The organism is uncultured Pigmentiphaga sp., assembly GCF_937950555.1.
Lineage (GTDB): Bacteria > Pseudomonadota > Gammaproteobacteria > Burkholderiales > Burkholderiaceae_B > Pigmentiphaga.
The window spans coordinates 281,326-509,734 of record NZ_CALFCW010000030.1; the positions used below are offsets into that span (position 1 = coordinate 281,326).

A 228,409-nucleotide genomic window follows, 5' to 3' on the forward strand; every position below is an offset into this window, starting at 1 on the left:
AGGATCCTAGTGTCTTCGCCTTATGCGGCGCTTGCCACCCAGTCGGTTGGGGGGGAGGTCGTGCGCGGGGGAGACGGTCCCATCGATACCCAAGACCTGGGAGAGTTCGACGATACCGGGCGCCTGGCGTTGGCCGGGCGGGCGGATGACATGATCCTGCGCGGCGGGGTGAACATCCATCCCGCCGATGTCGAGCGCCAGGTTGAACAGGTGCCGGGCGTACGGCAAGCCGTGGTGTTCGGCGTGGACGATGCAACGTACGGCGCCGTGGTGGGCTGTGCTTTCACCGGGGCACCCGCCGTGCAGGCGGACGACCTGGCCATTTACCTTGCCACGCGGCTGCCGGCTGCCTGGCAGCCGGTCTACTGGTGGAAGCTGGACAGCATTCCCCTGGGGGCCAATGGCAAGATCTCGCGCAAGCAGCTCAGGCAGCGCCTGACTGAGTCGCTTCCGCCACGACTTGGACCTCGAGCAGCGCGCCATAGTGCAGGGGCCCCACCGGCACCACCGTGCGAGCACAGCGATGCGTGCCCAGGCGCCGCCCATAAAGGGCGTTGAACTCGTCCCAGTACTGGATGCCTGCCAGGTACACCGTGCACTGCACAATGTTTCCGAGGCCCAAGCCGCCGTCGCCGAGAATCGCCTCGACGCGGTCGAAACACGTCTCGAACTGGGTGGCGAACGCATCGCCGCGAGCCAGGTCCGGCAGCACGCCCGAGAGAAACACAAGGCCGCCCGCTTGCATCGCCGGGACGTAGTGACCCGCCGGCGCAGGCAGGCTGCGTGGCATCCACGGAATCATGTGGCGCCCCCGCCGAGGGCGAATGCCGCCACGATCACAGCCGCGATCGCCGCTGCGACGTAGAGCCAGAGGCGGGACGAGGCGGAAGAGGCAGGAGCGGAGGAGGCAGCGTTTGCCCCGCCGGGGGACGGACCGTCGGCAGGAGCGCGCTGCGCTCCTTCGGCCCGGGGCGGCTCATTCGCGCCGGTCGGGGCCTTCGCCGCGCCAGCCCCCGAAGTCGTGATGACCTGGTCCAGTCTTTGGAAAAAATCGTCCGCCATTTTCTTGGCGACGCCGTCGATCACGCGGGCGCCTACTTGCGCCAATTTGCCGCCGACCTGGGCCTTGACCCGATAGGTGAGCGTCGTGCCGCCGGGGGCGTCGCTCAGGCTGACGCTTGCGGTTCCCTTGCCGAACCCGGCGGCGCCGCCCGATCCGTTGAAGCTCAGGTCGTAGGACGTGTTGTCGACCTTGTTCTGCAGCGTCAGGTCTCCGACGAATTTCGCCTTGATGAAGCCGACGGCCGCCACCATGGCGACCTTATAGCTATCGGGGCCCGTCGCTTCGATGGATTCACAGCCGGGGATGCATGCTTTCAGAATTTCCGGGTCGTTCAGGCAGCGCCAGACCTCGTTTCGCGGGGCGGCGATCAGGCGCTCTGCGGCCATTTCCATGCAATGTGCTCCTTAGTTACGGGCGGCGATGCGCTCTGCGGCCAACCGCACCGCAGCGATGATTTCAGGGTAGGTGCCGCAGCGGCACAGGTTGCCCGCCAGATAGTGTTCGATCTGGGCATCGGTCGGCCGCGGATGGGCCTCGAGCAGCTTGCGCGTCATCATGACGAAACCTGGCGTGCAGAACCCGCATTGGAACGCGCCGCATTCGATGAATGCCTGCTGGACGGGGTCGAGCTCGCTGTTCGCTTCATTGAGCGCCTCGAGCGTCTCGACCCGTTTGTCCTGCAGTTTCCAAGCCGGGTATAGACAACCCGAGACCGGCGCGCCGTCCACGTAGAGGGTGCAACAGCCGCACAGCCCTTGGCCGCAACTTTCCCGCGCGGCTTTCAGGCCGCAGCGGCCCAGTACGTCGATGGCGTTGTCGCGTACGTCGACGTGCCTGCGTTCGGGGCGTCCGTTGAGTTCGAACTCGATGTCGATGTTCATGCCTGCTGTTCCTGTTTGGCCCGCATCCCCTCCCAGATTTTTTCGGGACGGATGGGCAGTTGCGTGATTCGGACGCCTACGGCGTCCTCGATGGCTGCGGCAAGTGCGGACGCGACGCCGAAGGTGCCGCTTTCTCCCACGCCTTTGCCGCCGAAGGGGCCGTTTTCCTGGTAGGCGTCGACAGTCTCGCAGCCGATCGCGCGGGGAATGTCCTGGATGCCGGGAATCTTGTATTCAGACAGGCCAGCGTTGCGCAGCTGACCTTGTTCGTCGAACTCCATCTCCTCCAGCGTGACCGTACCGAGCTGCATGATGGCCGCGCCGCTGATCTGCGTCTGGACCACGAGGGGATTGAGGGCCGTGCCGCAATCGACCACGTTCTCCATGCGCAGGATCGTATACATGCCGGTTTCGGTGTCGACCTCGATTTCCATGGCCGTGCCGCCTATCATCCAGTTGGGCGTAATGTCTTCCGATTGACCGGTGGTCTTGTCGGGTGATTGATAGGTGGGCTTGTAGATGCCGGTGCCGATGACCGTGCCGGCCTGCATGCCGAATTTGCGGACGAAGAGCGCCCCGAGGTTGCCGGGGTCGACATCGTCCAAGCCGACGTCTTTGGCCATCGCGCGCAGCTTGGCCAGCGCGTCTTCGGCCGCCAGGCGGACCGCGTGTCCCATGTGGAAGGTGGAGCGCGATCCCAGGGTCGCCATGTCGTAGGGGGAGGCGTCGGTGTCGGGGTGAACCACCGATACGGTCTCGGCCGGCACGCCCAGTACTTCGGACACGATCATGGCCATCAGCGTATCCGAGCCCTGGCCCATGTCGACGGTGTTGCATTGCACGCTGCAACTGCCGTCCGCGGCGACGGACACCGCCGCGACTGATGTCGTGGGCGAAACACAGGCCTTGATGCCTATGCCCAAGCCTCGGCCGCGCCGGTAGCGGCCGCTTCCCCGCTCGAAAGGCTCGTGCCATCCGAAGCGTTCGGCCAGACGCGTGAGCACCTGAGGGATGGCCGCGCTTTTCATGACGGTACCGGTAGCGTGGCGCTTGCCGTCGGCCAGGGCGTTGCGCAGGCGGAATTCGAGGGGGTCGATGCCCATTTCCCGGGCAATGATGTCGCTCTGGCTTTCGTAGGCCCAGACCAGCTGCGGAATGCCGAATCCGCGGAAAGCGCCGGCGGGGGGGCGGTTGGTGTACACCGCGACGGAGGTGACCTCGACGTTGGCTATGTCGTAGGGGCCGGGGGCGGTGAAGCCCGACTTCTGCGTGACGCGCGGACCGATGTCCGCGTAGGCGCCGCCGTTCCAGATGACTTCGCAGCGCCGCGCCAGAATGCGGCCCGTTTCATCCACTGCCGATTCGATGGTAAAGGTGGTGGGATGGCGGGTGATCGTGTAGAACTGTTCGGCCATGGTCAGCGCCACGCGGACGGGCCGTTGGCTCAGCATGCTCAGGGCGACGGCGAGCGGTTCGAGCTTGACGTACAGCTTGCAGCCGAAGCCGCCACCGAGGAATGCTGTCTTGATGGTGACCTGGTTCTCCTTCCATCCCAGCAAACGGGCGATCTCCGTCCGGGCGAATGACGGCGTCTGGCTGGCCGTGTACAGGTAGGCGTGGGAGTGGCGCACGTCGGCCACCGACACCATGGGTTCGAGCGGAACGTGCATCACCTGGTGGGTCTTGAAGGTGTTCTTGAACACGCGGTGAGCGTTCTTGAACGCTGCCTCGCAGTCGCCCTTCTTCAGGTGGAATGTCAACGCCACGTTGGTGTTGCGGATGCCGTCCAGGTGTTTCAGGTCGGCAAACGTCCCGGCCGGCCGCAACGATTCGTGCACGTATACGTCGGAGTGCATGGCTTCGACTTCGTCCAGCACGGCGGGCAGTTCTTCGATGTCGACTTGAACCAGTCCGGCCGCTTCTTCGGCAGCGTGAGGCGATTCGGCTACCACGGCGGCCACGGGTTCCCCGACGTATCGCACTTTATCGATGGCAAGAATCGGCTGATCGTGGAAGGCCGGGCCGTAATAGGGTTCGGGAATGACCTTGAGGATATCGGCGCCGGTAAAGACGCCATACACGCCAGGAACCGCCTTCGCTGCCGTGGTGTCGATGCTGCGCAGCCGTCCATGCGCCACGTGGCTACGGACGATCTTGGCATGCAGCATGCCGGGCAACGATACGTGATGGGTGTAGTCGGCGCGGCCGGTGACTTTGTCCACGGCCTCGAGGCGGCGCAGGCCTTTGCCGAGCCGGTGGAGGGGAGGGCGTTCTGTCGTCATGCTTGTCTCGCTGCCGGTTTGGGGGCTTTCAGGGCCCGCTCGAAGACCTCGGGAAGATGGGCGCGCAGCAGGGCTTGCTTGTATTCCACGCTGCCGTGGCTGTCGGGTACCAGCACCGCTTCGCCTGCGGCCGCCTCGGCGGCGCGCCGGGCCAAGGCTTCCGTCCACGCCTCGCCCGCGACGGCGGCTTCTGCCTGTACCAGGCGCAGGGGGCGGTCCGTTGCCGCACCGATGAAGATCCTGGGGCGCACGATACGCCCGTCTTCCATATCGAAGGCGGCCGCGATGCCCAATGTGGGCCAGTCATGGCGGGCGCGGGTCGTGACCTTCTTGTAGTGTGCACAGGCCGGCTGCGGCGGAATCACGAGGCGAGTGATTAGCTCGTCGGCTTCGAGCGAGGTTTCGTAGTAGCCACGGTAAAGCTCGTCGACCGGAATTTCCCGCGAGCCCCGCACGCTTTGCGCGAGGACGCGGGCGTTCAAGGCGCTCAGGACGGGCGGAAGATCCATGTGGGGATCCCCGTGGGCGAGGTAGCCGCCTATCATTGCGACGTTGCGCACGCGCGGGTTGGCCAGCGTCGCGAACACCGCGGGGAGGATGGGATGAGACGCGGCCAACCCGGCATGATTTTCCATTTCGCCCAGCGTGACCAGGCCGTCCACCTGCGCCTGGCCGTCGCTGGCGAGATGGATGCCACGCATGCTTTCGCGCAGGCGCTCCAGGCTCACCAGGCTGTCGACGTTCAATACGCCGGCGCGCCGCATCAGCGAAATGGCCGTCGCGCCGCTTACGGGGCGGCCGGCAAAGCCGGGCGCGGCAATGATTTCGAGCGCTTCTTCCAGCGTCGAAGGCTGTAACAGTTCAAATGCAGACATGGGCGATCCTCGGCTAGCTTTGGGCCAATGCCAGCAGACTCTCGGCGACTTCGCGCGGACGCTCGAGCGGCGAGAGATGCCGCGCCTGGGACAGAATGCGCATCGTCGAGTTGGGAATGGCGTCGGCCAGCGCCTGCGCCATGGCGATGGGAGTGGCGTAGTCCTCTTCGCCCACCAGGATCTGGGTCGGCGCCTGGATGCCCGCGAGCCCGCCGCGCAAATCCATGTTGCCGAGCATGCGGCAGGTTTCCAAATAGGCCTTGACGTCGTTGGCCAGGAACACGCGCTTGCTGCCTTCGACGATCTCAGGGCGCTCGCGGCGGAAGTCATCCGTGAACCAACGCGTTTCTTGGAAAGAGAGCAGGCTCGCAAGCCCCTCCTGCACCGCTTTCTGGCCACGGCCTTCCCAGTCGGAGGGGGCGTTGGGCCCGTACCACGCGGTCGTGTCGAAGAGTCCCAGTCCGGCGGTGCGGCCGGGGTGACGAATCGCGAAGGCTAGCGCAACGCTGCCGCCCATCGAGGCGCCGCCGATCACCGCACGCTCCCAACCCAGGGCGTCGAGCACACCGGTGACGTCGTCGGCGAACGTCTCCACGCGATAGGGGCCCGCCGGCTTGTCGGACTGTCCGTGGCCCCGCGCGTCCACGGCCGCGACTGCCACGCCGGGGCCCAGCTCCTTGACGACCGGATCCCAGAAACTATGGTCCATGGCGAGTGAATGGATGAGCGCGAAGCGTCGCGTCGCGTCGGGCGTACCGTGCAAAACGTACGCGATGCGCGTTCCGTCTGCAGAGGAGCTGTATTGCAATGACATCTCGGATTCTCGTTGTACTCGGGTTATTCGACTTTGCCGATCCGCAGCACGGCCTGGATTTGTCCTTCTGCGTCCTCTTTCCAGAACTTGGCGAAATCGGTGCTGTTCAGGTACTTGATGGGCAGGCCAGCCCCTTCTTCGATGACCTTGCGCACTTTGGCGTCTTCGATGGCGAACTTGACGGCGTCGCCCAGTTTGTCGAGCACTTCGGGGGGCGTGCCAGCCGGCGCGAACAGGCCGCTCCACTGGTAGAACTCGACGTTGTAGCCGAGGGATTTCAGGCTGGGCAGCTTAGGAAAAGCCTCGATGGGCTCGTCGCCCCAGTGCGCCAGGACACGCACCGAGCCGCTGTCGACGTGTTGCTTGACCGAGCCGGGCGAAGCGGCGAGAGCCTGGATCTGCTTGCCCAATAGCGCCACCATGGCCGGGCCGGCACCGCCGTATGGCACGTGGAGGGTTTTCATCCCCGCGGCGTTGGCGAGCGAAGCCATGTACATGTGCAGCGTGCCGTACACGCCGGATGAGCCGTACGTGATCTGCTCTTTGCGGCCGTATTCGATGAACTCCTGCGCCGTTTTCCAGGGGCTGTCACTGCGCACCACCAGTACGGTGGGGTCGGCCGTGATGCGGGCGATGGGTGCGAACTGGTCGATCTGGTACATCGGCTGGCGTCCGATCAGCTTGTCCGCGGTGGGCATGCTGGAGATGGCCGGGAGCGAGATCAGTATGGTGTATCCGTCCGGTTTCGCACGCGCGACGTGGGCCGTGCCCACCGCGCCGCCGGAGCCGACCTTGTTTTCCACCACCACCGGCTGGCCCAGCTTGCGGGCCATGGCTTCGGCCAGGGGGCGGGCCACCGTGTCGGCGACTCCGCCCGGGGCAAACGGCACGACCAGGGTGATGGGCCGGGTGGGCCAGGACTGGGCCTGCACACCTCCTGCGGTCACGGCGGCAGCGAGCCCTGCCGCGATTGCGAACTTATTCATGTCGTCTCCTCGGTTTTTCGGTCATTCGTCCAGGATGTGGCGCCACTTCTGGCGCGTGGCGGCTTGTAGCGATTTGCTCGCCTCGGCGACCTCGGGGAACTGCGCCAGGTAGTCGTACGGCCGGCAGGCGTCGATGACGGCCTTGGAGTTGAAGGGCGTGTCGGTGCCGAAGGTGACGTATAGCGGGTCGTTTTTCGATCCCATGCCTCGCCGGATGATGTCGACGTCGCGCTCGGGGTCGGCGCGCGTGGCCACCGCCCACATCACTTCCTGCAAGTTCGCCGGATCGATGTCTTCGTCCACGACCACGGCCCAGCGCGACATGTACGCGCCCACGCCGCAGTTGAGCAGCAGGTGGCCGGCCTGGCGGGCATGGCCCGGATAGCGCTGCTTGATCGACACTACGTTGAACATCCGCGCACCGCCGATCTCGTGGGCCCACACGGCCTGGACGTCAGGCACGCCTGCGGCCTGCAGCGCGTCCATCAGCAGCGCCGAGCGCATGACAGCCTTCGAGTAGGAATAGTCGTTGGGCGGTTTGGCCGGTGGGCTGCCGAGCAGTATGGGCGCCGAGCGATAGTAAATGCGCTCGACCGTCACGACGGGCGAGACGCCTTGCTTGCCGGGGTAATACCCGTGGAACTCCCCGAATGGGCCTTCTTCTTTGATGTCCCCCGGATGGGCCCATCCTTCGAGCACGATCTCCGAGGCCGAAGGAAAGGGCAGGCCGGTGACTTGGCCGCGCACCACTTCCACCGGCTGGCCAAGGATGGCGCCGATGTAGTTGTACTCGCACATGCCGTAGGGAACTTCGATGCCTGAGATGGTGTATCCCAAGGGGTCGCAGCCGAGCACGATGGCAACCGGGAACGGCTTGCCCGCGGCCATGTGCTTGTCGTACTGGATGGCGCCGTGCTTGCCCGGGATCATGTCCAGCCCGACGTGGTTGCGATCGTGGATCATGACGCGATAGGTGCCGACGTTGACCCATTCCGAATCCAGGTCCCGGGTGACCACCATGCAGCCGGTACCGATGTACCGGCCACCGTCCTTCTCGTGCCAGAGCGGGGCGGGAAATGCGGATACGTCCACGGCTGCGCCCGACATGACATGTTCGAACACGGGTCCGGTCTCGGCCACGATCGGGTCGTACTCCGCGGCGCGCCCTTTCCAGGCGTTGGGACGGCCCCGCAGCTTGGCGACCAGCTCCTGGTGGCCGGCGACTTCGCCCAAGCGAAGGATGTTGGCGAGCCGGATAGCGTTCGATGTGCTGCACGTCAGTACCCGGTAGCCGGACGGGTAACCGGGAACGTCGTCGAACAGCAGCGCCTTTGGGTCCGGCTTCTTGACGTTGAGCTCGGAAATCGCGCCCAGTTCCAGATTCCAGTCGGCTCCCGAGACGCGCTTGAGCTCTTTCCTGGATTCGACGTCGGCGAGCCAACTCCTCAGGTCCAATCCGTTTGCCTTGGCTTTGGTCATCGTGTCTTTATCGTCGATCTTCCGTAGGTTCGGCGCGCGGCACTCAGGGTTCGATCTTGGCGCGTTCAATGACGTTGCGGACATTCTTCAGGTCGAATTCGATCCGCTGCTTGAATTCCGCGGGCGAGATGCCACCGACCGTCGCCCCGTTGTCTGCGAATCGCGCCACGACGGAGGGATCCGACAGCGTCTGGGCGACTTCGCGGTGCAGCTTCTCGATGATGGCGTCCGGCGTCCCTTTGGGCGCGAACATCCCCACCCAGTTCGACGCGTCCACGTTGGGTATGCCCGCGCTTTGGGCCGTCTTCCAGTCGGGGTGGTCGGACATGGTCTTGCGGGTCAGCAAACCAATCACGTTGACGCGGCCCGTCTTGACGTGGGGGAGTACCGCAGGTACGGCCACCACGCCCAGTGGTACCTCGCCGCCGGCAACGGCCGCCATGGCCGGGGCGCCGCCCTTGTACGGGACGTGCATGAGCTTGATTCCGGCTTCCAAGGCGAACCACTCGCCGGCGAGGTGGTTGTAGCTGCCCGCGCCTGGCGAGGAAAAGGCAAGCGCGTCCGGCTTGGCTTTGGCAGCCTTGACCACGTCGTCGAAGGTCTTGTAGGGGGTGGCGGAGTTGGCTACCAGGAGCAGCGGCGTGTCACTGACCAGCGTGATGGGCTTGAAATCACGCTCCAGGTCGTAAGGAACATGCTTGAACAGCGCTGGGTTGACCGAGAATTCGCCTGTGTGGGCCATCAGGAGCGTATAGCCGTCGGCCGGGGCTTGCGCCACGTTGGTGACCGCGATGAAGCCGTTGCCCCCGGGTTTGTTTTCCACGATGACGTTCCAGCCCAGGCGCTCCGTCAGCTTCTGGGCCAGGAGCCGGGCGGTTACGTCCACGACGCCGCCTGCGGCGAAGGGAACGACCATGCGTATCGGACGGCTGGGGTAGTCCTGTGCCTGGGCGGTGCCTGCCATGGCGATGAGCAGGGCTCCCGCCAAAGTCTCCTTCATTTTCATTCTTGTCTCCGCGAAGTGTGCCCGTTCGTGGGTGACCGGGCTTGTTCGAGTCCGGGGCATTGTGCCGAGCGCGGGAGCGGCTAGCCAAATGAAATGTTCTTATGGCACGTATGAGAAATTTTTTTGCCGCGCGGAGCGGGCCCCAAGGGGCGTCGTGCGCCGGCGGTTGGCCTGTGCCTCAGCCCGGACGTGCTGAAGCCGTCGTGCGGAAGCGGTGGTTCGTGGTGTGGGGGGCTAGGCCGCGAGCGTGGCGCGGTTGCCGCCGGCCGCCTTGGACCGGTACATGGCCTGGTCGGCGCGGGCATAGACCTCGGCAAAGCTCATGCCGGGGCGCAGCGGCGCCACGCCGGCGCTGATGGTGATGTGCAGCGGCTCGCCGCCCGTGGAGAAGTCGGTGGCCGCCACGCGCGCCACGAGTTCGCTGGCCAGGTGAAGGGCATCCTCCTGCGCGGAGGGCAGGAGCAGCGCCGCAAACTCTTCTCCTCCCATGCGTGCGACTTCGCCGCGGGGCGCGAGGCTGTTCCGCATCAACTGGGCCAGCGTCACGATCACATGGTCCCCGACCGGGTGTCCGTGGGTGTCGTTGATGTGCTTGAACGCATCGATGTCCACGAGCATTAATGCGTGCGGCTTGTCCGACATCAGGACGGATTCTGCGACCTCGATGAAGGCCCGTCGGTTGAGGAGCCCCGTGTGCGGGTCCAGCCGGTTCAGCTCGGCCAGATGGGCCTTCATCTGGTAGAGCTTGTAGTTGGCCATGGCCGAGGTGTAGACCACGATCGTGCCGAGCACGCCTGAGATGAAGGTAGTCTGCACGGCGGAACGGACGATCTGCTGCGGGGCGTAGATGAGGTTGAACCCAAGGTCGACCAAATCGGCCACGAGGATGATGACCAGCGTGACGGTGATGGTTCTTTGGATGACTTCGCGGCGGGAGGTGATTTCTCCGCGCACTCGCCATCGGTTGCGATGCGTACGGGTCGGCATGAAGTCGGGGACGAGGGCGGGAAGGGGTAAATTGATGATGCCGATACGTTAACCCAAATGGATGAATGACGCGGAGGATGCGCCAGCAGATCGTCGGTCACCGCGGAGACACGCACGGGGCCGGGGGCGCGTCCCCTGGGCGAAGGGCGGCGCAGCGGGGCGGGGAGGTATCCCGCAGCGCGCCAATTCCGGCGAGATATGATGCGGCGATCATTGTCGGAGAAGGATGCATATGGATGCGGCGCCTCGTCATATCGGTTTCATCGGGCTCGGCAACATGGGGACGCCCATGGTCCGCCGTCTTCTGGCGGCAGGCCATCGGGTGACGGTCTGGAACCGGACGCCGTCGAAGGCGGCCGCCCTGGAGGCGGAGGGCGCTGGCGTGGCCCAGACGCCCGCTGCCGTGCTCGCTGGCTCCGAACTGGTCGGTATCTGCGTGAAGGACGGAGCGGCCGTCGAGGCGGCCGTTTTCGGTGACGATGGGCTCGCGACCGTGCCGGATGCCACCGGCAAGGTCGTGGTCGATTTTTCCACCATCGCGCCGGACGAGGCCCGTCGAATCGGTGCACGGCTGCGCCAGCGCAATGGCGCAGCGTGGCTGGATGCCCCGGTCTCGGGCGGGGTGCCGGGCGCGGAGCAGGGCACGCTGATCTGTTTCGTAGGCGGAGAGGCTGACGACCTGGCGGCGGCACGCCCGCTGCTGGACGTCGTTGCGAGGCGAGTCACGCACATGGGTCCCGCCGGGGCCGGGCAGACGACCAAGATCTGCAACCAGATGATCGTGGCCGTGAACGTGCTCACGATTGCCGAAACCTACGGGCTGGCGCGCAGAGCAGGGGTGGACGTCAGCCAGCTCGCGCCCGCGCTGGCCGGCGGGTTTGCGGATTCCTTGCCCTTGCAGCTGTTCGGCCCCGGGATGGCAGCGGGCGTGTACGAGCCGGTGCGCACCGCCGTGGAGCTCATGGCCAAGGACATCGGCATCGCCCGGGACATGGCGGGCGAGTTCGGTGCGCGGACCCCCGTCTCGGCGTTCTGCGCCGACCTGTATCGCGCCATCCGGAATGAAGATCCCGAGGTATTCACGGGCGACGTTTCGGGGTTGGCGCGCCGGTACGACTGACGTCGGGCCGCCTCGCGCACGGGCATCCCGTTCAGCCCGCCGTAAGCCATGCGCGATGCGGTTTTCCCAGGCGCGCAAGCCGGGCGTGACGTTTCGGCGGACTCAGGGTTTGCGCTATACTTTCTGTCGGACCAGCATGGGTATGAAACATGCGTGTCCGACAGTTACCGGTAAGACAGTTTTGTTTGGCGCCGACTCGCAAGGCTGAATGAACCCAGCAGTCCGCGCAAAAACATACATCCTTGCATGTAAGTGTGGGCTAGCGGTTTGGCATGGCGCCGCCCCGGTTGGGCCCTGCAGGCGGTATCGCTTGCCGTTCATAGCAAGGAAGTCTGGTCCGCTCCTGCCAATTTTGCCAATGACGTTTCGGGCAGCCCCTTGCCTGGGACGTGACTCGAACAGGTTGCCTGATGAATATCGAGAGTTACCTTCCTGTCCTGCTGTTCATCATCGTGGGCAGCGTCATCGGATTCGCGCTGATGTTCCTCGGCGCCGTGCTCGGCCCGCGCCGGCCCGACAGCGAAAAACTCTCGCCGTATGAATGCGGCTTCGAGGCCTTCGAGGATGCCCGCATGAAGTTCGACGTGCGCTACTACCTCGTCGCCATCCTGTTCATCCTCTTTGATCTCGAGATTGCTTTCCTGTTCCCGTGGGCGATGGCCAACGAGCAGGTGGGCCTGCTGGGGTTCAGTGCCGTGGCGGTGTTTCTGGCCGTTCTCGTGGTCGGTTTCGTGTACGAATGGAAAAAGGGCGCGCTCGACTGGGAGTGATCCCAGCGGCCAGCCGAAGGACACCGGGTTTCATCAATGGCTATCGACGGAATTCTCAATCAAGGTTTCATTACCACGACCGCGGACAAGGTCATCAATTGGGCCAAGACCGGCTCGCTGTGGCCCATGACGTTCGGCCTGGCCTGTTGTGCGGTCGAGATGATGCATGCCGGTGCGGCGCGCTATGACCTCGACCGCTTCGGCATCATTTTTCGGCCGAGTCCCCGTCAGTCCGATCTGATGATCGTCGCGGGAACCCTCTGCAACAAAATGGCCCCGGCCTTGCGCAAGGTGTACGACCAGATGCCGGAGCCCCGGTGGGTGGTGTCCATGGGGTCGTGCGCCAACGGCGGCGGCTATTACCACTATTCTTATTCGGTGGTGCGCGGCTGCGACCGCATCGTCCCGGTCGACGTCTACGTCCCGGGCTGTCCTCCCACGGCCGAAGCGCTGGTGTACGGCCTGCTGCAGCTGCAGAACAAGATCCGGCGCACCAACACGATCGCGCGCTGACCTCGATGCCGGTGCACCGACCTTTCATCCATTCCTTCTCGTCCGGACAGGCCGCAGCCTGCCCGGCGTCGTCTTTTGATCCGAGCGCTCATGACCAAGCTTGAAACCCTGCGCCAGAATCTGCTTCGCGCTTTGGGCGAAGACATCCGTCTCACGCTCGCCCTGGGAGAGCTGACGCTCGAGGTTCCCGTCGAACGATACGTCGAGGTTTGCCGGACGCTGCGCGACGATCCCAGCCTGCATTTCGAAACCTGCATCGACTTGTGCGGTGTCGACTACTCGACGTACGGCAATGAAGTGCGCGAGAGCGCGCGCTTTGCCGTGGTGCTGCACTTGACCTCGATCACCCACAACTGGCGGTTGCGCGTGCGCACCTACGCGCCCGACGACGACATGCCCGTCGTCCCGTCGCTCGTCGACATCTGGCCCAGCGTCAATTGGTACGAGCGCGAGGCTTTCGATCTTTTCGGCGTGCTGTTCGAAGGCCACCCCGACCTGCGTCGCATCCTCACCGATTACGGCTTCATCGGCCATCCGTTCCGCAAGGACTTCCCGTTGTCGGGCAACGTCGAAATGCGGTTCGATCCGGAACAAAAGCGGGTCATCTACCAGCCCGTCACCATCGAGCCGCGCGAGCTCATTCCCCGCGTCGTGCGGGAAGAGGGTTACGGGGTGGGTCGATGAGCTCGCCTTGCTTCCCGCTGATGCAGGATCGGATCGTGCAGGCGTCGAAGGCGGCGCGGCCGGCAATGGACTATTGATATGGCAGAGATCAAGAATTACACCCTCAACTTCGGTCCGCAGCACCCGGCCGCGCACGGAGTGTTGCGCCTGGTCCTGGAGCTGGACGGCGAGGTCATCCAGCGTGCCGACCCGCACATCGGGCTGTTGCACCGCGCGACCGAGAAGCTCGCCGAGCACAAGACCTTCCTGCAGGCCTTGCCTTACATGGACCGTCTCGACTACGTGTCCATGATGTGCAACGAGCATGCCTATGTCATGGCGATCGAAAGGCTGCTGGGCATCGAGGTGCCGATCCGGGCGCAGTACATCCGGGTCATGTTCGATGAGATCACCCGCATCCTGAACCACCTGATGTCGCTGGGCTCGCACGCGCTCGACGTCGGGGCGATGGCGGTGTTCCTGTATGCGTTCCGCGAGCGGGAAGACTTGATGGACTGCTACGAGGCAGTCTCGGGCGCGCGCATGCACGCCGCCTACTATCGTCCGGGCGGCGTCTACCGCGACCTGCCAGACCGCATGCCGCAATACCGGCCGAGCAAGCTGCGCAGCGAGAAAGAGCTGAAGAAGCTGAACGAGGATCGCTCCGGTTCTCTGCTCGACTTCATCGAAGCGTTCACCGAGCGCTTCCCCGGTTACGTGGACGAGTACGAAACTCTGCTGACGGATAACCGGATCTGGAAGCAGCGCCTCGTGGACGTCGGCGTCGTAAGCCCCGAGCGTGCCAAAGCACTCGGCTTCACCGGCCCCATGCTGCGCGGTTCCGGCATCGCATGGGACTTGCGCAAGATGCAGCCCTATGAAGTCTATGACCGGCTCGAGTTCGACGTGCCGGTCGGCGTCAATGGCGATTGCTACGATCGTTACCTGGTGCGCGTCGAAGAGATGCGCCAAAGCAATCGCATCATCAAGCAGTGCGTAGACTGGCTGCGCAAGAACCCCGGCCCGGTCATGACGAGCAACCACAAGGTCGCCCCGCCGAGCCGCGCCGAAATGAAGACCAGCATGGAAGAGCTGATCCATCACTTCAAGCTCTTCACCGAAGGTTTTCACGTGCCGCCGGGCGAGGTGTACTCGGCCGTCGAGCATCCGAAGGGCGAATTCGGCATCTATCTGGTGTCCGATGGCGCCAACAAGCCGTATCGGCTGAAGATACGGGCCCCGGGCTTTGCCCACTTGCAATCGCTGGACGAGATGGCGCGCGGTCACATGATCGCCGATGCCGTCACGATTATCGGCACGCAGGACATCGTGTTCGGCGAGATCGACCGCTGAAGCCATGACTGCGTCCCAACCGGATACCACCATGCTGCTTTCCGAACAGGCCCTCAAGAAGATCGACCGCGAAATCGCCAAGTACCCGGCCGACCAGAAACAGTCCGCCGTGATGGCGGCGCTCGCCATTGCGCAGGACGAAAAGGGCTGGCTGTCGCAAGAGGTGATGGAAGAAGTGGCGAAGATCCTCGGCATGCCGCCCATCGCCGTGCAAGAGGTCGCGACCTTCTACAACATGTACAACCTCAGGCCGATGGGCAAGTACAAGATATCGGTCTGCACGAACCTGCCCTGTGCGCTGCGCGACGGCGAGAAGGCCGCGCACTATCTCAAGCAGAAGCTGGGCGTGGATTTCAAGGAAACCACCGCCGACGGCCTGTTTACCGTCATCGAGGGCGAGTGCATGGGAGCCTGCGGCGACGCGCCGGTCCTGCTGGTGAACAACAAGCGTATGTGCATTCAGATGTCCGAAGCCAAGCTCGACGCACTCATCGACGAGCTCAAGGCCGAGGCGAGTGCCGGAGGTGCAAAATGAGCATGGCCGTACCGGTCATCAGCACGGCGTTCCACAACCGCCACATCGACCCGCAGATCATGGCGGGCCTGGACGGCAACAACTGGCGCCTGAAAGATTACGTTGCGCGCGGCGGGTACGAGGCCCTGCGCAAAGTCCTGTCCAGCATGACGCCGGAGCAGGTCATCGCCGAAGTCAAGGCTTCGGGGCTACGCGGACGCGGCGGTGCGGGCTTCCCGACAGGGCTGAAGTGGAGCTTCATGCCGCGGACCTTCCCCGGGCAGAAGTACCTGGTCTGCAACTCCGACGAAGGCGAGCCGGGTACGTTCAAGGACCGGGACATCCTGCGCTACAACCCGCATATCGTGATCGAGGGCATGGCCATCGCCGCCTACGCGATGGGCATCTCCGTGGGATACAACTATATCCACGGCGAAATCTTCGAGGTGTACGAGCGATTCGAGGAAGCGCTGGAAGAGGCCCGCGCGGCCGGGTTCCTGGGCGACGACATCCTGGGCTCGGGCTTCAGCTTCCAGCTGCATGCCCACCACGGCTACGGCGCCTATATCTGCGGCGAGGAAACCGCGCTGCTGGAGTCGTTGGAAGGCAAGAAGGGGCAGCCGCGCTTCAAGCCGCCGTTCCCGGCGAGCTTCGGCCTGTATGGCAAGCCCACCACCATCAACAACACCGAGACGTTTGCCGCGGTGCCGTGGATCATCCGCAATGGCGGCGAGGCCTATTTGCAGGTGGGCAAGCCCAACAACGGCGGCACCAAGCTGTTCTCGGTCTCCGGCGACGTCGAGTATCCCGGTAACTACGAGGTGCCGTTGGGCACGCCATTCTCCAAGCTGCTTGAACTGGCCGGCGGCGTGCGCGGCGGCCGCAAGCTCAAGGCCGTGATTCCCGGCGGGTCGAGTGCCCCGGTCGTGCCCGCGGACATCATGATGGACTGCACGATGGATTACGACTCGATCGCCAAGGCCGGGTCGATGCTGGGCTCGGGCGCAGTCATCGTCATGGACGAGACGCGTTGCATGGTGAAGTCGCTGCTGCGCTTGTCCTACTTCTATTACGAAGAAAGCTGCGGCCAATGCACGCCGTGCCGCGAAGGCACGGGCTGGCTCTATCGCGTGGTCCATCGCATCGAGAGCGGCAAGGGGCGTCCGGAAGACCTGGACCTGCTCGATTCCGTGGCCGGAAATATCATGGGCCGGACGATCTGCGCGCTGGGCGACGCCGCGGCGATGCCGGTGCGCGGATTCCTGAAGCACTATCGCGACGAGTTCATGTACCACATCGAGAACAAGCGTTGCTTGGTGCCTCAGTACCTGTAGCCGGCGGTTTGCCCGTAACGAAAGTATTTACCGAAACGCATACGCCCCGCCCGTAGTGGGGGCAAACGGAAACAAGATGGTTGAAATTACGATCGACGGCAAGAAAGTGGAGGTGGCCGAGGGCAGCATGATCATGCATGCCGCCCAGAAGGTCGGCCTTTACGTGCCGCATTTCTGCTATCACAAGAAGCTGTCGATCGCGGCAAACTGCCGCATGTGTCTGGTCGACGTCGAAAAGGCCCCCAAGCCGTTGCCCGCCTGTGCCACCCCGGTCAGCAACGGCATGGTGGTCCATACTGCTTCCGAAAAGGCCATCAACGCCCAGAAAGGCGTGATGGAGTTCCTGCTGATCAACCACCCGCTGGACTGCCCGATCTGCGATCAGGGCGGCGAGTGCCAGCTGCAAGACTTGGCGGTCGGCTATGGTGGTTCGTCCTCGCGCTACAGCGAGGAGAAGCGCGTGGTGTTCCACAAGAATCTCGGCCCGTTGGTCTCGGCCGAGGAAATGACCCGTTGCATCCACTGCACCCGCTGCGTGCGCTTCGGCCAAGAGATTGCCGGCGTGATGGAGCTGGGCATGCTCAACCGGGGGGAACACTCGGAGATCACGACCTTCGTCGGCCGTGCCGTCGAGTCGGAACTGTCGGGGAACATGATCGACCTGTGCCCGGTCGGCGCACTGACTTCCAAGCCGTTCCGCTACAGCGCGCGGACCTGGGAGCTGGCGCGCCGCAAATCGATCAGCCCGCATGACAGCATCGGCGCCAACCTGATCGTGCAGGTCAAGAACGACCGCGTAATGCGGGTCGTCCCCTTCGAGAACGAAGCCGTCAACGAGTGCTGGATCAGCGACCGCGACCGGTTTTCGTATGAAGGCCTGAACAGCGAGGATCGCCTGACCGCGCCGATGGTGCGGGGCGCGGACGGCCAATGGAAGGAAGTCGAGTGGCCCGAGGCGCTCGATGCCGTCGCGGCCGGCCTGCAGTCGGTGAAGAATAGCTTCGGCGCTGGCCAGATCGGCGCGCTGGCTGCCCAATACTCGACCACCGAAGAATTTGCGCTGCTGGCACGGTTGGTGCGCGGCTTGGGGTCTGACAATATCGACTTCCGCCTGCGCCAGACCGATGTCGGCTTCGATGCCGTTCGCAACGGCACGCCCTGGCTGGGGCTGGCGCTGGCCGATGTCGGCAAGCTCGATTGCGCGCTGGTGATCGGTTCGTTCCTACGCAAGGATCACCCGCTCCTGGCGCAACGCCTGCGCCAGGCCGCCAAGGCTGGTACCCAGGTCATCCTGGTCGACGTCGCCGCCGACGATCCGCTGATGCCCGTGGCCGAGCGCATCACGGTGGCACCGGCTGCGTTGCCTTCTGTGCTCGCCGAGATCGCCGTGGCAGTCGCGCGGGCCAAGGAAGCCGTCGTGGCGCCCGAGCTCGCCGACGTCCAACCGGGCGAGGCCGCGACCCGCATCGCTGCTTTGCTGGCCGCATCCGAAAACGGCGCAGTGCTGCTCGGAAACCTGGCCGCCCAGCATCCCCAGGCCAGCACGCTGGCCGCCAATGCGCAGTTGATTGCCGGCTCGATTTCGGCACGCCTGGGCTTTACGGTCGAGGGCGGCAATACCGTCGGCGGCTACCTGGCCGAAGCCGTGCCGGTGCGCGGCGGCAAGACCGCGGCGCAAATGTTCGCCGAACCGCTCAAGGCCTATATCGTGCTTCATGCCGAACCGGCGCTGGACGCAGACAACGGCGTGGCTGCCCTGCAGGCGCTGCGCTCGGCACAGTTCAACGTGGCGCTGACGCCGTACCGTTCGTCTGCCCAGGACTGGGCGCACGTCATGCTGCCCGTCGCCCCCTTCACGGAAACCTCGGGCACCTTCGTCAATGCCGAGGGGCGGGTGCAGAGCTTCAAGGGCACGGTGCGTCCGCTGGGGCTGACCCGTCCCGGCTGGAAAGTGCTGCGCGTGCTGGGCAACGCCCTGGAGCTGCCCGGCTTTGACGACGAAACCTCCGAATCCGTGCGCGATGCGGTGCTCGCCGGCGAGATCGCCCCGCGCCTGTCCAATGCCTTTGCCGCCAAGCCAGGCCTCGGCAAGGCGGTGCAGGGCCTGCAGCGCGTGGCCGACGTGCCGGTGTATTTCAGCGACGCCATCGTCCGGCGCGCGCCTTCGTTGCAGGCTACGCCGGCTGCGGCGGCGCCGACCGCGCGCGTGAATGCGGCGACCCTGGCCGAACTGGGGTTGGCCGACGGCGACCGCGTGCGGGTGAAGTCCGGCACCGGGTCGGTCGAACTCTTCGTATCTTTGGATGACACGGTGCCGGCCGGCGCCGTGCGTGTTGCCGCCGCCCATGCCTCGACCTTCGCACTGGGCAGCGCGTTCGAACAACTCAGCGTGGAGCGTGCCTGATGCAGTGGATCGACGTCCTTCAGGCTCAAGGAACGGAGCTGATCGGGCCGGCGGCCTGGTCGGTGGTGTGGAACATCGTCAAGATCGTCTGCATCGCGATACCCATCATCTTGTGCGTGGCGTACCTCACGTACTGGGAGCGCAAGATGATCGGCTGGATGCACATCCGCCTCGGGCCGAACCGGGTAGGGCCCAAGGGGTTGCTGCAGCCGTTCGCCGACGTGCTGAAGCTGCTGACCAAGGAGGTCATCGTCCCCAGCAACGCCAACAAGGTGCTCTACATCGTGGCGCCCGTGGTGGTGTTGATGCCGGCGCTGGCGGCCTGGGCGGTCATGCCGTTCAGCCCCGAGGTGGTGCTCGCCGACGTCAACGCCGGCCTGCTCTACATCATGGCGATCACTTCGCTGGGCGTTTACGGCGTGATCATCGCCGGCTGGGCGTCCAACTCGAAGTACGCCTTCCTCGGCGCGCTGCGTGCCTCGGCGCAGATGGTGTCTTACGAGCTGGCCATCGGTTTCGTGCTGGTGACGGTGTTGCTGGTTTCCGGCAGCCTGAACATGAGCGAGATCGTCTTGAAGCAGGCCAGTGGCCGCTTCGCCGACATGGGCTTGTCGTTCCTGTCCTGGAACTGGCTGCCGCTGCTGCCCCTGTTCGTCATCTACGTGATCTCGGCCGTGGCGGAAACCAACCGCCACCCGTTCGACGTGGTGGAGGGCGAGTCGGAGATCGTCGCCGGGCACATGGTGGAATATTCGGGCATGGCCTTCGCCCTGTTCTTCCTGGGTGAATACGCCAACATGATCCTGCTCTCGGCGCTCGCCTCGATCATGTTCCTGGGGGGCTGGCTGCCTCCGATCGACGTGGCGCCGTTCAACATGGTGCCCGGCATCGTTTGGCTGGCGCTCAAGACGTTCGTCGTGGTGTCCATGTTCATCTGGTTCCGCGCGTCTTTCCCGCGCTACCGCTATGACCAAATCATGCGCCTGGGCTGGAAGGTCTTCATTCCGCTGACGCTGGTCTGGCTGCTCGTGGTGGCGGTCTGGATGCAGACGCCCTGGAACATCTGGAAGTAAGCGCCCGCCGAGTGCGAGCCAAGAATAGGCAGAACTGAAACATGCAAGCGATCAAGGAATTCTTCGGCAGCCTCATGCTGACCGAGCTCCTCAAGGGATTGCGCCTGACGGGGCGATACATGTTCGCCCGCAAGATCACGGTGCAGTATCCCGAGGAGAAGACACCGATGTCTCCGCGCTTTCGTGGCCTGCATGCCTTGCGCCGCTATCCCAACGGGGAAGAGCGGTGCATCGCTTGCAAACTGTGCGAGGCAGTCTGCCCGGCGGTGGCCATCACGATCGAGTCGGAGCCGCGTGCAGACGGCACGCGCCGCACCACCCGCTACGACATCGATCTGACCAAGTGCATTTTCTGCGGCTTCTGTGAGGAAAGCTGCCCGGTCGACTCCATCGTCGAGACGCACATCCACGAGTATCACGGCGAAAAGCGGGGCGATCTGTATTTCACGAAGGAAATGCTGCTGGCGGTCGGCGACCGCTATGAAGCCGAAATCGCGCAGAATCGCGCGCAGGATGCGAAATACCGGTAACCGAAACCATGACCGCCATACTGTTCTATATCTTCGCCGCGATCCTCGTCGTGGCCGCCTGCCGGGTGATCATCGCGCGCAGCCCCGTGACTGCCGTCATGCACCTGGTGCTGTCGTTCTTTACGGCGTCCATGATCTGGATGCTGTTGAAGGCCGAGTTCCTCGCCATCTTGCTGGTCCTCGTTTACGTTGGGGCGGTGATGGTGCTGTTCCTGTTCGTGGTGATGATGCTGGACATCGACTCGGCCAAGCTGCGGGAAGGGTTCCGGGCACACCTGCCGCTGGGCATGATCGTCGGCGCGATCATGGTGGCCGAAATGGCCTTCGTGCTGGCGAGCGCGTACTGGGATCCGAGCGTGGCGCAGGCGCCGGCTGATTTCAACAACACGCGTGCCATAGGCGTGGCGATGTACACCGAGTACATCTACGCCGTGGAGATCGCCGCGGTCATCCTGCTCGTTGGCATGGTTGCCGCCATTGCGCTGACGCTGCGTCGCCGTACCGACGTCAAGGTAACGCGTCCGTCCGAGCAGATCCGGGTGCGCCGCCAAGACCGCGTGCGCCTGGTTAAGATTCCGTCGCAATCCGTAAGTTCCCAGGAAGGCGAGAGCGCTGCCGCGTCCGCCCCCTCCGACTCCAAGGGAAGCCAACTATGACCTTGACTCTCGGCCACTTCCTCGTGCTGGGGGCGATCCTGTTCGCCATCAGCGTCGTCGGCATCTTCCTCAACCGCAGGAACATCATCGTCCTCCTCATGGCGATCGAACTGATGTTGCTGGCGGTGAACATGAATTTTGTCGCCTTTTCGAGCTGGATGGGCGACCTGAGCGGACAGGTGTTCGTGTTCTTCATTCTGACCGTGGCAGCCGCGGAGTCCGCCATCGGCCTGGCGATTCTGGTTGTGTTGTTCCGCAACCTGAACACGATCAACGTTGATGAACTTGACCGGCTGAAGGGCTGACGGTCTGGGCTACGAGAATATCAAGACATGTCGGTACCTAAGCTCTATCTCCTCATCGCATTCGCCCCGCTCGTCGGGTCCATCATTGCTGGCTTGTTTGGCACCGGATTCCTCGGCCGGTGGGTGAGCCGGGCGGGCGCCCATTGGGCGACCATCCTCGGCGTGCTGGTGTCGGCCGTCGGCTCGGTCATCGTGCTGAACGACGTGCTGGCGGGGAACACCTTCAACGGCGCGCTCTACACCTGGAGCGCGATCGGCGGCGTCAAGCTGGAAATCGGCTTCATGATCGACACGCTGTCGGCCATGATGATGGTCGTGGTCACGTCCGTGTCGCTGATGGTGCATATCTACACCATCGGCTACATGCAGGACGATCCCGGCTACCAGCGCTTCTTCGCGTACATCTCGCTGTTCACCTTCTCGATGCTGATGCTGGTCATGTCCAACAACATGCTCCAGCTGTTCTTTGGCTGGGAGGCGGTGGGCCTGGTGTCGTACCTGCTGATCGGCTTCTGGTATACCCGTCCGACCGCCATCTTCGCCAACATGAAGGCCTTCCTGGTGAACCGGGTGGGCGACTTCGGTTTCGTGCTGGGCATCGGCCTGTTGTTCGCCTATGCCGGATCGATGAACTACACCGAGGTGTTCGCGCAGTCGGACAAGCTCGCGGGCATGGTCTTCCCGGGTACGGACTGGATGCTGCTGACGGTGGCCTGCATCGCCTTGTTCGTGGGCGCCATGGGCAAGTCGGCGCAGTTCCCGCTGCATGTCTGGCTGCCTGACTCGATGGAGGGCCCGACGCCCATCTCGGCCCTGATCCACGCCGCGACCATGGTGACCGCGGGCATTTTCATGGTGGCGCGCTTCTCGCCGTTGTACGAGCTGTCGAGCACGGCGCTGTCGTTCATCATCGTGATCGGTTCGATCACTGCGCTGTTCATGGGCTTCCTGGGCATCATCCAGAACGACATCAAGCGCGTCGTCGCGTATTCGACGCTGTCCCAGCTCGGCTACATGACCGTGGCCTTGGGCGCGTCTGCCTATTCGGTGGCAATCTTCCACCTGATGACCCACGCCTTCTTCAAGGCGCTGCTGTTCCTGGCGGCGGGATCCGTGATCATCGGCATGCACCACGACCAGGACATCCGCAACATGGGCGGCCTGCGCAAGTACATGCCCATCACTTGGCTGACGTTCCTGCTCGGCTCGCTGGCCCTGATCGGCACGCCGTTCTTCGCCGGCTTCTATTCCAAGGAAAACATCATCGAGGCCGCCAAGCTCTCCAACGTTTGGGGATCGGGCTTTGCCTACTTCGCGACCTTGGCCGGCGTGTTCGTGACCGCCTTCTATTCATTCCGCCTCTACTTCCTGGTGTTCCACGGCAAGGAGCGGTTTGATGCGTCCGGCGAGCACGGCCACGGCCATGGCCACGACGACCACGGCCACCATGGCGGCGTACCGCACGAGTCTCCTGCGGTGGTCACGGTCCCGCTGATGCTGCTGGCAATTCCCTCGGTCATCATCGGCGCCATTGCCATCGAGCCCATGCTGTTCGGCGACTTCTTCAAGGGAGTCATCTTCAATTCGCCCGAGCACCCCGTCATGGCGCAACTGGCCGAGCATTTCCACGGCTGGGTCGCATACGGCCTGCACGCCTTCGGCACCGCGCCTTTCTGGCTGATGGTGGCAGGCGTGGTGGTTGCTTGGTACTTCTACATGGTCAATCCGGCCATTCCCGCTGCCATCAAGGCTCGCGCAGGCTGGCTGTACAACCTGCTCGAGAACAAGTACTTCATGGACAAGATCAATGAAGCCGTCTTCGCGCGCGGTGCCCGTGCGCTGGGCGGCGGCCTGTGGAAAGTTGGCGACCGCTCGCTGATCGACGGCCTCGTGGTCAACGGCAGCGCCCGCCTGGTGGGTTGGTTCGCCGGCGTAGTCCGCCATCTGCAATCGGGCTACATCTATCACTATGCCTTCGCCATGATCGTCGGCATCATGGCCTTGGTTACCTTCTTTGTCCTGCTGAACAATTGATGGCAAGCGATATGGCTCAAACTTCTTTTCCGTGGCTCTCGCTTGCGATCTTCACCCCGATCGTGTTCGGCGCGCTGGTGCTGGCGGTGGGCCGCGACAGCAATCCTCAGTTGGCGCGGATCCTGTCCCTGATCGGTGCGATCGCTGGCTTCTTGGTGACGCTGCCCTTGTATACGGGGTTCGACCCATCCACGGCGGACATGCAGTTCGTCGAAAGGGCGACCTGGATCGCCGACTACGGCGTCTCCTATTACCTCGGCATCGACGGCATCTCGCTCTGGTTCGTGCTCTTGACGGCCTTCATCACCATCATCGTGGTGCTGGCCGGCTGGGAGGTCATCACAAGCCGGGTCGCCCAGTACATGGGGGCGTTCCTGATCCTGTCGGGCCTCATGATCGGCGTGTTTGCCGCGCTCGACGGCCTGCTGTTCTACGTGTTCTTCGAAGCCACCCTGATCCCGATGTACATCATCATCGGCGTCTGGGGCGGCCCGAACCGGGTCTATGCCGCGTTCAAGTTCTTCCTCTATACGCTGCTGGGCTCGCTGCTGACGCTGATTGCCTTCATCTACCTGTGGTATTCGGCGGGCGGCTCCTTCGACATCCTTGCCTGGCACAAGCTGCCGCTGGGACAGACCGAACAGGTGCTGATTTTCCTGGCATTCCTGATGGCATTTGCGGTGAAGGTGCCGATGTGGCCGGTGCACACCTGGCTTCCCGACGCACACGTCGAGGCACCCACCGGCGGTTCGGTAGTGCTGGCGGCGATCATGCTGAAACTGGGGGCGTACGGTTTCCTGCGCTTCTCCCTGCCCATCGTGCCTGATGCCGCGCACAGCCTGGCCGGCCTGATGATCGCGCTGTCGCTGATCGCCGTGATCTACATCGGCCTGGTGGCGCTGGTGCAGGACGACATGAAGAAGCTGGTTGCCTATTCGTCCGTGGCGCACATGGGCTTCGTTACGCTGGGGTTCTTCATCTTCAATACGGCGGGCGTCGAAGGCGCCATCGTGCAAATGGTGTCGCACGGTTTCGTCTCGGGCGCGATGTTCCTGTGCATCGGCGTGCTGTACGACCGCGTGCATTCGCGCCGCATTGCCGATTACGGCGGCGTGGTCAATACCATGCCGAAGTTCGCGACGTTCTTCGTCTTGTTCTCGATGGCAAACAGCGGGCTGCCTGCCACCAGCGGCTTCGTGGGCGAATTCTTCGTCATCATGGGGTCGGTCGAGTACAACTTCTGGATCGGCTTGCTGGCTGCGACGGCGCTCATCCTCGGCGCAGCCTATTCGCTGTGGATGGTCAAGCGCGTGGTCTTTGGCGACATCACGCATCAGCACGTGCGCGAACTGTCGGACTTGAGCGCTCGCGAGTTTTTCATCCTGGGCGTGATGGCCATCGCCGTGTTGTACATGGGTGTTTATCCCGCGCCCTTTACCGACGTGATGCACGTCTCGGTCGATGCGCTGCTCAAGCACGTCGCCATTTCGAAACTGTAAGACGCCGGACGTTAAGCAATGGAATTTGCCAATTTGAATTTGTCCCTGGTCGCGCCGGAAGTCACGCTGCTGGTGCTGACGTCCGCCATCTTGCTGATCGATTTGTTCGTCAAGGATGATGGCCGCGCGCTCACGCACATCCTGTCCCTGCTGACGCTGGTGCTGTTGAGCTGGATGAGCTTGTCAGCCCTGGCCACGGGCGTGCAAGGCGTTGCGTTCGACGGCATGTACGTGACCGACGGCCTCGCGCACGTGCTCAAGGTGTGCTCGTACATCGCTGTCGGCGTGACGCTGATCTACGGCAAGGGTTATGCCAAGGATCGCGGCATGTTGCGAGGCGGTGAGTTCTACGTGCTGTCGCTGTTGGCGCTGCTCGGCCAGATGGTCATGATTTCCGCGGGCAACCTGCTGACGATCTACCTCGGCCTGGAGCTCATGTCGCTGTCGTTCTACGCGCTGATCGGCCTGCGCCGCGACCATACGGTTTCCACCGAAGCGGCGATGAAGTACTTCGTGCTGGGCGCCTTGGCCTCGGGGCTGCTGCTCTACGGCATGTCGATGATCTACGGCGCCGCCGGCAGCTTGAACCTCGCCGACATCTCCCTGGCCACCACGGATGCGGGCGATCACCGCATGATCCTGGTCTTTGGCCTGGTGTTCCTGGTCGCGGGAGTCGCGTTCAAGCTCGGCGTCGTGCCGTTCCACATGTGGGTGCCCGACGTCTACCAAGGGGCGCCCACCGCTGTGACGCTGCTGCTGGGCGGCGCGCCGAAGCTGGCGGCCTTCGCCATGGTGCTGCGCCTGCTGGTGGATGGCTTGTTCGGCCTGGCCGCGGATTGGCAGCCCATGCTGGCGATCATGGCGGTACTGTCGCTGATGATCGGCAACCTGGCCGCCATCATGCAGACCAACATCAAGCGCATGTTGGCCTATTCGACCATTTCCCACATGGGCTTCGTGTTGCTGGGCCTGATGTCTGGCGTGGTCGAAGACAGCGCCTTCAACGCGCAGAATGCGTATACGTCGGCGATGTTCTACGTCATCGTCTACGTGCTGACCACGCTCAGCTCTTTCGGCGTGTTGATGCTGCTCTCGCGCGCAGGCTTTGACTGCGAGAACATTGACGACCTCAAGGGCTTGAACCGCCGCAACCCCTGGTTCGCGGGGGTCATGCTGCTGCAGATGTTCTCGCTGGCGGGCATCCCGCCCACGGTCGGGTTCTATTCCAAGCTGGCGGTCTTGCAATCGCTGGTCCAGGCCAACCATATCGTGCTGGCCGTGATTGCCGTGCTGTTCTCCCTGATCGGCGCCTTCTACTACCTGCGCGTGGTCAAGGTCGTGTACTTCGACGAACCCGCGGACCAGGCGCCGCTGCAAGGTTCCGCCGGTTTCCGTACCGTGCTGTCGGTCAACGGCATCCTGCTGCTGGTTCTCGGCGTGTTCCCCGCACCGCTGGTCGCCGTGTGCGCCCAAGCCATCGCCAGTTCGCTCGCCCTCTGATCGCCGGGCGGTAGCCGCCGCGGCCTTCGGGCCGCCGTCGTCCCAGGCCGGGTTTGTCGCGCAGGAATACCGACTTGAAACAAACCGTCGCTATTTACGTCCTGATCCTGCTGGCATTGGTCACGGCTAATCTGCCGTTCCTGTCGGAACGCATTTTCGGCGTCATCGCCTATCGCCGGGACGGCGCGGCAGCGACCAAGCCCTTTTGGCTTCGCCTCGGGGAAGTGCTGGTCTTCTACCTGGTGGTCGGCGCAATCGGGTTCGCCTTCGAGGCTAGCCTGGGGAACGTCTTTCCGCAGGGCTGGCAGTTCTACGTGGTCACGCTGACGCTTTACCTCGTGCTGGCCTATCCTGGTTTCGTTTATCGTTACCTGTTCAGACGGAGTGCGCGATGAGTGCCTACGACCACGCCTTGGAAGAGCTGGCGCGCAGTTCCGAGCGGCTGCGCGAGGAGCCGTTGGCCAGCGAGACAGTATTCAAGGGCAAGCTGCTGGACGTCCGGCGCGACATCGTCCGGCTGCCTGATGGCACGACGTCTACGCGCGAATACATCGTGCATCCGGGGGCGGCCATGATCGTGCCGGTCTTGCCCGACGGGCAAGTCATATTGCTGCGCCAATACCGGTATCCCGTCCATCGCGCCTTCATCGAATTTCCCGCCGGCAAGATCGATGCGGGCGAATCACCGCTCGCGACCGCCCAGCGCGAACTGACCGAGGAAACCGGCTACCGCGCCAGCAAGTGGACCGAATTGACCACTATCCACAATGCGATCGGATACGCCGACGAGCGCATCGTGCTCTACATGGCCGAAGGCCTGGAGCGCGGCACGCAGAAGCTGGACGACAACGAATTCGTCGAAGTATTCAGCGCCCCGCTCGAGCGTTTGCTGGCGTGGATCGAGGCGGGCCAGGTCACCGACGTCAAGACGGTGATCGGGGCATTCTTCGTCGAGCGGCGCAGGAAAGGGGCCGCTGCGGTATCCGGCTAGCCAGGCGAAGGTTTTTCGTACGCCGGAACATGCGAGCGGCCCGCAGGGCCGCATGATGTCCGCCTCGCAGCGGGCACCCCGGGCCCGCTGCCGGAACGGCGGTGTCATTCGAGCGACACGTTGGCCTTCTGGATCAGCTTCTGATAAGTCTGGGACTTGAGCGTGGTTTGGCGGCGGATTTCTTCCGGCGACCAGCTGATGACCTGGAAAGCGAATCCGTCCAGGCGATTCTTGACTTCGGGATCGGCCACGGCCTTGGCTACTTCCGCATTGATCTGGTCGCGGATCGCAGGCGGAATTCCCTTGGGGGCCAAGAGCACGACAAAGGAATTGACGTCGAGGCCGGCGGGGCCGGCGCTTTCGGCTACGGTCGGCACGTCTGGCATTTGGGATATGCGCTTGGGCGCCGCGACCGCGATGTAACGCAGTTTGCCCGCCTGGTACGGACCTTGGCTCGAGGCGATGGTAGCCATGCTCCAGTTCACATCCCCGTTGCTCACGGCCGCGTATAGCTGTCCGACTTCCTTGTACGGCACGTGCTGCATGGAGACGTTCGCATCACTCTCGAGGGCGATGCCGCCAAGGTGGCCCGGGCTGCCAATGCCCCAGGAGCCGTAAGTGACCTGCCCGGGCTTGGCTTTGGCCGAGGCGATGAGGTCGGAAACGGACTTCCACGGCGATTGGGTGGAAACCGACACGAGGAAGGGCGTAATGAAGAGCGTGGCGACCGGATCGAAGATTTGGTCCGGGTCGTAGTTCCGGCTCTTGTACAAGTGCGGCAGGGCGGCCAGCTGCTCACTGTCCAGCTGAAGCAGCGTGTAACCGTCCGGCGCCGCGCGCTTGACGGCATCGATGGCGATGAAGCCGGCGCCCCCGGGGCGGTTTTCCACGATGACGCGTTGGCTCCACGCCTTGCCGAGGCGGTCGGCTACCAGGCGCAGCACGGTGTCCGGTCCGCTTCCCACCGAGAACGATGTGACGAGCGTGACCGGTTTCGACGGGTAGGCGTCCGTTGCCAGGGCGGTGGTCGAGAAGGCCGAGCCCGAGATGGCAGCAAGGCAGAGCGCAAGGAGGTTGCGGCGCCAGTGAAAAGCCTGGGCGCGAGAAGCCGGGACGGACATGTGTTTGTCTCCTTATGGTCTTGGATAGCCCATGTAGGATAAGTGGTCCGCCGCCGCGCAGTCAAAGTCGCTTGCCTGCACGGTTGCCCTCGCCGGAAGCCTGCGGCCGGTATGTCGCGGCCAGGATGCGGACGGCAGCAGGCCGCCGTCCGCTGCGTGCCTCAGCGCCCGCGGGCCTTGCGTTTGGCGCGGTACGCGTGCAGCAACGGTTCGGTGTACCCGTTGGGCTGCACGCGGCCTTCGAATATCAAGGCCGAAGCGGCTTGGAAGGCGAGCGAAGTTTCCTCGTTGCCAGACATGGGTTCGTAGTTCGGGTCGCCGGCGTTCTGTTGATCGACGACCTTGGCCATGCGTTTGAGCACTTCGCGCACCTGCGTCTCGGTGGTGATGCCGTGGCGCAGCCAGTTGGCGATGTGCTGGCTGGATATGCGCAGCGTCGCGCGATCTTCCATCAAGCCGATGTTGTGGATGTCGGGCACTTTCGAGCAGCCTATCCCCTGGTCGATCCAGCGCACGACGTAGCCGAGGATGCCCTGGACGTTGTTTTCCAGTTCCTGCCGGATGTCGTCCTGCGACCAGGCGGACGGGTCGCCCACCGGCACGGTGAGCAGTCCTTGCAGCAATTCTTCCTGGACGCTTGCCAGGGGGATTTTCTCCAGCTCTTGCTGCACGGCTTGGACGTCGACCTGGTGGTAGTGGAGGGCGTGCAGGGTGGCCGCGGTCGGAGAGGGGACCCACGCGGTGTTGGCGCCGGCCTTGGGGTGGGCGATTTTCTGTTCGAGCATCGCCGCCATCATGTCGGGCATGGCCCACATGCCTTTGCCGATTTGCGCCCGGCCGCGCAGGCCGGCGTCCAGCCCGATCAGCACGTTGCTGCGCTCATAGGCCGCGATCCAGCCCGAGGACTTCATGTCGCCCTTGCGCAGCATGGGGCCGGCTTCCATGGCCGTGTGGATTTCATCGCCGGTGCGATCGAGGAAGCCCGTGTTGATGAAGACGACGCGGGCGCTGGCGGCGGCGATGCAGGCCTTGAGGTTGACGCTGGTGCGCCGTTCTTCGTCCATGATGCCCATCTTGAGCGTATGGCGCGGCAGCTGGAGCAGGTCTTCCACTCGGTCGAACAGCTCATTGGCGAAGGCCACTTCGGCAGGGCCGTGCATCTTGGGCTTGACGATGTAGAACGACCCTTTGCGTGAGTTGCGCTTGAGTGTGAGGTCGGGCATGGACACCAGCGTGGCCACGACGGCGTCCATGATGCCTTCGGGGATTTCGTTGCCGTCCCGGTCCAGGATGGCTGGCGTAGTCATGAGGTGGCCGACGTGCCGCACGAACATCAGCGAGCGCCCAGGCAGGGTGAGCTTGGACCCGTCGGCGGCCGTGTATTCGCGGTCGGGGTTCAGGCGCCGGGTGAAGGTCTTGCCGTTCTTGGTGACTTCTTCCGTCAAGTCACCCTTGTTCAGCCCGAACCAGTTGCGGTAGACCTTGACTTTGTCTTCGGTATCCACTGCGGCGACGGAGTCCTCGCAGTCCATGATGGTGGTGATCGCCGCTTCCAGCACGACGTCTTTCACCCCGGCCGCGTCGCTGGCGCCGATCTCGCTCGCTCGGTCGATGTGGATCTCGAAGTGCAGGCCATGGTTTTTCAGCAGGATGACCGATGGCGACTCCGGGCGGCCCTGGTAGCCGATGAACTGCTCCGGCCGTGCCAGGCTGGTTTCGCCTTGGGCGAGGCCCACGATGAGCTTGCCGTCGCGAACCGAGTAGCCCGTTGCGTCGGCATGCGAACCTTGGGCGAGCGGGGCAGCCTGGTCGAGGAAGGCCCGGGCGCGGGCAATGACGGCGCGTCCGCGGACCGGGTTATATCCCGCGCCGCGTTCGGCACCGTCCGCCTCGGGCAGTGCGTCCGTGCCGTACAGGGCGTCATAGAGGCTGCCCCAGCGGGCATTGGCGGCGTTCAGCGCGTAGCGCTGGTTGGAAACGGGAACCACAAGCTGCGGGCCGGCCTGTTCGGAGATTTCCGTATCGACGTTCTCGGTGGTGACGCGTACGTGCTCGGGCTGGGGCAGGAGATAGCCGATGCGCTCCAGGAAGGCGCGGTAGCCGGCCTGGTCGCGGATGGGGCCGGGGTTGGCACGGTGCCAGGCGTCGATTTCCGCCTGCAGACGGTCGCGTTCGGCCAGCAACGCGCGGTTCTTCGGTGCGAGGTCATGCACGATATCCGAAAAGCCCCGCCAGAAGGCATCGCTGCCAACGCCGGTGCTGGGCAGCGCCTCGTCTTCGATGAAGCGGTCGAGCTGGTACGCCACTTGCAGGCCGTGGCGATTGATGCGTTCCGTCATGAGGTTCTCCTGACATTGCCTATGATGATGGCGGTCTTGCGGACCGATCACGGGGATGTGCCGATGATAAACGGGCGCGCGCCGCCCGGGCGGGCGGATAACGCATGCCCCAGTCAAAATTGTTTTGCGCAGGAGGAGCGAATAATCTCCGCAGGGTGCAGGGTGCCAGCCGGCAGACGGGCCGGGCGCGGGGCATAACGGGACATAACATTGAGGGTGGGCTTTTTTCATGATTATTCTAGGCGACGCTCCATGACGACCCAAGGCTTCACCCAGCTCTCGCTGGCTCTTCGCTTGAAAACGGAAACCGCGGCGCTGCACGAGAGGCTCGACAAGCTGGTGACTGCGCTCGATCCGTTCGGCAGTCGCGCCAACTACGGCCGATTCGTGGCCGCCCAGTACCTGTTCCAGCGCGATGTCGAGCCGTTGTACGCCAGCGGGCCTTATGCCGCGCTCATTCCCGATCTCGCGGGCCGGTCCCGCCTGGCCGCAGCGGAAGCGGACCTCCGCGACCTGGGCGTGCCCCTGCCTGTGCCGCAGGATGCGTCGCAAGGCCCAGGCCTGCCGCTGCCCGAAGGCCTGGGCTGGCTTTACGTGTCGGAGGGGTCGAAGTTGGGTGCGGCGTTTCTCCTCAAGGAAGCGGGGCAAAGGTTGGGCTTGGACGAGCATTTCGGCGCGCGCAGCCTGGCCTCGCCTGCGGACGGCCGGGGCGCGGCATGGAAGCGTTTCGTGCAGGCGCTGGACGGCAGCGGCATGGCGGAGGAGGAACAGGACAGGGTCGTGGCCGGGGCCAGGGCGGCCTTCCAGCGTTTCGCGGTGCTGCTCGCGCGCAGCTATGATCTGGACGGCGAGCCTTCGCTCGCATGAGGAAAAAGATGGAGATGTCGAAGATGCGCGACGCTCATGTCGGGCCTGGCGCCGGACTTCACCTGTCGCAAGCGGTCGAACGTCCGTGCGAAGCGCCGCTGGCATGAACGCTTCCCTTGCGTCGGCTTGGGCCCGCGCGCGGGTTGGGCGCATGCCCGCTGGCTGGCTGCTCGCGCTCTTGACCGTCGTTCTCGGGGGCCTGGTCGTCGTCGCTGCGGGCAGGGGGGCGTATCCCATTTCCGCCTCGAATGTGGCGTCCATCCTGCTGTACAAGGCAGGGCTGGCCGAGGGCGGGTTCGAGCCACAGCAATTGGGCGTGCTGTGGAGCATTCGCCTGCCTCGGGTCATGTTGGGAGTCGGGGTGGGCGCCTTGCTGGGCGCGGCGGGGGCCACGCTTCAGGGCCTGTTTCGCAATCCGCTCGCCGATCCGGGCCTGATCGGCATCTCGAGCGGCGCGGCGCTTTGCGTGGCATTGGCCATCGTCTTCGGCGATCTGTGGTGGCCGGAGCTTTCGCACACATTGGGCCTGGCTCTGCTGCCGGCGGCAGCGTTCAGCGGCGGCGTCCTCGCGACGCTGCTCGTCTACCGGATTGGCCGCACGTCCTTGGGCGTGTCCGTTGCCGCCATGTTGCTGGCGGGAATCGCCATGAACGCCATCGCCTTGGCCCTCATCGGCGTGTCCAGCTATGTCGCGACGGATGAGCAGCTGCGCAACCTGACCTTCTGGAACCTGGGCAGCCTTGCGTCGGCGTCCTGGCCGGTCGTGGGCGTGGTATTCGCGGGAGGTGTGGTGGCGCTGGCGGGCATGTGGCGCCTACGCACGGGGCTCAACGCCATGGCCCTCGGCGAGCCCGAGGCCCGCCACCTGGGCATTGCCGTGGAGCGCCTGAAAGCCATGGCCATCATTTTCAGCGCGCTGGGGGTGGGTGTGGCCGTGGCGTTTTGCGGCATCATCGGCTTCTTGGGGTTGGTGGCGCCGCATTGCATACGGCTGGTGGCCGGACCGGACGTCCGGATCGTCCTGCCCGGGGCGGCGCTGTTGGGCGCGGTCCTCACGGTCGGCGCGGATCTCGTGGCCCGGACCGCCATTGCCCCGGCCGAGATGCCCATCGGCGTCCTGACGGCATTGGTCGGCGCGCCGTTTTTCCTGTTCCTGTTGCTCCGGGCCAAGGCGCGGATGTTCGAGGGCTGAGTGCGATGCTCGAGGTGCGCTCGCTGAGGGTCGCGCGCAGGCAGGCCATGCAGCCGGCCCGGACGGTGCTGGACGACATCGATTGCCGGATCGGCGCGGGCGAGGTCGTGATGTTGATCGGGCCCAACGGCGCGGGCAAGTCGACCCTGTTGGCGGCCATGGCCGGAGACCTCGCGCCGGCGGCCGGGCAGGTGCTGTTCAAGGGGAAGCCCTTGCCCGCCTGGGCAGCGGGGGAGTTGGCACGGCACCGTGCGGTGCTGCCCCAGCGTGCAGGGCTGAGCTTGCCGTTTACCGTCGAGGAGGTCGTGTACCTGGGATGCCTGGCACGCAGCGAGTCCCGGCGCCAGCTGAGGGACGTCGTCCAGGCGGCGCTCAAGGCCCTGGGCGTGGCGCACCTCGCGCAGCGGCCCATGCCGGTCCTGTCAGGCGGCGAGCAGGCGCGGGTGCACCTGGCTCGGGTCCTCGCCCAGGTTTGGCCGGCGCAGGTGGATGATGGGATCGGCTCGCGGCTGCTGCTGCTGGACGAGCCGTGCGCCAGCCTTGATCCCCACCACCAGCACTCGGTATGCATGGCCATCCGCGATTTCGCGCATCGCACCGGGGCGGCCGCCATCGTGACCATGCACGACATGAACCTCGCCGCGCAGTACGGCGATCGCATCCTGGCGCTGAGAGAAGGAAAGCTCGTCGCGGACGGCCTGCCCCAGGCGGTGCTGACGAGGGAGTTCGTGCGCAGGTGCTTTGCGGTTGATGCGTCCCACTGGCGGGTAGGCCAAGATTTCCTGGTCGCCACGCGTCCGCTGCAGGATTGAGCTGCAACGAGGCGGTAGCCACGCCTGGCGGGCAAGGACCGCCTGCGCGGCGCGTTTGCGGCTGCGAGGCGGACGCCGCGCCCGCGGCCTTACATTTCGTTGTAAACAGGCCCTTCGCCTCCTTGCGGGGTCACCCAGACGATGTTTTGCGTCGGATCCTTGATGTCGCAGGTCTTGCAGTGCACGCAGTTCTGCGCGTTGATCTGCAGGCGGTCGGCGCCATGCTCGTCCTTGACGAATTCATAAACGCCGGCGGGGCAGTAGCGGCTTTCTGGACCGGCATAGCGCGCCAGGTTGACGCCCACTGGCACGGTCGGATCCTTGAGCGTGAGGTGAATCGGCTCGTTCTCCTCGTGATTGGTGTTGGAGATGAACACCGAGCTCAGGCGGTCGAACGTCAGCTTGCCGTCCGGCTTGGGATATTCGATGCGCGGGCAGGCGTCGGCCGGCTTCAGGCAAGCGTGGTCCGGCTTGTCGCGGTGAATGGTCCAGGGGAAATTGCCCCGCAGCAGCCATTGTTCGATACCCGTCATCAAGGTGCCGACGGTGCGTCCTTTCTTAAACCATTGCTTGAAGTTACGCGATTTGTTCAGTTCTTCATAAAGCCAGGACGACTCGAACGCCTGGGGATAGCTCGCCAATTCATCCCGGCTGCGGCCTGCTTCCAGCGCGGCAAAGGCCGCCTCGGCCGCCAGCATCCCGCTCTTGATTGCGGCATGGCTGCCCTTGATGCGCGAGGCGTTGAGAAAGCCGGCCTCGCATCCCACCAGCGCTCCGCCCGGAAACACGAGCTTGGGCAGTGACAGCAGTCCGCCCGCGGTGATCGAACGCGCGCCGTAGGCGATGCGCTTTCCACCCTCCAGGAAACCGCGGATGGACGGATGGGTCTTGAATCGCTGGAATTCCTCGAAAGGCGAAAGCCACGGGTTGCTGTAGTCGAGCCCGACGATCAGCCCCACGGCGACTTTGTTGTCTTCCAGGTGGTAGAGGAAGGACCCGCCGTAAGTGTCCGGGTCGAGCGGCCAGCCGGCGGTGTGGACCACCAGGCCCGGCTGGTGCTTGGCAGGGTCGATCTCCCACAGTTCCTTGATGCCGATGCCATAGCTTTGCGGGTCTTTGCCGGCGCTTAGTTGGAATTTCTCGTTCAGCTGGCGGCCGAGGTGGCCGCGCGAACCTTCGGCGAATATGGTGTAGCGGGCATGCAGCTCCATGCCGGGCTGGTATTGCGCCGTGGGCTGGCCGTCGCGGCCGACCCCCATGTCGCCGGTGGCCACGCCTTTGACGGCGCCGTTCTCGTCATAGAGGATCTCGGCCGCCGCGAAGCCGGGGAAGAGGTCCACGCCCAGCGCTTCGGCCTGCTCGCCAAGCCAGCGCGTGACCTTGCCCAGGCTGACGACGTAGTTGCCTTGGTTGTGGAAACAGGGGGGCAGCAGCCAGCCCGGGGTGGCCTTGGCCCCCGTCTCGGAGAGGAACAGGAAGCGGTCTTCGCTCACCGGCGTGTTCAGCGGCGCGCCTTTCTCCTTCCAGTCGGGGATCAGCTCGGTAAGCGCACGCGGGTCCATGACGGCGCCCGAGAGGATGTGGGCACCGATCTCGCTGCCTTTTTCAAGCAGGCAGACGCCGATCTCGCGGCCTTTTTCTGCCGCAAGCTGTTTGAGGCGGATCGCGGTGGACAGCCCGGCGGGACCGCCTCCGACGATCACCACGTCGTATTCCATAGACTCGCGTTCGGTGCCTTGCATGTACAGAGTTCCTCCGGGAGGTGCGGGGGCGGGCGGTGTCGCCGTCAAGCCAGTTCGAAGTATGATCTTGGATTGTATTTCATGCGGTCACGGCCACAGGCCAACATGTAAAGCGAGGAAGACAGATGAACAAGGTCTATGCCAGCGCCAGGGAGGCGCTAGCTGACATCGTGCGGGACGGACAAACGTTGGCAGTGGGCGGGTTCGGTCTGTGCGGTATCCCCGAAGCGCTGATCACCGCGCTGCGGGACATCGGCGTCAAGAATCTGACTTGCATCAGCAATAACGCGGGCATCGACGGCGTAGGGCTCGGCCAATTGCTGGAGACGCGGCAGATCCGCAAAATGATTTCCTCCTACGTCGGCGAAAACAAAGAGTTCGAACGCCAATACCTCGCCGGCGAACTAGAGGTCGAATTCACGCCTCAAGGCACGCTGGCCGAGAAGCTGCGCGCAGGTGGCGCGGGCATTCCGGCCTTTTTCACGCCTACGGGTGTCGGCACCCAGGTGGCCGAAGGCAAGGAAATCCGCGAGTTCGACGGCAAGAAATACGTGCTGGAGCGAGCCCTGGTCCCGGACGTATCGCTGGTCAAGGCGATGGTTGCCGACAAGGCCGGCAACCTGATCTTCAACAAGACCGCGCGCAACTTCAATCCCAACGTCGCGATGGCCGGCAAGATCACGGTGGCCGAAGTCGAACGCATCGTCGAGAACGGCGAGCTGGATCCCGACCACATCCACCTGCCGGGCATCTATGTGCACCGCCTGGTGTTGAACCCGAACCCGGAAAAGCGCATCGAGCAGCGTACGGTGAGGGCGTCGAAATAATGCCGCGAACGGGCCGCGGCGCCTCGCACGGCGGTGTGTCGGCGGACGTCATGGCGCACGGTAAAGGATATTGAGGAGAGATCAGATGGCATGGACTCGCGATGAAATGGCGGCGCGGGCAGCGCGTGAACTGCAGGACGGCTTTTACGTCAACCTCGGAATTGGGTTGCCCACGTTGGTGGCCAACCATGTGCCACCTGGAATCGAGGTCTGGCTGCAGTCCGAGAACGGGTTGCTGGGCATCGGGCCGTTCCCCACGGAAGACGAGGTCGATCCGGACCTCATCAACGCCGGGAAGCAGACGGTCACCACGCTGCCCGGCTCGTCCATTTTCTCGTCGGCCGATTCATTCGGGATGATCCGCGGCGGGAAGATCAATCTCGCCATCCTGGGCGCGATGCAGGTGTCCGAGAAGGGCGACCTGGCCAACTGGATGATCCCGGGCAAAATGATCAAAGGCATGGGCGGCGCGATGGACCTCGTCGCCGGCGTGGGCCGCGTCGTGATCCTGATGGAGCACGTGGCCCGCAAGAAAGACGGGACGGTAGACCTGAAGATCCTGCCCGAATGCACGCTGCCGTTGACGGGCGTGGGTGTCGTGGACCGCATCATCACTGACCTGGCGGTGATCGACGTGACTCCGGACGGGCTGAAGCTGGTCGAATTGGCGCCGGGGGTCTCCGTGCAGGAGGTCGTGGACAAGACCGCCGCCAAGTTGGACACCTCTGCCGTTGCTGCCGCGGCTTGACGGACTGCGGGGGTTCCTGCCGGCAGTCCTGGCGTTCCTGCTGGCCGCCTTCGGCCCGGCGGTGAGAGGCGAGGCAGCCGGTCCCTACATACCCGCCGCGCTGGCCATTCCCGCCCTCGCTTCCCGGGCCGAGGCTTTCGTTCCCGACGGATTCGAACTCGAGCGGGAAGTCGAGGGGGATTTCGGCGCAGAGGGCGTGGGGGTGGCCCAGGTCTACCGCAATGCCCAGGGGCGGCGCGCCTTGCTGCTGGGGGTGCGCAGCGCCAGGGGGTTCGAAGCCACGGGCTGGGGGTTTCTCGTGCCCTGCGCGGCCTGTGGCGTGGATCTTCCCGCAGACCGCAATTTCGAGGTGGAAATCCGGCACCGGCGCGTCGTCATCACCGACCGCAGCTTTTCCAAGGCCGAGGATACGGCTACTTCGGCCGAGCTGACCCTGTCCTACGACCGGCAGGCCAAGCGGTGGTGGCTGCGCTCGCTGCGGCAGCTCACCGTCTTTCAGCGCTCCGGCCGGGCCGAGGAATCGCACGTCGACTACGAGGCCCGTACTACCCGGGACGCGGTGGGCCGTCATGACGGCCAGGTCTTCTTCGCCGAATCCGTCCAGTCCGGCCGCATCGAAGGGGAGCAGCCCGCCCTGGATACGCTGGTGCTGTACTGAACCTGGGAGCGCGCGGGCGTTCCGGCCCGCCGGCCTTGGCCGCGCGCCCGATGTCTTTTTGTCGCCAAAGGTTACGCCCCCTGGGATCGCGGCCCTTCGGAACAGAAGCTATAATTCCAATTTCCCGCAAGCGCTCGGCAAAAACCGCGCGCCATTGGCAATGACCAAGTACGTATTCGTTACCGGCGGTGTGGTGTCTTCCCTGGGGAAAGGCATCGCCGCCGCGTCCCTGGCCGCTATTCTTGAATCGCGCGGCCTCAAAGTCACTCTTCTCAAACTCGACCCCTACATCAACGTCGATCCCGGCACGATGAGCCCGTTCCAGCACGGCGAGGTCTTCGTGACGGAGGACGGCGCGGAAACGGACCTGGACCTGGGGCACTACGAACGTTTCATCAGCGCGCGCATGCGCAAGGTGAACAACTTCACCACGGGCCAGATCTACGAATCGGTGCTGCGCAAGGAGCGCCGGGGCGATTACCTCGGCAAGACCGTCCAGGTCATCCCGCACATCACCAACGAGATCCAGGATTTCATCGCCCGCGGCGCCGCCGCGGCCTGGGATGGCAAGACCGACGTGGCCATCGTCGAGATCGGCGGTACGGTGGGCGACATCGAATCCCTGCCGTTCCTCGAGGCTGCACGCCAGATGAGCCTGCGCCTGGGGCGCGGGGGGGCAGCCTTCATCCATCTCACGTTGGTGCCCTTCATCGCCTCGGCCGGCGAGCTCAAGACCAAGCCCACGCAGCACTCGGTGCAGAAGCTGCGCGAAATCGGCATCTATCCGCACGCGCTGCTGTGCCGGGCCGACCGCCCCATACCCGACGACGAGCGCGCGAAGATCTCCATGTTCTCGAATGTCCCGCTCGATGCGGTCATCTCCGTCTGGGACGTGGACTCCATCTACAAGATCCCCGCGATGCTCCATCAGCAGGGGCTGGACGACCTCGTCTGCGAGGCCCTTGGCCTGCAGCCGCCCCCGGCGGATCTTTCCATGTGGGAAGGCCTGATCCACGCGCGCGAGAACCCCGAGAGCGAGGTGCACATCGCCATGGTCGGCAAGTACGTGGACCTGACCGAGTCGTACAAGTCGCTGACCGAGGCGCTGGTACATGCCGGCATCCACACTCGCTGCAACGTGGTCGTCGACTATATCGACTCCGAGGAAATCGAGAGCGAGGGCACGGACAAACTGCGTAAGTACGACGCCATCCTGGTGCCGGGCGGTTTCGGCAAGCGTGGAACCGAAGGCAAGATCCAGGCGATCCGCTACGCCCGGGAAAACGGCGTACCCTACCTGGGCATCTGCCTGGGCATGCAGCTGGCCGTCATCGAGTTCGCTCGGCACGTGGCCGGGCTGGCCGGTGCCAATAGCACGGAGTTCGAGCTCGATACGCCGCATCCCGTGGTCGCCCTGATCACCGAGTGGATGGACCGCGAGGGCAAGATTGAACGCCGCTCCGCGACTTCCGACCTGGGCGGCACCATGCGCAAGGGCGCACAGCGCTGCCCGGTCAAGCCCGGCACGCTGGCACACTCGATTTACGGTGACGAGGTCAATGAACGCCATCGCCACCGCTATGAAGTGAACAACGTATACGTGCCCAAGCTGGAAGAAGCCGGCATGGTGATCAGCGCGCGCACGCCGACCGAGAACCTGCCGGAGATGATGGAGCTGCCCAACCACCCCTGGTTCGTGGGCGTGCAGTTCCACCCCGAGTTCACGTCTACGCCGCGCGACGGGCATCCGCTGTTCTCGGCCTATATCCGGGCCGCGCACGATTACAAGCTGCGGCGCGCCGCGGCGGAGCAGGCATGAGCGTCCCCGCCATCAGTGCGGGGAGGCCGTTGCTCGCTAGGAGGCAACCATGAGTCCACAGCAAGACGTCGCCAGCCGTACTTATTCCATGTGCGGATTCGAGGTCGGCCTTTCCAAGCCGTTCTTCCTGATTGCCGGACCGTGCGTGATCGAGTCGCTCGAGCTCGCGCTCGAAACCGCCGGCACCCTCAAGGAGCTGACGGGCAGGCTCGGCGTGCCTTTCATCTACAAGAGTTCCTTCGACAAGGCCAACCGCAGTTCGAGCAAGTCCTTCCGTGGCATGGGCATGGACTTCGGGCTCAAGGTGCTTTCGGAGGTCCGCGAGCAGATCGGCGTGCCGGTCCTGACCGACGTGCACGAGACCGACCAGGTCAGGCCGGTCGCCGACGTGGTCGACATGCTGCAGACGCCCGCCTTCCTATGCCGGCAGACCGATTTCATCCGCGCCTGCGCGGCCACGCTCAAGCCCGTCAACATCAAGAAGGGGCAGTTCCTGGCCCCGCACGACATGGCCAACGTCGTGGCCAAGGCCAGGGAGGCCGCGCTGGAAGCGGGCGGGGACGGGAACAATATCCTCGTCTGCGAGCGCGGAGCATCGTTTGGCTACAACAATCTCGTGTCGGACATGCGCTCTCTGGCTATCATGCGCGAAACGAATTGCCCGGTGGTTTTCGATGCCACCCACTCCGTGCAATTGCCGGGCGGGCAGGGCGCAACGTCTGGCGGACAGCGCGAATTCGTGCCGGTACTGGCGCGCGCAGCCGTGGCCGTCGGCGTGTCGGGACTGTTCATGGAGACACATCCGGATCCGGCGCATGCCAAGTCGGACGGGCCGAACGCGGTACCGCTCAAGCGTATGGGCGAGCTGCTGGCCTCATTGATAGAACTCGACCGTGTGACCAAACGTCACGGGTTTCTCGAAAACGATTTCCAATAACTTCTTGAGACTGGATACCTATGAGCGCAATCGTAGACATCATCGGGCGCGAAATCATCGACTCCCGCGGCAACCCCACGGTAGAGTGCGACGTGCTGCTGGAATCGGGAGCGATGGGCCGTGCGGCTGTTCCCTCCGGCGCTTCGACGGGATCGCGTGAGGCCATCGAATTGCGCGACGGAGACAAGTCGCGCTACTTGGGCAAGGGCGTGCTCAAGGCCGTCGAGAACGTCAATACCGAAATCGCGGAAGCATTGATGGGGCTCGATGCGCAGGAGCAGGCGTTCCTGGACCGCACGCTCATCGAGCTGGACGGCACGGAAAACAAGGAGCGCCTCGGCGCCAACGCCATGCTGGCCGTGAGCATGGCCGTGGCCAAGGCGGCGGCTGAAGAGTGCAGCCTGCCCCTGTATCGCTACTTCGGCGGCAGCGCCGCCATGAGCATGCCCGTGCCCATGATGAACGTCATCAACGGCGGTGCTCACGCGAACAACAACCTGGACATGCAGGAGTTCATGATCCTGCCGGTGGGCGCGACCAGCTTCCGCGAATCCCTGCGCATGGGGGCCGAAGTGTTCCACGCGCTGAAGAAATTGATCCACGACCAGGGGATGTCCACCGCCGTGGGCGACGAGGGCGGCTTTGCCCCCAATGTCGCCAATCACGAAGCGGCCATCCAGCTGATCCTGCAGGCCATCGAGAAGGCCGGCTATGAGCCGGGTACCCAGGTCGCGCTGGGCCTGGATTGCGCGAGCTCGGAGTTCTATCGCGACGGCAAGTATCACATGGAGGGCGAAGGCTTGACGCTGAGCTCCCAGGAGTTGACCCACATGCTGGCCACATGGTGCGACAAGTACCCGATCGTGACCATCGAAGACGGCATGGCCGAGAACGATTGGGATGGCTGGAAGTACCTGACCGAGCAGCTGGGGCGCAAGGTGCAGCTCGTCGGCGATGATCTCTTCGTCACCAATACCAGCATCCTCAAGCGCGGCATCGAGCAGGGCATTGCCAACTCGATCCTGATCAAGATCAACCAGATCGGTACCCTCACCGAAACCTTCGCCGCGATCGAGATGGCCAAGCGGGCGGGATACACCGCCGTGGTGTCGCATCGCTCGGGCGAAACGGAAGACACGACCATCGCCGACATCGCAGTGGCCACGAACGCGATGCAGATCAAGACGGGCTCGATGTCCCGCTCGGATCGCATGGCCAAGTACAACCAACTGCTGCGCATCGAGGAAGACCTCGGCGACGTGGCGCACTATCCGGGCCGCGAGGCGTTCTACAACCTGCGTTGATGCAATTGCGCCGGACTGCCTAGGCGGGTGGTCCGGTGCTCCCATTGGGGGACGGGCCGCATGCGTCTGCTCACTCTGATAATCGCCCTGCTATTGGTGCTGATCCAGTATCCGCTATGGCTGGGAAAAGGCGGGTGGCTACGCACCTGGGAGCTCGAGCGCCAGCTCGAGGCCCAGCGCCAGACCAACGAGGAATTGCGTACGCGCAATCTTGCGCTCGACGCCGAAGTGCGTGACCTCAAGAGCGGCACGGATGCCATCGAAGAGCGCGCCCGTTACGAGCTCGGCATGCTCAAGGAAGGCGAGGCATTCGTGCAGATCGTCGAAGGCCCGGCGGCTGCGGCGATTGCTCCGGGAACTGCGCCGGCATCGCCCCAGCGTCGCATGACCGCGCCTGCGGATCGATAAACCCGGCGCTTCCTGAACTACCCCGCCAGCAGATTTTCATTTTTCGCGTGCTCACGCGCGGCCGACTGCATAGGCATCGCAATGTCGCGCCGTATCACCACCAGGCCCGCGGCGCGGGCACGTCGCACGTAATCATCCTCCTCGCCGGAGTCGGCCAGCGTGCGCAACAGCGCAGCCATCCAAGGGAGGTAGGGGGCGTGCAGGTACGTGAGGCGCAACACGAGCGTATTGGCCTGGAACACGGTTTGCCGCGAATGGGGGCCGGCACCGTTGCCGTAACGGGCAAGATAGACGGTGTCGTGGTGCAGCCGCTGGTAGTCGTAGTCGAGCTCGCGAACGCCCCCGGCGCTTGACCGGTCATTGGAAAAATCGTCGAAGCTAGCCCGGTTCGGACTCAGTTGTTCGATGCGGGCCATAGGCAGGCCGTATTCGCGCTCCCGGGCCTGTAGCTTGGCCTTGACCCGCGGCCCCACGCTGGCAGGGTCCGGGAGGGCGTCGATGCCCAGTGCCGGCGCGAGGGCGCGCTCGAATGCACCTGCCATGGCGGATGGATCGGCGTGCGAGACGACGCCGGCGCGCGCGGCTTCGAACAAGGCGTAGCCGACGGCCTGGCGGACCAATAGCCAGCGGCCGGTTTCAAAGGCGCCGAGCCCTACGAGCAGCAGCGGCAGTGCCACGACGGTGAATTCCGCCATGGCGGTGCCGCGTAGGCGGCGCAGGCGAATGCGAGGCGGGTGATGGACCGGAGGCATGACGCGAGCTTGCCCGTGCATCGGCCCGGCGTCCATTGTGGATACTGCCCGAGGACAAAACGCGCCTACCGCAGCCTGAGGGTTAGGCGCCATTCCACCCCTGCAGCAGCGCGGCCACGATGCCGCCTGGCGTCAGTGGCGCGTGGTGTTCTGGTGCCTCACCATGGCCGAATCGTTGGCGAACAATTCGGCGCAGTCGACCGCATCGAACTCGAAGCTCTTGACGCAGTAGTCGCAGTGGATTTGTACGCGACCTTGTTCTGCCAGAATGTCGTCCACTTCCGCCTTGCCGATGCGCAGCAGCACGTCGGCAACTTTTTCGCGGGAACACGTACAGCGATAGGTCACCGGGGCCGGGTCGAAGGCGCGCAGGGATTCCTGCCAATACAGGCGGTGGATCAAGGCGTCCGGCGTAAGCGTGAGCAACTCTTCCGGCTTGAGCGTGTCGGCCAAGACTTGGGCGCGTTCCCAGGTGTCGTCGGCCTTGGCTTGGGCGGCCTGGCCTTCGGTCTTGCCGCCATGCCGGGGAAGCTGTTGCAACAACACGCCGGCCGCGCATTCGGCGTTGGCCGCGAGCCAGATGCGCGTCTGCAATTGCTCGGAGGCTAGCATGTAGTGCTCGAGCGCTTCCGCCACCGAATTGCCGTGCAGCGCCACAATGCCCTGGTAGGGCTGCTGGCCCGGCTGGCGGTCCTGGGGATCGAGCATGACGGCGAAGCGGCCGCCTCCCTGGCTATTGAGCAGGCTCTGGAACGTTCCGTCGTCGGGCACGGCGTGGCCCTCGCGGAGCTTGACGGTCGCGCGTATGCCGAGGTCGGCATGGCATTCGACGACGATCAAGCCGATCGGGCCATCTCCCTGCAGCTGCAGGACCACGGTGCCGTTGAACTTGATGTTGGCGGCCAGCAGCGCGCTTGCCGCCACCAGTTCACCCAAGAGGCGCTGGACGGCGGGCGGATAGTCGTGACGGGCCTGGATTTCTTTCCAGGTCTGGCGTATGGAGGTGACCTCAGCCCGGACGGTCTGGTCCTCGAATAGGTATTTCTTGAGCTGATCGGACAAAAAACTTCCTCGAAAGCGCGTGGGGGTGAGCCATTCTACAATGCTGTCCTATGACAGCCGAACCCGAACTGCGACAGGCGGCGCGTCTACTGCTCACGCTTTGCGATCCGGCCGAGAAGGCCGCCCGTACGCGCGAGCTGGGGGCTTCGCCCGTATATGTGGATGCCGCCTGCGTTTTACAAGAGCCCGAGGGTGTCCCGGGCCGCCCGCTCCGCCCCGTCTTGGTTTCCCCGCGCGACGTACCGGGAAGGGGCGTGGCCTCGGTCGAGGCGCGCGCGGCATTGCTGCATGCGCTGGCGCACATCGAATTCAATGCGATCAACCTGGCGTTGGACGCGATCTGGCGTTTCGCCGGCATGCCCAAGAACTATTACCTGGACTGGCTCAAGGTCGCCAGCGAGGAAGCTCTGCACTTCACCCTGCTCGCGGAGCACCTGCAATCCTTGGGCTACGCCTACGGCGATTTCCTGGCCCATGACGGACTGTGGCAAATGGCCGAGCGCACGCGGCTCGACCTGCTCGCGCGCATGGCATTGGTGCCTCGAACCCTGGAGGCGCGCGGGCTAGACGTCAGCCCGGCCATACGGGCGAAACTGGCAGGCGCCGGAGACATGAAGGCCGCGCAGATACTCGATGTCATCCTGCGCGACGAGATCGGGCATGTCGCGATCGGCAATCGTTGGTACCGCTATCTGTGCGAGCGCGAGGGCGTCGACCCAGTGGGCCATTATGTGGTCCTGGCCCAGCGTTATGAGGCGCCGGGCCAGTATGGACCGTTCAACCTTCCGGCCCGCCGGGCGGCGGGTTTCACGGAGACGGAGCTGCGTGCGCTGGAGCTGGCGGCCATTTCCGGACGCGATCGTCCGCGATCTGCTTGAGCGCTTGGCGTCGGATCTTGCCGGAGGGGGTTAGCGGCAGGGCTTCGACGAACTCGATCTCTTTGGGGGTGTCATCCCGGCCGAGTTCGGAGGCAACGTAGGCGATCAGTTGGTCGCGCAGCGTGCGGAGGCGGGCGGCGTCATCAGCCTCGGTTGGCGCAGTTGCGGGTTCGCCGGATGCCTCCTCGCCTTGCGCTGGGGCGGGGGGTTGCGCTTCGTCCGGCGCGGCCTCGGCAGCAGGAGGGGCGGGCAGGACAACCACGTAGGCCTTGATGCCTGCGCCGTCGGGCATGGGAACCGCTACCGAGTCGGCGACTGCGGGGTGTCGGTTCAAGCAGTCTTCGATCGGCCCGGGGGCCACGAGGCGATTGCCGATTTGGAACATTTCGTCCAAGCGCCCCACGTACCAGAGGTAGCCGTCTTCGTCCATGCGCGCGAGGTCGCCCGTGCGGTGCCACGTGCCGCTGACAGGCCGCCCTGTTTCTTCGCCGCGCCAGTAACCGGAGAAGAAGGACGGATCCGGGTGGCCGTGGATGTCATAGCGATTGACGACGATTTCACCGTGCTCGCCGGCCGAAACCGGTCGGCCGAGTGCATCCACGATCGCGATTTGGTGTCCGGGGTAGGGGCGTCCCATGCTGCCGGGCCGCACGGGCCATTTTTCGCAGCTCTGGCCGATCACCGTCCCGATCTCGACTTGGCTGTAGATTTCGTTCGGCTCGATGCCTAGCGCCTGCTTGCAGCGTTCGAACAGGGCCCGGCCCAGCGCGGTGTCGGTGGCCGTGACCGCGCGCAGCGCCAGGCGGTAGCGTTCCGCGGGCCGCTGCTCCGCCTTGAGGAGGCGGCGCAGGTCGCGCGTGGTCAGGGCGAGATTGGTGACCCGGTAGCGCTCCAGCAGGCAGAACGTCGCGTGCGGATCGGGCGGCGGGCGCACGGCCACCAGCGGCTGGCCGAAATATAGGCTGGGCAGCACGGCTGCGAACAGGCCGTGGGGGCTTCCCCATTCCGACGCCGTCCACATGACGTCCCCCGGTTGGGGAAACCAGTTTTGGGACGCGACAAAGCCGGGCAAATTCCCGATCAGGGTCGCATGGGGCAGCACCACTCCCTTCGGCAAGCTGCCTGCTCCGGCAGTGTAGAGCAGCAGCGCCGGGTCGGACGACGACGTGGGATGCATCTCGAAGGCGCTTTCCTGGCGTGCGAGCAGCGTACGCCAAGAAAGGACCCGCTCGTCTTCCAGGTCGATGCCGACGGTTTGGCGCAGCAGGGGGCAGTGTTCCGTGGCCGGAAGGAGCGCCGGCGCAGCCGTGCCGTCGACGATGGCAATGCGGGCTTCGCTGTCGCGCAGGCGTTGCTCGTACGTCTGGGCAGTCAGGGCGACGGACAACGGTACCGAGATCGCGCCAAGCTGGAAGACGGCGATGTAGGCGACCACCGCCTCGGGACGCTGGGGCAGGACGATGGCGACGCGGTCGCCTCGCTGCACGCCCATGCGGCGCAAACCGTTGGAGAGTCGATTGGCATATTCTTGCAGGCGGCCGTATGTCCAGATTTCGCGCCTGCCCTCGGCATCTTCCGCGTAGATGGCGATACGCCTGGCATCCGCGCTGCTAACGGTCCAGCGCCGGCAGCAGACGTCTGCGATGTTCAGTCGTTGCGGAACCCACCATCGAAACGTGGTGTAGAGTGCCTGGTACTGGTCTTCCATAACCCTCCGCTGGTTTTAGGAGCTGGTCCGGCCAGATCGGCGGACGGGGTGTCTGCGTGATATAGCAATCATTACTGACCTGACCGGTAACCGCAATAACTTTGGTGCGGTCGCTGCCGGGCGAAACGGCCCGGGGGAGGGAGCGGCCGCGCGCATTTCAGCGCAATTGCCGTCTATTTGGGTTGAATTTCGATGTATAAGCCGCTCGTCCCGCCTCGGTCCGCCTACCTGGAAATTAGGGGTTTACGTCACTATTTTCGCCACTGGGGCGATCCGGGGGCGCCGCTCGTGCTGGCACTCCATGGCTGGATGGATTCCTCCGCGACGTTTCAATTCTTGGCTGATTTCCTGGCAGGCCGATTTCACATCGTTGCGCCGGACTGGCGCGGATTCGGCCGCACGGAGTGGGCGGGCACGGACTCCTACGAGGTGGGGGAATACCTGGGCGATCTCGACGCTTTCTGCCGCCATCTTTCGCCTTCCGCACCCATCGCCCTGCTAGGCCACAGCATGGGCGGCAACATGGCCATGCTCTATGCAGGCGTGCGCCGCGACCGGGTCGCCGCCGTGGTCAACCTCGAAGGCCTGGGCTTGCCCGCGGTGCCTCCCGAAGCGGTGCCTGCCCGGCTGCGGCAGTGGCTGGACGAGATCGCGGATCCGCCTACGTTGTGGGATTACCCTGACGTCCAAGCGTATGCGCAGCGCCTCCTGCGCGACAACAGCCGGCTCGACCCCGACAAGGCGGCTTTCCTGGCCGAGGAGAATGGCCGGGCCGCCGGCGGCCGCTGGAAGCTGCGGGCGGATCCCGCACACAAGGTCGTCAATCGTGTCGCCTATCGCCTCGAGGAGGTGCTCGCTTGCTGGCGGCAAATTGCCGCGCCGGTACTGTGGGTGGAGGCCGCCGGGAGCAGCGTGCGGGCAAAAATGCTCGCCCAGCCCGGCTATGAGCAACGCCTCCAATGCGTTGCGTCATTGCAACGGGTGGTGGTGGATGACGCCGGCCACATGCTTCACCAAGAGCGGCCGGCAGAGGTGGCGCAATTGGTCGCAGATTTCCTAGGGCCGTTGCTATTGCCACGCTGCACCCGTCCTACAATGTGAGCATGGAGAACGCCTTGAACGTCGACCTGCATTGCCACTCGCAAGTCTCGGACGGGATGCTCGCGCCCGGGGAACTGGTCGCACGCGCCCATCGCAATGGCGTCGACGTGCTCGCGCTTACCGACCATGACGAAATCGGCGGCCTGTCGGAGGCGGCCGAGGCGGCGCGCGAACTGGGCTTGCAGTTCGTGCCGGGCGTGGAAATATCGGTCACCTGGGCCGGAGAAACCGTTCACATCGTGGGCCTGCAGATCGATCCCGACGATGCCGCCCTCGCCGAAGGCCTGCGCCATACCCGTTCGGGCAGGGAGCGGCGGGGACGCGAAATGGCCGAGCAACTGGCCGCCGTCGGGATCCCGGGTGCATTCGAGGGGGCTTTGCGGCACGTGGGAAATCCTGAACTCATCAGCCGTACCCACTTCGCGCGCTTTCTCGTCGAGCAGGGGGTCTGCCGCGACGTCCCGGAGGTTTTCCAGAACTATCTGGTGGAGGGCAAGCCTGGCTACGTGCCCATGCGCTGGGCCGCTTTGCCCGATGCGATCAACTGGATACGCGGGGCCGGTGGCGTGGCAGTCATCGCGCATCCCGGCAGGTACCACTACACGCCATTGCAGTTCCAGGCGTTATACGAAGAGTTCCTGGGCCTGGGGGGCTGCGGCATCGAGGTGGTCACCGGCAGCCATACCCCGGAGCAGTACCGGGAGTACGCGGAGGTGGCTCGCCGATATGGTTTTCTCGCTTCGCGAGGCTCGGATTTCCACGGCCCGTCGGAGAGCCGCATCGACCTCGGAGTCCTGCCGCCGCTGCCCGCACATTTGACGCCGATCTGGCGCGACTGGTTTTAGTGTCATGAACAAGGCTTTTGTCAAAGAATCCGAGGGGCAGGAAGACGACGAACTGCCCGAGCATCTCGCCTTGCCCAGCGGGGTCAAGAACTACATGACGCCCGAAGGGTATGCACGCCTGCGCGGCGAACTGGTGCACCTGATGACGGTGGAGCGGCCGGCGGTGGTGCAGGTGGTTTCCTGGGCCGCCTCGAATGGCGACCGCTCGGAAAATGGCGATTACCTCTACGGCAAGAAACGGCTGCGGGAGATCGATCGCCGCATGCGCTTCCTTACCCGGCGACTGGACATCGCCGAGGTGGTCGACGCCTCCAAGCAACCCAACCGCGACCAAGTCTTTTTTGGCGCCACCGTCACCTATCTGGACAGCGCTGGCGAAGAGCACGTCGTGACCATCGTCGGCGTGGACGAGGCCGAGCCCCTGAAAGGCAGGATCAGCTGGATATCGCCCGTGGCGCGGGCGCTGCTCAAGGCGCGGGAAGGGGACACGGTCGTGCTGCGCACGCCGTCAGGGGTGGAAGAGCTCGAGATCCTAGAGGTGAAATACCCCGACCCCGCGCCCCAATAGCGTCGAAGGCCGGGCCGGGGCCACAAGGCCGGCTCCGCGGCCGCGGGGGTCAACCCTTGACCCGGATGATGCGTTGGACGTGGGGAACGCGCCGCAGGTAGCGGATGACCCGGGCCAGGTGCTGGCGGCTTTCGACCTGGATCGTGAAATGCACGGCCACGGTGGACGAGGCTTCGTCCTGCATGGATACGTGCGTGATGTTGGCGTCGGCGGCGGAAATCTCGGCTGCCACGCGTCCCAGGACCCCGCGCTCCTGGCGCAGCACCACGTCGATGCGCACGTTGAAATGGCGCGAAGTCTGGTCGTCCCAAGCCACGTCCAGCCAGCGCTCGGGCTCGCGGGCACGTTGGCGCCGGGCGTTCGGGCAGTCCTCGGTGTGAACGACCAGTCCATGCCCCATGCGGACATAGGCGACGATGGCGTCCCCGGGGATGGGCGTACAGCAAGGCGCCAGCTGCACGGCAAGGCCCTCGTTCCCCTGGATGCGGATGGGGGTGGCGGAACCTTGTTCGGCGTACCGATCTACTTGTTCGGCCGTGGTCGAAATCGGATCGCCTTCAGGCATGAAGCGCCGGGCCACCACGGCGGCCAGCCGCTTGCCCAACCCAATGTCGGCCAGGATCTCTTCGCGCGAACGGGCGCCGCTGCCACGCGCGAGCTTGTCCCAGATCGGGTCCGAAGCGTCGGGCATGGACATGTTCATCGACTTCAGCGCCTGCGCCAGCAGCCGCTCCCCGAAGGCGACCGATTCTTCGTACTTGACGGTGCGCAGATAGTGGCGGATTTCAGAGCGCGCCTTGCCCGTACGTACGAAGTTGAGCCACTGGGCGTTCGGGCGGGAGTTCTCGGAAGTAATGATTTCGACGGAGTCGCCGCTCTTGAGCTCGGTGCGCAGTGGCACGAATTCGCTGTTGACCTTGGCGGCCACCGTCTGGTTGCCGACATCGGTGTGGATGCTGTAGGCGAAATCGATGGGCGTGGCGCCGCGGGGAAGCGAGATGATCTTGCCGCGGGGCGTGAAGACGTAGACGGCGTCGGGAAAGAGGTCGACCTTGACGTGTTCCAGGAACTCGTTGCTGTCGCCGGTCTGCCTCTGGATGTCGAGCAGCGACTGGAGCCACTGGTGCGTGCGTTTCTGAAGGTCGTTCAGGTTGACGTCGGCCGTCTTGTAAAGCCAATGCGCCGCTACGCCGCTTTCGGCCACCTGGTTCATGTCGCGCGTGCGGATCTGGAACTCCACGGGGGTGCCGTAGGGGCCCACTAGCGTCGTATGCAGCGACTGATAGCCGTTGACCTTGGGTATGGCGATGTAGTCCTTGAACTTGCCCGGTACCGGCCGGTACAGCTGATGCAGGGCGCCAAGGGCCAGATAGCACTCTGGCTGCGTATTGACCACGATCCGGAATCCATAGACATCGAGCACCTCGGAGAACGACTTCTTCTGGTCGACCATCTTGGTGTAGATGCCGTACAGGTTTTTTTCCCGGCCGTTGACTTCGGCCTCGATCCCGGCCGCGGGGAGGGCGGCGCGAACGGCTTCCTGGATCTTGTTTACCAGTTCGCGCCGATTACCGCGCGCCGCCAGCACCGCCTTGCGCAGCACCTGATACCGGCGCGGGTACATCGCTTCGAAGCAGAGCTCCTGCAATTCGCGATAGATGATGTTCAGGCCCAGGCGGTGGGCGATGGGCGAGTAGATCTCGAGGGTTTCCCGCGCGATGCGACGGCGCTTCTCCGGGCTGACCGCGCCCAGCGTGCGCATGTTGTGCAGCCGGTCTGCCAGCTTGATCAAGATGACCCGCACGTCGCGCGCCATCGCCAGCAGCATTTTGCGGAAACTTTCAGCCTGCTGCTCGGCCTTGCTGGCGAATTCGAGGCGATCCAGTTTGGAGAGGCCGTCGACCAGGTCGGCGACTTCGGCGCTGAAGCGTTCGATCAATTCCTGCTTGGTGACGCCCTGGTCTTCCATGACGTCGTGCAGCAGGGCCGCCATCAACGCGGGCGCGTCAAGCTTCCATGCCGCGCAGATCTCAGTGACTGCAATGGGGTGGGAGATGTAGGGTTCTCCGCTGGCGCGGAACTGGCCCAAGTGGGCCTGATCCGAAAAGCGGTAGGCTTCGCGGACCCGCCGGACATCTTCCGGGCTCAGGTATTGGGAAATCGTCTCTGCCAGGGGGGCGAAGGATACCCCGGCCGAAGTGGGCACCGGGTTGGCGTCGAAGTCGTGCGCCTGCGTGCCGGTCGTTGCGGGCGGTGTTCCTGGATGCGTCTCGGAACGGGTGGTAGAGACTGGAAATCCCATGGTCGCCTCAGAGGGAGCAGGGCGGCGTGGGCCGGCCTGCTCTAGGCGCTGCCGGCCCCAGTGCCGGCAGCGAGACCTGTCTGGTCTCGGGTATCAGGTGGGGACCTTTTTCAGCATTTCCAGCCCGGTCAGCCCGGCGGCCACCTCACGCAGTGCCGTGACGGTGGGTTTGTCCTTCGTGTCCAGCTTGGGCGCGTGGCCTTGGGCCAGTTGACGCGCGCGGTAGGTAGCCACAAGGGTCAGCTTGAACCGGTTGGGAATTTGCTTCAAGCAGTCTTCGACGGTAATACGTGCCATAAGTGTCCTTGAGCGCTATGCGTAACTGGATACGATATCAAAACGACTTAGCAGGCGTTTGCGGAATGCCCAACTGGGAAAATAAGTCGGCATGCCGCGCCGCCTGGGAACGAAAACGCAGCCTGGCGGCGGTAACGATGGTCGTCAGGTCTGCCAAGGCTGCGCTAAAGTCTTGATTAATAATAACATATTCGAATTCCGGGGCATGGGCGAACTCGCCTCCCGCTGCCAGCAGCCGGCGGGCAATGACATGCGGTTCGTCCTGTCCGCGTTGCTTCAGGCGCAATTCCAATGCTTCGATGGAAGGCGGCAGGATGAAAATGCCGATCGCCTCGGGGAACTTGGAGCGAACCTGGCGCGCGCCCTGCCAGTCGATTTCCAGCAAGACGTCGTGCCCGGCTTCGGTTTCGCGCTCGATCCAGTCCCGGGGCGTGCCATAGAAATTGCCATGCACTTCCGCCCACTCCAGCAGCGCATCCTCGCGGCGCATGCGCTCGAAGGTTTCCAGCGTCACGAAATGGTATTCCTTGCCGTCGGTCTCGCCCGGGCGCGGCGGGCGCGTGGTGCACGAAATGGACAAGCGGATTTCCGGTTTGGCCTTGAGCAAGGCGTTGACGAGGCTGGACTTACCGGCGCCGCTCGGGGCGACGACCATGAAAACGTTACCGGCGCGTGGAGGCATGAAAGTCGGGTGCAAAGACACTAGCATACCAAGTGCGGCGCCCCGGGCGCCCGACCGTTGCGAAAAACCCCCAGTTGCGGCCGGGTTTTAGCGGGCAGCGGGCGAGTTGGCCGGCACTTCCATTTTTTGGCTCCGGGTCTTGAGCGCCTCGATGATGGCGTCCACGCCACCCTGGGAGCCGATCGTAGAAAATTGATTGCGGTAGTTCTGGATGAACCAGACTCCCAATACGTTCAGGTCGTAGATTTTCCATCCCTGGTCAGTCTTCTCCAGCCGGTAGTCGACAGGGATCGGGTCGCGCTGGCCATCCGTGACGGCAGTGCGCACGACGACGTCCGTGGCGCCCGGTTCCGCCCGGAATGGGCGCATTTCGACGCGCGCCTGGGGCGTAATGGTCGCAATCGCGCCGCCGTAAGTACGCACCAGCATGTTCCGGAACTCCTTGACCAGGGCCGTGCGTTGTTCGGGCGAAGCGTTGCGCCAATAGCGGCCAACCGCGAGCCGGGTGGTTTTCTCGAAATTCACATAGGGCAGGATCAGCTCGTCGATGGCCTGGTTGATCTTTTCCGGCGAACCGCTTTTCAGTTCTTGGTCCTTGCGGATCCGCTCGAGCACGTTGTCCGCGGCCTTCTTGATCAGGACGTCCGGCCGGTCGTCCTGGGCGGGCGCCTGGGCCCGGACCTGGCCGCCGGCGAATATGGCCAGGGCGAGGACGAACAGCCAACCGAGCCACAAGGGAAGGAGGCGGGGACGAGCGAGGGTATGCGAAGCGGGGCGCGGATCTGGCATGGTTTCTCCTGAGCGGACGACGATCGTCGCCATTCTGGTTGGGCCTGGCGACAACGGGAACCGCGCTCGGCCCCGCCCGTCATCCATTCATGCATTGGAGCCCATATTCCGGCGCGATGTTCCGGAGGACTGAAACAGAATGCTGCGAGGAGGCCGCCGCCGAAAGCGTCCTTGCCCGTGATATGTTCGGAATCCTACCACCCACTTCCTGCGGACCGCGCCATGACATCGACCTCTACCCCGGCCATCCCGCTCGTCAAGCGCTACGACGTCCGGGATTTCTTTCGCAAGCCGGAGCGCTCCGCCTACCGCATTTCTCCCGACGGCAGGCACCTCGCCTTTCTGGCGCCTTTCCAGGGCCGGCAGAATGTCCACGTGCAGGCGCTGGGCGAGGACGGAGCGCCCGTCGGGCCGGCACGCGCCTTGACAGAGGAAACCGAACGCGACGTGCGCGGGTATTTCTGGAAAGGGCCGGCCCACATCCTGTATGCCAAAGACTTCGGCGGTGACGAGAACTTCCACCTGCTCTCGGTGCCCATAGACGGCAGCTCGGCGCCGACGGACCTTACCCCGTACGAAGGCGTGCGCGCCGACGTCGTGGACGAGCTGGTCGACGACGACGCCCATGTGCTGGTTTCGCACAACCAGCGCGACAAGCAGGTATTCGACGTGTTCCGGGTGAATGTCGCCACGGGCGAGGCGCAGCTCATTGCGCAGAACCCCGGCAACATCACGGGCTGGGCCACGGATCACGACGGCAGGTTGCGGCTCGCCATCGCGACCGATGGCGTCAACAACACATTGCTGTACCGCGATAGCGAGGCCGAGGACTTCCGGCCCATCCTGACCACGGACTTCAAGGAAACCGTCGCACCGCTGTTTTTCACCTTTGACAACCGGCGGATTTACGTCAGCTCCAATCGGGGGCGTGACAAGGCAGCATTGTTCGAGTTCGATCCGCACACGGCCCGCGAGGGCACATTGATCTTCGAACATCCCGAGGTCGATGTGTCGGGCCTGGCCTATTCGCATCGCCGCAAGGTGCTGACCGAAATCGACTATGTCACCTGGAAGCCGCAGCGGCGGGTGGTCGATCCGGTGATGGCCGAGATCTATGCCGACCTGGCTTCCCGCCTGCCGGGCTACGAAGTCGCCCTGCAGAGCGCGACCCGGGATGAAACCCGCTTCGTCGTCGCTGCATACAACGACCGCACCCAGGGCGCCCGTTATCTGTACGACGCCGTGTCGCGCAAGCTCACCAAGCTCGGAGATATCCAGCCTTGGCTGCTCGAGCGCGACATGGCCCCGATGAAGCCTATCCGGTATACGGCGCGGGACGGGCTCAAGATCGACGGCTATCTCACGCTCCCGGTAGGGGTGACGCCCCGCAACCTGCCCGTGATCGTCCATCCGCACGGCGGGCCGTGGGTGCGTGACGTTTGGGGCTACAACCCCGAAGTCCAATTCCTGGCGAACCGGGGCTACGCCGTATTGCAGATGAACTTCCGGGGTTCGACGGGGTACGGGCGCAAGTTTTGGGAGGCGTCGTTCAAGCAGTGGGGCAGGGCCATGCAGGACGACATCACCGACGCAGTCGAGTGGCTAAAGCGCGAGGGCATCGCCGATCCGGCTCGCATCGCCATTTACGGCGCGAGCTATGGCGGCTATGCCGTCCTGGCGGGCATCGCCTTTACTCCCGACCTGTACGCGGCCGCCGTCGATTACGTCGGCGTGTCCAATCTCTTTACGTTCATGAACACTATCCCGCCTTACTGGAAGCCGTTCCTCGATTCCATGCACGAGATGGTCGGCCATCCCGGGCGCGACGAGCAGCTGCTGCGCGAGAGCTCGCCGGTGTTTTTCGTGGACAGGATCAAGACACCCCTATTCGTGGCGCAAGGCGCGAAGGATCCTCGGGTGAACAAGGACGAGAGCGACCAGATCGTCGCCGCGTTGCGCGCGCGCGGGGTTGACGTCGAATACATGGTCAAGGAGAACGAAGGGCATGGTTTCCACAATGAGGAAAACCAGTTCGAGTTCTATGCAGCCATGGAGGCGTTCCTCCGCAAGCACCTGGGGTGAGGCGAAAGTCGGCGCAGCCTGGACGCAAGCCCGGCGCGTCCAGGCCGTGTGCGCGGCTAGGCGCGGCTGCGCTGGAACCACAGCATCGACAATACGCACGCAAGGGTCAGCAGCAATACCGCCGCTGCGCTGAGCAGCGCGCTGAGCTCGGTTTCCTTGCGCTCCATGGTGAACTTGGCGTTCAGGTTCCGGTACACGGAACTTAGGTCGGCCTCGGAGCTGGCGAGGAAATATTCCCCGCCCGTCATTTGGGCAATGGCGCGCAGCGTCGGTTCATCGAGCCGCGCGAAGAATGACCAGCCCTCGTCGCCAATGGGGGCGCCGCGCTGCGTCCCGAATCCCACGGTATAGACGCGCACCCCGCGCTCGGCCGCCATGCGGGCGGCGTCTAGCGGGTCCGGGCCCGTCGTGCGCCGCCCGTCGCTCAGGAGGATGATGGTGCCGGCGGTATACGAACCAGGGAGGACGGGCTGCGCCATTTTTTCCTTTTGTTTCTTTTTCGCCTCTTCCGCCGCCAGCGCCTGGTCCAACGGCAAGGGACGCCGGCCGGCGCGCACGGACGGCGTTTGGAAGATGACCGATTCCAGGTCTATGCCATCGTTGGGAAACAGCATGGAGAGCGCGAGGATCAGGCCGCTGCCGGTGGCGGTTGCACGCTGCAGCTGGAAGCGGTCGATGGCCTCGATCATGTCTTGCCGGTTGTCGGTCGGCGTTTGCACGACGGCGGCCGTGCCGGCGAAAGAAACGATGCCGAGCCGTACGTTGGATGGTAGCTCCGCAATGAAGCGCTTGGCCGCCATCTGGGCAGCCGCGAGCCGGTTGGGGGCGATGTCGGCCGCCTGCATGCTGCGCGATACATCGACCGCCAGCACGACGGTCAACGTATCCGAGGGCAGGGTGATGGTCGCGGTGGGGCGGGCGCAGGCGAGCAGTGCCGCCGAGGTCGCCAGCAGGAATAGCAGCGGCGGGATGTGGCGCCGCAGTCGCTGGCCGGCTCCGATCGCGGCTTTGGGAAGGCTCAAGCTGGCGTAGCGTATGGCCGTCTTCTTGCGGCGCGCCAGCACGTACAGGTAGAGGGCTACGAGCAGGGGGATGAGGAGCTGCAGCCAAAGAAGATCTGGCCAGAGAAACCGCATGAGTGCTCCTTGGCGCGCGGAAAGTACAACGGCACGGGCGTCTTTGCACCGGCGTCTTTAGTATGCCCATGAACCCTCGCGACGGTAAAGGTACTCGCGCATGGAGGCCGTTTAAGTGTTACCTTATTTTCGCCGGGCTCGTTGGGTGAACCGAGCGCGCCTGCGGCTGTCTGCCAGGAAGGGACCAGTTCTCCACGGGGGCGGGCAGGGCGGCACAGGGCTTGCTGCGCAGCCGCATTCCGTGAGACATGCCAAGCGGGAAGGTAGTGATGAAACGGGTTGCCTTATATAGCAGGACCCCCCGGCCGCGGCCGGCAGCGGCTGAAACGGATGCCGCGGCTGCCCCCCCCCGGCCGAGCCGCACCCGGCGCCTTTGGCGCTGGCTCGGACGCAGGCGAGATGCCTTATATGGCCTGGCCTTGCTCGTCCTGGCGGGCGGCCTCGTTTTCGTTTTGTTGCAACCGCAACCCACGCCGCTGACGCAGGAACACATCGACGCGGCCGTCCTGCACACCCTCGAACACAAAGACCTCCCGTCGCGTACGGCCAGGGCCGCCGAAGCCGTGAGGCAGTCGGTGGTGCGCATCCAGGGCTTTGCCGACGACGAAGGCAAGGCGGAGGAAGAGGCGCCCAAGGTTGCCCAGGGGCCCCGGGGCGGAACGAAGCCCAAGCCCGGCGGGAAATCCAAGGAGAAGGAGCGGGAAAAGCCGGCAGGCAAGGACGACGGCGGAAACGCACCCAAGCAGGAAGGGAGTGTCGGCTCCGGCGTGGTCGTCGTCGACACGGGCGTGATCCTCACCAATTTCCACGTCGTGGCCGGGGCCAAGCGCCTGAAAGTTACCTTTTTCGACGGTTATCAGTCCGATGCCGAGGTCGTGGCCATCCAGCCCGAGAAAGATCTCGCCGTCATCAAGGCCAAGTCGATTCCCGACGACCTGCCGGCGGCAACCCTCGGGTCCAGCCTGGACTTGGCGCCGGGCGACGAGGTGGTTGCGGTCGGATTTCCGTTCGGCATCGGTCCGTCAGTCTCCGCCGGCGTGGTGTCGGGCTTGAACCGAGAGTTCGTCTCTGCGGAGGGCAAACACGTGCTTACGCGGTTGATCCAGTTCGATGCCGCGGCCAATCCCGGGAACTCCGGCGGTCCGCTCGTGAACATGCGCGGTGAGGTCGTGGGGATCGTCACTGCCATCCTCAATCCGACGAATGCGGGCACCTTTGTCGGCATCGGTTTTGCTACCACCATTGAAAGCGCCGGCAGCGCCGTTGGCATGCCACCCTTCTGATCACCGAGACAGGACCGAACCCATGAGCGACAACACCATGAGCGCCATAGACAGTGCAAACCTGATGGAGCGCGTGCTTTACGAAGTCAAGCGAGTCGTGGTGGGGCAGGACCATTTCCTCGAGCGGGTCCTGGTTGCCATCCTCGCCCAGGGACACTTGCTCGTGGAAGGTGTGCCGGGCCTGGCCAAGACGCTGACGGTCAATACCCTGGCCAAGACCATACGCGGCACCTTCAAGCGCATCCAGTTCACGCCGGACCTGCTGCCTGCCGATTTGGTCGGCACGCGCATGTATAACCAGCGCACTGGGGATTTTTCCACGGTGCTGGGCCCGGTCTTCGCCAATTTGCTGCTGGCCGATGAAATCAATCGGGCACCGGCCAAGGTGCAGAGTGCCTTGCTCGAGGTCATGCAGGAGCGCCAGGTCACCATCGCCGGCGAGACGCACAAAGTGCCGTCGCCGTTCTTGGTGATGGCCACGCAGAACCCGATCGAAACCGAAGGGACCTATCCCTTGCCGGAAGCGCAGGTCGATCGCTTCATGATGAAAGTGATCGTGGGGTATCCCAGCGAGGAGGAGGAATTCGTGATCGTCGACCGGGTGACCGGGCCCCCGGTCGACGTGCAGCCGGTCGCGGTGACCGAACAGCTGGTGCAGCTCCAGAAGGAGTGCCGCAAGGTGTACGTCGATCCCGGCCTGGTGCAATTTGCGGTCAAGGTCGTCGCCGCCACGCGCCGGCCGGAGGCTTACGGGCTGGCGGACCTCTCCCGCTACCTGACCTTCGGCGCGAGCCCCCGGGCCACGATCGCCTTGATCGAGGGCGCGCGGGCCTTGGCGTTCCTGCGGGGCCGGCACTACGCGCTGCCGGAGGATGTCATCGACCTCGTGCCGGATGTCTTGCGGCATCGGCTGGTGTTGTCGTACGAGGCGCTCTCGGATGGCCTCGGCGCCGACCAGGTCATCACGCGCATTTTGCAAACCTTGCCGGCCCCGGAACGGCCATTGGAGACCCATGTTCGGGTTGCGGCGGTTTAGCAAGCCGGCCGGCCGGCCGGCCAACGACGCGGCAGCGTCTCCGGATCCGCTCAGGATCGATGCGGAGGAGCTGCTGCGCCGGCTCGAATGGACGGTCATCCGGCGCCTCGATGGCGCCCTCCAGGGCGATTACCGGACGCTTTTCCGCGGCTTCGGGCTTGACCTGGCCGATTTGCGCGAATACCAGCCGGGCGACGACGTTCGTCACATCGATTGGAACGTGACGGCCCGGTTGCAGACGCCCCACGTGCGGGAGTTCCAGGAAGACCGCGAAGTATCGGCCTGGTTCGTGCTCGATTTGTCGGGGTCGGTGGATTTCGGTTCCGGTGCCGTGCGCAAGCGGGCGGTGCTGACGGGCTTCGTCGGCGTGCTCGCCCGGTTGCTGACGCGCTACGGCAATCGCGTGGGCGCGGTGCTGTACGCGGGCAACGCGAGCAGCGCGATCCCAGCCCGGTCCGGACGCCGCCACGTGCTGCATGTCTTGCAGAAGGTGGGCGAGACGCGCGCGGACGGCCGCTCCGGCGAAACCAAGCTGGGCGAGCTCCTCGAGCGGGCGCAGGCGGCCATCGGGCGTCGATCCGTGGTGTTCGTCGTTTCGGACTTCATCAGCGCCCCGGGATGGGAGCGGCCGTTGGGCGTCTTGGCCCAGCGCCACGAAGTCGTTGCGGTCCGGCTCTACGACCCGCTCGAGCAAAGCATGCCGGACTTGGGGCTGGTCGTCTTGCAGGATGCCGAAACCGGCGAACAGTTGTTCGTCGATACGCACGATCCAGGCTTCCGTAAGCGTTTCGCGGCGGAAGCAGACAAGCGCGAAGCCGCGCTGCGCAAGGCACTGGCCGAAGCGGGCGTGGACTGCCTGGAGCTGGCCACCGACGATCGGCTGGACGAAGCCTTGTTGCACTTTACCCGGTTGCGGCGTCGACGCAGCCAGCTCGTGGGCGGCTTGAGCGGCATTTGGGCGCGGGACATCTAGACCGGGGCGCATGTCATGGTGAATCTTCCTGCCTTGAGCTTCCTTTGGCCCACCATGCTCTGGCTGCTGGTGCTTGTGCCGTTGCTGGGGCTGGCTTATTGGCGGTTGGACAGACGACGCCGCAGCGTCGCGGCGCGGTATCCGGCCCTGGACATGATCGGCCTCGGCAGGCGTCCTTCGGTGGTGCGCCGGTGGCTTCCTCCGTGCCTGCTCCTGCTCGGCCTGGCCGCGATGATCGTCGCGATGGCCCGCCCCCAGGCCCTGATGATGCTGCCTTCGCGGATCGAAACCGTGGTGCTGGCCATGGACATGTCCGGCAGCATGCGCGCGGATGACATCAAGCCCTCGCGAATTTACGCTGCCCAGCAGGCGGCCAAGGAGTTCGTCGAGCGCCAGCCCGCCAACGTCAACATTGCCGTCGTGGCCATCGCCGGAGCGGCGGCCGTGGTGCAGTCTCCGACCCGCAAACGGGAAGACGTGATCGCGGCCATCGAACGGTTAGAACCGCAGCGGGGTACGGCCTTGGGCAGCGGCCTGATCATCGCCCTGGCGACCTTGCTGCCCAATGCCGGCATCGACGTCGAGCGTTTCCTCGAGGGCGGGAGCATCCGCAAGCCGCCGGCTTCGCCGGACCTGGCCGCAGCGGGCCAGGCTGAGTCCGCCGTACCGGGTTCCTATGCCGCCGGGGCGGTCGTGCTGCTTTCCGACGGCCAAAACAATACCGGTCCGGACGCCATCAAGGCGGCCGAAGTCGCGGCCGGCTACGGCGTGCGCATCTTCACCGTGGGCATCGGCACGCCGGAAGGGACGACCCTGACCGCGGACGGTTGGTCTGCACGCGTGCGGCTGGACGAAGAGGTGCTCAAGAACGTGGCAGACATGACCGGCGCCCAGTACTTCCGGGCCGAGGACGCCAGCGAACTCAAGCAGATCTATCGTTCGCTGAGCGCGCGGCTGGCGTTCGACAAGCGAGACGTGGTGGAAATCACGGCGCTGTTCACGGCCCTGGGCGCATTGCTGGCGGTATGCTCGGGACTGCTTTCGCTTTGGTGGTACGGGCGGGTGCAGTAACGTTGGGAGAGCGGTCCCGGCAGGGATCGCCTTATTTGGCGCGCCCGGGCCGCCTGGCCGCAGTGAGGGGCCGCCGTCGAGGCCAGTCATGAACAAGGACAATTTTCTGAAGCTGATCGCCGCGGGCCGCGATAGTGCGCTGCTGCGGTTTACCTTGGGCAACCTGTACCTGGAAGAGGGCGACGCCGCGGCGGCCGCGGAACACCTGGAGCGCGCGGTGGCGTTGGACGCAAGCTATGCCGCCGCATGGAAGCAATTGGGCAAGGCACGTCACGCGCTGGGCCGCGACGACGAGGCCCGGGATGCCTGGCGCCGCGGCATCGAGGCGGCCACCGCCAAAGGCCATGTGCAGGCTGCCAAGGAAATGCAAGTACACCTGCGGCGGCTCGACAAATCCCGAGGCGAGGGGCGCCCATGAACGGGCTGCGCAACGCGATTCGGAGAAGACGGACCGCGGCGCCGGATTTCAGGAAAGCCGTTCCATCAATGCCATGGCGGCCGCCGGCGCCTTGGGCTTGAACCCGTTGATCATATAGATGAACACGTCGCGTTGCTTGGGTGGCCGGGGCAGGGGGGCAGCTAGCCTGCGGGCACCATCCGGTTCTTTGCCCGCGGCCCAGGCGCGGGCGCGAGCCGCCCAGGCATCGAGTTCCGCTGGCGCGTAGCCTAACTCAAGGCTTTCTTGCGCGGATTGCAGCCGGACGTATACGAACGGGGCGGTCACGTCATGCAACTGCGGCGTGCCGGCCTTGTCGGCGATCACGGCCGCCACGCCATAGCGCCTCAGCAAGTCGATGAATTCCGGGGTGGCGAAGCTCTCGTGCCGGACCTCTACCGCGTGGCGCAGGGCGTGCCCCTCATATTCGCTCGGCAGGAGCGCGAGAAAGGCGTCGAAGTCGTCGGGGTCGAATGTCTTGGTGGGAGGGAATTGCCAGTTGATGGGGCCCAGTTTTCCTTTGAGTTCGACAATGCCGCTGGCCAGGAATTTTTCGATCGAGGGCCCCGCTTCGGCAAGCACGCGGCGATTCGTGGCAAACCGTGGGCCCTTCAGGGCGAACACGAAATCTTCCGGCGTTTCGTCGCGCCAGCGGGCAAAGCTGGCCGGCTTCTGCGTGCCGTAATACGTGCCGTTGATTTCTATGGAGGTGAGGCGGCGGCTCGCATACTGCAGCTCCCGGCTCTGGGCGAGCCCGGGCGGATAGAAGGAGCCGCGCCACGGCTCGAATACCCAGCCTCCTATGCCTACGCGCACGCGGGATGTCGTTGAACGGGTCATGCCCCTCTCCACGAAACGTGGTCGCTCTACAATGCCGGCGTTCGTGACTGCCCGTGTGTCGGCCATGCCTTTGGATTCGGAACAGCTCGCCGCCTTTCGCGGTCTCGCCTCAGACTTGGATCGCATCGATGCAGCGGCTTACGCCGCCGCTGGGCGGGATCGACTCTCGCCTATTCTAGGCCTGGGCGGGCGTTCTGGCAGCGGGAGGACAAATACGAGCGCAGCCTGGCCACATCATTGCAGGTGGACGGCGCGCAACGCACGGTCCACCTGCACCCGCTGCCTCATCCTTCACCGGCGAACGCCCGGTGGAAAGCCCAGTTCCCGAGCTTGCTGAAGGCGAGGCTCGAGGCGCTGCTGCCCGTTGCCTAACGGAGAATTCGTCCATGCCTGCCGGCTCCCGACCTACCATCGCGATTACCTATTGCACCCAGTGCCAATGGCTGTTGCGCGCCGCGTGGATGGCGCAGGAGCTGTTGTCTACGTTTGGCACCGACCTTGGCCGGGTCGCGTTGGAGCCCGCTACGGGCGGGGTTTTCCAGATCCGCTACGATGGAGACCTCATCTGGGACCGCAAGGCGGATGGCGGATTTCCGGATGCCAAGACATTGAAGCAGCGCGTGCGCGACCGGCTGGATCCCGGCCGCGACCTGGGGCACGTCGACCGTTAGCCCAGGCCCGGAAAAGATCCCGCGGGCGCTGCATTGTGTTCACGCCTTACTCGATATTCTGCGCCTGCTCCCGCATCTGCTCGATCAGGAGCTTCAGGTCCATGGCCGCGCGGGTGACTTCCAGCCCGCCTGCTTTCGATCCCAAGGTGTTGGCCTCGCGGTTCATTTCCTGGAATAGGAAGTCCAGCCGCTTGCCGGCACTGCCTTTGTCGGCCTTCTTGCCCGTGCCGCCTTTGCCCAGCAGCTGCTTGAGCTCGGCCAGGTGGGAGTGTAGGCGGGACAGCTCTTCGGCCACGTCGATGCGCAGGCCGAACAGGGTGGCTTCATGCGCCAGGCGCTCCGACAATTCTTCGCCGCGAATGTGCTGGAACCCGCCCGGGAAGGCCGCTTCGATCGTGTCGCGCAGCTTGCGCGCCAGCCGTTCGCGGTATTCCTGCACCAATTGGGGCATCCGCTGTTCGACCTCGGCGACGATGGCTGCCACGGACTCGGCCCGGTCGGCGATCATGGCCGCAAGCCGCTCCCCTTCGCGGTCCCGCGCCGCCTGCATTTGCGCCAGCGCTTCCGAGGCAGCGCGCAGGGCGGCCTCGCGCCAGGTGTCCTCCGATTCTTCGGCGGCCTGGACGCCCGGCCAGGCGAGCAACTCGGCCAGGCGGGGCGGCTGTGCCTCCGGAAAAACTGCCTGCACCTTGCGGAACAGCGAAGCCGCCTGTTCCAGCGCGGCGACGTTGATGGAGTCCGGGTCGGCCACGACTCGGCGCTGGATGGTTGCGCGTACTTCGATCTTGCCGCGGGCCACGGCGTTGGTTAGGAGTTCGCGCAGCGAGGTTTCGAGCGTGCGCAGCTCGTCCGGCATGCGGAAATGCAGGTCGAGGAAGCGACTGTTGACGCTGCGCAGTTCGATGGAGATGGAACCGTGGTCGGTATCGGCGCGAGCGGCGCCGAAGGCGGTCATGCTACGGATCATGGGGAAGGCCTGTGAGAGCGTGGGCGGAGCCGACATGCACGGCGACGCGGCCGGGCGTGGGTCGGCACGAACTCGCATGATAAAACGGGCGAGGGGTCTTGGGGGTTGCTCGTACAATGTCTGGATCCGCCGGCAGCGCCCCTGGCGCTGTCGCATCGAGTCCGGCTCCGGCCGACTCGCCCATCGATCTGGAGTGTTTCATGAGTGTTGTTCCCCCTTCGTTCGCCCGGCCGTCCGGCCGCGACCCGGCCTCGCTTCGCCCGGTCACCCTGCAGCGCGGATATACGCGTTACGCCGAAGGGTCGGTGCTGGTTGCGTTCGGCAACACGCAGGTGATTTGTACGGCCAGCGTCGAAGATAAGGTGCCGGCCTTTCTCAAGGGAACGGGGCAGGGGTGGGTCACGGCTGAGTACGGCATGTTGCCGCGCGCCACCCACACCCGGGGCAGTCGTGAAGCGGCCAAGGGCAAGCAAAGCGGGCGTACCCAAGAAATCCAGCGCCTGATCGGGCGCAGCCTGCGTGCCGTGTTCGACCTGGGCAAGCTCGGCGAGCGCACGTTGCACCTGGATTGCGACGTCATCCAGGCCGACGGCGGCACGCGTACCGCCAGCATCACCGGCGCGTTCGTCGCGGCCAGCGATGCTGTGGCGCTGTTGATGGCGCGCGGCGAACTCGAGGCGTCTCCCATCCGCGATCACGTTGCAGCCGTGTCCGTCGGCATTTATGCGGGGCAGCCGGTGCTGGACCTGGACTATGCCGAGGATTCTCAATGCGAGACCGACATGAACGTGGTGATGACGGGTAGCGGTGCCTACGTCGAGGTCCAGGGCACGGCCGAGGGCGCGCCGTTTTCACGCAAAGAGATGGACGCGCTGCTCCAGCTGGCCGAGACGGGCATCGCCGAATTGGTGCGCTTGCAGCGTGAGGCGCTGGCGCAACCGTATCCCGGGCGCTGAAGCATAGGCTGGATGCGGAGCGCAAACCCATGAAAAAATTGGTCCTGGCTTCCAACAACGCGGGGAAACTGCGTGAGTTTTCGGCGCTGTTGGCGCCGCGCGGCTTCGAACTCGTGCCGCAGGGCGTCCTGGGGGTGCCCGAGGCCGAAGAGCCCCACGTCACGTTCATCGAGAATGCCCTGGCCAAGGCGCGGCATGCCAGCCGGCTGACGGGGCTGCCCGCGCTGGCCGATGACTCAGGCGTCTGCGTGATGGCGCTGGGCGGCGAACCCGGCGTGTATTCGGCGCGCTACGCCGAGCGTAACGGCGGGGAGAAATCCGATGCCGCGAACAATGCGCTGGTGGTCGAAAGGCTGCGCGGCGCGACGGACCGCCGGGCCTATTACTATGCCGCGCTGGTGCTGACGCGCTCGGCGGACGACCCGCAACCGCTCATCGGCGAAGGCCTGTGGTGGGGCGAGATCATCGAGGCGCCCCGCGGCAATGGCGGGTTCGGGTACGACCCGTATTTTTTCCTGCCCGCCCTCGGCCGAACCGCGGCCGAGCTCACGCCTGAGGAAAAAAATCGCTTGAGCCATCGCGCCCAGGCGCTGCAGGCCTTGATGGGCAAGCTCGACGCGCTGTGATGACCAGGTCCATTCCCATCCGGCCGGCCGGGCAGGGCGCTACGCCGACGAAGGCGCCCGTGCCGGTTTCGCCGGGGCCCAGCCTACTGACGAGTTTGCCGCCTTTGTCGGTCTACGTTCACGTACCATGGTGCGTGCGCAAATGCCCTTATTGCGATTTCAACTCGCATGCAGCGCCCCAAGACCTGCCTGAAGAGCGTTATCTGGCGGCGCTGACGGCAGATCTTGACCAGAGCCTGCCCCAGGTATGGGGGCGCAAGGTGGTTTCGGTTTTCATCGGCGGCGGCACGCCAAGCCTGTTGTCGGCCAAGACGGTAGATGCCATGCTGTCGCTGTTGCGTTCGCGCTTGCAACTGCTGCCCGATGCCGAGATCACGATGGAGGCCAACCCCGGCACCGTCGAAGCGGCGCGGTTCGCCGACTACGCCGCGAGCGGCGTGAACCGCATTTCGCTGGGCATACAGAGCTTCGACGACGGCAGTCTTCGGGCGCTCGGGCGTATCCACGACGGGCTGGCAGCCCGGCAGGCCATTGCCGTCGCCCAGCGTCACGTGGAACGGGTGAATCTCGACCTGATGTTTGCCTTGCCTGGCCAAACCGTCGAAGCGTGCATGCAGGACGTGGAGACGGCGCTAGCCTTCGGCACCGAGCATTTGTCCATCTACCACCTGACGCTTGAGCCGAACACGGTGTTCGCCAAATACCCGCCGGCGCTTCCCGACGACGACACGGCATTCGAGATGCAGGATCGCATCGAGGAGCGGCTGGCCGCCGCCGGCTACGACCATTACGAGGTGTCTGCCTATGCCAAGCCGGGAGGGCGCTGCAGGCACAACCTGAATTACTGGGAGTTCGGGGACTATCTGGGCATCGGACCGGGCGCTCACGGAAAGTTGTCTTTCCATGACCGGATCCTCCGCGAGGCGAGGGTGCGCAATCCGCAGTCGTGGATGGACGCGCTGCTCGAGCCGGCACAGGGGAGTTCCCACCTCGCGGAGTCCCGGGAGGTGAGTCCGGATGACCTGCCGTTCGAGTTCATGCTCAATGCGCTGAGGCTGACCGACGGGGTTCCCACCGCCAGTTTCTCCGAACGCACGGGGCTGAACCTAGCCGCAATCGCCAAGCCGCTCGCACGTGCCGTCGAACAGGGACTGCTGGACGAGGATCCGACCCGTCTTCGCGCCACGCCGCTGGGACGCCGCTTCCTCAACGATCTGCAAAGCCTTTTTCTCGGTTGAGTCCGGGCCCCGCAATGGGGGCGCATGCGGCGCGCTCGCTCGCGATTGACCAGACTTGGGCGTGCTGCGCTATTAAACGGCACGCTTGCACCCAAGTGGTGCGAAATAGACATTTATTGACGAAATGCCCCAAGTTGGTGATTTATTCGTCGTATGATGCACCGTAAGCGTGCGTCCGGGGTACTGGCCTAAGCGTGCCCCCGGCGGAGAATGCCAGGGCCCCTTGTAAACTTGCGCATCACGCCGGTGGCGCCCGCACTGGCACGGAAACTGCTTTTACTCAGGCGCAACCTATTAGCCCAGCTCCGGCCGGGCGGTATGCATGTCGAGAACGCTGCACCCCCGGAGGAGCCGGGGGCGATTACGAGACTTATCAGGAGCCCTAATGGCAACGCCTAAAGACGTCCTCAAGATGATTGCGGACAACGAAGTCAAATTCGTTGATTACCGTTTCACGGATACCCGCGGCAAGGAGCAGCACGTAACCGTGCCCGCCAGCGTCGTGGACGAAGACAAGTTCGAATCGGGCCACGCCTTCGATGGCTCTTCGATCGCCGGCTGGAAAGGCATCGAGGCTTCGGACATGCTGTTGATGCCGGATGCCGGCACGGCCCGCCTGGATCCGTTCCGCGAAGAATCGACCCTGATTCTGACGTGCGACGTGATCGAGCCTTCCGACATGAAGGGCTATGACCGCGATCCCCGCTCCCTGGCCAAGCGTGCCGAGGCCTACCTGAAGTCGTCCGGCCTGGGGGACACCGCCTACTTCGGCCCTGAGCCCGAGTTCTTCGTGTTCGACGGCGTGACCTGGAACGTCGATATGTCGGGCTGCTTCGTCAAGATCAAGTCCGAAGAAGCCTCGTGGTCCACGGGCATCGAGTACGAAGGCGGCAACCTGGCGCACCGTCCGGCAGTCAAGGGCGGCTACTTCCCGGTTCCCCCGACCGACTCCTTCCAGGACCTGCGTTCCGAAATGTGCCTGTTGCTCGAGCAGCAAGGCGTGCCGGTCGAAGTGCACCACCATGAAGTGGCGGGCGCCGGCCAAATGGAAATCGGCACCAAGTTCGCGACGCTGGTGCAGCGCGCCGACTGGAACCAGATCCTGAAGTACACCGTGTGGAACGTTGCGGCCGCCTACGGCAAGACCGCCACGTTCATGCCCAAGCCCGTGGTCGGCGACAACGGTTCCGGCATGCACGTTCACCAGTCTGTCTGGAAGGACGGCCAGAACCTGTTCGCCGGCAACGGCTACGGCGGCCTGTCCGAGTTCGCGCTGTACTACATCGGGGGCATCATCAAGCACGCCCGCGCGCTGAACGCCATCACCAACCCGGGCACTAACTCGTACAAGCGCCTGGTTCCGCACTTCGAGGCACCGGTGAAGCTGGCCTACTCCGCCCGCAACCGCTCGGCTTCGATCCGGATCCCGTACGTTGCCAATCCGAAGGCGCGCCGCATCGAAACGCGCTTCCCGGATCCCCTGGCCAACCCGTACCTGGCGTTCTCGGCCCTGCTGATGGCTGGCCTGGACGGCGTCATGAACAAGATCCATCCCGGCGATCCCGCGGACAAGAACCTGTACGACCTGCCGCCTGAAGAGGACGCGAAGATCCCGACCGTCTGCTCGTCCCTCGACCAGGCCCTGGAAGCGCTCGACAAGGATCGCGAGTTCCTGACCCGCGGTGGCGTGTTCAGCAACTCCATGATCGACGCCTACATCGAGCTGAAGATGGAAGAAGTCACGCGCTTCCGTGCGACGACCCATCCGCTCGAGTTCGACCTGTACTACGGTCTCTGATCCAGGCTGGATCTGTCGTCAGCAAGGAGAAACGGGGCGCGCGATCGCCCCGTTTTCATTGGTATGGACCATAAGCCACTCGATCCGCTGTCCCGTAGCACCGATGCCTTCGCGGCGTTCGAGCTGTTGTCTAGCGCCATTCTCGTCATCGATGACGATGGCCTGATCCGTTACGCCAACGCGCCCGCCGAGGACTTGTTCGAAGTTTCCGTGCGGCAGCTGTACGCGGTGCGGGTCTGCGACCTGTTCCGGGATGGCGAGCAGTTGCACCAGTCCCTGGAAGAGGCGAAGGCGCAGCAGTTCGCCGCCAAGCGCCAGATCTTGGAGATCGATCGCCTGGGAAGGGAACCGACCCAGGTGTCGGCCACCGTCGTGACGCTGTATGGGCAGCCCTGGCCAGCCCTGATCGAACTGCGCGAGATCGAGCAGCAGCTGAAGGTGGACCGGGAAGAGCGCTTGCTGGAACAGGCACAGGCCAATCGCGAGCTGTTGCGCAACCTGGCGCACGAGATCAAGAACCCGTTGGGCGGGCTGCGCGGGGCGGCGCAACTGTTGGAGGCCGAGCTGTCGGAACCGGCGCTCATCGAGTACACCCAGGTCATCATCCAGGAGGCCGACCGGCTGCAAACCCTGGTGGATCGACTGCTGGCGCCCCACAGGGCGCCGCGCATCGTGGGCGACGTCAACATCCACGAGGTGTGCGAGCGCGTTCGCTCCCTGGTGCTGGCAGAGTACCCGACTGGGCTCAAGATCGTGCGCGATTACGACGCCGCCATCCCGGAGTTCCGGGGCGACAAGGCGCAACTGATCCAGGCCGTGCTGAACATCGTGCGCAATGCCGCAGAGGCCTTGTCCGAGCGCATCGCGGCCGGCGATGCCGAGATCACGTTGCGCACTCGCGTGGCGCGCCAGGTGACTTTGGCCAAGCAGCGTTTCAAGCTGGCATTGGAATTGCATGTGATAGACAACGGCCCGGGCATTCCCCCTGAATTGCTGGACCGGATCTTCCACCCACTGGTGTCAGGACGTGAAGGCGGCAGCGGATTGGGATTGACCTTGGCGCAGACATTCGTGCAGCAGCACGAGGGAGTGATCGAATGCGAGAGCCGACCTGGCTTCACCGATTTCCGGTTGCTGCTGCCCCTGCCTTGATTGGCCGAATTGATGAAGTGAATGGAGTATCTTTTGCCAGCGTTCCTAGGAAAGCAGCGATGAAACCAATCTGGATCGTAGATGACGACCGTTCGATCCGCTGGGTGCTCGAGAAAGCCTTGGCGCGCGAGAATTTGCCTACCCGCAGTTTCGGAACGGCGCGCGAGGCCCTGGATGCGCTGGGCGAGGACGTGCCTCAAGTCCTGGTCACCGACATCCGGATGCCGGGGGCGGGCGGCATCGAACTGCTGCAGGCGGTCAAACGTCGCTTTCCCGCCTTGCCGGTCATCGTGATGACCGCCTATTCGGATCTCGAAAGCGCCGTGTCCGCCTTCCAAGGGGGGGCGTTCGAATATCTGCCCAAGCCGTTCGACGTCGACACCGCCACGGAATTGATCCGGCGCGCCGTCGAGGAAAGCCTGCGCGAGGAAGCCTCCGCCGAGGAAACGCTGGTAGGAACGCCCGAGATCCTCGGCCAGGCGCCCGCCATGCAAGAGGTTTTCCGTGCGATCGGGCGGCTGTCGCAGTCTCAGGTGACCGTCATGATCACCGGGGAGTCGGGCAGCGGCAAAGAGTTGGTGGCGCGGGCACTGCATCGCCACAGTGCCCGGGCTTCCGGCCCTTTCGTTGCCATCAATACCGCCGCCATTCCGCGTGACCTGCTGGAGTCGGAACTGTTCGGGCATGAACGCGGCGCCTTTACGGGTGCGCAAAGCATGCGGCGAGGGCGGTTCGAGCAGGCCGACGGCGGCACGCTATTCCTCGATGAGATCGGCGACATGCCCGCCGAGTTGCAGACCCGCCTGCTGCGCGTATTGTCGGACGGCAGTTTTTATCGCGTGGGCGGCCATAGCCCCGTACATGCCAACGTGCGGGTCATCGCAGCCACTCACCAGCCGCTGGAGGAGCGCGTCAAGCAAGGGCTGTTTCGCGAGGATTTGTTCCACCGGCTCAATGTCATTCGCCTCAGGCTGCCTCCCTTGCGCGAGCGCGCCGAAGACATCCCGCTTCTCGCGCGTCATTTCCTTGCGCGCAGCGCGCGGGACCTGGGCGTCGAGCCCAAGCGCCTGACCCCGGCGGCGTTGGCGGCACTGTCGCGCTTTCCCTTCCCGGGCAACGTGCGCCAGCTGGAGAATATCTGCCATTGGCTTACCGTCATGGCGCCGGCCCAAACGGTCGACGTGCAGGATTTGCCTTCGGAACTGTTGGAGAAGATCCAGCAGGACAGTCACGCGGCGACCGCGAGCGAAGTCGCGGCGGCAGACGTTGCGGCCAGCGTGGGCGAGCGCACCGCGACGACGTCGTCCCCCTCCGATGCGAGCGCGCGCGGCGCGGTGGCCGTCGGTGACCGCACCAGCCAATGGCTGGCCGGGCTGCAAAGTGATGTCGAGCAGCGCTTGCAGCGCGGCGAGCCGGACATCATGCAAACCCTGACTCGCCAATTCGAGAGCACGCTGATCACGACCGCGCTGCGGGCGACGCGGGGGCGCCGGATCGAGGCGGCGGTCAAGCTCGGCATAGGTCGCAATACCATCACGCGCAAGATCCAGGACCTTGGGCTCGAGGACGACGACTGAAGCGTCGGCCGGGTGTGGACGGCGGCGTCTGCGCCCGGCTCAGCCCAGTGCGGTATCCAGCAGCATCATGATGACGAAGCCCACCATCAGGCCGCAGGTGGCGAAGACCTCGTGACCTTTGCGATGAGATTCGGGGATGATCTCATGGCTGATGACGAACAACATGGCCCCCGCGGCGAACCCCAGTCCCCAGGGCAGCAATGCGGCGGAAAAGCCGACGATGGCCGATCCGATCACCGCCGCCAGGGGCTCCACCAGGCCGCTGGCAATGCCTAGCGCGACCGCCGTCAGACGACGGTAGCCGATGCTGACCAGTGCCACGGCGACGACGAGCCCCTCGGGAATGTCCTGGATCGATATGCCCGTGGTCAGCGCCGCGGCACGCAGCGCGTCTGTCCCTGCAAAGGCCACGCCTATCGCCAGCCCTTCGGGCAAGTTGTGCAGCGCGATCGCAAAGATGAACATCCAGGTCCGGCGGATGCGTACTGCCGAGTGCTTGGGAGTGCCTTCCACGCCCTTGATGAAGTGCTCGTGCGGCAGGTAGCGCTCCATGGCCAGCAGCATCGCCGCGCCCAGCAGGATGGCCGCACCCACGATGAGGCCCGCACCCCAAGGCCCGGATCCTTGGGCCTTGGCGGCCTCCAGGCCCGGCACCACCAGCGAGAATCCACTCGCCGCCAACATGACGCCGGCCCCAAAGCCAAACAGGGTGTCTTGCATGCGGTCGGACAGCCGCTGGGCAAAGAGCACCGGCAGCGCGCCCAAGGCAGTCGCCCCGGCGGCCATGGTGCCTCCGACCAGGGCTTCCTGGACGTGGGCCTGACCGTCCCAGAAGGCAGCAATCAATCCATGTGCGAGCACGAGCAGTCCGCCCAGTGCGACCAGGCCGCCGAGCAGCTTGCGCAGCATGGCGCCCAGCGTAGGACCCGTCGGATCGGTGTGCGTGGTCATCCAGCGTGAGAGATATGGGTGGGAAGGCGATGCGCTAGTTATGGGATAGTAGTCATTTTGCGTCGCCTGGGCGGCATGCGCGGTTGTTACCGATCATGAGATCAGCCGGTGTCTTGTTACCGAGGGGCAGCGGGGATCTCCAGCGTCGCGACGACGGGCGCGTGGTCTGACGGTTGCGGATTCTTGCGGATTTCGCGGTCGATGACGCAGGCGCTGCATACGGCCTTGAGCGGGTCCGAGAGAAGGATATGGTCAATCCGCAGGCCCGCGTTGCGGCGGAACGCCAGTTGGCGGTAGTCCCACCAGCTGAAGGACTTGGGCGGCTGCTCGAACAAGCGGAACGCGTCATGCAGGCCGATATCCAACAGGGAACGAAATGCGGCGCGCTCCGGCTCGGACACCAGTACGCTCCCTTCCCATTTGGCCGGATCGTGCACGTCTCGGTCCTCAGGCGCCACGTTATAGTCGCCCAACACGGCGAGGCGGGGGTAGCGGGCCAGCTCCTTCTGCAAGGCATCGCGGAAGGCCGCGAACCATTTCAGCTTGTACTCGTACTTGTCGCTACCAACCGACTGGCCGTTGGGGCAATAGGCGCTGACGACGCGCAGTTCGCCGGCGGGCGTATCCAGCGTCGCGGCAATGACGCGCTGCTGGGTGTCGTCGAAGCCGTCGATGTTCTTGGTGACGTCGCGTACGGGGTCGCGCGTCAAGATGGCGACGCCGTTGTAGGTCTTTTGGCCGGTGAACACGGCGCGATAGCCGATTTCCTCCAGCGCGGCGACGGGAAACTTGTCGTCGGGGAGTTTGAGCTCCTGCAGGCACAGCGCATCCACCGGATTGGCCTGCAGGTAAGCGATGACCTGAGGCAGACGAACGTTGAGGGAGTTGATGTTCCAGGTGGCGAGCTTCATCGGGCGATGGGACTCCAGGCAGTGATAGGGGCAGGGCGGCCACCGGCGGGAACGCGCCGCGCCGAGGCGGGGCGGCCGCCGTGGAGCGCATGATAGCAGCCGGGATGCGCGTGAGCCCCACCAGCTCGAATCCACCTCTGGAGCGAGAGGGAAGGCGCCGCCTCAAGGCTGAGGCGTGCCGCCTGCGCTCAATCCCACTGTATGCCCAATTCCTTCACCAAGCCACCCCACTTTGCGCTTTCTTGTTTCAGGAAAGCACCGAAGTCCGCGGAGCTGCTGGCCACGATTTCCGCGCCCTCGGAATCGATGCGCTCTTTGAGTTCGGGCAGGGCCATGGCCTTCACGATGGCGTCGTGCAGTTGGGGCAGCAGCGCCGGGGACAACCCCGCGGGCGCCACCATGCCGTGCCAGTTGGACACTTGCATGGCGGGCAGGCCGGCCTCGGCGGTAGTGGGCAGGTTCGGCAACTGGGGAACCCGGCGCGGACCGGCGACGGCCAAGCCGGTGAGCCGGCCTGCTTCGATGTGTGAGCGCACCAAAGTGATGTCCGATACCATGAACTGTACCTGGCCGGCCAACAAATCGTTCAGCGCTGGACCCGACCCGCGATAAGGCACGTGCACCATTTCGACGCCGGCCACGCGCTTGAACAGCTCGCCCCCCAAGTGCGGGATCGTGGCATTGCCCGCCGACCCGAAGTTGAGCTTGCCGGGGTTGGCTTTGGCGTACGAGACCAACTCGCCCAAGATCTTGGCGCCGGTGCGCGGGTTGGCGACGAGGATCTCCGGTACGCCGATGACCTGCGACACCGGGACCAGGTCCTTGAATGGGTCGTAAGGCATCTTGCGCGCGATGTGGGGCGCCACGGTCAGTGCGCCAGCAAGCGAGTAACCCAGCGTATAGCCGTCAGCGGCCGATCGCGCGACTTCCGCGAGACCGGTCAAGCCGCCGGCGCCGGGGCGGTTCTCGACGACCACCGGCTGACCGAGAACCTTGGCCAGGCCATTGGCGAGGAGGCGGCATATCGTGTCCGCGGAGCCACCTGGCGCCAACGGCACGATGATGCGGATGGGGCGCGAGGGGTATTTGTCGGCAGCACGGGCGGGGGGCACGGTCGCGGCCAGGGGCAGCGCCATGGCGCCCAGCGCGAGCGCGCGTCGGCGTCGATCGATGTTCACTGGAGTCTCCCTTTATTCGAGGTTGTTGGACGGTCCGGCGTGGACGCTCGTAAGCCGGGCGGGGTTTTCTTGGCGTGTTCGACCCGGGCTCCCGGCGATAGGCGCACTGTAGGCAGCGCAGCGTCCGCGGGGTATCCGCCGGGGCGTCAAAGCTGTTATGTCAAAAGCTGCAGGAAGCGGGGCGGGCGTCGGCAGGGCAGGCCTGATGCGCGCAGGGACGGCATTTCAGGCGGGGGGCTGGGCAGCGTCCCTAGGGGGCGTTCCCTCGCACCCCGGGTTCGTCCAAACCCGGTGGTGCCATTCGGAGGGAAGCATGCCGAAGCGCGCCTTGAACACCTTGCTGAAAGTGGACTGGTCGGCGAATCCGCAGCGCCACGAAAGCGAGCCGATGTGTAGCCGTGGACTCTGCTCGAGCATGGCCTTGGCTCGGTGCAGGCGGATTTCCCGCAGCATCCCCATCACGGTTTCTCCACGCGAGGCGAACGCAGCATACAGGCGGGTGCGCGAGCAGCCCGCGCCGCGCGCGATGGCGGCCGCGTCCAAGTCGTGGCGGTGGGCTTCGCGTTCCATGAAGCGCAGCGCCGCTTCGTAGCGCCCGGCGTTCAAGTCATCCTCGGCGTCGGAGGAGGAGGCTTCCCCGCGTCTCCCGAGGTTGCGCAGCATCAGGAGCGCCAGCCCCCGCGTTCCTTCGAGCAAGGCGGCGTATTCCCGGTTATCGAGCTTGTGCGGCTGGCGTGCCAGGAGTGCAAGATGATTGAGTTGGCTCGCGAGCGTGGGGGCCAGCACACACCGGTCCAAGGGGATGGGGGCATTGCCCGGATCCCTGCCGAGCGCCGCGCGCACTTCTTCGCGTGGCAGGGCGAGAAAAGTCTCCCGTGAGCCTGCGCTCCAGCGGTAATCGCCGGTGCGCCAAGGGTCGTACAGGCCGAGCGTCCCGGGCCCCGCCCGCTGGAATTCGCCTGGCCGCGCGTCCCGAAGCAATTCGCCGGACTGGACCAGCGCGACGACTACCATATCGGGCGCGTGTGCCAGGCGTCGCGAGGCGGCCCGCATGGCGTAGGCTGAGGAACGCATGGTGCCGAAGACGCATGCATTGCTACGCAGGATGACAAGATCGGCATCCAGTTCCACGCCGGGAGGCAAAGGCAGCATTTCCACCCATTGATGTGCCTGCTCGCGCCAGATGTCGAAGCGCAGCGCGGGTTCGAGGTCGCGGGAAGACAAACGTTCCGGCGAACAGGTTGGAGGCTCGGGGGTGGGCATGACACAAAATGATACAGCCCATCCCTTTGGCGCACTCGGGCGGCATCTTAAGAATGACGTAAAGTTGCGACGATTTGGCTGGGGTTTACCCGGGGTCCGCCCGGCTGCATCCGACGCGGGGGGCGTGCGTGCGGGCCTGCGCCTCGCCAGCGCCCTGTGCCGCGCCGTATAAACGTGTAAAGGAGAGGGCGGCGCACCAACGGTGCCGCATCGTCGAGCCAAGCAACCACATTAACGCTCGGGTTAGGAGGAACCATGAAATCCAAGGCCGATCACGGGTCCGCACCCGGACCTGCCGGAGAGCGGGCGTCCCCGGTTTGTTATGCGGACGAGGCCGATGCGGCATATATGGGTCAACTGTCACGGGAAGAATTGGTGGCCGCGCTGAACGAGCTGCTCGAGGCGGAGCGGGCCGGGGTGCGGGTGGCGGAGGAAACCGCGGCCCAATTGAGCGATCCCGGGACGCGGGCGTTGATGGAATCCATACGCCGTGACGAGCTGAAATGGTGCGCAATGCTGACCGTGGCGATCCAGTCCTTGGGGGAAAAGCCGGGATCGCACACCGGCGCCTTTTACGGCAAGGCCATGGCGATCGCCGACCTGCAGGCGCGGATGGCCTTTCTCAACCGGGGGCAGGCATGGGTGGTGAGAAAGCTCGAAGCCATGATTCCCCGCGTGAGAGAATGCGATATCCAGGACCGGCTGCTGGCGATGCTGAATGCGCACCGCGAGAACATCGACCGGGTGGAGGCTCGCTTGGGCGCGCGCTGAACGCGGACGCGTCAATTCCAATAAAGCCGGTCTGGATTGTCGGCTAGCACGGTTTGGCGCAGCCCGGGGGTCGGCAGCCACGCGCCAATGTCTTCGAGCAGCTGCGCCGGGGCAATTTGCCGGTAAGGGCTGACTTCATGCGGCGCTTTGCCCGGGGCGCGGGCGGTGTGCGGCCAGTCGCTGCCCCACAGCAAGGCGCCGGGGGCCTCCTTGCACAGGGCCTGCGCCCACCGCGCGGCGTCTCCGGGGGTCGCGAGGCGATACGGGGCCGACAGCTTCAAATGGACGCGCCCAGACTGCAGCCAACGGATCAGAGCCTTGGCATTTGCCGGGGACCACGGTGCCATGGCGAAGTGATCCAATACGACGGGGCATGGCAGGGTCGCCAGTTTGTCGCCAAGCGCCGCGATCACGCCATGGGCGGCATAGAGCTGCACGTGCCAGCCGAGTTCGGCGACCCGGGCGCAGACGGTGACGAGGGCTCGTTCGGCGTGTCCGGCGTCATGCAGCCCGGCGCTTTCCAGGTTGACGCGCACGCCGCGTACGCCGGCTTCGTGCAGCAAGCGCAGCCGCGTGACGGAGAAGCCTGCGTCGATGACCGCCACGCCGCGCGCGCGTCCATCGAGTGCTTGGAGCGCATCGATGAGACACTGGTTGTCCGTGCCGTAGACGCTGGGCTGGACGATGACCACGCGCGCCATGCCCATGTGTTCCAGGTGCTCCCGAAGTTGAGCCGCCGAGGCCGGCCCCGGCGTGTAGTGTCGGTTTGCGACCATGGGATAGTTTTCGGTGGGGCCGATGACGTGGGTGTGGCAATCGCAGGCGCGGGCCGGCATGCCGGCCCGCACGTCGGCGGCGTTCGGGTTCATGGCTCGGCCCCCAGCAAACGTTTCGCAAAGGCGCGCCCCGTCTCGGCGGTGCCGAGATTGCCGCCCACGTCGCGCGTCGATTCCCCGGCCTCCACGGCGGCGGCCGCGGTCCGCACGATGGCATCGGCGGCGGCGACGTATGCGGCCTGGCCGGTGCGGCGCCCATGCCAATCGAGCAATTGGCCCGCCGAGAGGATCAGCGAGAACGGGTTGGCAATGTTCTGGCCGGCGATGTCGGGCGCCGAGCCGTGTGCGGCCTGCCCCATGGCGTGCCGGGCGCCCATGTTGAGCGATCCGCCCAGGCCCAGGCTGCCGGACAGCTCGGCGGTGAGGTCGGACAGGATGTCGCCGAACATGTTGGTGGTGACGATGACATCGAAGCGCTGCGGTGCGCGGACCACGTGCGCCATCATGGCATCGACGATGAAATCGTCCACGGTGACATCGGGGAATTCCTGCGCGACCTTTCGGCACTCTTCGATGAACATGCCATCGCCGACCTTGAGAACGTTGGCCTTGTGGACGATGCTGACGTGCTTGCGTCGCGCGCGGGCCAGCTCGAAGGCCGCGCGGGCGATGCGTGCGCAGCAGGCCCGCGTGATGCGGCGCAGGGATACGACCACGTCTTCGGTGACCAGCATCTCGCTGCGGCCCGAGACGATATTGCGGTCGGCGTAAAAGCCCTCGGTGTTCTCGCGCACGACGACGAGATCGAACTCGTCGACCTTGTGCGGCACGCCGCGCCATGTACGGGCCGGGCGGATGTTGGCGTACAGGTCGAGTTCCTTGCGGAAGAACATCGAGGGGTTGATTTCGCCCTTGCTTTCGTCCTTGAAGTCAAAGGTGGCCATGGGGCCGAGCATGAGGCCATCGGCAGCGCGCACTTTCTCGAGCAGCGCGGGGGTGACGGTCGCGCCGTGCCGCTGCAGGCTTTCATGCCCGGCAACATCGTGTTCCAGGGCAAGGTTCAAACCGAAGCGCTGCGACGCCGCGTGCAGGACTTCGACGGTGGCCGCCATGGTTTCGGGACCGATTCCGTCGCCGGGAAGGATGACGATTTTCATGATAGATACCTGGTGTGGGAGGGCGATGGTCTTGCCCTAGGGCCGTCTTAGTCGATGCGGGCTTGGGTGCTCTTGACCAGGCGCTCGTACTTGGCCATTTCGGCGCGCACGAACTGGCTGAAACGCTCCGGCGGCATCGGGTCGACCGCGCTGCCTTCGGCCTGGAACCGGCTGCGCAGTTCCGGTTTCTGCGTGATCCGATTGATGTGGCCGGCAAGCAGCTCGACGATGCGGGTCGGCGTCGCGGCCGGTGCGAAATAACCGCCCCATAGACTGAATTCGAACCCCGGCAGGATTTGCGCGACCGTCGGCACTCCCGGCAGCGCTGCCACCGGTTCGAGCGACGAGACCGCCAGCGCCCGCACTCGCCCGCCCTGGATGTGGGGCATGATGGACGAAGCGCTGGCAAAGAAGCAATGCACTTGGCCGCCGATCAGGTCAGAGATGGCCTGGCCCGCGCCCTTGTATGGGATGTGCGTCATGTCGACCTTCGCGCGCGATGCGAGCTCAGCGGCGGCCAGGTGGCCGGGCGTCGCGGTTCCCGATGAAGCGTAGGCGATGGTTCCGGGTTTGGTGCGCGCCGCTTGCAGCAGTTCTTCGACGCTGCCGAAGGGCGAGTTGGCAGGAACGGCGAGCACCAGCGGAGCGTTTCCGACTAGGGCGATCGCGCGCAGGTCTTTTTGGGCATCGTAGCCCGGGTCTTTCATCGCGAAGCCGTTGATGGCGATTTCGCCGGTTTGGCCGAGCAGCAAGGTATGGCCGTCGGGCGTTGCGCGGGTAACCTGCCGGGTACCGAGCGCGCCGCTGGCGCCGGGCCGGTTTTCCACGATCACGGATTGCCCGAGCGCCTGCGACAAATCCTGGGCGAGCAAACGGGCAAACACGTCTCCTTGGCCGCCCGGGGCATAGGGCACGATGACGGTAACTGGCTTGGTCGGATAGGCGGTGTCTGCCCCCGCGGGCGTGCACATCGAGGCGCACCAGAGGGCCGCGCCAGCCTTGAGGACGAATCGTCGCTGCATGAAATGCCTCCGTAATCGTTATCGAATTCATGACCGTGTTCGACGCGCATCATTGCCGCATCGGCTAATCAAGTAAATTGCAAAAATTCTTTCAATTGATACGTTGATCGTATGAATTTCGATCTCTCCGATCTTCGGGCCTTCGTGACGGTGGCGCAGCTAGGCAGCTTCCGCGCCGCGGCGCAGTCTCTGCACGTCTCGCAACCGGCGTTGTCGCGGCGCGTGGACAAGCTCGAGCAGGCGCTCGGCATGCGCTTATTCGAGCGCAGCACCAGGAAGGTCGAGCTCAACGCGATGGGCCGTGCCTTTCTTCCCCGCGCCCAGCACGTGCTTTCCGAATTGGAGGGCGCCTTGCTAGGGATGGTCGATCTGTCGGAGCGCATACGTGGGCTGGTCACGGTGGCGTGCATTCCCTCTGCCGTCGATAACTTCGTTGCCCGCGCCGCCAGCATTTTTCATGCGCGTTTCCCGCGTATCCGGCTCCGGGTGCTGGATCAATCCGCGACTGACGTGCTGCTCGCGGTTTCACGATCGGAGGCGGACTTCGGCATCAGCTACCTCGGCATCCGCGAGCCAGACCTTGAGTTCCAAGAGCTGGCGCGGGAGCCGTTCGTGCTGGCTTGTCGGCCTGACCATCCGCTGGCGCAACGGCGCCGGGTGCGGTGGGCGGAATTGGCCGACGTGGACTGCATCGGCCTGGCTTCCGGGAGCGGCAACCGGCTGCTGATCGACCAGGGGCTGGCCCAGCTCGCGGCGCGGCCGCGGTGGATAGGGGAAGTGCTGCATGTGCCGGCGCTGTTGAGCGTGATCCAGGCGGGGCTCGGCGTGGGCGCCGTGCCGGCACACGGGTTGGCCGGGCCGGCAGGGCATGGCCTGGTCAGCGTTGAGCTGGTCGAGCCGTTGTTGAGCAGGCAGGTGGGCATTCTTTCGAAGCGAGGGCAGCCGGCCTCGCCTGCCGTCCAGGCGTTCAGGGACGTCGTCGTGGCCGAAGCCAAGGCTCGGGCGCAGAAGCGTCCCATCCGGAATGCCCGCGAGCAGGCGGGCCGCCGCAGTGCCTGACGGGGCGCCGTCCGACGCGTGCGAGGCCAGTGGGCCAGCGGCGCAGGGTATGCTTGGGTTCTGCCAAAACCTCAGGTTCGGAGTGCGATTCCATGAAATGGCCGAGTCAGCCGAAGCAGAATAAACCGGGTCTGCCGGGAGGGCGCCAGGGGCCGGGAAACCGGCCGCTCGGCAGCCCGACCATGCCCCCGCGGCGGGTATGGCTCATCTTTCTCCTGGTGTTGCTCGTCAATTACCTCGTGGCGCGCTTTCTCGCTACCGGCGCCGACGAACCGGTCACGATCCCCTACACCGTCTTCAAGGAGGAGGTGGCCAAGGGCAACGTGACTGCCATTTACAGCCAGGGAGAGCGCATCGAGGGCCGCTTCGTCAATGCGGTCACCTGGCCCCGCGCGGATACCGAAGCGCCGGTGCGGGGGGCCGCTCCTTCCCAGGTGCCGCGCACGTCGACGACGTTCGAGAGCACGTTGCCGGTGTTTGTCGATCCCGGGTTTGAGAAATTCCTGATCGACCACAAAGTCGAGATCAGCGCGCAGCCCATCCAGGATAACAATTGGCTCGCCACGCTCATCTTTGGGTTCGGGCCGGCGATTTTCATCATCGCGTTCTACGTCTGGCTGTATCGCCGCGCGTCCCGCCAGGGCGGCATGGGGTCGACCATGTTCGGCCTGGGCAAAAGCAAAGCGCGGCGGTACGACCTGGAAGGAGGGGAGCGCGTCACGTTCGAGGACGTGGCCGGAATCGATGAGGCCGAAAATGAGCTGGTCGAGGTCGTGGATTTCCTCAAGAATCCAGCCAAGTACACCCGGCTGGGCGGCTCGGCTCCCAAGGGCGTGTTGCTCGTGGGCGCGCCGGGCACGGGCAAGACCCTGCTGGCCAAGGCGGTCGCCGGTGAGGCGGGCGTGCCGTTTTTCTCCATGAGCGCCGCCGAGTTCGTGGAAATGATCGTCGGCGTCGGGGCCGCGCGCGTGCGGGATTTGTTCAAGCAGGCACGCGAACATGCTCCGTCCATCATCTTCATCGACGAGATCGACTCCATTGGCCGCGCGCGGGGCCAGGTGGCGTTGGGAGGGTCGAGCGAGCAAGAGCAGACGCTGAACCAGATCCTGACCGAGATGGACGGTTTCTCGGGGAGGGAAGGCGTCATCGTGCTCGCCGCGACCAACCAACCCGACGTGCTCGACAAGGCCTTGCTGCGGCCCGGCCGCTTCGACCGTCGCGTGGTCGTCAACCTGCCGGACAAGAACGGGCGCGAAGCCATCCTCAAGGTCCATACGCGCAAGACGCCCCTGGCGGCCGACGTGGATTTGGCCGAGCTTGCCTCGACCACGCCCGGCCTGTCCGGCGCGGACTTGAAGAACCTGGTGAACGAGGCCGCGTTGCTGGCGGCGCGTCGCGACCAGAACGAGGTGCGCCAGAAGGATTTCAACGACGCGCTGGAAAAAATCGTGCTGGGGCCCGAGCGGCCGCTGCTCCTGAGTCATGCCGACCGCGAACGCATCGCGTATCACGAAGGCGGGCACGCCATTCTCGGCCTGCTCGTGCCGGGCGCAGACCCGGTGCACCGGGTAACCATCGTGCCGCGCGGGCAGGCGCTGGGCGTGACCTACCAGCGCCCGCAGACCGACCGCTACAACTATCCCGAGGCCTATCTGCTGGCGCGGATCGTCGGCATGCTGGGAGGAAGGGCGGCAGAGGAGGTCGTTTATGGCACGCGCACCACGGGGGCCGAGAGCGACATCGAGCAAGCTACCCACCTTGCGCGCAACATGGTGATGCGCTGGGGCATGAGCGACAAGCTGGGCATGGTACAGCTCGCACCAAGGCAGAACCCCTACCTCGGGGGCGCAGGCCCAGGCGAGCTAGCTTGCAGCGAAGAGACGGCCCGCCTGGTGGATTTGGAAGTCCAGCGCATCATCCACAGCTGCCACGAACGCGCACTGAGCCTGTTGCGCGAGCACCGGGCACAGCTCGATGCGCTGGTGCGTGCCCTGTTGGAAAGGGAAACGCTGGACGAGAAGGAAATCTTGGAGGTGACGGGCTTGCCGCCGGCTCCGCGCTTGGACGAGGTACCGGCCCGCGCGATCGCCGAGGGAGAGGCCGCCCCGCCAACTTCCTGACGCGGGCGGCCGGCCCGTTCATTCCTTCTCTATGCCCGCCTTGGCAATGATCTGGGCCCATTTGCGGGATTCTTCGGCCTGGAAGCGGCGCAACTCGTCGGGCGTGCTGGTCACGCGCTCGGTGCCAGTCGGGTCGTAGAACTTCCCGGCAGTGGGCGTCTTGACCGCCGCGGTCAGCAGCTCGTTGAGGCGGGTGACGATGGCGGGCGGCGTGCCGGCAGGCACGTAGGCCGCGAACCAATATGTCGATTCATACCCAGGGACGCCCGATTCGGCGATGGTGGGGACGTCCGGCGCGAGCGGGCTGCGCGTGGAGGTCGTCACGCCTAGCGCCTTGAGGTTGCCGTTCTTGGCCTGCGGCAGGCCCGTGGTCATGTCCGTCCACATGACTTGTATCTGCCCGCCCATCAGGTCGGTCACCCCCATGGGATTGCTGCGGTACGGGACCGGGACGATCTCGGTTTCGGTCATCTGCTTGAACAGTTCGCCGGCCACCCGGCTGGACGAACTGCCAAACCCGAATGAAAGTTTGCCCGGTTGCGCCTTGGCGAGCGCGATGAATTCCTTGACGTTGTTCACGGGGAGGCTGGGGGGCACGACCATGATTTGTCCGCCCTTGCCCAGCAGGGTGACCGGTTCGAAATCTTTGACCGGGTCGTAGGGCAATTTCTTGAACAAATGTTCGTTGGCCGCGTGCGTCGTATTGGTGGTGATCAACACCGTGTAGCCGTCGTTCTTGGCACGGGCCACCGCCTGCGCGCCGATGAACGAATTGGCGCCGGGCTTGTTTTCGACGACGACGGGCTGTCCCGTCGCTTCGGAAACGGCCTGCCCGATGGCGCGCGCGATCTGGTCAGTCGCGCTGGCGGCGGCGAACGGAACCACGAACGTGATGGGCCGTTCGGGGTATGCCTGCGCATGGGAAGCCGGGACGGCCGACAGCGCGAGGGTGAGCAGGGCAAGGCGCGGGATCAAGGGTGCGTTCATGGTGTCTCCTTATCGTCGATGGTAATGGTCAGCGTCAACAGCAGGCTCGATAGCGCCTTTCCGTGGGTATCGAGGTTGAGGGAGTCGTTGACGCCGCCGTCGAGCACGTCGTCCAACACGAAGTTCATGGCGAAGAGTCGAGGCAGTAGGTAGCGCTTGACCTCCGTCGGCGTGCGTGACGCGAACAGTTCCGCTACGCGCGCTTCGGTGACCTGCTCGACGAGGACCGGCCAATGCACGGGATCATAGGCAATGACGCTGATCGAGGCGCGGTTGCCTTTGTCTCCGGCGCGCGCATGGGCCAGCTGGTGCAATCGGATGGTCTGCAGGCTCATGCTGCGAACTCCCAGGCGGGCGTGAGCCATTCCCGTGGCACCTGGCATGAACCACTCGCCAGGCGCGGCGTGACCGCGGTGCGTACGCCCCCGCCCGCGGCCGGCCCACAGGTATAGAGCGCCAGGACCTCGCGCGTGACCTGCTCCGCTTCCGCTCGGGAAGGCGCGGCAGCGGCGATGCGCAGGCGCAAGTCTTCGCCCTCCGGTGCGGCCGGGGCTGTCCGCTCCGCCATCGGTTCGTGGTCAGCGCCGAAGACGCTCGAGATGCCGATGATGTCGGCACGCAGCTTGAGGTGTCCCAGGCCGAGGCGGCGGAGGCGCTCGCGCACGACGTCGGCGGCCAGGCGGGCGCGTGCGGCGGCGTTCGGGCCGGCGTAGGAAATCTCGCCTTCCGCCAGCCAGCCGCCTTCATAGCAAAGCGTTGCCTTGAGCGTCGCGGGACGAGGGTGCCCGCGCACGCCGGAAATCTCGACCCGGTTCGGCGCCTGTTCGCAAACCTCGGCTTCGCTGATGTCGGCGACCACGTCTGGCGTGAGGTAGGCGCTGGGGTCATGGATTTCGTACAGCAATTGTTCAATGACCGTACGGCGGTCCACGCATCCTCCGGTACCGGCTGCCTTGGTCACGACGAAGCGGGCGTCGGCATGCATTTCCACGATGGGGAAGCCGACGTTCGCAAGGTCGGGCACGTCCTTGTATCCCGGGTCGGCGAAATAGCCGCCGCAGACCTGCGCACCGCATTCCAGTAGGTGGCCGGCCATGGTCCCGGCAGCAAGGCGGTCCCAGTCGTCGTGGGCCCAGCCGAAGCAGGCGATCATCGGGCCGAGCGCCAGGGCAGGATCCGCGACGCGCCCCGTCACGACGATCTGGGCCCCGGCGCGAAGCGCTTGCGCAATCTCGTGGGCGCCCAGGTAGGCGTTCGCACTGACCAGCGGCCGTTCGATGCCCGCGCCGGCCAACAGCGTGCTCATGCGCTCGGGCGGGAGTGTCGTGAGCAGGTCGTCACCGGTGACGACGGCGATGCGCAAGGCGGGAAGCCCCAGGGAGGCCGCGAGCGCCTGGAGCCGTTTGGCCGCTCCGTGGGGATGGGCGGCGCCGAAGTTGCCGATGATGGGAATTCCGCCGCGCACGCATTCGGCAAGCACCGGCGCGACGAAACGCTCGAGCGACGGCTCCCAGCCCGCCTCGGGATGCTGTTTGCGTTGCAACTGTGCCAATGCCAGCGTGCGCTCGGCCAGCGTTTCGAATATCAGCGCGCGCGGGCCGTCGTGCTGGAGCAGCGTGCGGACCACGGGACCTGCGGCGTCCCAGCGATCCCCGGAAAAACCTGCGCCCGATCCGATGTGCAGGGCGGGAGAGGAGAGGGAAGAAGAGTGCATGCGCTCCGGAACGATGTCTTGGACCCGACGGCCGGTTGAGGTCCTCAACCGGTCAGGTAGAGACGATAGGAGTAGGGGAATTTTTCGGGAAATGGATTATTTGGAATAAATGATTGAAGAAACAGATCAATGTCGCTTGTCCGCGGGAAGCACGAGCAGCTTTTTGCGGGAGCGACGGCCGTTTCCCACGCCGGGTTGGCGGCGAAGCATGAAATCGAGCAGGACCTGGGCCGCGATGGACATGCTCCGATCGCGGCGCCGGATGACGTATACCTCGCGCATCAGGCCGGGCGTCTCGATGGGTTGGGCCGAAAGATCGGGACTGTCGAAGTGGAACAGCGTCAGCGCAGGTACGACGGTAATGCCAAGCCCCGCCCGCACCATGCCCGCCACGGTACTCAGTTGATCGAGCTCCATGATTCCGTTCATCTTTGCCGGATGGATGGCGGCCTCGATGTGCTGGCGCACGCTGCTGTCTTGCGAGAGGTGAATGAACGGCTCGCCGCCCAGTGCCGCCAGCGTGACGTTCCGGCGGCGGGACAGCGGATGGTCTTTGCGGCAGACCAGGTAGAAGCCGTCCTGGCAGAACGGTTCGGCAAGCAGCTCAGGGCCGACCGTGCGCATGGACGCCAATGCAAAATCGGCGCGTCCACTGCGGACGAATTCGACGCAACTTTCGGACAAGACGTCCGCCACGTCTACCTGGATGCCGGGGTAGGCGTTGCGGAACTCGGCCAATACGCCCGGCATCCAGCCTGCGGCCAGCGACGGGAGGGCGGCGACGCTGGCACGCCCGCGCCGGCCCGCCGCGTGTTCGCCGAGGTCTTCAAGGGCGTCGCGCAGGCTGACCAGGACACGCGTCGCACCACTCATGAACAGCCTACCCTCGGGGGTCAATTCCACGCGGCGGGTATCGCGGTCGAACAGCCGGACGCCGAGCGCGTCTTCCAAGGTTCGTATCAGGGTGCTGAAGGCAGACTGCGACAGATGGCACTGTTGCGCCGCCCGGGTGAAGTTCTTGTGCTCGGCCAGTGCAAGAAAGGCGCGGATTTGTCGGGTCGAGAGATTTTGGTCAGTTATTTGCATTATCGATTACTCCACCCAAAAAAAGCGATGCACTCGATGAGAACCAATCTTACTATCCGCCCGAGCGGTTCAGGACGTGGATGAAGACGCTACGAACAAAGGAGACAGGAGTCCATGAACACGATTCCAATTGCGCTGGGATGCACATTGGTTGCCGCGGTGCTGGCAGGATGCGGCGGAAGCGGCGGGTCATCGGGGGATGGCAGTCCTCCCGCGGTTCCGCTGGAGATATCCGTCCTCGGCAATCGAGCCGATTTGATCTCGGGCGGGCAGGCCCTGGTCGAGGTGAAGATCCCGGATTCGGCCTCGGTACGTGCGGAGCAAATCCGGATGGTGCTCAATGGCAAGGACGTCACCGACGCCTTTGCCTTGAGAGAGAACGGCCGCTACATGGGGCTGGTAGAGGGCTTGGTGGAAGGCGGCAACACGCTTGTGGCGCGAGCCGGGGATGCAACGGCACACCTCGTCATCAAGAATCATCCGATCGGCGGCCCGGTTTTCTCCGGGCCCCAAGTGGGGTATTGGGAATGCACGACCAAGGTTGCCTCCCCGACGCCCGACAACCCGGATTTGGGCGAACCGCTCGACGAGCAATGCAATATCGCAGAACCGGTCTATCGCTACCGGTATCGAACCCTGGACGGGACCTTTGCCGTCTATGACCCGAGCAACCCACCGCCGCCCGAGCAAATCGCCCGCACTACGACGGATGAAGGAAACACGGTGCCGTACATCGTGCGCATCGAGCGAGGCGTGATCAATCGCGGCAAGTACGACATCGCATATCTGGCGAACCCGGAAGATCCGACGAAGGGGTGGACGCCGTACGCCCGGCCGGCTTCATGGAACGGCAAGCTGCACTGGAAATTCGGCTCGGGCTGTGAGTTCGGCCGCCGGCAGGGGAATCCCGGGAATGTTCTCGATCACGTGGCGTTGAGCCGCGGGTTCATGGTGGCTTCGTCGGAGATGACCCAATACGGGACGCATTGCAACGACGTCACGTCGGCCGAAACGGTGATGATGCTCAAGGAGCACATCACCGAAAACTACGGTGAGATCCGGTTCACCACGGCGGACGGCTCATCGGGCGGTGCGCACCAGCAGCATTTGCATGCTTCCAATTATCCTGGCCTGCTCCAGGGCATACTGCCCAGCGATGGCTGGCAAGATACGTGGACGACGGCCCGCGAGTTCGCCGATTGCGGACTGCTCAAGCGATTCTATGACGCACGCAAGGACGCCGGCGAGCCGTTCACCATCATGCAGAAGGCACACGTCAACGGCCACGTCTACGAGCAGGTCTGCGAGGGGCCTGCGAACACCAACATGGCGTCCAGGACCCCGTTCTACATGGATCCTTCCGTGGGCGGCGCGGGTTGCGGAACGCATTGGAACGTGTGGTCCGAGGGCAACCTGGCTGGCATCCGCTGCACCTTGCAGGATTTCAACATTGCCGTGTTCGGACCCCGCGACCACACCGGATATGCCAAGACGCCGCTCGATAACGTCGGCATCCTGTACGGTTTGCGCGCGCTCAACGAGGGCAAGATTTCGCCGGAACAGTTCGTTGCCCTGAATGAGCAGATCGGCGGATACGACATCAACGGCCGCTGGCAGCCGACGCGCATGAAGGCCGACCCGGGTGCGGCCGAGATCGCCCATCGGTCCGGGCGAGTGGCGCACGGCAAGTACCTCGGCGAAGTGGCGATCATTCAGTCGATCTTCTTCAACGTGGTGGAGGAACACTACGATTTCCGCGGCTACGTGATCCGCAATCGCATTCTGCGAGAGCATGGAGACCATGCCAACCACGTCATTTGGCGCTATAAGCAGACGCCGCCGAATTACACCGAGCGTTTGTTCGACACCCTGAACGAATGGTTGACCAGGGTAGAGGCCGACCGGTCCGACAAGCCCCTGCGCGAGAAAATCATCGCGAACAAACCCGCGCTCGCCGTGGACGCATGTTGGCGCGCCGATGTCTCGCAATGGAGCACCGACCCCGTTTATTGCAATACCTCCGCCGAACCGACCTCCACGTCGAGCATAGCCGGAGAGGGAGACAATGCGGTCTATAGGCCGGGCGTGGACGAGTGGCCGGTATTCCGGGACACGCGTGTCGCCGCCGGCGAAGGCTTGGCCAGCGACGTGATGAAATGCCAGCTCAAGCCGCTTTCCCGCGCGGATTTCGCGGTCGAGTTCACGCCAGAGCAATGGACCAGGCTAGAAGCCGTTTTCCCCGAGGGCGTATGCGATTACTCCAAGCCTGGCATCGGGCAGGAAGCGCCGGAACCCTGGCAAAGCTTCATGGACGGCCCCGGGGGCAAGCCACTCGGCCCGGCGCCCGTTTCGGCGCCGGGGGAGGGCGCCGCATGACTGGACGGCGCTAGGCGGGCTTGACTTTCCCGCCGTGGGAAGCTGGATACTGCGGGCATGACGATTCCCGATCGAGATCGAGCATGACCGAACAATCGCTTCCCGAGGCGGGTGTGCCAGAGACGACCTGGTCGCTGCCCGTGCAGGGAATGACCTGCGCCTCGTGCGTGGGAAGGGTGGAGCGCGCGCTGCGCGCAGTGCCTGGCGTGCGCAGCGCCAGCGTCAACCTGGCAACCGAGATGGCAGAAGTGAGGGCGGACGACACCGTACCGCCCTCTGCCTTGCGCGCTGCGGTGGAGAAGGCCGGTTATGCCGTGCCGGCCGAGACCGTGGACTTGCGCATCGAGGGCATGACCTGCGCGTCGTGCGTGGCCAGGGTGGAGAAGGCGCTGTCTCGCGTGCCGGGGGTGGTCAAGGCCGAGGTGAATCTGGCGACGGAGACGGCGCGCGTGGAGCTCGCAGCCAGGGCGGGCTGGGCAGACCTGGCCGCGGCGATCGAAAGGGCCGGCTACCGGGCGCGACCGCTCGAGGCGGAGCAGGCGCCTGCCAGGCGCTGGCCCGATTGGTGGCCGGTCGCCCTGGCCGGGGCCTTGTCTTTGCCCTTGGTACTGCCCATGCTGTGGATGCCCTTCGGCATCAGCGCGATGCCGGGAGCGTGGTGGCAGCTGGCGCTGGCCACCCCGGTGCAATTCTGGTTGGGGGCGCGCTTTTACCGGGCCGCCTGGAAAGCGCTGCTGGCGCGTTCCGGCAACATGGACTTGCTGGTGGCGCTAGGAACCAGCGCGGCCTACGGCTTGAGCGTCTACCGCCTGTTGCGCCATGGCGGGTCGGGACATTTGTATTTCGAGGCCTCGGCAGTCGTCATTACCCTGGTACTGCTGGGCAAATGGCTGGAGTCGCGCGCCAAACGCCAGACGACGGAAGCCATTCGTGCGCTCAACGCCTTGCGCCCCGAGGTGGCGAGGGTACGCAAAGGGGAAAGTGAGGTCGAGGTGCCGCTGTCGGCCGTCGGCGTCGGCGACCTCGTCGTGGTCCGGCCGGGCGAGCGCATTCCGGTGGATGGCACGGTGGTGGAAGGTTCGAGCCACGTGGACGAGTCGCTCATCACTGGAGAGAGCCTGCCCATTTCCAAGCAGGAAGGCGAGCGGGTCACGGGCGGGTCGGTCAACGCGGAGGGCGTGCTGGTCGTGCGCACCGCGGCGGTTGGCGCGGAATCCATGCTCGCGCGCATCGTGAGGTTGGTCGAATCGGCGCAGGCCAAGAAAGCGCCCGTGCAACGCCTGGTGGATCGCGTCAGCGAGGTATTCGTGCCGGCGATCGTCGGCGTGGCCGCGGTGACGCTGCTGGCGTGGGGGTTGACGGCGGGAGACTGGGAGGCAGCGATCTTGAACGCGGTCGCCGTCCTGGTCATCGCATGTCCATGCGCATTGGGCCTGGCGACCCCAGCCGCCATCATGGCCGGAACGGGCGTGGCTGCGCGCCGTGGCATCCTCATCAAGGATGCCGAGGCGCTGGAGGTCGCGCACCGGGTCACGGTAGTGGCGTTCGACAAGACGGGCACCCTGACGGAGGGACGTCCGGAATTGGTGGCGGCGGAAGCGGTGTCGGGCAACACGGCTGAGTTGCTTGCGCTCGCCGCAGCACTGCAGGCGGGCAGCGAGCATCCACTGGCGCGGGCAGTGATGGCCGCAGCCAGGCGTGAAGGTGTCGTTCCGCCGCGAGCATCGCAGCTGCGCGCGGTCCCAGGACGCGGCATGGCGGGGCTCGTCAATGGCCGCGAACTCAGGCTGGGAAACGGCAGGCTCATGCAAGAGAGCGGCGTCGATACGAGCCCGCTCGCAGCGCGTGCTGCCGAACTCCAGGCGCAAGGCCGCACGGTGTCGTGGGTGGGGAGCGCGGGAGGCCAGCCGGCACTCATCGGGCTGCTGGCCTTCGGCGACACGCTCAAGGCGGGAGCACTTCAGGCCGTGCGCAGCCTGCATGCGCAGGGCATACGTAGCGTCATCTTGACCGGCGACAACGCAGGGGCTGCGCACGCCATCGCGCAAGCCTTGGGCGTCGACGATGTGCGGGCCGAAGTGCTGCCGGAGCACAAGGCCGAGGCCATCACGGAGTTAAAGCGCGGCGGTGCGGTCGTGGCCATGGTCGGCGACGGCATCAACGATGCTCCCTCGCTGGCCGCAGCCGACGTGGGAATTGCCATGTCCACGGGCACTGACGTCGCCATGCACGCCGCGGGCATTACCCTGATGCGCCCTGATCCTGCGTTGGTGGGAGATGCCATCGACATCTCCCGGCGCACCTACGCCAAGATTCGCCAGAACCTGTTCTGGGCCTTCGTCTACAACGTGGTGGGCGTGCCGCTTGCCGCCCTGGGCTTGCTCAGCCCGGTGATCGCCGGGGCGGCCATGGCCTTGAGCAGCGTGAGCGTGGTGTCCAATGCCCTGTTGCTGCGGCGTTGGAGGGGGCACGCTTGAGGGAAAGGCTCAGTCCTTTCCGTGCATGATGCGATCGATTCGATCCAGCGCGCGCATGGCCGGGAGCACCGACGCAATGTCGCAGCGGCTGGGGCGGCCCTCTTTCAAGGCAGCGATGAATTCAGCATCCTGCGCCTCGAAGGCGGGCAGGGCTTGCGGGACGTCAACCGGCTTGCCTTCGCTGTCGCTTAGCTCATCGCGAAAGGCTCGGTAGGTTTCTTCTTCGCCAATGTAGCGGTAGAACCCGCCGAATGGCCCCTTGTTGTTGAAGGACATCGCCATCGTCAGCAGCGTGCCGCGCTGGCGCGAGCGCATCGCCACCGTCATGTCCATGGGGATGCCGAGTTGTGGATGGTCGGGCCCTCGCTGGCCCCAGACCTCGACATCCGTCTCATCGAGCAGCCAGCAGAACAGGTCTACCGTATGGCAAGCGTGGTGCCAGAGCAGGCTGTCTACCCAGGTGCGGGGCTCGCCGAACATGTTGAGGTTATTGCGCCGGAAGAAATAGGTCTCGCAGACGAGGTGATGAAGCTGGAACTCCCCCTTCCTGACGCGGTCGCGCAGGTATTGGTGGGGCGGCGCGAACCGGCGGCTGTGGGCCACCATCATGGGCACCCCGGTTTCAGCTTGGATGCGGACCAGGCGCTCAGTGTCTTCCAGGTTGAGCGCGGCGGGGATTTCGATCAGCATGGGTTTGCCCAGCCGCGCCGCCAATTCGGCGTGTTCGGCGTGGTGGCCGGAAGGCGTGGCCAGCACCACGGCGTCGACGTCCGGCCGGGCAAGCGTGGTCGCCAGATCATCGCTGCAGTGAGGGATGTTCCACTGCTCGGCCAGCTGCTTGCCGCGACGCAGGTCGCCCACGGCCAGCGCGGTGACCTCCACGCCCGGCATGGACGCGAAAATTCGGGCGTGTGTCGACCCCATGGCGCCTTCGCCGGCTATGCAGAGGCGGATGGTAGAAGACGAATGTGCTGGCATGAGTGAGTCTCCGTGGTAGGCGAGCAGTCGGCGCCGCGCTGCGATGGCGGAGGTGGCGCCTGCATGCCGGTATTGTATGGGGCCCGCCGCGCGAAGCCGCCATGTGTCCAGCAAGGAGAAACGACGCAAGGATTTGGGAACGATAACTATTTTCTATTTTGCCAAGTCGACCGCCTTCTTCCCCGCCTTGCGAGAATCGGCCTCGCAACCCGGGTGAAGGGGCTTTCCGCCCTATACTAGAGCGTTACGTCATTTTCTCTCGTGAGTTCCACCATGCCGCAATACCGTTCTCACACATCCACCCACGGTCGCAATATGGCGGGGGCGCGTGCGCTATGGCGCGCGACCGGCATGAAGGACGGAGATTTCGGCAAGCCCATCATCGCCGTCGTCAATTCCTTCACGCAGTTCGTGCCCGGGCATGTGCACCTGAAAGACCTGGGGCAGATGGTGGCGCGCGAGATCGAGGCTGCCGGCGGCGTGGCCAAGGAATTCAACACCATTGCGGTGGATGACGGCATTGCCATGGGCCATGGCGGCATGCTGTATTCGCTGCCTTCCCGCGAGCTGATTGCCGACTCCGTCGAGTACATGGTCAACGCCCATTGCGCCGACGCGATGGTGTGCATCTCCAACTGCGACAAGATCACTCCGGGGATGTTGATGGCTGCCATGCGGCTGAATATCCCGGCCGTGTTCGTGTCGGGCGGCCCCATGGAAGCCGGGAAAGTCATCGAGGCTTACCATCCCGCCCAGGACGTCGGTGGCCAGAAGATCATCAAGGTGGACTTGATCGACGCCATGATCAAGGCCGGCGATCCCACCGTGTCCGACGCGGACGTCGAGAATTACGAGCGTTCCGCCTGTCCGACTTGCGGATCGTGTTCGGGCATGTTCACGGCCAACTCCATGAATTGCCTCACCGAGGCGCTGGGCCTGTCTTTGCCCGGCAACGGCACGCTCGTGGCGACGCATGCCGACCGCAAGGATTTGTTCCTGCGTGCCGGGCGCCTGGCCGTGGAGCTGTGCAAGCGCTATTACGAACAGGGGGACGCCTCGGTCTTGCCGCGCAGCATCGCCACCAAGTCCGCGTTCGTCAATGCCATGTCGCTCGACGTGGCCATGGGCGGCTCGACCAATACGGTGCTGCACCTGTTGGCGGCGGCGCAAGAGGGCGGCGTGGACTTCACGATGAGCGACATCGACCAAATTTCCCGCCGCGTGCCCTGCCTGTGCAAGGTGGCGCCGGCCACGCAGCAATACCATATCGAGGACGTCCATCGCGCGGGCGGCATCATGGCCATATTGGGCGAACTGGATCGCGCCGGCCTGCTCGACACTTCCGTCTCCACGGTCCATAGCAAGACCTTGGGCGAGGCGATCGCCGCCTACGACGTCATGATCACGAAGGATGACTCGATCCATGCGTTCTACCGGGCTGCGCCCGGAGGCGTTCCCACGCAAACGGCCTTTAGCCAGGACAAGCGCTTTGACAAACTGGACCTGGACCGCAGCGCGGGGTGCATCCGCGACAAGGCCCACGCGTATTCGCAAGACGGCGGGTTGGCGGTGTTGTATGGGAACCTGGCCGAGAACGGCTGCATCGTCAAGACGGCGGGCGTGGACGAGAGCATCCTGAAGTTCGCGGGCAAGGCGCGCGTCTTCGAGAGCCAGGAAGATGCCGTCGACGGCATCCTCGGCGATGCCGTACGGCCCGGAGACGTCGTCATCATCCGCTACGAAGGCCCCAAGGGAGGCCCGGGCATGCAGGAAATGCTCTATCCCACCTCCTATCTCAAGTCCAAGGGCCTGGGCAAGTCTTGCGCGCTGCTGACCGACGGTCGTTTCTCCGGCGGCTCCTCGGGCTTGGTGATCGGCCATGCGTCGCCGGAAGCGGCCGAGGGCGGCACGATCGCCCTGGTGGAAGAGGGCGACGTCATCGAGATCGACATCCCTAACCGCATCATCAACCTGCGCGTGGACGCCGCGGAATTGGCCAAGCGGCGCGAGGCCATGGAAGCGCGTGGAGACAAGGCCTGGAAGCCGCTCGACCGGCGGCGCGTCGTTTCGCAGGCGCTGCAGGCATACGGCATGATGGCTACGTCGGCCGATCGCGGCGCCGTGCGGGATATCTCGCAGCTCACGCGCGCTCGCGCACGCTAGGGCGCGGCGCCTCGAACGGCGCAACGGCGGCTCCCGACATTCCGCGGGGCCGCCGTTTTTTACATGGATGGATCCGGCGCGCGAGGCGCGGGCGCAAAGTTAGCGCTGCGCCTCGCCTTCTTTTTGCATCCGGGCGAGGAGCCTGGCGAACTCGATCAAGAGTTTGCGGTGATGCGCATCCAGCGCGGCGGCGGCGTGTTGCAGCGAGCGGGTGTCTTCATCGCCGTAGGCAAGGACGTCCCCTTCGCGTAGTTCCTGCCCGCCGCGAACGACTTGGACGTTTTCGACCAAGGCGTAGAGATCTGTGACGCCCACGTTCATTGCGCGGGCGATGTTTTCCAGGCGCGTAATGGACGGCTTTTGCTTGCCGGTTTCGATGCGCGAGAGATTGCCGGCGTCGGTTCCGACCTCCATGGCGACTGCCTCGAGCTTGAGCCCGAGTTTTTCTCGCGTCTGCCTGATCGCCGAGCCTATGTGCATGGCGCCATTGTCCGAAACGGCTTGCTTGGCACGCAAAGCGTGGGACGCAAAAATTTAGGGTATATTTTGCGTTGTAAGCAAAAGTTACATGGCGCCTCGGGGACGGACTACGAAGAAGGGCGCCGTATATGCCACCAAGAATTGCGTGTCATGCAAGCCAATAATGCTGTTACTGAACTGCTCGTGCTCAGTGGCCTGGATAGCAAAGGGCGCGTTGCTTGGATGTTCGTGCCCGGGGGATGGGACATTGCGGCACTGGAACGGCGATTACCGTTTTCCGGAAGTCGCCATACTCCTCAGCGAGAGGCGGTGGTTCCGGTCGACGTGGCACGGGAACTGACGGAGCGCTACGGAGAGCGCCCCTTCCGAGAATTGCCCGATACGCCGAGTCTAGCGCGGTTATTGTCGGACGATATCGCTGCCGTCAGGATCCTGGTCGCCCGCAATCAAGATTCCACCTTTTCCGCCATTCCGCTGTGACGCAGCAGCGCCTCGATGCTCGGATCCCGGCCCCGGAATGCCCGGAAGGACTCGATGGCCGGGCGGCTGCCGCCCACCTGCAGAATCTCCCGCAGGAAACGTTCCCCCACGTCGGGCCGTAGCGTGTCGGTCGTAGCGGCTTCTTCGAAGGCGGCATAGGCGTCTGCGGACAGCACTTCGGCCCATTTGTAGCTGTAGTAGCCGGCTGCATAGCCGCCGGCGAAAATGTGGCTGAAGGTGTGGATCCAGCGCGAAACCTCCGGCTGCGGCAAGACATGCATGCGGTCGTTGACCTCGCGCGACACTTCCAGGACGCTTTTCCCGCCGTCCGGGTCGAAGTCCGTGTGCAGATGCATGTCAGTCGCAGCCAGGACGACCTGGCGCAGCGTCATCAAGCCGCTTTGGAAATTCTTGGCCGCAACCATTTTGTCGTACAGCTCGCGCGGCAGCGGTTCGCCGGTTTGCACGTGGGCCGTCATTTGCTGGAGCACGGCCCACTCCCAGCAGAAGTTCTCCATGAACTGGCTCGGCAGCTCGACCGCATCCCATTCCACGCCGTTGATGCCGGACACGCCGAGGTCTTCCATTTGCGTCAGCATGTGATGCAGGCCATGGCCGAACTCGTGGAACAGGGTAATGACTTCATCGTGCGTGAAGAGCGCGGGCTTGCCGCCGCTAGGCGGCGTGAAGTTGCAGACGAGGTAGGCGATGGGCGTCTGGAGCTGGCCCGACGGGCGGCGGTAGCGCGTGCGTGCGTCGTCCATCCAGGCGCCGCCGCGCTTGCCGTCGCGCGCGTAGAGGTCCAGGTAGAACTGGGCGAGCAGCGTGCCGGAGGCAGATTCCACGCGGAAGAAGCGGACGTCCGGGTGCCAGGCGGGCGCGGCGTCGGGGCGGATGCGGACCGAGAACAGCGTTTCAATGACCCGGAAGAGACCGGCGAGTACCTTGGGTTCCGGGAAGTATTGCTTGACCTCGTTTTCCGAAAAGGCATAGCGCGCCTGGCGCAGTTTCTCCGAGGCATAGGCAATGTCCCAGGGCTCCAGTTCGGCAAGCCCCAGTTCCGCTGCCGCGAACTCGCGCAGCTCGCGCAAGTCTCGCTCGGCGTACGGGTACGCGCGCTCGGCCAGCTCGGACAAAAACTTCTGCACCTGTTCGGGCGTCTCCGCCATCTTGGGAACCAGCGAGACTTCGCCGTAGTTGGCATAGCCGAGCAGCTGCGCTTCTTCGCGGCGCAGACGCAGCAATTCCAGCATGATGGCGCTGTTGTCCCATTCTGGCTTGCCTTGCCCATATTCGGGACCGAGCTCGGACGCGCGGGTAACGTGGGCCTTGTACATGGTCTCGCGCAACGCCCGGTTGTCGGCGTATTGCAGGACAGGGAAATAGGATGGGAAGTGCAGCGTGAATTTCCACGCAGGCGCGTCGTCACTGCCTTCGCGCGCCTTGCGAGCAGCTTCGCGCGCTGCTTCTTTCACGTCGTCGGGCAGGCCGGACAGCTCCGATTCGTCGCGCACGACGAGCGAGAAGGTATTGGTGGCGTCGAGCACGTGGTCCGAGAACGACTTGGACAGCGTGGCCTGGCGTTCCTGGATCTCCGCAAAGCGCGGTTTCTGGCTCTCGGGCAGCTCGGCGCCGCCAAGGCGGAACTGACGCAGTTCGTTTTCGATTTGCTTCTTGCGGGCGGGCGTCAGGCGCTTGAATTCTTCGCTTGCCGCCAGCTCCTTGTACCGTTCGTACAGTGCTTGGTTCTGGCCCAGGCCGGCCCAGAATTCCGTGACGCGCGGAAGGTTTTCGCCATAGGCGGCCCGCAGCTCGGGAGTGTCGGCCACAGCGTTCAAGTGCCCCACCACGCTCCACGCGCGCGACAATCCTTCGGTGCCTTCGTCCAGGGTTTCCACGACGTTCTGCCAGGTAGCCGGCGCGCCTGCGGCCTGGTCCGCCTCCAGCTTGGCCACTGCGGCCTGCGCCCGTTCCAGCAAGGCAGAGATTGCCGGCGTGATGTGTTCCGGGCGGATGGCTTCGAACCTGGCCAGGCCCGATAAGTCCATCAGCGGGTTGTCGGCGAGGTCGGCAGGTTGCTGGGCAGGGCTTTGCGTCATAGAGGTGACTCCGAAAGACGATGGTTCGGGCAGGCCGCAAGCACGGCAGGCCACATGGCCTCCGCGTGTTCGGCGGACGCTGCCTGAAACCTATGTGGGGATATTCTCGGCGAAATCCAGTGTGCCGGGGGCAAAGCCGGCCGCCGGAAAGAGGCGCCGGGATCCGGCGCCGCGCCCGCCGGGCGCAAGGCGCGAGAAGCTCAGCCGCGCGTGGCGGCCACGCGTTCGGCCGACTCCAAGGTGTTGGCCAGTAGCATGGTGATGGTCATCGGGCCGACGCCACCTGGCACGGGGGTGATCCAGCCGGCAACTTCAGAGACGCTGGCAAAGTCGACGTCGCCGCAGAGTTTGCCGTTTTCGTCACGGTTGATGCCGACGTCGATCACCACGGCCCCGGGCTTGACCATATCACCCGTGACCGTGTTGCGGCGGCCCACGGCCGCCACGATGACGTCGGCCTGGCGCGTGTGGTAGGCGAGGTCTGGCGTGGCGCTGTGGCAAATGGTGACCGTGGCGTTGGCCTGCAGCAGAAGCAGGGCCATGGGCTTGCCCACGGTGTTGCTGCGTCCGATGACCACCGCATGCTTGCCGCGCAGGTCATAGCCCGTGCTTTCGATCAGTTTCATGCAGCCGTAGGGCGTGCAAGGGCGGAACCCGGGAAGTCCGGCCATCAGTTCGCCTGCGCTGAGCACGGAGTATCCGTCCACATCCTTGCTGGTGGAAATCGCCTCGATCACCTTGTGTGGGTCGATGTGCTTGGGCAGCGGCATTTGCACCAGGATGCCGTGGATGGACGGGTCACGATTGAGCTGGTCGATCCGGGCCAACAGCTCGGCCTCGCTCATCGAGGCTTCGTATTTCTCGAGTACGGAATGAAAACCGGCATCGTGGCACGCCTTGACCTTGTTCCGGACGTACACATGCGAGGCCGGGTCGTCTCCCACCAGGATCACCGCCAGACCGGGGCGCGTGCCTTGCTCAGTGAGCTCGGCGGCTCGCCGGGCGATGTCGGAGCGGATCTGCTTGGAAAGTTCGTTGCCGTTTATCAGGCGTGCGGGCATGGCGGTAGGGGGAAGAGTGGAGGAAACAGGGACGCGGCGCGTCTGGGATGATTTTAGCGCAAGGGGAGGGGCGGCCTACGCGTACCCGCGGCGCAACCAGGCGCTGCGGCTGCGCGGTCTCGCCCCTGCGGCCAGGCGCGAGGCCGCCCGAGCGGCGCGGATGCGCCGCGCCGGGTCATGGGATGTCAGTCAGAATGTAGGGAGGGCCGGCAGTTGGCCCGTCCGGCATGCGTTCCGTCGACGGGGAGCGAGGCCTAGGCCTGCGGCCGGTGGTGCAGCGCCACTTTCATTAGGTCGGCGACCGTGGTGACCTGCAGCTTTTCCATGATGTTGGCACGGTGGGCCTCGACCGTCTTGATGCTGATCCCGAGGTCGTCGGCAATCTGCTTGTTCAGCCGGCCGGCCACGATGCGCTCGAGGACTTGCTGCTCGCGCACCGTCAGCCGCGCGAGCAGCGCTTCGTTGTTGCGGCGGGTCGCTTCGTCGGCCGCACGCGCATGCGCCTGTTCCAGCATGTTGGCGATGATTTGGCGCAGGTCTGCCTCGTTGAACGGCTTCTCGAGGAAGTCGACCGCGCCCTTCTTCATGGTGGAGACTGCCATGGGGACGTCGCCGTGGCCCGTCACGAACACGATGGGGATCGTGGCCTTGCGCGCGATCAATTGTTCCTGGAGCTCCAGCCCCGTCATTCCGGGCATCCGAACGTCGGCGATTAGCACACCGATCACTTCGGGATCGTATTCGGCCAGGAAACGTTCCGCGCTTTCATAGGCCCGTACTCGATAGCCGTTGGCCTCCAGCAGCCAGCGGAGAGAATCGCGCACGGCTTCGTCGTCATCGACAATGAAGACCGTGCTGGACTGGGGCGTAGTGCTCATTAGGTAAGCTCCTTGGGGGCGGATTCCAGTTCGGGGGCCGAGCCGGTCGGCTGCGTCGGACGTATCAACGGAAGCGTAAACCTGAAAATGGTACCTCCGGAAGGATTGGGCTCGGCCCACAGCCGGCCGTGATGGAACTCGATGATCGTGCGACAGATGTTCAGGCCCATGCCCATGCCTTCCGATTTCGTGCTGTAGAAAGGCTCGAACAGCCGATCGGGGTCGGCCAAGCCATGGCCGCTATCGATCACCGCCACTTCCACCATGTCGTCGCGCACGTTCGCTTCCACCAGCAGCTCCCGCTTCTCCGAGTCCTGCATGGCTTCGAGGCCATTCTTGAGCAGGTTCAGCACCACCTGCTCGATGAGGATAGGATCAGCGAGAACGTCCGGCAACTGTTCGGGTATTTTTTGAATGATATCGATTCGCCGGGTCCGGGACTCGATCCCGGCGAAACCGACCGCATTATCCACGATCGTGGGCAAGCTTACCCGCTGTCGCTTGGGTTCGCTACGCTTCACGAATTCGCGGATGCGGCGGATGATCATACCCGCACGCTGGGCCTGTGCGGTGGTTTTTTCCAGGGCAGGCAGCAATTTGGCGGGGTCGGTGTCTCCCGCGCGGACCAGCGCCACTACGCCCATGCTGTAGTTGTTGATCGCGGTGAGCGGCTGGTTCAGCTCATGGGCGAGCGAGGAGGCCATTTCCCCCATCGTGATGAGGCGGCTGGTGAGCTGGATCTTTTCCTGCTGCGCCCGCGAGGCTTCTTCGGCGGCGCGCCGCTCGGTGATGTCGCGCGCCACCTGCATCCGCACGCGCCGGCCGTCCACCCACTGCAGCATGCGGTGCCGGACTTCGAACCAACGGTGCGTGGACGGGGAGTAGACCTCGATCGCCTCGTCGGTAAAGCGGCCGCGCCGGCCGGCGGATAGCTCGTCGTGGCCGGTGGCCTGCGAGCCCAGCACGCGCCGGTAGGTTTTGTTGGCGAAGAGGAGCTCCGACCCTTTGGGTGTCTCGGCCGTGACGGAGATGGCATCGTCCAGGCCTTCGAGCACCGTCATGAAGCGTTCGTGCGCCGCGGCCAGGGCCTCGCGGATGCGCTTGGGCTCGGTGATGTCGGTCATCGAGGTCATCCAGCCGGTCTGCACGCCGCGCTGGTCGAGCAGCGGCGAGACGTACATGCGCGCATAGAAGATGGAGCCGTCGCGGCGCTGGGCTTCCATCTCGAAGCCGCTGCTGGGCGCGTTGCCCGACAGGAGCATCTCGGTATTGCGCCACTGGGCGGCATGGTCGCCCTGGGGCCAATAGGGATAGGGGGGCATGCGGCCGAGCAGGTCCGCCTCGTCCCAGCCTATCATCCTGCAAAAGGCCGGGTTCACGTAGGTGATGCGGCCTTCCATGTCCAACACGCGCATGCCGGTCAGCATCGAGTTTTCCATGGCCCGCCGGAACGCGGTTTCGGCGATCAGGGCCTGTTCCGCCTGGGAGCGGAACCGGGTGTGGCGCCACAGCGCGAGCAGGCTCCAGATAATGACCGCCGAGAGCGACACCACCACCCAGACCAGCATGGTCTGCGAGGTATCGGTCTGCGTGCGGTAGCCCCTGGCGCTCAGCATCATGCCGTTGCCCGGCGGGTCCAGCGGCACTTCATAGGAGTTGATGGCGCCTTTGTCCGCCCGCGACGACGAGGAGACCAGCGGCATGTCATTGGCGTCGAGGATGGTGACCTTGTACTTGCGCGCCGTTTCCTGGGGAATGAGGTGCTGCAGCATGCCATCCACCGAGTACACGGTGGCCAGCGTGCCCAGGAAACGCTCCTCCTGGAAAACCGGCACGTAGAGGTCCAGGTAGACCTCGTTGTATTGCCCGCGATAGGGGCGGGAATAGGCGGGGCGGTGTTCGTCCCGCGCGATTTCGAACGCCCGGAAGGCCTCGGGCTCGGCGGCCCCTGGCGCGCTCATCCGAAAACTTTGGCCGGCGCGGCTATCCGGCGAAGAAACCCATACCGCTTGCCGGTCGGCGTTGATCCAGGCCACGTGGATGATTTCCGGGTGTTCGACCAGGATCTCCTTTGCGTCGTCCAGGAAGCGGCTCTCCGCCATTCCATTGCGCACCAGGTCGCGCCCGAGCGCGCCGATGCGGTCGCGCGCGGCCAGCATGCGCAGGCGCATCGATTGCTGCGCCCAGTCGACGTCGCGCACGAGGGTGCCGTAGCGTTGGGCGTCGTCGCGCGCGTCCAGCCACCAGAGGATGGAGCCCATGACGCAGACGAACAGGCCCAAGGCGATGGCGGGCGTCAGCCAATACCAGCTGCGGCGGCGCAGGCGCCCGAGATCCTTGAACGGCGCCGGAATATTGGAAGGATGAACGGTAGACATGGAGAAAGTTTACGCACATGCGTGCGCGTAGGAATCCGTTAGGTGGTTTATTGCAGTGCAGAATGCTTTTATTCCGGATCCGTGCTAGATTTCATATCGTGGTAAATGATATCGTAACGCGAAATTTTTATTGCATCGAAGGCTCTCCGCCTTCTAGAATCGCGCCGCAGTTGCAACAGGGCCCTAGTTTTACATAGGCGAAGGCCGCCAACAGCGACTAACCCTTTGGATGGCTACGAGCCGTCTGGATGTCAGAGACTCAGGAGACAGGCATGTCCGCTCTTCCTCAGGTCGGGGCCGGCGTAAACGCTGCCAACGACGAAGATACCCTGGAAACCCAAGAATGGCTCGACGCCCTGGAAGCGGTCCTGGACCGCGCAGGCCCTGAGCGTGCCCATTATCTGCTGGAACGCCTGATCGACCTGGCCCGGCGTTCTGGCGCATACATCCCGTTCTCGCCCAATACGGCGTACGTCAACACCATTCCTCCCCACATGGAGCCGCCGCATCCGGGCAAGCTGGACCTGGAAAACCGCATCCGCTCCTACATCCGCTGGAATGCGATGGCGATGGTGGTCAGGGCGAACCGCCTGCATCCGCCAGATGGTGGCGACCTGGGCGGGCACATTGCATCGTTCGCCTCGCTGGCGACCATGATCGAAACCGGCCAGAATCATTTTTGGCATGCCGAGACTGCCGACCACGGCGGTGACCTGGTCTATTTCCAAGGCCACTCCTCGCCGGGCGTTTATGCGCGCGCGTACCTGGAAGGGCGCCTGACCGAGGAACAGCTCGACCATTTCCGCCAGGAAGTCGACGGTAAGGGCCTCTCGTCCTACCCGCATCCGAAGCTGATGCCCGACTTCTGGCAGTTCCCGACCGTTTCCATGGGCCTGGGCCCCCTGATGGCCATCTACCAGGCACGCTTCCTGAAATACCTGCACGCCCGCGGCATTGCCGATACCAGCAAGCGCAAGGTGTGGGTGTTCTGCGGCGACGGCGAAATGGATGAGCCCGAGTCGCTTGGCGCCATCAGCCTGGCCTCGCGCGAGAAGCTCGACAACCTGGTGTTCGTGATCAACTGCAACCTGCAGCGCCTGGACGGCCCGGTGCGCGGCAATGGCAAGATCATCCAGGAGCTGGAAGGCGAGTTCCGCGGCAGCGGCTGGAACGTCATCAAGCTGATCTGGGGTGGCTACTGGGATCCGCTCCTGGCGCGCGACAAGGAAGGCATCCTGCGCCAGATCATGGAAGAGACCGTCGACGGCGAATACCAAGCCTACAAGGCGAACGACGGCGCGTTCGTGCGGGAGAAGTTCTTCGGCAAGCATCCCAAGCTGCTGGAGATGGTCAGCCGCATGAGCGACGAAGACATCTGGCGCCTGAACCGCGGCGGCCATGATCCGCACAAGGTTTATGCCGCCTTCGACGCCGCCCAGAAGTCCGTGGGCCGCCCGACCGTCATTTTGGCCAAGACCATCAAGGGTTATGGCATGGGCGCGGCCGGCGAATCGCGCAACCCCGCTCACCAGCAGAAGAAGCTGGACAACGAGATCATCCGGGCTTATCGCGATCGGTTCAATATCCCCATTCCGGACGACAAGCTCGAAGAGGTACCGTATTACAAGCCGGCCGACGACGCGCCGGAAATGAAGTACCTGCACGAACGCCGCCAGGCGCTGGGCGGCTACCTGCCCAAGCGCCGCCAGAAGGCCGACGAGCACCTGCCGGTGCCGCCGCTGTCGGCCTTCCAGGCGGTGCTGGATCCGACGGCCGAGGGCCGCGAAATCTCGACTACGCAGGCTTTCGTGCGCATCCTGACGCAGCTGTTGCGCGACAAGACCCTGGGGCCGCGCGTCGTGCCTATCGTTCCCGACGAGTCGCGTACCTTCGGCATGGAGGGCCTGTTCCGCCAGATCGGCATCTACGCGCCCGAAGGCCAGAAGTACGTGCCGGTCGACAAGGGCCAGGTCATGTACTACCGCGAGGCGTCCGACGGCCAGATCCTGGAAGAGGGTATCAACGAGGCGGGCGCGATGAGTTCCTGGATCGCCGCGGCGACCTCGTACTCGAGCAACAACCGCATCATGGTGCCGTTCTACATCTATTACTCGATGTTCGGCTTCCAGCGCATCGGTGACCTGGCCTGGGCCGCCGGCGACATGCAGGCCCGCGGCTTCATGTTGGGCGGCACGGCGGGGCGCACGACGCTCAACGGCGAGGGCCTGCAGCATGAGGACGGCCATAGCCATTTGATCTCGGCGACCATCCCGAACTGCGTGTCGTACGACCCGACCTTCGCGCACGAGCTGGCGGTGATCATCCAGCACGGCCTCAAGCGCATGGTGGAAGACCAGGAAAATGTCTTCTACTACATCACGGTCATGAACGAGAACTATGCCCAGCCGGGCCTGAAGGCCGGCGACGAAGAGGGCATCATCCGCGGCATGTACCTATTCAAGAAGAGCGAGGCCAAGGCCGAGCAGCGCGTCCAGCTGCTGGGGTCCGGCACCATCCTGCGGGAAGTAATCGCCGCGCAGGAGCTGCTCGAGAAGGACTGGGGCGTCGCCGCCGATGTCTGGAGCGTGACCAGCTTCACGGAACTGCGCCGCAACGGCTTGGACGTCGAGCGTTACAACCTGCTGCATCCCACGGAGAAAAAGCCGCAGGTGGCGTATGTGACCGAGCTGCTGGAGAAGACCGAGGGTCCGATCGTTGCGTCCACCGACTATATGAAGGCGTTCGCCGACCAGATCCGTCCCTTCATTCCGAAGGGCCGCACCTACAACGTGCTCGGCACCGACGGATTCGGCCGCTCGGATTTCCGCTCCAAGCTGCGCCATCACTTCGAAGTGGACCGCTATTTCGTCACCCTGGCCGCCCTCAAGGGCCTGGCCGACGAAGGCAAGATCCCCGCGAAGAAGGTGGCCGAGGCCATCAAGAAGTACGGCATCAACCCCGAGAAAGCCAACCCTCAATACGCCTGATAGACGGCCGGGATGGTTAAGATAGGGCCCAGCCCTATCTTGTCCGCCCGGCCGGCGCGCGCCCGCCCGCGGCGGCAGCGGCGCGCCCGGCGGGGTCCGGCTTTCTGGAGACTACAGAATGAGTAATGTGATCGAGCTGAAAGTCCCCGACATCGGCGACTTCAGCGATGTCGAAGTGATCGAAATCCTGGTCTCGGTCGGCGACACCATCAAGCCCGAGCAGAGCCTGGTCACCGTCGAATCGGACAAGTCGTCCATGGAGATCCCGGCCTCCCAGGGCGGGGTGGTCAAGGCCGTGAAGGTCAAGATCGGCGACAAGGTCAGCGAAGGCACGCCCCTGGTCGAGATAGAAGCCGCCGGCGAGGAAGGGGCAGCGGACAAGGAGGAACAAGTTCCACAGGCCGCCGCGCCCGCTGCGCAGGCTGCTCCGAAGGCCGCTGCGGCCGAGCAGCCCGCCCCGCAGCCTGCCTCTTCCGCCGGACAAGGGGCCGAGCAAGTCGTGACCGTTCCTGACATCGGTGACTTCAAGGACGTCGAGGTCATCGAAGTGCTGGTCAAGGCTGGGGACCGGGTCGCCGCTGAGCAGAGCTTGGTGACGGTCGAGTCTGACAAGTCCTCGATGGAAATCCCCAGCTCCGCGGCCGGTGAGGTGCTGGAAGTGCTGGTCAAGGTGGGCGACAAGGTCTCCGAAGGCAGCCCGCTCGTGAAAGTGAAGTCGGACGCTGGCGCAGCGCCCGCAGAAAGCGCGCCTGCCAAGGCCGAGGCGCCGGCTGCGCAGGCGGCTGCCGCGCCGGCTTCCGCCCCGCAGGCCTCGGCGCCTGCCCCTGCCGCCAGGCGCCAGCCCCCCGTTCCTGCCGATGCGGAGGGCGAACGGCGGGGCGTCAAGCCGCACGCCTCGCCCTCGGTGCGCAAGTTTGCGCGCGAGCTGGGCGTGGACTTGACCAAGGTGACGCCCACCGGGCCCAAGGGCCGCATTACGCCGGACGACGTGCGCAACTTCGTCAAGCAGGCGCTGGCTGGTGCGGGGGCTTCCGCAGCGCCGGCCGCGGCGGGCGGTGGCCTGGACCTGCTGCCGTGGCCCAAGGTGGATTTCGCCAAATTCGGCGAAATCGAAGCCCAGCCGCTGTCGCGCATCAAGAAAATCTCCGGCGCCAACCTGCACCGCAACTGGGTGATGATTCCGCACGTTACCAATAACGAGGATGCAGACATCACCGACCTGGAGGCATTCCGCGTCCAGCTCAACAAGGAAAACGAGAAAGCAGGCATCAAGGTCACCATGCTTGCCTTCCTGGTCAAGGCCGTGGTCTCGGCGCTGAAGAAATTCCCCGAGTTCAATGCCTCGCTCGACGGCGAAAACCTGATCCTGAAGAAGTACTACCACATTGGGTTTGCGGCCGATACGCCCAATGGGCTGGTGGTACCGGTCATCCGCGACGCCGACAAGAAGGGCGTCCTGGAACTGGCCAAGGAAACCGCGAATCTGGCCAAGAAGGCGCGCGACGGCAAGCTCTCGCCATCGGAGATGCAGGGCGGCTGCTTCTCGATCTCGTCGCTGGGCGGCATCGGCGGCACGCATTTCACGCCCATCATCAACGCCCCCGAAGTCGCCATCTTGGGCGTGAGCCGCTCGTTCATGAAACCCGTCTGGGATGGCAAGCAATTCGTGCCGCGCCTGACGCTGCCCCTGTCCCTGTCGTACGACCACCGCGTCATCGACGGCGCCGCGGCCGCCCGCTTCAATGCCTATCTGGCCGGGGTGCTGGCGGACTACCGCCGCATCCTGCTGTAAGGAGCAACGATGGCGATCGAACTCAAGGTACCCGACATCGGCGACTTCAAGGACGTCGAGGTCATCGAGATCCTCGTGTCGGTGGGCGACTCGATCCAGGCAGAGCAGAGCTTGGTGACGGTCGAGTCCGACAAGTCCTCGATGGAAATCCCGGCCTCCCAGGGCGGGGTGGTCAAGGCAGTGAAGGTCAAGATCGGCGACAAGGTCAGCGAAGGTACGCCCTTGGTCGAGATAGAGCCCGCAGCCGATGCAGCAGCCGCGTCCGCCAGGGTCGTGCCCGATCCGACGGCGCGCACCGGATTCCCGCAGGTTGAACTGGCCCCTCCGGCACTGGATGAATTGGGTGAACCCACCTCCGACAAGCCGGACCCCGATCCCGTGCCCGTGCCCAGCCCCGCGCCCGTTGCGGCGAGTTTCGGCGGCAAGGCCGACCAGAGCTTCGACGTTGTCGTGCTCGGTGCCGGCCCGGGAGGTTATTCGGCTGCTTTCCGCGCCGCCGACTTGGGCCTGAAAGTGGCGCTGGTCGAGCGCTATTCGACCCTCGGCGGGGTTTGCCTGAACGTAGGTTGCATTCCTTCCAAGGCCTTGCTGCATACGGCGGCCGTCGTCGACGAAGCCGCGCGGATGGCCGAGCATGGCATCTCTTTCGGCAAGCCCGAGATCGACCTCGACAAGCTGCGCGCATTCAAGGATAGCGTGGTCGGCAAGCTCACCAATGGCCTGGCGGGCATGGCCAAGGCCCGCAAGGTGACCGTCGTCACCGGCGTCGGCACGTTCCTCGATTCCCACCACATCGAGGTGCAAACGCAAGGCGGCAAGCAGGTGCTGCAATTTGCCAACGCCATCATCGCTGCAGGCAGCCAGTCGGTGAAACTGCCGTTCGCCCCCGAGGACGATCGCATCGTCGATTCCACCGGCGCGCTGCAATTGAAGGGCATCCCCAAGAAGATGCTCATCATCGGCGGCGGCATCATCGGCTTGGAAATGGGGACCGTGTACTCGACCCTAGGTGCTCGCCTGGACGTCGTCGAGATGATGGACGGCCTCATGCAGGGCGCGGATCGCGACCTCGTGAAGGTCTGGCAGAAAATGAACGAACACCGCTTCGACAACATCATGGTGAAGACGAAGACGGTGGGTATGGAAGCCAAGCCGGACGGCATCTGGGTGACCTTCGAGGGCGAAAACGCACCCAAGGAGCCGCAGCGCTACGACCTGGTGCTGCAGGCCGTCGGCCGCAGCCCCAATGGCAAGAAAATCGGCGCCGAGAAAGCGGGCGTGATCGTCGGCGACCGCGGATTCATCCCGGTGGACTCGCAGATGCGCACCAATGTGCCGCACATCTACGCCATCGGCGACATCGTCGGCCAACCCATGCTAGCCCACAAAGCCGTGCATGAGGGCCACGTGGCCGCCGAAGCCGCCGCGGGCAAGAAGAGCCATTTCGATGCCTCGGTGATTCCGTCGGTCGCTTATACCGATCCGGAAGTCGCCTGGGTGGGGCTGACGGAAGACGAGGCCAGGAAGCAGGGCCGCAAGGTCGTCAAGGGCCTCTTCCCCTGGGCAGCATCGGGCCGGGCCATCGCCAACGGGCGCGACGAAGGCTTTACCAAGCTGCTCTTCGATGAAGAGACGCATCGCATCGTAGGCGGCGGCATCGTCGGCACGAATGCCGGCGACATGATCGGCGAGATCGCCCTGGCAATCGAGATGGGTGCCGACATGGTGGACATCGGCAAGACCATTCATCCGCACCCGACCCTGGGCGAGTCCATCGGCATGGCTGCCGAGGTGGCGGAGGGGGTGTGTACGGATCTGCCGCCAGCCAGGAAAAAATAGGCAAGGCCGTTCGTCCGTCGACGGGGAACGGCGCTTCGGCCGTTCCCAAATACGCCAAAGGCTCCCATGGGGAGCCTTTGGCTTTTGCGGGGATGCCGATTGCGAGCGCTCAAGGTGGTTTCGTGTCATGCTTGGCATTCCTCGGCCCGAAATCTATGCGTTGCATGCGCGCCGACGAGCCGAGAAAACGAGCCCACGCAGGCGGCCGCGATTGAGTAGGCCCGGCCTATGCGTGCTAATGGCGAGATGGAACCCTGTTCCCTCCCAGCGCCTGCCACTGCTTGCGCAATTGAGCGCGCCGGGACGGATAGCGTTCCGGCAGCAATTCGGCCGATACCAGTCTTTCGACCTGGAAGTGCCGGAACTGCCGTCGCCGTTCGCACCAGGCCGCGACGATGCGCATCCGCTCGAAAAAGCCCAGGGCGAAGGGCCAGATGATGCGCCGGCTCATCCTGCCGCGTTGGTCCCGGTACGCGATGGCGATTTTTCGTTCTTCGCGGATGGCCTGGCGCAGCAGCGGCAAGTGTTCGCGGCCGGCGTGGGTGCGGGCAGGCACACGCAAGGAATCTGCATCCAGTTCCGGCCGCAGCTTGGGCGGCAGCACGCCGGCGATTTTGCCTAAGGCTTGTTGGGCGTAGTCCGCCAATTCGTGGTCGGTATGGGCGGCGACCCAGCGGGTGCCCAGGAGCAGTGCTTCGAGCTCCCCGCGAGAGAACATCATGGGCGGCAGCAAGAATCCGGGCGTCAGCAGATAGCCGACGCCTGGTTCGCCGCGTATCGCTGCTCCCTGGGCTTGCAGGCTGGCAATGTCCCGGTAAAGCGTCCGCTGGCTCACGCCCAAGGTCCGGGCCAGCTCCGCGCCGCTGACAGGCTGGCGATGGTGGTGCAGGATCTGAAGTAGGGCCAGAAGACGTTCGGCGCGAGACATCGGGTAGATCTCCAGGCGCTCCGGGCGCGCGTGTCAAAGCTTAAGAACTGAAAGCAAAAATTTACTCGAGGGAGCCTCCACGACAGGTGGGTTATATGAATCCATTATTCCATTCCAGTTTCCCAGCATGAATCCTTTCGTCGCAGCAAAAAAGCGCATTTATCGATGGATTAAGTATCGCCTGGTGCGGCCCGGGCCACCGCCTTCGCCCGTTCGTTTTACTGGGCCCATCGTAGTGTTGGGATCGGCTCCGGTTTCGCATCGGCCAGCGGGACTGGACCACGGTTTCTCGGTGATTACCGTCAACGGCTCCCAAACGGTGCTCGCTGAATGGGGCGTGGAGCAGCCAGACATAACGATGATGATGTTCAATCAGGTAGAGGGTACGACGCACAATGCGCGGGAAGTGAGGCGCGTTTTATCGGGAAAACGGACGGGTGCGCTATTCGTGCTGTTATGGCGAAAAAATGAACGTGAGCGGTTGAAACGGGGGTTGGCGGCATTCAATTACGGATACGATTTTCTTTATATCGTGGATCGTTATGAACGCATGGCTTTGCTCGACAGGGTTACCGGTTTGCGTTCCTTGGAAATCGATGCCGAATCAAAATGTTCGAATGGCGTCTATGCGATCCTTTTCGCGCTGTACCATCGTGCGCCTGCCGTGATCATGACCGGCATCGATCCCTGCTCGAGCGGCCACGCCTATAACGATGCCGGGCTGGCGAGGTTGCACGCACGCATGGATGCCCTCGTCATTGGGCGGCTTCTCGGGGCCGGGCAGCCGCTGTTTACCGCGGATCCCGATGTGGCGCGCACCACCGGGGTGCCACTCTGGACGCAGGCGCTTGCCGACGAGTTGACCTGGAAGGCGGCGAGTGCCGCGGGCGCGGCATGAATATTCAACGGCCCGGGCATGTAGGGAGGCGTCCCGCATGCAGCAGACGATCGCGGACGGCAAACCACTCGTCCGCATAATCGTCGTTCCGGTGCTCCTCGAAATAGGGGCCGCCATCGGTGAAATGAACCAGTTTGGCGTCCGGGCGATAATCATATTCCCTCACTAGCCAATTCCAGGTAGCGGGCAACTCCCCCACCAGGGCTTCGGAGTCCAGCCATTTGAATTGGTGCAGCTCCAATCCCCCGGCGTGGTTGACGTATTCCGGCACGAGGGCCATGCATCGTGCGTTGTTGAAAAGCATCACGCTCGACCAATTTTTCTTGGCGTAATTCGTCTGGATGTTTCCGAGGAATTTCGTGGCGGTCTTGGGGGCGTATTCGTGTTTCACGCACATGACGGCAAACCGGTCGTCGCGCAGCGACCAGAGTTCGGCAATGTCGGCGCGCACCAGCGTGTCGCAATCGATGAATAAAGACCAACCTTCATAGCGGCCCAGGTAGGGAACCATGAATCGAGAAAAGGAAAACTCGGTGGACTGAAGAGGGTGGCGTTCCCGCGTGAAGACGCCTTGGAGGTGGGGCAGGGCCACGGGGGTAAACGAAACCGGAATGGAACTTTTCTCCAAAATACTATGGCAAAGCACATGGTAGGCTACGACCTCTTCGCTGTCGTAGCCGACATAAATCCGGGCGGGTTCCGTCGTCATGGGTGACCATCGTCGTGGTTTGTGGTTATGACGTTGTAGCGGGGCTGCGCCTGGCGGCACGTATCACAACGTTTCAATCATGCGCGGAATTCGTTCGACTTCCTGCGCGTGGCGGAAAACAATGTGCCCATGCTGATCACCCGCCGCATCGCGAACACCGCGTTCAAGCTGTTGTACCGATATAGCCACGGGCCCGCGCATCGCCACAACGAGCGCTTCTGGCCGCATGTCTCCGTCGAGCGCGACGCCCGCGGCGACCTGACCGGCTTCTCCTATCGCGGCCGGGCCCTGCCGTTGGCCAATCGGGAGATGATGCGCGGCGCCTGCCGCGGCACGGGCCACATCATCGCCTGCGGTCCCTCGATCAATGACATCGAATATGACCGCCTGCAGCTGTCGAGCGTCATGGGCGTGAACGGCGCCATGACGCTTGCCGAGCGCCATCCGATACGCTTCGATTATTACTGTTTCAACGACACGGGTTTCCTGCGGGCCCGCTTCGATCTGGTGGCGCGGATCGTGGCGGAGGATTTGCTGCTATTCACGACGCCCTTGTGCCTGTGGCACATTCTTCAGCGGGTGTCGCCCGGAGATCTGCGTTGTAGGTTGTTCCTGGTAGAGAACCCGCAGCGCCGGGCCTTGCTGCCGGCGCGCACCATGGAGGAGGTCCGGCGCGATCACCCGGACGACGAGTTGACGATTTTCGATCCTGAGCGAGGCTTGGGATTCAGCCGCGACATTCGCAAGGGCCTGTTCGACGTGGGGACGGTAGCCTATACGGCCCTGCAAATCATGGTTTGGCTGGGATATTCGCAAATTGTGCTGCATGGGGTCGACTTGAACAATGCGGCGGCCACGCCGCGTTTTTACGAAACCCCGGAGAACCGCCTGCCCACGACGCTGGACCAGTACCTGCCCGGGCACATTCTTCCGTCATTCGTCCGGGCGGCGGCCTTATTGCGGGAAGCAGGCGTTGAAATCGTCAATTTGTCGCCCAAGGGAGCGTTGGCCGGCGAGCCTTTCCGGCAGCTCGATTGGCATGCCCTGGTTCGATGACTCGCGGAAGGTTCGTGCACGGAGGACGGCATGGAAGACCGGATCAAGCTCTTCATCGGATGCGATCCCAACGATTGCGACCTCGAGCAAATGATGGTGCTGGAATACAGTGCGCGCAAGCACAGCTCCCTGCCCATCGACATCGAGTGGATGAGGCTGTCCCGTGCCCCGTCCAGCTTCTGGTTCTCCGATCCGGCGCAAGGGCAGGGGTGGCGCACTGAAGCCTGGGCGACCCCGTTTTCCGGGTTCCGCTGGGGCGTGCCGGCTTTTTGCGGCTACGAGGGGCGGGCCATTTACATGGACACGGACATGCTCGTGCTGTGCGACCTGGCAGAGCTGTGGCGCGTGCGCATGGCGCCGGGCAAAGTCCTCACGGGCAAAGGGCGCAAGCACTCGTGGCGCTTTTGCGTGGCTGTCTGGGATTGCGCCGCGGCGCGCGCCCATTTGCCGCCCATCGAACGCCTGCGCGCCGACCCGGACTCGCATCGACGCATGATGGAATACTTTTCCCAGCGGCCCGAACTCATCGAACCGATGGGTTCAGACTACAACAACATCGATGGCGAAAAGGCGGCGCTCGAGCAGATCCGGATCCTGCATTATTCCGACATGGGGACGCAGTTCAGCCACAAATACTCGTTCCCCAGGCTGCAGCAAGAGGGGCGCAGGCATTGGTTCGACGGCCAGGTGCTACCCCATCCCCGGGCCGACCTTGCCGAATTGTTCGATCGTTACTATCACGAGGCGCTGGGCGCGGGATATGCGCTCGAACGCTACCGGGCGCCGCATGCCTTCGGTGAGTTGCCCAAGGCTTCGCAGCGCGATTACGCCGGCAACCACCGCACGCGCCGTCGTTCGTTCTGGTCACGCCTTGGGCTCGGCCGCTTGATGGGGTGACGTTTTTTCAGAGCTTCGCGGGGAGGCCGCCGCGACGACGGCTCTTGACACGTCCGCGCCTCGGATCGTGCAAATACCGCTCATCCGTGCATCGCGCCGGATATGCTTCAGCGCACGAGACGTTACGATAAAAAACAAGTTGCGACAGAGTGCTCGGTACAGTGGTACGGATGTCATCCAAGCACTGTGGAGTCGCCATCAAACAGGTTCCGTATCCGATACAGAGGGGCTGGTCCGTTGCCTTCGTGATGTCGCCGCGGATCGGAGATACGCTCATTTCGATGGTGGTCGCCAACAACCTGGCTCGCCACGGGGTGGACGTCACCCTTTACAGCGACCACCTGCATGACATGCGGAACTGGTTCCCCGGTTTCCGCATCGAACCCGCGTTGCGTCCGCCGCAGGCCCCCGCCGAGCTCGCGCGCCATGACATCGTGCTTCATGCTTATGAATCTGACGTGGTGGGCGATCATCCCCGCTGCTGGGTCATGGACCGGTGGCCGACGTATCGGCAGGTCAAACCCATGGTGGATATCCAGCTGGAGATTTGCCGAGAGTGTTTGGGCCTGCCCGATCCGCTCACGCGCGAGAACGGGCTGGTGCCGCCGGTCGATGCCGGTGGGGACAAGGTACGCAACCGGGTCGTCATCCATCCCACCGCGAGCGATCGCCAGAAGCAGTGGCTGCCCCGGCGTTTCCGGGAGCTGGCCCAGGTTTTGCACGGCCAGGGCTACGAGCCGTGTTTCGTGGTCGAGCCCAACGAACGCGCCGAGTGGGCGTGGGTGGAGAAGCAAGGGTTTCCTCTGGTCTCGTACGCTGCGCTGGACGATCTCGCACGCTGGTTGACCAAAGCGGGGGTCTTTGTCGGCAATGATTCGGGCATCGCCCACCTAGCCTCGAACCTGGGCGTTCCTGCCGTTTCCCTGGCCATGCGTCCGCGCATTGCCCGCAGGTGGGCCCCGGGGTGGGCGCCTAGCCTGGCGATTACCCCGCCTCCGGTAATGCCGGGCCGGTGGCTGCGCGAACTCTCCTGGAAATATCTGTTGTCGGTGCGCAAGGTGGAGAGGGCCGTGGAAGCCCTGCGCCGACGCGTCATGAACACGCCCCTGGCCTTTGGCGCTGACTTCGCGGGCGGGCCTCCCGCGCCGCTTGGCCGCCCGGCAAACACCCCCGCAAGCACTATGCTTTCGACCATCACCGATCGTTTGCCGGGTCCGCACCAACCTACTCCCTGAGCGCGGTTCCCACGCGCGCCTGGCTTTGTGGCTCGCGCACGCGGGGTTCCACTGGTGAAAACGCGTGCTGCGTCGATCGACGCGGCACGCTCCCGATTTGTCTCATCGGGCAGCCTGTTTTACGCTTTCCCATTTGCGGCGCCGGGGGCGCCTGCCTGCATTTTCCAGACTCGCTTTCTCATTCGGAGACTCTCTAGTGGTTCGACTCGCAACGACAGCATCCCTTTTGTCCTTGCCAACGCAGCGCGATGCTTCCCCGATCCGCCGCAAACTGTCGAAGCCCTGGCCGCTCCGTTTCCTCTTATTGTTAAGCCTGCTGTGTGCGTTGACCTTGGGCCGGCCGTCCTCGGCTGCCGATGCGGCCGGCGCGCAGGCGGCGCAGGCGCTCACGCCCGCCGCGCTGGCGGACGTGCTGGAAAACCCGGAAACCCGCAAGGCGTTGATCGAACAATTGCGTGCACAGGGACAGAGCGCTTCCCAACGGCAAGGCGAGCCTCCCGCAGGTAAGCCGGCCGGTGAAAGTCCCCCAGGGTGGCGGCAACGGATCACCGAGGGAACCCAGCGTTTCCTGTCTGGCCTAGTGCTGGACGTCGCGCAGGGGGCCTCCGATATCCGGGACTTGTTGTCCGGGAAAGGGCTGGGGCTGGAAGATGACGCGACGACGCAGGCTTTGCGGCGATTGGCGGTCGCGGTGGCAACGGCTCTCGTGGCGTTCGTGTTGATGCGCCTGGTTGCGCTGTGGATATACCGCCGCATCGATGATTGGGTGGCTGGCCTGGGATGGAACACGAAGGGTGGGCAGGAACCGGTAAGCATGCCGGTCCTCGTCCGGCGCGCGGGAGCCATTGCGGGTGCATTGGTCATTGACGTGCTGGTGGTTCTGCTCGCCGCCGGAGCCGCGTATGGCGTGGGCGTGTACGGCGGCCCGGGGGGCGGGGCTGTTGACCCCATCGTCGCAGTGTTTCTCAAGGCTTTTCTCGCCGTCGAGATCACCAAGGTCCTGGTGCGTACGGTTTTTTCGACGCGCTATCCGCATTTGCGCTTGCTGCCGATGTCGGACGACATGGCCAAGTATTGGAATGGATGGTTGATCGTCCTGCTCACGGCGGCCGGCTACGGGACGATGCTGGTCGATCCGGTGGTGTCGCTTGCGCTCTCGCGGGCCCTGGGGCGGCTGACCGGATTGATCATCATGCTGGCGGTCTATGTTTACGCGGTGCGCATCATCTGGCTCAATCGCCTTCACGTCAGAGAGAAACTGGCGCACAGCGGCGCCCGGACACTGACTTTCCTGGGTACCTCGCCGCGCTTGCTGGCGCGCGTCTGGCACTGGCTCGGGATCGGTTATTTCTCCGTGCTGTTGGTCGTGAGCCAGCTGGATCCGACCAATGCCTTGCCGTTCATGGTCACGGCAACGCTGCAGACGCTCGTGGCGGTAGGCGTGGGCAGCCTCGCCACCTTGCTGTTGAATAGCTTGCTGGCCAAGCCGATACGGATTTCCGATGAGCTGCGCCTGCGCCTACCCATGCTCGAAGCCAGGTTGAACGCATATGTGCCGACTGCGTTGCGGATCGCGGGCTGGGTGGTGCGCATCGTCGTCTTGCTCCTGGTGCTGGATGCCTGGCGTGCGTTCAACTTGTCCCATTGGCTGACCTCGGGCGCAGGGGCAGCCGCCATCGGCGTGGCCGTGAACGTGCTCATCGTCTTGTTGATCGCGGCGCTGACCTGGACCGTCGTTGCCAGCATCATCGAGCATCGCCTGCATGTTCGCGAGGGGCGGCCGCTGCCGACGGCCCGCGAGAAAACGTTGCTGTCGCTGTTCCGCAATGCCGCACTGATCGTCATCGTGACGATGACCGTCATGGTGGTGCTGTCCCAGATCGGCATCGACGTGGCGCCGCTGATCGCCGGGGCGGGCGTCGTCGGCCTGGCGGTGGGGTTCGGCGCCCAGAAGCTGGTGCAGGACATCATCACCGGGATTTTCATTCAGCTCGAGAACGGGATGAATGAGAATGACGTCGTCCAAGTGGCCGGCGTGTTTGGCACCGTCGAAAAAATGACGATACGTTCGGTGGGCATCCGGACTTTGGACGGCGGGTATCACCTCGTGCCCTTTTCGTCGGTAGACGTAGTCGCCAACCACATGCGCGATTTCTCCTATCACTTGGGCGAGTACACCATCTCGCATCGCGAGAACGTGGACGAGGCCATGCAGCATTTGCGCAATGCCTTTGCCGAACTGATGACCGACGAAGTGCTGGCGCCCGAGATACTCGAGGACATCGCTATTCCCGGCGTGACGGCCGTCAACGAGAAAGGCGTCACCATTCGCGTGTTGATCAAGACGAAGCCAGGCATGCAGTGGGCCGTGCAGCGTGGATATAACCGGTTGGTGAAAAAGCATTTCGCTGCCGCCGGCATCGAGCTTCCGTACCCGCACATGGTGGTGTACTTCGGGCAGGACAAGAGCGGGCATGCGCCGGCGGCCAGGGTGGAACTCGAGGCGCCGGCGCCTGCCGGCACGGCAACCCCGCGCACAGACGGCGCGGCGTAGGACCGTCGCAGCGGCACGCCTGGAGGCTCCCATCCGCGTGGCGGATGGGAGCCTCGGTCAGGCGGTCTCCTTGCGGTTGTTTCCTCCCTGGGGCGTCGTGCGTGCCTTGCCCCTCACTTTGTTGACGGCGCGGATCGTCGCCCATGCCATCCACCTGGGGCTGGTGAGGCGGGCACTCGGCAACCTGCGCATGGCGTCGACCGCCAGGCCGCCACGCCGGTACCATTGCCTGCGCCTCGTCTGGCTGTCGGTCCAGCGCCCTTCCAGCCATGGGAACTCCCGTCGTCCGGGCTTATAGACGGGGGGAGCGTTGAAAATCAGGATATAGGCGAGCCGGTGCGATGGCGACGTATTCGGCGCGGTGTAGTGGAGGGTGCGCGTGTGATGCACCGTGGCGTCGCCGGCCTGCAGGGGGACGGGCACGGCGAGCTCGCGTGGGAAGTCCGCGCAGCACTCCAGCGGATGTAGTCTCTTGTCTCCTCCAGGCGAGCGGTGTTCCAGGACTTCGTACTTGTTCGAGCCCGGGATGAACTGCATGCAGCCGGATTCTTCGTTGACGGGTTGCAGTGCCAGCCAGATGCTCACCTCTCGGTACTCGAAGTCGGGCGAGCGAAAGGCCTCGTCCTGGTGCCAGGGTGTGGCCGGGCCGGTCAGCGCGGGTTTGAGCAGGGCATGCTCGCCGTACAGGTCCGCATCTTTCCCGAGCAGCCGCTTGGCCAGCGCAAGGGCGCGCTGGTAGTAGCGCGTTCGCAGCAGGCTCGGCGCATAGTGCCGGGGATCGTGCAGGCTGGGAAAGGTAATGGGCTTGGACGGGTCGTCCCGCGCCGCAAAATCGTACATGGCACCTTCGTCGTAACCGGTCCGCTTGTTGAACAGGTCCATCAGAGTGTTGCGGATCAACTCGACTTCTTCCGGCGGACATAGGCCTTTGAGTGCGAGGTAGCCTTGTTTCTCGTACAAGGCGGCCTGTTCGTCCGTAATCACGCTAGTCTCTTCCATGATTCCCCCATGTGTGCCTGTGGGCCTCAGCTTTAGGCAAGGTTAAACATGGGGCTAAACGTATCCCCTTGCAGGTGAGCTTAACTATCGCGCTTCGGCCGTAAATCAGAGCGCCGATGCGACAGCCCTACCGATGTATGGCGAGCTAAGGCGGACGCGTTATGCGCGCGCGCGGCCGGCTCGCCACGGCGCTAGGGAATTCCCGCGAATTAGGACGTGTGCACGAGGGCACCGTGGGTTGTGTTCAGGCAAGAGTCTGATTGCGGGCGCTTCATTCATGCGGTCGCCCAGACATTCGTCCTAGGGCGTGTGCAGGCTGGAAAGCATGGGTGAAAGAAAGCAGTATCCATACTGTGATCGGTTTCCAGAGCGCAGGAGCAAAAATGAGCATAGCGAGGATTGCGCTGTTGGTTGATGCCTACGAGCAGCCGGGGTGGGTGTGCGACCTGATCGAATGGATCGTTCAACGCCAGGAGTTCGAGTTGGCAGCGATCCTCGTGGCCCCGCACGGGCCCGTGCGTGCGGGCTGGACGCGCAGGAACGGCCCGCTGATGAAGGCCCTGATCCAGATGGAGCAGCGCGTATTGAGCGAGCGCCAGCGCGCCTTGCTCAGGAGCCAGGACTTGCGCCAGTTGCCGAGCGCCAAGAGTAAACCCATAGACCTATGGCCCAAGACGAATGCGGCCGAGGCATTACACGGACTTGAGCTTGACCTGGTCATCATGCCCGATGGGCTTCCCGTACCCCGCGAACAGTTGCGTGGCGTGGCGCGGATCGGAAACTGGTGTCTCTCGTATTGTGCGACCGATGCGGGAACAGGAAGATACGCCGGCTTTTGGGAAGTCCTGCGGCGCGAAGACCATACTGTGGAAACCTTGTGGTGGCTGGCGGATCGCCCCGAGGACGACGAGCCGATCGAAAAGCGCAGCTTTAACACGGAAGCGTTCTGGCTGAAGAACCAGGCACGTGCGTTCGATCTCGGCAAGCTCATCATCTGCGATGCCCTGCGTTGCTTCGCCAAGGCAGCGCCTTTGCGATCAAGAAATCCCGTTCCCCGCATCGATACCGCGGCTCCGGCCAGCTATCCGACAGAGTGGGACGGAGCCTCGTATCTGGCGCGCCAAGTCTGGCTGGCCGGCGTGCTGGTGATGCGGCGACTGATGAAGCGGAACATGCGGTGGCGAATAGGGATGTTCCCCTCAGTGGGGGCCCAGGCCTTGGTGTCGAAAGCGCTGGTGTTAACGCCCCCGAAGGGGCGGTTTTACGCCGATCCGTTCGTATTCATGCGCAACAACCGTCCCTACATTTTTTTCGAGGATTACGACTTCAGGGAACGCAAGGGAAAAATCGCGGTTGCCACGTATCGGGAAGGTCGTTTCGAGGTGCTAGGGGATGCGTTGAATCTACCTTATCACCTCTCGTTCCCCTATGTGTTCGAATATGAGGGCGCCACTTACATGGTTCCCGAGACCTGTGGCAATCGAACGATCGAATTGTGGAAGTGCGAGGAGTTTCCGATGAAATGGAAACTCGAGTGCATATTGATGAAAGACGTCTCGGCCGTCGATACCGTCATCTTCCGGCATGGTGAATATTGGTGGTTGTTGACCAATATCGATCGGACCGACGGGCTCAGCCATTGCGACGAGCTATTTGCGTTTTACGCAGAATCGCCCACCTCCACAGACTGGCGGCCCCATGCTGCCAACCCGGTGGTGCGTAGCCCGGCCAAGGCGAGAAATGCCGGTTTGATCGTCATGCCGTCGGGAGAGATTATTCGATGCGCTCAATATCAGGGTTTTTGCCAATATGGGAAAGGGATTTCCCTGAATCGCATCGAAAAGCTGACTCCGCTGGAATATCAGGAAACTGACGGAGAGGTGCATTACGCCCAGTTCGTGGGCAAGCCCAACTCCGCCATGCACCACTGGCACAGTCACGGGGGGCACACGGTTTTCGATTTTGCTTATATGGAGTGAATCCATCTTATTCCTACGACGTTCGGGCTCATCCCGATGTCCTAGGCATTGCGTCTAGTCATCCACAGTTCGCACAAAATGATATATATGTTTGCCTCGGGAGGCAGTTGGAGATAGAGACTTACTGGCGCAGAAACGCGCATACCGTTTTAAGGTTGTGCTACAAATAGCGGGAAGACGTTTTTTCTGCGACCGAATGCTACATATTCGGGTTGCCGCAGCCAAGAACGTCTTTTCGTCGGGGTTACCTCACTTTTAATCCACCGAAAGTGCTCACTCCCGCCTAACTTCAGGCAGGAGACGGGTCGTTGATTCCGAGATGGTTGTAACAAAAATTAACGGAATGCGGCGGGGCGCGTGGTGGGCTGATGTCTTATCGGGCTGGTGCCTATTTGGATTTGAACAGAGGAAGTGATGGGAAAAATAGTCCTGATGGAATCTCATCCGTTGCTGCGTCTCGGTTTGTGGCAGATCGTGAAAAAACTGGGCGAGCCTTGGGAGATAGTCGAACTGGATTACGACGCTCTTGCCAAAGGCGAGTCGCCGGCTATCGGAGTAGATCTTCTGATATATGGCGTTTCGTCGGGGGCGGGGTCGGATCGCCAGTACCTCACCGAGATTCATAAAACTCTCCAGCCGAAGCGGATTTTGCTCCTGGCCGATGCGCTGCCGTTGCCGCCAAGCTTCAGCAATTTGTCCGGCTTGCCGGTATCCGGCTGTGTCATGAAAACCGTTTCAGTCGAGATTCTCGAGGCTGCGATTCGGTTGGTCATCGCCGGAGGTCAGTGTTTTCCCGGAAAACAGTTGCAGGCCCCGGATTCCTATTTCCGGCCTGCAGCCGACCAGGCGGGCGGGGTCCTGTCGTCCAACGGGCTCAAGCCGGCAGGTTCGAACGGCAAGCCGAACGAAATCAGCATCGCCGAAGGAGCGCAGCTATTGCAATTGACGCCGCGCCAATACGAAGTGCTGGTATTGCTCGCGCGCGGTCATCCGATCAAGACGATCAGCCGGATGCTCAATATCTCGGTCGCGACCACGAAGACGCATGCGTGTACCCTCTATCAACGCCTGCACGTGCGCAACAAGGGTGAAGCGGTCTATACGGCGCTGAAGCGGGGGGCTACGCTCGAGTGGCACGGCCCGGAACTCGACCGCGACAACAAGCGGGTGCAGCCCTACGCGCATACGCACAAATAGCGTTAATCCGAACCGATTCAATCGCCTGTACGAGAGTCGACACACGCGGCCGCTGATAGGATACAAGCGTGTTGAATGACCGCACGCGGCACCCGTCGGTGGCGGGGCCGCGACGGTTGTGTCTATCAGCAGTGCTCCAGATTCTCTCTTTCCGAGCCGGCCATGGCGTTCCATGGTCGGCCAGGCGGGGCGTCAGGGCGCGTTCAAAAGGCCGCGGGGAATGGCGACAGTTCTGATTGAAGATTACGCGCTGTTGCGGCTCGCTTTGGAACATATATTGATGCGTGTAGAGGGTGCGGGCGAGATCATCGTCTTGTCCGCCCGCCAGCTGGGTGAGCTCGGAACGTCGTGGAACAAGAGCGTGGAATTGCTGGTATTGGACGTGAACCCCGATCCGGTACAAGCCATCGAGACGCTCGAGCGAGCGTTGGCAATATTTTCCCCCCGAGTCGTCTTGACGCTTTATGGCACGGAAGACCCGGCCGTCAGTGCCGCTTTCGCCCGTCGCGGGGTCCAGGGTTACATATCACGCTCTTCCGATCCTGCCGCATTGGCCGCAGCGGTGAGCCTGGTCCTTGCGGGCGGCGAGTGTTATCCACGCCGGGAGATACCGCCGGACATGCCCGTGGCGGCCCGGTCCGTCATGCGGGGGCTGACGAAGAGGCAGGAGGAAATCCTGAGGCTGCTGGTACAGGGACACAGCATGCGAGAGATAGCTGAGCACATCGGCATCTCCGCTGCGACGGTCAAGAGCCATGCGCGCACGCTTTATTGGAAGCTCAACGTGCGCAACCAGGCCGAAGCAGCGTTCGTGGCCCGGCATCGCGGCTTGATCAAGCCGGACGACGAAGGCGAGGACTGAGCCGGGCCGGTAGCGCCGTCAGGCGGCCGGTCCGGTTACCCCTGGGGTATCCCCCCCGATGCAGTGGATGAGCGCCTTTTCGGCTTCGGACAACACGGCGTCGATGTGGAGATGGCGCTGCGCGTAATGCCGCGCGGCGCGGCCGAGTGCGTGGCGGCGGCACGGATCGTCGGCGAGTTCTTCCAGCGCGGCCACGAGGGCCTGTGCATCTTCCGGCGGGATGACGATGCCCTTGCCCGCGACTACCCCGGCGAGTTCCGTTCCTGGTTGTGCGGTGCAAATGACCGGGCGTCCGCTGGCTAGCATGCCCGAGAGCTTGGAGGGCATCACTAAGTCCGCCGCGTTGGCGCGCTGGGGCAGCAGATGGATGTCTGCGGTGCAAAGGAGCTCGCCCAGCCGTTCTGCAGGCTGCAGATCGAGGAAACGGACCTGGGGCAGCCCCTTGCACAAGGCATGCAAGGCATCGCGTTGGGGCCCTTCTCCGCAGAATACGAACCATAGCTTGGGGTGCGCTGCCAACATACGAGCGGCTTGCGCAAGGACTTCGAGGCCCTGTTTGACGCCCATGTTGCCGGCGTAGAGCGCGACGACGGCATGGGGGGGGATGCCGAGCTCGGACCGATAGCGCGATTGGCAGTCTGGGCGGCAGATGGCATCGACGTCGACCCAATTAGGCAGCGTCTCCAGCCGGCGCGCGTCTACGCCCTTGCGCCGCGCCAGTTCGAGCATGCGCCCCGAGATGGTGGAGACGCGATCGAAGCGTCGCAGCAGCCAGCGTTCCAGCCCCAGGACGACTTTTCTCAAGCCACGGCCTTTGAGCAGGCCAAGCTCGAACGCTGCGTCCACTTCGTAGTCTTGGATGTGCAGCCATACTCGCGCGCCGCATAGCCGGGCGGCCAGCCATGCAGCCGGGGCGCAGAAAAGGGAGGGTGCCACGACGAATATGACGTCTGGCCGCTTGAAGGCCTGCATGATGAGGACCGGCAGGCTGGAGGCTGCGAAGCTCGCCAGGTGCAGCAGGCGTTTGAGGCCGCCCGGCCGGGCAGGCACCCAGAGCGGCGTCCGGATGACGGTAACGCCTCGCCAGGTTTCCCGGCGGTAACGCCAGGCCGAGTAGCCTGGCTCGATGCGCCAGGCCGGATAATAGGGGGGGCCGGCAATGACGGACACCGTGTGACCCCGGCCGGCGAGCCAGGCGGCCAGTTCACCGGTGTACTTGCCTATTCCCGTCAGTTCCGGCGCGAAATTCAGCCCGTATATCAAGAGTCTCATGCGTCCACCATTGTGCGCCTGCGCACGGGCCGGCAGGGATTGCCGTGGCAGATCATCGCCGCGGGAACGGGTTTGAATACGGAACTTCGGGCGCCGACTACGGCGCCGGCGCCCACTGTTACCCCGGGGCCGATGAATACGTCGGCCGCGATCCACGCTCCGTGTTCGATGCGGACTGGCCGCTCGCGGATCGGGAAGGCTCGCAGGCTGGGATCGTGGTCGGCAGCGCAAACATAGCTGCGCTGGGACACGACGACGTGATCGCCGATGTGGATGGGAGCAAGGCTGTAGAGCACGACGTCGTCCCCGATCCAGGAATAATCCCCGATGCTGACTTTCCAAGGATAGGTGATCGTGGCGCTGGGACGAATCAAGACCTTCTTGCCGACCTTTGCGCCGAACAGGCGCAGCAGCCATCGGCGAAATCCATAGGCGATTTGCGGGGAACACCTGAAGAGCGTGGCTTGCGCCAGCCACCATATCTGGACGGCCAGGGGGGAGCGGCCGCGCAAGCCGGGGGAAATGGAAAACAGGTCCAGCCTATGGAATTCTTCTTTCACGTGGAACTCCGATCCAGATCGCCCGCCAATCCTTGCCCGGCGCCCTGGCTGGCGCGCGTGGCGGCGGCCCGCATCTCTTCGGTCTTGATGCCTATCTGCCAGTAATAGAACGCGCGTGCGATGGCATAGTGGAATCCGGCCTTGCCGTCGAGGAAGCCGCGCTTGAAGACGTAGCTGTGCAGGAATGCAGTCATGCCCTTGAACGGCAGCTTCTGGAATGCCTTCTTGGCCAATGCGCGCGATCCGACGTTCGCTTCGCGCGGATCGTTGAGCAGGCCTTTGAGGCGCAGGTGGGCTTCCCAGTCCGAATAGCGATTGTGCTTGTCGAAGTAGTGGTAGAGCGAGTCGTGATCCGCGTGGATCATGGGGTTCGACAATACGAAGGTCCGGCCTTCTACATGCGGCTGGTAGTGGCCTTCGACTTCCCACATGTTGGCGACATCCAGGTCGTCATAGTCGAGAAACCGGGCGCGGAACCTGTCCAGCAGCACGAGCTTGTAGACACGATGGCCATGGCGGAGGGTCTTGCCGCAAAAAACATAGTCGAAAGCAGCGAATGCGCCGGCATGGCCGTCATGGAAGCGAGGTAGGCTGTGGCGGATTTCTTCGGCCAGCGCCGGCGTCATTTCCTCGTCCGCGTCGACGTACAGCACGATGCGGTTCGAAAAAGGAAGGTTTTCCAGACACCACTGCTTTTTCTTCGGATACTTGCCGTTCCATTTGAACGGCACCACATGGGCGCCGTGCGCGATCGCGAGGGCCTGCGTCTCGTCCGTGCTGCCCGAGTCGACCACGAACACCTCTGAGAAATCCCGCAGGCTGGCGAGGCACTTGACGATGTTGCGTGCCTCATTCTTGGTCATCACGACGACGGATACCGGAATGCGTTCCAAGGTTTTCTCCGTGAGGGTGGTTGCGGCTATAGCAGCGGGTTGAAAAGTACAGCCACGTTTCTCCGGTGCTGCTCGAGCGAGAAAGCCGCAGCGCGTTCCGCGGCCGCCTGGGCCAGCCGATCGCGTTCGCCTTCGTGATCAACCAAGCGGCGCACTGCGGCGGCCAGGGCGCCGGCGTCACCGACGGGAAAAAGCACGCCGTATTGGCCGTTGGCCAGGATCTCGCCGGGGCCGTGGGGGCAGTCGGCGGCGATGACTGGTACGCCCAGGCACAAGGCTTCCACCATCGCATTGCCGAAACTTTCGCGGCGGGATGTCGAAACGAAGGCGTAAGCCCGTGCCAGGACGGGGAATGGGTTGGAAACATGTCCCGCCAGGATGACCTGGGAGCGGGACGACGAGGCCGCGATTTGCCGCTGCAGTGCATCGCGTTCCGGGCCATCCCCGAAAACGACGAAAGCGATGCGAGGGTCATCGAGCAGGTCAGCCGCCTCGACCAGCGTCTTGAAGTCCTTGAGCTCGTCCAGGCGGCCGATGGCCACGAACTCGAGTACTCCCGGCTGCGGTGGCATGCTTGGCGTGCAGCTGGCCAGGCGGCGGACTTCCTCGATGGGGATGCCGTTATAGACGTGGCGGAATTTTCCGGTCAGCGAAGGAAACATGTTGGAGAGGTCGCGCACGACGCCCTGGGAGACTCCCACGACGAGGTCGTGTTTCGCATAGCTGAAACGCGCGAGCCAACGCTTGAAGCGCTGCACGGCGGAGCCGCTGTAGTGCGCGGCCGGGCTGTTGTGCTCGATGGCCACGGTGGCGTACTTGCGCACGGACAGCATCGACGCCAGCGCCACGAGGAGATTGCATAGCAAGCCATGCGAGCAGACCAACGCTGGAGGGTCGTTGCGCAGGTGGATGAGCAGGCGCCAGAACGCGAGCGGCAGTGCCGAGCGGAAGCGCCAGGGCCCGGGCGTCTCGGGCAGTGCGTACGTGACGGACGGATTCCTGACCTTGAATTCGCCCCGGAAACGGCGAAGCAGGAATAGCGCGGTGTCGATGCCTTCCTCCGGGAGCGCGTCAGTGATGAACATGACGCAGCGACCGACTCCACCGGGTGACAAATCAGGAGCGACGAAGAGGACATCAGCCATGGCGTGCCGCCCGAGGTGTGAGCATGGCGTTCACCCTATCCTGCTCGGCGGCGGCCGTTACTGCCGCGCCGTTGGCCGCCAGCGACAGGCTGTAGCACAGCATGAAGCCGAGGAAGGCGGTCTTGGGAGCATAAGCCAGTCCTCCAGACATCGAGTCGACGACGATGTAGATCGGCAGGCAGCAGAGCAGGTAACGTCGATGGAGCTCCAGGCCAGGATGCCCATAGGGACGGAAAAGCGAGATCAGCAGGATGGATAGCGGCGTCAGCATGATGAGCGCCGTCCCGACGATGCCGAATTTCATCAAATAGAATGCCCAGGAGTTGTGGGCGAAGGTGCTTAGCTCGAAGCCTTCCTCGCCCATGACCCAGCTGCGCAGCCCCGCTCCATGGCCGAAAATGGGCGATTGCCGGAAGAGCTCCATCTGGCCTTCCATTTCCTCCACGCGCGCCCCGTAGCTCGAGTCATATTCCAACGCCTGGACGGTGAAGATGCGGTCGAGGAGGACCTCCACGTAGCCGATCATGTAGAACACAACCATGCCGGCTGCAATCGCTGGGACGAACAGCAACAGCGTTTTCTGCAACGCCTTCGCCTGCCTCCCCAGGAATGCGGCGACGGCGACCGTCACGGCCAACTGGAGATATTGGCTGCGGTTGAGGGACATGGCGAGCGCGAGGAACATGAACAGCGTCCACAAGTAGGCCCGACCGGGGCCCAGGCCGAGCGTATTGGGAAAGAAGAAAATGGCCAGGATGGAGAAGGGAAGCAGCCAGACCGCAAGGCGTACGTTGCGTAGCGGCTCGGTCACGCTGAACCCGACGACCTGCTCGGCGAGCAGGAGGAGTGTGACGGCCAAGCCGGAGTACACGATGGTCCGCTGCAGGAGGGCATATGCGCTAGCCGAATCGATGTCCTTGTAGCAAAGGAAGGGGATGCACATGAAATAGAAAACAATGCGCAGGTCGCGCGCAATGTCCGGAGCGACGATACCAGGCTTGGGATGGATGCTCGTCGCGGCCAGATAGGCAAGTGCCAGGCATTGCAACAACATGGGCAGGAGCACCGGGCCCGACGGAAGCGCATAGGCGCCGGGCTGTCCCAGCCGGGAGAATTTGACGATGACGATCGTGACGAAGAGCAGGTCGAACGGCGAGAGCTTGAAATTGCCTACGCCAATGGTGAGTTCGTCGAAATTCAGGGCCGTGGCGGCGAAAAAGAACAGGCACAGCCAGGGTAGGGTGGAGCGCGTGGGCGAGGGCATCATGGAGGCGGCCTCAGTGTTCGTTCCAGTCGTCGCGACCGATCAGCTTGCTCGTGAACTTTTCTAGCAGGTAAGGGATGTCTCCCTGCTTGGCGTGCGCGGCCATCTTGGCGAGCCGGCACGATATGCCGTAGAGCGGCCCTATGCCCGGTTCTGTCTGTCGTATCTTGCGAACGATGGCACTGCGTTCTTCCAGCAATACGTCTTGCAGCCTGGCCGTCTTGGTCTCGGCATGCATGGTGTAGACGCCGTAGGCGTCTGGCACGATGGTGTTGGGGCCCGCATACAGCAGGCGGCTCCAGAGGTCCAGGTCCATGCAATAGCGCTTGTCTTCGTCCAGCATGCCGTATTTCTCGAGCAAGTCTCGGCGGAAGATGGCAGCCTGGTTCGGGATCGAGGCTTTCACCACGGTCAGCATGCCGCGGTCGACGGGCGTGTACTGGATTTCGCGGAATATCCGGTTTTGGGCGTCGGCGATATAAAGATTGCCGCTGACGATGGGCGGCCGTCCGGCCGACGCCGCCTTGCCCAAACGCAGCAAGGCACCTGGGAAGAACAGATCGTCGGAGTTTTGCCAGCCGACGTATTCGCCTGTTGCGCGAAGGAATCCCTCGTTAATCGCATGAGATTGCCCACGATCGGGCCGGCTCGTCCAATAGGCCAAGTATTTCTCGTACTTCCGGATGATCTCGACGCTGCCATCGGTCGAGCCGCCATCGATGATGATGTACTCGAGGTTCGGATACCCCTGGTTGAGCACCGACAGGATCGTGCGTTCGAGGAACTTCGCCTGGTTGTACGACGGCGTCACGATTGTGATCTTCGGCAACAGGCCGGTCGCTACCGGGCGCGGAGGTTTCAGGCAACTGATGAAGTTGACCAGTTCCCGGGTTTTCGTGGCGTGATGTCTGCGCATATATTCCCTGAACATGTGACAGCCTATCGAGTCGCGATCGTGGCGGGAGGTGGGAGATGTTCGCGCGAATCGCGTAGTGCGAGCCCTACGGCGGCGAACGTGATCACAGCGTAGGCTATGCGTCCGATGGCGGCGGCGTTCTGGCCGGCGGGGCCCGCGAGCACCACCATCAGCACGAGCATGGCCGCGCCGCCCAGCCCGTTGAGCAGGGCGACGGCGCGGCCGTTGCCCAGGCCGAGCAGTGAAAAATGGGCAGCCGCGTTCATCGACAGGATGCCCGACGCCAGGATCAACAGGTCGAATGTCCACTGCTGGCCTGCGACCTTGTCCGGCCCGAGCATCCAGCGCAGCAGTGGTTCGCTCACGGCGAGCAGCGCCAAGGTCCCGGCGGCCGATAGGATGAGGTTCCAGCGCATCAGGCGGCGTATCTCTTCTCCCGCGGCGCCGGGGCTGGGGGGGGCGACGAGCAGGCGGTTGACGCGCGGCATGGCTTTCTGGAATACGGCCACCGCTGCGGTATGGATGATCTGGCCGACTTGAACGCCCACGGCATACAGGGCCAGCGCGGCTGGGCCCATCAGGCTGCCGACGGCAACTCGGTCGAGCGATCCGAAGGCGAGGGCGCTCACGCCGTGCAGCCAGGACCAACGCGAGAATCGGAATGCGTCTTTCATCGCGGCGCGCTCTGCAATGGGGCGGACCCCATATCGACCTTCCCCGCGGGCGAAAACCAGCATCTTGACCCCAGCCGACAGAAGCAGCCCCGAGCTTTGCGCGGCAGCCGTCCACAGCGCGCTATGCGTGAGCCAGGCGGCGGTGCAGGCCAATGTCAGTGCGCCGACACGGCCCCCGCATTCGCACAAGGCGGTGGCCGTGAAGCGCTCGCGACCTTTCAACGCACCGGCATAGAGCTGGTCCAGCTGTTGCGCGAGATACATGGCCAGCGCCGCGGGAAGCAAGGCGAACAGGGGGGCGTTCCCGAAGCTGGCTTCGGGCCAGGCCACCGCGAACATGACGGCGGCGGCGAGCGTCAACACGGAAACGGCGGCCAATGCGCAGAAGATGAGGGCCGATGCGACGCCTGCGCCGCGCAAGGCTCCCCCGGGCTCGTGCGCCCGCTCGGCGACGAGCTTGGTCGCAGTGACCGACGCGCCCAGGTTGGCGAGGTTTCCGAAGCCGGCGACTGCAAGAATCATGGCATATTGACCGTAGCCGACCGTATCGAGCCGGTGCAGCAGCACGGGAATGGCCGCCAGTGCAATGAGCGGCCCGCAGCCGTACTCGATCAATCCCCAAAAGGAGGCATTGCAGGCGACGTGGCGCCGGATCCATCGCAGAGGGGCCATGGGTCAGCTCAGCGCACTGGTCAGCCGCTGCTGGGCACTGGATTCGCGCAGGAACTGGCGATACGTCATCGCAATCCCCTCGGCCAGAGAGATCTCGGGCTTCCACCCCAACTCCCGCATGCGCGAGGAGTCGAGCAGCTTGCGCGGTGTGCCGTCGGGCCGGCTGAGGTCGAACTTGATCTTTCCTTCGTAACCCACGATCCTGGCGACGAGACGGGCGAGCTCGGCGATGCTGATTTCCTCTCCGGAGCCGATGTTGTAGATGGCGTGGTCGGGGTCGCCTTCCATGAGCTGGACGCAAGCGCGGGCCAGGTCGTCCACGTGGAGGAACTCGCGCAGCGCTTGGCCAGTGCCCCAGACCGTCACGAAGGGCGCGTTGGCAAGCTTGCCTTCGTGGAACTTGCGAATCAGGGCTGGCAAGACGTGGCTGCTTTCCAGGTCGTAGTTGTCACCCTGTCCATAGAGATTGGTCGGCATCGCGCTGATGAAGCAGGACCCGAACTCGCGGCGATACGCTTCGCACAGCTTGACGCCGGCAATCTTGGCGATGGCGTAGGCTTCGTTGGTACTCTCGAGCGGGCCAGTCAGCAAGTGTTCCTCCCGCATGGGCTGCGGGGCGAGGCGCGGGTAAATGCACGAGGAGCCCAGGAAAAGCAGCCGAGATACCCCGGACTCGTACGCGGCGCGGATGACGTTGGTCTGGATCAGGAGGTTGCGTGCCAGGTAGGCGACGGGATGCCGCTCGTTGTCGAGTATTCCGCCCACTTTGGCCGCGGCAAGATAGACGACGTCCGGCCGCTCGCGGTCGAAGAACTGCTGCACGGCAGCCTGGTTCTCGAGGTTGAGTTCATGGCGGGATGGCGTCAGGAGGTGCACGTAGCCCTTTCGTTCCAACTCCCGGCGGATCGCGGAGCCCACCATCCCGCGATGTCCTGCTACGAAAACGCGCGCGAGGCCGGTCTTCATAGTTACTCCTTGTAGGCGAACACTTCGTATCCGTTTTCTTCCATGAGCGCATCGCGCCGGGCCTCCTTCAGGTCGCTTTCGACCATCTCCCTGACGAGCTCGGGCAAGGAGGTCTTGGGCGTCCAGCCGAGCTTCTCCCTGGCTTTGCTGGCATCGCCGAGCAGCGTGTCGACTTCGGTGGGGCGGAAGTAGCGCGGATCGACCCGTACGATGACTTGTCCGGGACGGACTTTGTCGTGGACTGCGCTAAAGAGAACGGTTGCCGTCTCCCGCACGCCTTCCCCTTCCCAGGAGAGCAGCAGGCCGAGCTCCCGTGCAGCCATGTCGATGAATTCGCGCACGCTGTATTGCATGCCGGTCGCAATGACATAGTCGTCAGGCTTATCCTGCTGCAACATCAGCCACTGCATTTCGACGTAGTCGCGGGCGTGTCCCCAGTCCCGCTTCGACGAAAGATTGCCCAGGTACAGGCAGTCCTGCAGTCCCATCGCGATGCGCGCAAGCCCCCGGGTGATCTTTCGGGTGACGAAGGTCTCGCCCCGGCGCGGGGATTCATGATTGAAGAGGATGCCGTTGCACGCATAAATGCCGTAGGCTTCCCGGTAGTTGACGCAGATCCAGTACGCATAGAGCTTTGCCGCTGCGTAGGGGCTGCGCGGGTAGAACGGGGTGGTCTCGCGCTGGGGCGTTTCCTGGACCATTCCGAACAGTTCGGAGGTCGAGGCCTGGTAGAAGCGCGTGCGGTCGGCGAGCTTGAGCATGCGGATCGCCTCGAGCAGCCGCAACGTTCCCAACGCGTCGGTGTTGGCGGTGTACTCAGGCTCTTCGAAAGAAACGCCCACGTGGCTTTGTGCCGCCAGGTTGTAGATCTCATCGGGTTGGACGGCCTGCACGATCCGGATGAGGCTGCAGGAATCCGTCATGTCGCCGTGGTGGAGCACGAAGTTGCGCGAACGCTCGTGAGGGTCTTGGTAGAGATGGTCGATACGGGCCGTGTTGAACATCGACGCCCGGCGCTTGATGCCGTGGACTTCGTAGCCCTTTTCCAGCAAGAGTTCGGCGAGGTAAGCGCCGTCTTGTCCGGTTATGCCCGTTATCAGTGCTCGCTTCGTCATGGTGGTGTCCTTATGGCTGGACGCTCGGCCGAAAAGAGTCGGCCAGTGGTGAAAAGATTACGTTGCAGTTTTCGCGGTGGATATCGATCAAAGGGTCTAGGACGGGCGGCGGGATCAGACCCGTCCATACATGTCCTGGAACCGGACGATGTCGTCCTCGCCGAGGTAGGGCCCGGACTGGATTTCTATGATGTCCAGGGGGATCTTGCCGGGGTTTTCCAGGCTGTGGACCTCACCCAATGGGATGAAGGTAGACTGGTTCTCGGTCAGGAGATACTGCTTGTCGCCGTTGTAGATGCGGGCGGTGCCGGAGACGACCACCCAGTGTTCGGCGCGGTGGTGGTGCATTTGGAAAGAGAGGCGGGCGCCCGGCTTGACCGTGATGCGCTTGATTTGATAGCGCTCGCCGCGATCCACGGAGTCATACCAGCCCCAAGGGCGCTGGACTTGCCGGTGCTGCGTGATCTCGGTGCGGTGCAAGACCTTGAATTTTTCCACCAGGCCCTTGATGTCCTGCGATTTGCTCTTGTGCATGACCAGGATGGCATCGGCAGTTTCTACCACGACGATATCGTCGAGCCCGATGGACGCCACCATGCGGTGGGTAGCGTGCACCAAACAATTGCGGGAGTCCTCGAGCAGCACGTCGCCGTGGATGGCGTTGCCGTCCGGGCACTTCTCGGCGATGCTCCAGACGCTGTCCCAGGTGCCCACATCGCTCCACGTGCAATCGAGCGGAATGATGACCGCATTCCTGGTGTGCTCCATGACGGCGTAGTCGATGGAGTCGGCAGGGCAGGATGCGTAGTGGACTGGGTCCAGCTGGAAGGTCGCATGATCGCCCTTGCCGTCGGCGACGGCGGCACGGGCGGCTTCCAGCATGGCGGGTGCGCACCGCTCGAGTTCCGCCAGATAGGTGGATGCGCGGAACGCGAACATGCCGCTGTTCCAGTAGTAGCCGCCTTCGGACAAGAAGCGCTTGGCCTGGTCGGCGGGCGGCTTTTCGACGAAGCGGCGCACGTTCAATGCATCGCCCTGGTCGGCGGCCGGACCGCCCGCCTGGATGTAGCCGTAACCCGTTTGAGGAGACGTCGGCGTGACGCCGAAGGTCACCAGCGCGCCGCGGGCGGCGTGGGCGTAGGCGGAGGCGAAGGCCTTGCGCAGGGAAGGCCCGTCCTCGAGAACGTGGTCCGATGGCATGACCAACAACACCGAGTCCGGATCGTCGTCCATGGCGCGAAGCGCGGCGCAGGCAATGGCGGGGGCAGTGTTGCGGGCGCAGGGCTCGAGGATGATTTCGACGTCCGTCACCCCCACTTCTTCCGCCTGCTCCTTGGCAATGTAGCGATGCACGTCGTTACACACGAATATGGGCCGGTGCTCCGCGTTGGCATAGCCCAGGCGCAATAACGTGTTCTGCAGCAGGCTGCGGGAGCCGTTCAGGCTGATGAATTGCTTGGGGAGCGATTCGCGCGAAAGCGGCCATAGGCGGGAGCCTGCGCCTCCGCACAATACGACGGCTCGGAAACGGGCAGGGAGGTCGGTCATGAGACGCTCTCCTTGAAGTAGGCTTGGGTGTATGGGTGAACGTCGGGGTGTGCGCCCGCGACGCCGGGAGACATCCAGCGGTAGCTGCGGTGTTGTCCAAGGGGAAAGGTGAACGCGTCCGCCGCGACCGAGGCTTCGAAGGCAAGTACGATGTAATGGGTCGCCCGGCCTTGTTCCTCGGCGAAATTGACGGAATAGAAGTGCTCGTAGACGCCTTTCGGAGTCCAGGCGGAAGCAGGAAGAACGAGCGACAGTTCCTCGCGTGCTATGCGCGCAAGCGCATGGGCCAGCGTCTCGTTCTTGCGGATGCGCCCGCCCGGCACGAACCAGGTGTCCTTGGCCGGGGGGTTGCGACGCAGCCCGAGCAGGTAGGCGCCGTCGCTATTGCGCAGCAGCAAGTCGATGGAGACGAGCGGCAGCATGTCTACTGCCTTGCGAAAGTCCTCGTTGCTCAGATAGCCGGCCTGGGGCCGTGACGGAACGTCAGTACGCATTGCGACCCGTCCAGCCAGTAAGCGCCGTCTTGGCGATGATGCGCAGGTCCATCAGGAACGACCAGTTCTGTATGTAGTACAGGTCGAACTCGATGCGGGCGCGCATCTTGTGAATGGTTTCCGTCTGGCCCCGGTACCCGTTGACCTGGGCCCAACCCGTGATGCCGGGCTTGACGCGGTGACGCATCATGTAGCGGTCAACCACGTCCTTGTAGAGCTCGTTGTGCGCCAGGGCGTGCGGGCGAGGCCCTACGACGGACATGTCGCCCTTGAGTACGTTGAAAAACTGCGGAAGCTCGTCCAGGCTGGTGGCGCGCAGGAATGCGCCGATGCGAGTGACGCGACTGTCGTTGCGCGTCGCTTGCGTGACTGTTCCGACTTCCTCGTGGACCTTCATCGTCCGGAACTTGTAGACGTTGAAGATTTTTCCGTCCACGCCGAGCCGTGGCTGTTTGAACAAGACCGGCCCCGGGGACGTGAGTTTGATCAGGATGGCGATCACCAACATGAGGGGAGAAAAGACGAGGATGGCGCAAAGCGAGAAGACGCGGTCGAAGGCTTCCTTGGCCCAGCCGCGGATGCCGATTGCGGGCAGGCTATTCAAATGGATGGAGGGCAGGCCCATGAAGTTGTCGATTCGGTGGCCGAGCAGGCGGATCGACATGACGTCCGGGATCCAACGGATTTCGACCAGGTCATTGCGAAGTTGGTAGAGCACTTCGTGCACTTTCTGCCCTTGCTCCATGGGAAGCACGATCCAGACTTCCCGGACATTTGCAGATCGCAGGAAATTGGACAGTCCCTCTAGCGACGTCAGCCGGCGCACGCAGCTGGGGAGCTTTTCATCGGTGCCTGGATAAATGCCAGCAACCTCATAGCCCGTTGCCCGGTAGTGTTCGACGCGTCGCCAGAGTTCGCGCCCGAGGGCGCCGAATCCGATGATGACGACACGTTTTTGATTCAGCCCGCGGTCACGCATGGCCGCCAAGGCGGCGTAGATGCCGAGTCGCAGGCCCATGAGCGAGAGCGCCGTCAACAGGAACCAAGAGGATGCCCAGGACAGAGAAACGATGGCGCTCATATCGAGAAGAAAGCTGAGCAGGATGCCCAAGGCGTAGACCGTGCACCATGCAGCCAGCGTCCTCAATAGCAGTTCGCTGAGCTGTCTCCCGCGCCATGAACCGTAGAGGCGGAACGCGGGAAACACCAGCAGCGCGGCCAAGGTGCTGAAGGCGATCAGGAAAAGGTGGATGGGAGCAGGCGCCATGTTCGTGCCGTAAGGCAGCCGCCACTCAGCCGCAGCCAGTCCGCATGCCACGACGAGGCTGGCGTCGAATAGTCGATATAGGACGGGCGCACCACTCACGCGCTCGGATTCCGAAAAAGCCGACTCCATTACGCACTCCTAGGTGGTATGGGGAACGTACGCAGATTGATGCAATGGATTGGCGAAGTCCCGGGTCGCCACGTGGAAAAGCTTATTGAGCGGCGTGGTGCAGCGAAACAACCGGATGGATGAAGAGAGGGATGATGTAGGACCTAAACCGTCCGTCCAATGGGCGGGGATGGCAAAAAAAGGTGGAATGGTGGCAACCCGATTGCATCGGGTCTCATCAGCCAACGTAGTCACCCACCGCGAGCTGCCATGAAAGACTTCTTTACTACTACCGTTCGAGTCGTCATCCTCGCTTTGACGCTCTCTACGCTCGGGGCGTGCGCATTCGCGCCCGGCATGCGCTTCGACCCCGACTGGCCCGTCGACCCCAACGATCCGAACTCGGTTCCCCGCATTACGCGGATCACGCCTTCCCTGGTCCTCGAGGAGAAGCGCGTTCGCGAAGCCGAGGCGGATACCGCGTATCACGCCCTGGCAGGAGAAGGGATGCCCTATGTGATCGGGCCGGGCGACATCCTGTCGATCGTCGTTTGGGACCATCCGGAACTCGTGCTTCCGACCCAAACCTACGCTATTGGGGCCGGCGCGACGGAACTAACCCTCGGGGATTCGTCTTCGAACATTCCGGGCTATCCGGTATCGGCTGAGGGTTACATCCAGTTCCCGTACCTGGGGCTAGTGAAGGTGGCCGGATTGACTGAGACCGAGGTCCGGGATTTGATCACTAAGAACGCTGTCGACTATATCCGCAACCCGCAGATCACCGTGCGCGTGCTCGGCTACCGCAGCAAGCGGGTGTATTTGGAGGGTGAGTTGAAGAACCCCGGCGCAGTCGCCATGAACGACCTGCCACTGAACCTCATGGAGGCCATCAACCGGGCCGGCGGGTTGCTGCCGTCGGCGGACCGAAGCCGGGTGTACGTGCTCCGGGGCGGACAAGCTGTGCGCTTGGATTTGCCCCGGTTGATCGCGCGCGGCCAGGACCTGACGAAGATCATGCTCAAGCCAGGTGACATCGTGCGCGTGTCCCCCCGGGAAGAGAGCAAGATCTTCGTGATGGGCGAAGTGAACGCGCCGCAAGCCATGACCCTGCGCGACGGACGCATGAGCCTGACCGAAGCGCTGGGCAACGCTGGCGGGCTCAACCAGAACACCGTCGATCCATCGCAGATCTTCGTCGTGCGGACGACGCCGGAGGCGTTACCTGACGTTTATCACCTGGATGCCAGTTCGGCTTCCGCCCTAGCCGTTGCAGAACAGTTCGAGCTCAAGCCCAAGGATGTCGTGTTCGTGGATACCGGCAATCTGGGTCGCTGGAATCGCTTCGTCAGCCTGCTGTTCCCGAGCGCACAGACTGCCTATACCGCCGCACGCATCGACGACCGTTGAGCGACGCCCAGGACTGTTTGATGAAGACCAAACCCTTACAAGCGAGCTGACGATGACCTTGCCTATTGAATCGTTCGAGCCTTCTACGCCCGTCCGACGGCCGGAGACCCCCGTATCGTCGTATGTGGATGCAGTGGTGACGCGGCGGTGGTCCATCCTGGCGACGCTATTGGTGGCGCTCGGAGCTGCCGCCTTGTACCTAATGTTGGCCCGCCCCGTCTACCGGGCTGACATCCTGGTGCAGGTCGAGGAAGAGCAACCCACGTCACCGGCACGCACACTGCTAGGCGACGTATCCGCCATGTTCGACGTCAAGCCGGCCACGACGGGGGAAATGGAGATACTGCGGTCGCGCACCGTCGTCCGGGCTGCCGTGGAACGGTACCGGCTCTACATCGATGCATCGCCTGACTACTTCCCCGTGGTCGGCCGCTGGCTGGCGGAGAAGAAATACGGAAAAGTGATCTCCCAATGGCTGCCGCCGAACGGCTACGCCTGGGGCGAGGAGCTCATCGCCGTCAGCAAGCTGGACGTGCCGCACTCGTTGCTGACCAAGAAGCTGAGGATCACCGCGCTCGGCGACGGCCGCTACCGATTCTACGACCGGACGCACGGCTTGGCCTTCGAAGGAACAGTCGGGAGGCTCGAGCGGTTCATCGTGCCGGACGGGTCGATCGACATCCAGATCGATGCGCTCCAGGCGGCGCCGGGCACGGACTTCACGGTGCGCCGGTGGTCGAGGTTGATGGCCGAGGAATCGGTGCAGGCGCGCCTGGCCGTGTTCGAGCGCGGGAGGCAGTCCGGCGTGATCGGGGCCACCTTTGAAGGCAATGACCCGATCCTGACCGCCCAAATCCTCAACGAGATCGGGCGGGAGTACGTCCGCCAGAACGTCAATCGCCGCGCCGAGCAGGCAGAGCGTTCGCTGGCTTTCCTGGATAGCCAGTTGCCCGCCATGAAGAAGGCGTTGGACGAGGCCGAGTCGCGGTACAACGCGTTGCGCAACTCACGCGGGACCATTGACCTGAGCGAAGAAGCCAAGCTGATACTCGCCCAGTCTACCGAGGCCCAGACCAAGGTCGTCGAACTGCGTGCGCGGCGCAGCGAGCTGGATACGCGCTTCTCGCGTTCCCACCCCAGCATCATTGCCATCGACCAGCAAATCGCATCGTTGAATGCGGACATCGGCCGGCTCAACAACCGCATCCGGCAGCTGCCCGATCTCGAGCAAGACGTCGTGCGGCTGGTGCGCGACGTAAGGGTGAACACCGAGCTCTATACGGCGCTCTTGAATAACGCCCAGCAGCTCAAGCTGATCCGTGCCGGCAAGATCGGCAATGTACGCATACTTGACATGGCCGAAGTGCCGGAGGAGCCCGTGCAGCCCAAACCCGGCATCATCCTTGCCGTGGCGGCGGGCATCGGGCTGGTGGGCGGCACGTTGCTGGCCCTGATGCGCAATGCCTTGTTCGGTGGCTTGACGGATCCGGACGAAGCGCAGCGGTTTACCGGCTTGCGCGTGCTCGGCACCATTCCGTACAGCGAAGCGCACGAGCGCTTGTGGCGGCATGCGCTCAAGCGCAATACGGGCGTGCAGCCTTTGTTGGCGCAGAAGCGGGGCAAAGACCCGTCCATCGAAAGCCTGCGCGCGTTGCGTGGCGTCATGCAGAAGTCGCTGCAGCATTCGGTCAGCAATATCCTGGTGTTCACCGGCCCGATCCCGGGCGTGGGAAAATCTTTCGTTTCGGCGAACTACGCTTTTATCCAGGGGGCGGTCGGAAAACGCGTGCTGCTCATCGACGCCGATTTCCGGAAAGGTCAGTTGAACCGTTACTTCAATCTGCCGAAAGAACCGGGGCTGTTCGAAGTGCTTGCCGGCTCCACGTCGGTTGAGAAGGTGAACAAGCGGAACGTTGCCGAAGGCGTGGACTTCATTTCCACCGGCATCGTGGCCTTCGACCCGTCCGAGCTGCTCGCCTCGTCGACGTTTGCGCATACGCTCAATGCCTTGGCGCGAGACTACGACCTCGTCATCGTCGATACTGCCCCGGTGCTTTCTTCTTCGGATGCCGCGGCCGTGGGCGTGCACGCGGCGGCCGTCGTGATCGTGGTGAGAGATGGCATGAACACGGTCGGCGAAATCCGGGAGACGGCCAAGCGGTTGGTGGAAGCCGGTGCGCCGGTGGACGGCCTGGTGTTCAACGGCCTTAAGCTGCTGCCCAAGCGCTATGGGTTCCGGCCCAAGTATGGCAACTACCGCTACGCCCGCGCGGATTACTACAGCGAAGAGCCACACCGGACGTAGGGTGGCCCGATCCCCGGCGGCCCATCGCGGCTGCGGGGATCGCTAGGGCAGGCGCGCGCTTTCGTTTGCTTGGGCGAGCTCGTCCGGCTCGGCAAGCCAGTCGCCCGCCTCGCCGTCGCGCCTTGCATCGGCATCGAGGAATAGACCCCGGGTCAGTTCCAGCGCCTGGCGCTCGAACAGGCGGCGGTAAACGCCGTTCGGCCTGCGGATCAGCAATTCGTGGCTGCCTTCTTCCACGACCTTGCCACGGTCCATGACCAGCAGCCGGTCAAGCGCCCGCACGGTAGAGAGACGGTGGGCGATGACGAGGGTGGTGCGGCCTTCCATCAACCGCTCCATTGCTTGCTGGATCAGCACTTCGCTTTCGCTGTCCAGGCTAGAGGTGGCTTCGTCCAAGATCAAAATGGGTGCGTCGGCGAGGAAGGCTCGCGCCAGCGCCACGCGCTGGCGCTCTCCGCCCGAGAGCTTGACGCCGCGCTCGCCCACGAGGGTGTCGTACCCGCGCGGCAGGGCCGCGATGAAATCGTGGGCGTTCGCCAGGCGCGCAGCGCGTTCGATCTCCTCTCGCGTCGCTCCCGGCCTGGCATAGGCAATGTTTTCCGCCAAGGATCGATGGAATAGGATGGGTTCCTGCTGCACGATGGCGATCTGCCGGCGCAGCGAGTCCTGCCGGACGCGGGAGATATCCTGCCCGTCTATGGTGATGCGGCCGCCGGTCACATCGTACAGGCGCTGGATCAGCTTGATGAACGTCGTCTTGCCGGAGCCGGAGGGGCCGACCAGCCCGATGCGTTCGCCCGGGGCGATGCGTATCGAGAAGTCTTCGTAGAGAGGTCGGTCATGCGTCCCATAGCGGAAGTGCACGCGCTCGAAGCAAATTTCTCCCTGGCGCACGACGAGGATGCGCGCGTTTGGCGCGTCCTCGACGCCCAGGGGCTGCCGTTCGAGCGCGACGAGTTCTTCCATGTCGTTGACCGACCGTTGCAAGTTGCGCACGTTCATGCCTACGTCGCGCAGATAGCCTTTGAGTATGAAGAAGGCGGTCATCGCGAAGGCGATGTCTCCAGGGCCTGCCTGCCCGCCCGCCCACAGCAGCAAGGCCGAGCCGACGATGGCGCCTTGCATGAGCAGCAGCATGCCTCCTTGTATGCCACCATTGAGGGTGCCTCGCCGCCAGGTGCGGCGAGTGCGTTCCCGCCATTTCCATACTATGCGGGACAAGCGTTCTTCTTCGCGTGTTTCCGCGCCGAACGCCTTGACGACGGCGTTGCACGTAATGGCGTCGGCCAATGCACCCCCCAGCTTGGTGTCCCAGGCATTGGCCAGACGTGCGGCTGGCGCGACGTATCCCAGCGACAGTGCCACGGTGATTGCCACGTACAGCACGGACCCGACCCCGACCAGGGCGCCCATGAGGGGCCAGCTCACGCCTAGCACCACGGTCACGCCGACCAGCATGATGAGCGAGGGGAACAGGGAGATCAGCAGGGTATCGTTGAGCAGGTCCAGCGCCCACATGCCGCGCGTAATCTTGCGCACGGTGGACCCCGCGAAGGTATTGGCATGCCAGTCGGTCGAGAAGCGCTGCACGCGATGAAAGGCCCGGCCAGCGATTTGGCTCATCATCTTGAGCGTCAAGACGATGATGTTCCGGAAGGCGACTTGGCGCAGGAGCGTGCTTCCCGCTCCCAGGGCGAGGATCAGCCAGAATGCCGTGAGTGCGGCGTGCCAGGCTGAGTCGCGCGCCGCACCTGCAGCCACGGCGTCGACCAGCCTGCCCGCGTACATGGGTGTCAGGACGTCGGTCAGCGTGGAGAGCAGGATGGTGAGGAGGATGGCCAGGATGCGCCAGGGCTGCGCGGCCCAGTGGCGGAACGTGAAGCCGAGCACGCTCCGAAAGGAGGGACCGCGGAAGTCGAGTTTCTTGAAAGCCATATGCGAGGGCCCGTGCTCGGCTTCGAGCCGGGTCTTCAAAGTCCGGAAGAAAGCATGCCTGGCCGCCGGACGCATGGCGGTGCGGAGGCGGACGGTCGTGCGTCCGCGGTCGGGACCCTGCCGGAGCGATGAGCTGGAAAGGACGCGGAACCATGCGGGAGACGTTGCAAGCCATGGGGCTGCGGCGTCTTCCGGGAGGGGTTGGCGGTCGGGGGCGGCGCTTGAGTTTTGGCGTACAGTCTAGCAACGCGTGCGACGATGGGCAACGACCGACCGCGCCCGCGTCGTGGGCGGAATACACTTGCCGCGCCTCGCGCAGGGGCGGGAATCAGCGCAAATAGCGAGTCAGAGGACGAGATGGACATTGCAGTAATGGGAGCGGGCGCCGTGGGCTGCTACTACGGCGGGATGCTTGCACGGGCCGGACACCGCGTTACCTTGATCGGCAGGCCTGCGCACATGGAGGCGGTGCGGCGCAGCGGGCTGCTGCTCGACATGCATTCGTACCGGGGGCATGTCCAGCTACAGGCCGCCGAAGGGCCGGAGGCCGTGGCAGGCGCCGAGCTCGTGCTGTTCTGCGTGAAATCTACCGATACCGAAGCGGCCGGGCGGATGATCCGTTCGCATCTTTGCGCCGACGCAGTCGTCCTGAGCCTGCAGAATGGCGTGGACAACACCGAGCGCCTGCAGGCACTGCTGGCCCAGCATGTCATTCCGACCGTCGTCTACGTCGCGGTGGAGATGGCCGGCCCGGGGCACGTGCGCCATCACGGACGCGGCGAGCTGGTGCTCGGCCGGTCCACGCGCAGCGAGGAGATCGCTGCCGTGTTGAACGCCTCCGGCATTCCGGCAACGGTGTCGGAGAGCGCCGTGGGCGAGCTCTGGGCCAAGCTCGTCCTCAATTGCGCGTACAACGCCTTGTCGGCCATCGCCCAGATGCCCTACGGCCCGCTCACCCAACAAGGGGAGGTCCTGGACGTGATGCGCGACGTCGTCGACGAATGCCTGGCGGTGGCGGGCAGGCTGGGCGTGAGCGTGCCCGGCAATCCGTGGGATGCGGTGCTGCGCATCCGCGAAACCATGCCGACGCAGCTGTCGTCGACGGCGCAGGACCTGGCCCGCGGCAAGCGCAGCGAGATCGACCACCTGAACGGCTACATCGTGCGCAAGGGGCGCGAGCTCGGCGTCCCGACGCCCGTGAACCGCACCCTCGCAACCCTGGTCAGGCTCATGGAGAGCCGGGGCGGGTGAGCCGCCTTATGCCGCGACTGCCAGCGGCTCGAGGTCGGCAAGGAAATGATCGCGCCATTGCCGGATGCTGTTGTCGCGCAGGAGTTGCATCATGTGGCCGTGGCGCTCGAGCCGCTCGGGTAGCGGCATGTTCAACGCACGATGCAGGGCGCAGGCCATCGCCTCGATGTCATAGGGGTTGACGATGATCGCCCCGTCCGCCAGCTCGTCGGCCGCGCCGGCGAATTCGGAAAGCACCAGCACGCCAGGGTCCTCTGGAGCCTGGGCTGCCACGTACTCCTTCGCCACCAGGTTCATGCCGTCGCGCAGCGGCGTGACAAAGCCGACCTGGGAGGCACGGAAGAACGACAACAGCGCAGCGCGGTCGTATGCGCGGTTCATGTAGCGGATGGGCGTCCAGGAAAGCTCGGTCCATCGGCCATTGATGTGGCCCGCGGTGCTTTCCAGCTGCCGGCGGATGTGGCGGTAGCCCTCGACGTCCGAGCGGGACGGCGGCGCGATCTGGAGAAAGCTGACGCGTCCGCAGTGGCTGGGATAGGTTTCCAGCAGGCGCTCGAAGGCGTTGAAGCGTTCGACCAACCCTTTGCTGTAGTCCAGGCGGTCCACGCTGATGATGAGCTTGCGCTCCTGCAGCCCTTGCTTGAGCGTCGTGACCAGCTTGGAGCGGCTGCGCGCCTTGGATTTGTTTTGTATCTCGTCGGGAAGAATGCCGATGGGATAGTGCCCCACGCGGACACGCCGGGAACGGGTGCGCAGCACGCCGTCGGCATCGAGGGGTAGGCCGAGCCGCCGCGTCGCGTAATCGAGGAAGGCCTGTGCGTCGCCGCGAGTCTGGAAGCCGACGAGGTCATAGTCGCACAGGGCTTCCACCAGTTCCCGGTGGGGCGGGATGGTGCGCAGCACGCCTTCGGACGGGAAGGGCGTGTGGAGGAAGAAACCGATGCGGTTGCGCAAGCCTTTGCGACGACAGGCGCGCGCAAAGGGGATGAGATGGTAATCGTGCACCCAGATCCGGTCATCTTCGTCGACGAGTTCCATGAGCATGGAGGCCATCCGCTCGTTGACGGCGATGTAGCCGGCGTACTCCCGGGAGGCATACCGGGCGAGATCCACCCGGTAGTGGAAGGCGGGCCATAGGGTGCCGTTCGAGAAGCCGCGATAGTACGCGTCGTATTCTTCGCGGGAGAGACTGGTGGTCGCGCAGTCGAGGCGGCCGATGCGATAGGTGGACAGGCCGGCTTCGGCGGGATTCTCCTCGATCTTGCCGTTCCATCCGAACCAGAGGCCGTCCTGCCGCTTGAGCGCGTCGAGCACGCCAACGGCAAGGCCTCCAGCGCTGCTTCTTCCGACGGCCGCGGACGGCACGCGATTGGAGACGATGACGAGTTTGCTCATTCCGTGATCCTCTATACGCGGCTCCCGGCGCCGCGCGAAGCGAGGGCCAGGAGACCATTCAGCCAGAGCGCGAGGGCAGCCGGATCCGCCAGTCGCCATAACGCCGATGTGTCGCCGCCGCCTATCTTGATCGAGACGCCACCCAACCGGTTGACGGCTTGGAACGCCGGTTCGTCGGTCAGGTCGTCTCCCGCCATGATGGGCATGCGGCGCGAGAACGGATCGACGGTCATGAACCGTTCGATGGCCCGGGCCTTGTCCGCGCCGCGCGGCCTGACCTCGACGACCATCTTCCCGTATTGGAGTGCGTAGCGTGAGCTGAAAGGTTCGGCTGCCGCCCGCACTTCTTCCCTGACCCGGTCCTCCAGGCCGGGGGCTTGTCGGTAGTGAATCGCGAACGAGAGTCCCTTGTTTTCCAGGTATAGGCCTGGATGCCGTGCAGCGATGGCGGCGAGTGCGCCGCGCAGGCGCGCGGATTCATCCGGGTCGACCGACGCCTCCCATAGACGCCCGTCGGGCGCCCGCCATTGCGCGCCGTGCAGGCCGCCGGCAGGCAGGCGCAGCGGCTGCAACATGCGGTCTATCGTGTCGAGGGCACGGCCCGAAACCACGGCCACAGCGCCTTGCGTGGCACGCTGCAGGCGTTGCAGCAGGGCGATCGTGGAGGCGGGGACCGCCGCGGCGTCCGGCATCGGCGCGATCGGCGCAAGCGTTCCGTCCAGGTCGAAAAAGAAGGCGCAGCGTGCCAAGTCGGGAGCAGGGCCTTGGCTAGGGGCTGTGCCCTGTCTCAGGGTATCGGCAAGCAGGTTTCTGAGGAAAGAAAACGAAGGAGAGCTTTCGTTCGTTCCGGTCATTGCCTGTGGATGCGCGCTCTATGTATCATTTTTTTTCACCTTCATGATAGCGGATGTTAAGTAACCACGCGGTTCGGGGGTGGTTCATTCTGCGTGTTTTTGTGTCTATTTCCGTCAGCCTGCGGCGTCGCCACGAGGCGCGAGGCGACATGAGGCCGCTGCATGGGCAATACCCTTCGCGCACGTAGGCGGAGAGTCACCGGCGCATGAACATCGAGCGCCGGTTTCGATTGCGCATCTCGCCCGCCACTTCCCGTACCACGTCGATGAAGAGTCGCACGCTCTCCCGCACTTCGCCCATGCCGAGCGTCGTGAGTCCGACCGCCGCGGAGGTGGGGCTGGTATCCACGGGCAGGGCTCGCGCCTCGCCGCGGTCGAGGTCGGCCTCGATGACGCCGTAGGGGACGAACCATATCGCGTCGCTGGTGCGCATCAGGGAGCGCGCAACAGTGGAGGAAAGCGTTTCCACGATCTGCTGCGGGATGCCTACTCCGCTCGATTGCAGGAAGGTTTCCGCTGCCGGCCGGATGTAGGTGCCCTTCATCGGCAACACCATTGAGAATGCCCCTAGGTCGGCGGGCCCGAGGGTGGGACGAGTGAGCAGCGGGTGGTCGGGGCGCACGGCCATGACGAGCGGTTCCATGTACAGGTGCTCGAATGAGATCCCCACCATCTCGGATGGGTGGCTGATGCGTCCGATCACCAGGTCCAGTTCGCGCAGTTTCAGGCGCACCAGCAAATCGGCGTTGGTGCCGCCATGTGCGGTCACGACGAGGTGGGAGTAACGGGCCTGCATTTCCTGGATGGCCTTGGGTACCAACGTGGCCGCCGCGGTAGGAAGAATGCCGATGCGGATGTGCTCGGGGGCCTTGTCGCCGGCGCCGAGCAGTTCGAAGCCGTCGCGCAGCGCCCCGATGGCCTGGGCGGCGTGGCGCAGCAATATGTGGCCTGCCGGCGTGAGTTCCAGGCCTTTGCGGTGGCGCAGCGCCAACGTCTCTCCGGTGATCGCCTCCAGTTCGGCCAAGCTCTTGGAAACAGCAGACGGGGTTTGCGAAAGTGCATCGGCCGCTTTCAACACGCTGCGATGGCTGGCGAGGGCGATCAGGCATTGCAGGTGGCGCAGGCGCAGCCTGGGGTCGAGGACGCGCGGCATGTTTTCCTTTTGCTCCATCAATTTCAAAAAAGATCAACCAATATTAACTTTTAGCCGCCTATCATCGTGAGCAAAGCGCGGAACGCGCGATGTGGCGTTCCGTAAGCGAGGAGGAGATTCGAATGCTGAAAAAGACTGCTCGTGTGTCGGCCGTGACGTTTGCTTGGGCGCTGGCCTGCTTGCCCGCGGCGGCACATCCTGCGTACCCGGACAAGCCGATCAAGTTCGTAGTCAATTTCACGGCGGGAGGGCCGCTGGACATCATGGCGCGCCTCGTCGCCGAGCGGCTCAGCGCCATCCTGAAGCAGCCGGTGGTGGTCGAGAACAAGACCGGCAGCGGCGGCAACATCGGGGCGGCCGCCGTGGCCAGCGCGGCCCCGGACGGTTATACCGTGCTATTTAGCTTGGATTCGATCTTCACCGTGAATCCCAGTTTGTATCCCTCCCTGGGGTTTCGGCTCGACCAGTTGAAGCCGATCATGCGGCTGGCGTCGTCGGGCATGCTGATCGCCGCCCACCCGAGTGCCAAGGCCGACACGCTCGAGGCACTCGTGGCGCGGGGGCATGAGGATATGGTGGCGTTCAGTTCGGCGGGCAACGGCTCTCCCGGGCACCTGGGGCTTAGCATGCTGTCGCAGGCGACCCGGATGAAGATCAACCACATCCCGTACCGCGGCAATGCGCAGGCCGTCCTGGCCGTCGTCTCGGGCGAGGTCCAGGCCGCTGTACTCGCGACGCCCGGGCTGTTGCCGCACGTGAACGCCGGCACGGTCAAGGCGCTCGCCGTCACGGGCTCCCAGCGCTCGCCGTTGCTGCCGCAGGTTCCCACGACGGCGGAGCAGGGTTACGCAGCAGTCAGGCAGGACGTGCTGTATCTTGCGATGGTTCCTTCCGGCACGCCGGATTCCGTGGTCCAGACGTTGAGCCGGGCCGTGCAGCTGATCATGGCCCATCCTGAGGTCCAGCAGCGGCTGCGTGCCATGGATTTCACGATCGAGACGCGTGACGGGGAGGCCGCGGCCAGGGAACTGGCCGAGACCCGTGAGCGCTACGCCCGCATCATCAAGTCGGCCGGCATGAGCGTTGATTGAACCGAGTCAAGAACGAGACCATTGCGTATGACTAATTTTGTCTTCATCCTGGCCGACGACCTCGGCTATGCGGACCTCGGGTGCTACGGCGGGCGCCAGCCCGTTTCCCCCCACCTGGACCGCATGGCTGCGCGCGGCATGCGCTTTACCCAGGGCTATTCCAATTCGCCGGTGTGTTCGCCGACGCGCTTTGGCCTCATCACGGGGCGCTATCAATATTGGCTGCGCGGCGCCGCCGAAGAGCCCATGACGGGCAAGTTCCGCGGCAGCACCACGGTCGGCCTGCCGCCGGAGCATCCCACCCTGCCTTCCCTGCTGCGCGAGCGCGGTTATCGCACCGCATTGATCGGCAAATGGCACCTGGGTTATCCGCCGCATTTCGGACCCTTGAAGAGCGGATACGAATACCACATCGGTCCGTTGTCCGGGGGCGTGAGCTATTTCAGCCATGTAGACCGCACCGGCAAGCACGACCTGGTCCGCAACGGGGAGCCGGTTCGCTACGATGGTCGCTACCTCACCGATCTCTTGACCGATGAGGCCGTGGCTTACTTGCAGGCGCGGGGCCAGGATCGCCAGCCGTTCCTGCTCAGCCTGCACTATACGGCGCCGCACTGGCCCTGGGAGACGCGCAGCCAAGGCGGCCCGAACCCCGAGACTGACAAGGACATCCGACACTTGGACGGGGGGTCCATACACGTCTACGGCGAAATGATCAAAGCCCTGGACGAAGGCTGCGGCCGCGTATTGGATGCCTTGGAGGCACTCGGCCTGGCCGAGGATACCCTGGTGATCTTCACCAGTGACAACGGCGGGGAGCGGTTTTCTGATTCGTGGCCATTGGTCGGGGGCAAAATGGACCTGACCGAGGGCGGGATCCGCGTACCCTATATCGTCCAGTGGGGCGACAAGCTCGCGCCGGGGTCGATATCCACCCAGCACTGCATGACCATGGACTGGACGGCAACCATCCTGGACATTGCCGGCGTTGCGCCGCATCCCGATTATCCGCTCGACGGGGTATCCCTGCAGCCGGTGTTGCGGGATCCAGCCCACACTTTCCCGCGCGAGATGTATTGGCGCATGAAGTACCGCAACCAACGGGCCATGCGGGATGGCAAGTGGAAGTACTTGGCCATCGAGGAGAACGAATACTTGTTCGATTTGTCCGTCGACGAGCGCGAACGGGCCAACCTGGCGCGGCGCTACCCCGAGCGCCTGGCGGAAATGCGCGCAAGGTATGATCGCTGGAATGCCATTTTCGGCCCCATTCCGCCGGATGCGAACAGCGAACTCGTTTATACCGAAAAGGACATGCCGAGTCGCTGAGGAGGGGAGCCGGCCGCGGCCGGGCCGCCCCCGGGGCCGCCATGCTACGGGGGACTCATGCAGTTGCACAAGCTCGATCTCAAGCTGCTCCTGATTTTCGACGCCTTGGTGCGCACGCGCAGCGTGACCTTGGCCGGGGAGCGCGTGGGATTGTCTCAATCGGCTACCAGCAACGCCTTGCAACGCCTGCGCGAGGCGTTTGGCGACAAGCTGTTCGTCCGCACGCCGACGGGCATGCAACCGACCGGGCTGGCGCTCGAAATCGCCGACGAAGTGAGCGAGGCACTCGATAGGCTGAGGATGGTGCTCGAGCGTAGCCGGGTATTCGAGCCGGCGCGCGCAAGGCGGACTTTTCGCATATTGCTGAGCGACATTGCCCAACAGGCGCATTTGCCCACCTTCGTCGCCTTGCTGCGCAAGGAAGCGCCGCATGTGGACCTCGTGGGCGTCTCGCTGCCGGTCAGGGAGGCCAAAGAGGCCATGTCTTCGGGGGAACTCGACCTAGCCGTTGGCTTCCTGCCCGAGCTGGGGTCGGATTTCCACCGCCAATCGCTGTTCGTCGAGCAGTGGGTTTGCGTGATCAGCCGCCATCACCCGACCATCGGCAAGACCATGACGCCTGAGCAGTACCTGGAAGCGGCGCACGTGAGCTACCGGCCGGCCGCATCCATCCACGCTTCGCTCGACCAGCTGCTGGAGACCCAGTTCGCCGGCCGGGGCGTCAAGCGCCGCGTCGCGTTGAGCGTGTCGTATTCCAGCGGGCTCGCCGCCACGCTCGCGTTGTCAGACCTCGTGTTGACCGTGCCTTACGGGCCGGCGCGTTCCATGGTACGGGCCCAGCCATTGCGCATCGTACCGTTGCCGTTCGAGCTGCCGCCGATCGATCTCAACATGCAGTGGCACGACCGCATGCACCACGATCCGGGCAATCGTTGGTTTCGCCAGCTCTTCGCCGCGAACTACTGCGACAGCCGCCAGTGAGGCGGCTGATGGGAGGGTGATTTTTTCCGGGTTTTCCCGAAATATCGGTTTCTTCCATTTCCGGAATTCAGACTATCCATTGGACGCTCGTAACCGGGCATTCCTAAGATGATCGACTGCGCCGCGCGGCCCGGTTGCGCCATGTGTGCGCGGCGCCTCATCCATCAAGGAAAGCCTGTATATGTCTGGACCGCAAACCATTCAACTGCCCCAACATCGCGATCTCTACTACGGTGGCCAGTGGCACGTCCCGAAGGGCGGCTACGTGGATACTTGGAACCCGGCCACGGGCGAATGCCTCGGACCCTGCGCCGAGGCCAATGCCGCTGACGTGGACGATGCCGTCAAGGCGGCCCAGGCCGCGTTCGTCGAATGGAGCCGCACCAAGCCGTCCGAGCGCGCCGCGCTGATGCGCAAGGTCGCGACGGTGCTGCGGGAACATGCCAGCGAATTGGCGCTGCTCGATGCCGCCAACTGCGGCAACCCGGTCGCGGAAATGACGCGCGACGTACAGGCCGCGGCAGCGCAGTTCGACTTCTTTGCCGGACTGGTCACCGAAATCAAGGGCGACACCATTCCCATGGGCGAGGGCGTCGTCAACATGTCGGTGCGCGAGCCGTACGGCGTGGTCGGCCGCATCGTGGCGTACAACCACCCGCTGATGTTCACTGCCGCCAAGAGCGCCGCGCCGCTTGCAGCCGGGAATACCGTCGTGATGAAGCCGCCCGTCCAGGCGCCGCTGTCGGCCTATCGGTGGATGGAGCTGATCGACGGCATCCTGCCGCCCGGGGTGCTCAACATCGTGAGCGGCGGAACCGAGTGCGGATCGGCCTTGTCTGCGCATCCCGACGTACCCTTCGTTTCGCTGATCGGCAGTGTGCCGACGGGCCGCGCGGTGGCCAGGGCTGGGGCGGAGCGCTTGAAGCGGATCACGCTGGAGTTGGGCGGCAAGAACGCATGCATCGTTTATCCGGACGCGGACCTGGATCGGGCGGCAGCGGGCGCGGTACAAGGGATGAACTTCACCTGGTGCGGCCAGTCTTGCGGATCGACTTCACGCCTGTTCGTGCACGAATCCATCCACGACGAAGTGGTCGCGCGCATGCTGGAGAAAATCCGCCATTATCGTCCGGGCCTGCCGACCGATCCGGCCACCACCATGGGCGCGATCATCTCCCAGTCCCAGCTCGACAAGATCATGAAATATATCGAATTGGGGAAAGAGGAGGGGGCGACCCTGGTTTATGGTGGCAAGCGGCCGGACGATCCGGCGCTCAGCAAGGGGTTTTTCATCGAGCCCACGGTATTCACCAACGTCACGGCCGACATGCGCATCGCCAACGAGGAAATCTTCGGCCCGGTGCTGTCGGTCATCAAGTGGAACGACGAAGAAACCATGCTGGCCCAGGTCAACGCCGTGGAATACGGCCTGACGGGCGCCGTGTTCACGCGCGACCTGGCCAATGCCCACCGGGCCGCCAGCCGTATCCAGGCTGGCTTCATCTGGGTCAACAACGCGGGACCGCATTTCCTGGGCACGAGCTATGGCGGCTATAAGCAGTCCGGCATCGGACGCGACGAGTCGATCGAGGAGCTGTTGTCCTACACCCAGGGCAAGAACATCAACATCACCCTTTGATCGTAATTCGGCGCGCGCCGCCCGGGCGGCGCCGCCTCCGGCGGAGGCCGGCTAGAACAAGGATAACGCTATGAGACAACTGACAGCCGCGGCATGCATGGCCCTGGCGGTGACCGCAATGGCACCGGCCCTGGGGCAGGAATGGGCACCGACCAAGCCCGTGAACATCGTCGTGACAGTACCGCCGGGATCGAGCACCGACATGTTGGCCCGGATACTGGGCGAGCGCCTGCCCGAGGCACTCGGGCAACCTGTAGTGGTCACCAACCGCCCCGGCGCGAGCGGCTTGATCGGCGCGGCCTCTGTCGCGCGCGCGGAACCAGACGGCCATACGCTGCTGCTGGCCCCGAGCACCCTGCTAGGGGCGCCGCACGTCATGCCCAAGGGAGCGGGCAGCGGCGTGGACGTGCTGCGGGACTTGGCACCGGTGGTTCGCACCGCTTCCTCGCCGGTCATCATTCTGGCCAACCCGCAGTTGGGCGTGAAAACGCCTCAGGATCTCGTGGCCTACCTGAAGAAGAATCCCGGGCTGCCCTATGCCTCTTCGGGCAATGGCTCGCCCCAGCACATCGCAGGCCAGCTGTTCATGAGGGCGACGGGCACGGAGATGACGCACGTGCCTTACAAGGGTGTCATGCCGGCGGTGGTGGATACGCTGAGCGGTCAGATCAAATTGGCGATCGGGGCGCTGGGTGGGGTGGGCCAGTACATAGATAGCGGACAGCTGATCGCGGTCGCCGTCGCCGAGAAGCAACGCTCCAGCCTCCTGCCCAACGTGCCGACCGTCACGGAGAGCGGCATCCAGGGCGTGGAGCTGAACGTCTTTTTCCCGGTCTTTGCACCGGCCGGGACGCCGCAGCCGGCGATAGACCGCTTGAACCGGGAGATCACGCGGATCATGCAGTCGCCCGACATCAAGGAGAAGATGCGCAGCGCCGGCGTGGAGACCTCCGGCAGCAGCGTGGAAGAGGCCGTCAAGGCTGTGCGCGGCGAGTACGCATTCTATGGGGGCGTCGTCAGTGAGTTCGGCATCAAGGCCGAATAGGGGAAATCAAGACCGGGGTGTTGACCGGATGCAGCCGGTCAAAAAAAACGGCCGCACGAAGCGGCCGTTTTGCCGAGGGGGCATCTTACATCGGCATCATGTTCGCATTCATGTTGTGCAGCACCCAGGCGGAGCCGCCCACGATGATGGCGATGATGAGCATCGTGAAGAGGAAGGTGGTGAGGTTGTCGCGCTGCTCGGGCGAGGTACCCAGGTGCAGGAAGAACACGAGCTGGACGATCAGCTGCAGCACGCACAGGATGACGATGGCGGCCGCGGCGGCAAACCCCGTCAAGGCGCCGGTCATGACCACGCCGAACGACAGCGCGGTCAGGACGATGCAAAGAATGAACCCGACGACGTACGACTTGACCGAACCGTGGCTGGCGTGGGCGCCGTGATCGCTGACGGCTGGGGAGGAGTGTTGCGCCATTACAGGGCTCCCATCAGGTAGACGAAGGTGAACACGCAGATCCAGACGAGGTCCAGGAAGTGCCAGAACAGGCTCAGGCAGGCCATGCGGCGGCGGACCACGGAATCGAGGCCGAAGCGCCGGATCATGTCCATCATGACCAGCATCCAGATCAGGCCTGAGGTCACGTGCAGGCCGTGGGTGCCCACCAAGGTGAAGAAGGCCGACAAATAGGCGCTGCGCTGCGGACCGGCGCCTTCGGCGATCAGGTGGTGGAATTCGTAGATTTCCATGCCCACGAAGCCGGCGCCGAACAGGAAGGTCACCGCCATCCAGCCCAACACCTTGCCGCGATCGCCGGCGTGCAGAGCCAGCATGGCCATGCCGAAGGTCACGCTGCTGACCAGCAGCAGCATGGTTTCGGTCAACACGAATGAAAGGTCGAACAGTTCGGCGCCATGGGGCCCCCCGGCCGTTGCCTTGGAGAGCACGGCGAAAGTGGCGAACAGCACCGAGAAGATGAGCAAGTCGCTCATCAGGTAAAGCCAGAACCCGAAGACGGTCTTCGAACCGTCATCGTGGTGTTCATGCCCGTCATGGGCATGATGATCGCCACCATCGTGGCGATGCGTACGAAGAATTGCAGCGCTACTCATATTGCTCTTCAAAAAACCGGCGGTACTGGTGCCGGAAGCCGTCTAACAGATCCAGGGCACCGCGGATCCGGCTCTGCCGGTCCGCCGGTGCCGCCCCCTGGGGGGCGCGCGCAAGCGCGTAGGGGGGGCCCTCTACGCCGCCTGCTTGAGCGACTCGTAACGGGCGTTCTCGATGCGCGCCACCTCTTCGGCCTTGACGTAGTAGTCCACGTCGCGGTCATAGGCACGGGCCAGGAAGCCGCCGATCATGCCCAGCAGGCCGAGGGCCGCCAGCCACCAAATGTGCCAGACCAGGGCGAAGCCGAGGATGGTGCCGGCAATCCCGATGTACACGCCGGCGCCGGTATTGCGCGGCATGTGGATGTCTTCGTAGTGGTCGGGACGCTTGTAGGCCACGCCGGTTTCCTTGTCATGCCAGAACTGATCGAGGTGAGTCACTTTGGGCACCTTTGCGAAGTTGTAGAACGGCGGAGGAGAGGAGGTAGACCATTCCAGCGTACGGCCACCCCAGGGGTCGCCGTCGTAGTCGACGTTCTTCTTGCGGTCGCGGATGCTGACGGCGATCTGCAGCAGCAGGAAGAAGATACCCAGCGCGATGACGACCGCGCCGACCCAGGCGACGATCAGGAACGGTTCCCACGCGGGGTTGTTGTGATGGTTCAGGCGGCGTGTCATGCCCATCAGGCCGAGCGCATAGAGCGGCATGAAGGCCAGGAAAAAGCCGATGAACCAGCACCAGAACGAGTACTTGCCCAGGCGCTCGTTGAGCTTGAAGCCGAAGGCCTTGGGGAACCAGTACACCATGGCCGCGATACACCCGAAGACGACGCCACCGATGATGGTGTTGTGGAAGTGGGCGATCAGGAACAAGCTGTTGTGCAGCACGAACGACACCGCGGGGATCGCCATGAGCACGCCGGTCATGCCGCCGATCACGAAGGTGACCATGAAGCCGAGCGTCCACAGGACGGGCGTCGAGATCTGCAGTCGGCCGCGATACATCGTGAACAGCCAGTTGAAGATCTTCGCGCCCGTGGGGATCGAGATGATCATCGTTGCAATGCCAAAGAAGGCATTGACGTTGGCGCCCGAACCCATGGTGAAGAAGTGGTGCAGCCAGACCAGGAAGGACAGGATGCCGATCGCGGCCGTGGCATAGACCATGGACTTGTAGCCGAACAGCGTCTTGCGGGCGAACGTGGCAACGATTTCCGAGTACGCGCCGAAGCAGGGCAGGATCAGGATGTAGACCTCGGGGTGGCCCCAGATCCATATCAGGTTCACGTACATCATCACGTTGCCGCCGAGATCATTCGTGAAGAAGTGCGTGCCCAGATAACGGTCGGCGGTCAACAGCGCCAGGGTGGCGGTCAGCACCGGGAAGGCGGCCAGGATCAGGATGTTGGTGACCAGGGCGGTCCAGGTGAAGACCGGCATCTTCATCAGGGTCATGCCGGGGGCGCGCATGCGCAGGATGGTGACGATGAAGTTGATCCCGCTGAGCGTCGTTCCCAACCCGGATAGCTGCAATGCCCAGATGTAGTAATCCACCCCGACGCCCGGGCTGTAGTCCAGGCCGGAGAGAGGCGGATACGCCAGCCAGCCGGTGGCGGCGAACTCGCCCACGAACAGGGACATCATGATCAGCACCACGCCGCCGCCGAACAGCCAGAAGCTGAGCGAGTTCAGGAACGGATAGGCCACGTCGCGCGCGCCGATCTGCAGCGGCACGACGATGTTCATCAGGCCCGTGATGAACGGCATGGCCATGAAGAAGATCATGATCACGCCATGGGCGGTGAAGATTTGGTCGTAGTGGTGGGGGGGCAAGTAGCCGGCCGAGTCGCCGGAGGCGATGGCCAGTTGCGTGCGCATCATGATGGCATCGGCAAAGCCGCGCAGGAACATGATCAGCGCGACGATGATGTACATGATGCCGATGCGCTTGTGGTCGACCGTGGTGAGCCACTCTTTCCACAGGTACGTCCACTTGCCGTAATAGGTGACGGCGCCGAGCAGTGCGGCGCCTAATACGACGACCGCGGCCAGCGTGACCATGATGATGGGCTCATGGTACGGGATGGCGTCTAGGGTCAGTTTCCCGAACATCGATTTACTCCGACAAGGCTATCTTGGAAACGTTGGCAGGCGTGCACATTCCGGTATCCATGCCTGCGGAGGCCATGTACTGGTAAATGATGCCGTCGAACAGCGTGGGCTCGGCTTCCGAGTAGTAGGCGACAGGTTCGTGCTCGCTCGGCGAGACCAGTGCTTGGTAGGCCTCGGGCGTCAGCTTTTGGGGCGACGCCTGCACATTCCGGACCCAGGCTTCGAAGTCTTCCTGGTTCGTCGCCACGGCCTGAAAGCGCATGCCGGAGAAGCCGGCGCCGCTGTAATTGGCCGATATGCCGGCGTAGGTGCCGGGTTCGCGGGCGATCAGGTGAAGCTTGGTCGTCATGCCCGCCATGGAGTAGATCTGGCTACCCAGCTGCGGGATGAAGAATGCATTCATGACCGAGGCGGACGTGATGCGGAAATTGACCGGAACGTCCACCGGGAATCGGATTTCGTTGACCGTGGCGATTCGATATTCGGGATAGATGAAGAGCCACTTCCAGTCCAGCGACACGACGTCGATCTGTACCGGCTTGGCGTCGGACTCGAGCGGCCGGTATGGGTCGAGTTCATGCGAGCTCTTCCAGGTCAATACGCCGAGTATGGTGACGATGATGAGGGGGATGGTCCAGACTACGACTTCGACCGCGGTGGAATGCGACCAGCTGGGGTCGTATTTCGCCTTGGTATTGGAGGCGCGGTATCTCCAGGCGAACCACAGCGTAAGGACTATGACCGGCACGATCACCAGCAACATGAGTCCGGTTGCAGTCAGGAGCAGGGTTTTCTCTTGGGCGCCAATGTCGCCCTTGGGATTTAGAATGGCCATGTTGCAGCCAGCCAGCAGCAACATGGTGGCGCCGACGCATAACGCGCGTCCCGCGTTCACGAAGAAGGATTTACTCACGTCCAGCCTTGGTTTGTTGAAACGTTGGCGAAATCCGCCAGTTCCGCATCCTACTGAACGTGTCTTGGCCGGGGATGCGACAAAAGGTCGCGCGCCGAATGCAGGCCGCCCCGTTTTACGGCCGGTTGCCCGGGTCAGGGCGTGTTCCCCTTGGGTGTACCTAATTGTGACGCGACAAGGCTAGGGATTTGCCCTGCGACAATATGTCGCACCCCGTCTCGGGGCGCCCACCTTCCGCGGGTGCGTGCCGGTGGCGCGCGGAATGTCCCGCAGCGCTTTATTCAGGCTCGGGGCCGCGTTCAGGACCGGGCCGCTTGGCCAGCTTGCGCTGCAACGATCGGCGATGCATGTTCAGCAGGCGAGCCGCCGCGGAGACATTGCCGCCGGTTTCGTGCAGGGCTTGCTGGATGTGTTCCCATTCCAGGCGATGCAGAGGAATCATGGTTGATTCCACGGTCACGGCCTCGGCTTTTTCCAGCCCGAGCGCCCGGAGAATCATGTCGGCGGTCGCAGGCTTGGGCAGATAATCGTCTGCCCCGCGCTTGATCGCGTCCACCGCCGTGGCGACGCTGGCGTAGCCCGTGACGAGCAGGATGCGCATGTCTGCGCGCAGCGCACGCAACGGCTTGATCAGGGTCAGGCCGGAGTCGTCGCTGCTGAGCTTGAGGTCGATGAGGGCAAACCCCGGGCGGATCTCGTCGGCGATGCGCAAGGCTTCGGCGATCGTGGTTGCAGTGCGGGTTTCGAGGCCGCGGCGGGCCAGGCTGCGCTGCAAGGTGCGTAGGTAAAGCTCATCGTCGTCGACGAGCAGTCCGATATCGAGGGTGGTGGTAGTCATCATGAAGTCACGGTGGTTTCCACGGGCAATTGGAATTGGATGCGTACGCCTCCGCCTTCGGCGGCCGTCATCGTCATCTCGCCGCCCAGCCGCTCGACCGTGGCATGGGAAAGCGCCAGGCCAACGCCTAGCCCTCCGGGCTTGCCGCTGCGAAATAGCGTGGCCGGAAGTAGCGGCTGGTCGGGGTTGAGCCCGCGTCCATAGTCGCGCACGACGCCGCGCACCATCCCGCCTTTGCATTCCAGGTGCAGATCCACATAGGGCGCCCCGGCCTGGACGCCGGCGTCAGCGGCATTGTTCAGCAGCGCTTGCAGCAGGTGGGCGACGGAGGGCTCGACGCGAAGGCCGCGGGGTAAGATGCCGGTGCGATGCAGTTCGATCGTGGGGCGGACCAATTTCCATTGCTCCACCACCCGCTCCAGTTCCACTTCTGTTGGGACAGCCAGATTGCGTACTCGTTCCCGGCACAGCGCCAACAGCTCGATCAGCATTTCCGAGTCGGCGCGCAGCTCGTCAGTGTCGGCCTGGGCCGCGATTTCGTCGGCCAGCAGCGTCATGGTGGCCAGCGGCGTGTTCAGCTCGTGCGCCATCGACGCGGCATGGGTCGCCAATGCGACGATGCCTTCATTGCGGGCGAAGCGCTCGCGCAGGTCGGCCAGTTCCCGTTCCCGGTTGCGCAGGTCGGCGGCGAGCCGGGTGGAGAAGATCAAGATGACGACGACGGCGATGAGAAAGCTAGCCACGATGCCCCATAGCAGCAACTCGTAGGCGTCGCCCGGCGCCTCTAGGGGACGGCCGAAGATGGCCGCGATCGCGTACCCGGCTACGCCGGCACCGGCCGTCGCATATGCCCAATGGCTGGGCAGCGCCATGGCGGCCAGCGCGATCAGGACCAGGAAGAGCAGCCCGAACGGGTTGCTGATGCCGCCGCTCCACGCCACCATCCAGGCCAGCACGCAGATGTCCACCAACATGTGCAGGAACGCGGTGGCGTGCGAGGGTTCTCCGCCGGTGCGCAGCCGCCAACCGGCATACAGGTTGAAGGCCACCAGGGTGGCCACGCCGCTCCACAGCATGGCGAGCGGCAAATCCACGCCCAGCGGGCCGCTGGCGATGAAGATGGTGGCAGCCTGGCCGCCGATGGCAAGCCAGCGCAGGCTGGACAAGGTGCGTAGGAAGGAGGTCTCGGTACGGCTCATACGGGCTGGGGATGAACCGGACGGTGTGCCGGCGGACTCCATTATGACCTACGGACGAGTCGCCTCGGCCGCTACCGGTTGCGACGGCGGCGGTTGGCCAGGAGGGCGCTAACTGGCGCAGTCGGGCAATTCCTGGAGCCGTTCGAGCAGGGGACGCTGGGCTTCGAGTATTTTTTCGCGCGCAGTTTCGAGGTCGAACCAGTCCGCGCGATCGACCTCGGGAAAGCTTTGCATGCGTCCGCTACGGGGCGGCCACTCCATGGTAAAGGTGTTGCTGCGCAGTGCAGTGGGGTCGAAATCGGCCTCTAGCGCAAAGGCAATCACTTCTTTGCCGCCGCGCTGCCTTATCCGGCCCAGCGGCACGAGCGGGCCTGGCGGGGCCGCCCCCAACTCCTCGCGCAGTTCGCGCACGGCTGCGGTGGCGGGATCCTCGCCCACTTCCACCAGGCCTTTGGGAATGGACCATGCGCCGGCGTCGCGCCGCCGCCAGAACGGACCTCCCGGATGCACGAGCAGTACCTGCAGCGTGTTACCCGTACGCCGGTACATGAGCACGCCGGCGCTCGTCGCGCTCATGGCCGCGCCCCGCGCCGCGCATGCGCGGCCGCAGTCCCGCCTCGTTGCATCTGTGCCCATGAGATGCCGAAGATCACCAGGCCGGCGAGGGCGAGCAGCAGGCCAACCCAACCCGTCGAGGCCCAGCCCAGGCCCGCCGCGATGGTCACCCCGCCGAGCCAGGCGCCAAGCGCATTGGCGAGGTTGAAGGCGGAGTGGTTGAGCGCGGCGGCCAGGGTCTGAGCGTCCCCGGCCACGTCCATGAGGCGGATTTGCAGGGCCGGACCGATGGCAACGTTCGTGCCGATCAGCATGACGTTGATGGCGGCCAGCCAGACGTTATACGCGGTGAGGGAAAAGAGACCGAGCACCACGCCGGACCAAACCAGCAGTCCGCATATGGTCGGCATCAAGGCTTTGTCCGCCAACCTCGACCCGACCAGGTTGCCCAACACCATGCCGACGCCGAACAATGCAAGCACGAAGGGCACGGCGTGTTCGGGCAGCCCTGCGAGCTCCATCAGCGTAGGCTTGACATAGCTGAAAACGGCAAACATGCCACCGAAGCCGATGGCTCCTATGCCGAGCGTCAGCCAGACTTGTTTACGCCGCAGCGCACCCAGTTCGCGCCAGGGGCTGGCTCCTGCCCCTGCCGGGATGTCCGGAATCCAGCGCTGGACGAGCAGCGCCGCCGCTACGCCAATGGCACCAACGAGTGCGAAAGCGGCACGCCAGCCCAGCCACTGTCCAAGCCCGGCCGCAATGGGTACGCCGGCCAGGGTCGCAATGGTGAGCCCCAACATGACGTAGCCGACCGCCCGGGCGCGCTGGCCCGCAGGCGCCAGTTGCGCCGCGACCAAGGCGGCGACGCCGAAATAGGTGCCGTGCGGCAGTCCCGTCAGTAGCCGCATCAGCATCATGGAGAGGTAACCGGGAGCCGCCGCGCTGGCAAAGTTGCCGAGCGCAAAAAAAGCCATCAGGGCGACCAATAGGGCGCGGCGCGGCATGCGGGCGCCCAGCACCGCCAGGACGGGGGCCCCGACGACCACCCCCAGCGCATAGGCGCTGATGAGATGTCCCGCCGTTGGAATGGAAATGCCCAGGTCTCGGGCCGCATCGGGAAGCAGCCCCATGATGACGAACTCACCGGTGCCGATGCCGAAGCCACCGAGACCCAGCGCCAGTAGCGCGCGGCCGAACGAGGGCGCGGCAGGAAGCGAAGCGCGTGGTTGTTGGGCGGGTTGCGCCGGGGAGGGAGGGTTCATGAAGGCGAAGAAGACTGCAGCGCCGTTGGAGGCGAAGGAAATAGCTTAGCAGCATCAGATTGCACTGCACAAAACGCCCCGGCCCCTCGGCCCCGCGCCGGGATATCATGCGGTCAGCGCGAGATGTCTTGAGCGCGCTGCAGATTTCATGATTCGGGACTTATGCCATGAGCGACATCACCATCTATCACAATCCGGCATGCGGTACGTCACGCAAGGTTCTGGCCTTGCTCAGGGAGCGCGGCTACGAGCCGACCGTGATCGAATACCTGAAAACGCCGCCCAGCCGCGACACCCTTAAGTCGCTCATCGCCGCAATGGGGATTCCGGTGCGGGAGGCGATGCGGGTGAAGGGCACGCCTTACGACGAACTTGGCCTGGGCGACCCCAAATGGAGCGATGACGAGCTGATCGATTTCATGATGCAGCATCCCATCTTGATCAACCGTCCCATCGTGGTGACGCCGCGTGGCACGCGGCTGTGCCGGCCGATGGAAACCGTGCTGGAAATCCTGCCGGAATAGCAGCCTGCGGTCTCGTGCGGCGCGCCGTCAGAGAAGGACGTCGCCGGTGACGCAATCGGCGACGTCGCCGCCTATCCAGATGTCTCCGTCCGCACGTTCGACGTAGACGCGCCCGGCGCGTCCCAGGGCCGTGCCCTGGCTGGACACATAGGACGCGGGCGCCAATCCGGCGCTGGTCAGCCACTGCGCGATGCCTGCGTTCAGGCTGCCGGTCACCGGGTCTTCGGGTACCCCCAGGCCGGGCGCGAAGGCCCGCACTTCGAATTGCGCTTCCGGGCCGTCGGTGGCCGGATCCCACGGCCCGACGACACCGACTTTGAGCTTGCCCAGCGCCGGAAAATCCGGCCGCAGCGAGAGCACTTGCGCGCGCGAGGCAAGCATGATGGCTAGCCAAGCCGGCCCATTGTCTACCCAGTTTGCGGCGACCACCGCTTCCGGTGCTATGCCCAGGCCCCGTACAGCCTGCGCGAGAACGGCAGGCTCGACCTCGCCGGAGCGCCGCAGCGGGGGGGCGGCGAAGGCGAGGCGGCCCGACCGGCGCCGGATCCTTACCAAGCCCACGCCGCATTGCTGAACGACGTCGGAGCTTACGGGGCGTCCTCCCGCCCGCAGCCACGCATGGCAACTGCCGAGGGTGGGGTGGCCGGCAAACGGCAGCTCTCCGGAAGGCGTAAATATGCGTACGCGATAGTCGGCCCCTGCGACGGTCGGGCGGAGTAGGAACGTGGTCTCGCTCAAGCCGGTCCAGCGCGCAAAGGCCGCCATTTTGTCTTCGGGGAGGTCATCTGCATCGTGGACCACCGCGAGCGGATTGCCGCGCAGCGGAACCGCGCTGAACACGTCTACTTGGCGGAAGGGGTAAGAGCGGGCCTGAGGGGGCATAAAGGGCGTGGGCGGTCAAACGTAAGTGGACAGGAGGATGCTGGTCTCGGTGCTGGTAATGCCCGGGATCAGCCTGATGCGCTCGAGGGCCCGATCGAAGTCCTCGATGTTCTGCGCACGCAGTTCGGCCAGGATGTCCCAGCGGCCGTTCGTCGTATGCAGCGCCTGGATTGCCGGCTCTCCGCGCAAAGCCTCCAGGACCCGCCGGGCAGTGTTGCCTCCTACGGCGATGCTCATCCAGGCGCGTATGCCTTTGGGCTCGACGCCAGGGCGCAAGCGCAAGGTATAGCCGACGATGACGCCTTCTTTTTCCAGGCGCGTGATCCGGTTCTGCACCGTGCCGCGCGAGACGCCGAGCTTGCGGACCAGCAGGGAAGCGGGCGTGCGCGCATTGTCGCGCAGCAGGGCGATCAGGCGATGGTCGATTTCGTCCATGGCGATACCTGCAGGGCGGATGGCAAAACGATAGCAGAGTCTGTCGATTCGACATCCCTGCGCGCGGGATGTGCCGTTCTGCCGGCTCGCGTTTGGCGCGACGGACGAGCAGAATGGGCGTCATGACGGTTCGCAATGTGCGAAGGCAAGGAGCAAAGCGTGAACGCCACAGCCAAGTTCCTCATGGTCGATCCGGCCCACTATGAAGTTCGCTACCGCATCAACCCGTGGATGCAGCCCGAGCAGTGGATGCGCGATGCGCAAGGGTTGCGCGCGGCGGCGCGCAGGGCTTACGACGCGTTGCGATGCGCCCTGCGCGAGGCCGGCTGCGACGTCGTCGTCGCGGACGGCGCGCCGGGGTTGCCGGACATGGTTTTTCCCGCCAATGCCGGCATCATCCTGGACGGACGGGCGCTGCTTGCCCGTTTCCGCTATCCCCAGCGCCGCGGCGAGGAGGCCGCCTTCCTGGCGGTTTTCGAGCAGCTGCGCGAGCAGGGGTTGCTAAAGGAAATCGCCCGGTTTCCGCCGGGTTGTTTCCAGGAGGGCGCCGGCGATGCGATCTGGGATGTGAATCGCCGGTGCTTTTGGGCTGCCTACGGTCCGCGTTCCGCGCGCGAGTCGTTGGCGCACATTGCCGACTTTTTCGACCAGGAAGTGGTTCCCCTCGAGCTGGCTTCGGAGCGGTGCTATCACCTGGACGTGTGCTTCTGCCCGTTGAGCGGGGGAGAAATCCTCTACTATCCCCCCGCCTTGACGCGCCCCGCGCTGCGCCGCCTGCGCGAGCGCGTGCCGGTCGACATGCTGCTTGCCGCGTCCGACGAGGACCTGGGCCGCTTCAGCGTGAATGCGGTCAACGTTGGCAGGCGGATCGTAATGGCCGCGCCCACCCCGCGCCTTGGGTCCATGTTGCGCGAGCGCGGGTACTCGGTCATCCCGGTCGATCTGGAACCGTTCAAGATGTCGGGGGGCGGCGCCTATTGCATGACGCTGCGGCTCGATCGCTCGAGTTTGCCCGCGGTTGCGGCGCGCGTGGGCGACCGCGAGGCAGCCTGGGCCTGAACGGCATGATGGCGAAGCGCTGCATGCCGGCGGCCGTGCGACCGGCGTTTGCCCCGCGGTTACATCCTGATCCAGCGCCGCTTGGCCATCCAATGCAGGAGCAACCCCGCGACGAAGCCGGCCGCGACGTTCCACATGCACAGTGCGGCGGTCGCAAGGGTAATGTACCGCTCGTTCTTGTCGGCGGGTAGCACGCTGCTGCCCAGCGCCAGCTGGGCACCCGTCAGGAACAGGATCACTCCGAGGATCGCCAGCGGGAATACCTGGAATAGCAATGCGACGCCGGAGCTGAAAAACAGCGCCAGCGCGAGCAGGATGACGCCTAGTATGACGACCGCGCCTCCGGTGCGGGCGCCGAAGGCCACGTGCCCTGCCATGCCGCCGGCGCCGTGGCACATCGGTACGCCACCCGCCGTGGAGCTGACCAAGTTCATGATGCCGGTGGAAGTGGCCAGGCCGTTTTCCGTGACCGGACGGTGAGGGAAGAGGCGATTGTTTTCATCCTTGATCGCAATGACGGCGTTGCCCAGCGTAAGTGGGACCTGGGGCAGGGCGAGCAGCGCCACGCCGACCATCAGTTCGTTCCAGCCGAGCTCGGACAGCGCGAACCGGGGCGAGGGCAGTCCGACAGGCGCTTGCGCCAATTCGTGCAAGAGGTGCGGCTGGCGCCATAGGCCGACGGCCGCGCCAAAGGCCAGCAGCACGAACATGGCCGGGAACGTCCGGTTCGCCATCAAGAGAAGGGTGCCCAAACCGGCAATCGCTGCGATCGGCCAATCGTTGTGCATCATTTTCACGCCTTCCAGCATGAAGCCAAAGCCCAATCCCAGTGTGATTCCTAGTACGACGGCGGGCGGCACGGCCCGCGACAGCCGGGTGGCCGCGCCGCTCAACCCGAGGAAAAGCCAGATTGCGCCCGTCGCGAGGGCGGCGGCATAGACGGCGCCCGGCGTGACGAGCGCCGTTTGCGCCGCTTGCGTCACGGCGACGGCGCCGATGGCCTTCATCGGCTGCACCGGGATGGGCGTCTTGTAGTACAGGCCGCAAGCCAGCATGCACAGACCGAAGCCGAACAGCACGCCGAACGGGTCGAGCTTCAGCACGCCGATGTAGGCAGCCACGAACGGGATGAGCGTGCCGAGATCGCCGAAGGCGCCTGCCCACTCCATGCGATCGTAGCGGTTGCCCGTTGCCGCATCCGGCACGGAGCGGCTGGACGGTTCGTGCATTCGTGCCTCCAAGTTTGAATCGGAACGAGAAGCCGCATTGTCGGCTAGCGGCGAATGCATGTAAACGACATGCAGGCGCCTGCCGGACGGCCCCGTGCGAGGTCCTGAAGCGTTGGGTCAGCTGGCCTTGCGCAAGGTGAAGTTGATGCGCTTGGCTCCCAATGCCGGGTGGTGCGCTTCGCGCAGCGGCAGGATGCCGTGGTAGCGCAATCGGTCTTCGCCTCCCCAAACGACGACGTCGCCGTGGAACAGGGGATGGCGCCCGGGACGGTCCGTGCGTGAATGTCCCCCGAACAGAAAGACGGCTGGTATGCCAAGCGATACCGAAACGATGGGTGCACTGAAATCGCGTTCGTTGCGATCCTGGTGCAGCGCCATGCGCGAGCCAGGCAAGTAGCGGTTGACCAGGCATGCGTCGGGACGAAAGCCCGGAAATCCCGCCGCTTGCGCCGCCCGTTCGGCAAGCGAAGCGAAGATGGCCGGCATGGCAGGCCAGGGCCTGTCCGTCATCGGATCGAGACGCGTGTACCGGTAGCCTCGACTGTCGCTGACCCAGCCCCACTCTCCGCAGTTGGTCAGGGCCACTGACATGGTGCGTCCGCCGGGAGTGGCCATGTGCCGGAACGGCGCTTCCGACTCGAGCATGGCCAGGGCTTGCATCAGTTGCGGCGCGTCAGGCAGGGCCAGGCCCCGCAGGATGACGGATCGCCTGCCTATAGGCTCCACGGCGGAAGAGGCGGCAGTGAAATCGAACAGGTCGAGGTTCACGAAAACGGTGCCGGAACCGGCATTGGGCTATCGGCTTACCATCATAGCGCTCTGCCGTTGCATGTTTAACGGCAAGACACGCGCAGGCGGCACCAGGGTGCACACTAGGACTTCGAGGAAACCGAAGCGAGGTCTTGCATGCCTGACTCGACAACACAGCGCGAACGGATGGTCGCGCACCAGCTAGCGGCGCGGGGCATCCGCGGCCCGGCCGTGCTGGCTGCCATGCGTGCCGTGCCCAGGGAGCGTTTCGTGCCGCCGGAACTGTCCGGTCTTGCGTATGAAGACACGCCGCTGCCCATAGGGGAGGGGCAAACCATTTCGCAGCCTTACGTCGTTGCACTGATGGCCGAGGCGGCGCGTTTGTCGCCGCACGACACGGTGCTGGAAATCGGCACCGGGTCGGGCTATGGGGCGGCGGTATTGGCGCAGCTTGTGGCAAGGGTGGAGACGGTGGAGATCCGGCCTGCGCTGGCCGCCGCGGCACGGGAGAGGTTAAAGGAATATCCGCAGGTCACCGTGCACCTGGCCGACGGCAGCTTGGGCTTGCCCGGGTGTGCGCCCTTCGACGCCATCCTCGTTTCGGCCGGCGGGCCCACAGTGCCGGAAACTTGGCGCGAACAGTTGGCGCCCGGCGGCCGACTGGTCATGCCGGTCGGACCGAGCCGGGAGCTACAGCGATTGGTCAGGATCGTCAGGTGCCCGGACGGGGCCTTCAGCCAAGAAGACTTGGGCGCCGTACGGTTTGTCCCGCTGATAGGGGCCCGGGGCTGGGACGGTTCCTGATCCCGGATCGGACGTCTCTCAACCCCAGGCCGCGCCCAGTTCGCACACGATTTGCGCCGCCGGGGCTTCGCGGCAGCCGCTGGCATTCTGGCCACACCACAAAGGCGAGAAGTCTCCCGAGCCGCGCGCTTCGGCCTTGGCCCGCAGCGGCGCGACGGCGGTGGTCGCCAGCGGGAAGGCCGGCGCCAGCGGAGACAGGGGGCCCAGCTCGCGCATGATGCGGTTCACGATGCCGCGCGCGGGGCGGCCAGAGAAGAGGTTGGTCAACGCGGTGTGGGCCGCGGCGGGGCTCTTGAGTGCGGCGCGATGCACTTCGCTGGTCGTGGCTTCGGGCGCCAGCAGGAAGGCGGTGCCGGCCTGCACCCCGGCGGCGCCCAGCGCCCGCGCGGCGGCAACCGTGCGCGCATCGGCAATGCCGCCGGCGGCGATCACCGGCACGCGCACCGCGCGCACGATTTGCGGCAGCAGGGCAAAGGTACCGGGTTGATCGTCGACATCATTACTCAGGAACATGCCCCGGTGGCCACCGGCTTCAAAGCCCTGCGCGATGATGACGTCTGCCCCGTGATCTTCCAGCCAGCGTGCTTCGGCAACGGTAGTGGCCGACGACATGACCTTGGCGCCCCAGGATTTCACCCGCGCGACTAGGTCCGGGGAAGGCAACCCGAAGTGGAAGCTGACGACCGGTGGCCGGAATGGCTCGACGATGTCGGCGATTTCCGGGGTGAAGGGCGCGCGCCCGGGCCCGGGAGGGATGTCATCCGGGTCGATCCCGAATTCCGCGTAGTACGGCGCCAGCGCGCGCCGCCAGGCGGCCTCCCTGTCCGGGTCGGGTTCCGGCGGCGTGTGACAGAAAAAGTTCACGTTGAATGGCCGGCTCGTGCCTGCCCGCAGCGCCTCCAGCTCGCGCCGCAGGGCGTCCGGGCCGAGCATGGCGCACGGCAGCGAGCCCAGGCCTCCGGCGTTGGAGACGGCGATGGCGAGCGCGCTGCCTTGGGACCCTGCCATGGGGGCCTGGACGACGGGAAATTCGATGCCGAGGAGAGATTGCAAATTCATGACTGGGCAGGGAATAGGGGAAACGGGAGATGCGGGGATGCCCCTCGGCGGGTGGGCAGCAAATCCGCCAGCGTGTAGCCGTCGAGGTGTTGGAGAAAGCGTTGGAGCGCTGCGCCCAGAATGCCGGTGAGGCGGCAATGCCCGGCCAGGGCGCAGCTGGCGCCCGGGGCGTGGCAGTCGACCAAGTGGAAATCCGGTTCGAGCGCACGAATGACTTCACCCAGGCCGATCTCGGCCGGTGCGCGGGCGAGCCGCATGCCGCCACCTTTGCCACGGATGGTTTCGAGATAGCCGAGCTGGCCTAGCCGGTGGGTGACTTTCATCAAATGTGCTTCCGAAATACCGTGCGCCTCGGCGATTTCGGCGATGGTGCAGAGCCGCCCGGGGTAGCAGCCGACGTACATGAGCAGCCGGAGCGCGTAATCGCTGTGCGTGGTCAGGCGCATGGCAGGGGCAATTCGCGCGCCAGCTGCTCTGGATGGCGCTGGGTCTGGTAGCCCAGCCACAGGCTTTGCGCAATGCGGCGCGCCATGGCTTGGGCGCGGTCGGCCATCGCCGCATTCTCCTGTTCCCGGGCCGTTTCGCCGAACAGTTCCAGCCACCGGAGGAACAGGCTTTCGTCGAGACCGGGAAGCGCGGCGTGGCGCGTCATCGGCGTGCCTACATAGCGGCGGGTGCCGCGCAGCATGGACGACCAGAAGTCGGTGAGCTTGGCGAGGTGATGATCCCAGTCGTCCACGTGGGCTTCGAATATGGGCCCCAGCCGCGCATCCTGGCGGACTTTGGCGTAGAAGGCCGCCACGAAGCGGGCGATTTCTTCTTCCGTGCAGAGGTTGGGGTCGAGCATGGCGTCATCACAATAAAGATATATTTGAAATATATCTTAAGGCGCGGCGAAACGAAACACCTCGCGGCCCCGCGTGCCGACCGGGAAGAGAATTGCTACAGTATGTAGCGCTTTCATCCCCTCGTTATTCCATGTCGACTCTGGCCTCGTTTTGGACTCAAGCTATCGCGTGGGTCAGCACCCATCTCGTCGAACCGGCGATCGCGTTCCTGCACATCGCCGGCAGTGCCGGCGACCCGCTGGAGATCTCCGAAGCGTTGCTCATCGCGATGCTCCAGCTGTTCATCATTGGCTGCATATTTCGGCCGCTCGAGAGCGTCGTCCCGGCCGAACAATGGGCCGACCGGCGCCTGACGCGCGTGGACCGTCTCTATACGCTGTTGATGTTGCTGGGGCTGTTCCCGCTGTTCAGCTATCTCGTGTTGACGCCGTTCGCCAACATGCTCGGCAGCCTGGGGAGCGATGCCGCGGCCCAGGCCCCGGCCTCATCCGGGCTCAAGCATTGGGTGCCCTGGTTCGAAGAACATCCCTACGTCCTGTTCCTGGTCTATTACGTCGTCTACGACTTCGTCTATTACTGGATGCATCGGGCCCAGCACGCCATACCGTGGTGGTGGGCGCTGCACAGCATGCACCACAGCCAGCGTCAAATGAGCTGCTGGACCAATGATCGCGGCAGCTATATCGACGGAGTGCTGCAGTCGTTCATCCTGGCCACGGTCGGGCTGTTGATGGGAGTGGAGCCCTCGGAGTTTGCGCTGCTCGTGTTGCTGAGCGAGCTGGTGCAGAATCTTTCACACACCAACGTGCGCTTCGGCTTTGGGCGCATCGGCGAAAAACTGTTGGTCGATCCCAAGTTCCATCGCCTGCACCACATGGTTCGCGATCCGGAGCGGCCCTCGCTGCACAATTGCAATTTCGGCCAGGTGCTACCCATTTGGGACATTCTTTTCGGCACGGCCTTGTACGGTGAAAAGGTCCGCCCGACCGGCGTCAGCGACCCCATGGTCGACATCGATAACCAATATGGGCTGGTCGGGCAGCAATGGGAGGCGGCCAAGCGATTCTGGGGCGCCGTGCGCCGGCGAGCCGGCTGGAAGCTGGGCGAGGTCTCGTTCGGCCCGGATTATGCACCCATCCCGAGCGACGAGGCGGTGCACCTGCCCGAGCGCGCGCACGCGCCTGGGCTCACGGGCGTGCCAGGTGCCATACGCCGTTGACGCCATCGCCGGTCCGGTCGCCGGGCGCCTTGTCCTTGACCCAGAAATACAGGGGCTTGCCCCGGTATGCCCACTGGCGGCTGCCGTCTTGGCGGGTGACGACCATCCAGTCTCCATGGCGCTTGGCGTCCGCGGGGGCGGCCAGCGGCGGCCAGTTCTGCGCGCAGGCGCCGTTGCAGGCGCTTTGCCCGACCGGATCGCGGTCGAAGGTATAAAGGCTCATGCCGTTCGGCGCCACCAGTATGCCGTCGCTGATTTTCGCCGGTTCGGTCACCATGAGCGATGAGCACCCCGCCGCGAAAACGGCGCTGGCGCATGCTGCACGGAAGAGCGTTGTGACCATGATGCCTCCTCGAGAGATCCACGCGTCGCGGCAGCCGTCGACACCGATGGCAGCCGGCAGCGCCACGCAGGCAAGGCCAGAAGTGCATGCCCATGGGGGCAATGCTACGTCGCCTTCAGCCTTCAGTATGGTCGGCTTTGGACCGTTCTCCCACCCGGGCGGGCGAGGCGTTTGTAATGGATTGCAACCCCGCTCCGGGCCTTGTTTCCAAGCATGTCGGCCGGAGGGATCTTGCCGGGGCGTAGGTCATAATGCCCGAAATTCTCTAAACCCAGCTCATGAAAAGCGAGTCCACATTCTTCGAATGGTTGGGCAGTGCGCTCGGCGAGGTCATCCGGACCATCGTCGCGGCGCTCAAATCCGTGTTCGGGGGCTTCGGGGAAGCCGTAGGCGAGTTCTCGTCCGGTCTTGCCGATGCCCTGGGCATGAGTCCGACTTTGTTCAATTTTGCCCTCCTGGTGCTGGGGATGCTGCTGTTGTACGCCGGGATCCGGGCGTTGCTTAGCCGGTCCATCCTCGGGGCGCTCTTCTGGTTCTTCTTGGCGGCCCTGCTGCTTGGGGGGCTGATCGGCGAGAACGGCGTGTCCACCTGAGCCGTCGCGGGCCGGGCACGGTTGCGGACCGGCCGGAATTGCGGTGTCATGTAGGCGTCCATTGCAAGGTAGGTGCATGCTTCCCATCCTCATTCTCCAGACCGGCGGTCCTCCCCAGGCCGTCGGCGATGTCTACGGTGGTTTCGACCGCATGGTCAGCGAGGTGGCCGGCCTGGACCCGGCTGGTCTTGTGCGCGTGGCCGCCTACAAAGGTGAACGGCCGCAGGCGCCTACGCGCTACCGGGCGGCCCTGATTACCGGCTCGCGGGCCAACGTAACCGATCACGCCCCATGGAGCGAAGCGTGCGCGGGCTGGGTGCGCGATGCCATGGACGCCTCGCTGCCCCTCTTCGGCATTTGCTATGGCCACCAGTTGATCAGCTATGCGCTCGGCGGGCGCATCGACTACCTCGAGGGAGGGCGGGAGATCGGCACCCGCCCCGTGGAACTGACCTCGGCGGCGCGCGAAGACCCACTGCTGGCCGGCATGCCGGCCATGTTCGCCGCCCATTTCATTCGGGAACAGGCGGTGCTCGAACCGCCGCGGGGTGCGGTCGCGCTCGCGGTCAATGACCGGGATCCTCATCAAATGCTGCGATACGGCCCGAATGCGGTGTCGGTCCAGTTCCATCCGGAGTTCACTGCGCCTATCATGCGGGCGTATTTCGACGTCATGCGTTCCGGTTTGGACGCTGAGGGCATCGACGTGCAGGCCTTGCGCGCGGGCGTCGCCGAAACGCCGGCTTCCCACGCCATCCTGCGCCGCTTTTTCGAGTCGACGGGCACGATTCCCGGTGCCGGAAAGGCATCTGCGGCCGCCGCCTGACGCGTCGCCCTTTACCCCGATTACCAAGGAGACAGCCTGCTTATGCATGCTCGTTGCGTGAGCCGGCCTGCGAGCCGGTTCTTATCGGCTTTGGGCGCCGGCATGGCCTTGATGGCCGCGGGCCCATCCCATGCCCAGGCCGAACTCTCCGCTTGCCTTGCCAAGCTGAGGCAAGATGCGCCGGCCCATGGCATCCAAGTCGCTGCGTTCGACGCCTACACGCGTGATGCCTCCTTGCTCGCCTCCACGGTGGCGGCGGCGCGCTCCCAGCCCGAAGGCCAAGAAACCTGGTGGGATTACATCGCCAAGACCGTCGACGAAGAGCGCGTCGCGGACGGCCGAAAGCTGATGCAGGCGCAGGCCGGGCCCTTGGCCCAGATTGCTGATCGCTATGAAGTCGATGGCGAAGCGCTGGTGGCCATTTTCGGCATCGAGACGAACTATGGGACGCAGCTGGGCAGGACGCGGGTGCTCGACGCCTGGTTGACGCGGGCTTGCACCGAGGGCAAGCCGCTATGGATCAAGAACGTCTACGCCTCGGTGCGACTGCTGAGCGAAGGCCGGGTGCAGCCCGAGAGCTTCGTCGGCTCCTGGAGCGGCGCCTTCGGCATGACCCAGTTCATCCCCACGTCGTTTTACGAACTGGCCGCCGACGGGGATGGAGACGGGCGGATAGATTTGTACGGGTCGCTACCCGATGCGCTGGCGTCGACCGCCAATCATTTGCGCAAGCGGCGCGCGCGGTGGACGCGGGGGTTGCTGCCGGTCATCGAGGTCAAGCTGCCTGCGGCCGTGGCAGCGTCCGTGCCGATGGGAGAGGAGTTCGCCGGCACGGCGCGCCGCAGCCTGGCAGAGTGGGCGGCGATGGGCGTGGCGCGGGTCGATGGCGGCCGGCCGGACCGGACGCGTGCGGACGAGCCCCTGCCGGAGTCGCCGGCCCAACTGTTTGCGCCCACCGGCGCCCAGGGGCCAGTATTCCTGGTCACCCGTAATTTCGACGCGATCTTGAGCTACAACGGATCGCGCAAGTATGCCTTGGCAGTCAGCTTGCTGATCGACAGGCTGCGCGGGGAGCCGGCACTCGCAACCGCGTGGCCCACGGACGATCCGGGCCTGTCCCGTGCGGAAATCCGCGAGCTCCAGTCGTTGCTGCTGGCCCGTGGCCATGATGTCGGCACGCCCGACGGCGTTCCGGGCGCGCGCACCCGCGGCGCGGTGGCCGCCGAGCAGGCGCGCGCCGGCCTGCCGACAGACGGCAGGGTCGGGCGACGGATTCTCGAAACCCTGCGGCAGACCTCCCTACCGCATCCGGAGCAGGGGCCGCTGCCGCAGTCCCAGTCCCGGAGCGGTGCATGACGGCGGGCATCCTTTCCATAGACATCGGGGGCAGTGGCTTGAAAGCTGCCGTCATCGACGACGAAGGTAAGCGCATCAGCAAGCGCGTGCGCGTGCCCACCCCGCGCCCGTGCCCCCCGGGCCTGTTGGTCGAGAAAGTGGCACGCATGGTGGCCAAGCTGGAGGGATATGACCGCGTTTCCATCGGCTTTCCTGGCATGATCCGCAACCAGCGCGTGCTGACGGCGGTCAATCTTCATTCAGACGAGTGGGCCGGGTTTCCCTTGGCCGAGGTGTTGGGCGAGCGTCTCGGGTGCCCGGCGCGGATGATCAACGACGCTGACATGCAGGGCTACGGACTCGTGCGCGGCGTCGGGCTTGAATTCGTCATGACGCTCGGCACCGGTGTCGGCACGGCCTTGTTCCGGGACGGGAAATTGATGCCGCACATGGAGCTGGCCCACCATCCGATCGAGGGCAGGAAAACCTACGAGGACTACCTGGGTGCCGCCGCATTGCTCGCGGTGGGCGAAGCGCAGTGGAACCGCCGCCTGCGCAAGGCGCTGGGCCTGATCGACATCCTGCTCAGGCCCGACCACGTGTTTCTCGGGGGCGGCAATGCGCGCAAGGTAACGATCGAGCTGCCGCCGAACGTCACGGTGGGCTCGAATGCCGCCGGGATCAGCGGCGGAGCCGCGCTCTGGCGTGATTGGGACTCAGTCCGGTCATAGCGTACGCCCCTTGGGCGAAGGCGACTGTGCGATCCTGCTTCGTCAAGGCAGCTCCGCCGGGTAGCCATCGAGCGCGAGCGAGACCTGGCGACGTATGTCCCATTCCGCCAGCGTCGCCTGTACGGCGCCGTAGAACACGCCGTTCCTGACTACGAACATCGAGGGTAGGTGGAAGACTTCGTAGCGTTCGACCAGTCCTTGGTTGCGGCCGGCGTCTATCCAGCAGAGGCGGCGTACCGGCAGGCTCATGTCGGGAAGGCGGGCACGCGCCATTTTGCAATTGGCACATGTGGCGCTGGTGAACACCAGCAGCGAGGTGCCGGGGGCGTCCAGCAGGAAACGGTCTGCAGTGCCGTCGTCGAGTTCGATTTGTTCCATGAAACGAGCGTAGCCTTTCGGCTGCGCGCAGAGGCCATGGGCGACAATATATCGGATTCTTCGCCCGACCCGACCCACCATGCACGACGAAAAACGAGACTCCAGGCCCGCGCGTTGCGTTTGGGCCGGCAATGATCCGCTTTACATCGCTTACCACGACGAAGAATGGGGCCGGCCCGTCGCCGACGATACGGCGTTGTTCGAACGCATCAGCCTGGAGGGGTTCCAGTCAGGCCTGAGCTGGTTGACCATTTTGCGCAAGCGGCCTGCGTTCCGGCGCGCCTTTGCCGGATTCGACATCGATGCGGTGGCGGCTTTCGGTCCCCGCGACGTGGAGCGTTTGCTCGGGGACCCGGGCATCGTGCGCCACCGAGGCAAGATCGAAGCGGTCGTCAACAATGCCCGGCGCGCCGTCGAGCTGCGCGCCGAGGCGGGATCGCTGGCAGCGTTCCTGTGGCGCTACGAACCTCGAACCGAGTATGCCGGGCCGCCGCGGAGCGAGTCTCCCGAGTCGCGCGCGTTGTCCAAAGAGCTCAAGCGGCGGGGGTGGCGTTTCGTCGGGCCGACCACGCTCTACTCGCTGATGCAGGCGGTGGGCATGGTCAATGATCACGGCCCGCATTGCATGTGCCGCCTCGAGGTCGAACGCCTGCGCCAGGCCTTTGCCCGGCCGGCGGACGGTGCAGCCTAGAAAACGCTTTCCGCTTCGTTGTGGTGTTCGACGATAGAACGCACCGTGTGCGGGACCGGTCTGCCGGCGAATTCGCACTCGTGCGAGACGTTCGCGGGGCAGCCTTCGATCAGCGGGCAGCGGTCGAAGAGTTCGGCCACCCAGTCGACGAACACCCGCACCTTGGGCGAGAGGTGGCGGTTGTGCAGGTAGACGACCGAGATGGGCATGGGGGAAGGGCGCCAGGCGTGCAGCACTTCGCGCAGCTGACCCGACTCTAGGTAGGGTTGCACCATATAGCGCGGCGGCTGGATGAGGCCGAAACCCTGGAGTCCGCATTTGACGTACGCTTCCGCGTCGTTCACGGCGACGACGCCGTGGACTTTCACTGCGGTGGGCACCCCGTCGATGACAAAATCCCAATCGATGGCGCGACCTGTCCGGGACGAAAAATAGTGCACCGCCCGATGATGCTTCAAATCCTCGATCGTACGAGGTTCGCCGTAAGTCTCCAGGTAGGACGGCGCCGCGCAGGTGAGGCTCTCGTAGGTGGCGATGCGCCGCGCGACGAGCGAGGAATCTTGCAGCTCGCCAACGCGAATGGCGCAATCCACCGCCTCCTGAACGAGGTCTGCGGGGCGGTCACTCATGCCGATGACGAGCTCGATGTCCGGATAGCGGGCGTGAAACTCGCACAGCGCCGGAATCAGTATCGACCTTCCGATACAAGGCGGCGTATCTATCCGTAGGCGTCCCTTCGGCCCGCGCGACACGTCGCGGAAGGAGGATTCCGTTTCTTCCAGGTCCGCCAGGATGCGCTTGCAACGCTCGTAGTACGACGCGCCGTCCGGCGTGAGGCTGATCTTGCGGGTGGTACGGTTGAGCAGCCGAACCTGTAGCAGGCGTTCGAGGTCGCGGATCGTGGTGCTGACGGTGGCCCGGGGCAGGCCCATGCTATCGGCCGCCAGCGTGAAGCTGTTGGCTTCCACGACGCGGGTGAAAACCTGCATGGCTTGGAATCTGTCCATGGAGCCTCCTGATTGGTCCTCGGGATTGTTCGTCGAGGACGAATAGTGTTAGCAGAATGGCGGGATTTATCGAGACCACGATAACACTCAAAATCGGTCATCTCCCAAGTTGCCTACACGAAATCGAGGTTTTTCCATGTCTCTCATTCGTAAACACGCGCGGCTAGCGCTGGTGCTGCTCGTCTTACTTGCTGCTGCTGGCGTGCTGGCCGTTGCGCGCCTGCCGGCCCAAGCGGGCGATGCCCTGCCGCCCGCGCCGCAAGCGGCGGTGGTTGACGTTGCGGAAGTCGTTCGGCGCACCATCATCGATTGGCGCAGTTACTCGGGGCGGCTGGAGGCCGTGGATCGGGTGGAGATCCGGCCGCTCGTGTCCGGCACGTTGACTGCCGTGCATTTCCAGGATGGCGCCATGGTCAAGAAGGGCGACGTGCTGTTCACCATTGATCCGCGGCCCTATGCCGCGGAGGTGGCGCGCATGGAAGCCCAGCTTGCGGCCGCCAAGGCGCGCCAGGCCTATACGGCGTCAGAGCTGGCTCGCGGGGAGCGCCTGCTGGCCGACAATGCAATCGCCAAGCGCGATTTCGAGGAAAAGCAGAACGCGGCGCGCGAGGCAGCGGCCAACTTGCAGGCAGCCCAGGCGGCGCTCGCGGCGGCTCGCCTCAACCTGGAATACACCCGCATCAAGGCGCCCGTGAGCGGACGCATTTCCCGTGCGCTCGTGACGGTGGGCAACGTGGTCGCTGCAGGCGCGGCCTCCGCGCCGCTCACGACTTTGGTGTCCACCGAGCGCCTATACGCGGCCTTCGACATCGACGAGCCGACTTACCTGAAGATCGCCCGGGCCAGTCGCGCGGCGGGCGGGGTCATTCCCGTCTCGATGGGGCTTGCCGACGATGAAGGGTATCCCCGCCGGGGAACGGTCAGTTTCATCGACAACAAGCTGGACGTGACCTCGGGCACCATACGCGTGCGGGCGATTTTCGACAATCCCGACGGCCAGTTGATTCCGGGGCTGTATGCGCGGGTGCGCGTGGGGACCGGACAACCCCGGGATGCGCTGCTCATCGACGATCGCGCGGTTGGTACCGACCAGGACAAGCGTTTCGTGTTGGTGCTGGACGAGGCCAATCGCACGCGTTATCGCCAGGTTCGGCTGGGGGCGGTGACCGAAGGGCTGCGCGTGGTAGAAGCCGGCTTGGAGGCGGGGGAGCGTATCGTCGTCAACGGGTTGCAGCGCGTGCGTCCCGGCGAGCCGGTCGCCCCGCGCCTCGTCCCCATGGCCGGCGCCGGCGGGAGCCTGGCAGGCGAGCAGCCTGCCAGCGGCGAGGGCGGTACGCCCGAGCATGATCCGGCGATTCCGCTGGCCAAGCGCGTCTGAGGCAGGCGGACGATCATGGACATCTCCAAATTCTTTATCGACCGGCCGATCTTTGCCGGCGTGCTCTCCGTTCTCATTTTGCTCGGCGGCGCGCTCGCCATGTTCCAGTTGCCGATTTCCGAGTATCCCGAGGTCGTGCCGCCTTCGGTGGTGGTCAGGGCGCAGTACCCCGGCGCCAATCCCAAGGTGATTGCCGAGACGGTCGCAGCACCATTGGAGGAAGCCATCAACGGCGTCGAGGACATGCTCTACATGCAGTCGCAGGCAAACAGCGACGGCAACCTGGCGGTCACGGTGACGTTTCGTCTCGGCATGGATCCTGACAAGGCGCAACAATTGGTACAGAACCGGGTTTCCCAGGCGTTGCCACGCCTGCCCGAGGACGTGCAGCGGCTGGGCGTGACCACGCTCAAGAGTTCCCCGACGCTGACGCTGGTGGCGCACCTGATCTCGCCCGACGATCGCTACGACATGACGTACCTGCGCAACTATGCCCTGATCAACGTCAAGGACCGCCTGGCGCGTATTCCTGGCGTTGGCGAGGTGCAGCTATGGGGCGCTGGAAATTATTCGATGCGCATTTGGCTCGACCCGCAGAAAGTGGCACAGCGCGGGCTCACGGCCTCAGATGTGGTGGCGGCCATACGCGAACAGAACGTACAGGTGGCAGCCGGCGTGATTGGCGCTTCGCCCAATACGTCCGACGTATCGCTGCAGTTATCGGTCAACACCCAGGGCCGCCTGCAGACCGAGGCCGATTTCGGAAATATCGTGCTCAAGGCTGCACCCGATGGCGGCGTGACGCGGCTATCCGACGTCGCGCGCATCGAGCTGGCGGCCGCCGAGTACGGCTTGCGCTCACTGCTGGACAACAAGCCCGCTGTGGCGCTGGCCATCATGCAATCGCCCGGGGCCAACGCGCTGGCCGTCTCGGACCAGGTGCGCGCCGCAATGAAGGAAATCGCCGAGGACTTCCCGCCCTCGGTGGAGTACAGGATCGTCTACGACCCGACCCAATTCGTGCGCGCGAGCATCAAGGCGGTCGTTGCCACGCTGCTGGAGGCGGTCGCGCTGGTGGTCCTAGTAGTCATCGTTTTCCTGCAGACGTGGCGCGCTTCCATCATCCCGCTGCTGGCGGTGCCGGTGTCCATCATTGGCACGTTTTCGCTGCTGCTCGCCTTTGGCTACTCGATCAATGCGCTGTCGCTGTTCGGCATGGTGCTTGCCATCGGCATTGTGGTGGACGACGCCATCGTGGTGGTGGAGAACGTCGAGCGCAACATCGCGGCGGGGCTGACGCCGCGCGAAGCGACTTACCGCGCCATGCGGGAGGTGAGCGGCCCCATCATCGCCATTGCGCTGACGCTGGTCGCGGTGTTCGTGCCACTCGCGTTCATGACAGGGTTGAGCGGCCAGTTCTACAAGCAGTTCGCCATGACGATCGCCATCTCGACGGTGATCTCGGCGTTCAACTCGCTGACCCTGTCGCCGGCGCTGTCGGCCTTGCTGTTGAAGCCTCATGGCGCGGAACCCGACGCACTGAGCCGCGCGATGAACCGCGTGTTCGGCGGCTTTTTCCGGCGCTTCAACGACTTGTTCGGCCGCGCCTCGGTGCGGTACGGGCAGGGCGTCTCGGGCGTGATCTCGCGCAAGGCATTGGTGATGGGCGTCTATGCCGTGCTGCTGGCTCTGACGGCCGGTGTCTCGGCCATCGTGCCTGGCGGGTTCGTGCCCGCACAGGATAAGCAATATCTGGTGGCCTTCGCGCAATTGCCCAACGGCGCATCGCTCGATCGCACCGAAGCGGTCATTCGCCGCATGTCAGACATCGCCCTCAAGCAGCCGGGCGTGGACAGCGCCGTCGCCTTCCCAGGACTGTCGATCAACGGTTTCACGAACAGCTCCAGCGCGGGCATCGTGTTCGTATCGCTCAAGGATTTTTCCGAGCGCAAGGGCAAGGATTTGTCGGCCGATGCGATCGCGAACGCGCTGAACAGGCAGTTTGCCGAGATCCAGGAGTCATTCATCGGCGTGTTTCCTCCGCCGCCGGTCATGGGGCTGGGCACGCTAGGCGGATTCAAGCTGCAGATCGAGGATCGCGCCGCACGCGGCTACGCCGAATTGGATGCCGCGGCGAAAGCTTTCGTGGCGGCGGCGCAGCAGGCGCCCGAGTTGGGGCCGACCTTCACGAGCTACCAAATCAACGTGCCGCAGCTGGAGGTTGAACTCGATCGCGTCAAGGCCAAGCAGCTCGGCGTCGCGGTGACGGACGTGTTCGACACAATGCAAATCTATTTGGGTTCGCTGTACGTAAACGATTTCAACCGTTTCGGACGCGTCTACCAAGTGCGTGCGCAGGCTGACGCGCCGTTTCGCGCGCACCCCGACGACATCCTCGCGCTCAAGACGCGCAATGCCGCGGGCGAAATGGTGCCGCTGTCTTCCCTGGTGCAGGTGCGCCCGGTCTACGGCCCGGAGATGGTCGTCCGCTACAACGGCTATACCGCGGCGGACATCAACGGCGGGCCGGCGCCAGGTTATTCGTCGGACCAAGCCCAGGCCGCGGCTGAACGCATCGCCGCACAAGTGCTGCCGCGTGGCATGAAGCTGGAATGGACGGACCTCACCTACCAGCAAATTCTCGCGGGCAATGCCGGGGTCTGGGTGTTCCCCATCAGCGTGCTGCTGGTGTTCCTCGTGCTCGCGGCGCTGTACGAAAGCCTGACCTTGCCGCTGGCCGTGATCCTGATCGTGCCAATGAGCATCCTGGCCGCGCTCACGGGAGTCTGGCTGACGCGGGGGGACAACAACATTTTCACGCAGATCGGCCTCATGGTGTTGGTGGGCTTGGCGTCCAAGAATGCGATCCTGATCGTCGAGTTTGCGCGCGAGCTCGAATTGCAGGGCAGGTCCGTGGTGCAGGCGGCGATCGAAGCCAGCAGGCTGAGGTTGCGGCCGATCCTGATGACGTCGATTGCGTTCATCATGGGCGTGGTGCCGCTGGTGTTTTCCAGCGGCGCCGGCTCCGAAATGCGCCAGGCCATGGGGGTCGCGGTGTTCTTCGGCATGCTGGGTGTGACGCTCTTCGGATTGTTCCTGACACCGGTTTTCTACGTGGCGCTGCGCATGGCCGCCGGCTCGCGCAAGCTGCATTCGGCAACCCACCGCGACGCGCCCATCACGGCTGCCACGGCGCAAAGGGGGCACGCATGAGACGGGAGGACACGATGCAGACGCACAAACGCGGGTTGGGCCGCTTCTCTGCACTGCTGGTGGCCTTGGCGCTGGCAGGATGCGCCACGGCGCCGGATTATCGGCCGCCGCGGCCGGACGTACCGGCAGCCTTCAAAGAGGCCCAAGGCGGGAACTGGAAGGTGGCGGAGCCGGCCGAGGCCGGACATCGCGGCCAGTGGTGGAAGATCTTCGGCGATCCGGTACTGGACGAGATGCAGGCACGTGCCGAACAAGCGAACCAGGACCTCAAGGCCGCCGCGGCGCGGCTTGCGCAGGCGCGGGCGAGGTTGGGCGAGGCGAGGGCGGATCTTTATCCCGGCGTGGGCGTGGGCGCCGGCCCCACTCGCCAGCGGCCGTCTCCTGCCTCGCGGGGGCTGCCGGCAGACGCCTCGACCTCCGCGTCCACGCTGTGGCGGGCGCAGGCCGCGGTTTCGTACGAGGTGGATTTGTTCGGCCGGATCGCTTCGGCCGTAGAGGCCGCCTCGGCCGCAGCCGAGCAGGGCGAAGCGTTGTTGCGCTCTGTCCAGCTCGCCTTGCAGGCGGATGTGGCCCACGCCTACTTCCTGGTGCGCGAGCTTGACGCCGGACAACAGCTCTACGAGGGGACGGTCGCTTTGCGCGAACGTACCCTGGCGCTCATCCAGCGCCGCTACGACGAGGGGGACATCAGCGAACTGGACCTTGCGCGGGCCCGCACCGAACTCGCGTCGGCCCGGTCCGAGGCGCTGGATATCGCCCGCCAGCGGGCGGCTGCCGAGCACGCCCTGGCCATCCTGCTGGGCGAGGTGCCCGCCAACTTCAGCCTGCCCCCGAGGCCGCTGGGCCGTCTGATGGTGTCGGTGCCGCCCGGGCTGCCTTCGGCATTGCTGGAACGGCGGCCGGACATCGCGGCCGCCGAGCGCGCGATGGCGGCGGCGAACGCCCGCGTTGGCCTCGCCCAGGCGGCATTCTTTCCTCGCCTCGAGTTGACGGGGGCGCTCGGCTACGAGTCGGCGCAACTGAGTGATTTGTTCAACTGGTCCAGCCGCACGTTCATCTTAGGTCCGCTCGTGGGGACCATGCTGACGCTCCCGCTGTTCGACGGCGGGCGCCGCGACGCGTCCGTGGCTGCCGCGCGCGCCGCCTATGAAGAGGAAGTCGCCAAGTATCGGCAAACCGTACTGAACGCGTTCCGGGAGGTCGAGGACAATCTCGCCCATCTGCGCATCCTGCGCGAGCAGTACGAGGCGCAGGACCAGGCGGTCGAGTCGGCGGCCCGGGCGGCGCGTTTGTCGCAGATTCAGTACCGGGAAGGGTCGGTCAGCTATTTGGACGTGATCGATGCGGACCGCAGCGTGCTGCAGCAGCGCCGCATGGCGACCCGGCTGGACGGAGAGCTGGCGCGCTCGGCCGTGAACCTGATCCGCGCGCTCGGCGGCGGCTGGGAAAGCACGCCGGCCCCTGCGCCGACCGCGGCGCAAACGTTGCGGATGGAGCAAGCTTCGTAACAAGGCATGCAAAGGGAAGGAACTGCGCCCGGGAGGAGTTCTACGGTGTACCGAACGCTTACATCCTCGCCGGGCGCAGTTGCCGGACGGGAACTTGGCGCCTCTACACTTGATCTAGATTGACGCATTAGCCTCGGTTGCGAGGCCTGGAACGAACAAGAGGAGCCATCCATGAATACGCATATTCACAGCAAACGTTTCGTCCTGCACCTCGGCGCAGCCGTCTTGGGCGCCCTTGTTTTTTCCGCTGCCCAGGCCGCCATGAGTCCGGAAGCGGCTTACCGGGAGGAGGTCGCGCGCTGCAATAGCGGCAAGACCGGCCAGGACCGGGCAACCTGCCTGCGCGAGGCCGGTGCTGCGCTGCAAGAGGCCCGCCGCGGCCGCCTGCGCGACGAGGACCCCTCGATTTATGAGAAGAACCGGATCCTGCGCTGCAACGCCCTGCCCGAGGCCGACCGCCCGGCGTGCATCGCGCGCGCGGAAGGCCGCGGCACCGTTACGGGCAGCGTCGAAGGGGGCGGCTTGCTGCGCGAGTACAGGGAAGTCGTCCCCGCCACGGAGGCCGGCAGTGCCCGCTGACGCCTAAGGGCGGCGTCACTGCCTCCGGGGGAGCGGCGCCCAGCGCGACCGTGCGCTGGGCGCGATGCAAGAGCTACGTTATAAAATGTAATATACGTCGGCTTTGCATCAATCCGGGGGCCAGGTGCGCATCGCCATATTGGAAGACGATCCGGCGCATGCCAGGATCATCGAAAAGACACTGCTTCAGGCTGGGCACCAGTGCCAGGTGTACGGTGACGGCAGGCTGATGCTGCGCGAGTTGCACAGGCAGAGCTACGATTTGTTCGTGCTCGACTGGCATGTGCCGCACGTCGAGGGGCCGGAAATCCTGGGGTGGATACGACGCAACCTGCCTCGCCACCTGCCCGTGCTCTTCGTCACCAGCCGCGACGATGAACAAGACGTCGTCGAGGGCCTTCAGGCCGGTGCTGACGACTACATGACCAAGCCCATCCGGGCCTTGGAGCTCCAGGCACGCGTCACGGCGTTGCTGCGCCGCGCGTATCCGGAAACTACCCGTCCCGTCCAACCCGGCTTCGGGGACTACGTTTTTGATTTACACCGCCGCGAGATCAGCCTAAGGGGCAAAGTCGTCGACCTCAAGCCCAAGGAGTATGAGCTCGCGCTGTTCCTGTTCCGCAATCCAGGCAGCTTGTTGACCCACCAGCATCTTCTCGAGGAGCTGTGGGGCACCAGCGCCATCGATACGCGCACGGTCACCACCCACATGTCGCAATTGCGCCGCAAGCTCGATCTGCGGCCGCAGAACGGCGTGCGGGTCGTCCCCGTGTACGGACTGGGTTACCGGTTCGAGGTGCTGGATTCAGCGGAAACCCCCACTAACACCAACAACGACGCCTCCCCATGAAAATGTTCCTTCCCGTGCAATGCAGCGTCCGGCTCACCACATGGGCACTGGCAGCCGCGTGTGCGGGTGCTGCGGCGCCTGCGCTGGCCCAGCAAGCAGAACCCATCCGGCACGTCGTGCGCAACGGCGACACGCTTTACGACCTCGCGAACGCTTATCTCGAAGATCCACTTCAATGGAAAGCCTTGGCGCAGGCGAACGGCAATCCGCACCCGCGCCAGTTGAAGTTGGGTTCGACCATCGTCGTGCCCGATGCGCTGTTGCGCAAGAAACCCGGCGGCGCGCGGGTGGTGCACGTCTCCGGGACGGTGCGATACAAGGTTCGAGGCGGCGCCGAAGGCGCGCTCGAACCGGGCATGCGGCTGATCGACGGTGACACCGTCATCACTGACAGCGGCGGATTCGCGACGCTGGAAATGACAGATGGCTCCATCGTGCGCGTGACGGGGGATTCCGAGCTGCGCCTGGAGCGCCTGCGGTACAGCCTCGTCAAGAAGCGCAGCGAGACCACGGTGAGCCTGGACAAGGGCCGGGTGGAATCGCGCGTGACCGCGCAGCAGCCCACGGGAAGTCGGTTCCGGGTCGATACGCCGCTGATGGCAGCGGGGGTGCGCGGCACGGAATTCGGCGTCACGCTGCGCAATGATGGGGCCGCTACCAGCGACGTACTCCAGGGCGAGGTCGAGCTGACCGCACGGCAGTCTGGTTCGAGCGCGCGCGTGGCAGCAGGCACGGGCGGCGCCGTGGCGGCCGGGATGCAGGCTCCCGCATTGGCTCCCTTGCTGCCCGTGCCGGATTTGTCCGGCGTGCGCTCTTTGCAAGAGCGTCCCATCATCGACCTGGCCTTTGCACCGCAAAGCGGCGCGGTCTCCTATCGGGCCTTCATCTGGCCTGCCGGGGATCCCGAGCGAATCGTGGGCAACGTCGTCGCGTCGCAGCCCAGGGTGCGCTTTGCGGGCCTGGACGACGGCGATTACGTCGTCCGGATCAGCGCGATCGACGCGCAAGGCATAGAAGGGCGGCATGCTACTTGGCCCATCAAGCTCAAGGCCCGCCCCGAACCGCCGGTGACGCTCGCGCCCGTCGACGGCGGCACGGTACAACAGCAAGATGTGACGCTCGAGTGGACCGAAGGCGAGAACGCGATCGGCTACCGGGTGCAACTGGCCCGCGACGAGGCCTTCGCCGATCTTCTCCTAGACGAAACTCTGCAGGCGCAGACCGGGCGGACGGTCACCGGCCTGGCTTCGGGTACGTATTACTGGCGGGTGGCCAGTGTCGCGCGCGGCAAGGACGGCAGTCCGGACATGGGGCCCTATGGCGATCCGCGGCGCTTCATCGTCAGGCTGCCGGCCGGCAATAACGTTGCCCTGGAACAGGATGGTGACCGCCTGACCCTGGCCTGGGACGGCGAACCCGGCCAGCGCTATTGGGTGCAGGTCTCGGGCGATCCGAATTTCGCAACGATCGCGGCTGAGCAAAGAACCTCGGAGCGCCAATGGGCGGTCGAGGGCCTGCCGGCAGGCGAGTATTTCCTGCGGATACAGGCCACGGACAGTGACGGTTTCGTCCGGGAGTTCACCCGCCCGCAGCGTTTCCGCATCAACAACTTCATCCGCACCGGCGCCGGTCCCCTGCGTTCGGGCGACGGCCAGGAAGTCCGGCCGCAATAAGGCATGGACCGTCTTCTGGGCCGTCGGTTCGCCAGGGTGCTTGCCGTCGCCGTCGGACTGTGCCTGGCGGCGCTCCTGGCGTGGCAGGGGGGCCTGGGGCGCGTGGATGGCTCGCTGTATGACTGGATCAGCCGGTTTGGCGCACGCGATCCCCGGCCGGACGTGGTCGTGGTGGCGATCGACGAACGCAGCCTGGCACAAGTGGGGCGCTGGCCTTGGCCCAGGGATCAGCAGATCGATTTGATCGAGCGCATCGCCGCCCAATCGCCCGCGGCGGTCGGGCTGGACCTGCTGCTTTCCGAGCCGTCTTCCGATCCGCTGGTCGACCAGCGTCTGGCAGAGGCGTTTCGCCGCAGTGGCAACATCGTGCTGCCGTTTTTCACTGCGCAGGCGGGAACGGGGAAGGTGCAAGCCATGCTGCCCGTTCCGCCGCTTGCGGCCGCTGCCCACCGGTTGGGGCACGTTTCCATCGATCCGGACGCCGACGGCGTCGTCCGTAGCGTTTACTTGCGCGAGGGCCCGCATGGGCAGATGTGGGAGCATTTCGCGGTGGCGCTATTGCGTACGGCCGGTGCGCCGGTGCCCGACCCGCTTCCCGGCAATCGCGCGCCGCCGCGGCTGCCTTCCGAGGCGGCTGGCGATTGGCGGCGCGACCACTGGGTGCACGTCGCCTATGCGGGGCCGGCGGGGACGTATCGCACCTTGTCTGCGGCGGACGTGCTGGCGGGCCGGGTGCCTGACGATACCTTGCGCGACCGCATCGTGCTGATCGGGGCCACGGCGACCGGGCTGGGGGACGTATATCCGACGCCGTGGTCGGGGCGGCACCGCTTCATGCCGGGAGTCGAGATTTCGGCCAACGTCATCGACAACCTGCTCTCGGGAGAGACGCGGGCCGTCATGGCGCAGTGGCTCGCCATGACGCTGTCCGTCCTGCTGGTGGCGGCCGTACTGCCTGCGCTATGGCTGCTGGCCCCGGGTTGGGCCTTGGCTGCGTCGGCGGCGGGCGTTGCGGCGACCGTCACCGTGAGCGGGGTGCTGCTGCTGGGCCAAGGCGTGTGGTTCCCCCCGGGGGCGGCGGCATTGTCGATCGTTGCCTTTTATGTGACCTGGAACTGGCGGCGGCTGGAGCGCGCCGCGACCTATCTCGTGGATGAGCTCCGGCGGTTGCGTCGCCACGGTGCGGTGGACGAACCGCCTTCGCCCGGCGGAGGGGATTTGATAGACCGGCGCATCCGGAACCTGGCCCATGCCACCGGTCGCCTGCTCGATGCGCAGGCTTTCATGTCATCAGTGATCGAGAGCCTGCCGGATGCCGTGCTGGCCGTCGGCCAGGACGGCCGGGTGCTGTTGTCCAACCAGGCGGCAACGACGCGTTTCGGCACAGCAGCGGGCAAGGGGGCCGAGATGTCGGGCCTGTTGGAGGGTTGGGCCCTGGTTGGAGGAGGGGCCTTGACCTGGCCGCCTTCCGTCGAGGCCGGCCGCTTCGCAGAGTGCCGTGACCCTTCAGGCAGGGCTTTCCTTTTCGAATATGCACCTTGCGCGGGGTTGGGTGAGGGCGATGCGGCATGGATCGCGACACTGGTAGATATCTCGGCGTTGCGCGAGGCTGAGCGCAAGCGTGACCAAGCCTGGCGATTCCTGTCGCACGACATCCGCTCGCCGCAGGCAGCCATCCTGGCGCTGCTGGACCTGCACGAAAACGATCCTGATGAACTGTCCCGCGACGAGCTGCTCGCCCGCATCCGGCGCTACGTGCTTCGGACCCAATCCCTGGCCGAATCCTTCGTCGAGTTGGCGCGCCTGGCTACTGCGCCTGTGCAGGAGGAGCTGCTGGACGGCGCCGATGTGCTGCTCGATGCGGCCGATGAGTGCTGGAGTCTCGCGCAGGCCAAGGACATCGCGCTGCGGACCGATTTGCCGGACGGTGCGGCCCCGTTGCGAGGCGAGCGCAGCTTGCTCGTGCGGGCACTCGTGAATCTGATCAACAACGCGGTCAAATTCAGTTCACCCGGCAGTCCCGTGGAATGTCGCTTGTTCTCGCAGGACGGCAACTGGTGCTTGGCGGTGAAGGACCGCGGGCCAGGCATTGCGCCTGAGGAGCAGGCACGGCTGTTCCAGGAGTTCTCGCGCGTGGGTGGCGCTTCGGCGGGAGAGCCGGGCTTCGGGCTGGGGCTGGCCTTCGTGAAGGCAGTGGCGGAGCGGCACCACGGCCGCGTCGAATGCGATAGCGAACCGGGCCGGGGCAGCGAGTTCCGCATCGTCCTGCCCGCGGCCTCCCCATAGGCCAGCACGCCACTTGCCAGGTGGGGCGCGGCGGCGCGATGGTATCATCCCCGCCGATACTGCAACGGTTGTCGCAAGCGTCGACGTCATTCGATGCGTTGAAAGTCGCTCCGAGGTCCGCCGGGCCGGTGCGTATCGCTTATCGACGCTCGACGATGAACAACGCCTCCCCGGAATTTTCCTCCCTATCCTCGACGCAAGCGGCGCAACGCCTTCTACCACTGGTAGCCATCGTCTTGACGGGATTCTTGGCCGTAGGCCTGCCTTTGCCTGCGCTGCCCCTGTACGTCAATGGCAGGCTCGGATTTTCTCCCTTGGTCGTGGGATGGGTCATCGGCTTGCAGCCGCTGGCAACGATCCTCACGCGCAAGTTCGCCGGCGCTTATGTCGATCGGCATGGACCTCGCCAGGCGGTGATGCTGGGACTGCCGATGGCGATGGGCGCGGGTTCCCTCTACGCAGCGTCAGCGCTGATTCCGCATCCCACGGCGTCCCTCGGGGCGCTCGTGGTCGGTCGTGTCCTCATGGGCCCTGCGGAAAGCCTGTTTCTCACCGGCACGATGACTTGGGGCATAGGCCGCATCGGGCCGCAGCGAACCGGCCTGGTGATGTCTTGGCAAGGCATCGCGATGTTCGCGGCGCTCGGGCTCGGGGCGCCGTTGGGCATCGGGATCATGCAGCGCCTGGATTTCCTGGCCGTCAGCCTGGCCACCATGGCGTTTCCGATGGCCGGGCTCGTCGTCGCCTCGCGGGTGCCGGGCGTTCCGGTGCTCGGCGGCAAGCGCAAGCACGTCCCGTTCTTGCGCATCATCGCGCTCATCTGGAGGCAGGGGGCGGCCCTGTCGCTGGCGTCGGCGCCGTTTGCCGTGCTGACGGCCTTCGTGGTGCTGTACTTCGCCGACCGGGGATGGGATGGCGCGGGCCTGGCGCTGACCGGCTTTGCGGCCGGATACATCCTCGTTCGCCTTTTCTTGGGCAAGCTGCCGGACCAATTGGGCGGCCGCCAGGTGGCCCTGGTTTCTCTGGTGGTCGAGGCGCTCGGGCAGGGCTTGCTTTGGATCGCGCCCGATCCCGTGTTTGCGCTCGCCGGAGCGACGCTGACGGGGCTCGGTTTTTCCTTGGTGTTTCCGTCCATGGGGGTGGAGGCCATGCGGCGCGTGCCTGCGCAAAGCCGGGGCGTGGCGGTGGGAGGTTTTCTCGCCTTCGTGGACGTCACGGCGGCGGTGACCGGGCCACTGGCCGGCCTGTTGATCGGTGCGCTCGGATATCGCTCGGCTTTCCTGGCGGGCTTGGCCGCGTGCGTGGCCTCCGCCGCTCTGATTGCCTTCGGCATGGGCGGCGGCGATCGCTCGCAGACGTGATTGCCGGGAGCGGGGCGCCGCCGTGCCACTCGTCCGTCGCGTGCCGCTGCAGGTAAGATGGGGTTGCCGACGGCGCCGGCCGTCCTTCTAGGCCTCATGGACGGGGTAGAATGCGCCCGTTCCCCATTCGATATCCATGTCTGAATCTCCCGATGCCATCTTGATGCGCCGCGCGCTGGCCCTGGCCGAGCAAGCCTGGCGGGACGGCGAGGTACCGGTGGGCGCGGTGGTGTGTGATGCATCGGGCCGCGTCATCGGCGAGGGCGCCAATCGCCCCATAGGCAGCTCCGACCCCACGGCCCATGCCGAGATCCAGGCCTTGCGCCAGGCATGTCGTGCCGTCGGTAACTATCGTCTTCCCGGTGCCACGCTGTACGTTACGCTCGAGCCTTGTGCCATGTGCATGGGGGCCATGCTGCACGCTCGTCTTGCGCGGGTGGTCTATGGCGCGTCCGATCCCAAGACCGGCGCTTGCGGCGGGGTGCTGGACCTGCCGTCCATTTCCGTGCTGAACCACCAGACCCGCGTGGAGGGCGGTGTCTTGGCCGACGAGTGCGGCGATCTGCTCCGGGCGTTCTTCCGTCAAAAACGCGAGGCGGCGCGCGCCGCCTCGAATCCCCCCTTTCCATCCGGATCCGCATGAACCGACGCCATTCCCGAGCCACGCCCTCAGCCCGCGGCGACGCGGGCCACGCACACCATGCGCATGAACATGGCCACGAGCATGGTTCTGCCCACGATCCAGGCCATGGCGCGCATGACCACGGCCAGTACGGCTTTCCCGCGTTGGGGCGCAAGCCCGGCGTTTACCTCGTTTCGCCCTCCGGGGCGGTGCCAGAGCGCGAGAGGATCGACCAGGCTCGCGTCCACCTCAAGGCGCTGGGCTTTCAGCCGGTCTTGGATCGCGCAGCTTTGCTCCGCGACCAACGCTTCGCCGGCACGGACGAACAGCGATTGGCGGCGCTGGAGCGGGCGTGCTCCCAAAAGCACCCCATCGTCATGGCCACGCGCGGCGGGTATGGCTTATCACGCCTACTTCCCCGCATAGACTGGAAGGCCATGGCAGACAGCGGCAAGCGCTTCGTCGGGCACAGCGACTTCACGTTCTTCCAGCTCGCGTTACTGGCCAAGACCGGAGCCATCAGCTATGCGGGCCCCATGGCATCGTTCGATTTTGGCGGCAAGCGCGTCGACGATTTGACCGCCGCCCTGTTCGCCGAGGCTTTGCGCGGGGAGCTGGAGATCCTCAGCTTCGAGTCGGAGCAGGCCGATCCGGTGGATTGCCGCGGCATCCTTTGGGGGGGGAATCTCGCGGTTCTGACATCGCTCCTGGGCACGCCGTACTTTCCGCGCATCCGCGGCATCCTTTTCCTGGAAGACGTCAACGAGCATCCCTACCGGGTCGAGCGGATGCTGGTGCAATTGGCCCAGGCGGGCGTGCTCGCCAAGCAGCGCGCCATCGTGCTGGGCAGTTTTACTGACTACAAGCTTACGGCGCACGACGACGGCTACGACTTGTCCTCGGTCATCGCGTGGCTGCGCAAGGAAGTCAAGGTTCCCGTCGTACCGGGCCTTCCGTTCGGGCACGTCCGGACCAAGGCCACGCTGCCGGTCGGGGCGAAAGTCGGGCTCGCCACTGAAGACGGCATGGCTTACCTCGTGTTCGCGGAGCACGGGCACGCACACTGAGCGCCAGGCCCCGCGGCCGCGGCGGCTAGCGCTCGCCTCCGGGCCCGCCGGCAGGCGGAGGCGCCTTGTCGGCGTCAACCCGGTGCTCGTCGTCGATGTCGTCTGTCGTATAGTGCGGCGGCTCGGCCCCGGGGCCAGGAGGCCGGTCGGGCGCGGGCACCGCCTTGCCGGCGCGACGGTGACGATACAGGGCTGCCCGCGCTAGCATGAGCGTGGTGGCGGGCACCGTCAGCGTCAGGAAAATCGCGATGAGGATTTCATGCAGGGCGGGGCCGTCGCTGGTCAGGCTGAAATACAGCATGGAGGCGATCGCGAGGGAGACCATGCCCATCGTGGCGCCGAGCGTGGGGCCATGCAAGCGCTGATAAAAGCTGTGGAAGCGCCAGAGCCCCAGGCAGCCGATCAAGGTCAGCAGCCCGCCGAACACGAGCAGCGCGGAAATCAGGAGGTCCGCCCACAGGGGGAGCACGAGTTCCGTCGTCATTCGATGACCTCTCCGCGCAGCAGGAATTTGGCGAGCGCTATAGAACTGACGAAGCCGAGCAGGGCGATGGTCACGGCCGCTTCGAAGAATTCGGTGCTGTCGAAGCGTATGCCCAGCACCAGCAGCATGAGCATGGCGCAGATATACATGGTGTCCAGCGCCAAGACCCGGTCCTGGGCCGCAGGACCCTTGATGAGGCGCATTGCCGCCAGCACCATCGCCAAGGCGATGCACAGCATTGCGAACAGGCTGGCCCAGCCGAGTACGTTCGTCATTCGAAAATCTCCATCAAGGGGCGCTCGTACCGGGTCTTGAGCAAATTGATCCAGTATTGTTCATCGTTCAGGTCCAGGACGTGAATGATGAGCGCACTGCGGTCGTCGGTCAGCTCGACGCACACCGTGCCGGGAATCGCCGTGATGATCAGCGACAGCGTCATCAAGCCGTGGGGATCGCGCAGGTCGAGCGGCAGGCGGATGAAGCCGGAGTTATTGCGGCGCTGCCGGGACCCAAGAACGATGCGGGCGACCTCGAGGTTGGACCGGAAACTGTCGACGATTACCACGCCCAGCAGCCGCAGCGCGGCGCCCGGGCGCCGAAGGCTTGCGCGGACCGGGCGCAGCGGTGCCGTCCACAGGGGGAGCACGATGGCGAGCAGCGATCCGAGCAGCAGGTGGCCGAGCGAGAAGGCCTGGTTGAGGACCAGCCACATCGCGAGGAGGAAAAGCGACGTTCTGGGCCAGGGCAGGATGCGCTTGATCATGGCGAGATCCCTCCGCGGTGGTCGGCCTGGCGCGCAGAAAGGACGCTGCGCACGTATTCCTCGGGATGGTGAAGGGCGTTGGCTGCGTCATGGAAATAGCGCATGGCCGGCTGGGCCTGCAGCATCAGGACGATGCCCAGCACGAGCATGACCGTGATCGGGAAGACCTCGATCACGCGCAGCCGTGGCGGCGTGCGAACAGTCGGGACCCAGAACGAGCGGATGCCGATGCGGGTGAGCGAGACGACGGTGGTGAGCCCGGAGGCGATCAGCAGCGCAAGCAGCACCCAGGCCAGCAAGGGCTCGGGATGGCCGATCTCCGGCGTGAGGCCGTCCGGGTTCAAGATCGCGGTCAGCAGGACGAACTTCGCGACGAAGCCCGACAGCGGCGGCATCCCCGCGATGACCAGCGCGCAGGCGATGAACGCGAGGCCGAGAAAGGCCATTGCCGCCGGAATGACCACGCCCACGTCGGTCGAGTTCATGTCGTCTTCGGGGTCGGTGCTGCGGTCCAGGCCGAAGGCCTCGAGCGTGATGGCGAGCAGGTCGGCGCCGAAGGTGCGGCTGCGCTCCATCAGCTCATGCAGCAGGAAAAAGGCGCTCAGCGCCAGCGTCGAGCTGACCAGGTAGAACAGGGCTGCGGCGGTGACGCTGGTGCGGCCAAAGCCGATGGCAGCGAGCAGGGTACCGGAAGAGATGATCACGGCGAACCCCGCCAGGCGCCCGGTATTTTGTGAGGCCAGCATGCCGAGCGTGCCGAAGGTGAGCGTGGCCAGGCCGATGTAGAGTACCCAGGGCTGCACCAGGCCGCTCGATTCACCCGCCCGTTCGCCGAATAGCAGCAAGGACAGGCGCAGGATGACGTATACCCCCACCTTGGTCATGACCGAGAACAGTGCTGCGGCCGGAGGGCTGGCCGCAGCATAGGACGGCGGCAGCCAGAAGTTGAGCGGCCAGGCACCCGCCTTGAGCAGAAAGGCTACGCCCAGGATCGCCGCACCGGCTTCCATGAGCATGCGATCGGAGCCTGCCACCTGGCCGATGCGCACGGCGATGTCGGCCATGTTGAGCGAGCCGGTCGTGCCATAAATCATCGCAACGCCGATCAGGAACAGCGACGAGCCTGCCAGGTTGACGGCGATGTAGTGCAGGCCCGCCTTGACCCGCTGAGGACCGGAGCCGTGCAGCAGCAGGCCGTAGGAGGCGGCCAGCAGTATTTCGAAGAAGACGAAGAGATTGAATAGGTCCGCCGTCAGGAAAGCGCCGTTCAGCCCCATGAGCTGCAGCTGGAACAGGGGGTGGAAGTGCACCCCGGCGCGGTGCCAGCGCGCCAGCGAATACATCAGCGAACACAGGGCGATGGTCGCGGTGAGCACCAGCATCAAGGCCGAGAGCCTGTCCAGCGCCAGCGCGATGCCGAAAGAGGCCGGCCAGTTGGCGGCCAGGTAGACGGCTACCTGCATCGGGCCCTCGTCGGCCTGGCGCAGCAAGGCAACGGCGACGAACAGCAGGGCCACGGTGGCTACCACGTTGAGGCCCGCCTTCAGGGTGGCCCGGCCTTCTCCCAGCAGCAGCATCACCCCGCCCATGGCCATGGGCAGGACGATGGGGACGATCAGCAGATGGTCGCGCCAGTCGAGCATCATTCACCCTCCCTGCCGTCGACATGGTCGGTGCCGCTCAGGCCGCGTGACGCGAGCAGGACGACGAGGAAGAGCGCGGTCATGGCGAAGCCGATGACGATGGCGGTCAGCACCAGCGCTTGGGGTAGCGGGTCGGCGTACTCGGCAACTTCGCTGGCCCGGCTCGCCTGCAGGATGGGAGTCTGGTCTACGGACAGCCGGCCCATGGAAAAGATGAAGAGGTTGACGGCATAGGAGAGCAGCGAGATGCCCATGATGACTTGGAAGGTGCGGGGTCGCAGCAGCAGCCAGATGCCGGACCCCCCCAGTACGCCGATGGCGATGGCGATGATCAGCTCCATCAGGCGCCTCCCGTGTGGGGCCGCTCGCCGTCGGCGTGCTGGATGACGCGGTGGCTACGTATCGACTGGTGGGCGAGGGCGGTGAGTATCAGCATGGTGGCTCCGACAACCAGGCAGAACACGCCCAGGTCGAAAAAGAAGGCGCTGGGCAGGTGGATCTCGCCAATCAGCGGCAGGTCGAAGTGCAGGTTATGGGAGGTCAGGAACGGGTAGCCGAAGAGCCAGGCGCCCATGCCGGTCAAGACGGCGAACAGCAGGCCGAGCCCCATCCAGCGTTGCGGATGGAGACGCATCTTGGATTCGACCCAGGCCGTGCCGCCCGCGATGTATTGCAGGATGAAGGCAACCGATAGCGTCAGCCCCGCGACGAAGCCCCCTCCCGGCAGGTTATGTCCGCGCAGGAACAAGAAGGCGGCAAACAGGGCGATGATGGGCAGGGCGAGGCGGATGATGACCGACGGCAGCAGCATGTACCCCACCGCCGGGTCGTCGCCCGCGCGCGCAGCGGCGTCCGTCTTGCCCTGGTCGATCTGCTGGTGGGGCAGCGGGATGCTCTCCGGCGCCGGGCGGAAGCGGCGCAGCAGCGCGTAGACGGTCAACGCTACGATGCCCAGCACCGTGATTTCCCCAAGCGTGTCGAAGCCCCGGAAGTCGACGAGGAGGACGTTGACGACGTTGGTGCCGCCGCCTTCGGTCAGGGACCGTTCCAGGAAGAAGTTCGAGACCGTGTCCGGATAGGGACGGGTGAGCACGGCGTAAGCCAGCAGCGCCATGCCCGCGCCGCCCGCCAGCGCGATGGCGAGGTCGCGAACGCGGTGCGCCCAGGCCATGAGCGGCACCCGTATGCCGAGCTCGGCCGGCTCTTTGCGGCGCGGCAGCCAGCGCAGGCCGAGCAGCAGCAAAATGGTGGTGACCGTCTCTACCAGCAATTGCGTGAGGGCGAGGTCCGGTGCCGAGAACCAGACGAAGGTGATGCAGGTGATGAGCCCCGCGCCCCCCATCATGATGAGCGAGGCCAGCCTGTGGTATTTGGCCTGCTGGGCGGCGCCGACGGCGCACGCGATGCCGATCAGCCACAGGAAGAGGAAGACGGGATCGACTGCCGAAGACTGCGATGCCGGCAGCAGCACGGGCCGTCCGTAGAGCGTGAGGCCGGCAACGAGTATGGAGAACGCGACGATGCCCAGCAGCTGGGGCTGCAGGCCGCGCGCTCCCAGGCTATTGGTGAGGCGGTCGGCGAGCCAGGTGGCGAAGCTCATGAAGCGTTCGAAGGCGCGCTTGCCGTTGAACCGGTAGAAGAGCGGCAGGCGCTCGACCGTGCTCAGCCTCAGCGTCTTTTGCAAGACCAGGTAAAGCGCGGTTCCTCCCAGGAGCGCCACCAGGCTCATTACCAGGGGCAGGTTGAAGCCGTGCCAGATGGCGAGGCTATAGCTGGGAGTGTCGTCGCCCAGTATGGCGCGCACCGCCGAAGCCAGGAACGGCGCGATGGTATAGCCCGGCGCCACGCCCACGGCTAGGCACAGAAACGCCAATACCTCGGCGGGGAAACGCATCCAGCGGGGAGCCTCGTGCGGCGTGCGCGGCAGGTCGTGCGGCGGCGGGCCGAAAAAGACGTCGTGCAGGAAGCGCCAGGAGTACGCCACGCTGAAGGCCCCGGCCACCGTGGCGGCGGTAGGCAGCGCATGGCTCATGCCGACGGCGTTGCCCACGACCACCGCTTCCGTGAAGAACATCTCTTTGGAAATGAAGCCGTTGAGCAGGGGCACGCCTGCCATCGCCGCGCCAGCCACCATGGCCAGCGTGGCGGTGATGGGCATGACGCGGGCCAGGCCGCTGAGGCGCCGGATGTCACGGGTACCGCATTCGTGGTCGATGATGCCTGCGGCCATGAACAGCGATGCCTTGAACGTGGCGTGGTTCATGATGTGGAATACCGCGGCGACCAATGCCAGCGGGCTGCCCAGGCCCAGCAGCAGCGTGATGAGGCCGAGGTGGCTGATGGTGGAGTAGGCGAGCAGCCCTTTCAGGTCCTGCTGGAAGATCGCTGCATAGGCGCCCAGCAGCAATGTGCACAGGCCGGCGCCGCCGATGATCCAAAACCACTGCTCCGTGCCTGCGAGGACGGGCCAAAGCCTGGCGAGCAGGAATACGCCCGCCTTGACCATGGTGGCCGAATGCAGATAGGCCGACACCGGCGTGGGCGCCGCCATGGCGTGCGGCAGCCAGAAGTGGAACGGGAACTGGGCACTTTTCGTGAGCGTGCCCAGGGCGATCAGCACCAGCGCGACGCTGTAGACCGGATGCGAGCGGATCAGGGCGCCCGAGGCGAGGACGGTTTCCAGGTCGTAACTGCCGACGATGTGCCCAAGCACCAGGATGCCCGCGAACAGGCACAGCCCGCCGGCTGCCGTGACGGTCAGCGCCATGCGCGCGCCGCGCCGCGCGTCGGGGCGATGGTGCCAGTAGCCGATTAGCAAGAAAGAGACCAGGCTGGTCAGCTCCCAGAACAGCGCCAGCTGGATGAGGTTGCCCGACATCACGACGCCCAGCATGGACCCCATGAATGCCAGGAAAAAAGAGAAAAAGCGCGGCACCGGGTCTTCCGGTGACATGTAGTAGCGCGCGTAGAGCACGACGAGCAGCCCGATGCCGCTCACCAGCAAGGCGAACACCCATGCTAGCCCGTCCATGCGCAGCACGAAATCCAGTCCCAGCGAGGGCAGCCATGGGATTTCGTAGCGAATGACCTTGCCGTATGAGATGTCGGGATAGAGCAGGGCGGCCTGTATCGTTCCCGCCAATGCGATCAGGCCCGCGAGCCAGGCCTCGCGATTGCGCGCATTGGCGGGCAGCAGGGCCGCCACGGCGCTACCCGCGAAGGGCAGCGCTAGAAGCAACAGCAGCGACATAGGGGGCGGTCACTCTCTTATGGTTGGAGGTCGGATGGGGTTTCACGCGAGCATCGGCGAGAATGGTAACAAACCACAGGCCCCGTCCGGGGGGCATGGCCGAGCTTCGCATCGCGGGGCGTTCTATTGTGTAAACGCAGGGGCCGCGCTGGGGCCGGCCTGTTAAACTATTAGGTTGATCTTTGCGCTGCGCGCAAGGCGCCTGCGCCATCCTCCGTTTCTTGCGAGTCTTTTTCCGTCGTGATCTCCACCGCCAACCTCACCATCCAGTTCGGTTCCAAACCTCTCTTCGAAAATGTCTCGGTCAAGTTCGGTGAGGGCAATCGCTATGGCCTGATCGGTGCGAACGGCAGCGGGAAGTCCACGCTGATGAAGATCATCGGCGGCGACCTCGAACCCACCGCGGGGAACGTTTCCATCGAGCCGAACATCCGCTTGGGCAAGCTGCGCCAGGACCAGTTCGCCTATGAAGACATGCGGGTGCTGGACGTGGTGTTGATGGGCCACACGGAAATGTGGCAGGCCATGACCGAGCGGGACGCCATTTACGCGAACCCGGATGCCACGGACGAAGACTACATGCGTGCCGCGGACCTGGAAGCGAAGTTTGCCGAGTACGACGGCTATACGGCCGAGGCGCGTGCCGGGGAACTGCTCCTCGGGCTGGAGATCCCCGTCGAGCAGCACCAGCTGCCGATGCGCGAGATCGCGCCCGGGTGGAAATTGCGCGTATTGCTGGCCCAGGCGCTGTTCTCGAATCCTGACGTGCTGTTGCTGGACGAGCCGACCAACAACCTCGACATCAACACGATCCGCTGGCTCGAGACGGTGCTCAACCAGTACCAGTCCACGATGATCATCATCAGCCACGATCGCCATTTCCTGAACCAGGTCTGCACCCACATGGCCGACCTGGACTACGGCGAGGTGCGGATCTATCCCGGAAACTACGACGATTACATGCTCGCGTCCGCGCAGGCGCGCGAACGCCTGCTCAGCTCCAACGCCAAGGCCAAGGAACGCATCGCCGAACTGCAGGACTTCGTTCGCCGGTTTTCCGCCAATAAGTCCAAGGCACGGCAAGCCACGTCCCGGCTCAAGCAGATCGACAAGCTCAAGGCCGAGACTGTCGAGGTCAAGCCCTCTTCGCGGCAAAACCCCTACATCCGGTTCGAGCAGGCCAAGGTCATGCACAGGCAGGCAGTGGAGATCGACGGCATTTCCAAGGCGTACGACAAGCCTGTCATCCCGCATTATTCCGCCATGGTCGAAGCGGGCGAGAAAATCGCCATCATCGGCGCCAACGGCGTGGGCAAGTCCACGTTGTTGCGCATGCTGGCGGGCGACCTCGAGCCCGATCGCGGCACCATCAAGTGGTCCGACAATGCCAACCTCGGCTACATGGCCCAGGACGTCTCCGACCACTTCGACCGTGATGAAACAGTGTTCGAATGGATGAGCATGTGGCGCCAGCCGGGAGACGACGACCAGGCGATCCGTTCGGTGCTGGGGCGCCTGCTTTTCTCCAGCGACGACATCGGCAAATGCGTGCGCGTCTTGTCCGGCGGCGAGAAAAACCGCATGATGTTCGGCAAGCTGATGCTGAGTAAGCACAATGTGCTGCTGCTGGACGAGCCGACCAACCACCTGGACATGGAGTCGATCGAGTCACTGCAGCTGGCGCTGGAAAAGTACCAGGGGACGCTGTTCTTCGTTTCGCACGACCGCGAATTCGTGTCCGGGCTGGCCAGCCGCATCATCGAGATTCTTCCCGACGGCCAGTTGATCGACTACAAGGGCACGTACGACGAGTACTTGGCCTCGCGGGGCATCGAGGGCTGATACGCGCGGCGGCACGAAGATTGCTTTGTCTCCTTCGGAATCAGCGGGACTTCCCCGTTGCAAGGAAGAAAGACGATGCCAGTATCTTTGCCTATCGCCTTGTCCCCCCTGCCTGCCTTGGTCGACGGCCTGTATGTCAGGCCGCTTGACATGCCGCAATGCGGTGCGATCCGTGGAGGCATGCCCAAGTTGGGGGCAAGCCTCGTTGCCTGTGCGGGTGTGGCCTGACCCATGCGGATCAAGGTTCTGCTGTTCGGCTCCCCCGGGCATGGCAGCTTCAATTCATGTGGCCTCGCAGGCGTGGAGGCGGCCCGCCAGGCCGGCCAGCAGGTCGATTTGATTTGGATCGAGTCAGCCGGGCCGGCGATTCGCGCGGCGCGCCTGATCGACATCTGCCATCGCGGCGCCGATCTCATCATTGCTTACGGCAGTCCCGGGGACTACCCGGTCGCGATGGCGGCCATGCGGTTTCCTCACATTCATTTCATCGTCGTGCAAGGTTCTTACGTCGGCGAGAACGCGGCCGTCTACAGCGTGCGTGAAGACCAGGCCGCGTTCCTGGCCGGTGTGTTGGCGGCGGCCGAGACGCGCACCGGCGGGTTGGGACACCTGGGGGGCGTGAAGACCGACGCCGCACTGCGCGTGCGCGCCGCGTACGTGGACGGGGCGCACCGCCAGTCTCCGGGCATGGGGATGATGACTTCCTTCTGCGGCAGCATCGACGACGCGGAGCTTGCGTTCGATACCTGCGAGGCCATGGCCAGGCGCGGGGTGGACGTGGTGTTTGGCGCGATCGACGGTGGTCGTCCCGGCATCGAACGCGCGTGCCAGAAATTCCGGCTGCGACAGATCGGCACCCATATTGACTGGACCGAAGCCGAACCCCATCTTTACCTGGGCTCGGCCATCGCCGACAGCGGCCGTTGCATCGCCACCGCCATCAAAGACTACGCGAAAGGGAATGTCCGTTTCGGCGCGAGCACCTCGTTCGGCGTGGAAAGCCCGGATTACGTGCGGGTGGCGGTGAGCCCGACGGTGGGGCAGGCCACGAAGCTGGCACTCGACGAATGGAGCCAGGCCATGGTGCGCGGCGAGGTGACGCCCAGTGCCGAGTATGTGGGGCGCGAGTTCGAGCTGAGCGGCCTGTTGAGTCGTCTTTGACGACCGGGCGGAGGCTTCAGGCTGGCCGCGCGCGGACCCGGGATGAGGCGCGCTTGGCCTTGGCGCGGGCTTCCTCGACCGTGGCCGCGGTAGCCAGCGCCACGCCCATGCGGCGCTTCACGTAGGATTGCGGCTTGCCGAACAGGCGCAGGTCGGTGCCCACTTCGGCCAGGGCTTCGGCAACGCCCTCGAACACGACCGCGCCGGCCTCTATGCCGCCGTAGATTACGCTGCTGGCGCCGGGCTGGCGCAGCGCGGTGTCGACTGGCAGGCCGAGGAACGCGCGCGCATGTAGCTCGAATTCATTCTGGGCCTGCGTAATCATGGTCACCATGCCCGTGTCATGCGGCCGTGGGCTGACTTCCGAGAACCAGACCTGATCGCCCGCGACGAACATCTCGACGCCGAAGATGCCGTAGCCGCCCAGCTCGCCGGTGATCTTGCGCGCGATGTCGCGGGCCTTTTCCAGCGCTTGGGGAGCCATGGGGTGGGGCTGCCAGCTCTCGACGTAGTCACCGTCCACCTGCACGTGGCCGATCGGTTCGCAAAAGTCGGTGCGTTCCTGGCCGTCGGCGCCACGCGAACGAACGGTCAGCAAGGTGATTTCATAATCGAATCGCACAAAGCCTTCCACGATGACGCGGCCGGCTCCCACCCGTCCCCCTTCCTGTGCGTAGCGCCAGGCGCGCTCGACGTCCTGGGGGCCGTCCACCTTGGATTGGCCTTTGCCGGACGACGACATGATTGGCTTGACGATGCACGGATACCCGATGTGTCGGTCGATGGCCTCCCGCATCTCGTCCAGGCTCGAGGCAAAGCGATAGGGAGAGGTCGGCAGGCCGAGTGTTTCCGCCGCTAGCCGCCGTATGCCTTCGCGGTTCATGGTCAGCTGCGCGGCGCGCGCCGTGGGCGTGACGCGCGCCACGCCAGCGGCTTCCAGTTCCACGAGCAGGTCGGTGGCGATGGCCTCGATCTCCGGCACGATGATGTGGGGCTTTTCCGCTTCGATCACCGTTCGCAGCGCTTCGCGGTCGGTCATGGAAACCGTGTGCGCGCGGTGGGCCACCTGGTGGCCCGGCGCGTTGGCGTAGCGGTCCACGGCCACCACTTCGACGCCCAGCCGCTGCAGCGCCATGATGACCTCTTTGCCGAGTTCGCCGGCTCCCAGCAGCATGACGCGTACGGCGGCGGGAGAGAGGGGGGTGCCGAGGGGAGTGAAGGAAGCTGTCGTCATTGCAATCGGTCCACGGTTGGAAAGGCGCGCAGCGCCGTCGAAATCGAAATGTAGCGCGAAGCCGCGGGCGTTGCTTGGCAGGCGCCGCGCGGCGCTAGGCATTTTTTGGATTGAGGCAGATAATGTGGCCGCCGGACGAGGCCGGCACTTTTCTGGGCATCGACATCTCCCCCGCATCCCGGCTCCGCCGCGGCGTGGGTCACGTTTCGGAGTTCATATGAATAAGACGCTTGCATGGTCGTTGGCCGCTCTATTCGTGGCGTGTTCCGGTCCTGCCGCGGCAGCGGAAAACGCCCAGCAGAACAGGATGGCTGTCTGCAACAAGGCGGCAGGGGACAAGAAGGGCGAAGAGCGCAAGGCGTTCATGAGCTCCTGCCTGTCGGCCAAGAAAATGACGCCGCAGGAGAGAATGAGCGTGTGCAACAAGGAGGCCGGTGCGCTGAAGGGCGACGACCGCAAGGCCTTCATGAAGTCCTGCCTGTCGGGCTGAGGCGCGCCGGCCCGAAGGCCGGCGCGGCGCTCAGCAGGCCGGGGGCGCCATGGTCTGCAGGCTGTACTCCAGCGTGGCCATGCTGGCAGGCATGTCGACCTTGGCGCCTAGGTCACGCATGGTGGAGCCCAGCGCGTGCAGCGTGCGGAACAGGTTGTGGGTGCGGCATTGTTCGCCCATTTGTCCGATGCGCACGATGGGCAGGCCGAAGGAACCCGAGATTTCCACCCGGTAGCGGCGCGAGATGTGGTCGCAGATCTGGGTATTGGTCAATCCGTCCGGCACTGTGATGCCAACCACCGAGTTCAGCCGGGACGACTGCGGCGCGAACAGGCGCAGGCCCATGGCCTCGATGCCGTTCTGCAGGGCGAAGGACGACCGGGAATGGCGCGCGAAACGTACAGGCAAGGTTTCGGCGCAGACCAGGCGTAGCGCTTCATGCAGCGCGAGTACGCCAGATACCGGCGCGGTGTAGTGGTACGAGCCCTTGTGCCAGAAATTCTCGGCCAGCTTGGCGTCGAGCACCCAATGCGTGTTGGGCATCGTGCGCCGGCTGATGCGCTCCCAGGCGGCGTCGGAAAAGGCGATGAGCGAGACGCCGGGAATGGACGAGAGGCCTTTCTGGCCACCCGTGATGACGGCGTCGATCTGCCAGTCGTCCATTTGCAGCGGCATGGTGCTCAGCGTGCACACGGCATCGACGATGACCAGGCAGCCGTATTTTTTCGCGGCCTTGGCGATCGCGGGCAGCTCGCGGTTGAAGATGGTATTGGAAGTCTCGCCCTGGACGATGGTCAGCACATCGGGGCTGTGGCGCGCGATCTCGCGTTCGACAACCTCGGCGGAGGCCGCCTGGTGGCCTTCCACTTCCACGCACACGACGTCTGCGCCGAGCCGGCGGCTCATCTCGGCCATGCGCGCGCTGAAAAAACCGTTGACCACGCACAGCACCTTGCTCGACGGGGTGACCAGGTTGCAGATGGCCATTTCCATCGCAGCCGAGCCGGGGCCCGCCACGCCCAGCACCCACTGTGACCGCGTCTGGAACACATAGCCCGCCATCTGCTTGACCTGGGAAATGATGGTGGACATTGTCGAGCCCAAGTGGTTGATGACCACCGAGTTGGCGTGCGCGACCGCGTCCGGAATGGGAACCGGGCCGGCGCCCATCATGAGCAGCGGGTCGTCGGGCAGGATTTCGCTCAGCAGGCGGACCTGTGGCGGTTGCAGGAAAGAGAGCTGGGAGTGGTCGGTCGAGGAAGCGGTGTCAGCGGTTTCTTCGGCGGCGCGAAGCGGACGGGTCGGCATGTTGGTTGACGGCAAGTAAGGTGGCTCGGCCGGGACGTCGCATGGCCCGGGTGGCATGCGGTGAAGCGGCGGCGCAAGTTCCGCGGCGGCCTAGCGTGCGCCGCGGTTGTCGAGACGTTCGACGATAACGAATTATAGAACTGCGCGGCCCAGGGCCTGGCCCATGCGCACGCCGCTGAGCGGACCGAGCGATTCTGACCAGTTCACCCGGCCCGGCGGGAACAGCAGGACCACGGTCGAGCCCAGCTTGAATCGCCCCATCTCGGCGCCCTTCTCCAAGCGCACGGCGCCTGTTTCGTAACGGGTCGTAACGATGCGCGAGCCGTGAGGCTTGACCTGTCCGGCCCACACCGTTTCCATGGCGCCCACGATCATGGCGCCCACCAGGACGACGGCCATGGGGCCGAATTCAGTATCGAACAGGCAGGCAAGGCGTTCATTGCGGGCGAACAGCCGTGGCACCGAGCGGGCAGTGAGCGGATTGACTGAAAACAGGCGGCCCGGCACGTACACCGTTTCGCGCAGCGTGCCCGCCGTGGGCATGTGCACGCGATGGTAATCGCGCGGGGACAGGTAAATGGTGGCGAAGTTTCCGTTCCGGAAGGGTTCGGCCCGTTCGGCGTCGCCGCCCAATAGTTCGTCGGCAGTGAAATGGTGGCCCTTGGCCTGGAAGATCCGGCCGTCGCGAATGGCCCCCAGCTGGCTGATCGCGCCGTCCGCGGGGGACAGTACGGCCCCGGGCGAGGCATCGAGGGGTCGGGCACCCGGCTTGAGCGCACGCGTGAAGAATGCGTTGAAATGCTCGTAGGCGGTTGGGTCCGGTTCGAGCGCCTCGCTCATGTCGACGCCGTATTGGCGGATGAAGCGGGCGATGGCGCGGTTCTTCAGCGGCGCCGTGCGGCACTGGGCCAGGCGTCCGAACAGGCTCGAAAGCAGGGCCTGGGGCGTGAGGTACTGGCTGTAAATGAAAAGCTGGTCTTTGAGCGACATGTCGAGGCCTCGCTGCGGCGAGGCGCGAATTCGGATCCCCCGATATTACAGGCTGCCGGGAAGAGGAAAAAATCCCAGGGCCGGTGCACCGCACGTGCATGGGTGGACGGTGCGCCGGCACGCCGCAAGGCCGGGTTCGGTGGTTGCCGGGAGACGGGGCATGGTGTCGGAATGCTACGCACGATTCGATCTGTGGCCGCATGCGCTATGCTTGGGCCGTTTGCGATGCAGCCTGAGGAGAATCGACGGTGAGAAACCTGCTGACAGCTTTTTTTGCGGTAGTGCTGCTGGGACTGTCCGGCTGCGGCTACAACGACCTGCAAAGAGCCGATGAGCAGGTCAAGGCGAGCTGGTCCGAAGTGTTGAACCAGTACCAGCGGCGCGCAGACCTGATCCCGAACCTGGTCAACACGGTCAAGGGATATGCCGCCCACGAGCAGGAGACGCTGACGGCGGTCGTCAATGCGCGCGCCCAGGCAACTGGCATCAACGCCACCCCGGAGTTGGTCAATGATCCCGAGGCCTTTGCCAAGTTCGACGCCGCGCAGCAACAGCTCACGAGCGCGCTGTCCCGGCTTATGGTGGTCGTCGAGCGGTATCCGGACCTCAAGGCCAACCAGAATTTCCGGGACCTGCAGGCGCAATTGGAGGGCACTGAGAACCGGATTGCGGTAGCGCGCAATCGCTACATCAAGGCGGTCCAGGACTACAACGTCATTGTCCGGTCTTTCCCGAGCAACCTCACGGCCAAGATGTTCGGCTACCCGGTCAAGGCGAATTTTTCGGTGGCCAATGAAAGCGCCATTTCTGCGCCGCCGGTGGTCGACTTCGGCAGCGGACGACCCTCCGGAGAAAAATGAAGGATTGGCGACACCACCTGCGCCGGGCGGGCCGGCTGCTCGCTGCCGGCGCGATATGGGTGTGGCTGGCGGCGGCTTCGGCCTGGGCCGCCGACGACCTGGCGCCCATACCGCCCTTCGAGGCGCTAGTCACCGATTTGACCGCGACCTTGAGCCCGGAGCAGAAAGCCGGGCTGGAGAGGCGCCTGCGTGACTTCCAGGACCGGAAAGGCAGCCAGGTCGCAATCCTGCTGGTCCCCACCACCCAGCCCGAGAGCATCGAGCAATATTCGATGCGCGTGGCCGAGGCATGGAAGCCCGGGCGCAAGAACGTGGATGACGGGGTGCTGTTCCTCGTCGCGAAGAACGATAGGCGCATGCGCATCGAGGTGGGGTACGGGCTCGAGGGCGTGCTGACCGATGCCACGGCCAACCGCATCCTCGACGAGATCGTCGCCCCCCGGTTCCAGGCGGGCGATTTCTATGGCGGCATCGAGCAGGGCGCCGATCGCATCATGCGGCTAATCGACGGTGAACCGCTGCCGCCGCCGCAGCGGGGCACAGAGGGCAACGATGCGGAAGGCATTGCTCCGGTCCTGCTGATCATTGCCCTGGGGGCAGGCGGGTTGTTGCGGCGCTTGCTCGGCCGCCTGCCGGGTGCAACGGCCACCGGCGGCATCGTCGGTCTCGTCGCCTGGCTCTTGTCCGGCGCCCTGGCCATTGCCTTGGTCGGTGGGGCGCTGGCGTTTTTCTTTACCCTGGTCGGAGGCGGGTTTGCCGGCCTTCCGGGCGGTTATGGTGGCGGCCATCGGGGAGGCAGGGGCGGCGGCTTCGGCGGGGGGTTCGGAGGAGGCGGCTTCGGCGGCGGAGGCGGTGGAGGCTTCGGCGGCGGCGGCGCCTCGGGGCGGTGGTGACCATGGCGTTCAAACGATTCCTGCGACACCTGCTCACGACGCGCCGCGCGGCGCGCCGGGCCTTTCCGCCTTCGGCGCTCGATGCCATCGAGCGGGCCATACGCGAGGTCGAGGCGCGCTGCCACGGCGAGATCCGCTTCGTCGTGGAAAGCGCGCTCGACATGGGGCCCTTGTGGCAGCAGCAGTCGCCGCGGGAACGGGCGCTGGAGGTCTTCGCCCTGCACCGCGTGTGGGATACGGCCGAAAACAACGGGATTTTGCTCTATGTGCTCATGGCCGACCATGCCGTCGAGCTCGTCTGCGACCGGGGCATTCATGCCCGCGCCGGCGCCGAGGCCTGGGAGACCATCTGCCGCAACATCGAGCACGCCTTCCGGGAAGGCCGCTATGAGCAGGGCGTCATCGACGGCATCGCGGCGTTGGGCGCCACGCTGGCCCGCCACTATCCCGGTGCGGAGCGGAGCAACGAGCTGCCCGACCGCCCTTACGTCATGTAGGCACCGAGCCGGTCAACTCTCCGGGACGCTGCGCGACAGCAGCAGGGCATTGAGGGCGGCCAGCACCAGCAAGGCGGCGACCAGCCCGATGAACCCGGTCCAGCCTGCTTCGGCAAGCGCATAGCCGCCGCCTGCACCGATCAGGCTCGAGCCGCAGTAATAGCCGAAGAGGTAGAGCGACGAGGCTTGGGCGCGACCTTGCCGTGCAGTGCGGGCGACCCAGGTGCTGCAAATGGAATGGGCGCCAAAGAAACCAAAGGTCAGGATGACCATGCCAGCCACGAGCAGCGCAAGGTGGGGCGATAGCATGAGCAGCGACCCCGCCAGTTGCAGCAGGACCCCGGCCGTCATGACCCGCCCGCGTCCGTGCCGGGCGGCCAGGTCTCCCATCCAGGCGGAACTGAAGATGCCGGCCAGGTAGGCGATGGACACCATGCCGACCACCGCGTGCCCGAGCGAGAAGGGGGGCGCGAGCAGGCGAAAGCCTACGTAGTTGTAGACCGCCACGAATCCCCCCATGAGCAGGAAGCCCTGCGCGAACAAGCGGAGCATGACAGGGTTGACCAAATGCGCGCGAAAGCCGGCCGCCATCCCGCGCACGTCCAGGGGGCGCGGGTGGAAGTTGCGCGATGCCGGAAGCGTTTTCCAGAACAAGGCGGCGCCCGAGAATCCGAGCAGGCCGATGAGCAGGGCGGCGGTGCGCCAGCCGAAGCCCTCGGCAATGATTCCCGCCAGCAGGCGTCCGGACATGCCGCCGATGGCGGATCCGCCGATGTATAGCCCCATCGCGAAACCGGCCGCGCGCGGCTCCATCTCTTCGCCGACGTAAGCCATGGCGACCGCTGGCAACCCGCTCAACGTGATGCCCATGAGCGCGCGCATGAATAGCAGGACCGGCCAATCCGGGAGCCAGGCCATGGCCGTGGTCAACGCGGCGGAACTGAGCAAGGAGGCAATCATCAGCGGTCGGCGTCCCAGGCGTTCCGACATGGCGCTGGCCAGCAGCATGGATACGGCCAGCAGCGCAGTGGTCAGCGAGATGGCCAGGCTGCTGGCCGCGGGGGAGAGCGAAAAATCGTGGGAGAACAGCGGCAGTAGCGGTTGGACGAAATAAAGCAGGGAGAACGTAGAAAATCCGGATGCAAACAGTGCGACGACGGCGCGCCAAAAATCGCGGGTGCCCCGTTGGATGTGATGGACCGGGCCCTGTGGGGGGATGGGGCTCGACCCGGCGTGGGCGTGCGGATTGCGGGAAGAAGACGACATGGGACGGCGAGGGAAAGCGAGGGCTCCACTCTAGGCTTTTCGGGCCGCGTCGTCCAATGTCGAACGGGCATCTAGGCATGTCGGGCCGGCTTTCCGGGACGGTCCTTATAATCGCAGCAGCCGATCGCGATTCTGTTCCCACCTTTTCATGTCCGGACCCGATTCTTCTTCCCAGCCCTCTTCGACGTGGCGCAAGTGGTTGTTGTGGAGCGCCGCTGCGCTCGTGCTCGTCTTGCTCGGCATGCTGACTGTCAGCTGGGTCATGCGCGACAGCTCGCCCCAATTCACGGAGCGGCTTCGCACCGAGGCCGGCTCCCGGCAGCTCGGCCTGCCCGACGGCTCGCGCATCGAGGCCGGGCCGGACACGGTTCTCGGGGTCGCGTATTACTCCCGCCGCCGGCACGTCTCCCTTGCGCAAGGGGAAGCGACATTCCGGGTGCGATGGCTGTACCGCGCGGCTTTTACTGTCCAATCGGGCCTGAACGAAGTCGTCATCGAGGGTTCCCGCCTCGAGCTGCCCGACATCGTCTTCAGCGTGGCGGCGGCACCGGAGCAACTGAAGGTGGCGGTGAAAGAGGGCGCATTGAAAGTACGTACCGTCACCGCGGGCCCGCGCGAATTCGTCGAGTTGCAGGCTGGCGACCTCCTGACCATAGACATGGGCAGCCGCACGCACAGCGTTAGCCGGCCTTGAGCGCGCCGTTACCGGGGCGGCACATCGGCTTCGGCACCGAGCGGCGGGGCGATCTCTTCCAAGGACCTGCGCTCAGCATCCACGCCGAGGCGCAGCGCGCCGATGCCGGCAAGCATCATCAGCGATGCTGCGGCGGCGTAGCCCGCGGCGACCGCGGCGGGGCTGCCGGTGCCGATCAGCTCGCCAAACAGGGCAGGGCCGGCGAACCCTCCCAGCCCCGTGCCCACGGCATAGAAGATCGCGATTGCCATGGCGCGCATTTCCAGCGGAAACACTTCGCTCACCGTCAGGTAGGCGGAACTGGCGGCGGCCGATGCGAGGAAAAACACGGCTGACCAGCACCATGCCTGGGAGCGGGCATCCAACCACTCCTGTACGAAAGCCCATCCGCTCAAGGCCAGGCCGAGGCCGGCGGATGTGTAGGTGAACGCCATCATGCGCCGGCGGCCGATGCGGTCGAAAAGCGGGCCCAAGAGAAGAGGGCCTAGCACATTGGCAAGCGCGAACGGAAAGACGTAGAGTCCGACCCGGCCTTCCGGCACATGGTGAAAGCGCGTCAGCACCAGCGAATACGTAAAGAAAATGGCGTTGTAGAAAAACGCCTGCGCCACCATCAGCGCCAGGCCGACGGCGCTGCGGCGCCGATAGCGGTGCAACAACACGCGCGCGACCATGGCAAGCGAGGCGGCGCGGCCTGCAACTGGCATCTCGCCAGTCACCGGCGGGAGCTTGCCGTGTCGACGCTCCACCTCGGCTTCGACGGCTGACACGATGCGTTCGGCTTCCCCCAGGCGGCCGTGCGCAATCAGCCACCGCGGGCTCTCGGGCACGTGGCGGCGCACCAGCAGGATCGCGACGGCCATGGCTGCGCCCGCAAGAAACGCCGCGCGCCATCCCCATACGGGGCCGAACACGCGCGGGTCCAGCACCAAGAGGCTCAAACCCGCGCCGAGCGCCGCACCCAGCCAGAAGCTGCCGTTGATCGCGAGATTGACGCGTCCCCGTACCCGGGCCGGGATGAGTTCATCGATGGCGGAATTGATCGCCGCATATTCGCCCCCTATGCCCAGGCCCGTAACGAAGCGGCACAGCGCGAACATGAGGAACCCCGGGGAGAAGGCCGTCGCGAGGCTGCCAACGGTATAAATCACCAAGGTGACCAGGAACAGCTTGCGGCGGCCGAGGCGATCGGCCAGCCAGCCGAACCCCAATGCGCCCAGCACCGCGCCGGCGATGTAAAGGGAGCCTGACCAACCGATTTGCGCCGCGCTCAGGCCCAGGGTGTCGCCACGCTCCAGTACTCCGCCCACGCTGCCGACGAGCGTGACCTCCAGTCCATCCAGGATCCATGCGACACCCAGCGCGACGGCCACGCGCGTGTGCCAGGAAGACCAAGGCAGGCGGTCGAGCCTGCGTGGAAGGTTGCTGCGTATCACGTGCGGATAGGCCCGGGTCATCGACGCTATTCGATCATATCGCTTCGGCTTTCAAGCGCCAGCCGCGGACCGGCCGTGCGCGGAATGGGTAGTGGACACCTGTGCTCCGCCGTGAAAGGCGTAGTACCAAGGGAAGAGCCGCACATGCTTCAGCAAGCAGCATACCCGCGGGCACAGTGAAGCGTGGGGCAGGCACGCCATGTTCTGATTGTCCTGATGCATGTCGAGATCGTCCATGTCATCGCCCGCGCAGGGCACTACCATCAGCGCATAAAAAGGCGACGGGCGTGTTCCGTCGCCATGACATACACCGCGCCACGCCGCTCACCTGCGGTGCGCGCGTCGCTGGGATTACCCGGCCCGATTGCACCGACAACTCCTGCCTGACGCCGGCTGAGGCCGTGGCGATCAAGAAGATCTGGGACGGCGCACGGAACATCGAGGGTGAACTCCTGTGGCCAGGGCTTGAGCGCGGCACGCCCCTGGGTGCGCTTGCCGGGGCAACGCCGTTCTCGATCGCCGTCGAGCAGCCCAAGTACTGGGTGTACCTCGATCCGGACTGGGATTGGAAGACGCTCACCTATGCCAACTATGGCCAGTTCTTCACCGACACCGTGAATGCGGTCGGGCCGGTGATCGCGACTGACAATCCCGATCTGTCGGCTTTCAAGAGCCGCGGCGGCAAGCTCATCATGTACCACGGCTGGGCCGATACGCTCATCATGCCGCAAGGCACGATCCGCTACTACGACAACGTGCGCAAGACCATGGGCGAGGGCGTGGATGATTTCGCCGTGCTCTACATGGTGCCGGGCATGGGCCACTGCAGCGGCGGCGACGGGCCTAATCAGTTCGGCCAACGCGCAAGCGGTTCGGTACCGCAGGACGCCAAGCACGATATCTTCCGCGCGCTGATGGACTGGTCCGAAAAGGACCAGAAACCGGCCGAGATCATCGCGACGAAGTTCGTGGGCAACGTCGTGGCCAACGGCATCGAGCGTACGCGGCCGCTGTGCCAATACCCGGCCGTGGCGCGCTATGTCGGCACCGGCAGCACGGATGACGCTGCCAACTTCCGCTGCGTCGTAGAAGACTGACGCCCATGTGGGCGCCGGGCCGCGCGTGTACAGTGAGTCACGCGCGGCCCGGCCTTCGGGGGCCAGGCACTCTCCATGAGCCCGCAACGAAACGAGGGGGATGGCGCAGACGGGTTAGACCGAATGGCCCGGGAACGAGGCGGGGCCGCCTGGTACTGGCCGCCTTTCTCTTTTCCACGTGACTTTACATAATATACATTATGCGCATATTTGGCTTGGCGGGGCGCAGCCCGCCGCGTCCCATCAGGCACGCTTGCCCGTGCTTTCTGGCGCGGACGCCTTGGGAGCCTGCAAGCTCAGGTACACCGCAAGCAAAATCGCCAGGCCGCCCCACAGATGCGCCCATGACAGTGCTTCGCCCAGCAACAGCGTTCCCCACAGCACGCCGAACGGCGGCATGATGAATGTCACGGTCAGGATGCGTTGCGGTCCGATGTTGGCCAGCAATCGGAAATACAGCAAGTACGCGACGCCCGTGCTGAGCACGCCCAGCGCCAGCATGGACGGCATGAGCGCATAGGCGTCCAGTTCCGCCAACGGCCGGTTCAGGCCCGTGGCGCCCGCCATCGGGACGACGAGGAGCATGGCGCCGACCTGGCTACTGAACGTGAGCAAGAGATTGTCGAAGCTGCCTCGCTCGTAGATCCAGCGTCGTGTCAGGAACGGGGCCAGGCCATAGCAAGCAGCCGCCAGCAGGCAGGCCAGGCAGCCCATGAGCACCGGCAGTCCGAACTCGACGGGCCCGGCGCCTGTGAGCACTGCCACGCCGAGCATGCCGACTACCGCGCCGGCGATCTTGTAGCCGGTGATGCGATCATGGAAAAACGCCGCGCCGATCAAGGCGCCCGTGAGCGGCGTCGTGGCGTTGAGAATGACGAGGTATCCGGCTGGAAGGTATTGCGCGGCAAAGCAATACAGCACGAACGGGATGCCGGAGTTGACGACCCCGAGCAGCAGCCCCGCGCCGAGCTTGCCGTGAAAGCGCCACGGTTGGCGGCGAACCAGTATGACGCCCGCCAAGAACAAGCCGGCCAGCACAATGCGCCCGGCGGCGGTCGGCATGGGGCCGAGCAGGGGTGAAAGTTCGCGCGTAAAGACGAAGCCTAGGCTCCAAAGCCCTGCCAGGGCGATCAATGTGGCCAAATCGATGATGCGCAAGGAACGGACTCCAGTAGGAAGCGATGGGGCGGAGACAGCCCCCCTGCTCCGCGGCCGGCATTGTTGCACAGCCCGAGGGGACACCAGGGCCGCCTTAGATTGCCAAGCCGCTGGTGCGCCGCACGCGCCGGGTGACGGCTTCTTCGAGCACGCCCGCGTGCGGCTCGATCAGCGTGAACCAGGTCTTGGCTCGCGTCACGCCGGTGTAGATCAGCTCGCGCGTCAGGATGGGGCTGATCGTGGCTGGCAGGATGAGGGCCGTATGCGCGAACTCGGAGCCCTGCGATTTGTGCACGGTCATGGCGAACACCGTTTCGACCGCAGTCAGGCGGCTCGGCAGCGCGAAGCGCACGCCGGGCGATCCGTCGCTGCGCGGGAAAGCGACGCGCAAAGCGGTCTCGCCGGATGCTCCCGGGAGCGGGATGCGCAGCGCGATGCCAATGTCGCCATTCATCAAGCCCAGGCTGTAGTCGTTCTGGGTGACGAGCACCGGGCGCCCCTCGTACCAGCCCTGCTCTTGCGCGATCAGGCCGCGGGCGCACAATGCGCGCGAGACGCGTGCATTGAGGCCTTCCACGCCATGTTCGCCTTTTCGGACCGCGCACAGGAGGCGGAATTCGTCGAAGGCTCCAAGGACCGCCAGGGCCCACGCGTCCCAGGCAGGATCGTCCGCTGGCAGGCCGGCTGGCGGGCGGTGTGTTTGCAGGACGTTGAGGTAATGGGCGTAGCCCTGCGGCTTGCCGCGCGCAGTTCGGGCATGGCCGTCGAGCAGCAGGCTGTCCAGCGCGTCCGGCGCGAGGGCGCGGGCCGCATAAATGTGGGCGTCATCGCCGGACGCCTCTTCGTCCAGTACGCGCCGCACCGATATCGGGTCGCCGGCGTTGACGGCGCGGGCCAATCGGCCTATGCCGCTGTCAGCGCCGAAACGCCGCGAGCGCCTCAGCATGACGGTCTGCTGGGCCATGGCGTGCCGCTGCGGTTCGCCGGGCAGGAGTCCGGCCTCGGCCAAGCTTTCCCCGCTGGCTTCTTCCAGCCAGCGCACGGTCTCAACGGTATACCTCCCCTCTTCCGCGTCCTTGCACAGATCGCCCAGTACCGCGCCCGCCTCCACCGAGGCGAGCTGGTCTTTGTCCCCGAGCATGACGAGCCGGGCGTGGATGGGCAGCGCGGCCAGCAGGTGCGCCATCATTTCCACGTCTACCATGGATGCTTCGTCCACGACGAGCACGTCCAGCGGCAACGGATTGCCCGCATGGTGGCGGAAGTGGCGCGTGTCCGGACGCCTTCCGAGCAGGCGATGCAGGGTGGACACGTCGGTAGGAATGGAGGCGCGCACCGCATCGGGGACTGGCAGCCGGCCGACTTGGTCAGCGATCGAAGCAGCCAGGCGCGCCGCGGCTTTGCCGGTCGGGGCAGCCAAGAGGATGCGCAGCGGCCGCCCTGCTTCGTGCGCAGCCATTTGCAGCAGCGCGAGCAGCCTTACCACGGTCGTGGTCTTGCCGGTCCCCGGTCCGCCGGTAATGATGCTGACGCTGCCGCGGGCGGCCAAGGCGCAGGCGAGTTTTTGCCAGTCGGGGCCAGGCGCGGGCGATGCGTCCGGGGCGTCGAACAGCTGCGCTAGCATCTGCTTTAGCCCGGGTGGCGGGTTGACTGGCTGTTGCAGCCGGCGCCGGAGCGATGTGGCGATGCGCTGCTCGAAGTCCCAGTAGCGGCGCAGGTAGAGGCGTTGGCCATCGAGGACCAGCGGGCGTCCGGCAGCGTCCCCTTCCGCCGCCTCCGGCGTGGCAACGAGTGGGCTCGCCGCGAGAGCTTGTTGCCAGGCGTCCAGGTCCACGCCCGCCAGCACGTCGGAAGGCAAGCTCATCGCCTGCGCCGTGTCGCCTTCGGGAGGAAGAGACAGTGCCTCGTCCGGCCGCTCCAGCGCCAGGGCGAGGTCGAGGCACACATGCCCGTGTCCGAGTTGGTGGCTGGCCAATGCCGCCGCCAAGGCCACCAGCGGATCGGCTTGTGGCTCACAGTCGTAGAGAAAGCCCGCGAACGCCCGGTCCAGGCGGCGCAGCCAGCCGCGCTCGGCCCATTGGTCCAGCAAGCCGAGCAAGGCCCGTCGATCGCGCAGATGGGCCGAAGGCTCGGGAGGCGCATCGAAAGGCAGTTCGTAATTGAACGATCCCGAAATCATGCTGGCGTTTCCATGGCAGACCCGGCGCCGGTGAACAGGCGGTCGAGCGCTTCGATGAGCGCCCGCGGCGGCCGGTCGAAATACACGCCCCGCGTCGGCGCGCCGGTGCCACGCAGGAATAGGTAAAGGGCTCCCCCCAAGTGGCGCTCGTAGTCGTAATCAGGCAGGCGGGCCGCCAGCTGGCGGTGTAGCGCAAGCAGGTACAGCACGTACTGCAGGTCATAGCGCTTGGCGAGGATCTCCGCCTGCATGGCGGCTGGGGTGTAGGCCGCATCGGTGGGGCCGAGCCAGTTGGATTTGTAGTCCGCCACGTAGTAACGGCCGTGGTGTTCGAATGCCAGGTCCATGAAACCCTTGAACATGCCGTTGACGATGGCCGGCTCGAGGGCCGGACGTGGCATGCCGGGCAATACGTGGCGCCGCACCAGGGCGTCGATGCGCGAGACATCGACATTGCGGCTTTCGAACCAAAACTCCATTTCGACCTGGTAGGCGCGCAGCTCGGCGAGACAGAAGCTCTCTCCTGCCCCGCCCAGGGGTAGGCGCTCCTCTAGCAATCCCGAGAGCCATCGGCTCAGCGGAGCGATCCAGGGCTCCCAGCCTCGCCGGTTGCAGCGGCGGGCGACGACGTCGGCGACCCGCTCGGGGGCGGCGGCAATGTCGGCGAAACCCTCGGCTCCGGCCCATTCGCACAGGCCGTGGAGGAAGGTCCCGGGCCCCGGACCGCGCGGAAACCGGTGCATGCCCGTGCCGCCGGACACGGTCGGCGTGCCGTCGGGCTCGGCTTCGTCGTCGTCGTAGAGCTTCTGCGCTTCCGGCGTTTCCGGGCTCAGGTCGCCATGCAGGAGCGGGCTTGGCCCCCGCTCTGCCGGCGCGAGCTGGGCGATGCGCAGTGCGCTGTACGAGGCAATCCACCAGGGTTCGCCCGGCTCGCGGGTGGGAATCCGGTAGCTTGGCGCCTCGTGTGATGCGTCGTCACCGGTCAGTGCGTGCCCGTCGATGGCCGGGGCGGCGCTGACGCGGATGCGCGCCCCCGAGGGATCCAGGGCCTGCAGCAGTCCCGGCAGGTCTGCGCTGCGGGCGAGCTGCTGCCCTCCCCCGACGAGATAGCCGAGCGCGCTGCGATGCCAGCCCGATTGCTTGTCGCGCCCGTTCTGCAGATCGGCCACGCCCAGCCAGCATGCGTGGCGCGCACGCGTGAGCGCGACATAGAGCAGGCGCAAATCTTCCGCCAGCCGTTCCTGGTCGGCCAACCGCTCTTCGTCTTCGTCGGGCGCGAGGCTGACGACCAAGTTGCCTTGGTCGTCGTGATAACGCAGGGGTGGGCGATTCTTGTCGGCGGGACGGAATGAGCAGGCGAATGGCAGGAAGACGAGCGGGTATTCGAGCCCCTTGGACTTGTGCACCGTCACGACCTTGAGCAATTCCGCATCGCTTTCCAGGCGCAGAATCTGTTCATCGCTTGCCTGGCGGTCTTGCCCCAGATGCTCGGCGAGGTGGCGAATCAGCGCTTGTTCTCCATCCAGCTCCCCGGCGGCGCGTTGCAGCAGTTCGGCCAGGTGCAGCAGGTTGGTGAGGACGCGTTCGCCGTCGGCACGCCGCGCCAGGGCGGACGGAAGCTCGAAGTCGTCCATGAAACGCCGCATCATGGGCAATATCCCCTGCCGTCGCCAAATGTCACGGTAGCCCCGGAAGCGCAGCACCCAGCCTTCCCATGCACGTTCATCGCGGTTCAGTTCGTCGAGTTCTGCGAGCGGCCGGGCCAGCGTCGGGCTGGCGAGCGCCGCGCGCAGGCGACGATCCGCTTCCGGCTCGGCGCAGGCCCGGAGCCAGAGAAGCACGTCTGCTGCTTCGGCGCTATCGAACACGGAGTCTTTGTCTGACAGGTAGACGCTGCGTATGCCGCGAGCGGCCAGCTCGGAGCGGATCACCTGCGCTTCGATCGCGTCACGCACCAGCACGGCGATGTCCGCGGGTCGAAGCCCTCGCACTACCTCGCCGCGGCGGAATCCCGTTCGTCCGCGGCGTCCCGTTTCCAGCAGGTGCACGATGGCGGACGCACAGGCAGCGGCCATGGCGTTGCGATAGGCACCGATGGCGCTTGGTGCCTCCTGTTCGGCGACCCAGATGCCGAGCGCAGGCACGGGCGCGCCGTCGACGACCAGCGTCTCGGCAAGGCCGTTGGCCCGTACCGGGGAGAATGGCAAGGGGTTGTCGTCGCGCTGGCGAAAGAGGAACGCCCCCTTCCCTTGCGCCCGGTTTTCGGCCGCCGCGAACAGCATGTTGACGGCCTCTACCATGTCGGTGCTCGAGCGGTAGTTGGTGTCCAGGCTGTAGTGGCGCCCGCGGGTCGCCGTCCTGGCTGACAGATAGGTGTGGATGTCGGCACCCCGGAAGCCGTAAATCGCCTGCTTGGGGTCGCCGATCATCAGCAGCGCACAATCTTCCCGGTTTTCTGCGACCCGGTAGATGCGGTCGAAGATGCGATATTGAACGGGGTCGGTGTCTTGGAATTCGTCGATCAGCGCAACCGGGAACTGGGCGCGGATCAGCTGCGCCAGGCGATCGCCGTTCTCGCCGCGCAGCGCCTCGTCCAGTCGCGCCAGCATGTCGTCGAACCCCATCTCGGCACGGCGGCGCTTTTCTTCGTCGAAACGCGCGCGCACCCATCGGGCCGCATGCGCGAGCATGTCGGCGTCTGCCGAAGGGAGCCGGTCCAAGTGTTCCGGCAGCTTCGCCAGGGCGTCGAGCCCCGGATGCGTAATCGTAAACCCGGGAGCGCAGATTTCCGCCATGCCGGCGGGGGTCAGCCGGTGGAACCCCGTGCCGAGGTCCAGCCCTTCCTGCTCGGGGTCGGCGGCCCAGGCGGCGAGCCTGTCGAACCAGGGGCCGTACCAGCGCGCCTGGAATTTGCGCGCATTGACCTGCTTGGCCGCGCAGGCGGCATCGCAGAGGGCGCGCAATTCCGCCGCCCATGCCGGCCAGGGCGCCTTCAGGCGAGCCAGCGCGTCTTTCCTCGCCCGCATTGCCCCATCCAGCAGCTCCTGCAGCATCACCTCGCCCCCGGCCTCGCGGGGGGAGACATGGGGGAGCAAGGGCATGATCCGGTGGCGCAATTGATCCGGCGTCCCCCAATTCTGCTCTACCCATTCCAAGGCCTGCCCTCGCAGGGCATAGCAATGCCTGCGCCAGTAATCGCGCACGACCTCCGCCAGCAGCTCGGTCTGGTCGGTTTCCAGCTTCTGCTCAAAGAGACTGCCGCTATCGAACGCGTGTTCGCGCAGCATGCGTTGACACCAGCTATGGATGGTCGAGACGGCGGCCTCGTCCATCCATTGTGCGGCGACGTCCAGCTTGGACGCGCAGGCAGGCCAGTCGCCCGGGTCGTAGGAAGCGCGCAGCTGCCCGATCAAGGCGTCGGGGGCGTCGATCTCCTCGCGGAAATGTCGCGCGGCCTGTGCGAGCCGGGTTCGGATGCGGTCGCGCAGTTCTTGTGTGGCCGCATCCGTGAAGGTGACCACCAAAATTTCCGGTGGCAGCAGCTCGCGGCCGAACCCGGCGCCTTCTCCGCCGTGGCCGAGCACGAGGCGGACGAATAGCGCTGAGATGGTGAAGGTCTTGCCAGTGCCCGCGCTGGCTTCGATCAACCGGCTGCCACGCAGGGGCAGGCTCAGTGCGAGGTCTTGCCGGACGGTTGGGCGGGAGGCGGCGTTCATGCGGCATCTCCCGGTCGGCGCGATGAATGCATGTGTTCGCTGACTGTCTGGAGAAGCGGCTGGTAAAGGGTGGCGGCCCACTCGCCGAATGCGCCCTCGGACCAGAGCGCTGCGAAGTCGGGATACTGGCGTGTCAAGTAAGGGCTGCCCGTTCTTTCCCCGGCTGCGAAGGCAGAGCCTTCGTAAACCTTCTGGGCCTGTTCATAGGCGGCGTCTTGGTCGGGCAGCGCCGCCAGCCAGGCGAATGCCGAGCGCACGGCCACCGGGGGCGGTGAACACATGCCCGCCTCCCAGGCGTCCAGCAGCGCGGCGAGCCACGTCCGCGCCTGGTCCGCGGCCAGCGGAGGAAAGGACAATTCGGCATCCGTGGCAAGAAGGATGGTCTGTTGCCGCAGCCCCATCGCATTGCCGGCCAGGTGCGCCACCCAGGGGCGGATCAGCCGCGGCCACTTGAGGCGCTTGTTGTCGGCCCCGATCTCGTTCGGGGCCACCTCCAAGAGCAAATGTTCCCCTTTCCCATTGGTCCGTAAGCCGGCCAGCCAGCCCTGGAGCCGTGCCGTGCCGTGCGGCAGGTCGATTCCCACCGGCGCGCTCGGCGCATCCGGCCAATCAGCGCGGAGCTCCCGATGACGGGCCAACAGCGGCGGCAGCGGCGCGATCAGCGCCTGGCGCAGGCGTTCGCCGAAGCCCGCGAGAGGCAGCCGCCCGCTGCGGGCCAGGGACCGGGCTGCTTCTTCCAACCGCCCGAGCGCATCGTTTTCGTCTTCGGCGTCGAGGGCGGCATGTACCAAGTAGTCGCTCAGCTGGTAATGGTCCAGCCGGTCGAGGGCGAAGGGCTCCTCGTCTTCCGCAGCGGCGTCCGCGTCGTCGAAGTAGACCTTGAGCCGTTGGTTGAAGAAGGCGCGCAGTGGATCCCGGACGAAGCTTTGCAACTGGATGAAGTCCAGCGTCTTGGCGGGGGTCGGCAGCGGTGGCAGGGAGTCCGGCACCGGCCGTTGGGAAGGCTTGCTTTCGTGCATCGCGGCCCATTCGCGGGCATAGGTGAAATAGCCTGGATCGCCCGCGAAGTAGCGCCGGCTGAACGGCTGGAGAGGATGGATGGTGGTGAGCGCATCCAACAGCGCCTGGCCATCATCGGGCGCGCCCTGCAGGCGCCAGCCCGCGGCGATGTGGTCGCGCAATTGTGCGATCAGGACCGATGGCGGCCGTTCGCTGTTGTCGCGCACGCTGCGCCCGACCCAGCTCACGTAAAGCTCCTCGCGGGCAGACAGCAGCGCTTCGAGCAACAGATAGCGGTCGTCTTCGCGGCGGGAACGGTCGCCCGGACGGTAATCGGCCCGCATCAGGTCGAAATCCGAAGGCGGCTGCACACGGGGATACTCGCCGTCGTTCATGCCCAGCAGGCAGACGAGTTTGAACGGGATGGCACGCATGGGCATGAGCGTGCAGAAATTGACCGCACCGGCCAGGAAGCGCTGGTTGAGCCTGCTGCGGTCGAGGGCGCCCAGCCAGGCTTCGCGCACGACCACCAAGGGGAGTTCTTCATGCAAGCGAGCTCGCTCGCAGGTGTCTAGCCACTCTTCCAGCAATTGGGAGAGGACGCCCAATGCGGCCTCCTCGTTGGCGTGGGCGGGGGCAAAGAACTGCGACAAGAGCCGGCGCAGCCGCTGTCCCCAGGCGTCGGGCGATGCGGGAGTCGCGAGCTCGGCGCAGGCCTCGTCCAGACCCTGCACCAGCGCTTCGAGCGAACCTACCAAGGCCGCTTCTAAGCCGCCGATTTCGTCATAGGGCTCGATGTCGTGGAAAGCTGTGCCGGAGCCCACCGCGTAGCCGAGCAGCATGCGGCGCAACCCGAACCGCCACGTATTCTGCTCCATGCCTGCGGGCAGCCCCAGGCTCGCACGCTGGCGGCCGTCCAGTCCCCACCGTACCCCCGCGCCTTCTATCCATCGGTGCAGGGTCGGCAGGTCGGTTTCTTTCAGGCCAAAGCGCTTGCGTACTGCCGGCACGTCCAGGAGGTCCAGGATTTCGCTGACGGCGAAGCGGCTTTCGGGGAGCTTCAGCAAGTGCTCGACGGCGATCAGCAGCGGTTCGCGTCCACGTTGCCCCTGGTCCGCCAATGTGAACGGGATGTACCGGCGGTCCTGGGGGTCGATCTGCCCGAACACGGCCCGGATGTGCGGCGCGTAGGCATCGATGTCGGGCACCATGACGATCACATCGCGCGGACGCAGCTGGGGGTCGGCGTCGAAGCGCGCGAGGAGCTGGTCGTGCAAGACCTCGACTTCGCGTTGCGGGCTGTGTGCGATGTGAAAGCGCACGGAGCGGTCCCGCGCGGGATCCACCGGCCCCCAGTGGTCGCGCGTCTCGGCGAGCGAGCGCAGGTTCAGGATGTCGTCCTGGATCTGCGTCAGCAGCCGGTCGGCGCGCGGCTCGCTGAACAAATCGATGCGGCGGTCGCTGATGGGCGCGAAGTGGTCCCGATAACGTTCGGGGACGTCATAGGTGTCGAGCAGGTTGATGTAATCGCGCCCCTGCTTGCCCCAGGCAGCGAGCAAGGGGTTGCCGAACCCGTGCAGCGCCTGCGTGCCGGCGCCGGCCGGCATGCCGGGGCGGCGCTGCTGGCGGCGATACTGGTGGCGCAGCAGGTCTTGGTCGGCCACGATGTCGGCCCAATGGTGCTGGCAAGGGTTGTGCACGCACAGCAGCACCTGCGAGAACTTCGACAGTGCCGCCAGCGCTTCCAGGGCCTGCGCGGGCATGGACGAAATGCCGAACACCATGACGCGCCGGGGCAGGCCGGCGGGCGCGCGATCGGCGCGGGCGAGCCGGGCCACGAATTCGCGATGTACCCGCGCACGGCTATGGAGGCGTTCGTCTTCGCCCAGGTCTGCGAGCACGGCGCGCCACAGTGCAGCTTGCCAGCGATCTTCCGGGCCCAGGGGCACGATCCCGCGCCGGGACGTGCGCAAGACGTCCCGCCCGTGCTCCCAATCGTCCAGCCAGTCCGCGCGATACACCTGATATTGGTCGAACAAGTCCGCGAGGCGCTCGGCCAATTGGTGGCGCTTGCGCATGCCGTGGTCGTCGGCCAGGAATCGCCGTAGCGGCAGGAACACGTCGTCGTCGAGCAGCGTGGGGAGCAGGCGCACGAGGCGCCAGGTCAGGCCGTCGCGATCCAGGGATGAGGTTTCGGGCAGCCGGTCACGTCCGAGCACGCAGCGATAGGCGCGCCAAAGAAAGCGGCCGGGCAGCTGGACATCCACTGCCGCCGCGATGCCGCATCCCACGGCGCCCTCTTCTTCGCCGCCGCCCCGCGGATCTTCCGCCAGGGCGAGCTTGAGCCACTGTGCGATGCCGTTGCTCTGGACCAGGATCGTCTCGGCCTCGAGCGGCCCGAGCGGGTATCGCTTCATCCACGACACCGCTACGCCGCGAAGCTCCTCCAGGCGATTGCCGTGGACGACCATGAAACCGGGGGGCAGCGAGGACGGAAAAGGCATCGTTCGAAGCTAGGCGAGCGTGGCAATGCCTCATTCTACCGGCCGCTGGCCTGTCTCCCAGGGGGCCCTGCCCGGCCCCTTGGGGCGGATCACTTGTATCCGACCCGGTCCAGGATTTTCTGTGCCGTGACCTGATTGCGGCCGATGGCGGCGATCGAGACCGTTTCCGCCTTGAACGATCCGAGCGCCTCAAGGGCGGGGTTGTCGGTCTTGACCGAACGGACGGCGGGCCACTCGTTGTTGCCGGCGGCGAAATACTTTTGCGCTTGGTCGCTGGCGAGGTATTCGAGGAACTTGACCGCGGCTTCCTTGTGGGGAGCGTGGCGCGCCACCCCGCCACCGGCCACGTTCATGTGCACGCCTTGGCCGGCCTGGTCGGGCCAGATGAAGCCGACCTTGGCGATCGCCGCCTTGTCTTCCGGCTTGTCGGAACGGGCCATGCGCACGTAGTAGTAGTTGTTCGTCAAGGCCACGCCGCACTCGCCCGAGGCGACTCCCTTGATCTGGTCGGTGTCGCCTCCCTGCGGTGGGCGTGCCATGTTGGCCACCATGCCCCGGGCCCATTGCTCCGCGGCGGCCTCGCCGTTGCGCTCAATCAGCGAACCGAGCAGCGAGAGCATGTAAGGGTGCGATCCGGACCGGGTGCAAACCTTGCCTTTGTTCTTAGGATCGGCCAGCTTTTCATAGGTGTCGACGTCTGCTGGGTTGACGGTGGCCTTGTTGTAGACGATGACGCGCGCGCGGGTGGAAAAGCCAAACCAAAGGGGATCTTTGCCAGGCTCCCCGCCCTGCAGGTTGGCGGGAATGCGCTCGGCCAGGACCTTGGAATTGACCGGCTGGAACAGGCCGTCCCGCTCCGCCCGCCACAGGCGTGCGGCATCTACCATCAGGATGACGTCGGCAGGGCTTTTCGCCCCTTCGCTCTTCAGGCGTTCGATCAGTGCGGCATCCCCTGCTTCGAAGCGGTTGATCTTGATGCCCGTCTGGTCTGTGAAGCCTTTATAGAGGATCTCGTCGGTCTGGTAATGGCGGGCTGAATAAATGTTCAATTCCTGCGCCTGGAGGCCGGCGGATACCAGCAACGCTGCGCAGAGCAAGGAAAGCTTGGGCATGGACGCACTCTCCACAGAAGAGCTCAGTCAGGGAATTGAAATTATTATCATTACCAATCAGGCGAGTCAAACTTTTCAGCTTCTCGTAAGGGAGCCGCGGGAAATGGCCCGAGCCAGCACAATGACGGGCAACAGCCCGGCCAGGACGATGGTCAGTGCAGGCACGGCGGCCTCCCCCAGGCGTTCATCCGAGGCGAGTTGGTCGGTGATCACGGCCAGCGTGTCGAAGTTGAACGGACGCAGCACCAGCGTGGCGGGCAATTCCTTCATGACGTCGACGAAGACCAGCAGGGCCGCGGTGAGCAGGCTGCGTCGCAGCAGCGGCTGGTGTACGCGCACGAGCAACTCCCAGCTCGTGGCTCCGAGCGTGCGTGCACTGGCGTCCAGCGCAGGAGTGATCTTGGCCAGGCCGGCCTCCACGGTCTGCAAGGCGACGGCGAGGAAGCGGACCAGGTAGGCGTAGATCAGCAGCGTCAGCGTACCTGTGAAGGCCGTTTGCCAGCCGCCTATCGATTCGAGCCACCGGTCGAGCGCGCCCACGACGACGAGCAGCCCCACTGCCAAGACTGCGCCCGGAACGGCATAGCCCAGGGCAGCAATGCCGTTGGCCAACCGCACCACCCGGCCGGGCGCGAGGCGCGCCGCATAGGCCAGCGCCACGGCCACCGCCACTGCGAGCACGGAGGTCGTGGCGGCGAGCTGCAGCGTATTGGAGAGCCAGTCGGCATACCGGCTCCAGTTCACCGCATCCAGGTCCCGAAAAGCCATGCGAAGCATGATCGCGACAGGCAGCAGAAAGCCCATGGTGAGCGGCAACAGGCAGGTCAAATGGGCCCAGGCCACGCTTCGTCCGGTGAGCCGCTTGGGCGTGGGCGGACGCTTGTGGGCGCCGGCATGGAAGCGCAGGCGAGTGCGGCTGCGCCGCTCCAGCCACACGAGGACGAAAACGAAGACGAGGAGCGCGGCGGCCAGCTGCGAGGCCGCGATCCGATCGCCCATGGAGAGCCATGCCCGGTAAATGCCGGTCGTGAACGTCTGCACGCCGAAATACGAGACGGCGCCGTAGTCGGCCAGGGTCTCCATCAGTACCAGCGTGACGCCGGCCACGGCAGCGGGCCGGGCGAGCGGGAGCACGACGGTGAAAAACGCGCGGGCCGGGCCGCAGCCGAGCGTGCGTGCCGCTTCGGCCAGTCCCGGGCTGCGTTCCAGGAACGCGGTGCGCGCGAGCAGGTAAACGTAGGGATAGAACGCAAAGATAAACACGAGCGCTGCGCCGTACCAGGAGCGTATGGCCGGAAACCAGGGAAGCGCCGGTCGGCCCGTCACCTCCCGCAGCAGGGTCTGCACGGGGCCGGAGAATTGGAAGAAATCGGTCAGGGCATAGGCCATGACATAGGTCGGCATGGCGAGCGGCAGGATGAGCGCCCATTCGTAGACGCGGCGCCCGGGAAAATCGTAGGCGGCGACCACCCAGGCCGCCGCGATGCCGACCACCGCGGCGCCCGTGCCGACGCAGGCCATTAGCGCCAGCGAGGTGGCGACGTAGGACGGCAGGACCGTCGCCGCGAGATGGGACAGGATGTCGCGCGCCTGCGAGTCGGTGATCAATACCGACAGCAGCAGCCCCAGGATCGGGATGGCGATGAAGGCGGCCGCGGCAACGGCGGGCCAGGAGAGCGCGGTGCGTCGGTGCATCGGGCCTCTGAAAGGGTTGGTGAGAGGAGCCGGCGCGCAGACCTGCTTTCGCGTTGGCGGCATATGGGAATACGAATTATATTCATCTGCTCTTGCGATTCGCTTTGTCACTATGCCTCATTCCCACCTGCAACTCGATCACATACGCGTCGGTTATCGCGTGCCGGGCGGCTGGCATGTCGTGGTCGACGACCTGTCGATGGAGCTGCGGGAAGGCCGCATCGGGTGCCTGCTCGGCCCTTCGGGCTGCGGAAAAAGCACGGTATTGCGCGCCATTAGCGGGTTCGAACCTTTGCTGGCAGGAAGCATTGCGCTGCATGGCGAGGTCGTGGCGACCCCGCGCCGCAGCCTCGCGCCCGAGAAGCGCCGGGTGGGCGTCATGTTCCAGGACTACGCCCTCTTCCCGCATTTATGCGTGGCCGACAACGTAGGCTTCGGGTTGCGCCGCGAATCGGCCGCCGAGCGTGCACGGCGCGTCGGGGAGCTCTTGTCGCTGGTTGGCCTGTCGGCCTTGGCCAGGAAGTATCCCCATGAGCTGTCCGGCGGCCAGCAGCAGCGTGTGGCCTTGGCCCGGGCGCTCGCGCCGAGGCCGGAGCTCTTGCTGTTGGACGAACCCTTTTCCAGCCTGGACGCAGATTTGCGCGAACGCCTGGCCGGTGAGATCCGGGACATTCTGAAGGAAGCCGGGGCGACCGCCCTCCTCGTGACGCACGACCAGGCCGAGGCATTCGCGATGGCGGACGAAATCGGCGTGATGGAGCACGGCAGGATCGTGCAGTGGGATAGCCCCTACCAGCTATATCACTCGCCCGCCTCGCCTTTCGTGGCGGCTTTCATCGGCGCCGGGGTGCTCCTGCCGGGCCGGTCGATCGGCGACGGCGGGCGGGTCAGCCTGGAGCTGGGCGAAGCCGAGGCCACGCAAACGCCGCCGCAAGGCGGACGGGACGGGGCACTGACCGTACTGGTCCGGCCGGGAGACATTTGCGCCGACGGGCGCAGTCCGATCCGGGCCCGCCTCGTGCACAAGACTTTCCGCGGGCCGGACTACGTCTATACCCTGCGCCTGCCGTCGGGCTCCGAGGTGCTGGCGTACATGCCGCAGGAAGACGGTCACCAGGTGGGCGACGACATCGGCATACGCTTGTGCGGGAACCGGCTGGTGTCGTTCCCTGCCGCCGGCGCACAGGCGTAGAGGCGCGATCACCGCCGCATGCGGCGCTGGCGCTCGTAATTCAGGCGCTCGATGAAATCATTCGCCAGCCGGGTGTTACCCGCTTCCCGGGCGAGGTCGGCGGCATTTTTTCCTTCCTCGTTGCGCACGTATCCGTCGGCGCCTTCGTCGAGAAGCAACTTCACCGTCGAGGCGTGGTTGTAGCGCATGGCCATCATGAGCGGCGTCATTTTTCCCGGCGACTCGGCATCGATGTAGGCATGGTGCTCGAGCAGGAGGCGCACGGCGTCGTCATTGCCTTTCGAGGCCGCGTAATGAAGCGCCGTCCAGCCTGGATGGTTGACCTCGGCCCCACGCTCGATCAAGGCTTGCATGCGTGCGGTTTCGCCGCGTATGGCGAGGTACATCAGCGGGCTTTCGCCCAGCAGGTTCTTGCGGTTGACATCGATGCGCTTGTCGGCGAGCAGCACGTCATAGACCGCCCACGATTCTTCCTTGATGGCCTCCAAGAGCGGCGTATTGCTGAGCTCGTTGGGCATGTTGGGGTCCAGGCCCCGCTGGAGCAGCGTCTTGACCGTATCGGCGCGGTCATTGCGTATCGCGATCCAGAATTCTTCGGCCGCCCCTGCTTGCGACGTCGAAAAGGCCGCCGCACACCACCAGACCGCAAGGAAGGCGAGCACCGAGCGAACCAGTGTGTTGTTCATGCCAAATACCTTTAAATATTATTAGTAAGTTGTTGATTAGAAAAAATTTTTATTTTCAAGACAAACACTAATTTAAAGTTATTTCTAACTTTAAATTAGTGTTTTATGTCCTTGAAAAGATTAAAGAAATTCTGTGTCGACGCTTGGGAGACGGTTTCCAACGGAACGCCCCGGAGCTCGGCAATTTTTTCGGCAACGTGGATCACCTTGGAGGGGTCATTGAGCTTGCCGCGGTGGGGAACCGGCGCCAGGTAGGGAGAATCGGTTTCGATCAGGATCCGGTCGAGCGGCACGTTGCGGGCCACCTCCTGGAGGGCTTTCGCGTTCTTGAAGGTCACGATGCCGGAAAACGAAATGTAGAAATTCATGCCGATGGCGGCGTCGGCCACCTCCTGGGACTCGGTAAAGCAATGCATGACGCCACCGACCTCGGCTGCGCCCTCTTCCTGCATGATGCGCAACGTGTCTTCCGCCGCGGAGCGCGTGTGGATGATCAGGGGCTTGCCCGTTTCCTTTGCCGCCCGGATATGGCGGCGGAAGCGCTCCCGCTGCCACTCCAGGTCACCAGTAAGCCGGTAATAGTCGAGGCCGGTTTCTCCGATGGCCACGACCTTGGGCGTGGCGGCCAGTTCGACCAGCTGTTCGACCGAGGGCTCGGGCGTGTCTTCGTAATCTGGATGTACCCCGACAGACGCCCAGATGTGCGCATGTTCCTGGGCCAACTGAACCAGCCGCGGCCAATCGGTGAGATTGACGCTGACGCACAGTGCGTGCGTGACGCGGTTGGCGCGCATGCGCTCGAGGATATCGGGCAGTTGCGCGGCCAGCTCGGGAAAATCCAAATGACAGTGCGAATCGACAAACATGGCGGGAATCGGGACTGAAAGCAGAATCTATAGTAACAACGGCGCGAATTTTCCCGCTGGCGGAAGGTCCCGTCAGGCCGCGGCGCGCTGGCGCGCCCCGAGCAACGCCGTGCAGGCCTGGGCGAGGACATCCTGCGCAAATAGGCGGGCATTGAGCGGATGGTCGGCGATGGCGCGCTGGCGGTTGAGCCAGCGGGACAGCTCCGCAACCCGGGTCCGGTCCGCCCTCGCGGCTATCTTCGATGTTTGGCCGGCCAGCTCAGGAAAATACCGGGGTGGCACGCCAACCTGTGCCAGGGCGACGTCGGTGAGCAGGCGCTGCAGGGCATCCAGCCAGTCGGCGGCCGGGGCCTTGTCCAAGGCGTCGACGATCTGCCCGATGTCAGGCGATCGAGCCTGCGCCAGCGCGCTCGCCAGCGTATCGAGCCAGGCAGCCCGGGGGGCGATCCCGGCCTGCGCGCGCCTCCATGCCGCGACGGGGGCGCCGCCCGCAGCGGCCAATTGGGCTGCGGCATTCTCCACGCCCTGCTCTTGCAACCAGGCGAGCGCCGACTCGCGATCCGGCGTGCCGAGGGGTAGCCGGCGGCAGCGGGATACCAGCGTCGGCAGCAGGCGGTCCGGCGCGTCGGCTACCAGTAGAAAAACCGTTTGCGGAGGCGGTTCTTCAAGAATTTTCAGCAGGCCGTTGGCGGAAATCGTGTTGAGCGATTCCGCCGGATACAGCAGCACGATGCGCAGGCCGCCGCGGTGGGTGCCGGTATTGGCCCATGATTCGAGGGCCCGGATTTGTTCGATGCGTATTTCTCGCGACGGCGCACGCTTGCCGGCTTTTTTTTCCTCGGCATCGCCGCCCGCTTCGTCCGTCACCGCTTCTTCCGCCTGTCCCTCGGCCAGCGCCACCGCTTCGGGGCGAACGCGGCGAAAGTCCGGGTGGTTGCCGGATGCGTACCAGGTGCATGCAGGGCAATGGCCGCATGCCATGGCGCCGTCGGGCGATTCGCAAAGCAGGCTAGCCGCCGCGGCGCGGGCGAATTCCACCTTGCCGATGCCGGCCAGGCCGTGGATCAGCCAAGCATGCGCAAAGCGTTCGCGCTGCTCCGGGCCAAGCCAGGAGCGGGCCACCTCGGTTTGCCAGGGATAGAAACGAGGCAGGCTCATGAGCGGTGCCACGACCTGACGTAGTCGTCGAGCTGGGCCAGCAGGTCTTCGCGGACCTGGGCCATGGGGCGCGTGGTATCGACGATGCGGAACCGCGCCGGATCGGCCTGGGCCCGGGCATGGTATGCGGCACGCGTGCGCTCGAAAAACGCGTCGTTTTCGCGTTCGAAACGGTCGAGCGCGCGGCTGCGGCCCAAGCGCTCACGGGATACCGAGAGCGGAACGTCGAACAGCCACGTCATGTCCGGTTGCAGGTCGCCGTGCACCCATTGTTCCAGGATCGCGATGCGCTCGCGCGGCAGCCCGCGGCCTCCTCCCTGGTAGGCGTACGTGGCATCGGTGAAGCGGTCGCACACCACCCACTTGCCTTCGGCCAGCGCCGGCTCGATGACGGTGCGTACGTGTTCGCAGCGTGCCGCAAACATCAAGAGCGTTTCCGTATCGAGCCGCATGGACTCGGTGAGCAGCAGTTCGCGCAGCTTTTCCGCCAGCGGCGTGCCGCCGGGTTCGCGGGTCTGTACCACGTCCAGGCCGTACCTGCGCAGTTGCTCCACGAGCCACGCCAGGTGGGTGCTCTTGCCGGCGCCGTCCACGCCTTCGAGCGTGATGAAACGGCCTCGGCGCATAGCGGGATGTGTCATGGCTGCACTGCCTCCTTCGCGGCCTGCCCCGTCGTGCGCGCACCCTGCCCCCGTCCGAGCTGGTAGCGCGCGACGTAACGGTTGTGGGCCTCCAGGGTTTCCGAAAAGGCGCTGCTGCCGTCTCCCCGTGACACGAAGTAGAGGTACTTGTGCTTTTCAGGCTGGACCGCGGCCAGCAGCGACGCGCGGCCAGGGTTGGCGATGGGCGTGGGCGGCAGTCCGCGCCGCGTGTACGTATTCCAGGGCGTGTCGGTCTGCAGGTCGCGGCGGCGCAGGTTGCCGTCGAAGTTCTCACCGAGGCCGTAAATGACGGTCGGGTCGGTTTGAAGCGGCATGCCCAGTTTCAGGCGGTTGATGAACACGCCGGCGATGCGCCTGCGGTCGGCTTCCAGCCCAGTTTCCTTTTCGATGATGGAACCCAGGATGAGCGCCTCGTACGGCGAGCCCAGCGGCAGGTCCGGGTCGCGCTGGTTCCATATCTCGGCGAGTTCCCGCTGCTGGGCGCGATAGGCCCGGCGCAGGATGTCGATGTCGCTGGAGCCGGCGGCGAACAGATAAGTGTCGGGAAAGAACAAGCCTTCGGGATGGCTGGTGGACGCGCCTATCATCGCGGCCACGGTGGCGTCGTCGACGTCGTCGAGCGTTTGCCGGATGTCGGGATGGCGCCGCAGCGCCGCGCGTATCTGCCGGAAGTTCCAACCTTCGATGAAGGTGATTTCGCGCTGGGTTACGTCGCCGCGCGAGAGGCGCTTGACCAGCGTCCACAGCGATTCGCCGCGCACGACTTCATAGCCGCCGGCCTTGATGCGGCGGTCTGCGCCGGTCAGGCGCGCCAGTGCGATGAGGGCTTCCGCCGGCACGCCGATGCCCGCCTCGCGGATCCGGTGCGCAATGCCGCGCATGGACGTGCCTTCGTCGATGACGAAGTCCACTTTGTCGGCGGGGAGCGAGAGCGGCATGCGCAGCCATGCCACGCCGGCGCCCACGGCGACCGCCAGCACCAGCATCAGCGTCAAGGCAGAAACGGCCAGCGCGCGTTTGAGGGAAAAATGTCGTTTGGGCATGGGCTGCCTATAATACTTCGATCGACTTCAGCGACTGTTTCAAGATGTCCGTCCAAGAGATTTTATCTGTGAGGGAGCCGCGTGCCGCTTCTGCACGCATGGTGCCGCTCGATCACTTGGCAGTGATCGAGGCCAATGGGGCGGATGCCGTCGACTTTCTGCAGGGGCAGCTGACGCAAGACGTCAAGAAGCTCGGCGATGCCGATGCGCGGCTCGCCGGCTATTGCACCGCCAAGGGGCGGATGTTGGCCAGCGCCGTGATCTGGCGGCCTCGGGTGGCCGACGGCGAGGTGCCTCGCGTGCTGGCCATGGTGGATGCCAGCCTGGCCGAGTCACTGCGCAAGCGGCTTTCGATGTACGTGCTGCGGGCCAAGGTGACCCTTTCCGTTGCGCCGCTGCGCGTGGCCGGCGTGTGGGGCGGTGGCGATGCGTCGGCATTGCACGCGGTTGAAGGCACGCCGTCCGCCGAGGCATGGTCCCGCACCGAGCTGCCTAACGGTACTTGGATCGCCGCGCCGTCTGCGCAGGGAGGTCCCCGGTGGTGGTGGATAGGTTCGGCCGAGCAGATGCAGCAGCTCGGCGAGGTACTACCCTCTTCGGCCGATGTGGATCTCATCCACGCCTGGCGGGCGGCGGACATCGTCGCGGGGTTGCCGTGGATCGTCTCCGCCACGCAAGACCTTTTCGTGCCCCAGATGATCAATTTCGAATTGGTGGGGGGCGTCAGTTTCACCAAGGGCTGCTACCCGGGGCAGGAAGTCGTCGCGCGCAGCCATTACCTGGGCAAGCTCAAGCGCCGCATGTTCGCCGGCCGCCTTGCGCAGGCCGCGGATGCCGATGCCCTGGTCGGTGCCGACATTTTCCAGGAAGGCGAAGAGCAGCCGTGCGGGCGCATCGTCAACGCTGCGCGGGACGGCGGCGGCCTGGCTGTGCTCTACGAGTGCTCATTGGGCGCCGCGGGCGGCCCTGCCCCGTTGCACGCGGGGTCGCCGACGGGCCCGGCCATCGTGGCCGTTCCCCTTCCCTACGCCCTGCCCGAGTCAACCTCGCCGGCGTAAACGCCGGAGCCTTGGAGCCGCGATGAACTACCTCTACGTGTACTACAAACTGCACGAAGCACAACGGCGCCGCGCGCTCGAGCCCGCACGGAGGGTGCTTGAGGCCGGGCGTCCGTGGAGCCGGCGGGTCGCACTGCTGGCCCGGCCCGAGGTGGAGGGAGGCGTCGCGACCTGGATGGAGGTGTACGAAGGTGTCGATGACGTGGCCCGGCTAAGTAACGCCTTGGATGCTGCCGTGAAGGAGACCGGGCTCGCGGCCTTCTTGGCGGGGCCGCGCCGCAGCGAGGTTTTTGCCGAACTGCCTGCCGATGCGGCAGGATGGGAAGCCTGACCATGTGCCTGATCGCCTTTGCCTGGGATCCGCGCGGTCCGACGACTTTGCTGTTCGTGGCCAACCGCGACGAGTTCTACGCCCGTCCGACGGCTCCTGCCGACTGGTGGCCGGACCTGCCCGACATTTGGGCC

General features: G+C 64.8%; 199 protein-coding genes and 2 pseudogenes (2 of these 201 running past the window's edge). 102 read left to right on the forward strand and 99 right to left on the reverse strand.

Annotation, left to right across the window (positions count from 1 at the left end):
• Positions 1-558, forward strand: partial view of a class I adenylate-forming enzyme family protein gene (locus tag Q0319_RS07910; protein ID WP_363322261.1) — the final stretch only. The gene continues 921 nt to the left of window position 1, outside the view; 558 of the gene's 1,479 nt are visible here — the last part of the coding sequence; its start codon lies beyond the left edge, outside the window; its stop codon occupies positions 556-558.
• Here the strand turns inward: Q0319_RS07910 and Q0319_RS19355 are convergent.
• From Q0319_RS19355 to Q0319_RS07955, 10 genes and pseudogenes are all read right to left on the reverse strand, one after another.
• A pseudogene (locus Q0319_RS19355) lies at positions 509-802 on the reverse strand (Rid family hydrolase); the annotation flags it as partial. The gene Q0319_RS07910 and the pseudogene Q0319_RS19355 overlap by 50 nt on opposite strands.
• The gene (locus Q0319_RS07915; protein WP_299451681.1) at positions 799-1,455 is read right to left on the reverse strand and encodes a carbon monoxide dehydrogenase subunit G; all 657 of its coding nucleotides are present in this window, start codon (positions 1,453-1,455) and stop codon (positions 799-801) included. The gene Q0319_RS07915 and the pseudogene Q0319_RS19355, both read right to left, overlap by 4 nt.
• 12 nt (positions 1,456-1,467) lie before the next feature.
• Positions 1,468-1,944: a (2Fe-2S)-binding protein gene (locus Q0319_RS07920; RefSeq protein ID WP_299451683.1), complete on the reverse strand. Its 477-nt coding sequence runs from the start codon at positions 1,942-1,944 to the stop codon at positions 1,468-1,470.
• Complete coding sequence (locus Q0319_RS07925; RefSeq protein WP_299451685.1) at positions 1,941-4,226, reverse strand: xanthine dehydrogenase family protein molybdopterin-binding subunit; 2,286 nt, start codon at positions 4,224-4,226, stop codon at positions 1,941-1,943. The genes Q0319_RS07920 and Q0319_RS07925 overlap by 4 nt, the downstream gene beginning before the upstream one ends.
• Positions 4,223-5,101, reverse strand: coding sequence for an FAD binding domain-containing protein (locus Q0319_RS07930; protein WP_296467345.1), 879 nt, complete (start codon positions 5,099-5,101; stop codon positions 4,223-4,225). The genes Q0319_RS07925 and Q0319_RS07930 overlap by 4 nt, the downstream gene beginning before the upstream one ends.
• 13 nt (positions 5,102-5,114) lie before the next feature.
• Positions 5,115-5,915, reverse strand: a complete 801-nt coding sequence (locus tag Q0319_RS07935) for an alpha/beta fold hydrolase (protein WP_296467342.1) — start codon at positions 5,913-5,915, stop codon at positions 5,115-5,117.
• 23 nt (positions 5,916-5,938) lie between these two features.
• Positions 5,939-6,901, reverse strand: a complete 963-nt coding sequence (locus Q0319_RS07940; RefSeq protein ID WP_296467337.1) for a tripartite tricarboxylate transporter substrate binding protein — start codon at positions 6,899-6,901, stop codon at positions 5,939-5,941.
• A gap of 21 nt (positions 6,902-6,922) precedes the next feature.
• Positions 6,923-8,380, reverse strand: a complete 1,458-nt coding sequence (locus Q0319_RS07945) for a UbiD family decarboxylase (protein ID WP_296467334.1) — start codon at positions 8,378-8,380, stop codon at positions 6,923-6,925.
• Positions 8,381-8,423: 43 nt separating this feature from the next.
• A complete protein-coding gene (locus Q0319_RS07950) occupies positions 8,424-9,386 on the reverse strand; it encodes a tripartite tricarboxylate transporter substrate binding protein (protein ID WP_296467331.1) in 963 nt (320 codons plus the stop codon).
• A 234-nt stretch (positions 9,387-9,620) separates the two neighbouring features.
• The gene (locus tag Q0319_RS07955) at positions 9,621-10,373 is read right to left on the reverse strand and encodes a GGDEF domain-containing protein (protein ID WP_299451689.1); all 753 of its coding nucleotides are present in this window, start codon (positions 10,371-10,373) and stop codon (positions 9,621-9,623) included.
• A 232-nt stretch (positions 10,374-10,605) separates the two neighbouring features.
• Between Q0319_RS07955 and Q0319_RS07960 the strand changes: the two genes are divergently transcribed.
• The 17 genes from Q0319_RS07960 to Q0319_RS08040 all read left to right on the forward strand — a co-directional run bounded on the left by Q0319_RS07960 (position 10,606) and on the right by Q0319_RS08040 (position 27,632).
• On the forward strand, positions 10,606-11,493 hold the full coding sequence (locus Q0319_RS07960) for an NAD(P)-dependent oxidoreductase (RefSeq protein WP_296464010.1): 888 nt from the start codon (positions 10,606-10,608) through the stop codon (positions 11,491-11,493).
• 410 nt (positions 11,494-11,903) lie between these two features.
• Complete coding sequence (locus tag Q0319_RS07965; RefSeq protein WP_299451691.1) at positions 11,904-12,263, forward strand: NADH-quinone oxidoreductase subunit A; 360 nt, start codon at positions 11,904-11,906, stop codon at positions 12,261-12,263.
• Between the two features lie 36 nt (positions 12,264-12,299).
• The gene (locus Q0319_RS07970; RefSeq protein ID WP_296464014.1) at positions 12,300-12,776 is read left to right on the forward strand and encodes an NADH-quinone oxidoreductase subunit B; all 477 of its coding nucleotides are present in this window, start codon (positions 12,300-12,302) and stop codon (positions 12,774-12,776) included.
• Positions 12,777-12,866: 90 nt separating this feature from the next.
• On the forward strand, positions 12,867-13,460 hold the full coding sequence (locus Q0319_RS07975) for an NADH-quinone oxidoreductase subunit C (protein WP_296464016.1): 594 nt from the start codon (positions 12,867-12,869) through the stop codon (positions 13,458-13,460).
• A 78-nt stretch (positions 13,461-13,538) separates the two neighbouring features.
• Positions 13,539-14,792, forward strand: coding sequence for an NADH-quinone oxidoreductase subunit D (locus Q0319_RS07980; RefSeq protein WP_296464018.1), 1,254 nt, complete (start codon positions 13,539-13,541; stop codon positions 14,790-14,792).
• Between the two features lie 31 nt (positions 14,793-14,823).
• Entirely contained in the window at positions 14,824-15,327 is a 504-nt protein-coding gene (nuoE, locus tag Q0319_RS07985) for an NADH-quinone oxidoreductase subunit NuoE (protein ID WP_296464021.1), read from the forward strand.
• Entirely contained in the window at positions 15,324-16,640 is a 1,317-nt protein-coding gene (gene nuoF, locus Q0319_RS07990; protein ID WP_296464022.1) for an NADH-quinone oxidoreductase subunit NuoF, read from the forward strand. The genes nuoE and nuoF overlap by 4 nt, the downstream gene beginning before the upstream one ends.
• A gap of 76 nt (positions 16,641-16,716) precedes the next feature.
• The gene (nuoG, locus tag Q0319_RS07995) at positions 16,717-19,044 is read left to right on the forward strand and encodes an NADH-quinone oxidoreductase subunit NuoG (RefSeq protein WP_299451695.1); all 2,328 of its coding nucleotides are present in this window, start codon (positions 16,717-16,719) and stop codon (positions 19,042-19,044) included.
• The gene (nuoH, locus tag Q0319_RS08000) at positions 19,044-20,117 is read left to right on the forward strand and encodes an NADH-quinone oxidoreductase subunit NuoH (protein ID WP_296464027.1); all 1,074 of its coding nucleotides are present in this window, start codon (positions 19,044-19,046) and stop codon (positions 20,115-20,117) included. Before nuoG ends, nuoH begins: the two co-directional genes overlap by 1 nt.
• Positions 20,118-20,158: 41 nt before the next feature.
• Entirely contained in the window at positions 20,159-20,647 is a 489-nt protein-coding gene (gene nuoI, locus Q0319_RS08005) for an NADH-quinone oxidoreductase subunit NuoI (protein ID WP_299451696.1), read from the forward strand.
• Positions 20,648-20,655: 8 nt separating this feature from the next.
• Positions 20,656-21,303 carry an NADH-quinone oxidoreductase subunit J gene (locus Q0319_RS08010; RefSeq protein ID WP_296464031.1) on the forward strand — a complete coding sequence of 216 codons (648 nt, stop codon included), beginning with the start codon at positions 20,656-20,658 and terminating at the stop codon, positions 21,301-21,303.
• Positions 21,300-21,608 carry an NADH-quinone oxidoreductase subunit NuoK gene (gene nuoK / locus Q0319_RS08015; protein ID WP_296464033.1) on the forward strand — a complete coding sequence of 103 codons (309 nt, stop codon included), beginning with the start codon at positions 21,300-21,302 and terminating at the stop codon, positions 21,606-21,608. Before Q0319_RS08010 ends, nuoK begins: the two co-directional genes overlap by 4 nt.
• A gap of 27 nt (positions 21,609-21,635) precedes the next feature.
• On the forward strand, positions 21,636-23,642 hold the full coding sequence (nuoL, locus tag Q0319_RS08020) for an NADH-quinone oxidoreductase subunit L (RefSeq protein WP_299451699.1): 2,007 nt from the start codon (positions 21,636-21,638) through the stop codon (positions 23,640-23,642).
• A gap of 11 nt (positions 23,643-23,653) precedes the next feature.
• On the forward strand, positions 23,654-25,141 hold the full coding sequence (locus Q0319_RS08025) for an NADH-quinone oxidoreductase subunit M (protein WP_296464037.1): 1,488 nt from the start codon (positions 23,654-23,656) through the stop codon (positions 25,139-25,141).
• Between the two features lie 18 nt (positions 25,142-25,159).
• Positions 25,160-26,641: an NADH-quinone oxidoreductase subunit NuoN gene (gene nuoN / locus Q0319_RS08030; protein WP_296464039.1), complete on the forward strand. Its 1,482-nt coding sequence runs from the start codon at positions 25,160-25,162 to the stop codon at positions 26,639-26,641.
• Between the two features lie 74 nt (positions 26,642-26,715).
• Positions 26,716-27,036: a DUF2818 family protein gene (locus Q0319_RS08035; RefSeq protein ID WP_296464041.1), complete on the forward strand. Its 321-nt coding sequence runs from the start codon at positions 26,716-26,718 to the stop codon at positions 27,034-27,036.
• Positions 27,033-27,632 (forward strand): NUDIX hydrolase, encoded by a 600-nt coding sequence (locus Q0319_RS08040; RefSeq protein ID WP_296464043.1) that lies wholly within the window; start codon positions 27,033-27,035, stop codon positions 27,630-27,632. The genes Q0319_RS08035 and Q0319_RS08040 overlap by 4 nt, the downstream gene beginning before the upstream one ends.
• Before the next feature lie 104 nt (positions 27,633-27,736).
• Here the strand turns inward: Q0319_RS08040 and Q0319_RS08045 are convergent, their stop codons facing one another.
• The gene (locus Q0319_RS08045; RefSeq protein ID WP_296464045.1) at positions 27,737-28,753 is read right to left on the reverse strand and encodes a tripartite tricarboxylate transporter substrate binding protein; all 1,017 of its coding nucleotides are present in this window, start codon (positions 28,751-28,753) and stop codon (positions 27,737-27,739) included.
• A gap of 161 nt (positions 28,754-28,914) precedes the next feature.
• Positions 28,915-31,092 carry a malate synthase G gene (locus Q0319_RS08050; RefSeq protein WP_296464047.1) on the reverse strand — a complete coding sequence of 726 codons (2,178 nt, stop codon included), beginning with the start codon at positions 31,090-31,092 and terminating at the stop codon, positions 28,915-28,917.
• 252 nt (positions 31,093-31,344) lie between these two features.
• On the opposite strand from Q0319_RS08050, the gene Q0319_RS08055 reads away from it, so the two are divergent.
• From Q0319_RS08055 to Q0319_RS08065, 3 genes are all read left to right on the forward strand, one after another.
• On the forward strand, positions 31,345-31,959 hold the full coding sequence (locus Q0319_RS08055) for a biliverdin-producing heme oxygenase (RefSeq protein ID WP_296464049.1): 615 nt from the start codon (positions 31,345-31,347) through the stop codon (positions 31,957-31,959).
• 103 nt (positions 31,960-32,062) lie between these two features.
• Positions 32,063-33,151, forward strand: coding sequence for an iron ABC transporter permease (locus Q0319_RS08060; RefSeq protein WP_296464050.1), 1,089 nt, complete (start codon positions 32,063-32,065; stop codon positions 33,149-33,151).
• Between the two features lie 5 nt (positions 33,152-33,156).
• Positions 33,157-33,963: a heme ABC transporter ATP-binding protein gene (locus Q0319_RS08065; protein ID WP_299451703.1), complete on the forward strand. Its 807-nt coding sequence runs from the start codon at positions 33,157-33,159 to the stop codon at positions 33,961-33,963.
• Between the two features lie 89 nt (positions 33,964-34,052).
• Here the strand turns inward: Q0319_RS08065 and Q0319_RS08070 are convergent, their stop codons facing one another.
• Complete coding sequence (locus Q0319_RS08070; protein ID WP_296464062.1) at positions 34,053-35,681, reverse strand: electron transfer flavoprotein-ubiquinone oxidoreductase; 1,629 nt, start codon at positions 35,679-35,681, stop codon at positions 34,053-34,055.
• A 149-nt stretch (positions 35,682-35,830) separates the two neighbouring features.
• Between Q0319_RS08070 and Q0319_RS08075 the strand changes: the two genes are divergently transcribed.
• The 7 genes from Q0319_RS08075 to ftsB all read left to right on the forward strand — a co-directional run bounded on the left by Q0319_RS08075 (position 35,831) and on the right by ftsB (position 42,406).
• Positions 35,831-36,532, forward strand: a complete 702-nt coding sequence (locus Q0319_RS08075) for a CoA transferase subunit A (protein ID WP_296464055.1) — start codon at positions 35,831-35,833, stop codon at positions 36,530-36,532.
• Positions 36,533-36,617: 85 nt separating this feature from the next.
• Positions 36,618-37,280 (forward strand): CoA transferase subunit B, encoded by a 663-nt coding sequence (locus Q0319_RS08080; protein ID WP_296464058.1) that lies wholly within the window; start codon positions 36,618-36,620, stop codon positions 37,278-37,280.
• Positions 37,264-37,938, forward strand: a complete 675-nt coding sequence (locus Q0319_RS08085; RefSeq protein WP_299451704.1) for a hypothetical protein — start codon at positions 37,264-37,266, stop codon at positions 37,936-37,938. Before Q0319_RS08080 ends, Q0319_RS08085 begins: the two co-directional genes overlap by 17 nt.
• 160 nt (positions 37,939-38,098) lie before the next feature.
• Positions 38,099-39,757: a CTP synthase gene (locus Q0319_RS08090; protein WP_296469427.1), complete on the forward strand. Its 1,659-nt coding sequence runs from the start codon at positions 38,099-38,101 to the stop codon at positions 39,755-39,757.
• Between the two features lie 88 nt (positions 39,758-39,845).
• Complete coding sequence (kdsA, locus tag Q0319_RS08095; protein WP_296469430.1) at positions 39,846-40,694, forward strand: 3-deoxy-8-phosphooctulonate synthase; 849 nt, start codon at positions 39,846-39,848, stop codon at positions 40,692-40,694.
• 20 nt (positions 40,695-40,714) lie between these two features.
• Entirely contained in the window at positions 40,715-41,998 is a 1,284-nt protein-coding gene (gene eno, locus Q0319_RS08100; protein WP_296469425.1) for a phosphopyruvate hydratase, read from the forward strand.
• Positions 41,999-42,058: 60 nt separating this feature from the next.
• Positions 42,059-42,406 carry a cell division protein FtsB gene (gene ftsB, locus Q0319_RS08105; protein WP_296469421.1) on the forward strand — a complete coding sequence of 116 codons (348 nt, stop codon included), beginning with the start codon at positions 42,059-42,061 and terminating at the stop codon, positions 42,404-42,406.
• Between the two features lie 17 nt (positions 42,407-42,423).
• Here the strand turns inward: ftsB and Q0319_RS08110 are convergent, their stop codons facing one another.
• Both Q0319_RS08110 and hslO read right to left on the reverse strand, forming a co-directional pair.
• On the reverse strand, positions 42,424-43,101 hold the full coding sequence (locus Q0319_RS08110) for a TadE family protein (RefSeq protein ID WP_299451706.1): 678 nt from the start codon (positions 43,099-43,101) through the stop codon (positions 42,424-42,426).
• 189 nt (positions 43,102-43,290) lie between these two features.
• Positions 43,291-44,220, reverse strand: a complete 930-nt coding sequence (gene hslO / locus Q0319_RS08115; RefSeq protein ID WP_296469417.1) for an Hsp33 family molecular chaperone HslO — start codon at positions 44,218-44,220, stop codon at positions 43,291-43,293.
• A 50-nt stretch (positions 44,221-44,270) separates the two neighbouring features.
• On the opposite strand from hslO, the gene Q0319_RS08120 reads away from it, so the two are divergent.
• Positions 44,271-45,098: a ferritin-like domain-containing protein gene (locus Q0319_RS08120; protein WP_299451708.1), complete on the forward strand. Its 828-nt coding sequence runs from the start codon at positions 44,271-44,273 to the stop codon at positions 45,096-45,098.
• On the opposite strand, the gene Q0319_RS08125 is transcribed toward Q0319_RS08120, so the two are convergent.
• The gene (locus Q0319_RS08125) at positions 45,028-46,806 is read right to left on the reverse strand and encodes an AMP-binding protein (RefSeq protein WP_299451710.1); all 1,779 of its coding nucleotides are present in this window, start codon (positions 46,804-46,806) and stop codon (positions 45,028-45,030) included. The two genes, Q0319_RS08120 and Q0319_RS08125, sit on opposite strands and share 71 nt — an antisense overlap.
• 288 nt (positions 46,807-47,094) lie before the next feature.
• Between Q0319_RS08125 and Q0319_RS08130 the strand changes: the two genes are divergently transcribed.
• Genes Q0319_RS08130 through greB form a run of 3 tightly spaced genes read left to right on the forward strand, consistent with a single transcriptional unit; the run spans position 47,095 to position 49,320 of the window.
• Positions 47,095-47,907, forward strand: a complete 813-nt coding sequence (locus Q0319_RS08130) for an alpha/beta hydrolase (protein ID WP_296470507.1) — start codon at positions 47,095-47,097, stop codon at positions 47,905-47,907.
• Positions 47,908-47,909: 2 nt separating this feature from the next.
• Positions 47,910-48,752, forward strand: a complete 843-nt coding sequence (locus tag Q0319_RS08135) for a 3',5'-nucleoside bisphosphate phosphatase (protein WP_296470511.1) — start codon at positions 47,910-47,912, stop codon at positions 48,750-48,752.
• 4 nt (positions 48,753-48,756) lie between these two features.
• Complete coding sequence (gene greB, locus Q0319_RS08140; RefSeq protein WP_296470514.1) at positions 48,757-49,320, forward strand: transcription elongation factor GreB; 564 nt, start codon at positions 48,757-48,759, stop codon at positions 49,318-49,320.
• A gap of 49 nt (positions 49,321-49,369) precedes the next feature.
• Here greB and Q0319_RS08145 read toward each other — a convergent pair whose 3' ends face one another.
• From Q0319_RS08145 to Q0319_RS08160, 4 genes are all read right to left on the reverse strand, one after another.
• Positions 49,370-51,622, reverse strand: a complete 2,253-nt coding sequence (locus Q0319_RS08145; protein ID WP_299451713.1) for a bifunctional (p)ppGpp synthetase/guanosine-3',5'-bis(diphosphate) 3'-pyrophosphohydrolase — start codon at positions 51,620-51,622, stop codon at positions 49,370-49,372.
• 93 nt (positions 51,623-51,715) lie between these two features.
• Complete coding sequence (gene rpoZ, locus Q0319_RS08150; protein ID WP_087779272.1) at positions 51,716-51,919, reverse strand: DNA-directed RNA polymerase subunit omega; 204 nt, start codon at positions 51,917-51,919, stop codon at positions 51,716-51,718.
• 37 nt (positions 51,920-51,956) lie between these two features.
• Positions 51,957-52,601: a guanylate kinase gene (gene gmk, locus Q0319_RS08155; RefSeq protein WP_299451716.1), complete on the reverse strand. Its 645-nt coding sequence runs from the start codon at positions 52,599-52,601 to the stop codon at positions 51,957-51,959.
• Between the two features lie 87 nt (positions 52,602-52,688).
• Complete coding sequence (locus Q0319_RS08160; protein WP_299451718.1) at positions 52,689-53,390, reverse strand: ABC transporter substrate-binding protein; 702 nt, start codon at positions 53,388-53,390, stop codon at positions 52,689-52,691.
• 222 nt (positions 53,391-53,612) lie between these two features.
• On the opposite strand from Q0319_RS08160, the gene Q0319_RS08165 reads away from it, so the two are divergent.
• Positions 53,613-55,472, forward strand: coding sequence for a S9 family peptidase (locus Q0319_RS08165; protein WP_299451720.1), 1,860 nt, complete (start codon positions 53,613-53,615; stop codon positions 55,470-55,472).
• A 56-nt stretch (positions 55,473-55,528) separates the two neighbouring features.
• On the opposite strand, the gene Q0319_RS08170 is transcribed toward Q0319_RS08165, so the two are convergent.
• Complete coding sequence (locus Q0319_RS08170; RefSeq protein WP_296464893.1) at positions 55,529-56,608, reverse strand: VWA domain-containing protein; 1,080 nt, start codon at positions 56,606-56,608, stop codon at positions 55,529-55,531.
• Between the two features lie 269 nt (positions 56,609-56,877).
• On the opposite strand from Q0319_RS08170, the gene Q0319_RS08175 reads away from it, so the two are divergent.
• The 5 genes from Q0319_RS08175 to Q0319_RS08195 all read left to right on the forward strand — a co-directional run bounded on the left by Q0319_RS08175 (position 56,878) and on the right by Q0319_RS08195 (position 61,389).
• Positions 56,878-57,891 (forward strand): trypsin-like peptidase domain-containing protein, encoded by a 1,014-nt coding sequence (locus Q0319_RS08175; RefSeq protein WP_296464888.1) that lies wholly within the window; start codon positions 56,878-56,880, stop codon positions 57,889-57,891.
• 22 nt (positions 57,892-57,913) lie between these two features.
• On the forward strand, positions 57,914-58,927 hold the full coding sequence (locus Q0319_RS08180; protein WP_296464883.1) for a MoxR family ATPase: 1,014 nt from the start codon (positions 57,914-57,916) through the stop codon (positions 58,925-58,927).
• Complete coding sequence (locus tag Q0319_RS08185; RefSeq protein WP_296464880.1) at positions 58,905-59,900, forward strand: DUF58 domain-containing protein; 996 nt, start codon at positions 58,905-58,907, stop codon at positions 59,898-59,900. Before Q0319_RS08180 ends, Q0319_RS08185 begins: the two co-directional genes overlap by 23 nt.
• A gap of 15 nt (positions 59,901-59,915) precedes the next feature.
• Complete coding sequence (locus Q0319_RS08190; RefSeq protein WP_296464878.1) at positions 59,916-60,971, forward strand: VWA domain-containing protein; 1,056 nt, start codon at positions 59,916-59,918, stop codon at positions 60,969-60,971.
• Positions 60,972-61,059: 88 nt separating this feature from the next.
• The gene (locus tag Q0319_RS08195) at positions 61,060-61,389 is read left to right on the forward strand and encodes a tetratricopeptide repeat protein (RefSeq protein ID WP_299451724.1); all 330 of its coding nucleotides are present in this window, start codon (positions 61,060-61,062) and stop codon (positions 61,387-61,389) included.
• Positions 61,390-61,437: 48 nt separating this feature from the next.
• Here Q0319_RS08195 and Q0319_RS08200 read toward each other — a convergent pair whose 3' ends face one another.
• On the reverse strand, positions 61,438-62,247 hold the full coding sequence (locus Q0319_RS08200; RefSeq protein WP_299451726.1) for a DUF72 domain-containing protein: 810 nt from the start codon (positions 62,245-62,247) through the stop codon (positions 61,438-61,440).
• A 386-nt stretch (positions 62,248-62,633) separates the two neighbouring features.
• Here Q0319_RS08200 and Q0319_RS08205 point away from each other — a divergent pair, with 386 nt between their 5' ends.
• Positions 62,634-62,918, forward strand: a complete 285-nt coding sequence (locus tag Q0319_RS08205) for a SelT/SelW/SelH family protein (protein ID WP_296464869.1) — start codon at positions 62,634-62,636, stop codon at positions 62,916-62,918.
• A 46-nt stretch (positions 62,919-62,964) separates the two neighbouring features.
• On the opposite strand, the gene Q0319_RS08210 is transcribed toward Q0319_RS08205, so the two are convergent.
• Positions 62,965-63,885 carry a YicC/YloC family endoribonuclease gene (locus Q0319_RS08210; protein ID WP_296464865.1) on the reverse strand — a complete coding sequence of 307 codons (921 nt, stop codon included), beginning with the start codon at positions 63,883-63,885 and terminating at the stop codon, positions 62,965-62,967.
• 200 nt (positions 63,886-64,085) lie between these two features.
• Here Q0319_RS08210 and rph point away from each other — a divergent pair, with 200 nt between their 5' ends.
• From rph to ntrC, 6 genes are all read left to right on the forward strand, one after another.
• Positions 64,086-64,841 (forward strand): ribonuclease PH, encoded by a 756-nt coding sequence (gene rph, locus Q0319_RS08215; RefSeq protein WP_296464863.1) that lies wholly within the window; start codon positions 64,086-64,088, stop codon positions 64,839-64,841.
• 29 nt (positions 64,842-64,870) lie between these two features.
• The gene (gene rdgB / locus Q0319_RS08220) at positions 64,871-65,467 is read left to right on the forward strand and encodes an RdgB/HAM1 family non-canonical purine NTP pyrophosphatase (protein ID WP_296464860.1); all 597 of its coding nucleotides are present in this window, start codon (positions 64,871-64,873) and stop codon (positions 65,465-65,467) included.
• Positions 65,467-66,705, forward strand: coding sequence for a radical SAM family heme chaperone HemW (gene hemW / locus Q0319_RS08225; RefSeq protein WP_296464857.1), 1,239 nt, complete (start codon positions 65,467-65,469; stop codon positions 66,703-66,705). The genes rdgB and hemW overlap by 1 nt, the downstream gene beginning before the upstream one ends.
• A gap of 385 nt (positions 66,706-67,090) precedes the next feature.
• A complete protein-coding gene (gene glnA / locus Q0319_RS08230; RefSeq protein WP_296464854.1) occupies positions 67,091-68,503 on the forward strand; it encodes a type I glutamate--ammonia ligase in 1,413 nt (470 codons plus the stop codon).
• Between the two features lie 63 nt (positions 68,504-68,566).
• The gene (gene glnL / locus Q0319_RS08235) at positions 68,567-69,655 is read left to right on the forward strand and encodes a nitrogen regulation protein NR(II) (RefSeq protein ID WP_296464851.1); all 1,089 of its coding nucleotides are present in this window, start codon (positions 68,567-68,569) and stop codon (positions 69,653-69,655) included.
• 59 nt (positions 69,656-69,714) lie between these two features.
• Positions 69,715-71,232: a nitrogen regulation protein NR(I) gene (gene ntrC / locus Q0319_RS08240; RefSeq protein ID WP_299451731.1), complete on the forward strand. Its 1,518-nt coding sequence runs from the start codon at positions 69,715-69,717 to the stop codon at positions 71,230-71,232.
• Positions 71,233-71,271: 39 nt separating this feature from the next.
• Here ntrC and Q0319_RS08245 read toward each other — a convergent pair whose 3' ends face one another.
• The 4 genes from Q0319_RS08245 to Q0319_RS08260 all read right to left on the reverse strand — a co-directional run bounded on the left by Q0319_RS08245 (position 71,272) and on the right by Q0319_RS08260 (position 75,496).
• A complete protein-coding gene (locus Q0319_RS08245) occupies positions 71,272-72,183 on the reverse strand; it encodes a ZIP family metal transporter (protein ID WP_299451733.1) in 912 nt (303 codons plus the stop codon).
• A gap of 116 nt (positions 72,184-72,299) precedes the next feature.
• Entirely contained in the window at positions 72,300-73,094 is a 795-nt protein-coding gene (locus Q0319_RS08250) for an exodeoxyribonuclease III (protein ID WP_299451735.1), read from the reverse strand.
• 188 nt (positions 73,095-73,282) lie between these two features.
• Complete coding sequence (locus Q0319_RS08255) at positions 73,283-74,272, reverse strand: tripartite tricarboxylate transporter substrate binding protein (protein WP_299451737.1); 990 nt, start codon at positions 74,270-74,272, stop codon at positions 73,283-73,285.
• Positions 74,273-74,497: 225 nt separating this feature from the next.
• Positions 74,498-75,496 (reverse strand): AraC family transcriptional regulator, encoded by a 999-nt coding sequence (locus Q0319_RS08260; RefSeq protein ID WP_299451739.1) that lies wholly within the window; start codon positions 75,494-75,496, stop codon positions 74,498-74,500.
• A gap of 294 nt (positions 75,497-75,790) precedes the next feature.
• On the opposite strand from Q0319_RS08260, the gene Q0319_RS08265 reads away from it, so the two are divergent.
• Complete coding sequence (locus Q0319_RS08265) at positions 75,791-76,306, forward strand: DUF6306 domain-containing protein (protein ID WP_299451740.1); 516 nt, start codon at positions 75,791-75,793, stop codon at positions 76,304-76,306.
• A gap of 11 nt (positions 76,307-76,317) precedes the next feature.
• Here Q0319_RS08265 and Q0319_RS08270 read toward each other — a convergent pair whose 3' ends face one another.
• From Q0319_RS08270 to Q0319_RS08280, 3 genes are read right to left on the reverse strand one after another with little or no spacing between them, the layout of a single operon-like run.
• The gene (locus Q0319_RS08270; protein ID WP_299451741.1) at positions 76,318-77,175 is read right to left on the reverse strand and encodes an amidohydrolase family protein; all 858 of its coding nucleotides are present in this window, start codon (positions 77,173-77,175) and stop codon (positions 76,318-76,320) included.
• Positions 77,172-78,239, reverse strand: a complete 1,068-nt coding sequence (locus Q0319_RS08275) for an isocitrate/isopropylmalate family dehydrogenase (RefSeq protein WP_299451743.1) — start codon at positions 78,237-78,239, stop codon at positions 77,172-77,174. The genes Q0319_RS08270 and Q0319_RS08275 overlap by 4 nt, the downstream gene beginning before the upstream one ends.
• 47 nt (positions 78,240-78,286) lie before the next feature.
• The gene (locus Q0319_RS08280) at positions 78,287-79,261 is read right to left on the reverse strand and encodes a tripartite tricarboxylate transporter substrate binding protein (protein WP_296465643.1); all 975 of its coding nucleotides are present in this window, start codon (positions 79,259-79,261) and stop codon (positions 78,287-78,289) included.
• A 111-nt stretch (positions 79,262-79,372) separates the two neighbouring features.
• On the opposite strand from Q0319_RS08280, the gene Q0319_RS08285 reads away from it, so the two are divergent.
• Together Q0319_RS08285 and ftsH are read left to right on the forward strand one after the other, a co-directional pair.
• The gene (locus Q0319_RS08285; RefSeq protein WP_296465640.1) at positions 79,373-80,320 is read left to right on the forward strand and encodes a LysR family transcriptional regulator; all 948 of its coding nucleotides are present in this window, start codon (positions 79,373-79,375) and stop codon (positions 80,318-80,320) included.
• 92 nt (positions 80,321-80,412) lie between these two features.
• Positions 80,413-82,440: an ATP-dependent zinc metalloprotease FtsH gene (gene ftsH / locus Q0319_RS08290; RefSeq protein WP_296465636.1), complete on the forward strand. Its 2,028-nt coding sequence runs from the start codon at positions 80,413-80,415 to the stop codon at positions 82,438-82,440.
• Positions 82,441-82,458: 18 nt separating this feature from the next.
• Here ftsH and Q0319_RS08295 read toward each other — a convergent pair whose 3' ends face one another.
• From Q0319_RS08295 to Q0319_RS08310, 4 genes are all read right to left on the reverse strand, one after another.
• The gene (locus tag Q0319_RS08295; protein WP_296465633.1) at positions 82,459-83,427 is read right to left on the reverse strand and encodes a tripartite tricarboxylate transporter substrate binding protein; all 969 of its coding nucleotides are present in this window, start codon (positions 83,425-83,427) and stop codon (positions 82,459-82,461) included.
• Positions 83,424-83,762, reverse strand: a complete 339-nt coding sequence (locus Q0319_RS08300) for a hypothetical protein (protein WP_296465630.1) — start codon at positions 83,760-83,762, stop codon at positions 83,424-83,426. Before Q0319_RS08300 ends, Q0319_RS08295 begins: the two co-directional genes overlap by 4 nt.
• On the reverse strand, positions 83,759-85,141 hold the full coding sequence (locus Q0319_RS08305) for an acyclic terpene utilization AtuA family protein (RefSeq protein ID WP_296465627.1): 1,383 nt from the start codon (positions 85,139-85,141) through the stop codon (positions 83,759-83,761). The genes Q0319_RS08300 and Q0319_RS08305 overlap by 4 nt, the downstream gene beginning before the upstream one ends.
• 126 nt (positions 85,142-85,267) lie before the next feature.
• Positions 85,268-86,227 carry a LysR family transcriptional regulator gene (locus Q0319_RS08310; protein WP_296465624.1) on the reverse strand — a complete coding sequence of 320 codons (960 nt, stop codon included), beginning with the start codon at positions 86,225-86,227 and terminating at the stop codon, positions 85,268-85,270.
• Between the two features lie 114 nt (positions 86,228-86,341).
• Here Q0319_RS08310 and Q0319_RS08315 point away from each other — a divergent pair, with 114 nt between their 5' ends.
• Together Q0319_RS08315 and Q0319_RS08320 are read left to right on the forward strand one after the other, a co-directional pair.
• On the forward strand, positions 86,342-88,603 hold the full coding sequence (locus Q0319_RS08315; protein ID WP_299451748.1) for a DUF6351 family protein: 2,262 nt from the start codon (positions 86,342-86,344) through the stop codon (positions 88,601-88,603).
• An 83-nt stretch (positions 88,604-88,686) separates the two neighbouring features.
• Positions 88,687-91,080, forward strand: coding sequence for a heavy metal translocating P-type ATPase (locus tag Q0319_RS08320; RefSeq protein WP_299451749.1), 2,394 nt, complete (start codon positions 88,687-88,689; stop codon positions 91,078-91,080).
• A gap of 9 nt (positions 91,081-91,089) precedes the next feature.
• Here Q0319_RS08320 and Q0319_RS08325 read toward each other — a convergent pair whose 3' ends face one another.
• Positions 91,090-92,058 carry a Gfo/Idh/MocA family oxidoreductase gene (locus Q0319_RS08325; protein ID WP_296465616.1) on the reverse strand — a complete coding sequence of 323 codons (969 nt, stop codon included), beginning with the start codon at positions 92,056-92,058 and terminating at the stop codon, positions 91,090-91,092.
• A 273-nt stretch (positions 92,059-92,331) separates the two neighbouring features.
• On the opposite strand from Q0319_RS08325, the gene ilvD reads away from it, so the two are divergent.
• Positions 92,332-94,221, forward strand: a complete 1,890-nt coding sequence (ilvD, locus tag Q0319_RS08330) for a dihydroxy-acid dehydratase (RefSeq protein WP_296465613.1) — start codon at positions 92,332-92,334, stop codon at positions 94,219-94,221.
• Positions 94,222-94,320: 99 nt separating this feature from the next.
• Here ilvD and Q0319_RS08335 read toward each other — a convergent pair whose 3' ends face one another.
• Positions 94,321-94,701, reverse strand: a complete 381-nt coding sequence (locus tag Q0319_RS08335; protein ID WP_296465609.1) for a helix-turn-helix transcriptional regulator — start codon at positions 94,699-94,701, stop codon at positions 94,321-94,323.
• A 150-nt stretch (positions 94,702-94,851) separates the two neighbouring features.
• On the opposite strand from Q0319_RS08335, the gene Q0319_RS08340 reads away from it, so the two are divergent.
• Positions 94,852-95,181, forward strand: coding sequence for a hypothetical protein (locus Q0319_RS08340; RefSeq protein ID WP_296465606.1), 330 nt, complete (start codon positions 94,852-94,854; stop codon positions 95,179-95,181).
• Here Q0319_RS08340 and Q0319_RS08345 read toward each other — a convergent pair.
• The 4 genes from Q0319_RS08345 to Q0319_RS08360 all read right to left on the reverse strand — a co-directional run bounded on the left by Q0319_RS08345 (position 95,148) and on the right by Q0319_RS08360 (position 101,597).
• On the reverse strand, positions 95,148-97,280 hold the full coding sequence (locus Q0319_RS08345) for a M3 family metallopeptidase (RefSeq protein WP_296465604.1): 2,133 nt from the start codon (positions 97,278-97,280) through the stop codon (positions 95,148-95,150). The two genes, Q0319_RS08340 and Q0319_RS08345, sit on opposite strands and share 34 nt — an antisense overlap.
• Positions 97,281-97,480: 200 nt before the next feature.
• Positions 97,481-98,341, reverse strand: a complete 861-nt coding sequence (gene folD / locus Q0319_RS08350) for a bifunctional methylenetetrahydrofolate dehydrogenase/methenyltetrahydrofolate cyclohydrolase FolD (protein WP_296468821.1) — start codon at positions 98,339-98,341, stop codon at positions 97,481-97,483.
• A 254-nt stretch (positions 98,342-98,595) separates the two neighbouring features.
• Positions 98,596-99,219 carry a response regulator transcription factor gene (locus Q0319_RS08355; protein WP_296468819.1) on the reverse strand — a complete coding sequence of 208 codons (624 nt, stop codon included), beginning with the start codon at positions 99,217-99,219 and terminating at the stop codon, positions 98,596-98,598.
• Positions 99,219-101,597, reverse strand: coding sequence for a PAS domain S-box protein (locus Q0319_RS08360; RefSeq protein WP_363322254.1), 2,379 nt, complete (start codon positions 101,595-101,597; stop codon positions 99,219-99,221). Before Q0319_RS08360 ends, Q0319_RS08355 begins: the two co-directional genes overlap by 1 nt.
• 272 nt (positions 101,598-101,869) lie before the next feature.
• On the opposite strand from Q0319_RS08360, the gene aceE reads away from it, so the two are divergent.
• From aceE to lpdA, 3 genes are all read left to right on the forward strand, one after another.
• Complete coding sequence (gene aceE / locus Q0319_RS08370; protein WP_296468817.1) at positions 101,870-104,584, forward strand: pyruvate dehydrogenase (acetyl-transferring), homodimeric type; 2,715 nt, start codon at positions 101,870-101,872, stop codon at positions 104,582-104,584.
• A 118-nt stretch (positions 104,585-104,702) separates the two neighbouring features.
• Positions 104,703-106,376, forward strand: a complete 1,674-nt coding sequence (gene aceF, locus Q0319_RS08375) for a dihydrolipoyllysine-residue acetyltransferase (RefSeq protein WP_299451753.1) — start codon at positions 104,703-104,705, stop codon at positions 106,374-106,376.
• 9 nt (positions 106,377-106,385) lie between these two features.
• Positions 106,386-108,215, forward strand: a complete 1,830-nt coding sequence (gene lpdA, locus Q0319_RS08380) for a dihydrolipoyl dehydrogenase (RefSeq protein WP_299451755.1) — start codon at positions 106,386-106,388, stop codon at positions 108,213-108,215.
• Positions 108,216-108,450: 235 nt separating this feature from the next.
• Here lpdA and Q0319_RS08385 read toward each other — a convergent pair whose 3' ends face one another.
• Positions 108,451-109,143 carry a YafY family protein gene (locus Q0319_RS08385; RefSeq protein ID WP_299451756.1) on the reverse strand — a complete coding sequence of 231 codons (693 nt, stop codon included), beginning with the start codon at positions 109,141-109,143 and terminating at the stop codon, positions 108,451-108,453.
• 127 nt (positions 109,144-109,270) lie between these two features.
• Here Q0319_RS08385 and Q0319_RS08390 point away from each other — a divergent pair, with 127 nt between their 5' ends.
• Positions 109,271-110,041, forward strand: a complete 771-nt coding sequence (locus tag Q0319_RS08390; protein ID WP_299451758.1) for a hypothetical protein — start codon at positions 109,271-109,273, stop codon at positions 110,039-110,041.
• Between the two features lie 4 nt (positions 110,042-110,045).
• Here the strand turns inward: Q0319_RS08390 and Q0319_RS08395 are convergent, their stop codons facing one another.
• On the reverse strand, positions 110,046-110,750 hold the full coding sequence (locus Q0319_RS08395) for a glycosyltransferase (RefSeq protein ID WP_296470808.1): 705 nt from the start codon (positions 110,748-110,750) through the stop codon (positions 110,046-110,048).
• A 108-nt stretch (positions 110,751-110,858) separates the two neighbouring features.
• On the opposite strand from Q0319_RS08395, the gene Q0319_RS08400 reads away from it, so the two are divergent.
• The 4 genes from Q0319_RS08400 (at position 110,859) to Q0319_RS08415 (ending at position 116,492) form a co-directional block, all read left to right on the forward strand.
• Positions 110,859-111,806, forward strand: a complete 948-nt coding sequence (locus tag Q0319_RS08400) for a hypothetical protein (protein WP_299451760.1) — start codon at positions 110,859-110,861, stop codon at positions 111,804-111,806.
• Positions 111,807-111,836: 30 nt separating this feature from the next.
• Positions 111,837-112,703: a glycosyl transferase gene (locus tag Q0319_RS08405; RefSeq protein ID WP_299451762.1), complete on the forward strand. Its 867-nt coding sequence runs from the start codon at positions 111,837-111,839 to the stop codon at positions 112,701-112,703.
• Between the two features lie 281 nt (positions 112,704-112,984).
• On the forward strand, positions 112,985-113,938 hold the full coding sequence (locus tag Q0319_RS08410) for a glycosyltransferase family 9 protein (protein ID WP_296470423.1): 954 nt from the start codon (positions 112,985-112,987) through the stop codon (positions 113,936-113,938).
• A gap of 325 nt (positions 113,939-114,263) precedes the next feature.
• Positions 114,264-116,492 carry a mechanosensitive ion channel domain-containing protein gene (locus tag Q0319_RS08415; protein WP_299451765.1) on the forward strand — a complete coding sequence of 743 codons (2,229 nt, stop codon included), beginning with the start codon at positions 114,264-114,266 and terminating at the stop codon, positions 116,490-116,492.
• Between the two features lie 57 nt (positions 116,493-116,549).
• Here Q0319_RS08415 and Q0319_RS08420 read toward each other — a convergent pair whose 3' ends face one another.
• Entirely contained in the window at positions 116,550-117,491 is a 942-nt protein-coding gene (locus Q0319_RS08420) for a phytanoyl-CoA dioxygenase family protein (RefSeq protein WP_299451767.1), read from the reverse strand.
• 260 nt (positions 117,492-117,751) lie between these two features.
• Here Q0319_RS08420 and Q0319_RS08425 point away from each other — a divergent pair, with 260 nt between their 5' ends.
• The 3 genes from Q0319_RS08425 to Q0319_RS08435 all read left to right on the forward strand — a co-directional run bounded on the left by Q0319_RS08425 (position 117,752) and on the right by Q0319_RS08435 (position 121,529).
• A complete protein-coding gene (locus Q0319_RS08425; RefSeq protein ID WP_299451769.1) occupies positions 117,752-119,470 on the forward strand; it encodes a hypothetical protein in 1,719 nt (572 codons plus the stop codon).
• A 414-nt stretch (positions 119,471-119,884) separates the two neighbouring features.
• Complete coding sequence (locus tag Q0319_RS08430) at positions 119,885-120,667, forward strand: response regulator transcription factor (RefSeq protein WP_299451771.1); 783 nt, start codon at positions 119,885-119,887, stop codon at positions 120,665-120,667.
• Positions 120,668-120,887: 220 nt separating this feature from the next.
• Positions 120,888-121,529, forward strand: a complete 642-nt coding sequence (locus Q0319_RS08435; RefSeq protein ID WP_299451774.1) for a response regulator transcription factor — start codon at positions 120,888-120,890, stop codon at positions 121,527-121,529.
• Positions 121,530-121,547: 18 nt separating this feature from the next.
• On the opposite strand, the gene Q0319_RS08440 is transcribed toward Q0319_RS08435, so the two are convergent.
• The 12 genes from Q0319_RS08440 to Q0319_RS08495 all read right to left on the reverse strand — a co-directional run bounded on the left by Q0319_RS08440 (position 121,548) and on the right by Q0319_RS08495 (position 134,444).
• Entirely contained in the window at positions 121,548-122,801 is a 1,254-nt protein-coding gene (locus tag Q0319_RS08440; protein WP_299451776.1) for a glycosyltransferase WbuB, read from the reverse strand.
• On the reverse strand, positions 122,798-123,361 hold the full coding sequence (locus Q0319_RS08445) for a putative colanic acid biosynthesis acetyltransferase (protein WP_299451778.1): 564 nt from the start codon (positions 123,359-123,361) through the stop codon (positions 122,798-122,800). The genes Q0319_RS08440 and Q0319_RS08445 overlap by 4 nt, the downstream gene beginning before the upstream one ends.
• Positions 123,358-124,254: a glycosyltransferase family 2 protein gene (locus tag Q0319_RS08450; RefSeq protein ID WP_299451780.1), complete on the reverse strand. Its 897-nt coding sequence runs from the start codon at positions 124,252-124,254 to the stop codon at positions 123,358-123,360. The genes Q0319_RS08445 and Q0319_RS08450 overlap by 4 nt, the downstream gene beginning before the upstream one ends.
• A 26-nt stretch (positions 124,255-124,280) precedes the next feature.
• Positions 124,281-125,399: a glycosyltransferase gene (locus tag Q0319_RS08455; protein WP_299451782.1), complete on the reverse strand. Its 1,119-nt coding sequence runs from the start codon at positions 125,397-125,399 to the stop codon at positions 124,281-124,283.
• Positions 125,392-126,666 carry an O-antigen ligase family protein gene (locus Q0319_RS08460; RefSeq protein WP_299451784.1) on the reverse strand — a complete coding sequence of 425 codons (1,275 nt, stop codon included), beginning with the start codon at positions 126,664-126,666 and terminating at the stop codon, positions 125,392-125,394. The genes Q0319_RS08455 and Q0319_RS08460 overlap by 8 nt, the downstream gene beginning before the upstream one ends.
• A 10-nt stretch (positions 126,667-126,676) precedes the next feature.
• A complete protein-coding gene (locus tag Q0319_RS08465) occupies positions 126,677-127,579 on the reverse strand; it encodes a glycosyltransferase family 2 protein (protein WP_296463491.1) in 903 nt (300 codons plus the stop codon).
• Between the two features lie 23 nt (positions 127,580-127,602).
• Positions 127,603-128,925 (reverse strand): lipopolysaccharide biosynthesis protein, encoded by a 1,323-nt coding sequence (locus Q0319_RS08470; RefSeq protein ID WP_296463489.1) that lies wholly within the window; start codon positions 128,923-128,925, stop codon positions 127,603-127,605.
• A 3-nt stretch (positions 128,926-128,928) separates the two neighbouring features.
• Complete coding sequence (locus Q0319_RS08475; protein ID WP_299451785.1) at positions 128,929-129,891, reverse strand: GDP-L-fucose synthase; 963 nt, start codon at positions 129,889-129,891, stop codon at positions 128,929-128,931.
• Between the two features lie 2 nt (positions 129,892-129,893).
• Positions 129,894-131,006 (reverse strand): GDP-mannose 4,6-dehydratase, encoded by a 1,113-nt coding sequence (gene gmd, locus Q0319_RS08480; protein WP_296463484.1) that lies wholly within the window; start codon positions 131,004-131,006, stop codon positions 129,894-129,896.
• Between the two features lie 114 nt (positions 131,007-131,120).
• The gene (locus tag Q0319_RS08485; RefSeq protein ID WP_296463482.1) at positions 131,121-132,554 is read right to left on the reverse strand and encodes a mannose-1-phosphate guanylyltransferase/mannose-6-phosphate isomerase; all 1,434 of its coding nucleotides are present in this window, start codon (positions 132,552-132,554) and stop codon (positions 131,121-131,123) included.
• Positions 132,551-133,048: an NUDIX domain-containing protein gene (locus Q0319_RS08490; protein ID WP_296463480.1), complete on the reverse strand. Its 498-nt coding sequence runs from the start codon at positions 133,046-133,048 to the stop codon at positions 132,551-132,553. Before Q0319_RS08490 ends, Q0319_RS08485 begins: the two co-directional genes overlap by 4 nt.
• The gene (locus Q0319_RS08495; protein WP_296463478.1) at positions 133,038-134,444 is read right to left on the reverse strand and encodes an undecaprenyl-phosphate glucose phosphotransferase; all 1,407 of its coding nucleotides are present in this window, start codon (positions 134,442-134,444) and stop codon (positions 133,038-133,040) included. Before Q0319_RS08495 ends, Q0319_RS08490 begins: the two co-directional genes overlap by 11 nt.
• A 249-nt stretch (positions 134,445-134,693) precedes the next feature.
• Here Q0319_RS08495 and Q0319_RS08500 point away from each other — a divergent pair, with 249 nt between their 5' ends.
• Together Q0319_RS08500 and Q0319_RS08505 are read left to right on the forward strand one after the other, a co-directional pair.
• Positions 134,694-135,833, forward strand: a complete 1,140-nt coding sequence (locus Q0319_RS08500; protein ID WP_296463476.1) for a polysaccharide biosynthesis/export family protein — start codon at positions 134,694-134,696, stop codon at positions 135,831-135,833.
• A gap of 52 nt (positions 135,834-135,885) precedes the next feature.
• Positions 135,886-138,138 carry a polysaccharide biosynthesis tyrosine autokinase gene (locus tag Q0319_RS08505; protein WP_299451789.1) on the forward strand — a complete coding sequence of 751 codons (2,253 nt, stop codon included), beginning with the start codon at positions 135,886-135,888 and terminating at the stop codon, positions 138,136-138,138.
• A gap of 42 nt (positions 138,139-138,180) precedes the next feature.
• On the opposite strand, the gene Q0319_RS08510 is transcribed toward Q0319_RS08505, so the two are convergent.
• On the reverse strand, positions 138,181-140,073 hold the full coding sequence (locus Q0319_RS08510) for an ABC transporter ATP-binding protein (protein WP_299451790.1): 1,893 nt from the start codon (positions 140,071-140,073) through the stop codon (positions 138,181-138,183).
• A gap of 357 nt (positions 140,074-140,430) precedes the next feature.
• Here Q0319_RS08510 and Q0319_RS08515 point away from each other — a divergent pair, with 357 nt between their 5' ends.
• Entirely contained in the window at positions 140,431-141,324 is an 894-nt protein-coding gene (locus Q0319_RS08515) for a 2-dehydropantoate 2-reductase (protein ID WP_299451792.1), read from the forward strand.
• Positions 141,325-141,330: 6 nt separating this feature from the next.
• Here Q0319_RS08515 and otsA read toward each other — a convergent pair whose 3' ends face one another.
• From otsA to Q0319_RS08530, 3 genes are all read right to left on the reverse strand, one after another.
• Positions 141,331-142,719: an alpha,alpha-trehalose-phosphate synthase (UDP-forming) gene (gene otsA / locus Q0319_RS08520; protein ID WP_296463469.1), complete on the reverse strand. Its 1,389-nt coding sequence runs from the start codon at positions 142,717-142,719 to the stop codon at positions 141,331-141,333.
• An 11-nt stretch (positions 142,720-142,730) separates the two neighbouring features.
• Entirely contained in the window at positions 142,731-143,468 is a 738-nt protein-coding gene (gene otsB / locus Q0319_RS08525) for a trehalose-phosphatase (protein WP_296463468.1), read from the reverse strand.
• 301 nt (positions 143,469-143,769) lie between these two features.
• A complete protein-coding gene (locus Q0319_RS08530) occupies positions 143,770-144,726 on the reverse strand; it encodes a LysR substrate-binding domain-containing protein (protein ID WP_296463467.1) in 957 nt (318 codons plus the stop codon).
• 122 nt (positions 144,727-144,848) lie between these two features.
• On the opposite strand from Q0319_RS08530, the gene Q0319_RS08535 reads away from it, so the two are divergent.
• The 5 genes from Q0319_RS08535 (at position 144,849) to Q0319_RS08555 (ending at position 150,811) form a co-directional block, all read left to right on the forward strand.
• Positions 144,849-145,817, forward strand: a complete 969-nt coding sequence (locus Q0319_RS08535; protein WP_296463466.1) for a tripartite tricarboxylate transporter substrate binding protein — start codon at positions 144,849-144,851, stop codon at positions 145,815-145,817.
• A gap of 27 nt (positions 145,818-145,844) precedes the next feature.
• Positions 145,845-147,146 carry a sulfatase-like hydrolase/transferase gene (locus tag Q0319_RS08540; RefSeq protein ID WP_296463464.1) on the forward strand — a complete coding sequence of 434 codons (1,302 nt, stop codon included), beginning with the start codon at positions 145,845-145,847 and terminating at the stop codon, positions 147,144-147,146.
• Positions 147,147-147,203: 57 nt separating this feature from the next.
• Positions 147,204-148,127 (forward strand): LysR family transcriptional regulator, encoded by a 924-nt coding sequence (locus Q0319_RS08545; protein ID WP_296463460.1) that lies wholly within the window; start codon positions 147,204-147,206, stop codon positions 148,125-148,127.
• A gap of 181 nt (positions 148,128-148,308) precedes the next feature.
• The gene (locus tag Q0319_RS08550) at positions 148,309-149,766 is read left to right on the forward strand and encodes an aldehyde dehydrogenase family protein (RefSeq protein WP_296463458.1); all 1,458 of its coding nucleotides are present in this window, start codon (positions 148,309-148,311) and stop codon (positions 149,764-149,766) included.
• Positions 149,767-149,836: 70 nt separating this feature from the next.
• A complete protein-coding gene (locus Q0319_RS08555) occupies positions 149,837-150,811 on the forward strand; it encodes a tripartite tricarboxylate transporter substrate binding protein (RefSeq protein ID WP_299451797.1) in 975 nt (324 codons plus the stop codon).
• Positions 150,812-150,896: 85 nt separating this feature from the next.
• Here Q0319_RS08555 and cyoD read toward each other — a convergent pair whose 3' ends face one another.
• From cyoD to Q0319_RS08595, 8 genes are all read right to left on the reverse strand, one after another.
• Positions 150,897-151,244 (reverse strand): cytochrome o ubiquinol oxidase subunit IV, encoded by a 348-nt coding sequence (cyoD, locus tag Q0319_RS08560; RefSeq protein WP_296469266.1) that lies wholly within the window; start codon positions 151,242-151,244, stop codon positions 150,897-150,899.
• A complete protein-coding gene (gene cyoC, locus Q0319_RS08565; protein ID WP_296469263.1) occupies positions 151,244-151,879 on the reverse strand; it encodes a cytochrome o ubiquinol oxidase subunit III in 636 nt (211 codons plus the stop codon). The genes cyoD and cyoC overlap by 1 nt, the downstream gene beginning before the upstream one ends.
• Before the next feature lie 132 nt (positions 151,880-152,011).
• Complete coding sequence (cyoB, locus tag Q0319_RS08570; RefSeq protein WP_299451800.1) at positions 152,012-153,988, reverse strand: cytochrome o ubiquinol oxidase subunit I; 1,977 nt, start codon at positions 153,986-153,988, stop codon at positions 152,012-152,014.
• Between the two features lie 4 nt (positions 153,989-153,992).
• Positions 153,993-154,847, reverse strand: a complete 855-nt coding sequence (gene cyoA, locus Q0319_RS08575; RefSeq protein ID WP_296469273.1) for a ubiquinol oxidase subunit II — start codon at positions 154,845-154,847, stop codon at positions 153,993-153,995.
• 331 nt (positions 154,848-155,178) lie between these two features.
• Positions 155,179-155,739: a response regulator transcription factor gene (locus Q0319_RS08580; protein ID WP_296469271.1), complete on the reverse strand. Its 561-nt coding sequence runs from the start codon at positions 155,737-155,739 to the stop codon at positions 155,179-155,181.
• Positions 155,739-156,938 (reverse strand): ATP-binding protein, encoded by a 1,200-nt coding sequence (locus Q0319_RS08585; protein WP_296469258.1) that lies wholly within the window; start codon positions 156,936-156,938, stop codon positions 155,739-155,741. Before Q0319_RS08585 ends, Q0319_RS08580 begins: the two co-directional genes overlap by 1 nt.
• A gap of 108 nt (positions 156,939-157,046) precedes the next feature.
• Positions 157,047-157,514, reverse strand: a complete 468-nt coding sequence (locus Q0319_RS08590) for an NUDIX domain-containing protein (protein WP_299451801.1) — start codon at positions 157,512-157,514, stop codon at positions 157,047-157,049.
• On the reverse strand, positions 157,511-158,758 hold the full coding sequence (locus Q0319_RS08595; protein WP_296469269.1) for an MFS transporter: 1,248 nt from the start codon (positions 158,756-158,758) through the stop codon (positions 157,511-157,513). Before Q0319_RS08595 ends, Q0319_RS08590 begins: the two co-directional genes overlap by 4 nt.
• Positions 158,759-158,925: 167 nt before the next feature.
• Here Q0319_RS08595 and arsC point away from each other — a divergent pair.
• Positions 158,926-159,279, forward strand: a pseudogene (gene arsC / locus Q0319_RS08600) (arsenate reductase (glutaredoxin)); the annotation flags it as partial.
• A gap of 30 nt (positions 159,280-159,309) precedes the next feature.
• On the opposite strand, the gene Q0319_RS08605 reads toward arsC, so the two are convergent.
• Positions 159,310-160,164, reverse strand: coding sequence for a PhzF family phenazine biosynthesis protein (locus Q0319_RS08605; protein ID WP_296471295.1), 855 nt, complete (start codon positions 160,162-160,164; stop codon positions 159,310-159,312).
• Positions 160,165-160,179: 15 nt separating this feature from the next.
• On the reverse strand, positions 160,180-160,599 hold the full coding sequence (locus Q0319_RS08610) for an Lrp/AsnC family transcriptional regulator (RefSeq protein WP_299451803.1): 420 nt from the start codon (positions 160,597-160,599) through the stop codon (positions 160,180-160,182).
• 183 nt (positions 160,600-160,782) lie between these two features.
• Between Q0319_RS08610 and Q0319_RS08615 the strand changes: the two genes are divergently transcribed.
• Positions 160,783-161,658, forward strand: a complete 876-nt coding sequence (locus Q0319_RS08615) for an arginine deiminase-related protein (protein WP_299452113.1) — start codon at positions 160,783-160,785, stop codon at positions 161,656-161,658.
• 59 nt (positions 161,659-161,717) lie between these two features.
• On the opposite strand, the gene Q0319_RS08620 is transcribed toward Q0319_RS08615, so the two are convergent.
• Positions 161,718-162,887, reverse strand: coding sequence for a putative sulfate/molybdate transporter (locus Q0319_RS08620; RefSeq protein WP_296466516.1), 1,170 nt, complete (start codon positions 162,885-162,887; stop codon positions 161,718-161,720).
• Between the two features lie 117 nt (positions 162,888-163,004).
• Positions 163,005-163,655: a DNA oxidative demethylase AlkB gene (gene alkB, locus Q0319_RS08625; protein WP_296466519.1), complete on the reverse strand. Its 651-nt coding sequence runs from the start codon at positions 163,653-163,655 to the stop codon at positions 163,005-163,007.
• Between the two features lie 138 nt (positions 163,656-163,793).
• Between alkB and Q0319_RS08630 the strand changes: the two genes are divergently transcribed.
• Complete coding sequence (locus tag Q0319_RS08630; protein WP_296466522.1) at positions 163,794-164,441, forward strand: protein-L-isoaspartate(D-aspartate) O-methyltransferase; 648 nt, start codon at positions 163,794-163,796, stop codon at positions 164,439-164,441.
• 18 nt (positions 164,442-164,459) lie between these two features.
• On the opposite strand, the gene Q0319_RS08635 is transcribed toward Q0319_RS08630, so the two are convergent.
• From Q0319_RS08635 to Q0319_RS08645, 3 genes are read right to left on the reverse strand one after another with little or no spacing between them, the layout of a single operon-like run.
• Positions 164,460-165,500 (reverse strand): nitronate monooxygenase, encoded by a 1,041-nt coding sequence (locus tag Q0319_RS08635; RefSeq protein ID WP_296466525.1) that lies wholly within the window; start codon positions 165,498-165,500, stop codon positions 164,460-164,462.
• On the reverse strand, positions 165,497-165,946 hold the full coding sequence (locus Q0319_RS08640; RefSeq protein ID WP_296466527.1) for an Rrf2 family transcriptional regulator: 450 nt from the start codon (positions 165,944-165,946) through the stop codon (positions 165,497-165,499). The genes Q0319_RS08635 and Q0319_RS08640 overlap by 4 nt, the downstream gene beginning before the upstream one ends.
• Positions 165,937-166,347 carry a group III truncated hemoglobin gene (locus Q0319_RS08645; protein ID WP_296466531.1) on the reverse strand — a complete coding sequence of 137 codons (411 nt, stop codon included), beginning with the start codon at positions 166,345-166,347 and terminating at the stop codon, positions 165,937-165,939. The genes Q0319_RS08640 and Q0319_RS08645 overlap by 10 nt, the downstream gene beginning before the upstream one ends.
• Before the next feature lie 131 nt (positions 166,348-166,478).
• Between Q0319_RS08645 and Q0319_RS08650 the strand changes: the two genes are divergently transcribed.
• A complete protein-coding gene (locus tag Q0319_RS08650) occupies positions 166,479-167,567 on the forward strand; it encodes a sterol desaturase family protein (RefSeq protein WP_296466538.1) in 1,089 nt (362 codons plus the stop codon).
• Here Q0319_RS08650 and Q0319_RS08655 read toward each other — a convergent pair.
• Positions 167,536-167,910, reverse strand: a complete 375-nt coding sequence (locus tag Q0319_RS08655; RefSeq protein WP_296466541.1) for a hypothetical protein — start codon at positions 167,908-167,910, stop codon at positions 167,536-167,538. The genes Q0319_RS08650 and Q0319_RS08655 overlap by 32 nt on opposite strands.
• 278 nt (positions 167,911-168,188) lie before the next feature.
• On the opposite strand from Q0319_RS08655, the gene Q0319_RS08660 reads away from it, so the two are divergent.
• The 4 genes from Q0319_RS08660 (at position 168,189) to Q0319_RS08675 (ending at position 171,395) form a co-directional block, all read left to right on the forward strand.
• The gene (locus Q0319_RS08660; RefSeq protein WP_296466544.1) at positions 168,189-168,503 is read left to right on the forward strand and encodes a hypothetical protein; all 315 of its coding nucleotides are present in this window, start codon (positions 168,189-168,191) and stop codon (positions 168,501-168,503) included.
• Between the two features lie 76 nt (positions 168,504-168,579).
• The gene (locus Q0319_RS08665) at positions 168,580-169,329 is read left to right on the forward strand and encodes a glutamine amidotransferase (RefSeq protein WP_296466547.1); all 750 of its coding nucleotides are present in this window, start codon (positions 168,580-168,582) and stop codon (positions 169,327-169,329) included.
• A gap of 42 nt (positions 169,330-169,371) precedes the next feature.
• On the forward strand, positions 169,372-170,685 hold the full coding sequence (locus Q0319_RS08670; RefSeq protein ID WP_299451808.1) for a lytic murein transglycosylase: 1,314 nt from the start codon (positions 169,372-169,374) through the stop codon (positions 170,683-170,685).
• Positions 170,682-171,395: an ROK family protein gene (locus tag Q0319_RS08675; RefSeq protein WP_296466554.1), complete on the forward strand. Its 714-nt coding sequence runs from the start codon at positions 170,682-170,684 to the stop codon at positions 171,393-171,395. The genes Q0319_RS08670 and Q0319_RS08675 overlap by 4 nt, the downstream gene beginning before the upstream one ends.
• A gap of 42 nt (positions 171,396-171,437) precedes the next feature.
• Here the strand turns inward: Q0319_RS08675 and Q0319_RS08680 are convergent, their stop codons facing one another.
• The gene (locus Q0319_RS08680) at positions 171,438-171,773 is read right to left on the reverse strand and encodes a thioredoxin family protein (protein WP_296466557.1); all 336 of its coding nucleotides are present in this window, start codon (positions 171,771-171,773) and stop codon (positions 171,438-171,440) included.
• Between the two features lie 79 nt (positions 171,774-171,852).
• On the opposite strand from Q0319_RS08680, the gene Q0319_RS08685 reads away from it, so the two are divergent.
• Positions 171,853-172,464 carry a DNA-3-methyladenine glycosylase I gene (locus tag Q0319_RS08685; protein ID WP_296466560.1) on the forward strand — a complete coding sequence of 204 codons (612 nt, stop codon included), beginning with the start codon at positions 171,853-171,855 and terminating at the stop codon, positions 172,462-172,464.
• On the opposite strand, the gene Q0319_RS08690 is transcribed toward Q0319_RS08685, so the two are convergent.
• Complete coding sequence (locus tag Q0319_RS08690) at positions 172,461-173,471, reverse strand: LysR family transcriptional regulator (RefSeq protein ID WP_296466563.1); 1,011 nt, start codon at positions 173,469-173,471, stop codon at positions 172,461-172,463. The two genes, Q0319_RS08685 and Q0319_RS08690, sit on opposite strands and share 4 nt — an antisense overlap.
• Positions 173,472-173,607: 136 nt before the next feature.
• Between Q0319_RS08690 and Q0319_RS08695 the strand changes: the two genes are divergently transcribed.
• The 10 genes from Q0319_RS08695 to Q0319_RS08740 all read left to right on the forward strand — a co-directional run bounded on the left by Q0319_RS08695 (position 173,608) and on the right by Q0319_RS08740 (position 188,008).
• On the forward strand, positions 173,608-174,849 hold the full coding sequence (locus Q0319_RS08695) for an efflux RND transporter periplasmic adaptor subunit (protein ID WP_299451812.1): 1,242 nt from the start codon (positions 173,608-173,610) through the stop codon (positions 174,847-174,849).
• A gap of 15 nt (positions 174,850-174,864) precedes the next feature.
• Positions 174,865-178,062 carry a multidrug efflux RND transporter permease subunit gene (locus Q0319_RS08700; protein ID WP_299451814.1) on the forward strand — a complete coding sequence of 1,066 codons (3,198 nt, stop codon included), beginning with the start codon at positions 174,865-174,867 and terminating at the stop codon, positions 178,060-178,062.
• A gap of 14 nt (positions 178,063-178,076) precedes the next feature.
• On the forward strand, positions 178,077-179,570 hold the full coding sequence (locus Q0319_RS08705) for an efflux transporter outer membrane subunit (protein WP_299451816.1): 1,494 nt from the start codon (positions 178,077-178,079) through the stop codon (positions 179,568-179,570).
• A 171-nt stretch (positions 179,571-179,741) separates the two neighbouring features.
• Positions 179,742-180,149, forward strand: coding sequence for a hypothetical protein (locus Q0319_RS08710; protein WP_299451818.1), 408 nt, complete (start codon positions 179,742-179,744; stop codon positions 180,147-180,149).
• A 124-nt stretch (positions 180,150-180,273) separates the two neighbouring features.
• Positions 180,274-180,999 carry a response regulator transcription factor gene (locus tag Q0319_RS08715; RefSeq protein WP_299451820.1) on the forward strand — a complete coding sequence of 242 codons (726 nt, stop codon included), beginning with the start codon at positions 180,274-180,276 and terminating at the stop codon, positions 180,997-180,999.
• Complete coding sequence (locus tag Q0319_RS08720) at positions 180,996-182,672, forward strand: FecR domain-containing protein (protein WP_299451822.1); 1,677 nt, start codon at positions 180,996-180,998, stop codon at positions 182,670-182,672. Before Q0319_RS08715 ends, Q0319_RS08720 begins: the two co-directional genes overlap by 4 nt.
• A gap of 3 nt (positions 182,673-182,675) precedes the next feature.
• Positions 182,676-184,958: a CHASE2 domain-containing protein gene (locus tag Q0319_RS08725; RefSeq protein ID WP_296470985.1), complete on the forward strand. Its 2,283-nt coding sequence runs from the start codon at positions 182,676-182,678 to the stop codon at positions 184,956-184,958.
• 155 nt (positions 184,959-185,113) lie between these two features.
• Entirely contained in the window at positions 185,114-186,319 is a 1,206-nt protein-coding gene (locus Q0319_RS08730) for an MFS transporter (RefSeq protein WP_299451824.1), read from the forward strand.
• Between the two features lie 136 nt (positions 186,320-186,455).
• A complete protein-coding gene (gene tadA, locus Q0319_RS08735; RefSeq protein WP_296469150.1) occupies positions 186,456-186,962 on the forward strand; it encodes a tRNA adenosine(34) deaminase TadA in 507 nt (168 codons plus the stop codon).
• The gene (locus tag Q0319_RS08740) at positions 186,959-188,008 is read left to right on the forward strand and encodes an LD-carboxypeptidase (protein WP_296469148.1); all 1,050 of its coding nucleotides are present in this window, start codon (positions 186,959-186,961) and stop codon (positions 188,006-188,008) included. Before tadA ends, Q0319_RS08740 begins: the two co-directional genes overlap by 4 nt.
• Before the next feature lie 25 nt (positions 188,009-188,033).
• Here Q0319_RS08740 and mnhG read toward each other — a convergent pair whose 3' ends face one another.
• Genes mnhG through Q0319_RS08770 form a run of 6 tightly spaced genes read right to left on the reverse strand, consistent with a single transcriptional unit; the run spans position 188,034 to position 194,148 of the window.
• Positions 188,034-188,492, reverse strand: coding sequence for a monovalent cation/H(+) antiporter subunit G (gene mnhG / locus Q0319_RS08745; protein ID WP_296469146.1), 459 nt, complete (start codon positions 188,490-188,492; stop codon positions 188,034-188,036).
• Positions 188,489-188,767, reverse strand: coding sequence for a K+/H+ antiporter subunit F (locus Q0319_RS08750; protein WP_296469143.1), 279 nt, complete (start codon positions 188,765-188,767; stop codon positions 188,489-188,491). Before Q0319_RS08750 ends, mnhG begins: the two co-directional genes overlap by 4 nt.
• Positions 188,764-189,255 carry a Na+/H+ antiporter subunit E gene (locus Q0319_RS08755; protein ID WP_296469140.1) on the reverse strand — a complete coding sequence of 164 codons (492 nt, stop codon included), beginning with the start codon at positions 189,253-189,255 and terminating at the stop codon, positions 188,764-188,766. Before Q0319_RS08755 ends, Q0319_RS08750 begins: the two co-directional genes overlap by 4 nt.
• Entirely contained in the window at positions 189,252-190,901 is a 1,650-nt protein-coding gene (locus tag Q0319_RS08760) for a monovalent cation/H+ antiporter subunit D (RefSeq protein WP_299451827.1), read from the reverse strand. Before Q0319_RS08760 ends, Q0319_RS08755 begins: the two co-directional genes overlap by 4 nt.
• Positions 190,898-191,239 carry a Na+/H+ antiporter subunit C gene (locus Q0319_RS08765; protein WP_296469136.1) on the reverse strand — a complete coding sequence of 114 codons (342 nt, stop codon included), beginning with the start codon at positions 191,237-191,239 and terminating at the stop codon, positions 190,898-190,900. The genes Q0319_RS08760 and Q0319_RS08765 overlap by 4 nt, the downstream gene beginning before the upstream one ends.
• Positions 191,239-194,148 carry a monovalent cation/H+ antiporter subunit A gene (locus Q0319_RS08770; RefSeq protein ID WP_299451830.1) on the reverse strand — a complete coding sequence of 970 codons (2,910 nt, stop codon included), beginning with the start codon at positions 194,146-194,148 and terminating at the stop codon, positions 191,239-191,241. The genes Q0319_RS08765 and Q0319_RS08770 overlap by 1 nt, the downstream gene beginning before the upstream one ends.
• 240 nt (positions 194,149-194,388) lie before the next feature.
• Between Q0319_RS08770 and Q0319_RS08775 the strand changes: the two genes are divergently transcribed.
• Positions 194,389-195,990 carry an ABC-F family ATPase gene (locus Q0319_RS08775; RefSeq protein WP_296469130.1) on the forward strand — a complete coding sequence of 534 codons (1,602 nt, stop codon included), beginning with the start codon at positions 194,389-194,391 and terminating at the stop codon, positions 195,988-195,990.
• 231 nt (positions 195,991-196,221) lie between these two features.
• Complete coding sequence (locus Q0319_RS08780; protein ID WP_296469128.1) at positions 196,222-197,151, forward strand: BMP family ABC transporter substrate-binding protein; 930 nt, start codon at positions 196,222-196,224, stop codon at positions 197,149-197,151.
• Between the two features lie 16 nt (positions 197,152-197,167).
• Here Q0319_RS08780 and purT read toward each other — a convergent pair whose 3' ends face one another.
• Positions 197,168-198,385, reverse strand: a complete 1,218-nt coding sequence (gene purT, locus Q0319_RS08785) for a formate-dependent phosphoribosylglycinamide formyltransferase (RefSeq protein WP_299451832.1) — start codon at positions 198,383-198,385, stop codon at positions 197,168-197,170.
• Positions 198,386-198,602: 217 nt separating this feature from the next.
• On the opposite strand from purT, the gene Q0319_RS08790 reads away from it, so the two are divergent.
• Complete coding sequence (locus Q0319_RS08790; RefSeq protein WP_296469123.1) at positions 198,603-198,875, forward strand: PsiF family protein; 273 nt, start codon at positions 198,603-198,605, stop codon at positions 198,873-198,875.
• Between the two features lie 30 nt (positions 198,876-198,905).
• On the opposite strand, the gene Q0319_RS08795 is transcribed toward Q0319_RS08790, so the two are convergent.
• The gene (locus Q0319_RS08795) at positions 198,906-200,048 is read right to left on the reverse strand and encodes an alanine--glyoxylate aminotransferase family protein (protein ID WP_296469132.1); all 1,143 of its coding nucleotides are present in this window, start codon (positions 200,046-200,048) and stop codon (positions 198,906-198,908) included.
• Positions 200,049-200,315: 267 nt separating this feature from the next.
• Positions 200,316-201,173 carry an archaetidylserine decarboxylase gene (asd, locus tag Q0319_RS08800; protein ID WP_296469120.1) on the reverse strand — a complete coding sequence of 286 codons (858 nt, stop codon included), beginning with the start codon at positions 201,171-201,173 and terminating at the stop codon, positions 200,316-200,318.
• Positions 201,174-201,421: 248 nt separating this feature from the next.
• Between asd and Q0319_RS08805 the strand changes: the two genes are divergently transcribed.
• Genes Q0319_RS08805 through Q0319_RS08815 form a run of 3 tightly spaced genes read left to right on the forward strand, consistent with a single transcriptional unit; the run spans position 201,422 to position 203,423 of the window.
• Positions 201,422-202,033: a LemA family protein gene (locus Q0319_RS08805; RefSeq protein WP_296469118.1), complete on the forward strand. Its 612-nt coding sequence runs from the start codon at positions 201,422-201,424 to the stop codon at positions 202,031-202,033.
• A complete protein-coding gene (locus Q0319_RS08810; protein WP_299451835.1) occupies positions 202,030-202,926 on the forward strand; it encodes a TPM domain-containing protein in 897 nt (298 codons plus the stop codon). Before Q0319_RS08805 ends, Q0319_RS08810 begins: the two co-directional genes overlap by 4 nt.
• A 2-nt stretch (positions 202,927-202,928) precedes the next feature.
• Complete coding sequence (locus Q0319_RS08815; protein ID WP_296465569.1) at positions 202,929-203,423, forward strand: TPM domain-containing protein; 495 nt, start codon at positions 202,929-202,931, stop codon at positions 203,421-203,423.
• 12 nt (positions 203,424-203,435) lie between these two features.
• Here Q0319_RS08815 and Q0319_RS08820 read toward each other — a convergent pair whose 3' ends face one another.
• A complete protein-coding gene (locus Q0319_RS08820) occupies positions 203,436-204,689 on the reverse strand; it encodes an MFS transporter (RefSeq protein WP_296465572.1) in 1,254 nt (417 codons plus the stop codon).
• A 148-nt stretch (positions 204,690-204,837) separates the two neighbouring features.
• Between Q0319_RS08820 and Q0319_RS08825 the strand changes: the two genes are divergently transcribed.
• Positions 204,838-205,383 carry a FecR domain-containing protein gene (locus tag Q0319_RS08825; protein WP_296465575.1) on the forward strand — a complete coding sequence of 182 codons (546 nt, stop codon included), beginning with the start codon at positions 204,838-204,840 and terminating at the stop codon, positions 205,381-205,383.
• 8 nt (positions 205,384-205,391) lie between these two features.
• On the opposite strand, the gene Q0319_RS08830 is transcribed toward Q0319_RS08825, so the two are convergent.
• On the reverse strand, positions 205,392-206,840 hold the full coding sequence (locus tag Q0319_RS08830) for an MFS transporter (RefSeq protein WP_296465577.1): 1,449 nt from the start codon (positions 206,838-206,840) through the stop codon (positions 205,392-205,394).
• Positions 206,841-207,106: 266 nt separating this feature from the next.
• On the opposite strand from Q0319_RS08830, the gene Q0319_RS08835 reads away from it, so the two are divergent.
• Positions 207,107-207,916: a tannase/feruloyl esterase family alpha/beta hydrolase gene (locus Q0319_RS08835; RefSeq protein WP_296465579.1), complete on the forward strand. Its 810-nt coding sequence runs from the start codon at positions 207,107-207,109 to the stop codon at positions 207,914-207,916.
• A gap of 243 nt (positions 207,917-208,159) precedes the next feature.
• Here Q0319_RS08835 and Q0319_RS08840 read toward each other — a convergent pair whose 3' ends face one another.
• From Q0319_RS08840 to Q0319_RS08865, 6 genes are all read right to left on the reverse strand, one after another.
• Positions 208,160-209,074 carry a DMT family transporter gene (locus Q0319_RS08840; protein WP_296465582.1) on the reverse strand — a complete coding sequence of 305 codons (915 nt, stop codon included), beginning with the start codon at positions 209,072-209,074 and terminating at the stop codon, positions 208,160-208,162.
• A gap of 94 nt (positions 209,075-209,168) precedes the next feature.
• On the reverse strand, positions 209,169-211,253 hold the full coding sequence (gene recD / locus Q0319_RS08845) for an exodeoxyribonuclease V subunit alpha (protein WP_296465585.1): 2,085 nt from the start codon (positions 211,251-211,253) through the stop codon (positions 209,169-209,171).
• Positions 211,250-214,969 (reverse strand): exodeoxyribonuclease V subunit beta, encoded by a 3,720-nt coding sequence (gene recB, locus Q0319_RS08850; protein WP_299451840.1) that lies wholly within the window; start codon positions 214,967-214,969, stop codon positions 211,250-211,252. The genes recD and recB overlap by 4 nt, the downstream gene beginning before the upstream one ends.
• Positions 214,966-218,472, reverse strand: a complete 3,507-nt coding sequence (gene recC, locus Q0319_RS08855) for an exodeoxyribonuclease V subunit gamma (RefSeq protein ID WP_299451842.1) — start codon at positions 218,470-218,472, stop codon at positions 214,966-214,968. The genes recB and recC overlap by 4 nt, the downstream gene beginning before the upstream one ends.
• Positions 218,473-218,561: 89 nt before the next feature.
• The gene (locus Q0319_RS08860) at positions 218,562-219,584 is read right to left on the reverse strand and encodes an extracellular solute-binding protein (protein ID WP_296465594.1); all 1,023 of its coding nucleotides are present in this window, start codon (positions 219,582-219,584) and stop codon (positions 218,562-218,564) included.
• 75 nt (positions 219,585-219,659) lie between these two features.
• Positions 219,660-221,279, reverse strand: coding sequence for an iron ABC transporter permease (locus tag Q0319_RS08865; RefSeq protein WP_296465597.1), 1,620 nt, complete (start codon positions 221,277-221,279; stop codon positions 219,660-219,662).
• Between the two features lie 112 nt (positions 221,280-221,391).
• Here Q0319_RS08865 and Q0319_RS08870 point away from each other — a divergent pair, with 112 nt between their 5' ends.
• Positions 221,392-222,471: an ABC transporter ATP-binding protein gene (locus Q0319_RS08870; protein ID WP_296465600.1), complete on the forward strand. Its 1,080-nt coding sequence runs from the start codon at positions 221,392-221,394 to the stop codon at positions 222,469-222,471.
• 8 nt (positions 222,472-222,479) lie between these two features.
• On the opposite strand, the gene Q0319_RS08875 is transcribed toward Q0319_RS08870, so the two are convergent.
• The 5 genes from Q0319_RS08875 to mltG all read right to left on the reverse strand — a co-directional run bounded on the left by Q0319_RS08875 (position 222,480) and on the right by mltG (position 226,886).
• A complete protein-coding gene (locus Q0319_RS08875) occupies positions 222,480-223,157 on the reverse strand; it encodes an ankyrin repeat domain-containing protein (protein WP_299451845.1) in 678 nt (225 codons plus the stop codon).
• A gap of 95 nt (positions 223,158-223,252) precedes the next feature.
• A complete protein-coding gene (locus tag Q0319_RS08880; protein WP_296469935.1) occupies positions 223,253-224,023 on the reverse strand; it encodes a TatD family hydrolase in 771 nt (256 codons plus the stop codon).
• 72 nt (positions 224,024-224,095) lie between these two features.
• Positions 224,096-225,181, reverse strand: a complete 1,086-nt coding sequence (gene holB / locus Q0319_RS08885; RefSeq protein WP_296469938.1) for a DNA polymerase III subunit delta' — start codon at positions 225,179-225,181, stop codon at positions 224,096-224,098.
• Positions 225,178-225,822: a dTMP kinase gene (tmk, locus tag Q0319_RS08890; protein WP_296469942.1), complete on the reverse strand. Its 645-nt coding sequence runs from the start codon at positions 225,820-225,822 to the stop codon at positions 225,178-225,180. The genes holB and tmk overlap by 4 nt, the downstream gene beginning before the upstream one ends.
• Positions 225,819-226,886, reverse strand: a complete 1,068-nt coding sequence (gene mltG / locus Q0319_RS08895) for an endolytic transglycosylase MltG (protein ID WP_299451848.1) — start codon at positions 226,884-226,886, stop codon at positions 225,819-225,821. The genes tmk and mltG overlap by 4 nt, the downstream gene beginning before the upstream one ends.
• A gap of 68 nt (positions 226,887-226,954) precedes the next feature.
• Here mltG and Q0319_RS08900 point away from each other — a divergent pair, with 68 nt between their 5' ends.
• The 3 genes in view from Q0319_RS08900 to Q0319_RS08910 are tightly spaced (at most 22 nt apart) and all read left to right on the forward strand, a layout consistent with a single transcriptional unit that may run on beyond the window.
• On the forward strand, positions 226,955-227,944 hold the full coding sequence (locus Q0319_RS08900; protein WP_299451850.1) for a folate-binding protein: 990 nt from the start codon (positions 226,955-226,957) through the stop codon (positions 227,942-227,944).
• A gap of 22 nt (positions 227,945-227,966) precedes the next feature.
• Positions 227,967-228,275, forward strand: a complete 309-nt coding sequence (locus Q0319_RS08905) for a DUF4936 family protein (protein WP_299451852.1) — start codon at positions 227,967-227,969, stop codon at positions 228,273-228,275.
• 2 nt (positions 228,276-228,277) lie between these two features.
• A protein-coding gene (locus Q0319_RS08910) for an NRDE family protein (RefSeq protein WP_296469952.1) crosses the window boundary here: on the forward strand, positions 228,278-228,409 show its beginning. It continues 684 nt past the right edge of the window; 132 of the gene's 816 nt are visible here — the first part of the coding sequence; its start codon is at positions 228,278-228,280; its stop codon lies beyond the right edge, outside the window.

Bases quoted from the DNA above. Each gene is read 5' to 3' on its own strand.
- Q0319_RS07915 (WP_299451681.1), bottom strand. From the start codon at position 1,455: ATGGAAATGGCCGCAGAGCGCCTGATCGCCGCCCCGCGAAACGAGGTC.
- Q0319_RS07920 (WP_299451683.1), bottom strand. From the start codon at position 1,944: ATGAACATCGACATCGAGTTCGAACTCAACGGACGCCCCGAACGCAGG.
- Q0319_RS07925 (WP_299451685.1), bottom strand. From the start codon at position 4,226: ATGACGACAGAACGCCCTCCCCTCCACCGGCTCGGCAAAGGCCTGCGC.
- Q0319_RS07930 (WP_296467345.1), bottom strand. From the start codon at position 5,101: ATGTCTGCATTTGAACTGTTACAGCCTTCGACGCTGGAAGAAGCGCTC.
- Q0319_RS07935 (WP_296467342.1), bottom strand. From the start codon at position 5,915: ATGTCATTGCAATACAGCTCCTCTGCAGACGGAACGCGCATCGCGTAC.
- Q0319_RS07940 (WP_296467337.1), bottom strand. From the start codon at position 6,901: ATGAATAAGTTCGCAATCGCGGCAGGGCTCGCTGCCGCCGTGACCGCA.
- Q0319_RS07945 (WP_296467334.1), bottom strand. From the start codon at position 8,380: ATGACCAAAGCCAAGGCAAACGGATTGGACCTGAGGAGTTGGCTCGCC.
- Q0319_RS07950 (WP_296467331.1), bottom strand. From the start codon at position 9,386: ATGAAAATGAAGGAGACTTTGGCGGGAGCCCTGCTCATCGCCATGGCA.
- Q0319_RS07955 (WP_299451689.1), bottom strand. From the start codon at position 10,373: ATGCCGACCCGTACGCATCGCAACCGATGGCGAGTGCGCGGAGAAATC.
- Q0319_RS07960 (WP_296464010.1), top strand. From the start codon at position 10,606: ATGGATGCGGCGCCTCGTCATATCGGTTTCATCGGGCTCGGCAACATG.
- Q0319_RS07965 (WP_299451691.1), top strand. From the start codon at position 11,904: ATGAATATCGAGAGTTACCTTCCTGTCCTGCTGTTCATCATCGTGGGC.
- Q0319_RS07970 (WP_296464014.1), top strand. From the start codon at position 12,300: ATGGCTATCGACGGAATTCTCAATCAAGGTTTCATTACCACGACCGCG.
- Q0319_RS07975 (WP_296464016.1), top strand. From the start codon at position 12,867: ATGACCAAGCTTGAAACCCTGCGCCAGAATCTGCTTCGCGCTTTGGGC.
- Q0319_RS07980 (WP_296464018.1), top strand. From the start codon at position 13,539: ATGGCAGAGATCAAGAATTACACCCTCAACTTCGGTCCGCAGCACCCG.
- nuoE (WP_296464021.1), top strand. From the start codon at position 14,824: ATGCTGCTTTCCGAACAGGCCCTCAAGAAGATCGACCGCGAAATCGCC.
- nuoF (WP_296464022.1), top strand. From the start codon at position 15,324: ATGAGCATGGCCGTACCGGTCATCAGCACGGCGTTCCACAACCGCCAC.
- nuoG (WP_299451695.1), top strand. From the start codon at position 16,717: ATGGTTGAAATTACGATCGACGGCAAGAAAGTGGAGGTGGCCGAGGGC.
- nuoH (WP_296464027.1), top strand. From the start codon at position 19,044: ATGCAGTGGATCGACGTCCTTCAGGCTCAAGGAACGGAGCTGATCGGG.
- nuoI (WP_299451696.1), top strand. From the start codon at position 20,159: ATGCAAGCGATCAAGGAATTCTTCGGCAGCCTCATGCTGACCGAGCTC.
- Q0319_RS08010 (WP_296464031.1), top strand. From the start codon at position 20,656: ATGACCGCCATACTGTTCTATATCTTCGCCGCGATCCTCGTCGTGGCC.
- nuoK (WP_296464033.1), top strand. From the start codon at position 21,300: ATGACCTTGACTCTCGGCCACTTCCTCGTGCTGGGGGCGATCCTGTTC.
- nuoL (WP_299451699.1), top strand. From the start codon at position 21,636: ATGTCGGTACCTAAGCTCTATCTCCTCATCGCATTCGCCCCGCTCGTC.
- Q0319_RS08025 (WP_296464037.1), top strand. From the start codon at position 23,654: ATGGCTCAAACTTCTTTTCCGTGGCTCTCGCTTGCGATCTTCACCCCG.
- nuoN (WP_296464039.1), top strand. From the start codon at position 25,160: ATGGAATTTGCCAATTTGAATTTGTCCCTGGTCGCGCCGGAAGTCACG.
- Q0319_RS08040 (WP_296464043.1), top strand. From the start codon at position 27,033: ATGAGTGCCTACGACCACGCCTTGGAAGAGCTGGCGCGCAGTTCCGAG.
- Q0319_RS08045 (WP_296464045.1), bottom strand. From the start codon at position 28,753: ATGTCCGTCCCGGCTTCTCGCGCCCAGGCTTTTCACTGGCGCCGCAAC.
- Q0319_RS08050 (WP_296464047.1), bottom strand. From the start codon at position 31,092: ATGACGGAACGCATCAATCGCCACGGCCTGCAAGTGGCGTACCAGCTC.
- Q0319_RS08055 (WP_296464049.1), top strand. From the start codon at position 31,345: ATGACGACCCAAGGCTTCACCCAGCTCTCGCTGGCTCTTCGCTTGAAA.
- Q0319_RS08060 (WP_296464050.1), top strand. From the start codon at position 32,063: ATGAACGCTTCCCTTGCGTCGGCTTGGGCCCGCGCGCGGGTTGGGCGC.
- Q0319_RS08065 (WP_299451703.1), top strand. From the start codon at position 33,157: ATGCTCGAGGTGCGCTCGCTGAGGGTCGCGCGCAGGCAGGCCATGCAG.
- Q0319_RS08070 (WP_296464062.1), bottom strand. From the start codon at position 35,681: ATGGAATACGACGTGGTGATCGTCGGAGGCGGTCCCGCCGGGCTGTCC.
- Q0319_RS08075 (WP_296464055.1), top strand. From the start codon at position 35,831: ATGAACAAGGTCTATGCCAGCGCCAGGGAGGCGCTAGCTGACATCGTG.
- Q0319_RS08080 (WP_296464058.1), top strand. From the start codon at position 36,618: ATGGCATGGACTCGCGATGAAATGGCGGCGCGGGCAGCGCGTGAACTG.
- Q0319_RS08090 (WP_296469427.1), top strand. From the start codon at position 38,099: ATGACCAAGTACGTATTCGTTACCGGCGGTGTGGTGTCTTCCCTGGGG.
- kdsA (WP_296469430.1), top strand. From the start codon at position 39,846: ATGTGCGGATTCGAGGTCGGCCTTTCCAAGCCGTTCTTCCTGATTGCC.
- eno (WP_296469425.1), top strand. From the start codon at position 40,715: ATGAGCGCAATCGTAGACATCATCGGGCGCGAAATCATCGACTCCCGC.
- ftsB (WP_296469421.1), top strand. From the start codon at position 42,059: ATGCGTCTGCTCACTCTGATAATCGCCCTGCTATTGGTGCTGATCCAG.
- Q0319_RS08110 (WP_299451706.1), bottom strand. From the start codon at position 43,101: ATGGCGGAATTCACCGTCGTGGCACTGCCGCTGCTGCTCGTAGGGCTC.
- Q0319_RS08120 (WP_299451708.1), top strand. From the start codon at position 44,271: ATGACAGCCGAACCCGAACTGCGACAGGCGGCGCGTCTACTGCTCACG.
- Q0319_RS08125 (WP_299451710.1), bottom strand. From the start codon at position 46,806: ATGGAAGACCAGTACCAGGCACTCTACACCACGTTTCGATGGTGGGTT.
- Q0319_RS08135 (WP_296470511.1), top strand. From the start codon at position 47,910: ATGGAGAACGCCTTGAACGTCGACCTGCATTGCCACTCGCAAGTCTCG.
- greB (WP_296470514.1), top strand. From the start codon at position 48,757: ATGAACAAGGCTTTTGTCAAAGAATCCGAGGGGCAGGAAGACGACGAA.
- Q0319_RS08145 (WP_299451713.1), bottom strand. From the start codon at position 51,622: ATGGGATTTCCAGTCTCTACCACCCGTTCCGAGACGCATCCAGGAACA.
- rpoZ (WP_087779272.1), bottom strand. From the start codon at position 51,919: ATGGCACGTATTACCGTCGAAGACTGCTTGAAGCAAATTCCCAACCGG.
- gmk (WP_299451716.1), bottom strand. From the start codon at position 52,601: ATGCCTCCACGCGCCGGTAACGTTTTCATGGTCGTCGCCCCGAGCGGC.
- Q0319_RS08160 (WP_299451718.1), bottom strand. From the start codon at position 53,390: ATGCCAGATCCGCGCCCCGCTTCGCATACCCTCGCTCGTCCCCGCCTC.
- Q0319_RS08165 (WP_299451720.1), top strand. From the start codon at position 53,613: ATGACATCGACCTCTACCCCGGCCATCCCGCTCGTCAAGCGCTACGAC.
- Q0319_RS08170 (WP_296464893.1), bottom strand. From the start codon at position 56,608: ATGCGGTTTCTCTGGCCAGATCTTCTTTGGCTGCAGCTCCTCATCCCC.
- Q0319_RS08175 (WP_296464888.1), top strand. From the start codon at position 56,878: ATGAAACGGGTTGCCTTATATAGCAGGACCCCCCGGCCGCGGCCGGCA.
- Q0319_RS08180 (WP_296464883.1), top strand. From the start codon at position 57,914: ATGAGCGACAACACCATGAGCGCCATAGACAGTGCAAACCTGATGGAG.
- Q0319_RS08185 (WP_296464880.1), top strand. From the start codon at position 58,905: ATGTTCGGGTTGCGGCGGTTTAGCAAGCCGGCCGGCCGGCCGGCCAAC.
- Q0319_RS08190 (WP_296464878.1), top strand. From the start codon at position 59,916: ATGGTGAATCTTCCTGCCTTGAGCTTCCTTTGGCCCACCATGCTCTGG.
- Q0319_RS08195 (WP_299451724.1), top strand. From the start codon at position 61,060: ATGAACAAGGACAATTTTCTGAAGCTGATCGCCGCGGGCCGCGATAGT.
- Q0319_RS08200 (WP_299451726.1), bottom strand. From the start codon at position 62,247: ATGACCCGTTCAACGACATCCCGCGTGCGCGTAGGCATAGGAGGCTGG.
- Q0319_RS08205 (WP_296464869.1), top strand. From the start codon at position 62,634: ATGCCTGCCGGCTCCCGACCTACCATCGCGATTACCTATTGCACCCAG.
- Q0319_RS08210 (WP_296464865.1), bottom strand. From the start codon at position 63,885: ATGATCCGTAGCATGACCGCCTTCGGCGCCGCTCGCGCCGATACCGAC.
- rph (WP_296464863.1), top strand. From the start codon at position 64,086: ATGAGTGTTGTTCCCCCTTCGTTCGCCCGGCCGTCCGGCCGCGACCCG.
- rdgB (WP_296464860.1), top strand. From the start codon at position 64,871: ATGAAAAAATTGGTCCTGGCTTCCAACAACGCGGGGAAACTGCGTGAG.
- hemW (WP_296464857.1), top strand. From the start codon at position 65,467: ATGACCAGGTCCATTCCCATCCGGCCGGCCGGGCAGGGCGCTACGCCG.
- glnA (WP_296464854.1), top strand. From the start codon at position 67,091: ATGGCAACGCCTAAAGACGTCCTCAAGATGATTGCGGACAACGAAGTC.
- glnL (WP_296464851.1), top strand. From the start codon at position 68,567: ATGGACCATAAGCCACTCGATCCGCTGTCCCGTAGCACCGATGCCTTC.
- ntrC (WP_299451731.1), top strand. From the start codon at position 69,715: ATGAAACCAATCTGGATCGTAGATGACGACCGTTCGATCCGCTGGGTG.
- Q0319_RS08245 (WP_299451733.1), bottom strand. From the start codon at position 72,183: ATGACCACGCACACCGATCCGACGGGTCCTACGCTGGGCGCCATGCTG.
- Q0319_RS08250 (WP_299451735.1), bottom strand. From the start codon at position 73,094: ATGAAGCTCGCCACCTGGAACATCAACTCCCTCAACGTTCGTCTGCCT.
- Q0319_RS08265 (WP_299451740.1), top strand. From the start codon at position 75,791: ATGAAATCCAAGGCCGATCACGGGTCCGCACCCGGACCTGCCGGAGAG.
- Q0319_RS08270 (WP_299451741.1), bottom strand. From the start codon at position 77,175: ATGAACCCGAACGCCGCCGACGTGCGGGCCGGCATGCCGGCCCGCGCC.
- Q0319_RS08275 (WP_299451743.1), bottom strand. From the start codon at position 78,239: ATGAAAATCGTCATCCTTCCCGGCGACGGAATCGGTCCCGAAACCATG.
- Q0319_RS08280 (WP_296465643.1), bottom strand. From the start codon at position 79,261: ATGCAGCGACGATTCGTCCTCAAGGCTGGCGCGGCCCTCTGGTGCGCC.
- Q0319_RS08285 (WP_296465640.1), top strand. From the start codon at position 79,373: ATGAATTTCGATCTCTCCGATCTTCGGGCCTTCGTGACGGTGGCGCAG.
- ftsH (WP_296465636.1), top strand. From the start codon at position 80,413: ATGAAATGGCCGAGTCAGCCGAAGCAGAATAAACCGGGTCTGCCGGGA.
- Q0319_RS08295 (WP_296465633.1), bottom strand. From the start codon at position 83,427: ATGAACGCACCCTTGATCCCGCGCCTTGCCCTGCTCACCCTCGCGCTG.
- Q0319_RS08300 (WP_296465630.1), bottom strand. From the start codon at position 83,762: ATGAGCCTGCAGACCATCCGATTGCACCAGCTGGCCCATGCGCGCGCC.
- Q0319_RS08305 (WP_296465627.1), bottom strand. From the start codon at position 85,141: ATGCACTCTTCTTCCCTCTCCTCTCCCGCCCTGCACATCGGATCGGGC.
- Q0319_RS08310 (WP_296465624.1), bottom strand. From the start codon at position 86,227: ATGCAAATAACTGACCAAAATCTCTCGACCCGACAAATCCGCGCCTTT.
- Q0319_RS08315 (WP_299451748.1), top strand. From the start codon at position 86,342: ATGAACACGATTCCAATTGCGCTGGGATGCACATTGGTTGCCGCGGTG.
- Q0319_RS08320 (WP_299451749.1), top strand. From the start codon at position 88,687: ATGACCGAACAATCGCTTCCCGAGGCGGGTGTGCCAGAGACGACCTGG.
- Q0319_RS08325 (WP_296465616.1), bottom strand. From the start codon at position 92,058: ATGCCAGCACATTCGTCTTCTACCATCCGCCTCTGCATAGCCGGCGAA.
- ilvD (WP_296465613.1), top strand. From the start codon at position 92,332: ATGCCGCAATACCGTTCTCACACATCCACCCACGGTCGCAATATGGCG.
- Q0319_RS08335 (WP_296465609.1), bottom strand. From the start codon at position 94,701: ATGCACATAGGCTCGGCGATCAGGCAGACGCGAGAAAAACTCGGGCTC.
- Q0319_RS08340 (WP_296465606.1), top strand. From the start codon at position 94,852: ATGCAAGCCAATAATGCTGTTACTGAACTGCTCGTGCTCAGTGGCCTG.
- Q0319_RS08345 (WP_296465604.1), bottom strand. From the start codon at position 97,280: ATGACGCAAAGCCCTGCCCAGCAACCTGCCGACCTCGCCGACAACCCG.
- folD (WP_296468821.1), bottom strand. From the start codon at position 98,341: ATGCCCGCACGCCTGATAAACGGCAACGAACTTTCCAAGCAGATCCGC.
- Q0319_RS08355 (WP_296468819.1), bottom strand. From the start codon at position 99,219: ATGAGCACTACGCCCCAGTCCAGCACGGTCTTCATTGTCGATGACGAC.
- Q0319_RS08360 (WP_363322254.1), bottom strand. From the start codon at position 101,597: ATGTCTACCGTTCATCCTTCCAATATTCCGGCGCCGTTCAAGGATCTC.
- aceE (WP_296468817.1), top strand. From the start codon at position 101,870: ATGTCCGCTCTTCCTCAGGTCGGGGCCGGCGTAAACGCTGCCAACGAC.
- aceF (WP_299451753.1), top strand. From the start codon at position 104,703: ATGAGTAATGTGATCGAGCTGAAAGTCCCCGACATCGGCGACTTCAGC.
- lpdA (WP_299451755.1), top strand. From the start codon at position 106,386: ATGGCGATCGAACTCAAGGTACCCGACATCGGCGACTTCAAGGACGTC.
- Q0319_RS08385 (WP_299451756.1), bottom strand. From the start codon at position 109,143: ATGTCTCGCGCCGAACGTCTTCTGGCCCTACTTCAGATCCTGCACCAC.
- Q0319_RS08390 (WP_299451758.1), top strand. From the start codon at position 109,271: ATGAATCCTTTCGTCGCAGCAAAAAAGCGCATTTATCGATGGATTAAG.
- Q0319_RS08395 (WP_296470808.1), bottom strand. From the start codon at position 110,750: ATGACGACGGAACCCGCCCGGATTTATGTCGGCTACGACAGCGAAGAG.
- Q0319_RS08405 (WP_299451762.1), top strand. From the start codon at position 111,837: ATGGAAGACCGGATCAAGCTCTTCATCGGATGCGATCCCAACGATTGC.
- Q0319_RS08410 (WP_296470423.1), top strand. From the start codon at position 112,985: ATGGTGGTCGCCAACAACCTGGCTCGCCACGGGGTGGACGTCACCCTT.
- Q0319_RS08420 (WP_299451767.1), bottom strand. From the start codon at position 117,491: ATGGAAGAGACTAGCGTGATTACGGACGAACAGGCCGCCTTGTACGAG.
- Q0319_RS08430 (WP_299451771.1), top strand. From the start codon at position 119,885: ATGGGAAAAATAGTCCTGATGGAATCTCATCCGTTGCTGCGTCTCGGT.
- Q0319_RS08435 (WP_299451774.1), top strand. From the start codon at position 120,888: ATGGCGACAGTTCTGATTGAAGATTACGCGCTGTTGCGGCTCGCTTTG.
- Q0319_RS08440 (WP_299451776.1), bottom strand. From the start codon at position 122,801: ATGAGACTCTTGATATACGGGCTGAATTTCGCGCCGGAACTGACGGGA.
- Q0319_RS08455 (WP_299451782.1), bottom strand. From the start codon at position 125,399: ATGGCTGATGTCCTCTTCGTCGCTCCTGATTTGTCACCCGGTGGAGTC.
- Q0319_RS08460 (WP_299451784.1), bottom strand. From the start codon at position 126,666: ATGATGCCCTCGCCCACGCGCTCCACCCTACCCTGGCTGTGCCTGTTC.
- Q0319_RS08465 (WP_296463491.1), bottom strand. From the start codon at position 127,579: ATGCGCAGACATCACGCCACGAAAACCCGGGAACTGGTCAACTTCATC.
- Q0319_RS08470 (WP_296463489.1), bottom strand. From the start codon at position 128,925: ATGGCCCCTCTGCGATGGATCCGGCGCCACGTCGCCTGCAATGCCTCC.
- Q0319_RS08475 (WP_299451785.1), bottom strand. From the start codon at position 129,891: ATGAAGACCGGCCTCGCGCGCGTTTTCGTAGCAGGACATCGCGGGATG.
- gmd (WP_296463484.1), bottom strand. From the start codon at position 131,006: ATGACGAAGCGAGCACTGATAACGGGCATAACCGGACAAGACGGCGCT.
- Q0319_RS08485 (WP_296463482.1), bottom strand. From the start codon at position 132,554: ATGACCGACCTCCCTGCCCGTTTCCGAGCCGTCGTATTGTGCGGAGGC.
- Q0319_RS08490 (WP_296463480.1), bottom strand. From the start codon at position 133,048: ATGCGTACTGACGTTCCGTCACGGCCCCAGGCCGGCTATCTGAGCAAC.
- Q0319_RS08495 (WP_296463478.1), bottom strand. From the start codon at position 134,444: ATGGAGTCGGCTTTTTCGGAATCCGAGCGCGTGAGTGGTGCGCCCGTC.
- Q0319_RS08500 (WP_296463476.1), top strand. From the start codon at position 134,694: ATGAAAGACTTCTTTACTACTACCGTTCGAGTCGTCATCCTCGCTTTG.
- Q0319_RS08505 (WP_299451789.1), top strand. From the start codon at position 135,886: ATGACCTTGCCTATTGAATCGTTCGAGCCTTCTACGCCCGTCCGACGG.
- Q0319_RS08510 (WP_299451790.1), bottom strand. From the start codon at position 140,073: ATGGCTTTCAAGAAACTCGACTTCCGCGGTCCCTCCTTTCGGAGCGTG.
- Q0319_RS08515 (WP_299451792.1), top strand. From the start codon at position 140,431: ATGGACATTGCAGTAATGGGAGCGGGCGCCGTGGGCTGCTACTACGGC.
- otsA (WP_296463469.1), bottom strand. From the start codon at position 142,719: ATGAGCAAACTCGTCATCGTCTCCAATCGCGTGCCGTCCGCGGCCGTC.
- Q0319_RS08530 (WP_296463467.1), bottom strand. From the start codon at position 144,726: ATGCCGCGCGTCCTCGACCCCAGGCTGCGCCTGCGCCACCTGCAATGC.
- Q0319_RS08535 (WP_296463466.1), top strand. From the start codon at position 144,849: ATGCTGAAAAAGACTGCTCGTGTGTCGGCCGTGACGTTTGCTTGGGCG.
- Q0319_RS08540 (WP_296463464.1), top strand. From the start codon at position 145,845: ATGACTAATTTTGTCTTCATCCTGGCCGACGACCTCGGCTATGCGGAC.
- Q0319_RS08545 (WP_296463460.1), top strand. From the start codon at position 147,204: ATGCAGTTGCACAAGCTCGATCTCAAGCTGCTCCTGATTTTCGACGCC.
- Q0319_RS08550 (WP_296463458.1), top strand. From the start codon at position 148,309: ATGTCTGGACCGCAAACCATTCAACTGCCCCAACATCGCGATCTCTAC.
- Q0319_RS08555 (WP_299451797.1), top strand. From the start codon at position 149,837: ATGAGACAACTGACAGCCGCGGCATGCATGGCCCTGGCGGTGACCGCA.
- cyoD (WP_296469266.1), bottom strand. From the start codon at position 151,244: ATGGCGCAACACTCCTCCCCAGCCGTCAGCGATCACGGCGCCCACGCC.
- cyoC (WP_296469263.1), bottom strand. From the start codon at position 151,879: ATGAGTAGCGCTGCAATTCTTCGTACGCATCGCCACGATGGTGGCGAT.
- cyoB (WP_299451800.1), bottom strand. From the start codon at position 153,988: ATGTTCGGGAAACTGACCCTAGACGCCATCCCGTACCATGAGCCCATC.
- cyoA (WP_296469273.1), bottom strand. From the start codon at position 154,847: ATGTTGCTGCTGGCTGGCTGCAACATGGCCATTCTAAATCCCAAGGGC.
- Q0319_RS08580 (WP_296469271.1), bottom strand. From the start codon at position 155,739: ATGACTACCACCACCCTCGATATCGGACTGCTCGTCGACGACGATGAG.
- Q0319_RS08585 (WP_296469258.1), bottom strand. From the start codon at position 156,938: ATGAGCCGTACCGAGACCTCCTTCCTACGCACCTTGTCCAGCCTGCGC.
- Q0319_RS08590 (WP_299451801.1), bottom strand. From the start codon at position 157,514: ATGAGCGCGACGAGCGCCGGCGTGCTCATGTACCGGCGTACGGGTAAC.
- Q0319_RS08595 (WP_296469269.1), bottom strand. From the start codon at position 158,758: ATGAACCCTCCCTCCCCGGCGCAACCCGCCCAACAACCACGCGCTTCG.
- Q0319_RS08605 (WP_296471295.1), bottom strand. From the start codon at position 160,164: ATGCCCCCTCAGGCCCGCTCTTACCCCTTCCGCCAAGTAGACGTGTTC.
- Q0319_RS08610 (WP_299451803.1), bottom strand. From the start codon at position 160,599: ATGGACGAAATCGACCATCGCCTGATCGCCCTGCTGCGCGACAATGCG.
- Q0319_RS08615 (WP_299452113.1), top strand. From the start codon at position 160,783: ATGGTCGATCCGGCCCACTATGAAGTTCGCTACCGCATCAACCCGTGG.
- Q0319_RS08620 (WP_296466516.1), bottom strand. From the start codon at position 162,887: ATGCACGAACCGTCCAGCCGCTCCGTGCCGGATGCGGCAACGGGCAAC.
- Q0319_RS08630 (WP_296466522.1), top strand. From the start codon at position 163,794: ATGCCTGACTCGACAACACAGCGCGAACGGATGGTCGCGCACCAGCTA.
- Q0319_RS08635 (WP_296466525.1), bottom strand. From the start codon at position 165,500: ATGAATTTGCAATCTCTCCTCGGCATCGAATTTCCCGTCGTCCAGGCC.
- Q0319_RS08640 (WP_296466527.1), bottom strand. From the start codon at position 165,946: ATGCGCCTGACCACGCACAGCGATTACGCGCTCCGGCTGCTCATGTAC.
- Q0319_RS08645 (WP_296466531.1), bottom strand. From the start codon at position 166,347: ATGCTCGACCCCAACCTCTGCACGGAAGAAGAAATCGCCCGCTTCGTG.
- Q0319_RS08650 (WP_296466538.1), top strand. From the start codon at position 166,479: ATGTCGACTCTGGCCTCGTTTTGGACTCAAGCTATCGCGTGGGTCAGC.
- Q0319_RS08655 (WP_296466541.1), bottom strand. From the start codon at position 167,910: ATGGTCACAACGCTCTTCCGTGCAGCATGCGCCAGCGCCGTTTTCGCG.
- Q0319_RS08660 (WP_296466544.1), top strand. From the start codon at position 168,189: ATGAAAAGCGAGTCCACATTCTTCGAATGGTTGGGCAGTGCGCTCGGC.
- Q0319_RS08665 (WP_296466547.1), top strand. From the start codon at position 168,580: ATGCTTCCCATCCTCATTCTCCAGACCGGCGGTCCTCCCCAGGCCGTC.
- Q0319_RS08670 (WP_299451808.1), top strand. From the start codon at position 169,372: ATGCATGCTCGTTGCGTGAGCCGGCCTGCGAGCCGGTTCTTATCGGCT.
- Q0319_RS08675 (WP_296466554.1), top strand. From the start codon at position 170,682: ATGACGGCGGGCATCCTTTCCATAGACATCGGGGGCAGTGGCTTGAAA.
- Q0319_RS08680 (WP_296466557.1), bottom strand. From the start codon at position 171,773: ATGGAACAAATCGAACTCGACGACGGCACTGCAGACCGTTTCCTGCTG.
- Q0319_RS08685 (WP_296466560.1), top strand. From the start codon at position 171,853: ATGCACGACGAAAAACGAGACTCCAGGCCCGCGCGTTGCGTTTGGGCC.
- Q0319_RS08690 (WP_296466563.1), bottom strand. From the start codon at position 173,471: ATGGACAGATTCCAAGCCATGCAGGTTTTCACCCGCGTCGTGGAAGCC.
- Q0319_RS08695 (WP_299451812.1), top strand. From the start codon at position 173,608: ATGTCTCTCATTCGTAAACACGCGCGGCTAGCGCTGGTGCTGCTCGTC.
- Q0319_RS08700 (WP_299451814.1), top strand. From the start codon at position 174,865: ATGGACATCTCCAAATTCTTTATCGACCGGCCGATCTTTGCCGGCGTG.
- Q0319_RS08705 (WP_299451816.1), top strand. From the start codon at position 178,077: ATGCAGACGCACAAACGCGGGTTGGGCCGCTTCTCTGCACTGCTGGTG.
- Q0319_RS08710 (WP_299451818.1), top strand. From the start codon at position 179,742: ATGAATACGCATATTCACAGCAAACGTTTCGTCCTGCACCTCGGCGCA.
- Q0319_RS08720 (WP_299451822.1), top strand. From the start codon at position 180,996: ATGAAAATGTTCCTTCCCGTGCAATGCAGCGTCCGGCTCACCACATGG.
- Q0319_RS08725 (WP_296470985.1), top strand. From the start codon at position 182,676: ATGGACCGTCTTCTGGGCCGTCGGTTCGCCAGGGTGCTTGCCGTCGCC.
- Q0319_RS08730 (WP_299451824.1), top strand. From the start codon at position 185,114: ATGAACAACGCCTCCCCGGAATTTTCCTCCCTATCCTCGACGCAAGCG.
- tadA (WP_296469150.1), top strand. From the start codon at position 186,456: ATGTCTGAATCTCCCGATGCCATCTTGATGCGCCGCGCGCTGGCCCTG.
- Q0319_RS08740 (WP_296469148.1), top strand. From the start codon at position 186,959: ATGAACCGACGCCATTCCCGAGCCACGCCCTCAGCCCGCGGCGACGCG.
- mnhG (WP_296469146.1), bottom strand. From the start codon at position 188,492: ATGACGACGGAACTCGTGCTCCCCCTGTGGGCGGACCTCCTGATTTCC.
- Q0319_RS08750 (WP_296469143.1), bottom strand. From the start codon at position 188,767: ATGACGAACGTACTCGGCTGGGCCAGCCTGTTCGCAATGCTGTGCATC.
- Q0319_RS08755 (WP_296469140.1), bottom strand. From the start codon at position 189,255: ATGATCAAGCGCATCCTGCCCTGGCCCAGAACGTCGCTTTTCCTCCTC.
- Q0319_RS08760 (WP_299451827.1), bottom strand. From the start codon at position 190,901: ATGATGCTCGACTGGCGCGACCATCTGCTGATCGTCCCCATCGTCCTG.
- Q0319_RS08765 (WP_296469136.1), bottom strand. From the start codon at position 191,239: ATGGAGCTGATCATCGCCATCGCCATCGGCGTACTGGGGGGGTCCGGC.
- Q0319_RS08770 (WP_299451830.1), bottom strand. From the start codon at position 194,148: ATGTCGCTGCTGTTGCTTCTAGCGCTGCCCTTCGCGGGTAGCGCCGTG.
- Q0319_RS08780 (WP_296469128.1), top strand. From the start codon at position 196,222: ATGCGGATCAAGGTTCTGCTGTTCGGCTCCCCCGGGCATGGCAGCTTC.
- purT (WP_299451832.1), bottom strand. From the start codon at position 198,385: ATGACGACAGCTTCCTTCACTCCCCTCGGCACCCCCCTCTCTCCCGCC.
- Q0319_RS08790 (WP_296469123.1), top strand. From the start codon at position 198,603: ATGAATAAGACGCTTGCATGGTCGTTGGCCGCTCTATTCGTGGCGTGT.
- Q0319_RS08795 (WP_296469132.1), bottom strand. From the start codon at position 200,048: ATGATGGGCGCCGGCCCGGTTCCCATTCCGGACGCGGTCGCGCACGCC.
- asd (WP_296469120.1), bottom strand. From the start codon at position 201,173: ATGTCGCTCAAAGACCAGCTTTTCATTTACAGCCAGTACCTCACGCCC.
- Q0319_RS08810 (WP_299451835.1), top strand. From the start codon at position 202,030: ATGAAGGATTGGCGACACCACCTGCGCCGGGCGGGCCGGCTGCTCGCT.
- Q0319_RS08815 (WP_296465569.1), top strand. From the start codon at position 202,929: ATGGCGTTCAAACGATTCCTGCGACACCTGCTCACGACGCGCCGCGCG.
- Q0319_RS08820 (WP_296465572.1), bottom strand. From the start codon at position 204,689: ATGTCGTCTTCTTCCCGCAATCCGCACGCCCACGCCGGGTCGAGCCCC.
- Q0319_RS08825 (WP_296465575.1), top strand. From the start codon at position 204,838: ATGTCCGGACCCGATTCTTCTTCCCAGCCCTCTTCGACGTGGCGCAAG.
- Q0319_RS08830 (WP_296465577.1), bottom strand. From the start codon at position 206,840: ATGACCCGGGCCTATCCGCACGTGATACGCAGCAACCTTCCACGCAGG.
- recD (WP_296465585.1), bottom strand. From the start codon at position 211,253: ATGATTTCGGGATCGTTCAATTACGAACTGCCTTTCGATGCGCCTCCC.
- recB (WP_299451840.1), bottom strand. From the start codon at position 214,969: ATGAACGCCGCCTCCCGCCCAACCGTCCGGCAAGACCTCGCACTGAGC.
- recC (WP_299451842.1), bottom strand. From the start codon at position 218,472: ATGCCTTTTCCGTCCTCGCTGCCCCCCGGTTTCATGGTCGTCCACGGC.
- Q0319_RS08860 (WP_296465594.1), bottom strand. From the start codon at position 219,584: ATGCCCAAGCTTTCCTTGCTCTGCGCAGCGTTGCTGGTATCCGCCGGC.
- Q0319_RS08865 (WP_296465597.1), bottom strand. From the start codon at position 221,279: ATGCACCGACGCACCGCGCTCTCCTGGCCCGCCGTTGCCGCGGCCGCC.
- Q0319_RS08870 (WP_296465600.1), top strand. From the start codon at position 221,392: ATGCCTCATTCCCACCTGCAACTCGATCACATACGCGTCGGTTATCGC.
- Q0319_RS08875 (WP_299451845.1), bottom strand. From the start codon at position 223,157: ATGAACAACACACTGGTTCGCTCGGTGCTCGCCTTCCTTGCGGTCTGG.
- Q0319_RS08880 (WP_296469935.1), bottom strand. From the start codon at position 224,023: ATGTTTGTCGATTCGCACTGTCATTTGGATTTTCCCGAGCTGGCCGCG.
- holB (WP_296469938.1), bottom strand. From the start codon at position 225,181: ATGAGCCTGCCTCGTTTCTATCCCTGGCAAACCGAGGTGGCCCGCTCC.
- tmk (WP_296469942.1), bottom strand. From the start codon at position 225,822: ATGACACATCCCGCTATGCGCCGAGGCCGTTTCATCACGCTCGAAGGC.
- mltG (WP_299451848.1), bottom strand. From the start codon at position 226,886: ATGCCCAAACGACATTTTTCCCTCAAACGCGCGCTGGCCGTTTCTGCC.
- Q0319_RS08905 (WP_299451852.1), top strand. From the start codon at position 227,967: ATGAACTACCTCTACGTGTACTACAAACTGCACGAAGCACAACGGCGC.